The sequence below is a fragment of the uncultured Streptomyces sp. genome, assembly GCF_947488945.1.
Classification (GTDB): Bacteria; Actinomycetota; Actinomycetes; order Streptomycetales; family Streptomycetaceae; genus Streptomyces.
Genome location: NZ_CANLBS010000014.1, coordinates 1 through 212,600, shown reverse-complemented (window position 1 = coordinate 212,600; position 212,600 = coordinate 1). Strand labels below are relative to the sequence as shown.

Genomic DNA, 212,600 nt, shown 5'->3' with positions numbered 1-212,600 from the left:
CGTTTCCGACTCTATCAGACACTTTCCTGTCCGATTCCCGGCCGAAGCGGGTCAAGCACTTTCCGCTTTCCAGTTCTCCGCTTTCGCGTTTCCCTTTCCGGCGATATCCACTTTACCAGACCGTCTGCGTGCCGTTTCCGGCTCGTACGCGAATCCAGCGACCCATGGATCAGGCCTTTTGCCTTTCGGCGGACCCGACTTTAGCAGAGAATCCGCATCGGATTTACCGCCCCGCTCGGGCCCTCACGGAAACGGTCGCCGGCCCGTCCGGGAGCCGGCGTCTGCTTCAAGGAGGTCGTCCGTGGCCTCGGGCCCGGACCGGGAAACAATACAACGGATCGAGCCGCCCGATCGCCACGCCCCGCAGGACCCACCCTCCCCGCGCCCAGAACCCGGAACCCAGGACCCAGAACCCAGGACCCACCGTCTCCACGAACCGGACAGGCCGGTCCCCACGAACGAAAGCGGCCCTCCCGGGACAGGCCCGGTGTCCCACCAGGCGAACCGGCGTCCCCGGCAGAGGAGGCAGCCCGTTCCTCAGGTCGTCCGACGGCCCGCGCGGCCCAGCAGAACCGCCGCCACCAGGAGCAGGACCCCTGCCACGGCTGCCGCCCAGGCAGCCCAGCCGTCGTCACCGTCGGCCGAGCCCGCGGGGGCGGGGCCGGAACCGAAGTACTTTTCGCGGTAACCGGTGTCGGAGGCGGTTTCGAGGTCGGCGGTTCCCTTCTTCGCCGCGTCGATGGCGGCGGCAGGATCGACCAGACCGTGGCCGCGGGCGTCGTCACGGCCTCCGGCCGGGGCGTCGCGGGCGGTGTCGGCGAGCAGTTGCTTCACTTCCGCCGGGCTCAGCCCGGGATGCGCGGCCCGTACGAGGGCGACGGCCCCCGAGACGAACGCGGCGGCCGCGGAGGTTCCCCACTCTATGTAGTACTTGCGGTCCGGGTTGGCGACGACGATGTCGACGCCCGGCGCGCTGACGGTGGCGTACCAGCGACGGGTGGAGAAGGACGCGTGGGTGCCGTGCTGGTCGACGGCCGCGACGGCGATGACCCCCGGATAGGCCGCCGGGTAGGAGGTGCGGTCGCCCTTCTCCCCGCTGTTGCCCGCCGAGGCGACGACGGAGACGCCCTTGCCGAGGGCGTACTGCACGGCGGCGTCCTCCTCCGCGTCGGGGTGGGCGGACTTGCTGTCGTCGCCGAGCGAGAGGTTGATGACGTCAGCCCCGTGGTCGGCCGCCCAGCGGATGCCGTCGGCGAGCGCGTCCCCGCGCGACGAACGGGCCTTGGCGCGGGACGGGTCGGCGGACTCCAGGATCACCCGTACGGGGAGGATCTTGACCCCCGGCGCCACGCCCAGCACCCCGTCGCCGCGGGCGGGGCCCGAGCCGTGGCCGGCGATGATCCCGGCCATGGCCGTGCCGTGCAGGGCCCAGGCGGAATCGCCCCGGCCCGCACCGAACCCTATGAGGTCCTTGCCGGTGAGGACCGATCCGGCGAGGTCCGGGTGGGTGGCGTCGACGCCGGTGTCGAGGACGGCCACCGTGACGCCGTCGCCGTCGGTCGTCTGCCAGGCCCGGTCCGTGTGCAGGGCCTGGAGCGCCCACTGCTGATCGCGGATGGCGTCGGCCTCCGCGGGCGCGGCGGAGACCACGACGAGCAGGGCGCCGGCACAGAACGCGGAGACCGCCCGGAGCCGCTGCGCCCTGCGGGCCGGGCCCGAACGCGCGGGCGGGCCGGGATGCGCGAGCTGGTCGGGCCGCGTGAGCTCGTCGGAATGCGCCGGCGGGCCGGGACGCGCGGAACGACGGGGCGGCGCGGAAGCACCGGGGCAGGAGGGCAGGGCGTCAGGCCGGTCGAGCACGGGCCGGGGCGGGGCGGGACGCGCGGGATCGGGCCGGAACGGGCCGGGGGTACGGGTCACTCCGCCTTCTCCACGAGGTCGGCTACGGTCCTGCGCAGGGCCCGTTCGATCCGGTCCGCCACGCCTTCCGCCTCGTGGCCGAGCCCCGCCTGGGCGGCGGGGCCGGTGGCCCCGGCCTCCATGGCGCGCGCCGCGGCCTGGGGATCGGGGACGGCACGGCCGTCGGCGAAGCCTGTGACGGCGAAGACCACCACGGGCGTCTCGGTCAGCACGTGCACCGTCCAACTGGCCCGTTGCTCGTCCTGGAACGAGGCCGCGGCGGTGCCCGGCACGGCGAAGGGGCGGGGCATCAGGTCTTGGCGCTCGCCGAGTTTCTGCTCGGCGAACCGGGCTGCCCATGCCTTCATCCCGGCGGCGTCGGCCTCGGTGAAGACCATGCCCACGGTGGTCACGGCGCTGCGGGTGGCGTCGGCGTACGTGGCCCGTACGAGACGGGCGCAGCCGACGGAGTCGAGGGCGCGGACGAGCAGCGGGTCCAGCGCGTCGGCGCAGCCGGTGTCGGCCGCGACGCCGAGCCGGCTCCAGACGCGGTCGGAGTTGCCGGGGCCCGCGCCGTCGCCCGTGAGGGTGCGCGGGAAGAGGGTGTCGACGGGCACCTGGTGCCAGAGAGTACGGCCGGTGGCGTAGGCGTCGCCGGTCCGGGCGGGGGCCGGGTCGCCGGTCAGCCAGGTACCGGCGGCCGCGCCTCCGACCAGCCCGAGGCCGAGCACCACGCACGCGACCACCGCCGCCGTCCTGAGCCTGCGCCGGGGTTCGGGCCGGATGGGCCGCAGTCGGGTGGTCGTCTCCATCGGCGTCTCGGGGAAGCCGGTGCGGTGCGGCGGACGGTAGGCGGGAGCGGGGGGCCCGGAGCGGTACAGCGGGGTGCCGTACGCGCCGCTGCCCTGTGGGTCGGTCCCGTAGGGGACTCCGCCGGAACGGGGCGCGGCCGGAGGCCGGGGAGCCGACGGTGGGGGCGCGGGCGGCACGGGACGCAGCCGGGCCGTCGTCTCCGCAGCGGTCGGCGCGGGCGGCCCGGCGGGACGGGGCGGAACGCCGGGGACAGTCGGCGTCGTGGGAATCGGCCTCGGCGACGGGTCCGGAGCCGGCCCCGGAGACGTGGCCGGTGAGGTCCGCACCGGCGCGCTCCCGCCGGCCGCGGGCACGCCGGCCGACGCGCCGGATCCGCTACCGGGCACGGGGCGGTCACCCGACGGAGAGCGGTCACCGGACACAGGACGGTGTCCGGACCCGGCGGTGCCGGCACCGGAACGCCCACCGGACGCGGAGCCGCCAACGGGCACGGAAGGCTCGGAACGGTCACCGGACACGGCTGATGCGCCATCGTCGGCCGGCGGAGCGGAGTACGTGGAGAGGACGGACCGCCTGGGCGGCGCCTCACCGCCCGGTGTTCCGTCCTCCGGGGACGAAGACCCGGCCCTCGCCGCATCCTGGCCGGAAGCACCCGAAACACCCGAAACACCCGAAACACCCGAAACACCCGAAGCATCGGGGGCACCGGAAGCACCCGAAGCACCCGAAGCACCGGGGGCACTGGAGCCACCAGGAGAACCGGACGTGTCGACGTGACCGCGCCCGGACACACCCGTACCCGCGTCCGAACCGGTGCCCACGCCCGCCCCCACTCCCCCGTCCCGCTCGAACACGGAACCCACGGGTACGGACGCCGCGGGCACGGAAGCCGCGAACGCGGACGTATCGGGCACGGGAGCCGCGGGTACGGAAGCCTCGGTCGGGGACGTCCGGCCGGGGCGGGGCGGCACGGACGCGCGCCGCGCTTCGGTACTCATCGGTCCCCCTGGTCCGTCCTGCCGCTCACGGATCCACGTCACGGGCAGGCCCGTTGGTCCCCGCGTGCCGGTCACTCCGTGCCGGTCACTCTACGGGCTGCGACGGGGCGGAGGGGAACAGGTCGGCCCCGCCGGGTCATCTGCCCCGATCGTTCCCGGCGCATCCGGAAACTCCCCCGACCCCCGGACGACACGCCGGGCGACACCCCGGCGGCAGCCGTGCGGGGAAGGCCTCCGGCGGCAGCCGCGGGCAATGCCTCCGGCGTCCCCGCCCCCGCCGCCGTCACCGCTCCCACCCCCGGTATGCCTCCGCCGCCGTCACCGCTCCCACCCCCGGTATGCCTCCGTCGCCGCCCCATGTCACCCCGTGTGCCCGCCCAAGCAGCGGCCCGGCCAAGAATTGACCTTCGTCGCCCGCCGTAGCCCCTTACCCATCGGTACGACTCTCTGGCAAGCTGCCGGCATGACTGCCCGCGCCGCCGACCGGGCCCGGTACGACCGGGCCACCGCCTCCCTCGACGCCCCGGTCGCCGTGGTCGACCTGGAGGCGTTCGACGCCAATGCCGACTCCCTGGTCGCCCGCGCCGGCGGCAAGCCGATCCGGGTGGCCAGCAAGTCGGTGCGCTGCCGCGCCCTGCTCGAACGGGTGCTGGCCCGGCCCGGGTTCGCCGGGATCATGTCGTTCACGCTGGCGGAGTCGCTGTGGCTGGCCCGGTCCGGTTTCGAGGACGTGCTGCTGGCGTACCCGTCCGCCGACCGGGCGGCGTACGCGGAGCTGGCGGGCGACCCGAAGCTGGCCGCCGCGGTGACGGTGATGGTGGACGACGTCTCCCAGTTGGAGCTGATCGACGCGGCCCGCGACGGCGGCCGGGAGGAGATCCGGGTCTGCCTGGAGCTGGACACCTCGCTGCGGATGCTGGGCGGCCGGGTCCGGATCGGGGCGCTGCGTTCCCCGCTCCGCTCCCCCGCCCAACTGGCGGACCTGGCACGGTCGGTGACCCGCAGGCCGGGGTTCCGGCTGGTGGGGCTGATGGCGTACGAGGGGCACATCGCGGGTGTCGGCGACTCGGTCGCGGGCCGGCCGTTGCGGTCGCGCGCGGTGCGGCTGATGCAGGCGGCGGCCCGCAGGGAACTCGCGGTGCGCCGGGCCGAGGTGGTGCGCGCGGTGCGCGCGGTGGTCCCGGACCTGGAGTTCGTGAACGGTGGCGGCACCGGCAGTGTGCAGCACACCGCGGCCGAGAACGCGGTGACGGAGATCGCGGCCGGTTCGGGGCTGTACGTCCCCCGGCTGTTCGACAACTACACCTCGTTCAGCGGGCGTCCGGCGGCGCTGTTCGCGCAGCCCGTCGTCCGCAGGCCGGGCGTGGGTGTGGTGACGGTGCTCGGCGGCGGCTACCCGGCCTCGGGTGCGGCCGGGCCGGACCGGCTGCCGGTCCCGTATCTGCCGGAAGGGTTGCGCTACGACCCGCAGGAGGGTCCGGGAGAGGTGCAGACGCCGCTGCTCGGCTCGGCGGCGGACGATCTGCTGATCGGCGACAAGGTGTGGTTCCGGCACGCGAAGGCCGGGGAACTGTGCGAGCGGTTCGACGAGTTGCGGCTGATCGAGGGCGACCGGGTGACGGCGACCGTGCCGACGTACCGGGGTGAGGGCCGCACCTTCCTGTGACGGGCCGCGGGTTCCGGTGACCGGACGCGGCGGTCCGGCCGGTGTCCGCCGACGGTGCGGCCGGTGTCCGCCGGCCGTGCGTACGCGTCCCCCGTCGCCGTGCCGCGCGGTGCCGCGCGGTGCCGCGCGGTGCCGTGCGGTGTCGTGGCCGGACACCCGTCGCCGTGCCTGCGGTACGTACACGACACCGTCGCCGCGCCCTCGCTGCGTACGCGGCCCGTGTGGCAGGCTCGGGTTCCGGCGTCCGGCAGGCACGGGCCGACGTCGCGCCGACGAGGTGAGGGGCGGGTTCGATGACGCGTTACACGGCCTCGGTGGGGCCCGCCGGGTTCCGGTTCGACGGTCTGCGGTCCGTGCTGGCCAAGGCGGGCCCGGCGCGGTCCGGCGACGAACTGGCGGGGGTGGCGGCCGACAGCGACGCGGAGCGGGTGGCGGCCCGCCGGGTGCTGGCGGACGTGCCGCTGCGGGCGTTCCTGGAAGAGCCCGTGGTGCCGTACGAGGACGACGAGGTGACCCGGCTCATCGTCGACACGCACGACCGGGAGGCGTTCGCCCCGGTGGCGTCGCTGACGGTGGGCGGGTTCCGCGACTGGCTGCTGTCGTACGCGGCGACGACCGAGGCGCTCGCCGCGCTGGCTCCGGGGGTCACGCCGGAGATGGCGGCGGCGGTCAGCAAGCTGATGCGGAACCAGGACCTGATCCAGGTGGCCCGCGCGTGCACGGTGGTGACCAGGTTCCGCAACACGATCGGGCTGCCGGGCCGGCTGTCGGTGCGGCTCCAGCCGAACCATCCGACGGACGATCCGCGCGGGGTGGCCGCCTCGATCCTGGACGGGCTGCTGTACGGCTGCGGGGACGCGGTGATCGGCATCAATCCGGCCTCCGACTCGCCGGCCGCCGTGGCGGACCTGCTGCGGCTGACCGACGAGGTCCGGCAGCGGTACGCGATCCCGACGCAGACCTGCGTGCTCACGCACGTCACCCAGACGCTGCGGGCGATCGGGCGGGGCGCGCCGGTCGATCTCGTCTTCCAGTCGGTGGCGGGCACCGAGGCGGCGAACCGGGCGTTCGGCGTCGATCTGGCGCTGCTCGGCGAGGCGCACGAGGCGGGTCTGTCGCTGGGCCGGGGCGAACTGGGCGACAACGTCATGTACTTCGAGACGGGTCAGGGCAGCGCGCTGTCCTCCGGCGCCCATCACGGTGTGGACCAGCAGACGCTGGAGGCGCGTGCCTACGCGGTGGCGCGCCGGTTCCGCCCGTTGCTGGTGAACTCGGTGGTGGGGTTCATCGGTCCGGAGTACCTCTACGACGGCAAGCAGATCGTGCGGGCCGGGCTGGAGGACCATTTCTGCGGGAAGCTGCTCGGTCTGCCGATGGGGGTGGACGTCTGTTACACCAACCACGCCGAGGCCGACCAGGACGACATGGACAGTCTGCTGACGCTGCTGGGCGTGGCGGGCTGCACCTTCGTGATGGGGGTGCCGGGGTCGGACGACGTGATGCTGAACTACCAGTCGACCTCGTTCCACGACGCGTTGTACGTACGGTCGGCGCTGGGGCTGCGGCCGGCGCCGGAGTTCGAGGAGTGGATGGCGCGGATGGGCATGTTCGACGCCGAGGGCCGCACGGTGGCGCCACTGCCCCGGAGTCCGCTGATGGCGGGGCTGGCCGCCTTGACGGAGGGGCGCTGATGGCCGGGGACGACGGCGCCGTGGCGGAGGGGTCCGGGGCGGCGCCGGACCCGTGGGGGCCGTTGCGCCGGCACACCCCGGCGCGGGTGGGGCTCGGGCGGACGGGGCACGCGCTGCCGCTGCGGCACGTGCTGGACTTCCAGCTGGCGCACGCGCAGGCGCGGGACGCGGTGCATCAGCCGGTGGACTTCGCCGCGCTCCGGGCGGGGCTGGCGGGGCGTCCGGTGGTGGAGGTGCGCAGTGCGGCGGCCGACCGCGGGGTGTATCTGCGCCGCCCGGACCTGGGGCGGCGGCTGGATCCGCGGGACGCGGAGCGGCTGGAAGGGCGTGAGGGCCTGGACGGGCCGGAGGGCGGCGCGCTGGTGATCGTCGTGGCGGACGGGCTGTCGGCGACGGCGGTGCACCGGCACGCGCTGCCGCTGCTGGAGGAGCTGTGGCCGCTGCTGGGCGCGGTGGATCCGTCGCTCGGGGACGGTGGGCCGGGGGTGCCGGTGGTGCTGGCGTCGCAGGCGCGGGTGGCCCTCGGCGACGAGATCGGCGCGTTGCTCGGGGCGCGGCTGGTGCTGGTGCTGATCGGCGAGCGGCCGGGGCTGAGCGCGGCGGACAGCCTGGGCGCCTATCTGACGTACGGGCCGCGGCCGGGGCGGAGCGACGCCGAGCGCAACTGCGTCTCCAACATCCATCCGCCGGCCGGGCTGGGTCATGGGGCGGCGGCGCGTGTCCTGGCCTCGCTGCTGGAGCGGTCGTTGCGGCTGGGGGTGTCGGGGGTGGCGCTGGAGGGCGGGACGCCGGAGGGGGAGCCGGGGGTGGCCGGGGGTCCGGCCGGCGGGGAGTTGCCGGCGGGCGGGCGCTGACCCCGGCTACACCCCGCCGCCGGTGAGTCCCAGCAGGTCGCGCGCGGGGCCGGTGGGGCGCCGGCCGGCGGGCCAGACGGCGCGCAGGTGGCGGCGCAGCCGTACGCCGGCCACCGGGACGGCGACCAGGCGGCGGGCGGAGAGTTCCTCGCCGAGCGCCAGTTCGCTGAGGACGCAGGGTCCGGCTCCGCTCCCGGCGGCGCCCTTCACCGCGGTGGTGGAGGAGAGTTCCAGCAGGGGCGGGGCGAGGCCGCCGTGGGCGGCGAGGGCGGCGTCCAGCACCTGGCGGGTGCCGGAGCCGCGTTCGCGCAGGATGAGCGGGGTCATGGCCAGTTCGGGCAGGGTCAGTGCGGAGCGGCGGGCCCACGGGTGGACGGGGGCGACCGCCACCACCAGCCGGTCGTGGCCGACGACGGCGCCGTCCAGGCCGTCCGGGGTGCGGAGTCCTTCCACGAAGCCGAGGTCGGCCTCGTGGGCGAGCAGCCGGCGGGCCACCTCGGCGGAGTTGCCGGCGAACAGGGAGACGGCGGTGTCGGGCCGGGCGGTGCGCAGGGCGATGAGCCAGCCGGGCAGCAGGTATTCGGCGATGGTCATGCTGGCGGCGACCCGCAGTCGGGAGTCCCGCCGGTCCCGCAGTGCCTGGGCCCCCGCGTCGAAGACCTCGGCCGCCTCGACGACGCGGCGTGCCCAGTCGGTGACGAGGGCGCCGGCGTCGGTGAGCCGGGAGCCGCGGGGCGAGCGGTCCAGCAGGGCCACTCCGAGGTGCCGTTCCATGGAACGGATGCGTCCGGAGGCGGCGGGCTGGCTGATGCCGAGGTCGCGGGCGGCCCGGCCGAGGCTGCCGTGCCGGGCGACGGACAGCAGCAGTTCCAGGGAGCCGAGGTCGGGGACCCGGTGGGCGAGCGGAACGCGGGAAGCGCCGGTCATAACGTCAGCTTATGACCTCATAGGCCGGATGCTCCTGGCCGGGGCGGGCCGATGGTCCGAGGATCGGCTCATGACCACCCTGCTCACGCCGCCGATTCCCGCCCCGCACGCTCCCCCCGGTGTCCCCGGAGCCCGGTTCCCCGCCGTGCGGCACCTCGGGCCCCAGTGGTACGCGAGTGTGATGGGCACCGCGATCGTGGCGGGCGCCGGGGCGGCGCTGCCGGTCCGGGTGCCGGGTCTGGACACCTTCTGCGCCGTCGTCTGGCTGCTGTCGGCGGTCCTGCTGCTGGTGCTGCTGACGGCGCGGGGCGCGCACTGGGTCCACCACCGCGAGCAGGCGCGGGCCGATCTGCTGAATCCGGGGATCGCGCCGTTCTACGGCTGCCTGTCGATGGCGCTGCTCGCCGTGGGGGGCGCCTCGATGACGGCCGGGGCTCCGCTGGTGGGCCGGCGGGCGGCGCTGGTGACGGACGCGGTGCTGTACTCGGCCGGGGCCCTCACCGGCCTGGTGGTGGCGGTCGTGGTGCCGTATCTGATGATCGTCCGTCACCGTCCCGCGCCGGGCACCGCCACCCCGGTGTGGCTGCTGCCGCTGGTCGCGCCCATGGTGGCGGCGGCGCTCGGGCCGCTCCTGGTGGCGGAGCTGCCCGCCGGGCAGGGGCGCGGGGCCCTGCTGCTGGCCTGCTACGGCATGTTCGGCTTGTCGCTGCTGGCGACGGCGCTGGTGCTGCCGCTGGTCTTCGCCCGGCTGGTGCACACCGGGCCGCTGCCGCTCGCCCTCACTCCGACGCTCTTCCTGGTGCTCGGCCCGCTGGGCCAGTCCGTGACGGCGGTGAACGCGCTGGCCGACGTGGCGCCGGGCGCGGTGGGCCCGCCGTACGCCTCCGCCTTCGGGGCGGCGGCGGTGCTGTACGGGGTGCCGGTGACGGGCTTCGCGCTGCTGTGGCTGGCGCTGGCGACGGCGCTGGTGGTGCGGGCGGCCGTCGACGGGATGCCGTTCTCGATGACGTGGTGGGGGTTCACCTTTCCGGTCGGCACGTGCGTCACGGGCGCCTCGGGCCTGGCCCGCCACACGGGTCTGGACGCCTTCACCTGGGTCGCGGTCGCGCTGTACGCGCTGCTGCTCGCCGCGTGGGCGGTGACCGGTGCGCGTACGGTACGCGGCCTGCTGGCCGGGACGCTGCCGGCTCCGCCGGCGCCGGTCGCGGCGGCCGGCTGAACGGGCCGGTACGTGCAGGGAGCGCGGGAGGGTTCGTGCCGGGCCGTGCCGGGGGACAGTGGTGCCATGGCTCTGCACTGGAAACTCGTCATCGACAGCACGGACGCGGCCGCCCTCGCCGACTTCTGGGCCGAGGCCCTCGGCTACGAGGTGGAGGACCCGGGCGCCCTCGTCGCGCGGCTGTTGGCCGCCGGGCAGCTCCCCGAGGAGGCGGTCGCCGAACACCGGGGCCGCAAGCACTTCCGCGGGCTGGCGGCGATCCGGCACCCCGACGACCCGTACGACGAGGTCAGTGGCGTCGGCGCGGGCCGCCGCCTGCTCTTCCAGCAGGTGCCGGAGGCCAAGACCGTCAAGAACCGCCTGCACGTCGACGTGCACGGCGGCCCCGAGGGGCTGGAAGCCCTGGTGTCGCGGCTGGAGGGCATCGGCGCCACCAGGCTCCGGGAGGTCGATCAGGGTCCGGCCGGCCACTGGTGGGTCATGCGGGACCCGGAGGGCAACGAGTTCTGCGCGTCCGCGTAGGCGGTCGGCCGGCCGCCGTTCAGCGCCGTGGGTCGTTGGTGGCGTCGATGTGCTCGGAGACCTGGACGACCAGGAGCCGGGTGGCGGGCACGGTGGCCCGCCAGCGGTGCCGGACGCCGCCGGAGAGGAAGAGGGTGTCGCCCGCGCCGAGGCGGTAGGCCTGGCCCTCCGCCTCGACGTCGACGGCGCCCGCGACGACGTACATCAGTTCGTCGTTGCGGTGCTGGAACTCCTGGCCGAGGTCGGGCTCGCCGGAGAACTCCAGGGCGCTGAGCTGGTGGCGCCCCTGGACGACACGGCGGACGCCGTCGCCGGTGCCGGCCCGCACCACGTCCACGGCGCGGGCGGAGTCCGCGGCCTCGCGGAGGCGGGCTGTGGTGGTCTCCAGGGCGTCGGCCACCCGGTCCAGGGAGCGGGAGCTGGGCCGGGCCCGTTCGTTCTCGATCTGGCTGAGGAAGGGCACGGACAGGCCGCTGCGCGCGGCGACGGCGGCCAGCGTCAGCCCGAGGGTGCGGCGGCGGCGGCGGACCGCGGCGCCCACCCGTAGTGCTTCCTTCTCGTCCATGTTCGACTCCCTCCCGCCCGGCCATCCTCCCGGTTGGCGGCGCGTTCCGCACATGATTGCGCGGGACGGTCGGCCGGCGACACCCCCGGACACGGACGCGGACACGGGCAGGTGGCCCTCGCCGTTCGGCGGGGGCCACCTCTGACCTGCGGTGATGCTGTCCGGGGAGGTTACACCGGAGCCATCTGGTCCGCTATCGCGGGATGGTCGTCCATCCAGGACCGGACCGCTTCCTCCTCGTGGCCCGTGCCCAGCCGCTGGATCTCGTTCTCCAGGCCGGCGAGCTGTTCCTCACTGAGCTTGAAGTTCTTGAACCACTCGGTGAGCTGGGGGTAGGTCTTCGGGAAGGCCTTGTTGGCGATGGTGTGCAGCTCGTCGCCGGTGCCGAAGCCCTTCTTCGGGTCGGCGAGCTTGGTGAGCTTGTACTCGTTGTACGCCCAGTGCGGGGTCCAGAGCACGACCGCGATCGGCTCCTTCTTCGCGTAGGCCCGCTTCAGCTCGGCGAGCATGCCGGGCGTGGAGGAGTCGACGACCTCGTACTCGTCGCTGAGGCCGTACGCCGGGAGGACCTGGTTCTTCAGGTTCTCCATGGTGGCGGTGCCGGGCTCGATGCCGACGATCCGGCCGTCGAACTCCTTGCCCTTGCCCTTGAGGTCGGCGAGGGACGTGACGTCCTTCACGTAGTCGGGGACGGCGAGCTCGATCGAGGTGGGGCCGTACCACGAGCCGAGGTCGGTGAGCTGGTTCCGGTACTTCGCCCAGTAGTTCTTCTGGGTGTACGGCAGCCAGCCGTCGAACTGGACGTCGATCTGGCCGCGGGACATCGCGGCGTACATCGGGCCCACCTCGAACTGCTTGAGGTTGATCTTGTAGCCGCGGTCCTCCAGGACGGCCTTCCACAGGTACGTGGCGGCGATGTCCTCCTCCCAGGGGAACCAGGCGACGTTCAGGGTGCGCTCGCGCTCGTCCCGGCCGTTGACCGGCTTGGCCGCGGCGGTCTTGGAGCCGCCCCCTTCGGCCGGGGTCCACCGGTCGGCGACACCCTCGTTGGCGTCCAGCCAGGTGCGGACGGCGTCCTGCTCCTTGCCCGAGCCCGACTTCTGGATCTCGGCCTCAAGGCTGGTGAGCTGCTTCTCGGTCATCTTGAAGTTCTTGAGCCAGGAGCCGACCTCGGGGTTCTGTGCGGCGAAGCCCTTACGGGTCAGGGTGTGAATGCCGTCGCCCTGGCCCCACAGCTTCTTGGTGTCCTCGAGCTTGGTGAGGTCGAACTCGTTGTACGCCCAGTGCGGCGACCACAGCGGGACGACGATCGGTTCCTTCTTGGCGTACGCGCGCTTGAGCTCGGCCAGCATGGACGGCGTGGAGCCGTCGACGACCTTGTACTCCTCGTCCAGGCCGTAGCCCGGCAGGATCTTCTCCTTGAGCAGCGCGGACTCGCCGGCGCTGGGCTCGATGCCGACGATGCGGCCGTCGAACTCCTTGCCCCTGCCCTTGAGGTCGTCGAGGGTCTTGACGTCCTTCATGTACGCGGGGACGGCGAGTTCGAGGGAGGTGGGGCCGTACCAGGACCCCATGTCCTCCAGCTTGTCCTTGTACTTGTTCCAGTAGTTGGCGTGGGTGACGGGCAGCCAGGAGTCGGTCTCGAAGTCGATCTGGCCGTTGGCCATGCCGGTGTACAGGGCGCCTGCCTCGTACTGCTTGACGTCGACCTCGAAGCCCTGGCGCTCCAGCAGCTCCTTCCACAGGAACGTGGAGGCGATGCCCTCGTCCCAGGGGATGTAGCCGATGCTGATCTTCTTTCCCTTGCCCACGCCGCCGGAGGCGGAGTCGCTGTCGGCGGGGTCCGACCCGCCGAAGACGCCCATGCCGCCCGCGACGAGGGCGAGGACGACCACGCCGGCCAGGGCGACGACGCCCTGGGGGCGGTAGTTCCAGATCCTCAGCCCGCCCGCCATGGACTGGGCCTTGGCGATCGCGCGGCGGCCGAGGGGGGAGACCTCGCGGCCGAGCGCGCTCGTCATGCGGTCCAGGTACATGGCGAGGATGACGATGGAGATGCCCGCCTCGAAGCCGAGACCGACGTCGACGTTGCCGATGGCACGGTAGACCGAGCCGCCGAGGCCGCCGCCGCCGACCATGCCGGCGATGACCACCATGGACAGGCCCAGCATGATGACCTGGTTGATGCCGGCCATGATCGTGGGCAGGGCGAGCGGCAGCTGCACCCGCAGCAGGGTGTTGCGCGAGGTGGTGCCGAACGCCTCGGCCGCCTCGACCAGTTCGCCGTCGACCTGGCGGATGCCGAGCTCGGTCATCCGGACGCCCGGGGGCAGCGCGAAGATGATGGTGGCGATGATGCCGGGGACGACGCCGACGCCGAAGAAGATGACGCCGGGGATCAGGTAGACCATGGCGGGCATGGTCTGCATGAAGTCGAGGACCGGCCGGGTCACCGCGCTGACGGTCTTGGAGCGGGAGGCCCAGATGCCGAGCGGCACCGCGAGGACCAGGGTCACGATGGTCGCGACCAGGACCAGGGTGAGGGTGTCCATCGCCTCGTCCCACAGCTCGACGCTGTCGATGAGCGCGAAGCCCACGAAGGCGAGCAGGCCCGCGATCAGGCCGCGCAGCCACCAGGCGATGACGGCGACGATGCCCGCGAAGAGCAGTGGAGCGGGGGCGGACAGGACGGCGGCTATGCCGTCGAACATGCCGCTGACGAGCGAACTGATGGCGTCGAAGAGCCAGGCGAGGTGGGTCTGCAGCCAGTCGACCGCGGAGTCGACCCATTCGCCGAGGGGGAGCCTAAACACTGGCCACCTTCTTCGTGGTCACGGCGTCGTCGGCGTGCCGCGGTGCGTCGGTCGGGTTCATCGGGTCGCCGAGCACGGCCAGCAGCCGCGACCGGGGCACGACGCCCACGAGCTTGCCCCTGCCGTCCGTCACGGCGACCGCGTCGGCGCTGCGGGAGCAGGGGGTGAACAGGTCGATGATCGGCGTCGATTCGCCGACGGTGGCCGGGGCGGCGTCCAGGACGTCCTGCGGGGTGCGCAGTTCCCTGCCGGCCTCGGACGTGGTGCCGATGGTGTGGTGCGGCTCCGCCATGATGGCGCTCGCGGTCAGCACCCGCGAGCGGTCGACGTCCTGGGTGAAGGAGGCGACGTAGTCGTTGGCGGGGGTGACGAGGATGTCCTCGGCGGTCCCGAGCTGGACTATCTCGCCGTCGCGCATGACGGCGATGTGGTCGCCGAGGCGCATGGCCTCGTTGAGGTCGTGGGTGATGAAGACGATGGTCTTCTTCAGGCGCTTCTGGAGTTCCAGCAGCTGGTCCTGCATGTCGCGGCGGATCAGCGGGTCCAGGGCGCTGAAGGACTCGTCCATCAGCAGCAGGTCGGCGTCGGTGGCCAGCGCGCGGGCCAGGCCGACGCGCTGCTGCATGCCGCCGGACAGCTCGTCGGGCCAGGACTTCTCCCAGCCGGCGAGGCCGGTCAGCTCCAGTGCCTCGGCGGCGCGCTTCTCGCGCTCGGCGCGCGGCACGCCCTGGACCTCCAGGCCGTACGCGGCGTTCTCCAGCACGCTGCGGTGCGGGAAGAGCGCGAAGTGCTGGAAGACCATGGAGATCTTGGACGAGCGCACGTGGCGCAGCTCGCGCGGCGAGAGGGCCGTCAGGTCCTGGCCGTCGAACAGGACCCGCCCGGCGGTCGGGTCGAGCAGGCCGTTGAGCATGCGGAGCAAGGTGGATTTGCCGGAGCCCGAGAGCCCCATGACGACGAAGATCTGTCCGGGCTCCACGGTGAAGGAGGCGTCGATCACCGCTGCCGTGGTTCCGTCGGCGCGCAGCTCGTCGCGGCTCGCGCCGCCTTCGAGCTTCCGCACGGCTTGATCGGGTCGTCTGCCGAAGACTTTGTACAAGTGTTCGGCCTGCAGCCTTGACACATACACCTCGCGGGTAGAACGAAAAGCGGTCCGCCCCCCGCGGCGGACCGTGGAGCAGCGGGATCGGCCCGCGACCGGCGCACATCGATGGACAATGCACATGGTTCGCTCCGGTGGCGCGCCTTCCCGGGTTTATCCGGAGCAAACGCTTCCGTGACTCAGGTCACGCCGTGTGACTGTCGGTGGGGTACGGCATCATCGGGGTGTGACGCGACGCCTGATGCTCCTCGACACCGCCTCCCTGTACTTCCGCGCCTATTTCGGGGTGCCCGATTCGGTGCGCGCGCCGGACGGCACGCCGGTCAACGCCGTGCGCGGGCTGCTCGACTTCATCGGCCGGCTGGTGCAGGACCACCACCCGGACGATCTGGTGGCGTGCATGGACGCGGACTGGCGCCCGCAGTGGCGGGTGGACCTGATCCCCACGTACAAGGCGCACCGCGTGGCGGTGGAGACGCCCGCCGGCCAGGCCGACGAGGAGGAGGTCCCGGACACCCTCTCGCCGCAGGTGCCGGTGATCGAGGCGGTGCTCGACGCGCTGGGGATCGCCCGGGTCGGCGTCTCCCCGTACGAGGCGGACGACGTGATCGGCACGCTGGCAGGGCGGGCGGACGGCCCGGTGGACATCGTCACCGGCGACCGCGACCTCTACCAACTGGTGGACGACGCGCGCGGCGTGCGGGTGCTGTACCCCCTCAAGGGGGTGGGGACGCTGCAGATCACGGACGAGGCGTGGCTGCGGGAGAAGTACGGCGTCGACGGGCGGGGTTACATCGACCTGGCGCTGCTGCGCGGCGACCCGAGCGACGGGCTGCCGGGGGTGCCGGGCATCGGCGAGAAGACGGCGGCCAAGCTGCTGGACGCGTACGGCGACCTGGCCGGGATCATGGCGGCGGTGGACGATCCGGCGTCGCGGCTGACCCCGTCGCAGCGCAAGCGGCTGGACGAGGCCCGGCCGTACGTCGCCCTCGCCCCGAAGGTGGTGCGGGTCGCGGACGACGTGCCGCTGCCGGAGTTCGACCCGGTGCTGCCGCGCGAGGCGCGCGATCCGGTGGCGCTCTCGGAGCTGGCCGAGCGGTGGGGACTGCGGGGCGCGCTGCAGCGGCTGCTCTCCGCGCTCCATTCCTGAACGATTCCCGAAGTGCTAGGTTAGGTACACCTAACTAGGGGCCTCCGCGGCTCCGCACCTCGTTCCAGGGAGAACCGCGTGGCAGAACGTCCGGCACGGAAGGCACCCAAGGCCCGGGGGGCGCAGGTCCTGCGCACCGAGCGGATCACCCCGCACATGGTGCGCGTGGTCCTGGGCGGCGACGATCTCCGGGGCTTCGACGTCGCCGGCCAGGCCGACGCCTACGTGAAGCTGTGCTTCGCGCCGGAGGGCGCCGACTACGCCCACCCCTTCGACATGGCGGCGATCCGCGAGACGCACCCGCGTGAGCTCTGGCCGACCACCCGCACCTACACGGTCCGCTCCTGGGACCCGGCCACCGGCGAGCTGGCGATCGACTTCGTGGTGCACGGCGACGAAGGGCTGGCCGGACCATGGGCCGCCGCCGCTTCGGCCGGCGACCGGATGACCCTGCTCGGCCCCGGTGGCGGTTACGCCCCGCGGGAGACGGCCGGCTGGCACCTGCTGGTGGGCGACGAGAGCGCGCTGCCCGCGATCGCCGCCGCGCTGGAGCAGATGCCGCAGGACGCCACGGGCCTCGCGTACATCGAGGTGGCGGACGCCGCCGAGGAGCAGAAGCTGACCGCGCCCGCCGGTATCGCGGTGCGCTGGCTGCGCCGTGACGGGCGTCCCGTCGGCGAGCTGCTGACGGCGGCCGTCGCCGGGCTGGAATTCCCGTCCGACGACGTGCAGGCCTTCGTCCACGGCGAGGCGGCCTTCGTCAAGGAGATCCGCCGGCACCTGCGGCTGGAGCGGAAGATCCCCGCCGACCGGCTGTCGATCTCGGGCTACTGGCGGCTCGGTCAGAACGACGACGCCTGGCGCGCGGTCAAGCGCGAGTGGAACGAGCAGGTGGAGCGCGAGCAGGAGAGCGCCGCGTAAGCCGCCGCACCGGACGCCCCGGTCGCCGCCCTTCCCCGGGCGGCGGCCGGGGCGTCGTCGTGTCCGCACCCGCCAGAGCCGTTTCCCCTGCCGCGTCCGGCGCGGGGTGGAAAGATCGCATGTCCGCTCGACCAATCCGAACGGCCCCCGGCCTCGGATCACCTGCGGAACCAGACGACCGCTCCGGGAGGACACCCGCGTGAAGGAAGCAGTACACATCAGCGGGGTGCCCGCGCCCGGACCGGATCTGCAGGAGCTGCTGGTCCGGGTGGCGCGGGGCGACCAGGACGCCTTCGCCGCGGTCTACGACGCGGTGAGCGGGCCGGTGCTCGGCCTGATCCGCCGCGTCCTGCGCGACCCGGCCCAGTCCGAGGAGGTGGCGCAGGAGGTGCTGGTCGAGGTCTGGCGGACCGCGCCGCGCTACCAGCCCTCGCGCGGAGCCGCGATGAACTGGATCCTGACGCTCGCCCACCACCGGGCGGTCGACCGGGTCAGGTCCGCCGAGGCGTCGGCGGCCCGTGAGCACAAGGCCGCATTGCTGGAGCGGACCCCCGCGTTCGACGAGGTGACCGAACAGGTGGAGACCCGGCTGGAGCGCGAGCAGGTGCGGCGGTGCCTGCGCACCCTCTCCGAGCTCCAGCGCCAGTCCGTGACCCTCGCCTACTACCAGGGCCTCACCTACCGCGAGGTCGGGGAGCTGCTCTCGGTACCGCTCGGAACCATCAAGACCCGCCTGCGCGACGGACTGATCCGGCTGCGCGACTGCCTGGGGGTGAACGCGTGAGCACCGTCGAACTGCACACTCTGACCGGGGCCTACGCCCTGCACGCGCTGCCGGAGGACGAACGGCGGGCCTTCGAACAGCATCTGCACGCCTGCGAGGCGTGCGCCCTGGAGGTACGCGAACTGTCCGCGACGGCGGCCCGGCTGGGCTTGGCCGTCTCGGAGCGGGCACCGCGCGCGATGCGCGAGAGGGTGCTGACCGAGATCACGACGGTCCGTCAGGAGAGCCCGGGGCAGGGCGCGCCGGACCGGTCCGCACCGCCCGCCGGGCGGGCCGGGCGCTGGTCGCGGTACGCGCTGGCCGCGTGCCTGGCGGCGGCGGCCGCGCTGGGCGGCGTGGCCGTCTGGCAGGGGCGGGCCGCCCAGGACGCCCGGCAGGAGGCGGACCTGGCCCAGCAGCAGAACGCGCGGCTGGCGCGGGTGCTCTCCGCCCCCGACGCCAAGACGGCGTCGGCCCGGCTGCCGGACGGCGCGCGGGGCACGGTGGTGGTGTCGCGGAGCGTGGACCGCGCGGTGTTCCTCGCCTCGGGGATGGAGCGTCCGCCGGGCGGCAAGGTCTACCAGCTCTGGTTCGACGTCGACGGGACCATGCGGTCGGCCGGGCTGATGGACCCGTCCGCGTCCGACGACGCGGTGCTGCTGGACGGTGCCGTCGACCGGGCGTCCGCGATGGGCATCACGGTCGAGCCGGCCGGCGGTTCCGACCGGCCCACCTCCGACCCGCTGGCCCTGATGGCGCTGCCCACCGCCTGACGCCCGCCGTCCTTCCCACGTATCCCCGCCCGGTGGCGGGCGACCCCCGTGTCGCCCGCCACCGGGCTTTTCGGTACCGGTGGGACGTGTTCGCGTTCGCGGACGGAAAGAGGGTCGGTACTACTTCGTGGCCGGGAGCCCCGCGGATGGGTTCTGACGGAATGTTGACCCGATCAGGTGAAGGACCAATCCGCCGGCCGCCGGGGACCGAATCCTCCGTGTGAAGGCAGAACGGAACGATTCGCAGACGCACGGGAGTTCGGGCTCCCGGCGGTCGCGCTGGGCGCGCCGCGCACTGGCCGCGCTCAGCGGTCTGGTCGCGGCGTTCAGCGCCCTGGGCGTCGCCGAACTGGTCGCGGCGGCCGTACGCCCCGAGGCGGGTCCGGTCACGGCGGTGGGCGGTGCGGTCATCGACCGCACTCCCCCGGCCGTCAAGGACTTCGCGGTGCGGGAGTTCGGCACGAACGACAAGCTGGTGCTGCAACTCGGCATCCTGCTGCTGCTGGCGGTGTTCGCCATGGCGGTCGGGTTGCTGGCGCTGCGTCACCGGCGCATCGGCTCGGCGGTCGTTCCGGTCTTCGGTGTGCTCGGCGCGGTAGCGGCGGCGGGCAGGCCGGAGGGGCAGCCGCTGGACGCCCTGCCTTCGCTGGTGGGCGGGCTGGTGGCGGCGGGAGCGTTGTACGTCCTCATCGGCCGGCTCACCGGACCGGCCGGTGCGCCGTCCCCCGCGGCTGGGGGGACGGCGGACCGGTCGCCCGCGGTCTTCGACCGCCGCGGGTTCGTGATCGCGGCGACCGCGGTGGCCGCCGCGTCGGCCGGCGCGGGGGCGGTCGGCCGCAAGGTCACCGCCTCCGTCCAGGCCGGGGCCGCCGAGTCGCGGCGCGACATCGTCCTGCCGGCCCCCGGCTCGGCGGCCCCCGCGGTGCCCCGCGGCGCCGACCTCGGTGTCCGGGGCGTCAGCTCCTTCGTCACCCCGAACAGGTCCTTCTACCGGGTCGACACCGCCCTGGTGGTGCCGCGGGTGGACGCCGGGAGCTGGCGGCTGCGCATCCACGGCAAGGGCGTGACCCGCCCGCTGACGCTGAGCTACCGGGACCTGCTGCGCCGGGAGATCGTCGAGCGCGACATCACCCTGACGTGCGTCTCCAACGAGGTCGGCGGCCCCTACGTGGGCAACGCCCGGTGGATCGGCGTGCGACTGTCCGACCTGCTGCGCGAGGCCGGGGTGAGGCCGCCGTCCGACGGCGGTCCCGCCGACCAGTTGGTCTCGCGTTCGGTCGACGGCATGACGATCGGCACCCCGGTGGAGGACGTCATGGACGGCCGCGACGCGATGCTGGCCCTCGGCATGAACGGCGAACCCCTGCCGTTCGACCACGGGTTCCCGGTCCGCATGGTCGTCCCCGGCCTGTACGGCTACGTGTCGGCGTGCAAGTGGATCCAGGACATCGAGCTGACCACGTTCGACGCGTACGACGCCTACTGGGTCAAACGCACCTGGGCCCGCCGGGCGCCGATCAAGACGCAGTCACGGATCGACACCCCGCGCCCCTTCGCCTCCCCGTCCGCCGGGACCGTGCCGGTGGCCGGTGTCGCCTGGGCCCAGCACCGGGGCGTCTCCCGGGTCGAGGTCCGGGTGGACGGCGGCGACTGGCACACCGCCCGGCTGGGCGCCCCGGCCGGCCGGGACACCTGGCGGCAGTGGGTGTGGGAGTGGCCCGCCACCTCCGGCAGTCACACCCTCGAAGTCCGGGCCACCGACGGCACCGGCGCCACCCAGACCGACGCCCGCGTCGGCACCGTGCCCGACGGCGCCACCGGATGGCACTCGGTGGTGGTCGACGTGTCCTGAACTCCCCCGACCACCGGAGCGGTACGGGCAGCGGGCCCGCCGCTCCGCATCCCGCAAGCACCACGACAACCCCGTCTTCATACGACGAACCGTCCGAACCAGGAGAACTCCATGAACACCCTCACCCTCCGCCGCGTCGCCGTAGCCGTCTCCGCGGCCGCCGTCCTGCCGCTGTCCCTGACGGCCTGCTCGTCCTCCGACGACACCAAGGACGCCGCGTCCGGCTCGACCCCCAGCGCCGCCGCCTCGGCGAGCTCCCCGGCCGGCGACTCCATGGCGATGGACGAGCCGTTCGGCCCGGCCTGTTCCTCCGTGCCGCAGGACGGCGCGGGTTCCTTCGCGGGGATGGCCAAGGACCCGGTGGCGACCGCCGCTTCGAACAACCCGGAGCTGTCCACGCTGGTCACCGCGGTCAAGGCGGCCGGGCTGGTCGACACGCTCAACAACGCGGAGAACATCACGGTGTTCGCGCCGACCAACGAGGCGTTCGCCAAGGTCCCGAAGGCCGACCTGGACGCCCTGCTCGCCGACAAGGCCCAGCTCACCAAGGTCCTCACCTACCACGTGGTGGGTGAGAAGCTGACGCCGAAGCAGCTGGAGAAGGGCTCGTTCGACACCCTGGAGAAGAGCGAGGTCACCACGGCGGGCTCGGACATGGCGTACACCGTCAACGACTCCTCGAAGGTCGTCTGCGGCAATGTGCCGACCGCCAACGCGACGGTCTACATCGTCGACACGGTCCTGATGCCGCCGAAGTAGTCCCACCGGACCGCGCGCGACGGGGTGACGCGCGCGACGGGGGCCGGCGGGGGCGGTGCGCTGCGGCGTACCGCCCCCGCCGCGCGCTCAGCCCTCGAAGCTCGCGAAGTACCCCGCCGCCATGTCCTGGCCGCCGTGCCCCTGGGCCGAGGCGCGGCGGAAGCGTTCCGCGGCGGCCTCCACCGTGTCCATCCGGACCCCGGACCGGCCCGCCGCCTCCAGCACCAGCAGGGCGTCCTTGCGGGCGTTGTCGACGGTGAAGCTCGGGGTGAAGTCGCCGGAGACGATCGCGGCCGACTTCGCCCGGAAGTACCCGCTGTCCATCGGGCCGCCGGCGACCACGTCCCGGAACACCGCCGGGTCGACGCCGAGGCCGCGGGCCAGCGCCAGCGCCTCGCCTACCCCCTGGGTGAGGGCCAGCACCCAGGTGTTGAGGACCAGCTTCAGCCGGCTCGCCTCCCCGGACTCCCCGTCGGCGCCGACCCAGACCGTGCGCTGCCCGATCGCGTCGAAGAGCGGCTGCACCAGCGGCCGTACGTCCTCGGGGCCTGCCGCCAGCACCACCAGCTCGCCCCGCTCCGCCGGTTCGCGGGTGCCCTGCACGGGGGCGTCCACCAGGACCAGGCCGTGCTCGCGGGCGAACCCCGCCAGGTCCTCGATCCGGTCGCCGACGGTGGAGTGCTGCACCCACACCGTGCCCGGCCGCAGCGCAGGGGCGGCGGCCCGCAGGGTCTCCAGCACCGTCGGTCCGTCCTTGAGGACGGTGACCACGACGTCCGCGCCCGCCACGGCGTCGGCCGGCGTCGCCACCGGCTCGATCCCGCCGCCCCGCAGCGCCTCCGCCTTGGCGGCCGTCCGGTTCCACACCCTCGGCGCGAAACCCGCCGCGGCGAGATGGCGCGCCACCGGCGCGCCGATGGCCCCGGTGCCGAGGACGGCGACGCGTGGTGCCCGGTTGTCCGTGGGGGGCATGGGGGTCTCCCTGGGGTCGTGGGACGGCCGGACCCGGTCGGAACCCCGGCCGTGCGCCACCGTACGACGACGGCGGGCTCCCTCCCACCCTGCGGTCCCGCCGCGTCCGGGGCACTCCTACACTCCTGCGCATGGACCGACAGGGTGGAGGACGGCCCGCCGCGGGGCTTCCGGCCGGCGGCGGAGGGCTCTCGCGGGCGGACCGGGCGGCCGGCGCGGTCGTGGGTTCGGCGGCCGGCGACGCGCTCGGCGCGCCCTTCGAGTTCGGGCCGCCCGGTTGCCTCACGGCCCGTTTCCCGGACGGCGTCGGCGAGCTGTGCGGGGGCGGCGGCTGGGATCCGGGGGAGGCGACCGACGACACCCAGATGGCGGTGCTGGTGGCCGAGTCGCTGCTGGAGCGCGGAGGTCTCGACCTGCCGGACGTGTTCGCGAGGTTCCGCCGCTGGGCGGCCGGCGATCCGAAGGACATCGGTCTGCAGACCGAGGCGGTCCTGACGGGCGGCGACCCGTGGGACCTCGCCGCGGCCGTGCACTTCCAGACCGAAGCGCGGGCGGCGGGCAACGGTTCGCTGATGCGGGCGACCACTTCGGCGGTCCGGTTCGCCGCCGCGGGCCGGGAGGCGACGATGGACGCCGCGCGCCGGATCGCGGCGCTGACCCACGGCGACCGGGCCGCGTGGGAGGGCACCGCCGTCTTCCACGACCTGGTGCGGGTCGCGCTCGACGGCGGCGACCCGCTCGACGCGGTGACCGGCGCGCTCGGTGCCGTCCATCCCGACCACCGCGCGCGGTGGGCCGCGGTGCTGGCACCGCGATGGCGGCCGCAGGACGCGACCGAGTTCAACGGGGCGGTGTGGCCGTGCCTGGGCACCGCGCTCTGGGCCCTGCGCACGACGGACACCTTCGAGTCCGCGGTCGCCGCGGCCGTCGACGTGGGCGGCGACACCGACACGGTCGCGGCCGTCACCGGTGGCCTCGCGGGAGCGGTGTACGGCCTCGGCGCGATCCCGGCGCGCTGGACCGCGGTGCTGCACGTACCGCTGCCGGGATACGCGCCCCGGGTGCTGCGCACGAGCGACCTGGTGGACCTGGCCCACCGGCTGGACGCCGGCGGCCGGGCCCACCGCGCTTGACGGCCGCACCTGACGTCTCCGGCCGCCCGCTCCCCCGCGGGCGGCCCCCCGCACGGGCGGAGCCCGTCAGCCCACCGAGCTGTACGCCACCACTCCGCGCCGGACGGCGTCCACCGCCTTGCGCGCGTTCTTCGCGACCGTGCTGTCCTCGTGGGGCGCGGCGGCCGCGATCTGGCCCAGCACGTCGATGACCTGCTTGCACCAGCGCACGAAGTCGCCCGCCGGCATGTCGGCGTCGCGCAGCACCTCGTCCAGGGTCCGGCCGGAGGCCCACATGTAGACCGACCAGGCGAACCCGAGATCGGGCTCGCGCTGGCCGACCCCCTCCGCCTGGTTGATCTTGAAGTCCTCCTCCAGGGCGTCGAGACGGCCCCAGATGCGGACCATCTCACCCATCGCGGTCTTCGCCGGGCCGGACGGCAGCTTGGGCGCGACCGCGTCGTCCGCCTGCCGCGCCTCGAAGACCAGCGCCGAGACGCAGGCGGCGAGTTCGGCCGGGTTGAGCCCTTCCCAGACCCGCTCGCGCAGGCACTCGCTGGCCAGCAGGTCGAGTTCGCCGTAGAGCCGGGCCAGCCGCCGCCCGTGCTCGGTGACCTCGTTGGCCCGCAGGTAGTCAAGCTCGGTCAGCAGGGCCACGATGCGGTCGAAGGTGCGGGCGATGGTGTTGGTGCGCCCCTCGATGCGGTTCTCCAGCTGGCGGGTGTCCCGCTTCAGCCGGTGGTACCGCTCCGCCCAGCGGGCGTGGTCCTCGCGCTCGTCGCACCCGTGGCAGGGGTGGGCGCGCAGCTCGGTCCGCAGCCGGGCGATCTCCCGGTCGTCGGCCGCCGCCGCCCGCTGCTTGCGGTGCCGGTCCGGCACGATGTGCCCGGCCTTGCTGCGCAGCGCGGACGCCAGGTCGCGGCGCGACTGCGGGGAGCGGGGGTTGAAGGTCTTCGGGACCCGCATCCGCTCCAGGGCCTCGACCGGCACCGGGAAGTCGATCGACCCGAGCCGCTTGACCTGCCGTTCGGCGGTCAGCACCATCGGCCGGGGGCCGTCGTGCTGGTCGAACCCGCGGTGGCCGTTGGCCCGGCCGGCCGGCAGGCCCGGGTCGAGGACCAGGGCGAGCCCGGCGAACTTCCCGGTCGGCACGTGGATGATGTCGCCCGGCTTCAGCTTCTCCAGCGACGCGGCGGCCGCGGCGCGGCGCTGCGAGGCGCCCTGCTTGGCCAGCTCCGTCTCGCGGTCCTTGAGGTCGCGGCGCAGCCGCGCGTACTCCTCGAAGTCCCCGAGGTGGCAGGTCATGCCCTCGCGGTAGCCTGCCAGGCCTTCTTCGTTGCGCTGGACCTGGCGCGAGATGCCGACGACGGAACGGTCGGCCTGGAACTGCGCGAAGGAGGTCTCCAGCAGTTCGCGCGAACGGTGCCGCCCGAACTGCTGCACCAGGTTCACGGCCATGTTGTACGAGGGCCGGAAGCTGGAGCGGAGCGGGTAGGTGCGGGTGCCCGCGAGGCCGGCGAGGGCGCCCGGGTCAAGGCCGCGCTGCCAGAGCACCACGGCGTGGCCCTCGACGTCGATGCCGCGCCGGCCGGCCCGGCCGGTGAGCTGGGTGTACTCGCCGGGGGTGATGTCGGCGTGCTGCTCACCGTTCCACTTGACGAGCTTCTCCAGGACCACGGAACGGGCGGGCATGTTGATGCCCAGCGCGAGCGTCTCGGTCGCGAACACGGCCTTCACCAGGCCGCGGACGAACAGTTCCTCGACGACTTCCTTGAACGTGGGGAGCATCCCGGCGTGGTGGGCGGCGATGCCCCGCTCCAGCCCTTCCAGGAACTCGTAGTAGCCGAGGACGTGCAGGTCCTCGGGGGGGATGGAGGCCGTGCGCTCCTCGACGATCTCGCGCACCAGCCGGCGCTTGTCCTCGTCGTTGAGGCGCAGCCCGGCCTGGAGGCACTGCTGTACCGCGGCCTGGCAGCCGGCCCGGCTGAAGATGAAGGTGATGGCCGGCAGCAGGCCCTCGTTGTCCAGCCGGTCGATGACCTCGGGGCGGGACGGGGTCCAGATCCTGCTGCGCTGACGCCGCTCACGCTCGCGGTCCGCCTCGCGGACCATCTTGCCTCGCCGCCGGTCGCGCGGGTTGTAGCCGCGCTCGCTCTCCATGCGGCCGAGCCGGACGAGATCGGGGTTGACCTCCCGCCGGGTGGAGCCCCGGCCGCCGTGGTCGGTCTCCTCTTCGAACAGGTCGTACATCCGGCGGCCGGCCAGCACGTGCTGCCACAGCGGCACCGGGCGGTGCTCGGAGACGATGACCTCGGTGTCGCCGCGGACGGTGTCCAGCCAGTCGCCGAACTCCTCGGCGTTGGAGACGGTCGCGGAGAGGGAGACGAGCGTGACCGACGGCGGGAGGTGGATGATCACTTCCTCCCACACCGCGCCCCGGAAGCGGTCGGAGAGGTAGTGCACCTCGTCCATGACCACGTGGCCGAGGCCGTTCAGCGCCTGCGACCCGGCGTACAGCATGTTGCGCAGCACCTCGGTGGTCATGACGACCACGGGCGCGTCCGCGTTGACGCTGTTGTCACCGGTGAGCAGTCCGACCTTGTCCGCGCCGTAGCGTTTGGCCAGGTCGGCGAACTTCTGGTTGGAGAGCGCCTTGATCGGGGTGGTGTAGAAGCACTTGCGGCCCTGGGCCAGCGCGAGGTGCACGGCGAACTCGCCCACGATGGTCTTGCCGGACCCGGTGGGGGCCGCGACCAGGACGCCCTTGCCCGCTTCCAGGGCCTTGCAGGCCTCGATCTGGAAGGGGTCGAGTTCGAACTCGTACATCTCGCGGAAGGCGCCGAAGGCCGTGGCCCGCTCGGCCGCACGGACACGGGACGCGTGATAGCGCTCAGCTGGTGAGAGGTCCTCTGTCATCTTGCCCACGAGCCTACCCGGCGGGTCCGACAGTCAGCCGTGGCTTTTTCGATCACCGCGCGCCAGGACCCGCACCGCGCCCGGCACGCAGACGGCCCGGACGGGCAGCGCGCCCAGCGACTCGCCGTCGGCGTAGGCGGTGACCCCCGCGGCCCGCAGCTCCACGGACCGGGCCCGGTACACGGTGACGGCGGGGTGGGACAGGTGCGTGCCGCGGTAGACCTTCGGGAAGACCCTCAGCAGGGTGGAGCGCGAGCACTCCCCCACCACGGTCACGTCGAACAGGCCGTCGTCCACGACCGCCCCGGCGCATATGCGCATGCCGCCGCCGTACGAGGTCGTGTTGCCGACCGCGACTAGGGTGGCCCGGATCTCCCGCTCCTCGCCGTCGTCGAACCGGACGCGGTAGGGCACCGGCGCGAAGGAGGCCAGCTCGGCGAGGATCGCCAGGTCGTACCGGAAACGGCCGGCGCCCGGCGGCATCCGGTTGGCGCGGTCGTTGACCCGGGAGTCGAAGCCGGAGGCCAGGACCGTGCCGAACCAGCGGTCGCCGACCCGGCCGAGGTCGAGGGTGCGGACCGTCCCCTCCTTCAGGGCGCGGGCCGCGAGCCGTCCCGCGGCTGCGGGGTCGCGCACCGGCAGCCCCAGGGCGCGGGCGAAGTCGTTGCCGCTGCCGACGGCGACGACGCCGAGCGGGGTGGCGGTCCGGGCCAGGGCGCTGAGCGCGAGGGAGACCACCCCGTCCCCGCCCACGGCGATCAGGGCGCCGGTCCCGCCGGCCACGGCCTCCCGGGCCCGGCGCAGCGCGTCGGCCGCGTCCTCGCCGAGGACGGTGCGGACGGAGAAACCGGCCTCCCGCAACGCGGAAGCGGCCGGCTGCGCGGCGTGCGCGCCCCGGCCGCTTCCCGCGGTGGGATTGACGACAAGGGTGATCTCGCTGGTCACCCGCCGGACCTTACAAGGTCAGGTGATGTCGTCGTAACCGTTGAGACGTTGCGGATGGGAGGCGTCCGCGCTTCCGGTGGACTGCCCCGGCAGGGCGGGCCGCGCGACGCTCTCGACGGCCCCGACGGGCTCGGGGGTCAGGTCGAGTACGGAGGCCTCGTCGTCGTCGAGTTCGGCGTCGGGGTCGCGGCGCTTCTTCCGCTTGTCGTTGAGGAGGGAGAACCCGGTGGCGATGAAGTACAGCACCGCGAGGGGACCGGCGAGCAGCAGCATCGAGACCGGCTCGCCGCCGGGGGTGGCGATCGCGGCGAAGGCCGTGAGGCCGACGATCATCCCGCGCCACCAGCCGAGCATCCGCTTGCCGCTGACGACCCCGGTCATGTTGAGGGCGACGAGCAGCAGCGGCAGTTCGAAGGCGAGACCGAAGACGATCACCATGCGGGTGAGCAGGTCCAGGTAGCTGTCGAGGCCGATCTGGTTCTGCACGTTGTCCGGGCTGAACCCGAGCATGATCTCCGCGGTCTGCGGCAGGATCGAGTAGGCCAGGTAGCTCCCGGCGAGGAAGAGCGGGACGCCGACGACCACGAAGGCGTACGCGTACTTCTTCTCCCCCTTGTGGAGTCCGGGGGCCACGAACGCCCAGAGCTGGTACAGCCACACCGGCGTCGCGAGGAGCACGCCGGACATGAGGGCGACCTTCAGCGCGTTGGTGAAGGGCGCCATCAGGGTGTCGGTCTTCAGCAGGGCGCACGGCCTGCCGTTGACCGCGGTGACCACGCCGTCCCGGCAGCCCACCGAGGTGAGGAGCGGGCGCAGCAGGAAGTCGTAGATCTCCTTCTGGAAGAAGGCGGCCACTATCGTCACCGCGACGATCGCCAGCACGGCCTTCAGCAGCCGGTTACGCAGCTCACGCAGGTGATCGAGGAGCGGCATCCGCCCCTCGTCGTTCTTCTCCTGCTTGCGGGCGGGCTTGAGCAACCCACTTCCCTCGTCTCGTGCGACGGTCGGCCGGTGTGCGGCCCGGCCGTCAGCTGTGGGTGGTGGGCTTCGCGTCGCTGACCGGGCGGGCGCTGGTGACGTCGCCCGGAGCGGCCTGGATCGTGCGCGTGGCCGTCGGCTGCGGGGCCGGCTCGGCGACGGTCTCCGTCGTCGGCGCCGCGGGCTCGTCGTCCTTCTTCATGGCCTTGGCCTCGCTCTTGAGGATGCGGGCCGACTTGCCGAGCGAACGCGCCATGTCGGGAAGCTTCTTGGCACCGAAGAGCAGCAGGATGACAGCGATGATCAGAACGATCTCTAGGGGCTTCAGATTGCCGATCATGTGCGACTTCCTTCTCAACTGAGGCGGCTGGAGGACGGGCTTCCCCTTCGCACAGGACCGGCATGGATCCGGTCTGTACGCCGGCAGCGATCGTAACCCTCGGGGGTGAACACGAGGCAATCCCCGTGCGTCGTTCACGTCGCGGCCCGTACCCCCTGCTGGGCGGTCCTCAGCAGCGTACCTCCCGGAACCGGGAAACTGGAGGGCGCTACCACGCTTATCGGGCGGCCTCCGCCGCCCCGGCCAGGCGGGTCGCGGCGCGTTCGAGGTCCTCGGCGGCCCGGTCGATCCGCTCCGCGGTGGCCGCGACCTGGCGGCCGAGCCGCCGGGCCTCCATGAAGACCTTGATCGCGAGGACGCCCAGCACGGCGGTCCCGGCGAACCCCAGAGCGATGGCGAGCATGGGCCAGAACATCCGGATCAGACCGTCCCCTCGTACGCGGTGAGCGCCTCGCGCGCCACCCTTCTGGCACTCTCGGTCAGCTCCGGCGGCGCCACGATCCGCCCCTCGCCGCCCAGCCGCAGCGCCAGCCGGCGCAGCGAGGCCGGGTCCGGGGTGCGCAGTGTGATCCGCAGACCCCCGTCGGGCAGTTCCTCCGCGCTGTCGTGCGGGTAGTACTCGGCGACCCACCGCCCGCCGGGCCCGACCTCGACGACCACCTCGGGGTCCTCGGCCGACGGCTGGACCAGCCCGGCGGACAGGTCGCGCAGCTCCAGCTCGGGCGGCGCCGACGGGGCGTCGAGCAGCTTGATCTCCGCCACCCGGTCCAGGCGGAAGGTACGGCGCGCCTCGGAGAGCCGGCACCACCCCTCCAGATAGGTGTGCCCGACGGCGAACAGCCGGATCGGGTCCACCTCGCGCTCGGTCAGCTCGTCACGGGCCGGCGAGTAGTAGCGCAGCCAGAGCCGGCGCCGCTCCGAGATCGCCCGGTCGACGTCGGCGAAGACACCGCCCTCCGACTCGAACGTCACCGACAGCCGGGAACTGGCCGCCCCGGTCTCCCCCGCGGCCGCCTCCAGCTTCGCGGTCGCCCGCACCAGCGCCTGCCGGTCGCTCTCCCGCAGGCCGGGCAGGGTGGCGACGGCCCGCGCGGCGACCAGCAGGGCGGTCGCCTCGTCGGCGGCCAGCCGCAGCGGCTCGGCGACGTCGTCCGGGTTGTGCCACCAGATCCGGTCGCCGTCGGTGTCGATGTCGAGGAGGTCGCCGCCCCGGAAACTGGTGCCGCACATCGGCAGCACGTCGAGGTCCGAGATCAGCTCGTCCTCGGTGATGCCGAAGGCCCGTGCGACGTCCTGGACGTGCGCGCCGGGGCGTTCGCGCAGATACGTCACCAGCGACAGCATCCGCCGGGTCTGGTCGATCGCGTTGGTGGCCATCGCTCGTGCTCCCCCTAGTCCTTGGCCACGGCGCGCAGCCGGTCCACGACGTCGGCCCGCAGGTCCGCGGGCTCCTCCACGACCACGTCCGGCCCGAACTCGACCAGCCAGGCGTCCAGCCCGTGGCCGTAAGGGATCTCCAGTTCCTCCCAGCCGTCCCCGCGGTCGCGCACCGACAGGGCGCGGGAACGCAGCGGATAGCCGCAGCCGGCCCGGAGCCTGATCCGGGCGGTCCGGGTGGCGGTCTCGCCGGCCCAGCTCTCCACGGTCTCCCGGACGGTGACGACGTCGGGCACCGGCGCGGTGAAGGCCCCGGCCCGGGAGCGGACCCGGCCGGCGATCCGGGAGAGCCGGAAGACCCGCTCGGCCCGGCGCTCGCGGTCCCAGCCCGCCAGGTACCAGTGGCCGCGCCAGCACTCCAGCGTCCACGGCTCGACCTGACGCTGCTCCGAGCGCGCGGAGTTGCCCTTGCGGTACTCGAAGGTGACCGGACGCCGGTCGCGGCAGGCGAGCATCAGCGGCTCGAAGGCGGCCTCGTGGACCGGAATGCGGGGTTCGAGGGCGCTCTGCACCTCGTACGCGTCGTCGCTCTGCGGCATCCCGGCGGCGCGCAGCTTCTGCAGCGCCCCACTGGCGGCGCCGGCCAGCCGCGCCTGCTGCCAGACCTTGGCGGCGATCTCCAGCGCCGCCGCCTCCTCGGCGTCGAGGGTGATGGGGGGCAGCCGGTTGCTGTCGCGGCGGGCGAGGTAGCCGGTGTCGCCGTCGAGGTTCTCCACCGTCTCGATGACCAGGCCGAGCTCGCGCAGATCGTCCTTGTCGCGCTCGAACATCCGGTTGAAGGACTCGTCGGTGCCCGCCTCGAGGTACGCCTCGATGGAACCGCGCAGCTCCCGCTTGCTGAGCGGGCGCCGGGTGCCCAGCAGGCACAGCGCGAGGTTCATCAACCGCTCGGCCTTGGCAATCGCCATCGACGCCCCTTCTCCTCATGCTCTACGACGCTCGACCGTACCGCCCCGGGGTGTCCGGACAAAAACGCGCCGGAGGGCCCGTGCCGTACGGCACGGGCCCTCCGGTTCGCACGCGGCGGCGGATCAGACGGCGACGAGGTCGCAGACGAAGATCAGCGTCTCGCCGGGCGCGATGCGGGCGCCGGCGCCCTGCTCGCCGTAGGCGAGGTGCGCGGGGATGGTGAGCTGGCGGCGGCCACCGACCTTCATCCCCTGGACGCCCTGGTCCCAGCCCTTGATGACGCGGCCGGCGCCGAGCGGGAACTGCAGCGGGGTGCCGCGGTTCCAGGAGGAGTCGAACTCCTCGCCGGTGGAGAAGGCCACGCCCACGTAGTGGACGGAGACGTTGTCCCCGGCCTTGGCGACCGGGCCGTCACCCTCCCAGATGTCCTTGATCTCAAGGTCGGCCGGCGGCTCGCCACCCGGGAAGTCGATCTCGGGCTTGTCGATGCTCACTGAACTGCTCCTCAACGAAATGAACTGGTCAACCGGGACAGTCTTACATCTTCGCCAGCAGGTCCACGGCGAACACCAGCGTCGACTTGGCGGGGATGGACTGCTGCGCCTGGTCGCCGAAGGCCTGGTCCGGCGGGACCACGATGAGGACGCGGCTGCCGACCTTCTTGCCGACCAGCCCGTTCTTCAGTCCCTTGAGGGTGACCTGCTCCAGCGGGAAGGTCTGGGTCTTGCCCTGGGCGTAGGTGCTGTCGAACGTCTTTCCGTCCTTCCACAGCAGCCCCACGTAGTTCACCACCACGCTGTCGGTGTCCTTGACGACCTCGCCGTCGGACTCCAGCACGTAGGTGGAGGAGAGCTTGGCGGGCGGGTCGCTCTTGGGCACGGTGACCGACGGGGCCTTGCCGTCGGTGTTGGTGCCGACCTTCGGGAGCGCCGCGTCGCTCTGCGCCACCTTGGCGCCCTCGGCGGAGGCCGGGATCTTGGTGGCCTTCACCAGGTCGACGACGAAGACGAGGGTGGCGTTGGGCTTGATGTCGCCCTGGCCCTGCTCGCCGTAGCCGAGGTCCGGCGGGATGGTGAGCTTGACGCGGCTGCCGACCTTCTGGCCGACCAGACCCTTGTCCCAGCCCTGGATGACCATGCCGGCGCCGAGCGTCAGGTCGAAGGTGCTCTTGCGGTCGAAGCTGTTGTCGAAGGGCTTCGCGGAATCCCACGACTGACCGAGGTAGTTGACCTGGACCGCGTCGCCGTTCTCCACCGCGGCGCCGTCCCCCTCACTGATGACCTCGGTCTTCAGCTCCTTGGGCGGGGTCCCCCCGCCCTTGGAGAGGGTGGGCTTCTCCCCGAACTTCTCACCCGCGGTGATCGTGGGCACGGCGTTCTTGGGCGAGTCGGTGTCGGAGGCCTTGTCGGAACCGCACGCCGCTGCGGACAGCAGCAGGGCGGGAACGACGAGAAGGCCGGCAAGTCGGCGCACGGATTCCTCAGATCTTGGACGGCATGGGTCCCCGACACTCTAAGCGCACCAACGGGCCCCGTACGAGGAACGTACGGGGCCCGGGTGGCGCGTGGGGAAAGGGCGTTCGCCCTCCGCTCACATGCCCGCGATCAGTTTCTCCACTCGCTCGTCCACCGACCGGAACGGGTCCTTGCAGAGCACGGTGCGCTGCGCCTGGTCGTTGAGCTTGAGGTGGACCCAGTCGACGGTGAAGTCCCGGCGCTGCTCCTGGGCCCGCTTGATGAAGTCGCCGCGGAGCCTCGCCCTGGTGGTCTGCGGGGGCACGGACTTGCCCTCGAAGATCTTCAGGTCGTTGCAGATCCGGGCGGCCTGCCCCTTGCGCTCCAGGAGGTAGTACAGCCCCCGCCGGCGGTGGATGTCGTGGTAGGCGAGGTCTATCTGCGCGACCCGGGGGTGCGACATGGTCATGTTGTGCTTGGCCCGGTACCGCTCGATGAGCTTGTACTTCATGACCCAGTCGATCTCGGTCTCGATCTTGCCGAGATCCTCGGCCTCGATCGCGTCGAGGGTGCGCCCCCACAGTTCGAGGACCTGGTCGGTCGTGCCGGTCCGGATGCCCCGGCGCTCGACGAAGTCGACGGCCTTGTCGTAGTACTCGCGCTGGATCTCGATCGCCGACGCCTCGCGCCCGCTGGCCAGACGCACCTTGCGCCGGCCGGTCGTGTCGTGGCTGACCTCGCGGATGGCCCGGATCGGGTTCTCCAGGGTGAGGTCGCGCATCACCGTGCCCGCCTCGATCATGCGCAGCACCAGATCGGTGGCGCCGACCTTGAGCAGCATGGTCGTCTCGGACATGTTCGAGTCGCCGACGATGACGTGGAGCCGGCGGTACCGCTCCGCGTCGGCGTGCGGCTCGTCACGGGTGTTGATGATCGGACGGGACCTGGTCGTGGCGGAGCTGACGCCCTCCCAGATGTGCTCGGCCCGCTGGCTGACGCAGAAGACCGCTCCGCGCGGGGTCTGCAGCACCTTGCCCGCGCCGCAGATCAGCTGCCGCGTGACGAGGAACGGAATGAGGATGTCCGCGAGGCGGGAGAATTCCCCGTGCCGCGCGACGAGATAGTTCTCGTGGCAGCCGTAGGAGTTGCCCGCCGAGTCGGTGTTGTTCTTGAAGAGATAGACGTCGCCCGCGATTCCTTCCTCGTGCAGGCGGCGTTCGGCGTCGACGAGCAGACCTTCGAGAATGCGCTCGCCGGCCTTGTCGTGGGTGACCAGTTCGGTCAGGTTGTCGCATTCGGGAGTTGCGTATTCCGGATGCGAACCCACGTCGAGGTAGAGGCGGGCGCCGTTCCGCAGAAAGACATTGCTGCTGCGGCCCCATGACACAACACGGCGGAAGAGGTAGCGCGCCACTTCGTCAGGTGACAGTCGGCGCTGTCCCCTGAACGTGCACGTGACGCCGTACTCGTTCTCCAGCCCGAAAATGCGGCGGTCCATGACTGAACATTACGCCTTACGGCCGGAGCTGAAACCGGGTTCGACAGCTCCGTTTCGATCATTTTCGGAACCGGCCACGACCTCGGGCGCGCGGCCGGGAGCTGCGAGTACCTTCCCGGTGGCCAGCAGCACGGCCAGCGCGGCCGCTCCCGCCGCCCCCGCGACCGCGAAGCTCCATGCCGTGCCGCCCAGTTCCACGGCGGGCCCGGCCGCCGCCGTACCGGCCGCCGCCCCGACCCCGAAGGTCGTCACCAGCCACGAGAACGCCTCCGTCACCGTGCCCCGCGGCGCGTGCCGGTCGACCACCAGGAAGGCGCACGCGAGGGCGGGCGCGAGGAACACCCCGGCGACCGCGCAGAGCGCGGTCATCGCGCCGACCCCCGGAGTCAGTGTGAGCGGCAGATAGCCGAGGGCCAGCAGCGCCACCAGCACCCGCAGCCGCCGCTCCGGCGCCCCCGGCCACTGCCGGGCCCCGTAGACGACACCGCCCGCCAGCGCGCCCAGCCCGAGCGCCGCCATCAGCCAGCCGTACACCGACTCCCGCCCGTGGTCGTCCGCGTAGGCGACCGCGGCCACCGTGATCGAGCCGAGAGCCACACCGACGAAGAAGAACGCGCCGAGCAGCGCCAGCAGACCCGGCGAGCGCAGCGCGCCCAGCCAGTGGGCCTCGCGGGGCGCCGAACGCCAGGTGCGGGACGGCTCCGACAGCACGACGGAGAGCGCGCCGAGCACCCCGAGGGCGTTGATGACCAGCAGGGCGGCGGCCGGCGAGTGCACGGCCACGAGCAGCGTCACCAGCAGCGGCCCGGCGGTGAACATGACCTCCTGCGCGACCGCGTCCAGGGCGTAGGCCCGGTGCACCCGGTCCTCCCGCCCCAGCACGCTCGGCCACAGCGCCCGCAGGCCGCCCTCCAGCGGCGGGGTGAACAGGCCCGCCGCGATCACGGCCGCGCAGGCCAGCGGCAGCGATCCGATGCCGGTCAGCGCCAGCAGCGCCATGGCGAGCCCCGAGACGACGGCCGAGGGGAGCTGGACACGCGGCTGCCCGTACAGGTCCACGGCCCGGCCGAGCAGCGGCTGCCCGACCGCGGTGGCCAGCCCGTACGCGGCGGCCAGCGCGCCCGCCAGGGTGTAGCCGCCGCCCTCCGCCCGGGTGAACAGGACGATCGCGATCGGCGCGGTGCCGTTCGGCAGCCGCCCCACCAGCGTGCCCGCGAGCAGCCTGGTCGCGTGCCGTGCGCGGAGGATGTCCAGATATCCCGCGGCCATGGTCCCGCCCCTCTCCCCCGCCGGACCCACCGACGAAGTTTTACGTATAACGTGCGGCCCCATACGTACCATGACCACAAGCCCCGGTCCACCGCGCCCGGCCCCGACCACCCCCTTCCAGCCGCACCCACCCGCCCCGGAGGCCCCCCGTGACCAGCGCGCACCAGCCCGCCCCGGCGCGCCCCACCAGCCGGGACGTGGCCCGCGCCGCCGGGGTCTCCCAGGCCACCGTCTCGCTCGTCCTCGGCGGCAAGGCGCCCGGACGCGTCTCGCAGACCACCGCCGAACGGGTCAGGGAGAGCGCCCGCGCCCTCGGCTACCGGCCCAATCTCGCCGCCCGCTCCCTCCGCCTCGGCCGCACCCGCACCGCCCTCCTGGTCGTCCCCGCCCTCACCAACGAGTTCTTCGCCCGCGTGTACGCCGGCGCCGCGGGCGTCGCCGCCGAGCACGACTTCGGCGTGGTCCTCTACCCCTCCCCCGACGGCACCGGTCCCGCGAAGGACCCCTTCGCGTCGGCACGCGCCGCGCTCGACGGCGTCATCGCCTCCTCGATGGCCACCGAGGCGCTCGGCGCGCTGCACGGCACGGACCTCCCGCTCGTGATGCTCGACAGCGACCCCGCCGAGCCCGGCGCCGCCGCCCACGTCAACCTCGACATCGCCGACGGCATGCGCCAGGTGACCGAACACCTGCTCGCCCTCGGCCACCGCCACGTCCTGCACCTCGCCTCCGCCGTGGACACCTGGACCTTCGGCGTGCGCGCCCGCGCCCTCCACGAGGCCCTGCGAGGGACCGGGACGACCTTGCGGACCGCCACCGCCGCCCTCGACGTACGCGCCGGACTGCACGCCGCCGAAGCCGCCCTGGCCGCCCCCGGACCGCGACCCACCGCGATCGTCTGCGACGACGACGTCCTCGCGGCCGGAGCCTGCAAGGCGGTCCGCCGCCTCGGACTGCGGGTGCCGGACGACGTCTCCGTGACCGGCTTCGACGACCTCGCCCTCGCCACCGCCGTCGAGCCCGAACTCACCACGGTGACCCTGCCCGCCGAACAGGTGGGCGAACGCGGCATGGCGGCCCTCCTGACCGTCCTGGAGGGCCGGCCCACCCCCCACCACCGGCTCCCGGTCCGCCTCGTCGTACGCGGCTCCACCGCTCCCCCCGCCTGAACCCCGCCCCGCCCCGGACACACCGACGCCCCGCCGGGCGCCGCGAGGCGGCCGACGGGGCGTCGGGGGCGGACCGGGCTACTTCTCCGTGGGCTCCTCGCCCGTGGCCTCCGGGGCGGCCGACGTACCGGGGGTCTGCTCCGCGTCGTCCGCGTCCGACGGCGCGTCCGTCGGAGTGGCGGCACCCGCCTCCGCCTCCAGCAGCCGGGCGAGCTGCCGGCCCACGATCCGCTTGAACTTCCGCTGCTGGGGCCGCGTACGGTCCAGCACGGCCACCTCCAGCCGATCGGCGGGGATGTCCCGCTCGGTGCCGTTGGTGTCCCGCGACAGCGCCTGCACGGCCAGCTTCAACGCCTCCGCGAGCGTCATCCCGTCCCGGTGCCGCTGGTCCAGGAACCCGCTGATCTGCTCGGCGTTGCCGCCGACCGCGACCGAGCCGTGCTCGTCCACGATCGAACCGTCGTGCGGCAGCCGGTAGATCTGGTCGCCGTCCGGCTCGACGCCGACCTCCGCGACCACCAGCTCCACCTCGTACGGCTTCTCCCCGGCGCTGGAGAAGATCGTGCCGAGCGTCTGCGCGTAGACGTTGGCCAGACCGCGGGCCGTCACGTCCTCACGGTCGTAGGTGTAACCCCGCAGGTCGGCGTAGCGCACACCGCCGATCCGGAGGTTCTCGTACTCGTTGTACTTGCCGGCGGCCGCGAAGCCGATCCGGTCGTAGATCTCGCTGAACTTGTGCAGCGCACGGGACGGGTTCTCGCCGACGAACACAATGCCGTCGGCGTACTGCAGCACGACCAGGCTGCGACCGCGGGCGATGCCCTTGCGGGCGTACTCCGCCCGGTCGGCCATGGCTTGCTGGGGTGAGACATAGAACGGCGTCGACACCGGCTATCCGTCCCTTTCTGTCAGTGACGAGTGCATCGGGAAAGCCACGGGAGGGATGGAGAGTCAGAGCAGCGCGGCGCGCGGGCCGTCGGGCTCGTCCAGACGGCGCTCCAGGATCGCGCGCGCCACCTCGGCGGACTCGCCGTCGGTCAGCCGCCGGAAGCCCTCCTCGGTGATGACCGTGACGATCGGGTAGATGCGGCGCGCCACGTCGGGCCCGCCCGTCGCGGAGTCGTCGTCCGCCGCGTCGTAGAGCGCCTGCACGACCAGGGTGAGTGCCTGCTGCTCCGTCAGGTCCTGGCGGTACAGCTTCTTCATCGAGCCCCGCGCGAAGACGGAGCCGGAACCGGTGGCGGCGTACCCGTGTTCCTCGGACCGGCCGCCGGTGACGTCGTAGGAGAAGATGCGGCCCTTGCCCCGGTCGACGTCGTACCCGGCGAACAGCGGGACGACGGCGAGGCCCTGCATCGCCATGGCCAGGTTGCCCCGGATCATGGTGGAGAGGCGGTTGGCCTTGCCCTCAAGGGAAAGCTGGGCGCCCTCGACCTTCTCGAAGTGCTCCAGTTCGAGCTGGAACAGCTTGACCATCTCCACCGCGAGTCCGGCGGTGCCCGCGATGCCCACCGCGGAGTACTCGTCGGCCGGGAAGACCTTCTCGATGTCGCGCTGGGCGATCATGTTGCCCATGGTGGCCCGCCGGTCGCCGGCGAGCACGACGCCGCCGGGGAAGGAGGCGGCCACGATGGTGGTGCCGTGCGGCGCCTCGACGGCCCCCTTCAGGGGCGGCAGGCTGCGATTGCCCGGCAGCATCCCGGGCGCCTGGTCCGACAGGAAGTCCATGAACGAGGACGACCCCGGCGTCAGGAAGGCAGCTGGTAGACGCCCGGTGCTACGAGTGTTGGCTTCCACGCGTTTCCCTCCAGGTAAGCGATGGCCCTGCGCAACGAGTCAGGATCATCCCCCAACTTGCCGATGGCCGAATTACAGTTGAAGCACAGTACGCCTCGGACCCTACCGGTCGTGTGACAGTGATCCACATGAATGGCGGGAGCGGCTAGGCAGATCGTGCAGACGCCGAACTGTGACGCGATCATGGCGTCGCGTTGGGCCTCGGTCATGCCGTACTGGCGCTTCAGATGACCTGCCCGCCCCTGAATCGCCTTGCACGCCTTGCAGCGCGTCGCCAGACCGTCGGTGGCGGTCGAGTTGCGGTGCCATTCGCTGTGCGGTTTCACCTCGCCGCACGTCCGGCACTCCTTGTGTCCGGCCGGGACGTCCGCGCGCCTCACCGACTTGCCCTGAGCCTCCCGGCGGCGCCGGTAGTGCGCGGCGCCGTAGGCGGCCACGCACTCCCGGCACCTCGGTTGCAGGCCGTCGCGACGGTTCCTGTCCGATGCGAAGGAGGGAAGTGGCAGATCCCTCTTGCAACCGGAGCACCACTTCTCTCCGCTCAATTCGGACACGTGACCTTACTGTCCGCCTTTTTGTACGAAACTTCGAACGAAGTCCTCAGCGTTCTCCTCGAGGACATCGTCGATTTCGTCCAGGACGGAGTCGACGTCGTCGCTGAGCTTCTCCTGGCGCTCCTTGAGGTCCTCGGAGCCCTGCGCCTCCTGCGTCTGCTCCTCGGTTTCCTCGGTGGAACGCGTCGCCTTCTGCTGTCCGCCGCCGGTGTCCTTGGTCGCCATCTAGCTCACCCCGCTCGGTTCGAAGCATTCGAAGCACTTGATCAGACCCTACCCACGGGGTCCGACATCGGCCCGGCAGTTGTGACAACGTCCGGGCCCTGTCCCGATCATTCCCCTCCCACGTGCCTTTCAGCCGCCGGAGAGCACCCGGACCAGCTCTTCCGCCGTGCGGCAGCGGTCGAGCAGCTCCTTCACATGGGCGCGTGTCCCGCGCAGCGGTTCCATGGTCGGCACACGTTGCAGAGAGTCACGGTCCGGCAGGTCGAAGATCACCGAGTCCCAGGAGGCCGCGGCCACGTCGTCGGCGTACTGCTCCAGGCACCGGCCCCGGAAATAGGCCCGGGTGTCCTCCGGCGGGCTGGTACGGGCCCGCTCGACGTCCGCCTCGTCCAGCAGCCGCTTGATCCTGCCCCGGGCCGCCAGCCGGTTGTACAGCCCCTTGTCGGGCCGCACGTCGGCGTACTGGAGGTCCACCAGGTGCAGCCGCGGGGCGTCCCAGCCCAGGCCGTCCCGGCGGCGGTAGCCCTCCATGAGCTCCTTCTTGGCGATCCAGTCCAGCTCGCCGGCGAGGCTCATGGGGTCGTTCTCCAGCCGGTTGAGCGTGTCCTCCCAGCGCGCCAGCACGTCCTTGGTCTGGTCGTCGGCGTCGGCGCCGTAGCGCTCCTCGACGTACTTGCGGCCCAGCTCGAAGTACTCCATCTGGAGCTGTACCGCGGTGAGCTTCCGGCCGCTGCGCAGTGTGATCAGCCGCTGGAGGGAGGGGTCGTGCGAGACCTGGTGGAGGGTGCGCACCGGCTGGTCGACGGCGAGGTCGACGTTGATGAAGCCGTCCTCGATCATCGACAGCACCAGCGCGGTGGTGCCGAGCTTGAGGTAGGTGGAGATCTCGGAGAGGTTGGCGTCCCCGATGATCACGTGGAGGCGGCGGTACTTCTCGGCGTCGGAGTGGGGCTCGTCGCGGGTGTTGATGATGGGGCGCTTGAGGGTGGTCTCCAGCCCCACCTCGACCTCGAAGTAGTCGGCGCGCTGGCTGATCTGGAAGCCGTGCTCGCTGCCGTCCTGGCCGATGCCGACCCGGCCGGCGCCGGTGACGACCTGGCGGCTGACGAAGAACGGGGTGAGGTGGCGCACGATGTCCGAGAAGGGGGTCTCCCGCTTCATCAGGTAGTTCTCGTGCGTGCCGTAGGACGCGCCCTTGTTGTCGGTGTTGTTCTTGTAGAGGTGGATCGGCTGCGCGCCGGGGATCGCGGCGGCCCGCTCGGCCGCCTCGGCCATCACGCGTTCGCCCGCCTTGTCCCAGAGCACCGCGTCCAGCGGGTTGGTGATCTCGGGCGAGCTGTACTCGGGGTGGGCGTGGTCGACGTAGAGCCGGGCGCCGTTGGTCAGGATGACGTTGGCCAGCCCGATGTCCTCGTCGGTGAGCTGGCTGGAGTCCGCGGTCTCGCGGGCGAGGTCGAAGCCTCGCGCGTCCCTGAGGGGGTTCTCCTCCTCGAAGTCCCAGCGGGCCCGGCGAGCCCGGTGCATCGCCGCCGCGTAGGCGTTGACGATCTGGGACGAGGTGAGCATGGCATTGGCGCTGGGGTGGCCGGGAACGGAGATCCCGTACTCGGTCTCGATGCCCATTACTCGCCGTACGGTCATGCGGCCCTCCTTGCCCGGCGTCGTCTCCCTCCGGAGGCGACGCTCACGTACCGCTGGTTGTCCGGGTTGCGTGCGCGGTCGCCCGTCCCCGCACGGTGCGGCTCGGCGGTACGTCAGAGCCTAGAGCGCCTCTGCGCCGGTGGGGAGATCAATTACGTCATTGTTCGGGTGTATCCGCGTGGGCGGGGAAAAAGGCGGCTGCGGACGCCCGGTCCGGGCGTCCGCAGCCGGTCCTCGCTTTACAGGTACTGCCCGGTGTTGGCCACCGTGTCGATGGACCGCCCGGTGTCCGCGCCTTGCTTTCCGGTGACGAGCGTGCGGATGAAGACGATCCGCTCGCCCTTCTTGCCGGAGATCCTGGCCCAGTCGTCCGGGTTGGTGGTGTTCGGCAGGTCCTCGTTCTCCTTGAACTCGTCCACGCACGCCTGGAGGAGGTGGGAGACGCGAATTCCCTTCTGCTTCTCTTCGAGGAAGGCCTTGATGGCCATCTTCTTGGCCCGGTCGACGATGTTCTGGATCATCGCGCCGGAGTTGAAGTCCTTGAAGTACAGGACTTCCTTGTCGCCGTTGGCGTACGTGACCTCGAGGAAGCGGTTCTCCTCGGATTCCGTGTACATCCGTTCCACGACGGACTGGATCATGGCATGCGCGGCGGCTTCGCTGGAGCCGGCGTGCTCGCCCAGATCGTCCGCGTGCAGCGGGAGCGACGGGGTCAGGTACTTGGCGAAGATGTCCTTGGCCGCTTCCGCGTCCGGGCGCTCGATCTTGATCTTCACGTCGAGTCGTCCGGGCCGCAGGATGGCGGGGTCGATCATGTCCTCGCGGTTGGAGGCGCCGATGACGATGACGTTCTCCAGGCCTTCCACACCGTCGATCTCGGCGAGCAGCTGGGGGACGATGGTGTTCTCCACGTCCGAGCTGACGCCGCTGCCGCGGGTGCGGAAGAGGGATTCCATCTCGTCGAAGAAGACGATGACGGGGGTGCCCTCGCTCGCCTTCTCCCTCGCACGCTGGAAGACGAGGCGGATGTGCCGCTCGGTCTCGCCGACGTACTTGTTGAGGAGTTCGGGGCCCTTGATGTTGAGGAAGTAGCTCTTCCCCGCGGGCTGGCCGGTGACCTCGGCGACCTTCTTGGCCAGGGAGTTGGCGACGGCCTTGGCGATGAGCGTCTTGCCGCAGCCGGGCGGGCCGTAGAGCAGGATGCCCTTCGGGGGCCGGAGTTCGTGCTCCTTGAAGAGGTCGGGGTGCAGGTACGGAAGCTCGACCGCGTCCCGGATCAGTTCGATCTGGTCGCCGAGGCCGCCGATCTTCTCGTAGTCGATGTCCGGCACCTCTTCGAGGACGAGTTCCTCGACCTCGCTCTTGGGCACCACTTCGTAGACGTAGCCGGACCTGGGTTCGAGCAGGAGGGCGTCGCCGGGGCGGATGGTGATGTCGAGCAGCGGCTCGGCGAGCCGCACCACCCGTTCCTCGTCGGTGTGCCCGACGACCAGGGCGCGTTCGCCGTCCTCGAGGATCTCCTTGAGGGTGACGATGTCCCCGGCCCGCTCGAATTCCATGGCCTCGACCACGTTGAGCGCTTCGTTGAGCATGACCTCCTGGCCTCGCCGGAGGTCGTCGGTTTCCACGCTGGGGCTGACGTTCACCCGGAGCTTGCGGCCCCCGGTGAAGATGTCGCAGGTGCCGTCCTCGTTGGACTGCAGGAAGACCCCGAAGCCGGCGGGCGGCTGTGCGAGCCTGTCGACTTCTTCCTTGAGGGCCACGATCTGGTCGCGGGCCTCGCGGAGCGTGTTGGCGAGCCGCTCGTTCTGGGCGGACACGCCTGCCAGATTGGTCTGCAGCTCGACGACCCGCTCTTCGAGAAGTCTCGAATGGCGCGGGGAGTCGGCGAGCTTACGTCGCAGGACGGCGATTTCCTGCTCGAGATAGGCGACCTGGCCGGCTGGGTCTTCCGACCCTCGCGCGGGCCGGGTGCCGCGGTTGATGTCGTCGTCGTGGGCTGCCACGGTCCTCACCTCCTCCAAGGGGAGCTGGACGCTTCCTGACCCTACCTGCGTGGGTGGTGATTGAAACCCCTAGATCACAAAGACTGCGGGGCGTGTCCGATCTTCCCCCTTGTCCTCCCCCTCGTGTCAGGGGAATACCCACCCTTGGGCGAGGGAAAGCAGCCGGTTGTATCGTCGAAGCGTTCAACACCCGTCAGGGCTGGCTCCAATTGATTCAGATACGCAGGGATCGGCAGGACACATGACCGTGCAGCAGGACGCGCCGGGCGCGAGCGACACCGAGGATCTGGAGGTCTGGATCGACCAGGACCTCTGCACGGGCGACGGCATCTGTGTGCAGTACGCGCCGGAGGTCTTCGAGCTGGACATCGACGGTCTGGCGTACGTCAAGAGCGCGGACGACGAGCTTCTCCAGGACAAGGGGGCGACGACGCCCGTGCCGCTGCCGCTGCTCCAGGACGTGGTCGATTCGGCGAAGGAGTGTCCGGGCGACTGCATCCATGTGCGGCGGGTCTCGGACACCGTGGAGGTCTACGGGCCGGACGCGGACTGAGGCGGACGCTGTCGTTCCACGACGTCCCGGCCGCGGGTTCCGCGGCCGGGACGTCGTGCTCTCCGGCCGGAAGGCGTGATTCCGGCCGGGCGGGCGGATGTCGGGGCGGCGCGTGTCTCAGGCGGCAGGTGCCGTGGTGCCGGCGTCGGACCGGGTGGACCGGACGAAGGCGCCGTTGCTCCACCGCCAGTCGGAGGCCTCGGTGAGGTCGGGGCAGCAGCGCGGCACGTCCAGCGAGGAGTAGCCGAGCAGGGTCGCCGAGACGACGCCGTCCTGGACGGCTAGGCCGGTCACGGTCATCTTCCGGGCGGGGTCGACCAGGGTCGCCACGACCCTCGGCGCGGTCCCGCTCCCCGTCAGGACGTAGACGCCGCCGGGCGGGGTGCCGGAGCCGGCGTCGCAGTGGACCAGGGCGACGGTCTCGGGGGCGCCGTCGCCGTCGAGGTCGCCGGCGACGTGGTCGGCGACGGTGTGGCCGACGGGGCCGCAGGCGAGCGGGAAGTCGGCCGCTGCGGGGTCGGGGGCGGCCGGTGCGGGGCCGCTCACGGCCGGGCGGGGGGCCGCGGCGGCACCCGGGGCCGGGGTCGCGGTCGCGGTGGCGCTGCCGGGCTGGAGGAGGCCCGCCAGCGCGACGACGGCGGCCATGGCCGCGGCGGTGGCGAGCCAGTGCACCGCCCTGGAGTCGGTGTGCGCGAGGTCCGGGAGAGCGGAGTGCTGCACGCGGTCTGTCTCCTGATGTTTCCGGGGAGCTGGGTACCGGTACCGGCCCGGGGGGCGGGCGGGGGTGGCCAGCATCGTGCCACACCTCACACGGCCGCGGAACGGCGGGGTGCCGGGGATTTCCCCGGGGCCGTCGTCGGTGATCTTGTCATGCGGGGCCGAGGAGGCCGCGGGCGGGCCGTGGGACGCGACGACGCCGCCTCGTCCCCGGTCGGTCGGGGGCGGGACGGCGTCGTCGGGTCGTGGCGCGGCTCAGCCGAGTTCGGTGGAGCCGGTCTCTTCCCGGGCGGTGTCGGCGGGAGCGCTGTCGGCGGCCGTCTTGGCGCCGCTCTTCGAGCCGGGGCCGGTGTAGTCGTCGCCGTACGCGCCCTTGGAGGGGCGGCGGCGGCGTGCCGGGGGCTCGACGCCGTCGGCGAGGCGGCGGGCGGTGACGAGGAAGCCGGTGTGGCCGATCATCCGGTGGTCCGGGCGGACGGCGAGGCCTTCGACGTGCCAGTTGCGGATCATCGATTCCCAGGGCTGCGGCTCGGCGAAGCAGCCGATCTCGCGGATCGACTCCACCGTGCGGGAGAGCTGGGTGGTGGTGGCGACGTAGGCGCAGAGGATGCCGCCGGGGACGAGGGCCTTGGAGACGGCTTCCAGGCATTCCCAGGGGGCGAGCATGTCCAGTACGACGCGGTCGACGTCGGTGTCGGAGAGGTTGTCCTGGAGGTCGCCGACGGTGAGCTCCCACGCGGGGTGGGGGCTGCCGAAGTAGCGTTCGACGTTGCCCTTGGCGATCTCGGCGAAGTCCTCGCGGCGCTCGTAGGAGTGGAGCATGCCCTGTTCGCCGATGGCCCGCAGCAGGAACGTGGACAGCGCACCGGAGCCGACCCCGGCCTCCACGACGCGGGCGCCGGGGAAGATGTCGGCGAAGGCCAGGATCTGCCCCGCGTCCTTGGGGTAGACCACGGCGGCGCCGCGGGGCATGGAGAGGACGTAGTCGGGGAGCAGGGGGCGCAGCGCGAGGTAGGCGACGTTTCCCGTGGTACGGACAACACTTCCCTCGGGGGCACCGATCAGCTCGTCGTGCTGGAAAGAACCCTTGTGGGTGTGGAAGTTCTTTCCGGCTTCGAGCGTGAAGGTGTGGTGGCGTCCCTTGGGATCGGTGAGCTGGACCTGGTCCCCGACCTTGAAGGGCCCGCGTCGGCGGGCGGCACCGGTCGGTTCAGACATGTGGCCAGGGTACCGGGGTTTTGCGGACGTCCGGCCCGGTGGAGGGCTTGCGCGGGCCCGGGGTCAGGTGCCGGGGCGGGCCATGGCGGCGACGAATGCCCGTTCGACGTCGGCCGTGGACAGGACGCCGTAGATCTCGCCGGTGTCCTCGACGACCAGGTACTCGGTGGCGGGGGTGGCGCGGAGGCGGTCGAGGAGTTCTTCGCCGGCCAGTTCGGCGGAGACGCGCATGCCGTCGGTGATGTCCTGGGCGAGGCCGCCGACGGCGACCCAGGGGCGGCGGTGTTCGGGGACGCCGACGATGGCGGTCTCGCGGACGAGGGCCTTGGGTGCGCCCTGTCCGTCGACGACGACGAGGGCGCGGGCGCCGGCCTCGTTGGCGCGGCGGAGGGCCTCGGAGAGGGGGGTGGCGGATTCGACGGGGACCGCGCGCCGGGTGAGGACGCGGGCCCTGAGGTCGGGGAGGTGTTCGCGCAGGCGGGCCATGCGCAGGCTGTTGCCGGCGCCGGTCCAGATGATGCCGGCGAGGATCGCGGCGAGCAGGGCGTCGGTGACGGTCTCGAAGCCGCTGATGCCCTCGGCGGAGCTGCCGGTGTGGGTGAGCAGCGGGAGTCCGACGAGGACGGCGACGGCGAGGGCGCGGCCGACCCAGGCGGCGGCGACGGTGCCGCTCATCGGTTTGCCGGTGATCTTCCAGACGACGGCGCGCAGCATCCGGCCGCCGTCGAGGGGGAGGCCGGGGAGCAGGTTGAAGGCGGCGACGATGAGGTTGGAGATCATGAGGCCGGCGAGCAGGACGCCGGGGACGGTGCCGGCTTCGACGAGTTGCAGGGCGAGGTAGAAGACGCCGCCGAGGACGAGGGAGAGCAGGGGGCCGACGAAGGCGAGGACGAATTCGCGGCCGGGGGTCTCGGTCTCCTTCTCGATCTCGGAGACGCCGCCGAAGAACTGGAGCTGGATGCGGCGGACCGGGAGGCGGTAGCGCAGGGCGACGACGGTGTGGGCGAGTTCGTGGACGAGGACGGAGGCGTAGAAGGCGACCGCGAAGAAGAGGGCGACGAGGTAGCGGGTGCCGCCGAGGTCGGGCAGGACGCGGTCGAGCTGGCCGCCGAAGACCCAGGTGATGAGGGCGGCGACGACGAACCAGCTGGGGGCCACGTAGACGGGCACCCCGAAGGGGCGGCCCATCAGCAGGCCGCCGCCGGGTCCGGGCGGGCGGGGGCGCTTGTCCTTGTCCGCTCCCGTGGCGGGGTCGGGTCCGCCGGGGCCGGGCTGCGGGCGCCCGTTGTCGCCGCTGTCGTCCACGGGTTCCCTTCGGTCGGGGGGCGTCTTCGGCACGATCATGCAGTGCGGGGGGCTCTGCCGTCGATGGTATGCGGCTCGTTGTCGGTGGGGGGCCGTAGGGTCGTGGGCATGACCTCCGTACCCCGGCCGCCGCGGCCTCCGTCGTCACTGTCGCCGTCGAGGGCGAGTGACTTCATGCAGTGTCCCTTGCTGTACCGCTTCCGGGTGATCGACAGGCTGCCCGAGAAGCCCAGTGAGGCCGCTACCCGCGGCACGCTGGTCCATGCGGTGCTGGAGCGTCTGTTCGACCGGCCTGCCGTCGAGCGGACCGCGCCGCACGCGCGGTCGCTGGTGCCCGGGCAGTGGGACCGGTTGCTGGAGTCGAGGCCGGAGCTGACGGAGCTGTTCGCGGACGACGCGGAGGGCGAGCGGTTGTCGCGCTGGCTCGGTGAGGCGGAGCGGCTGGTGGAGAGGTGGTTCTCGCTGGAGGATCCGACGCGGCTGGAGCCGGCCGAGCGTGAGCTGATGGTGGAGACGGAGCTGGCGTCGGGGCTGCGGTTGCGCGGGGTGATCGACCGGGTCGACGTGGCGCCCACGGGTGAGGTGCGGATCGTCGACTACAAGACGGGGAAGGCGCCGCGGCCGGAGTACGCCGAGGGTGCGCGGTTCCAGATGACGTTCTACGCGCTGGTGGTGTGGCGGCTGAAGGGCGTGGTGCCGCGCCGTCTGCAATTGGTCTATCTGGGCAGTGGCGATGTGATCACGTACGACCCGGTGGTGGCGGATCTGGAGCGGGTGGAGCGGAAGCTGCACGCGTTGTGGGAGGCGATCTCGCGGGCGACGGAGACGGGTGAGTGGCGGCCCCGGCCGACGAAGCTGTGCGGGTGGTGCGACCACCGGGCGCTGTGTCCGGAATTCGGTGGGACTCCCCCGGTGTATCCGCTGCCGGTGCGCCCGGCCGGGGCGGGGGACGGTGGGGCGGGCACAATGGGCCCGGTGCCGGTCGACTCGGGCCGGACGGCGGCCCTGGGGGGCCCTTGAGGAGGTTTCGTGGCTATCCGTGTCCTGCTGGTCGATGATCAGCCGCTGTTGCGCACGGGCTTCCGGATGATTCTGGAGGCGGAGGGCGATCTGGTGGTGGTCGGCGAGGCCGGTGACGGTCTGCAGGCGATCGACCAGGTGCGGGCGCTGCAGCCGGACGTGGTGCTGATGGACATCCGGATGCCGCGGATGGACGGTGTGGAGGCGACCCGGCAGATCACCGGACCCGGCCGGGACGGTCCGGCGAAGGTGCTGGTGCTGACGACGTTCGATCTCGACGAGTACGTGGTGGAGGCGCTGCGGGCCGGGGCGAGCGGTTTCCTGCTGAAGGACGCTCCGGCCGACGAGCTGGTGCAGGCGATCCGGGTGGTGGCGGCAGGTGAGGCGATGCTGGCGCCCAGCATCACGCGCCGGCTGCTGGACAAGTACGCGGACCATCTCCCGTCGGGCGAGGAGCCCGCGCCGAACGTGCTGCACACGCTGACGGACCGGGAGGTGGAGGTGCTGAAGCTGGTGGCGCGCGGGCTGTCGAACGCGGAGATCGCGGCGGATCTGTTCGTCAGCGAGACGACGGTGAAGACGCATGTGGGGCATGTGCTGACGAAGCTGAGTCTGCGCGACCGGGTGCAGGCGGCGGTCTACGCGTACGAGAGCGGGCTGGTGCGGCCGGGCGGCACGGCGTCGTAGGGGCCGGTGCCGTCCGGCCGGGGGCGGGTCACCGCGGGGCGGCGCCGAGTTCCCAGAGGCGGAGGTCGGCGGAGGCGGTGAAGGCCCATTCGACGCCGGTGACGCCGTCGCGGGCGGCCAGGTAGCTCTTGCCCTGCCAGATCGGGAGGACGGGGACGTCGGTGGCGACGATCTGCTGGATGCGGCCGAAGGCGGCGGTGGTGGCGGAGCGGTCCGCCTCGCGCCGGGTCTGCGGGAGCAGCACCGTGCGGGTCTCGGTGGACGTGTAGGGGGAGTTGAGGAAATTGCCGGCGTCGAGGAACGGCGTCGTGTAATTGTCCGGGTCGGGATAGTCGGGGAACCATCCCATGCCGTAGACGGCGTATTCGCCGCGCATCTGGGCGGGGCGGTAGGTGGACCAGTCGGTTCCCCGGGCGGTGACGTCGAACAGTCCGGAATCGTTCAACTGCTTTGCCAGGGCCTTGAATTCGGTTGCGGTGGCGGCCCCGTAATGGTCTTTGGCGTAGTGCAGGGTGAAGCGGACCGGGGTGGATATCCCGGCGGAACGCAGAATGTCCGCGGCCTTGGTGACGCTGGGTTCGCCGTAGGTGTTGAAGAACGCGTTGGTGTGGCCGGTGATGCCGGACGGAATGAGCGAGTACAGCGGTTCGGTCGTCGAGCCGTAGACCTCGGCGGAGATGTCGTCGCGGTCGACGAGCTGGGCGACGGCCTGCCGGACGGCCTTGTTCTTCACCGCGGGGTCGTCGGTGTCGAAGGCGAGGTAGCTGATGGCGAGTCCGGGGATCTCGGTCAGTTCGACACCTTCCTCCGGCTGCTCGGTCAGCTTCTCGGACTGCTCGGGCGAGAGGGTGCGGCCCATGACGTCGATCTTCTCGTCGTCGAGCGCGGCGCCCATCTGCCGGGCGTCGCGGAAGAAGTCGAGTGCGACCTTCTCGTTGCGGACCTCCAGGTCGCCCTTGTACCGGGGGTTGCGGGTGAAGACGATTCTGCTGACCTCGCCGCCCCGCGCCTCGGCCTTCATCGTGTACGGCCCCGAGCCGTCGACCTGGAGGCCTTCGCGCACGGAGGCGGCCGGGTAGCTGTCCCTGGGGACGATGCCCGCGGCCGGGGTGGCCAGCTTGTACGGGAAGGTGGCGTCGGGGGCGCGGAGGTGGAAGACGATCTCGTGCTCGCCCCTGGTCTCGATCGTGTCGATGTTGTCGAGGAGGGCGGCGGGGCCGGCCGGTGACTTCACGGCGAGGACGCGCCGGAGGGAGTACGCGACGTCCTCGGGGGTGAGCGGGGTGCCGTCGGAGAAGGTGAGCCCCGTGCGCAGGGTGCAGCGGTAGCTCTCGTTCTGGTGGTCGGTGAAGCGGCAGCCCGAGGCCGCTTCGGGCACCGGTTCGCCGCCGCCGCGCGGGATGTGCAGCAGGGTCTGCTGGGTCTGCCGCAGTACGTTCCAGACCCCGGCCTCGTAGGCGACCGCCGGGTCGAGGGGGGCGGGGGCGTCTTTGGTGGCGGCGACGTGGTCGGTGGTGCCGACGACCACGGTGGCCGCGCCGTCGGCCGCGTCCTGCGGGGTTCCGCAGCCCGCCGGCGCGGCGGCGAGCAGTGCGGCCACCGTGGTCGGCACCAGGGTCTTGCGGTGCATCTGGTCGTGTCTCCCTCGTCCCGGCGTGTGAGAAATCGAGGGTAAGCGGCTCGTGATCCCCTTTCACGACGCGCGGCCCGGCGGGTGCGTTTCCGGGGGATCACGGCGCGTGACCGGAAATGCTCCCGAGGGGCGGGAAATTACCTCCCGAGTATTGATGAATCGGGACACTCGGGTCGCCCGCATGCGTTTCGCCGTCCGGCCGGTCGGCTCTTTACGGGTGAGAAGGCTCACGCATTCCGATGGCCTACGCCATTCCCGCGGCTTCCTTCATGTGGGGAAACGGCGGAGAAATACGTGGGGAATGCGTGAGCCTCTTCGGCCGGTGTGCGCACATGGGCGGGCGCGGGTCAGACGGGGCGGGTGACGAGGTTGCGCAGGAAGGGCAGGTCGATCTCTTCGAGGGAGCCGACCACGGCCCGGCCGGGCGCGGGCAGGATGGGGGCGACCGAGGGCACGGCCACCACCCGGCAGCCGGCCGCTTCGGCGGAGGCGACGCCGGTGGCGGTGTCCTCGACGACCGCGCAGCGCCACGGGTCCGCGCCCACGCCGGCGGCGGCGGCGAGGTAGGGCTCCGGGTGCGGCTTGGTGCGGGCGACCTCGTCACCGGCGACGGTGAGGGTGAAGTGGTGCCGGCCGACCGAGTCGAGGACCCGGTCGATGATTCTGCGGTGCGAGGCGGAGACGAGGGCGGTCGGCACGTCGTGCGCCCCGAGCTCGGCCAGCAGGCGCTGCGCGCCGGGCATCAGCGGCACCCCGCGGCCGATGCGCTTCTCGAAGCGGTCGTTGAGCAGCACCGTCAGTTCGTCGAGGGAGACGTCGGCGCCGGTCACCTCGATGAGGTAGCCCGCGCTGCGGGTCATGGGTCCGCCCACGACCACCTCGCGCCAGGATTCCTTCAGCCGGTGGCCGAGGTCGGCGAAGACTTCCACCTCGGTGTCCCACCAGAAGCCCTCCGTGTCCACCAGGGTGCCGTCCATGTCGAGGAAGACGGCTTGCAGCGTCGCGTCTTCCGCCGTGCGGGTCTGGGACACGGGGACCGTACTGGTCATCCGGCACACCTCCATGAGGGACGAGAAGGCCGGCCGCCCTCCCGGTGGGAGGGGCGACCGGCCTGCACTGGACCGACCAGTCTACGACTCGTCCGGCGAACGCGCGCCGAACCGGGGGTCACCGCGCGTGGGAGAACCGGTTACCGGGCGTTGAAGTACTTCGCTTCGGGGTGGTGGATGATGATGGCGTCGGTGGACTGCTCGGGGTGGAGCTGGAACTCCTCGGAGAGCTTCACGCCGATCCGCTCCGGCTGCAGCAGCTCGGCGATCTTCGCGCGGTCCTCCAGGTCCGGGCAGGCGCCGTAGCCGAGCGAGAAGCGGGCGCCCCGGTACTTCAGCGCGAACATGTCCTCGACGTCCGAGGGGTCCTCGCCGGCGAAGCCGAGTTCGCTGCGGACCCGGGCGTGCCAGTACTCGGCGAGCGCCTCGGCGAGCTGGACGGACAGGCCGTGCAGCTCCAGGTAGTCGCGGTAGGAGTCGGAGGCGAACAGTTCGGCGGTGGCCTCGCCGATCCGGGAGCCGACGGTGACGACCTGGAGGCCGACGACGTCCCTCTCGCCCGAGTCCTCCGGGCGGAAGAAGTCGGCGAGGCAGAGGCGGCGGCCGCGGCGCTGGCGCGGGAAGGTGAAGCGGGTGCGCTCCGAGCCGTCCTCGTGGAGCAGGATCAGGTCGTCGCCCTTGGAGACGCAGGGGAAGTAGCCGTGCACGACGGCGGCTTCCAGCAGGTTCTCGGTGTGCAGCTTGTCGAGCCAGCCGCGCAGCCGGGGCCGGCCCTCGGTCTCGACCAGTTCCTCGTACGTCGGGCCGTCGCCGGTGCGGGCCTGCTTCAGGCCCCACTGGCCCTTGAAGAGGGCGCCCTCGTCCAGCCAGGACGCGTACTCCTTGAGCTGGATGCCCTTGACGACGCGGGTGCCCCAGAACGGCGGTTCGGGGACCGGGTTGTCGACGGCGACGTCGGAGCGGACGCCCGTCTCCGGCTCGTCCACCTCCAGGACGGCGGTCTCCCGCTTGGGAACCCGGCGCTGCTTGAGCTCGGGGAGCTTGGCGCCGGGGACGCCGCGCTTCACGGAGATCAGCGCGTCCATCAGCCGCAGGCCCTCGAAGGCGTCGCGGGCGTAGCGGACCTCGCCCTCGTAGATCTCGTGCAGGTCCTGCTCGACGTAGGCGCGGGTGAGGGCGGCTCCGCCGAGGATCACCGGGAAGTCGGCGGCCAGCTTGCGCTGGTTCAGCTCCTCCAGGTTCTCCTTCATGATCACGGTGGACTTCACCAGCAGGCCGGACATGCCGATGACGTCGGCGCGGTGTTCCTCGGCCGCCTCCAGGATCGCGGAGACGGGCTGCTTGATGCCGAGGTTGACGACGGTGTAGCCGTTGTTGGACAGGATGATGTCGACGAGGTTCTTGCCGATGTCGTGGACGTCGCCGCGGACGGTGGCGAGCACGATGGTGCCCTTGCCCTCGTCGTCGGACTTCTCCATGTGCGGCTCCAGGTGGGCCACCGCGGTCTTCATGACCTCGGCGGACTGGAGCACGAAGGGGAGCTGCATCTGGCCGGAGCCGAAGAGCTCGCCGACGACCTTCATCCCTTCCAGCAGGGTGTCGTTGACGATGTCCAGGGCGGGCCGGGTCAGGAGTGCCTCGTCGAGGTCGGCCTCCAGGCCGTTGCGCTCGCCGTCGATGATGCGGCGCTGGAGGCGCTCGTCCAGCGGGAGGGCGAGGAGTTCCTCGGCCTTGCCGGCCTTCATCGACTTGGTGGAGACGCCCTCGAACAGCTCCATGAGCCTCTGCAGCGGGTCGTAGCCCTCGGAGCGGCGGTCGTGGATGAGGTCGAGGGCGACCTTGACCTGCTCCTCCTCCAGCCGGGCGATCGGCAGGATCTTGGAGGCGTGCACGATCGCGGAGTCCAGGCCGGCCTTGACGCACTCGTCGAGGAAGACGGAGTTCAGCACCACGCGGGCGGCCGGGTTGAGGCCGAAGGAGATGTTGGACAGGCCGAGAGTGGTCTGCACGTCGGGGTGGCGCTTCTTGAGCTCGCGGATGGCGCCGATGGTGGCGATGCCGTCCTTGCGGGACTCCTCCTGGCCGGTGCAGATGGTGAAGGTGAGGCAGTCGATGAGGATGTCCGACTCGTGGATGCCCCAGTTGGTGGTGAGGTCTTCGATGAGCCGCTCGGCGATGGCGACCTTGTGCTCGACGGTGCGCGCCTGGCCCTCCTCGTCGATGGTCAGGGCGATCAGGGCCGCGCCGTGCTCGGCGGCCAGTGCGCTGACCTGGGCGAAGCGGGATTCGGGGCCGTCGCCGTCCTCGTAGTTGACCGAGTTCAGGACCGCACGGCCGCCGAGCTTCTCCAGTCCGGCCCGCAGCACCGGCAGTTCGGTGGAGTCGAGGACGATCGGCAGCGTGGAGGCGGTGGCGAAGCGGCCGGCCAGTTCGGCCATGTCGGCGGCGCCGTCGCGTCCGACGTAGTCGACGCAGAGGTCGAGCATGTGGGCGCCCTCGCGGATCTGCTCGCGCGCCATCTCCACGCAGTCGTCCCAGCGGGCTTCGAGCATCGCGTCGCGGAACTTCTTGGACCCGTTCGCGTTGGTGCGCTCGCCGATCGCGAGGTAGGAGGTGTCCTGGCGGAACGGGACCGTCTGGTAGAGCGAGGCGGCGCCGGGCTCGGGGCGGGGTTCGCGGGCGGTGGGGGCGAGGCCGCGGACCCGCTCGACGACCTGGCGCAGGTGCTCGGGGGTGGTGCCGCAGCAGCCGCCGGCCAGCGAGATGCCGTACTCGCGGACGAAGGTCTCCTGGGCGTCGGCCAGTTCGCCCGGCGACAGGGGGTAGTGGGCGCCGTCCTTGCCGAGGACGGGCAGGCCGGCGTTGGGCATGCAGGAGAGCGGGATGCGGGAGTGGCGGGCCAGGTAGCGCAGGTGCTCGCTCATCTCGGCGGGGCCGGTGGCGCAGTTCAGCCCGATCATGTCGATGCCGAGCGGCTCCAGCGCGGTGAGCGCGGCGCCGATCTCGGAGCCGAGCAGCATGGTGCCGGTGGTCTCGACGGTCACGGAGCAGATGAGCGGCAGGTCGGCGCCGGTGGCGGCGAGGGCGCGGCGGGCTCCGACGATCGAGGCCTTGGTCTGGAGCAGGTCCTGGGTGGTCTCCACCAGGAGCGCGTCGGCGCCTCCCGCGATCATGCCCTCGGCGTTGCGCTGGTAGGCGTCGCGGAGCTTGTCGTAGGTGGTGTGGCCGAGGGTCGGGAGCTTGGTGCCGGGGCCCATGGAGCCGAGCACCCAGCGCTGCTGCCCGGTGGAGAGGGTGAACTCGTCGGCGACCTCGCGGGCGATCCGGGCGCCGGCCTCGGAGAGCTCGTACACCCGCTCGGGGATGCCGTACTCGCCGAGCGCGGCGAGGTTCGCGCCGAAGGTGTTGGTCTCGACGCAGTCCACGCCGACCGCGAAGTACTCCCGGTGGACCGAGCGGACGATGTCGGGGCGCGTGACGTTGAGGATCTCGTTGCAGCCTTCGAGGTCCTGGAAGTCCTCGAGGGTGGGGTCCTGGGCCTGGAGCATGGTGCCCATGGCACCGTCGGCCACCACCACTCGGGTGGCGAGCGCCTCGCGGAGGGCGGCGGCCCGGCTGCGGCTGTCGGCGGTAGGGGTCGGCAACGAGGCCATGGATGATCTCCCGGGGATGCGACGGCTGTCGGCTTCACGCCCGTCCGGCAGGAGGGCGCACCGGGCCAGCCTAGCCGGGCGGTGCCGCACCCCGACACGCCGTCCCACGGGGCGGACTGCATGCTGTGCGGGGAACGGGCCGTACGGCGTGTTCCCGGCATGCACGAGCAGCTGTCGGCAACGGCCGATAGTGTTCTGCATGGTCGAACCGAGTGGAGGAATACGGCGCGATGGCCAAGAACATCCAGTCGCTGGAGCGGGCCGCGGCGATGCTCCGCCTGCTGGCGGGCGGCGAGCGCCGGCTGGGGCTGTCCGACATCGCCTCGTCGGTGGGGCTGGCCAAGGGCACCGCGCACGGCATCCTCCGCACCCTCCAGCACGAGGGGTTCGTCGAGCAGGATCCGGCGTCCGGCCGGTACCAGCTCGGCGCCGAGCTGTTGCGGCTGGGCAACAGCTACCTGGACGTCCACGAGCTGCGGGCCCGCGCGCTGGTGTGGACGGACGACCTGGCCCGGTCGAGCGGCGAGAGCGTGCACCTGGGTGTGCTGCACCAGCACGGGGTGCTCATCGTGCACCACGTCTTCCGCCCCGACGACAGCCGGCAGGTGCTGGAGGTCGGCGCGATGCAGCCGCTGCACTCCACGGCGCTGGGCAAGGTGATCACGGCGTACGACCCGGTCGCGCACACGGAGGCGGTGGAGTCCGAGCGGCGGGCCTTCACCGCCCGCACCACGACGGACGCGGCGGGTTTCGAGGAGATCCTCGACCTGACCCGGGCGCGCGGCTGGGCGTGCGACGTGGAGGAGACCTGGGAGGGGGTGGCCGCGGTGGCCGCCCCGGTGCACGACGGGCGCAGGATGCCGGTGGGCGCGGTGGCGGTCACCGGCGCCGTGGAGCGGCTGGCGCCGGGCGGCGAGCTGCGCACGGAGTTGGTCGCGGCGGTACGGGACTGCGCGCGGGCGGTCTCGCGGGACCTGGGCGCGGGGCGGTTCTGAGGACGGGGCGGGCCCCGCGGGCGGGGCGGCACCGGGGGACGGTGCGAGGCAGAAGGGCCCTGCGGAGCGCGTACCACGCGCTCCGCAGGGCCCTTCGGCGTGCACCGGGCCCGTCGGCGTCGCGGTCGGCCGCTGCCGCTGGTCCGCGCGCCGCCGGGTCCGCACAACCGGGCGTCCGGACGGCCGGCGCGGCCGTCCCGCGAGCCCTTGCGCCCGCCGCCCGGATGCCGAACCCGGGACGCCGGGTCAGTCTGAGGGCATCGGGTCGGGGCCGCACCCCTTGACTCCGTGGTCACTCAAGGGAAACATTGCCGTCGATCGGTCGGCATTGCCGAACGGCTCTCGGCAATACGCGTTAGTATGTGCCAGTGCCAGGGCCGGTCCAGCCCCTGCGGGCGGCACACCCACACGAGTGGTGGTCCGCCCCGGGGGCGCGCGCCACCGGGGACGACCGGTGGGGCGTTTCCCCTGGACGAAGGACGAAGGAGTCACGTGTCCAGCTCCGACATCTTCATCGGCGAGACGATCGGTACCGCCGTACTCATCCTGCTCGGCGCGGGCGTCTGCGCCGCCGTCACGCTCAAGAAGTCCAAGGCCGAGGGGGCCGGATGGGTCGCCATCACCTTCGGGTGGGGCTTCGCGGTCCTCACCGGCGCCTACCTCGCCGGCGGCGTGTCGGGAGCCCATCTCAACCCGGCGGTCACCCTCGGCCTCGCGGCGACGGGTGGCACCCCGTGGAGCGACGTACCGCTCTACATCGGCTCCCAGCTGCTGGGAGCCATGATCGGGGCCGTACTGACCTGGGTCACCTACTACGGCCAGTTCCGCGCCCACCTCACCGACCCGGAGATCGTCGCCGCGGCGGCGGCCGGGGCCGACGAGGACGAGGGGATGGTCGATCCCCAGGGCGCCCCGAAGGCCGGACCGGTGCTCGGCGTCTTCTCCACGGGCCCCGAGATCCGCAACTTCGCACAGAACGTCGCCACCGAGATCATCGCCACCGTGGTGCTGGTGCTGGCGATCCTGACGCAGGGGCTCAACGACGACGGCAACGGTCTCGGCACCCTCGGCGCCCTGATCACCGCCCTGGTCGTGGTCGGCATCGGCCTCTCCCTGGGCGGGCCCACCGGGTACGCCATCAACCCGGTCCGCGACCTCGGTCCGCGCATCGTGCACGCGCTGCTGCCGCTGCCGAACAAGGGCGGTTCGGACTGGGGGTACGCGTGGGTACCCGTCGTGGGACCGCTGATCGGCGGCCTCGCCGCCGGCGGCCTCTACAACGTCGCCTTCGCCTGACCGCCGGTCCCGAGCCGCCCCCGCACCCGCCACCCCCGACCCCCGGAGCACACCGTGACCGACGCGCACACCGCCGGACCGTTCATCGCGGCCATCGACCAGGGCACCACCTCGACCCGGTGCATCGTCTTCGACAAGGACGGACGCATCGTCTCCGTCGACCAGAAGGAGCACGAGCAGATCTTCCCCAAGCCCGGCTGGGTCGAGCACGACGCCACCGAGATCTGGGAGAACGTGCAGGAGGTGGTGGCCGCCGCCGTCGTGAAGGCCGGCATCACCGCCGAGGACGTCAAGGCGATCGGCATCACCAATCAGCGCGAGACCACCCTGCTGTGGGACAAGCACACCGGCGAGCCGGTGCACAACGCCATCGTCTGGCAGGACACCCGCACCGACGCGCTCTGCAAGGAGCTCGGCCGCAACGTCGGACAGGACCGCTTCCGCCGCCAGACCGGTCTGCCGCTCGCCTCCTACTTCGCCGGTCCCAAGATCCGCTGGCTGCTCGACCACGTCGACGGGCTCCGCGAGCGCGCCGAGCGGGGCGACATCCTCTTCGGCACCATGGACTCCTGGGTCATCTGGAACCTGACCGGCGGCACCGAGGGCGGCGTCCACGTCACCGACGTCACCAACGCCTCGCGCACCCTGTTGATGAACCTGCACGACATGCAGTGGGACCAGGGGATCGTGCGCTCCATGGACATCCCGGCGGCCGTGCTGCCCGAGATCCGGTCCTCGGCCGAGGTCTACGGCACCGCGAGCAGCGGGGTGCTGGCCGGCGTGCCGGTCGCCTCGGCGCTCGGTGACCAGCAGGCGGCGCTGTTCGGCCAGACCTGCTTCTCCGAGGGCGAGGCGAAGTCCACCTACGGCACCGGCACCTTCATGCTGATGAACACCGGCAACCGGCCGGTGAACTCGTACAACGGGCTGCTGACGACGGTCGGCTACCGGATCGGCGACCAGCCGACGGTGTACGCGCTGGAAGGGTCCATCGCGGTCACCGGCTCGCTCGTCCAGTGGATGCGCGACCAGATGGGGCTGATCAAGTCGGCCGCCGAGGTCGAGACGCTCGCCTCGTCCGTGGACGACAACGGCGGCGCCTACTTCGTGCCCGCGTTCTCCGGCCTCTTCGCCCCGTACTGGCGTCCCGACGCCCGCGGCATCATCGCCGGGCTCACCCGCTACGTCACCAAGGCGCACATCGCGCGGGCCGTCCTGGAGGCGACCGCCTGGCAGACCCGCGAGATCAGCGACGCCATGACCAAGGACTCCGGGGTCGAACTGACCACGCTCAAGGTCGACGGCGGGATGACCTCCAACAACCTGCTGATGCAGATGCTCACGGACTTCCTGGACGCCCCCGTGGTGCGCCCCATGGTCGCCGAGACCACCTGCCTCGGCGCGGCCTACGCCGCCGGCCTGGCGGTCGGCTTCTGGCCGGACACCGACACGCTGCGCGCCAACTGGCGCCGGGCCGCGGAGTGGACACCCCGCATGGACGCGGCCACGCGTGAGCGCGAGTACAAGAACTGGCTCAAGGCCGTACAGCGGTCCATGAGCTGGGTCGACGAGAACACTGCCGAAGGGTAAGCGACATGACCACCCCGCAGACCGCCCCCGTGCACGGGGCACACCCGGCCGGCGGCTCCCTCCCGGGCCGCGCCGAGACCAGGGACCGGCTGTCCCGGGAGACGTACGACCTCCTGGTGGTCGGCGGCGGCATCCTCGGCATCTCCACCGCCTGGCACGCCGCCCAGTCCGGGCTGCGGGTGGCCCTGGTGGACGCCGGCGACTTCGCCGGCGCCACCTCCTCGGCCTCCTCCAAGCTGCTGCACGGCGGTCTGCGCTACCTGCAGACCGGCGCCGTGAAGCTGGTGGCGGAGAACCACTTCGAGCGGCGGGCCGTATCCCGGGACGTGGCGCCGCACCTGGCGAGTCCGCTCACCTTCTACCTGCCCGTCTACAAGGGCGGCCCGCACGGGGCCGCCAAGCTGGGCGCGGGCGTCTTCGCCTACTCGGCGCTGTCCGCCTTCGGCGACGGCGTCGGCCATGTGATCAGCCCGCAGCGGGCCCGGCGCGACGTGCCCGAACTGCGTACGGACGGGCTGAAGGCGGTCGCCGTCTACGGCGACGACCAGATGAACGACGCCCGGATGGCGCTGATGACGGTCCGCGCGGCGGTCGCGGCCGGCGCCGTGGTGCTGAACCACGCCGCCGTCTCCGGCCTGCGGTTCACACGCGGCCGGGTGACCGGCGCGGAGCTGGAGGACCGGACCGACGGCACGGAGTTCGGCGTGTCGGCCCGCCTGGTGCTCAACGCCACCGGCCCGTGGGTCGACCACCTGCGGAGGCTGGAGAACCCGGCCGCGGCGCCCTCCGTGCGGCTCTCCAAGGGCGCGCACCTGGTACTGAAGCGCACCGCACCGTGGAACGCCGCCCTGGCCACCCCGATCGACAAGTACCGCATCACCTTCGCCCTGCCGTGGGAGGACATGCTGCTGCTCGGCACGACCGACGAGGAGTACGAGGGCGACCCGGCCGACGTGGCGGTGACCGAGGCGGACACCGCCCAGATCCTGGAGGAGGCGGCGTTCTCCGTCCGGGACCGGCAGCTCTCCCGCGACCTGATCACCTACTCCTTCGCCGGGCTGCGGGTGCTGCCCGGCGGACCGGGCGACACCTCGAAGGCGAAGCGCGAGACGGTCGTGACGGAGGGGCCGGGCGGGATGCTCTCGGTGGCGGGCGGGAAGTGGACGACCTTCCGCCACATCGGCCGCACGATCATGGAGAAGCTGGCCGCACTCCCCGGGCACCCGCTGGAGCACGACATGGAGCCGATGTCGCGGCTGCCGAAGAAGGTGCCGCTGCCCGGCATCGCCAGCCCCGACGCGGTGACCCACCGGCTGCTGGCCGGCGGCGGCACGGACGTCCCGCTGACCGCGGACACCGCACGCCACCTCGCGACGCACTACGGTTCGCTCGCCTTCGACATCGTGCGGCTGGCCGACGAGGACCCCGCGCTGGCCGAGCGCGTCCACCCGGACGCGCCGGAGATCTGGGCGCAGGTCGCGTACGCGCGGGACCAGGAGTGGGCCGAGACCGCCGACGACGTGCTGCGCCGCCGCACCACGCTCACCATCCGGGGGCTCGCCACGGACGGCATCCGGAGCAGGGTCGAGGCCATGCTGGCGGACCGCCGCTGACCGGCCGCGGCGCGTGGCCCCCGAGGGGCGGTTTCCGGTGGGCGGTTCCCCGTGGGGAGCCGCCCACCGGGGCGTTCCCCCCGGACGATCCGAAGCCCGGCGCCGCATTCACTCCGCGTCGCGAGCAGCCGTCACTACGGGTGGGGAGGAGCGGGACGTTCGGCAGGTGCGGGACGACCGGTTGCGGGTATTCTTCGGGCGCTCCGCCCGCGCGGCTCTTCCGGGGAGCTCTGTCCCCCATAATGGGACGAGACATCGGATCTCTCTACCCCGCACCTTCCTGGAGGACCGTCATGGCCGTCACCGACGAGGCGATCGAGAAGATCAAGGGGATGATCGTCTCGGGTGCCCTCCGGCCGGGCGACCGCCTCCCGAAGGAGAGCGAACTCGCGAGCGAGCTGGGCCTGTCGCGCAACTCGCTGCGCGAGGCGGTGCGGGCACTGTCGCTGATCAGGGTGCTCGACGTGCGCCAGGGCGACGGCACCTACGTGACCAGTCTGGACCCCCAACTCCTGCTGGAGGCGCTGAGCTTCGTCGTCGACTTCCACCGCGACGACACGGTGCTGGAGTTCCTGGCCGTCCGCCGCATCCTGGAACCGGCGGCGACGGCGATGGCCGCCAGCCTGATCGACGAGGCGTCGCTGGACGCCCTCGACGCGCACCTCGACGCCCTGGGCGACGAGCCCTCGGTGGAGGAACTGGTCGTCTCCGACCTGGAGTTCCACCGGCGGATCGTCGGCGCCTCCGGGAACATGGTGCTCTGCTCCCTGCTGGACGGCCTGGCCGGCCCGACGACCAGGGCGCGGGTGTGGCGGGGGCTCACGCAGCGGGACGCGGTGAGCCGGACCCTGATGGAGCACCGGGCGATCGTGGCGGCGCTGCGCGACCGGGACGCGGACGCGGCCCGCGCCTGGGCGACGGCGCACGTGGCGAGCGTGGAGCAGTGGCTGCGCTCGACGCTCTGAGCCCTCCGCACCGGGCCGCGGCTGACCCGCACCCGGTCGCCCGGCGGCCGGGCGGCGCGGGACCCGCGCGGCTCCCCGCACCGGCCGCAGCGACCGGGTGCGTCAGCTGTCGGCGGGGCGCAGGCGCAGCCCCTGCATCCCGCCGTCGACGGCGAGGGCGATGCCGGTGACGGAGCCGGCGGCGGGGCTGGCCAGGTAGGCGACGGCCGCGGCGACCTCGTCGGCGGAGACCAGCCGGCCGAGCGGCTGGCGGGCGTTGAGCGCGGCGCGTTCGGCCTCCGGGTCGTCCGCTTGGCCGAGCAGCCGGCCGATCCACGGGGTGTCCGCGGTGCCGGGGTTGACGCAGTTGACGCGGATGCCCTCGCGCACGTGGTCGGCGGCCATGGCCAGGGTCAGCGACTGCACGGCGCCCTTGCTGGCGCTGTACAGCGCGCGGGCGGGCAGCCCCGCGGTGGCGGCGATGGAGCAGGTGTGGGTGATGGAGACGGCGCCGGGACGCTCGGCGGCGGCGGTCCGCAGGTGCGGCAGCGCGTGCCGGGCGGCGCGGACCATGCCGAGGACGTTGATGTCCAGGACGCGGGTCCACTCGGCGTCGTCGTTGTCCTCGACGGTGCCGATGGAGCCGATCCCGGCGTTGGATACCAGGGTGGTCAGTCCGCCCAGTTCGGCGGCGGCGCGTTCGACGGCCTTCTTGACGGCGGCGTCGTCGGTCACGTCGGCCTTGACGGCGAAGGCGCCTTCGGGCGCTCCCCCGGTCTCCCGGTCGAGGACCGCGACCCGGGCGCCGCGCGCCATCAGGTGGGTCGCGACGGCGGCCCCGATGCCGGACGCGCCGCCGGTGACGAGTGCGGAGAGTCCTTCGAAGTCTGCGGTGCCGGTCATCGGCCGGCCTCCTCGTGGGTGCGGCGAGCCTGCCAGACGGGGCCCTCCGGGTAGGTGTGTTCGGCGATCGACGCGGGGTGCATGCGGGCGGAGAAGCCCGGGGCGCGGGGGGTGACGTAGCGGCCGTGGTCGATGACGGCCGGGTCCACGAAGTGCTCGTGCAGGTGGTCCACGTACTCGATGACGCGGTCCTGCCAGGTGCCGGAGACGGCGACGAAGTCGAACATGGAGAGGTGCTGGACCAGTTCGCACAGGCCGACGCCGCCGGCGTGCGGGCAGACGGGCACGTCGAACTTGGCGGCGAGCAGCAGGATCGCCAGGTTCTCGTTGACGCCGGCGACCCGCGCCGAGTCGATCTGGACGAAGTCGACGGCGCCGGCCTGCAGGAGCTGCTTGAACACGACGCGGTTGGCGACGTGTTCGCCGGTGGCGACCTTCACGGGCTGGCCGGCCCGGATGGCGGCGTGGGCGAGGACGTCGTCGGGACTGGTGGGCTCCTCGATCCAGTACGGGTCGAAGGGGGCCAGGGTCTTCATCCACTCCAGGGCCCCGGCGACGTCCCAGCGCTGGTTGGCGTCGACGGCGATCCTGATGTCCGGGCCGACGGCCTCACGGGCCAGCGCCAGGCGGTGCACGTCCGCGTCGCGGTCGGCGCCGACCTTCAGCTTGATCTGGGTGAAGCCGTCCTCGACGGCCTCCTTGGCGAGCCGTACCAGCTTCTCGTCGTCGTAGCCGAGCCAGCCGGGCGAGGTGGTGTAGGCGGGGTAGCCCCGTTCGAGCAGTTCCGCGGTGCGCGCGGCGCGGCCGGGTTCGGCGGCGCGCAGGATGCCGAGCGCCTCCTCGGGGGTCAGCGCGTCGGTGAGGTAGCGGAAGTCGACCAGGGAGACGATCTCCTCGGGCGTCATGGAGGCGAGGAACTGCCACACCGGCAGGCCGGCGGCTTTCGCGGCCATGTCCCAGGCGGCGTTGACGACCGCGCCGGCCGCCATGTGCATCACGCCCTTCTCGGGCCCGAGCCAGCGCAGCTGCGAATCGTGCGTCAGATCGCGGTACAGGGCGGCGAGATCCGCGGCGGTACGGGGGGCGGGGCGGCCCACCACGTGCGGCGCGAGCGCCTGGATCGCCGCGGCCATCACGTCGTTGCCGCGGCCGATGGTGAAGCAGAAGCCGTGGCCCTCGTCGCCGGCCGCGGCACCGGCGCCGGCGTCACCGGCACGCAGGACGACGTAGGCCGCGGAGTAGTCGGGGTCGGGGTTCATGGCGTCCGAGCCGTCGAGCTCCTCCGAGGTGGGGAAGCGGATGTCCCGGACCTCGACGTCCGTGATGGTCTGTCTCATGGGGCCCCCAAGGTAGTGGAACATCGGACCTTTCATCGGTCATCCGATGTATAGCTTCCCGAACCCCCGACAGTCCAGTCACGAGCAGCGCACTGGCCAAAGATTTACGCCACAGCTCGGATGAATCTGTTCCGTGATGCCCGGATTCGACCGCTACCGGATCACCGTGTGACCGGTGTCGCGCCTGATGGGTCCGGCTTCACCCGCCCGTGCAAAGCGCTGACGGTTGGGCATGCTCCACGCCGTAAGGTTGGTGCGTACGCAAGGGAACTTCGGAAGGAGGCCTGGGTGATCGAGCTCGAGGGGGTACCCGAGCTGGTCGACCCGGTCATGGTGGCCGCGTTCGAGGGCTGGAACGACGCCGGTGACGCCGCCTCCACAGCGGTCGGACATCTGGACCGGGAATGGAAGGGCGAGGTGTTCGCGGCGCTCGACGCCGAGGACTACTACGACTTCCAGGTCAACCGCCCCACGGTGTGGCTGGACGGCGGGGTCCGCAAGGTCACGTGGCCCACGACCCGGCTGTCCGTGATCCGGGTCGGCGGCGACACGCCGCGCGACCTCGTCCTGGTCCGCGGCATCGAGCCGTCCATGCGCTGGCGCTCGTTCTGCAACGAGCTGCTGGGCTTCGCGCATGAACTCGGCGTCGAGATGGTGGTGATCCTCGGCGCGCTGCTGGGCGACACCCCGCACACCAGGCCGGTGCCGGTCAGCGGCGTCACGTCCGATCCCGACCTCGCGCGGACCATGGACCTGGAGGAGACCCGGTACGAGGGGCCGACCGGCATCGTCGGCATCCTCCAGGAGGCGGCCACCCACGCCGGCATCCCGACCGTCAGCCTCTGGGCGGCGGTGCCGCACTACGTGTCGCAGCCGCCGAACCCCAAGGCCACGCTGGCGCTGCTGAACCGGCTGGAGGACCTGCTGAGCCTGCGCATCCCGCTCGGCGAGCTGCCCGAGGACGCCCGCGCCTGGCAGGTCGGCGTGGACCAGCTCGCCGCGGAGGACAGCGAGGTCGCGGAGTACGTCCAGACGCTGGAGGAGGCGCGGGACACCGCCGAGCTGCCCGAGGCGTCGGGCGAGGCCATCGCGCGGGAGTTCGAGCGCTATCTGCGGCGCCGCGACCCCGCCGCCGGTCAGGCTCCCGGCGGCCACGCGACGGACGGCGATGTACCGTATCTGCGCGATCCGGCAGGTGGCCGCACCCGCCCGCCGAAGCCGCAGCGTCCCGAGGCGGGCGAGGACCCCGGCGGCTCGCGCGGCGGCCGGGACGCCTCTTCCGGGCAGGACCAGGACGACGAGAAGCCGGACGAGTCGACCGGCGACCCGGACGACTGACCCCGCGCGGACACCGGGACGGCAGAGACCCGGACCGCAGACCCACCGGGACGGCCCCGGACCTCCGCAGGGAGGTCCGGGGCCGCCGTCGTACACGGGACGCCGGTGTCAGCGGGGCTCCGGTGTCACAGGGCCACGCCCAGCAGGGCGTCGACGGTGCGCGACACCAGGCCGGGCGCACCCTCGTCGGTGCCGCCGCTCTCGCTCTGGAGGGCGGCCCAGTGGTCCACCGCGGCAAGCGCCGTCGCGGTGTCGAGGTCGTCGGAGAGCGCGGCGCGAACCTCCTCGACGAGCGCGTCGGCGGACGGCCCGTCGGGGCGGGAGACCGCGGCGCGCCAGCGGCCGAGCCGGGCGACCGCGTCGGCGAGCACCTGGTCGGTCCACTCCCAGTCGGAGCGGTAGTGGTGGGCGAGCAGGGCCAGCCGGATCGCCGCCGGGTCGACGCCCTCGCGGCGGAGCGTGGAGACGAAGACCAGGTTGCCGCGGGACTTCGACATCTTCTCGCCGTCCAGCCCGACCATGCCGGCGTGGACGTACGCCTGGGCGAACGGGTGCTCGCCGGTCAGCACCTGGGCGTGCGAGGCGCCCATCTCGTGGTGCGGGAAGGCGAGGTCGGAGCCGCCGCCCTGGACGTCGAACCCCATCCCGAGGTGGTCGAGGGCGATGGCGACGCACTCGATGTGCCAGCCGGGCCGTCCGGCGCCGAGGGAGGCGCCGTCCCAGCTCGGCTCACCCGGACGGGCGGCCATCCAGAGCATGGGGTCGAGGGGGTTCTTCTTGCCGGCGCGGTCCGGGTCGCCGCCGCGCTCGGCGGACAGGATCCGCATCGCCTCGGCGTCGAGGCCGGAGACCCCGCCGAAGTGCGGGTCGGTGTCGACGGAGAAGTACACGTCCCCTTCGAGCTCGTACGCGGCACCGGCGGCGAGCAGCCGCTCGACGAGGGGCACGATGCCGGGTATGGCCTCGACCGCGCCGATGTAGTGCTGCGGGGGGAGCATGCGCAGGGCGGTCATGTCCTCCCGGAAGAGTGCGGTCTCGCGCTCGGCGAGCGCGGTCCAGTCCTCGCCGTCGCGTACGGCCCGCTCCAGCAGCGGATCATCCACGTCGGTCACGTTCTGGACGTAGTGAACCTGCCGCTTGGTGTCGAGCCACACGCGCTGAACGAGGTCGAACGCGTTGTAGGTCGCCGCATGACCCATGTGGGTCGCGTCGTACGGCGTGATGCCGCAGACGTAGATGCGGGCGACGGGACCGGGGTCAAGGGTGATCCGTCCGCCGGTCGCGGTGTCGTGGATCCGAAGGTCGCGGCCCTTGCCAGGCAGGGCGGGGACCTCAGAAGCGGGCCAGGCATGCATGTCATGAGCGTAACCGGACGACGCTTCCGGATACGAACCGGATGGCCAATCATGTCCGGAGACACACTCTTGACAGCGGCGCCGGGCGCGGTCCGCGGGCCGGTCGGCTCAGACCGGCGGCCAGGGGATGGCCGGCCACTGCCCGCTCGGCACCGGGTGGAGGCGGGCGGCGAGCAGCGCCGCCACCCGGTCGCGCACCGCGGTCACCTCGGCGGGAGTGATCAGCGCGGCCAGCCGGCCGGCGAGCGGTCCGCCGTCCTTCAGCACCCCCGTGAGCTCCTCCAGGACCGCCACGGCCTCCTCGGTCAGCGGCTCGCCCGCCCACCCCCAGAGCAGGGTGCGGAGCTTGTCGTCGGTGTGGAAGGTGACCCCGTGGTCGATGCCGTACAGCGATCCGTCGGCGGCGGGCAGCAGGTGGCCGCCCTTGCGGTCGCTGTTGTTGATCACGGCGTCGAGCACGGCGAGGCGGCGCAGCCGGGCGTCGTCCGCGTGCACCAGCAGCGCGGTCCTGCCCTCCCCCACCTCGGCCTGTCCGACCGCCTTCCAGCCGTCGCCGGGCTCCTCCCCCTCGACGAGGGCGAGCAGCGGCGGCGCGTCGGCGGCGGTGTCGATCCAGAGCTGGCACATGCCCTCGCCGTACGGGCCGTCCCGCAGGACGGTCGGCGGCACGAGGTCCCAGCCGGTCGCGGCGGAGATCTCGTAGGCGGCGACCTCCCGTTCGGCCAGCGTGCCGTCGGGGAAGTCCCACAGCGGCCGCTCGCCCGCGACGGGCTTGTAGACGCAGGTGAGCTCGACGCCCTCGTGCTCCACGGTGCAGTGGAGCACCGCGTTGGAGGCGCCCTCGATGCGTCCGAGGACCGTGAGCCGCCCTTCGCCGAGGACGGCGGCGGTGCCGGTGTCCGTCATGCTCCGCGACGGTATCCGTTCTGGCGCGGGCATACGTGTCCCTCCGGGTCGAGCGGCAGGCTGCACAGCGGGCAGGGCGGGCGGCCGGCGTTGACGACGTCCAGCGCACGCTTGGCGAACGCCCGTGCCTGGGCCCCCGTGAGGCGGACCCGGAGCATGGGCGGGCCGTTCTCGTCGTCCTGGAGCATCTTCTCCTCGGCCGCCGCGAGGTCGTCCTCCGAGCCGGCGTCGAGCTCGACCAGCGCCTGGGCCTCGACGATCATGCGCTGTTCGTCGCCGTCCCAGGCGAGCGCCATGGTGCCGACGCGGAACTCCTCCTCGACGGGGGTGTCGAGGGGGGCGGTGTCGTGCACGTCCGTGGGCGCGACGGCCGGCACCGGCGAGTTGCCCCCGGTGCGGCGGACGACCTCGTCAAGCAGTTCGTCGATCCGCTCGGCCAGCGCGGAGACCTGGGTCTTCTCCAGGGCCACGCTGGTGACCCGGCCCTGGGACGACGCCTGGAGGAAAAACGTACGGCGGCCAGGCAGCCCGACCGTGCCGGCCACGAACCGGTCCGGCGGGTCGTAGAGGAACACCTGACGGGACACGTTTTGTCTCCCTAGAAGATCGACGGCGGACGGTGGCGGCGCCCGGTCTCCCGGGCGCGCCGTTGCGGAGGTCGCCCGGAGGGTGCCTACGGCGCGTCCACCCTACTGCCCGGAGAGATCACGGTGCCCCAGCGCCGCCCCCGACGGCGGCGTCCGATCCGCCGTCGGCCGCCGCGTCCGCCCCGGCGCCGTGCGCGGCGGGCGCCAGCCCCGCGAGGTCTCCGGTGTCGCCGAGCCGCAGCAGGAAGGGGCGCAGCCGGGTGTAGCGGATAGCGGTGACCGAGCAGGGATCGGCGTGCAGGCGCTGGAACAGGTCCAGGTGCATGCCGAGAGCGTCGGCGACGACCGACTTGATGATGTCGCCGTGCGAGCACATGACGTACGCGGCGTCCTCGCCGTGCTCGTCGGCAACGCGGGCGTTCCAGGTCCGGACGGCTTCGACCGCGCGGGCCTGCATCGCGCGCATGGACTCGCCGCCGGGGAAGGCCGCCGCGGACGGGTGCTGCTGGACGAGGGACATCAGCGGCTCGTCGGAGAGCTCGGCGAGTTTGCGGCCCGACCAGTCCCCGTAGTCGCACTCGCTGAGGCCGTCCTCGACGTGCAGCGGGAGGTCCGGGCGGGCGTCGAGCAGGGGCTGGAGCGTCTGGCGGCAGCGTTCCAGCGGGCTGCTGACGGCGGCGGCGAGGGGGATCCGGGCGAGGCGGCCGGGCAGGGCGGCGGCCTGTTCGGCGCCGCGTTCGTCGAGGGAGACTCCGGGGGTGCGGCCCGCGAGCACACCGGAGGTGTTGGCGGTGGAGCGGCCGTGTCGTACGAGGATCAGCGTGGGCATGCGGGCCAGCGTAATTCGAGCGCCGAGGTGCGTAGGGGGCGAGGCGGGGGGAAGAATGCCCGCCGTGATCGTGGACTGTGCCATTTACCGGGACGGGCGCCGGACCGACGGCCCCGAGGACTTCTCCGACGCGCTCGCCGAGGCGCGCAGGGGCGGGGAGGCGTTCCTGTGGATCGGGCTGCACGAGCCGACGGAGAAGGAGTTCGATCTCGTCAGCTCGGAGTTCGGCCTGCATCCCCTCGCGGTGGAGGACGCCCTCAGCGCCCACCAGCGCCCGAAGCTGGAGGTGTACGACGACTCGCTCTTCGTCGTGCTGAAGCCGGTGGTGTACGAGCCGGAGAGCGACACGGTCAGCGCCGACGAGCTGATGGTGTTCATAGGCGACTCGTTCGTGGTGACCGTCCGGCACGGCGAGGGCGCCCCGCTGGCTGCCGTGCGGCGGCGGCTGGAAGCCGAGCCTCAGGTGCTGCGGCAGGGCCCGACGGCGGTGCTGTACGCGGTGAGCGACGCGATCGTGGACCATTACATCGATGTGGCGGGCGAGCTGCAGGTGGACCTGGAGGAACTGGAGACCGAGGTGTTCGCGCCGAGCGGCTCCGGGGGTTCGGGGAATTCACAGACGACGGCCGGCCGCATCTACACCTTCAAGCGGCAGGTGCTGGAGTTCCGCCGGGCGGCGAACCCGCTGGCGGCCCCGATGGCCCGGCTGGCCGGTGCGGGCGTGCCGTTCGTGCACGACGAGTCGCAGCCGTTCTTCCGTGACGTCAGCGACCACCTGACGCGCGCCACCGAGCAGGTGGAGGGACTCGACCGGCTGCTGTCGGACATCCTGTCCGCCCATCTCGCGCAGATGGGCGTGCGGCAGAACGACGACATGCGCAAGATCTCGGCGTGGGCCGCGATGGCCGCCGTGCCGACGATGGTGGCGGGGATCTACGGCATGAACTTCGACCACATGCCGGAGCTGCACTGGGTCTGGACCTATCCGGCGGTGATCGCGCTGATGGGCGGGCTGGTGTTCTTCCTGTACCGGATGTTCAAGCGGCGCGGCTGGCTCTGAGCCGCGCACGCGCCGCCGCAACGACGCGTGCGCGCCCCCGCCGGGGCGGGGGCGCGCGGGAAGACGGTCAGGCGAACCCGGGGGCGGGCGCCGGGGCACCGCCCAGCGCGTTGCGCCGTTCGGGTGTCTTCAGGCTGACCATGCGGTGCCACCCGGCCAGCCGCTCCCAGGCGTACATCGCGCGGATGCCGGCCGCGAGGGCGGCGGACTTGGGCCGGGGCCAGCCGAGCAGTGCGCCCATGTGCGCCATGACGGCGAGGCTGACGTCGCGGTAGACGACGATCTCGGCGAGCGCGCACTCGCGCAGCGTGCGCTGGATCAGCCGGCCGTGGCCCTCGCGGGCGAGGCGCAGCAGTTCCTCGTGGCAGTAGGCGAGGTGGTTGTCCTCGTCGTTCGAGATCATCTTCACGGCGCGGCCGACGTCGGGGTGGTCGCCGAAGTAGTGGCGCAGCATCCGCATCTGCTCGGAGGCGCGCTGCTCGGTGACGCGGCTGTGGGCCAGATAGGTGATGATGTCGCGTTCGGAGAGCGGGGTGCCGCTCTGCAGCCGGGCGTGCGAGAGCCCGATGCCGTTCTCCTCCAGGAGCATCGTGTAATCGGTGTCGTGCGGGACCTCCGCGGGCGGCAGGTTCCGCTTCTTCAGCAGCGCGTGGAAGATCCTGCCGTGCTTGTCCTCGTCCGCGCCGTGCCGGGCGATCTTGGGGCCGAGCTCGCGCTGGCTCTCCGGGACGAGCGCGGCGATCCGGGCGTTCTCCCAGCCGCCCTGGGCCTCGCCGCCCGCGGCGATGGAGCAGAACAGCCGGAAGGACGCGTCGTGGTCGAGGATCTCCTCGAAGAGACTCTTCGCCGAAAGCATCGTTGCCACCTCCGTGCGGATGTACCGGTTCCGTCGCCAGTTCCGCTGGGCCAGTACAAGGCGGTACGGGACGGTAGGCAACCGGAGCGGGGGCGGGGCCCGCCGTACCGGTCCCCGCCCGCCGCGGTGGCTTGCGGCTACTCGGCCAGGCCGGACAGCTCCAATGCCTCGGTGCCGGCGCGGACGGCGGCGATCCGCTCCTCCCGCGTGAAGCCGGCCGGCGCCAGGGTGAGCGTGGTGACGCCCGCGGCGGCGTACGCCTGCATGCGCTCCGCGATCCGCTGCACCGGCCCGAGCAGCGTGGTCTGGTCGATGAGCCGGTGCGGGACGGCGGCGCCGGCGCCCGTCTTGTCGCCGGAGAGGTACTTGTCCTGGATCTCGGCGGCTTCCTTCTCGTAGCCCATCCGCTGGGCGAGCTGGTTGTAGAAGTTCTGCTTCCGGCTGCCCATGCCGCCGACGTACAGGGCGGTGTAGGGGCGGAACATGTCGGCGAGGCCGGGCACGTCGTCGCCGACGGCGAGCGGCACGGTCGGGCAGACGTCGAAGCCCTCCATGGTCTTGCCGGCCTTCTCGCGGCCCGCGCGCAGGTGCCGGACCGCCGTCTCCTCCAGGTGGTCGGCGGAGGGGAAGATCAGCAGGGCGCCGTCGGCGATCTCGCCGGTCTGCTCCAGGTTCTTCGGGCCGATCGCGGCGATGTAGAGCGGGATGTGCTCGCGCTGCGGGTGCACGGTGAGCTTGATCGGCTTGCCGGGACCGCCGGGCAGCGGCAGCGTCCAGTGCTGTCCGTCGTACGTGAGGCGCTCGCGGGACATGGCCTTGCGGACGATCTCGACGTACTCGCGGGTGCGGGCCAGCGGCTTGTCGAAGGTGACGCCGTACCAGCCCTCGGAGACCTGGGGGCCGGAGACGCCGAGGCCGAGGCGGAAGCGGCCGCCGGAGAGCGAGTCGAGGGTGGCGGCCGTCATGGCCGTCATCGCGGGCTGACGGGCCGGGATCTGCATGATCGCGGAGCCGACGTCGATGGACTCGGTCTGCGCGGCGACCCAGGTGAGCACGGTGGGCGCGTCGGAGCCGTACGCCTCGGCGGCCCAGCAGACGTCGTATCCGAGCCGGTCGGCCTCCTGCGCGACGGCGAGGTTGTCGCCGTCCATCCCCGCGCCCCAGTAACCGAGATTGATGCCGAGCCGCATAGCCGCTCCCCTTACTGATCAGTAACGTCCCTGTGCGCCGGACTCTAGCGCGCCCCGCCCCGAATCGGCAGGCCCCGGGTCCGGCCTGTGGACGACACGCCGTCCACGTGAACCGGTGGGCAGAGGTTGTCCACAGGCCGGTGTCCGCCGGGGCCCCGGCCAGTAATCTCGGCGCACATGGAGCAGAGGCATCTCGGCCGCACCGGCCTTCGTGTGTCCCGGATCGGGCTCGGCACGCTCACCTGGGGCCGGGACACGGACGAGCACGACGCCGCCGACCAGTTGAAGGTCTTCTGGGACGCGGGCGGCACCCTCGTGGACACCGCCGACGTCTACGGCGGCGGCGAGGCGGAGTACCTCCTCGGCAAGCTGCTGGGCGGGCTGGTGCCGCGCGAGGACCTGGTGGTCGCCACCAAGGCGGGCAGCGTCCGCGACCCGTACCGCAGGTTCAACGGCTCGCGCGGCCATCTGCTGTCCGCCCTGGACGCCTCCCTGGAGCGGCTGGGAACCGACTACGTGGACCTGTGGCAGGTGCACGCCTTCGACCCGGTGACCCCGCTGGAGGAGACGCTCCAGGTGCTGGACCTCGCGGTCTCCTCCGGCCGCGTCCGGTACGCCGGGGTGTGCCAGTTCTCCGGCTGGCAGCTCGCCAAGGCCGCCACCTGGCAGCTCGCCGCGCCCGGCACCCGGACCCGGCTGGCCGGGACGCAGATGGAGTACTCGCTGGTGCAGCGGGGCGTCGAGCGGGAGGTGCTGCCGGCCGCCCTCGACCTCGGGGTGGGGCTGCTGCCGTCGTCCCCCCTGGGGCGCGGGGTGCTGACCGGGAAGTACCGCACGGGCATGCCCGCCGACTCACGGGCCGCGTCGGAGCAGCTGGCCCCGTTCGTGGAGCCGTACCTCGACGAGTCGGCGCGGCGCATCGTGGACGCGGTCGCCACGGCCGCCGAGGGGCTCGCCACCACCCCGCTCCAGGTGGCGCTCGCGTGGGTGCGGGACCGTCCGGGCGTGGTGGCCCCGATCGTCGGCGCGCGCAACGCGCGGCAGCTCTCGGAGGCATTGTCGGTGGAGGCGCTTAGTCTTCCTGACGAGATCTGCCAGGCGCTCGACGACGTGTCGGCGCCCGTGCACCGCTATCCCGACCAGGACTGGAGCACGCTGTGACTGCGCTTCCCCGAGGGGAAACCCCCGGCCCCTCGGACGAGGACCCGACGCCCGGCGCGGACGCCGGCGCCCCGCCCGACCCCGCCCTCCCGGCGGACGGCCGGGCCCCGGCCCCCGACGACGGCTCCCACGGGGCGCCCGAGGCCGCGGAACCGGCCGGTGGGACCCCGGAGACCGGCGGGGACGGTGCGGCGGCCGAGGACGGCACGACGGAGGCCGGCGGCGCCTCCGGTGGCGGCGCGGAGGAGGGCGGTGACGGTGACGATGACGGGAGCCAGACCGTCGCCGGGGGCACGCCGGACGCCCAGGGCTCCGAGACGCAGCTCTCCGAGGCGCAGGCCGAGCTCGCCGCCCAGCGCGAACTGCGCAAACGCATCGAGGAGCGCAAGGCCGCCAGGGCCGGCGCGGTCGAGGCCGGGGCGAAGCTGAGCGGCACCGCCGCCGAACTCCTCGCGGCGGTCCGCGCCGTGGAGAGCGGCGCCGAGCCGGACACCACCTTCTTCGACTCCCCCGCCGCCGCGCCCGCACCGCGTCGCGCGGCCCCCGAGAGCACCCCGGCCCCCGCGCGCCCGAGGGCGCCCGCGCCCGCGTCGGCGGCCCCGGAGGCCGCCCCCGAGGCGCTGGCCGACGTCGCGCAGGTGCTGGCCGCCGGCGGCGCGCCCGAGGCTCTGGCCCGGCCCGCCGTCGCGGCGCTGGGCGGTCAGGCGGCAGGCGTCCTGCGGGACGACCCGTGGCAGCTGCTGTCGGTGCCCGGCGTACGCCCCGAGCAGGCCGACGGTTTCGCCCGTGCTCTGCTGGGCGACGCCTGCGGGCCCGACGACGGGCGCAGGACCGCCGCTCTGACCGGCTGGCTGCTGGAGCGGGCGGCGCTGCTCGGCCACACCGCCCAGGAGCTGGACACGGTGGCGGCGGGTCTCGCGGAGCGCGGGGTGAGCGATCCCCGGGCCGCAGTGGAGCACGCGGTCGCCGAGGGGGTCGTGCTGGTCTTCCAGGAGGGCTTCGACCCGGCCGGCGAGGGCGACACCGGACCGCACGAGGTGGCGGACGACACGGCGGACCACGGGGCGGACGAGGCGGAAGGGCACGAGGACGGCGGCGCGGCCGACGGCCAGGCCGTCGAGCCGGCCCCGGTGCTGCTGGGCCTGGACCGGTACGCGCTGGCGGAGGAGAGCCTCGCCGACGGCCTCTCCCGGCTGATCAACGCGTGCGGCAAGGGCGCCGACTGGGCGGAGGCCGCGTCGGCGGCCCCCTCCGCCTCGGCCGCCGAGCTGATCCGCGCGGTGGGCGGAGCCGGGCTCGTCGCGCACTGCGGCGGGGAGGCGGCGCGCGCCGAGCCCGCCGCGCTGATCGCCGCCGCCCGCGGGCTGGGGCTGCGCGCCCTCGGCACGGCGCACAGCCCGGACGGCAGGCGCCGGCTGGCCGAGGCCGTCGGCGCACCGGAGGCCGCGGTCACCCTGGCCGGTCTGCTGTCCGGCGCGGAGGGCCCCGGACGGGACGCGGAGGGCGCGCTCGCCCTGGACCTGCTGGTGGTGCTCGACGCACCGCAACTGGACGTGGAGGGCGCCGCGATGCTGGTGGAGTCGCTGGCCGACGGATCTCGCCTGGTGCTGAGCGGCGACCCGGGGGTGCTCGGTTCGGCGGGCGCCGGCCGGGTCTTCGGCGACGTGCTCGCCTCCCGGGCGTGTCCGCAGGTCGTCTCCCGCACGCCGGACCCCGGCCCGGTCGGCGAGCTGGTCTCCGGGATCGGCATCGGGGAGCTGAACGCCGTGGCGGCGCCGGGCAAGGAGGTGGTGATCGTGCCGGTGCGCGACGCCGGCGAGGCGATCCACCGCACCGTGCAGCTGGTGGCCGACTCGGTGCCGCGCGCGTTCTCCATCCCGTCCGCCGACACCCAGGTCGTCACGGTCGGCCACGGGGGCGCGGCGGGCACCGTCGCGCTCAACGCGGCGCTGAAGGAGCGGCTGAATCCGGGGCCGGGCCGCTTCGGCGGCTTCGACCCGGGCGACCGCGTGGTGCACGTACCGGCGCCGGGGCGGGCGGTGCCGGGCGTCGTCGTGTCCGCGGACGCCGAAGGGCTGCGGCTGGACTGTTCCGGGGAGCCCGTCGTGGTGCCGCAGGCGCTGGTCGCGTCGGCGGTCCGGCACGGCTGGGCGCTGAGCGCCCACCAGGCGGCCGGGATGCGCTGGCCGGCCGCGGTGGTCGTGCTGCCCGGCGACGCCGCGGCCGGACTGAGCAGGCCGTGGGTGTACACCGCCTTCGGCCGGGCGGAGCGCCACCTGTCCGTGGTGCACGGTGTGGACCAGGCGCTGCCCCGAGCCGTCGCCGGTGTCCCGGCACAGGAGCGGACGACGCGGCTCCGTGCGCTGCTCGAAGCGTTGCCGACGCCCGACGCGGCTTCCTGAGACCGGTGTCCGGGTGCCGCAGGGCCCCCGGACCCGCAACGACGAGGGGCGGGGTCCGGCACGCATGCCGGACCCCGCCCCTTTCCGTACCCCGGCGGCCGTCGTGCGGGGCCCGTTCGTGCCCCGCTGGGCCACCTCGCTGAGCCCGTTCGTGCCCCGGCGGGCCGCCCTGCGGGGCCCTGCTCGGTACCCCGGCGGGCCGCCCCGCCCTGCCTGCCGGACGCGGCCCGGCCGGTCAGATGCCGCCCGCCGGGAGAACGTCGTGGTCCTCCTCCGCGTCGTCCTCGTCCTCGTCGAAGACCGCGCTGACGTCGAACCGGCACACCACCAGTTCGGGATCGGCGTCGTCGAAGGGCGCGGCCAGCCACTCCCCCGGTTCGGGCAGTTCCTCGGCCGCCGACACCCAGAGCGTGGAGTCGCCTTCCTCCAGCCCGAACTCCTCGTGCCGGGAGGCGATCTCGTCCGGCTCGTACTCCCCGAACAGCACGCCCAGGGCGGCGTGGACGCTGCCGGCGACCTCGGCGGCGGCCCCCTCGTCGTGTTCGCCGGGGTCGCCGTCCACGATGCGCTGGGCCTGCGCGAACAGTCGCGGCGGCTCCGCGACCGCGTAGTCCCGCCGGATCAGCACGCTGAGCGCGTGGGGTTCCGTCGGGCCGGCGTACGGCGGCATGGAATCGTCCGCCGCCGGGATCTCGAAGGGGGTGACCTCGTCATGGCGTTCGTAGAGAAGTTCGTCGTAGACCTCGGCGGCGGCGGCCAGGGCGTTGAACGCCTCGTAGACAGCGGGATCCTCGTCCCCGCTACGGCGTTCGACCGCGTCGAGGTGACGGTCGAGCGCGGCCTTCACCGCTTCGGCGGCGGCACGTACCTCGGCAGCGGTGGGCTGCGCAGCATCAGACATGAAGCAGACGCTATCCGTACCGGGCCTGTGCCCGCACAATAGATTCGATGCCGGAATACGAATTTGTCGACGTGTACGTGCCGCGCGGGGTGTCCCGCAAGGATGCGGCCCGACTGCTGACCGACCACGCCGAGTACGGGCACTGGGAGCTGGACCGCCTGACGCTGCGCCGCGACGGCAGTCGCCGGGTGCGGCTGAGGCGGCGGATCATCCGCCAGCTCCGGGCCACCTGGTGACCGGGTAGAGAGCGGTGGCCGGGCCGCGACCCGGCCACCGTTCCGCCCCGACGGACGCGGAGAAGCGGGCCCCGTCACGACGGGACCCGCTCGGTCTTCCCCACCGGTCCGGCGCCCACGGCACCGGACCGTCATGCGTGCCTGCGCGGACGCAGGACCCTCAGGCGGCGCTGCGCGAGCGCCGGTAGAGCACGGTCCCCGCACCGGCGAGCATCAGCCCCGCACCGGCCGGGATCAGCAGGTCGAGCCCGCCCGCTCCGGTCTGCGCGAGCTGCTCACCCGGCGCCTCGTGCGGCTCGGGGGCGTTCGGCTCGGTCGGCTCGTTCGCCGGCGGAAGAACCGGCGGCTCCTCCGGCGTGACCGGCGGCTTCTCCGGCACCTCGGTCGGCGGAGTCACCTCCACGTCGTTGGCGCATTCGTTGCCGAAGGTCGGGTTCAGCAGACCGATGACGTCCACGGAGTTGCCGCACACGTTGACCGGGACGCTGATCGGCGCCTGCACGCTGTTGCCGGACAGGATGCCCGGCGAGCCCGCGGTGACCGACTCCGCCGTGGCGCCGCCCGCGCCGCCGCGGTGGCGGCCGGTGCCCTCCCCGTCGTGCCGGGCCGTGGTGTCGCCCGCCGTGGAGCCGCGTCCAGGCCGGGAGGTACCGGACGACGCGTGGTCGTAGCCGGTGTCCGGCGCGGCGGCTTCCTGCGTGCCGTTCTCGCAGTCGTTGCCGAAGGACGGGTTGAGCAGTCCGACGACGTCCACGGAATTCCCGCAGACGTTCACCGGAATCTCGACCGGGATCTGGACCGAATTCCCTGACAGCACCCCCGGGGAATTCGTCGCGGAGCTCGCCGCCCCCGAGTCGGCGTGCGCGTAGCCGCCTCCGAGCGCGAGCACTCCGCCCGCGGCCGCCATGGTGATCAGGCCCTTACGAGTGACCTGTCGCATAGGTTGTTTCCTGCCTTCTGCCTTCCGAAAAACCCCCGGACACGACCGTGCGAGGGCCGAATGCCGAACGGCCCCGGAGCGCGTGGCGCACTCCGGGGCCGCCGGCTCAAACCCTTACGGGTTGACCCACACGTCAGTCGTTGACGCAGACGTTGCCGAAGGCGGGGTTCAGCAGGCCGATCACGGAGATCGTGTTACCGCACACGTTCACCGGGACGTGGACCGGGACCTGGATGACGTTGCCCGAGATGACACCGGGGCTGCCGATGGCGGCACCCTGCGCACCCGAGTCGGCGACGGCCATGCCGGCACCCGCGAGAACGAGACCACCGGTAGCAGCCGCAGCAGCGACGACCTTCTTGATCATGTTTCCTCCTAGTTGGAAAGTGCGGTCCCAGCCGCGGACCGCACCCCTTGTAACGAGGAGGCGCGAGGGGGGCTACGAGCACCCGCCCCCTTTCACTCTTTCCGGTGAGAGTCGTACGGGCGGGCGAATATCGGCCCATATTTTCGTGTGCCAGGCACGTGCCGCGGTCGGCCGCGGGGAGACGGCACCGGCCGGGCCGCGGGCACGGCGCCGGCCGCCTCTCCGGGGCAATCCCGGCGGCAGAGGGATTCTCCCGGAGCGCGCCGACGAGGGCCGGCCGGAACGAAAATCCCACCGTCAACACATCAGCTGTGATCGATGAACCGGTCCAGCACCCGGACGCCGAACTGCAGTCCGTCCACCGGGACCCGCTCGTCCACGCCGTGGAACATCCCGGCGAAGTCGAGTTCCGGCGGCAGCTTCAGCGGCGCGAAGCCGAAGCCGCGGATCCCGAGGTCGTCGAAGGACTTCGCGTCGGTTCCGGCCGACAGCATGTACGGCACGGCGCGGGCGATCGGGTCCTCGGCCACCAGCGCCTTCTGCATCGCGTCCACGAGCGCGCCGTCGAAGGTGGTCTCCAGCGCCTTGTCGGCGTGCACGTCCTCCCGCTTCACGTTCGGGCCGAGGATGCGGTCCAGGTCCGCCAGGAACTCCTCCTCGTAGCCCGGCAGGTAGCGGCCGTCCACGTGGGCGGTGGCCTGGCCGGGGATGACGTTGACCTTGTAGCCGGCGCCGAGCTGGGTGGGGTTGGCGGTGTTCTGCAGGGAGGCGCCGATGAGCTTGGAGATGCCGCCCAGCTTGGCCAGCGTCTCGTCCATGTTCTCGGGGTCGAGCTCGGTGCCGAGGGCGTCGGACAGCTCGTCCAGGAAGTGGCGCAGGGTCTTGGTGACCCGGACCGGGAACTTGTGCCGGCCCAGCCGCCCGACCGCCTCGGACAACTCGGTGATCGCGTTGTCCTTGTGGATCATCGACCCGTGTCCGGCGGTGCCGTCCACGGTCAGCTTCATCCAGTGCATGCCCTTCTGGGCCGTTTCCACGAGGTAGAGCCGGAGCTTCTCGTTGACGGTGAAGGAGAAGCCGCCGACCTCGCTGATCGCCTCGGTGACGCCTTCGAACAGCTCGGGGTGGTGGTCGACCAGGTAACGGGCGCCATAGGTGCCGCCCGCCTCCTCGTCGGCCACGAACGCGAGCACGATGTCGCGCGGGGGCTTGCGGCCGGTCCGCATGCGCTCGCGGACCACCGCGAGCGTCATCGCGTCCATGTCCTTCATGTCGACCGCGCCCCGGCCCCAGACGCAGCCGTCCGCGATCTCACCGGAGAAGGGGTCGTGGGTCCAGTCCGCCGCGTTGGCGGGCACGACGTCGGTGTGGCCGTGGATGAGCAGCGCGGGCCGGGAGGGGTCCTCGCCCTCGATCCGCGCCACCGTGGAGGCGCGTCCCTTGTGGGACTCGAAGATCTTCGGCTCCAGGCCGACCTCGGCGAGCTTCTCCGCGACGTACTCGGCGGCGAGCCGCTCTCCGGGGCCCGAGTGGTCCCCGTAGTTGCTGGTGTCGATCCGGATCAGGTCACGACAGAGGTCGACGACCTCGCTCTCGGCGTTCCGGCCCGAACCGGTCCGTGCCGTGCTGGTATCGCTCACGCTGCTTCCTTTCACTGTCACTGTGCTGCTCCCCCTCATCCTCGCGCGGTCCCGCCGCACACCCAAGGCCGCCCACCCCCCGTCACGCACCGTTCACACGTCGGGGGCGTGATCGAGCACCCCCGGATGTTTGCTATTGTTTTCCACGTCGGAACGGGCACGGGCCCGCGAGACAGACACCTTGTCCGGGTGGCGGAATGGCAGACGCGCTAGCTTGAGGTGCTAGTGCCCTTTATCGGGCGTGGGGGTTCAAGTCCCCCCTCGGACACCAGCAGAGACCCCACTTCACGTGGGGTTTTTCTGTTTTCCGGGCCGTGGCACGGCCGCCGGCCGAACGCATGGGGGCCACCCCGGGCCCTGCCCGGCCCGCCGCCGACCGCGAGGCCCGTGTGCGACCGCCGCGAACCAGGTGCAGACGCGGCGGAAGCCACGGTGGTTGCCGCGCCCCGCGTGGCTCATGCACTCCACGTCGACTGCCGCACCGTCCGTCGAGGGCTTCGCCCCGCACGTGGAGCCGAGGCATTCCGCCCCGAACGTCACGTCCGTGTCCGGGTGCCGCGCGATCCGGTGCCGCGCGAACCGGCTGAGCGACCGGGTCACCGCCCGCGCGCCGTCCTGTGCGGGCGGCGCCGGATCCCCGCTCCCGCCGGTACGGAAACGGGGCCCGGACCGGGTCGTCGAGGACGCGGTCGGGGCCCCGCTTCCGGGCGGCGGCAGGCGGGTCAGCTCGTCGGGGTGCCGTCGTCCGCCTGTCCGTCGCTCTCGGCCGTGCCGGTCTTCTCGCGCATCTTGCGGACCAGTTCGGCCTTCTGGTCGGCCGCGCCCCGGCGGTCCAGGTTGCGGTGCGGCCCGTTGTTCTGGCGCTCCGCGCGGGACAGCCGCTTGCGCTGGCCGCCGCCCATGCCCACGGGGTTGTTGATGTTCTTGCTGACGGTCACGGGTTCTCCAGGTGGTGAGGTGCGGCGGTCTGCGGATGCGTCGGCGGGGGCCGGCGGCGGCGAAGGAGGTCGAAGGCAGGACCTCCACGCTCCCGCGCACCGGGCGACGGCGCCCGGCTCGGCACGGCCCCGTCGGGTGGTGCCGGGCCGTCGTGGGCGTCGCCGGTGGTCGCGAGCACACCGGCCGTATGAGGGATCATCTCACTGCGCCCCGCGTGACGGAGCCCGGCGGCCGCCGGCACCGGCACATCCCGGGCGCCGCGTCCGCGACAGAGCCAACGACAGCAACAGCAACAGTGACAGTGCCGGTGACGACAACCCCGGAAAACGCGACCACGGAAGGCCCGGCCGATGATCCCCGACCGCTCGTCGTACCGCCCAGGGACCTTCGGGTGAGGGGGCGGGGCCGGGTGGGGGCGGGGCCGCTGCCGCAGCGGGACGGGGTGGACGCGGCCCGGGTGCGGTTGCCGGAGGATCCGGGCGGCGCGTGGGCGACCGTGCGGGACCATCTGCGGGAGCGGTTCGGGGGCGCGGTGGGGGTCGCGGAGGTGGACGCGATGCTGGACGGTGGGCGGTTCGTGGCGGCGGACGGCAGGGCGGTGGACGGGGACGAGCCGTACGCGGCGGGGCTCTCGCTCTGGTTCCACCGCGACTTCGCCCCGGAGGAGCCGGTTCCGTTCCCGGTCGGGATCGTGCACCGGGACGAGCGGTTGATCGTCGCGGACAAGCCGCACTTCCTGGCCACCACTCCGCGCGGCGGCCACGTCACCGAGACCGCGGTGGCGCGGCTCCGCCGGGAGCTGGGGATTCCGGCGCTCCAGCCCGCGCACCGCCTGGACCGGCTGACGGCGGGCCTGGTGCTGTTCGTGGTCCGGCCCGAGGACCGGGGGGCGTACCAGACGCTGTTCCGGGACCGGGCGGTGCGCAAGGAGTACGAGGCGGTCGCCGCCCACGATCCGGCGCTGGGTTTCCCCCGTACGGTGCGCAGCCGGATCGTGAAGGAGCGCGGGGTGCTCGCGGCGCGCGAGGAGGCGGGCGAGCCGAACAGCGAGAGCCGGATCGAGCTGCTGGACCACCGGGCCGGGCGGGGCCGCTACCGGTTGCTGCCCGCCACCGGGCGCACCCACCAGCTGCGGGTCCACATGAACGCGCTGGGGCTGCCCCTGCTGCACGACCCGCTGTACCCGGTCATACGGCCGCAGGATGCGGCCGAGGACTGGACGCGGCCGCTGCAACTGCTGGCGCGGGTGCTGGAGTTCACCGATCCGGTCACCGGTGTCCCGCACCGGTTCGAGAGCCGGCTGCGCCTTTCCGAGTGGCCGGGCGGCACCTGACGGCGGGAGGACGGTGAAGGTCCGGCTCAGGGCCCCCGCCGGCCGAAGCGAAGCGCCCCGCCGGACCGAAGCGAACCGCCCCGCCGGACCGGCAGGTTCCGGTCCGGCGGGGCTGGGGCTCAGTGGCCTCGGCTGATCCATTCGTCGAGGTGCGGGGCCTCGGCGCCGATCGTGGTGGAGTCGCCGTGACCGGTGCGGACGGTGGTGTCCGCCGGCAGGGCGAGCAGCCGGTCGCGGATCGAGCCGACGATGGTCGGGAAGTCGGAGAACGACCTCCCGGTCGCCCCGGGTCCGCCCTGGAAGAGGGTGTCGCCGGTGAAGACGGTGCCCAGCTCCGGGACGTACAGGCAGACCGCGCCGGGGGCGTGGCCGGGGGTGTGCAGGACGGTCAGACGGGTCCCGGCGACCTCCAGCTCCTGGCCGTCGGCCAGTTCGCCGTCGGGCGCGCGGTCCGGGTGGGTCAGCTTCCACAGCGGCAGGTCGTCCGGGTGGAGCAGGATCGGCGCGCCGGTCGCGTCCGCCAGCGCGGGGGCGGCGTCGACGTGGTCGTTGTGCGCGTGGGTGCAGACGATCGCCCGGAGCGTACGGCCGCCGAGCGCGGCCCGGATGGCGTCGGCGTCGTGGGCGGCGTCGATGACGATCGCCTCCCGGTCGTCGCCGACGATCCAGACGTTGTTGTCCACGTCCCACTCGCCGCCGTCGAGGGCGAAGGTGCCGGAGGTGACGAGGTGGTCGACGCGAGCGGTCATCAGAACACCACCACGGAACGCAGGACGTCGCCGTCGTGCATGCGCTCGAAGGCGCGCTCGACGTCTCCGAGGCCCACGGTCTCGGTGACGAAGGCGCCGAGGTCGATCCGGCCCTGCTGGTGCAGGTCGACGAGCATCGGGAAGTCGCGGGACGGCAGGCAGTCGCCGTACCAGGACGACTTGAGCGAGCCGCCGCGGCCGAAGACGTCGGCGAGCGGGAGTTCGAGTTCCATGTCCGGGGTGGGTACGCCGACGAGGACGACGGTGCCGGCCAGGTCACGGGCGTAGAACGCCTGCTTGTACGTCTCGGGGCGGCCGACCGCCTCGATGACGACGTCCGCGCCGTTGCCGTCGGTGAGTGCGCGGATCGCCTCGACGGGTTCGGTGGAGCGGGAGTTGACGGTGTGGGTGGCGCCCATCTTCTTCGCCGTCTCCAGCTTGCGGTCGTCGATGTCGACGGCGATGATCTTCGCCGCGCCCGCGAGCCGCGCGCCCATCACGGCGGCGTCACCGACGCCTCCGCAGCCGATGACCGCGACGGAGTCGCCGCGGCCGACCTGGCCGGTGTTGATGGCGGCGCCGATGCCGGCCATCACGCCGCAGCCGAGGAGACCGGCGACGGCCGGGGAGACCTCGGGGTCGACCTTGGTGCACTGCCCGGCGGCGACGAGGGTCTTCTCCGCGAACGCGCCGATGCCGAGGGCGGGCGAGAGTTCGGTGCCGTCCAGCAGCGTCATCTTCTGGGTGGCGTTGTGGGTGTTGAAGCAGTACCACGGGCGGCCGCGCAGACACGCCCGGCACTGGCCGCACACCGCGCGCCAGTTGAGGATGACGAAGTCGCCGGGGGCGACGTCGGTGACGCCGTCGCCGACGCTCTCCACGACGCCCGCCGCCTCGTGGCCGAGCAGGAACGGGAAGTCGTCGTTGATGCCGCCCTGCTTGTAGTGCAGGTCCGTGTGGCAGACGCCGCAGGCCTGGATCTTCACCACGGCCTCGCCGGGGCCGGGGTCGGGGATGACGATGGTCTCGACCCGTACCGGCTGGTTCTTGCCGGGTGCGACGACCCCTTGCACGTGCTGCGCCATTGCGTGGTCTCCCTGTTGTGCGTGCTTACCTGGTCGAACGCTACGCCCCCGGGCGCGCCGGTCAGGGCGCGAGTACGTCGAGTTCCTGGAGGGCGCCGACGGTGATCTGGCGGGTGAGGCGCTCGGCGGCCTCGGCGTCCCGTTCCCGTACGGCCTCGGCGACCCTGACGTGCAGGGTGACGGCGGCGGGGTCGGGGTCCTCGTACATCACCTGGTGGTGGGTGCGGCCGGACAGCACCTCGGCGACGACGTCGCCGAGCCGGGCGAACATCTCGTTCCCGGAGGCGTCGAGCACGATCCGGTGGAAGGCGACGTCGTGCCGCAGATAGCCCTCCAGTTGCCCGCCGCGCGAGGTGGCGACCATGCCGAGGGCGCACTCGGTGAGGGCGGCGCACTGGGCGGCGGTGGCGTGGCGGGCCGCGAGGGAGGCGGCGACGGGTTCGACGGCCGACCTCAGCACGGTGAGCGACCGCAGCTGCCTCGGCCGGTCGGCGCCGGCCAGCCGCCAGCGGATGACACGGGGGTCGTAGACGTTCCACGACTCGGTGGGGCGGACGGTCACGCCGACCCGGCGCCGGGACTCGACCAGATGCATCGATTCCAGGACACGGACGACCTCGCGGACGACGGTGCGGGAGACGGCGAAGCGACGGGCCATCTCGTCGGCGCGTAGAACGCTGCCGGGCGGGCACTCGCCGGACGTGATTTCCAGGCCGAGGGCGTCCAGCACATGGGTATGCAGCCCCTGGCTCTGTGTGGTCATGGCCCCAGCGTACGGGGAGGCCGGGCGGCTTCCCGTTCCCGGCCGGAGGCGTCGTGACGGTCGCGGGCGCCCCCTGGACGGCTATAAGTACGACGTATATGTCACAGTGACTTGAATAAGTCGTACGTAATGAGTTTCAGTAGCGCGACGGACCGATGTCGAAGAAGACAGCGAGGCACCATCCATGAGCACCCCCCACGTCGTCGTGGTGATGGGCGTAGCGGGCACCGGCAAGACCACGATCGGTCCCCTGCTCGCCGCCGCCCTCGGCGTTCCGTACGCCGAGGGCGACGACTTCCACCCCGCGGCGAACATCGCCAAGATGTCGGCGGGCACCCCGCTGGACGACGCGGACCGCTGGCCGTGGCTGGAAGCCATCGGCCGCTGGGCACACGGCAGGGCCGGGCTCGGAGGTGTCGTCAGCAGCTCCGCGCTGAAGCGCGCCTACCGCGACCGGCTCCGCGGCGAGGCCCCGGACGCGCTCTTCCTGCACCTGACCGGTGACCGCGCCCTCATCGAGCGGCGCATGACCGAGCGCAAGGGCCACTTCATGCCGACCGCTCTGCTCGACTCGCAGTTCGCCACCCTCGAACCGCTCCAGGCGGACGAGGCCGGCGTCTCGGTCGACGTGTCCGGCACACCCGAAGAAATCACCGAGCGAGCCGTCGCCGCGCTGCGCCGGCTCGAAATATAAGGATCATCACCGTGACCAGTCTCAGCGTCGAGACGCTGGCAGCGGACGCCGTCGAGCCCATCACCTCGGCCGGAAACGCCCAACTGGGCATAGCCGTCCTGGCGGGCATCGCCGTCATCGTCCTGCTCATCACCAAGTTCCGGATGCACGCCTTCCTGGCGCTGACCATCGGCTCGCTGGCGCTCGGCGCCTTCGCGGGCGCCCCGCTGGACAAGACCATCACCAGCTTCACCGCCGGTCTGGGCTCCACCGTCGCGGGTGTCGGCGTCCTGATCGCGCTCGGTGCGATCCTCGGCAAGCTGCTCGCGGACTCCGGCGGCGCCGACCAGATCGTCGACACGATCCTCGCCAAGGCCAGTGGACGGGCGATGCCCTGGGCGATGGTGCTGATCGCCTCCATCATCGGCCTGCCGCTCTTCTTCGAGGTCGGCATCGTGCTGCTGATCCCGGTGGTGCTGCTGGTCGCCAAGCGCGGCAACTACTCCCTGATGCGGATCGGCATCCCGGCGCTCGCCGGCCTGTCCGTGATGCACGGGCTGATCCCGCCGCACCCCGGCCCGCTGGCCGCGATCGACTCCCTCGACGCCAACCTCGGCGTGACCCTCGCCCTCGGTGTCGTCGTCGCCATCCCGACGGTGATCCTGGCCGGCCCCGTCTTCTCCCGGTTCGCCGCCCGCTGGGTGGACATCAAGGCGCCGGAGGGCATGGTCCCGCAGCGCGCCTCCGAGGACCTGGACCGGCGCCCGAGCTTCGGCGCCACGCTGGCGACCGTGCTGCTCCCGGTCGTCCTGATGCTCGCCAAGGCCCTGGTCGACATCGTGGTGGACAACCCGGACAACCACCTCCAGCGCGTCACCGACGTCGTCGGCTCGCCGCTGATCGCCCTGCTGGCCGCCGTGATCGTCGGCATGTTCACGCTGGGCCGGGCGGCCGGGTTCACCAAGGACCGGCTCGCCTCCACCGTCGAGAAGTCGCTCGCCCCGATCGCGGGCGTGCTGCTCATCGTCGGCGCGGGCGGCGGCTTCAAGCAGACCCTGATCGACGCGGGCGTCGGCCAGATGATCCTCGACTTCTCCGAGGACTGGTCGATCCCGGCGCTGCTGCTGGGCTGGCTGATCGCGGTCGCGATCCGCCTGGCCACCGGTTCGGCCACCGTCGCCACCATCTCCGCGGCCGGCCTCGTCGCCCCGCTCGCCGCCGACATGTCGACGGCGCACGTGGCCCTGCTGGTCCTCGCCGTGGGCGCCGGTTCGCTCTTCTTCAGCCATGTCAACGACGCCGGCTTCTGGCTGGTGAAGGAGTACTTCGGCATGGACGTCGGGCAGACCGTGAAGACCTGGTCGGTGATGGAGACCATCATCTCGGTGGCCTCCCTGGTGTTCATCCTGCTGCTCTCGCTGGTGTTGTAGGGCCCGTCACTCCTCGGAGTCCCGCCACAGCGGGTGCTCCCGGCGGGCCCAGAGGCGCTCGACCGACCCGGTGCGCATGCCACGGCGTGCCTCCGGGTCGGCGAGCGCCTTCGCCATGTGCCCGGCGATCACCACGCCGACGGCGAGCGCCAGCCAGTCGTGCACGAAGGTGGCGCCGGTCCGCACCACGAGGGGGGCGAGGCCGGTGAACCACATCGCGAGCCCGGTACCGAGCATCACGAGGACCGCTCCGGCGATCCAGCCCGCGTACAGCTTCTGCCCGGCGTTGAACTTGCCCGCCGGCCGGGACGCGTACCTCCGGTCCCGGCGCAGCGCGGCCCTCAGCCACTGCCGGTCGTGCGGCCCGAACCGGTTGAGCCGGGACAGGTCGGCCCGCAGCGCCCGCGACACCAGTCCGGCGAGCAGGGGTACGGGGATCAGCAGCCCGGACCACTCGTGCACGGTGACCACGAGGTGGCGGCGGCCGACGAGCTGGGCGAGGCCGGGGACGTAGAGGAACGCGGCGGTCACCACGCAGAGCAGCGTCAGCCCGGCGGTGGCGCGGTGCACGAAGCGCTCGGCGCGGCTGAACCGGAGGACCCGGCCGGGGGTGCGGGAGCCGGAGCTGCGGGAGCCGGACGTGCGAGGGCCGGACGTGCGGGAGCCGGGGGCGTGGACACGGTCACCGTCGTGGCCGACGTCGTGACCGGGGGTCCGTACGGGTTCCGGTCCGCTCCCGGTGTCCCGGCCGGGGCGCGGCTCAGACGGTGGGGGCGTCGTCGCGGCCGTTGGACCGTCCGACCCAGGCGTCGACGTCATAGCCGAGTTCCTCCCAGTAGCCGGGGCGCACCGCGTCGGTGACGGTGATCCCGGAGAGCCATTTCGCCGACTTGTAGAAGTACATGGGAGCCACGTAGAGCCGGACCGGGCCGCCGTGCGCGTGGGAGAGCGGCGCGTCCTTCATCCGGGTGGCGACCAGGACGTCGGGCCGGCGGGCCTGGGACAGCGTCAGGCTCTCGCTGTACGTCCCGTCGAAGCAGGTGAAGCGGACGGCCTTCGCGCCGGGGCGGACGCCTGCCGCGTCGAGCAGCTCCGACAGCCGGACGCCCTCGAAGGGCGTCGCGGGCACCCGCCACCCGGTCACGCACTGCACGTCGCGGACCGTGCGGGTCTGCGGCAGTCCGGCGAGCCGGTCCAGCGTGTACGTGGCGGGCCGGTCCACCAGGCCGTCGACGGTGAGGCGGTAGTCCTCCGGGCCGCGTCGGGGGACGGACGAGGCCACGGAGTAGTACCGGAAGCCGCCGCCGTTGGGCAGGAGGCCGGTCAGGCCGGTGGGGTCCTCGGCGGCCAGCGCACCGAGCCCGGATTCCACGGCCCGCTGGAGCGCGGGGGCGGCGGCCACCCCGGCGACGCCGAGCCCGAGCATCCCGAGCACGAGCCGGCGGCCGACGGGAGCACCCTCGGCGCGGGGAGCCCGTGCGGGCGCGGGCGAGCGTCCGGAGCCGGGTGGCCGTTCGGTGTCGGGCGGCCGTTCGGCGTCGGGCGGCCGTTCGGCGTCGGGCGGCCGTTCGGCGTCGGGCGGAGGGGAGTTCACCGGGACATTGCACCACTCGGCGGACCGGGACCACCAGGGGCGGGTGCGGGGTCCGTGCCGCGCGGGCACCGCCGCCTGCGAGACTGACCCGATGGATGATCACGAACCGCTGAAACCCTTCCTGCTGGCGTTCCCCGGCCCGTTGCGCGACCAGCTGGTCGCGGCGGTCCTGTCCGGCGAGAAGGTGTCCACCTCGGGGCTGCTCGCGGAGTACGAGGCGGAGGGCGAGGAACTGCCGCCGGTGGGCGAACGCTCGGCGCTCATCGACTCCGACGGCCGGGAGGTCGCGGTGGTCGAGGTGACGGAGGTACGCGTCGTACGGCTCGGCGACATCGGACTCCAGCACGCCCTGGACGAGGGCGAGGGGTACACGTCGGTGGCCGAGTGGCGGGCCGGGCACGAGAGCTTCTGGCACGGCGAGGAGATGCGGGAGGCGCTGGGCGACCCGCAGTTCACGGTGGACGACGACACACTGGTCGTCGCGGAACGGTTCCGGGTGGTCCGGCGGGCGTGAGGGGCGGGCCGGCGGCGGTACGGGGGACGGCGGGCGGATTCCCGTCGCCGCCCCGCCGCCCGGCGGGCCCGCTTTCCCGGCCCACCGGGCCCCCCGGCCCGCGCCCTCAGCCGGTGGCCCGAGCCGCCGCGCGGCCCGCGGTGCGGCCGGAGAAGATGCAGCCGCCCAGGAAGGTGCCCTCCAGCGAGCGGTAGCCGTGCACCCCGCCGCCGCCGAAGCCCGCCGCCTCGCCCGCCGCGTACACCCCCGCCAGCGGGGTGCCGTCGCCGGTCAGGACGCGGGACGACAGATCGGTCTCCAGACCGCCGAGGGACTTGCGGGTGAGGATGCGCAGCCGCACGGCGATCAGCGGTCCGGCCTTCGGGTCGAGGATGCGGTGCGGCTTCGCGGTGCGGATCAGCTTGTCGCCGAGGTAGCTGCGGGCTCCCCGTACCGCGGTGATCTGGAGGTCCTTGGTGAACGGGTTGGCGATCTCCCGGTCCCGGGCGGTGATCTCGCGCCGCAGGTCCTCCTCGTCGATCAGGTCCTCGCCGGTCAGCGCGTTCATGCCGCGGACCAGGGCCCCGAGGTCGTCCTCCACCACGAAGTCGACCCCCCGGTCCATGAACGCCTTGACCGGTCCGGGGACGTCCGCGCGGGCCCGGACGAACACGTCCCGTACGGACTTCCCCGTCAGGTCGGGGTTCTGTTCGGATCCGGAGAGGGCGAACTCCTTGCCGATGATCCGCTGGTCCAGCACGAACCAGGTGTAGTCGTGGCCGGACTTCATGATGTGGTCCAGCGTCCCGAGCGTGTCGAAGCCGGGGAAGAGCGGCACCGGGAGGCGCTTGCCGCGCGCGTCGAACCAGAGCGAGGAGGGGCCGGGCAGGATGCGGATGCCGTGCCGCGCCCAGATCGGGTCCCAGTTCTCGATGCCCTCGGTGTAGTGCCACATGCGGTCGCGGTTGATGTGGTGGGCGCCCGCCTTCTCCGCGACGCCGAGCATCAGCCCGTCGACGTGGGCCGGCACTCCGGAGAGCATGGTCCGCGGCGGGGTGCCGAGCCGCGCCGGCCACTGGGCGCGGACCAGGTCGTGGTTGCCGCCGATGCCGCCGGAGGTCACGATCACCGCCTGCGCCTTCAGTTCGAACGCGCCGGTGGCGACGCGGCTGCTCGCGGTGCCGCGCCCGGCGGCGCTCGGCTCCAGCACCTCGCCGGTCACGGTGTCGATCGCCCCGGCGGTGCCCGCGAGGCCGGTGACCCGGTGGCGGAACGCGAACCGTACGAGGCCGCGGGCCACGCCTTCGCGCACCCGCCGCTCGAACGGGGCGACGACGCCGGGGCCGGTGCCCCAGGTGATGTGGAAGCGGGGGACGGAGTTGCCGTGCCCGCCGGCGTCGTACCCGCCGCGCTCGGCCCAGCCGACGACGGGGAACAGCCGCAGCCCCTGGGCGTGCAGCCAGGACCGCTTCTCGCCCGCGGCGAAGTCGACGTACGCCTCCGCCCAGCGCCGGGGCCAGTGGTCCTCCGCCCGGTCGAAGCCCGCGGTGCCGAACCAGTCCTGCAGGGCCAGCTCCCGGCTGTCCTTGATCCGGAACCGGCGCTGCTCCGGCGAGTCCACCAGGAACAGTCCGCCGAAGGACCAGTGCGCCTGGCCGCCGATCGACTGCTCGGGTTCCTGGTCCAGCAGGATCACCGAGCGGCCCGCGTCGACCAGTTCGGCGGTGGCGGCCAGCCCGGCGAGGCCCGCCCCGATCACGATCACGTCGGCGTCGTACGCCATGGTTCCATCCTTGCCGGGCCCGTACGGGCCCCGTCGGGCCCGCGCGGGGCCGGGAGCGGTGTGCGGGGGACGGCACACGGGACGCGCCCGGTGGTGCGGGCCGCGAAGTTACTCGCGCGTCGGGTGCTGCGTCAGATCTTGGGCACCGCCCGCCGCCGCGTCAACCGCCCGGTCGGCGGCACTTCTCCGGCTCCGCCGCCTGCTGCGGGCTATCGTCGGACGGACAGTCCCGTCCACCCGGCCCGATCCGAGGTAGAGACCGTGTCGTTGCTGGTCGTCGTACTCGCGTTGGGCGCGGCAGCGTGTCTGGGCGCCGGCTTCGTCCTCCAGCAGGACGCGGCCCGTCACGCCCCGATGAGCGACTTCCTCTCCCCCCGGCTGCTGCTCGACCTGATGAAGGTGCGGAGCTGGCTGGTCGGGATCGGGCTGATGGCCTGCGGCATGATCCTGGGAGCGCTGGCGCTCGGCGGGGGCGAGGTGTCCGTCGTGGAGCCGCTGCTCGCCACCAATCTGCTCTTCGCCATGGCGCTCACCCGGCACCGCACCAAACGGCGGCTGGGCCGGCAGGGCTGGGCGGGCCTCTGGCTGCTGGCGGGCGGGGTCGCCGCCTTCCTGCTCGCTGGCCGGCCGAAGGGCGGCGACGAGGTGCAGGAACCGCTGCGGTACTGGCTGGTGATCGGGGTGGTGGCCGGGCTGGCGCTGCTGCTGACGGTCGGCGCCCGGCACGCGAGCCCCGGCCTCACACCCGCGCTGCTGGCGGTCGCGGCGGGCCTGCTCTACGGACTGCAGGACGCGCTGACCCGGGTCAGCGGGCAGCGGTTGTCGGACGACGGCTGGGCGGCGGCGCTGACGAGCTGGCAGCCGTACGCGGTGCTGGTGCTCGGCGTGACCGGGCTGGTGCTGGTGCAGAGCGCGTTCGAGATGGCCCCGCTGCGGCTGTCGCTGCCGGCGCTGACCGCCGCCCAGCCGCTGGCGGGGATCGCCTGCGGGATCGGCTTCCTGGGCGACCAGGTGCGGACCGGTCCGTTGGCGCTGGCGGTACAGGCGGCGGGGCTGGCGGCGATCGTCGGCGGCATCGTGCTGCTGGGCCTGCACCCGGCGATGCCCGAGGGCTCCAGGGGCGTGCGCGAGGACGAGGTGATCCGGCCGCTGCCCGAGGACCGTCCCTGAGGAGGCGGCGGGGCGGTGCGGCGGGCGTGTTGTTGGATGTGGCCATGAACCCTGCGGACGAGATGCTGGACATCGTCGACGAGACGGACGTGGTGGTGGGGCGGGCCCCGCGCGGCGAGGCGACCGCGAAGGGCCTGCGCCACCGCTGCGTGTTCATCGAGGCCAGGGACGCCCGGAACCGGGTCTTCGTGCACCGGCGGACCGACACCAAGATGGTCTTCCCCTCGCACTACGACATGTTCGTCGGCGGGGTGGTCGGCGCAGGCGAGTCCTACGACGACGCGGCGCTGCGCGAGGCGGAGGAGGAGCTGGGCGTGTCGGGGCTGCCCCGGCCCGAGCCGCTCTTCAGGTTCCTCTACGAGGACGGCGCCCACTCCTGGTGGTCGTCCGTCTACCAGGTGCGGTGCGAGCTGCCGGTGGAGCCGCAGCCCGAGGAGGTCGCGTGGCACGCCTTCCTCACCGACGCCGAGGTGGCGGCGCGGATCGACGGGTGGCGGTGGGTGCCGGACGGGCTGGAGGCGTACCGGCGGCTGCGGGAGTTCCGGGGCCGCTGAACGGGTCCGCGCACCGGAACCGGCCGGCCCGGCGCGCGGATCGGACCGGCCCGGTCTGCGCCGCGGACCGGGCCCGTGTGCGCCGTGGCCTGCGGCTAGGGTTCGCCCGTGAACGCTTTGGTACGAAGTCTGCGGCTGTGGTGGGCCCCGCAGCGGATCCGGGACGAGGGCGAGACGCCGGACTACCGTTTCTCGCTGGCCAACGAGCGGACCTTCCTCGCCTGGATCCGGACGGCGCTCGCTCTCATCGGCGGCGGGTTCGCGGTCGACCAGTTCCTGCCGGAGCTGGCGTGGGGCGTGCGGGCGGGACTGGCACTCGGGCTGCTGGCGGCCGGGGTGCTCTGCGCGCTGCGGGCGGTCAACCACTGGGTGCGGTGCGAACGTGCGATACGGCGCGGCGAGGATCTGCCGGTCTCCCGGTTCCCGACCCTGCTGAGCCTGGTCGTCGCGGTCGTCGCGCTGGCGATGGTGGTGGTGGTCCTGTTCGGCTGGGAGGGCCGGTGACCGATCCCGGTACTTTGCCGGTCCGCGATCCCGGACTGCAGCCGGAGCGAACCCGGCTGGCCTGGCGGCGCACCACGCTGTCCTGCACGGTGGTGGCGCTGCTCGCGGGGCGGCAGGCGCTGCACGGCGGTACCGGCCCGGCGGCCGTGGTCGCGCTCGCCCTCTCCGCGCTGGCCTGGCTGGGGTTCCTGCTGACCGCCCACCGCCGGGTGACCGAGACGGACGCCGCCCGGCCGCCGGCGCTCACGCCACGCCGGGCGTTGGCGGTGACCGCGTGCACGGTCGCGCTGGCGGTGTTCGCGGCGGCCATGCTGTTCTGACGGACGGCCGTGAACCCGGCCGGGGAGCCCGCGCAGTGGCACGGCGCACAAGTGCTCCAAGGGCTTTGACACTCCCACCGTAGACCGTGATCAAGCGTCGTGGGACGCTGCCTTTCGTGATCGCGAAGCTGCAGTGTGTGGTGTTGGACTGTGCCGATGTCGTGGAGCTGTCCCGGTTCTACCAGTCGCTGCTCGGCGGCGTGGTGAACCAGCCGGATGCGCGGTGGTCGCTCGGCGACGGCTGGGCGACGCTCCACACCGACGGTGGGCCCGTGCTGGCCTTCCAACGCGTCGAGGACCATCGACCACCGCGGTGGCGGGATCCCGCCCGCCCCCAGCAGTTCCACCTCGACCTGGGGGTCGAGGATCTGGAACAAGCCCAGAGAGACGTCCTCGAGCGCGGCGCCACACTGCTTGACGAGGGGGACGGTAAGCGGAGTTGGCGCATCTTCGCGGATCCGGCGGGGCACCCGTTCTGTCTCGTCCAGGACGACCACCGTTGATCATCGGGAGTTGTGGGGACTGACGACGAGACGGTGACTGGAAACCAGGTCGTCGCGCCTTCCCCCGGCGTGGAGCCGCCCGCGCGGCGGCGCGCCACCGTTCCCGCAGGGCGTGGGGCGCAAGATCACACCACTGGATTCGGGTCACTCTCTGGACGACATACCGACTGGTCGGCATCATGGGCACACCGATCCCCGCCCCGGAGGTGCGCACACCATGAGTCCAGTCTCCCCGCCAGGTCTCGACCCCGATCGGCTGCGCGGTCATCTCGACCGCGAGTTGCCGGGCCTGGTCGGCGGGCCGCTCGACGTGCGGCTCATCGAGGGCGGGCGCTCCAACCTCACGTACACCGTGACCGACGGGGTCGGCCGGTGGGTGGTGCGGCGGCCGCCGCTGGGGCACGTACTGGCCACCGCCCACGACATGAAGCGTGAGCACCGGGTGATCAGCGGGCTGCACCCGACGGCCGTGCCGGTGCCGGAGCCGCTGCTGCTGTGCGAGGACGACTCGGTGATCGGTTCGCCCTTCTACGTCATGGAGTTCGTGGAGGGCACCCCTTTCCGGACCGCCGAGCAGCTGGTGCCGCTGGGCCCCGAGCGCACCCGGAAGATCGTGCTGGGCCTCGTCGACACCCTCGTCGACCTGCACGCGGTGGACCCGGCGGAGGTCGGCCTGGGCGACTTCGGGCGGCCGGAGGGCTTCCTCGACCGTCAGCTCCGGCGCTGGGGCAAGCAGCTGGACGCCTCGCGCAACCGCGAGCTGCCCGGCATCGACGAACTGCACGCGGCGCTCGGGCGCTCGCTGCCGCACTCCCCCGCACCCACCGTCGTCCACGGCGACTACCGGCTGGACAACGCCCTCGTCGGCGCCGACGACACGGTCAAGGCCGTGCTGGACTGGGAGATGTCCACCCTCGGCGACCCGCTCACCGACCTCGGACTGCTGATCATGTACAGCTCCGACATCGGTCTGCCGGACTCCCCCGTCTCCACCAGCAGCGGCGCGCCGGGCCACCCCTCGCCCGCCGAGCTGATCGAGCGCTACGCGGCCCGTTCCGGCCGGGACACCTCCGCCCTCTCCTGGTACACGGCGTTCGCGTGGTTCAAGCTCGCCGTGATCCTGGAGGGCATCCACTACCGCTTCACCCTGGGCCAGACCGTCGGAGCCGGCTTCGACCGCATCGGCGACCTCGTCCCCGTCTTCATCGAGCACGGCCTCACCACCCTCCAGGAAGGCTGAACACCCGCATGGACTTCGCATTCGACGCCCGTACCGAGGAGCTTCGCGCCAAGCTGCTCACGTTCATGGACGAGCACGTGTACCCGGCCGAGAAGGTCGCCGACGAGCAGCGCGCGGCGCTCGCCTCGCCGTGGGACAACCCGCCGGTGGTGGAGGAGCTGAAGGCCGAGGCGCGCCGGCAGGGGCTGTGGAACCTGTTCCACCCGGACGCGGAGTACGGGGCCGGGCTCACCAACCTCCAGTACGCGCCGCTCGCCGAGATCACCGGCCGCTCCCCGCAGTTGGCGCCGACGGCGGTCAACTGCGCCGCGCCCGACACGGGGAACATGGAGGTGCTGACGCAGTTCGGCTCCGACGCGCAGAAGAAGCAGTGGCTGGAGCCGCTGCTGGCCGGTGAGATCCGTTCCGCGTTCGCCATGACGGAGCCGGACGTCGCCTCGTCCGACGCCACCAACATCGAGACCCGCATCACGCGCGACGGCGACGACTACGTCATCAACGGGCGCAAGTGGTACATCTCCGGGGCGATGAACCCGCACTGCCAGATCTTCATCGTGATGGGCAAGACGGACCCGGACGGCGAGGACGTCCGCCGCCAGCAGTCGATGATCCTGGTCCCGCGCGACACCCCGGGCCTCGAAGTGAAGCGCGCCATGCGGGTGTACGGCTACGAGGACCACTACCACGGCGGGCACGCCGAGGTGGTCTTCGACGACGTGCGGGTACCGGCGTCGAACCTGGTCGGCGAGGAGGGCGGCGGCTTCGCCATCGCCCAGGCGCGGCTGGGTCCGGGCCGCATCCACCACTGCATGCGGCTGATCGGCATGGCCGAGCGGGCCATCCAGCTCATGTGCGAGCGTGCGGTGGCGCGCAACGCCTTCGGCAAGCCGCTCGCCCAGCAGGGCGTGGTGCAGAACTGGATCGCGGACGCCCGGGTGACGGTGGAGCAGCTGCGGCTGCTGGTGCTCAAGACCGCGTGGCTGATGGACACGGTGGGCAACAAGGGGGCGCACACCGAGATCCAGTCCATCAAGATCGCGACGCCGCGCGCGGTGGTGGACATCCTCGACACCGCCGTCCAGCTCTACGGCGCCGGCGGCGTCAGCCAGGACTACCCGCTGGCCGAGCTCTGGGCGGCGGCGCGGACGCTGCGGCTCGCGGACGGCCCGGACGAGGTGCACCAGCGCTCGCTGGCCCGCCGGGAGATCAAGCGCTACCTCTGACGGTCCGACGCGTCCGGGCGTGCTCGGACGTGCTCGGACCCGGCCCCGGGGGTGCGGCGGGCAGGCGTGTGGGGACGCGCCTGCCCGCCGCGCCTGTCCGGACCGGGAAACGGCTGCTGCCCGCTCCACCCGTGGGTGGAGCGGGCAGCAGCCGTGCCGGGCGGGCCGCTACGGCCGGAGGGACCGTAGCAGCAGGTCGGCCAGGTGGTCGGCGACCTCCTGCTTGGTCAGCGGGCCGTCGGGGCGGTACCAGGTGGAGAGGTGGTGGATCGAGCCGAAGTGGTAGTCCACCACCAGGTCGGCCGGGCTGGCGTCGGAGAAGACACCGGCCCGCCGGCCCTCCTCGATCAGCGCGCGGAACCGCTCGTGGTAGCGGCGGCGCTCCTGGCGGACCTGCTTGTTCTTCTCCGGGCTGAGCTGGTGCATCGATCGGAAGAAGATCGAGGCGTCGTCGAGGTTCTCGATGGTGGTGACCACCACGTCGGCGGCGGCCCTGCGCAGTCGCTCCTCGACCGGGGCCGCCAGGTCGGCGACCGCGTCCAGCCGCTCCTGCTGGAGCCGCAGCACCCGGGCGTAGACCTCGTGCAGGAGGTCTTCCTTGGAGCCGAAGTAGTGGTAGAGCGCGCCCTTGGTGACGCCGGCCGCCTCGACGATCTCCTGGACGGAGGTGCGGTCGTACCCCTGCTCCGCGAAGAGGCGGGTGGCGGCGGCCAGCAGCCGTTGGGGGACGGGGGCCCCAGTCCCCTCCGTCGCCTTGGCCATCGCCGCCACCTTCCCTTCGTCTCGCGCGTCAGCCGTTGCGGGCGGGGGTGCGCAGTTCCCGCCTGAGGATCTTCCCACTCGCGGTTTTCGGCAGCTCGGCCAGGATCTCGACCTGCCGCGGGTACTTGTACGCGGCGAGCCGCTCCTTGCAGTACGCGCCCAGTTCCTCGGGCGCCGCGGACGCGCCGGGGCGGAGGCTGACGTAGGCCCGGACCGTCTCGCCGCGGTACGGGTCGGGGACGCCGACGACCGCGGCCTCGCGCACCGCCGGGTGCGTGTAGAGCACGTCCTCGACCTCGCGGGGCCAGACCTTGAAGCCGGACGCGTTGATCATGTCCTTCTTGCGGTCCACGACGTACAGCCAGCCCTCGGCGTCCATGAAGCCGATGTCGCCGGTGCGCAGTTCGCCGTCGGGGAAGGCGGCGGCGGTGGCCTCGGGGAGGTTCCAGTAGCCGGAGACGACCTGCGGGCCGCGCACCGCGATCTCGCCGGTCTCCCCGAACGGCACCTCCGCGCCGTTCTCGTCGAGGATGCGGACCACCGTGTCGGGGCCGGGGGCGCCCACCGACAGCGTGCCGGAGACCGGGTCCACGGGCGCCTCACGCTCGGCGGGGACGGCGGCACAGGGGGCGGTGCACTCGGTGAGCCCGTAGCCGTTGCGCAGGTACGGGCCGAAGCCGGACCGGAACTTCTCCACCAGCGCGGGCGGCAGCGGGGCCCCGCCCGAGGAGATGACCTGGAAGGAGGAGAAGTGGTCGGGGGTGGCGTCGGGGTGGGCGGCGAGCGCCATGAAGGCGGTCGACGGGCCGACGGTGTAGGCGGGGCGGTGGGCCGCGAACGCCTCCAGGACGACGCTCGCCTCGAACCGGTAGGTCAGCACGAGGGTGCCGGCGTTGGCGACGCACGCCGCGAGCTGGCAGACCATCCCGGTGATGTGGAAGAGCGGAGCCAGCGCGAAGTAGGCGGAGCCCTCGGCGATCGGGTGCCCGGCCCGCTGGCGTTCGGCGTTGACCATGATGTTGCCCTGGGAGTTCATGGCTCCCTTGGGGGCTCCGCTGGTCCCCGAGGTGTAGCTGATGAGGGCGGTGTCCGCGGCGGCGGGCACCCGGCCCGCCGGGGCGGCATGGCCGGCCCTGGCCGCCGCGACCAGGTCGTCGGCGTCCGCGGGGACGGGCAGCCGCTCGAAGCCGAGCACCCGCGGGTCGTTCGCGGTCTGCAGGTCGAGCTCGCAGGCGGTGAGGGCGACGGTGACGCTCGGGGCGCCCGCGGCGGTCTCCCGCAGATAGGACTCCCAGGCCCGGTCCGAGCAGACCAGCGCGGTCACGGCGGCGTCGTCGAGGACGTGCGCGACCTCGCCCGACTTGTACATCGGGTTGAGCGGGACGACGGTGGCCCCGGCCTTCCACGCGCCGAACAGGGCGAGGACGAAGTGCGGGGTGTTCTGCAGCATGATCGCGACGCGGTCGCCGCGCCGGACGCCGCGGGCTGCCAGGTGGCCGGCGACCGAGTCGGAGAGCGCGTCGGTCTCGCGGTAGGTCAGCGCGCCGTCGAAGTAGGCGAGCGCCGGGTGGTCCGGGGCGCGGTCGACGGCCTCGCGGAGGGCGTGCACCATCGTCTCGGCAGGATGGAGCGGGGCGCGCTGCGCCTCGGTGAGCAGTCCGAGCCACGGCTGGGCCGCGTAGATCGAGCCGGTCATGCGCGGCCCCCCTTCTCCCAAGTGCGCTGCAAGCGGTTCATGCCTCCCAGCCAGCGGTCGGGTTCCTCGGCGCGGGTGCGGTAGTAGTCGGCGACCTCGGGGTGCGGCAGGACCAGGAAGCGGTCCTCGTCGATGGCCTCGAACAGCGCGTCGGCGACGGCTTCCGGCTCGATGGCGCCGGGCGCGAGGACGAGTTCGCCCGCCGAGCCGGCGGAGGTGAGCATGTCCGTGCGGACCCCCTGCGGGCAGATGGCGTGGACCTTGATCCCGCGGTGCCGGTAGGTCAGCGAGAGCCACTCGGCGAAGGCGACCGCACCGTGCTTGCTGACGCTGTACGGGGCCGCGCCGATCATCGTCAGCAGTCCGGCGGCGGACGCCGTCGAGACGAACCGGCCGCTGCCGCGCTCCAGCCACTCGGGCAGCAGGGCGCGGGCCGCGCGGACGTGGGCCATCACGTTGACGTCCCAGGCGGCGGCCCACACCTCCTCGTCGGCGAAGGCGTCGCCGGGGGACGACAGCCCGGCGTTGGCGCAGTAGACGTCGACGGTGCCGCCGAGGGCGTCGCGGGCCTCGTCCACGATGCCGGAGGCGTCCCCGGCGACCGCCGTCCCCCCGATCTCCTGCGCGAGTGGCGCGATGCGCGCGAGATCCAGGTCGTTGACGACGACCCGGGCCCCTCCCGCCGCGAACTTCCGGGCCAGAGCGGCTCCGATGCCGCCTCCCGCCCCCGTCACCACTACGCCAGCGCCCTGCACCGTACTCATCGGGGTCCCGCCCTTTCTCAGCGACTTCACCGGCAGACTAACCAGTCGGTATGTGATCCGGGAAGGGGTACGAGAGGGTCGGGACGGCGCCGCCGGCGGGGGGCGTCCCGGTTTCGCGGCGTACGGCTCACGCGGGCGTACGGCCGGGAACCCGCCGGTGCGGGGTCGTTCCGTCGGGGCGGGGCCCGCGCTAGCGTGCATGACCATGACATGCAGCGCGATCATGGAGGTAGCCCGATGAGCCTGACCCGACGTGGTGTGCTGGCGGCCGGCGGCGGCCTGGGCGCGCTCGCCGCGACCGCGGCGAGCGGCACGGCGAGCGCCGCCGCACGGGGCCGTACCCGCCCCCGCGTGCGTACCGGATTCGACCGGCTGGCCGCCGACGGGTACCGGCTGCTCGACGGGCAGCGGGTCGGTGTCGTCACCAACCCCACCGGGGTGACCGCCGACGTGCGGCACATCGTGGACGTGATGCACCCGGACGACCGGGTGGACCTGACCGCAGTCTTCGGCCCCGAGCACGGCTTCCGGGGCACCGCGCAGGCGGGCGGTTCCGAGGGCCGCTACGACGACCCGGCGACCGGGCTCCCGGTCTACGACACGTATCTGAAGAGCGGTCAGCCGCTCGCGGACGTCTTCACCGCGTCCGGCGTCGACACGGTCGTCTTCGACATCCAGGACGTCGGCGCGCGCTTCTACACGTACATCTGGACGCTCTACGACTGCATGGAGGCGGCCGCGCTCGCCGGAAAGCGGTTCGTGGTGCTGGACCGGCCGAACCCGGTGACGGGACGGGCGGCGCTCGGTCCGGTGCTCGACCCGAAGTTCGGGTCGTTCGTGGGTCGGCGGGAGATCGCGCAGGCGCACGGGATGACGGTGGCGGAGCTGGCGCTGTTCTTCAACGCGGAGTTCTTCGCCGAGCGGCCGGTCGAGCTGGACGTCGTCACGATGTCGGGGTGGCGGCGCTCGGACTTCTTCGACACCACGGGGCTGCCGTGGGTGCCGCCGAGCCCCAACATGCCGACCGCCGACACCGCCCTGGTCTACTCCGGCACCTGCATGTTCGAGGGCACCCTGCTCTCCGAGGGGCGGGGCACCACCCGGCCCTTCGAACTGCTGGGCGCGGACGGCGTCGACCACCGCTGGGCCGCCGCCGCCAACGCGCTGGAACTGCCCGGAGTCGCCTTCCGCGAGGCGTACTTCGCGCCGACCTTCTCGAAGTTCCAGGGTGTGACGGTCGGCGGGGTGCAGGTGCACGTCCAGGACCGCGAGATCTTCGACCCGGTCCGCACCGGCATCGGGCTGCTGGTCACCGCGAAGGCCACCTGGAGCGGCTTCGGCTGGCGTCCGGACCTCGCGATCGACCGGCTCACCGGCGGCACCCTGGTGCGCACCATGATCGACGCGGGCGCCACGACGGACGAGGTGGTGGCGGCCTGGTCGGCGGAGCTCGCCGCGTTCCGCAAGAAGCGGAAGAAGTACCTGCGCTACGGCGGCTGACGGGCGGGGGCGGGGGCGGCCCTCCCGGCGGGGCGGGGCCACCGGACCCCGGCGGCCGGTTCCGACGCGGGCCGCGTCGGGACCAGAGGTCCGGGCGGGCCGCGTCGGGACCAAGGGTCCGGGCGGCCGGGGCCGGGGCCAGAGGTCCGGGCGGGCCGCGTCGGGACCAAGGGTGCGGGCGGCCGGGGCAGAGGTCCGGGCGGCCGGGGCCAGAGGTCCGGGCGGGTCGGACCGGCCGCTTTCCGCTCGCCCGGAGCGCCTGCGGCGGGCCGGGCCGCCCCTTCGGCCACCGGTTTGTCGTGCGGCGTCCCGATCCGTGGACGAAAACACCTTTCGATGGATCCGAAACGGGCAGGCGTACGTCCATCCCATGACGCCGAAGCACGAATGACGGAGGTGGCAGTGTCATGGCCGGTTTCCGAAGTCTTGCGAGACAAGTCCGCGACCCGAGGGCAGATCTGGCCCTGCGACGGTACTCACTGCGCAAATGTCTGGAACGGTTCGCCCCGTACGGGCACCGGGCGACCTGGGACCATCTGTGCGCCCGGCACGGGATCGAACCCGAGGACCGGGCCCCCGAACCGGCGCGACTGCTCGGCGCGCTGGCCGAACTGGAGGAGGCGCGGGCCGTCTGGCTCGCGTACGAGGCGGGTTTCGCGGAGCGCCGGCGGCGTGAGAAGCACGACGGGCTCCGGCGCCCGGCCGCGTTCGACGACTGGCACCGGCGGACCTGGGGCGGCAACGGGGTGGCGCGTTGCGAGGATCCGGAGAACCACCCGTCCGCGCCGCTGCCGGTGGTACTGCGGCGGCTGATCAAGGCGCTGGGCCGGGAGCCCGGCACCTCCTGCCCGGTCTGCGCGGAGACCGGCATCGTCTGGCGCCAGGGCCTGGACCACGAACCGTCCGCCGGCCCGGTCTGCACGGGCTGCGGCGTGGTCGTCCCGCCGCCGGTGCTGACCACCGGGGCACTGGCGAAGTCCCGTGCCCTGCACCGGAGTCTGGCCTCGGCCGCCTGACCGGGGCCGCGCGCGGGCGCACACCCCCCGTACGGGCTCCGGGCAGCGGGGCTCGTACGGACCCGGCCGGGCCGCCCGCCCGTGGGCTCGCGGCCGACGGCCTCCTGCGTACGGCCCGCTCCTCGCCGTGCGGGTCAGCCGGCGGCCGGGCCGTCCGTGTGGCGCGGGGCGTCGGAGCCTGGGACGTCGGAGCGGAGGGCCGCTCCCCCGTGCCTGCGTTCCGGCATCAGGCGGGAGCCGCTGATGCGGTCGCCGCTCACGTCGTCCGGGTTGGAGAGCACGCACGTCTCCAACGAGAGGCAGCCGCAGCCGATGCAGTCGGTGAGGTGGTCGCGCAACCGGCCGAGCTGGGCGATCCGTTCGTCCAGTTCGGCCCGCCACGCGGCGGACAGCCGGGCCCAGTCCTCGCGGGTCGGCGTGCGCTCCTCCGGGAGTTCCGCCAGCGCCTCCCGGATCGTGGCCAGCGGGATGCCCACCCGCTGGGCGGCGCGTACGAACGCGACCCGGCGGAGCGCGTCGCGCGTGTACCGGCGCTGGTTGCCGCTGGTGCGGCGGCTGTGGATGAGGCCCTTGGACTCGTAGAAGTGCAGGGCCGACACAGCGGCGCCGCTGCGGGCCGAGAGCTGTCCGACGGTGAGTTCGTGAAGTGACTGCGGGATCTGCGGCACGCCCCCGAACCTACTGCGCCCGCGCACTCCCGCACCGCCCGGCCGTCGTCCCGTCGCCGCCCGACCGGCGTCCGGCCCACGGGACGACGGGCGGGAGGACGCACGATCGTTGACAGGAACCCCCCTCCCCCGCATGCTGAGCAAGCGCTTAGATACCTACTTGGACACCTAGCAGCGAGCCGGAAGGCAGGGACCAGCACCATGGCAGAGCCGAAGATCTTCACGTCCGCACAGGAGCTGCGCGAGGGCGTGGGCGAACAGCTCGGGCAGAGCGACTGGCTGGAGATCGACCAGAAGCGGATCGACCTGTTCGCCGAGGCCACCGGCGACCACCAGTGGATCCACGTCGATCCCGAGCGCGCGGCGGCCGGCCCGTTCGGCACGACCATCGCGCACGGCTACCTGACGCTGTCGCTGCTGCCCGCACTGGTCCCGCAGATCCTGCGGGTGGAGGGGGTCAAGATGGGCATCAACTACGGCTCCAACAAGGTCCGCTTCCCCGCCACCGTGCCCGTGGGGTCGCGGGTCCGCGCCACCGGGGTCCTCACGGCGGTCGAGGAGGCGGGCGGCGGGGTGCAGGTGACGACGACCGTCACCGTCGAGCGCGAGGGTTCCGACAAGCCGGTCTGCGTCGCCGAGGCCGTGTCGCGGTACTACTTCTAGCCACTCGGAGGCCCCGGAGTCCGCGCCGACCGGACGCCACCGGGGCGCACCGTACGCGTCTGCGAACGTCCGGACGGCACTCCCGCCCGGACGTTCGCCCGTGCCGCCACCGGCCGCCACCGGCCGACTTCAGGCGCCGGCCGCGCCCGAGGTCTTGGGCGCCCCGACCATGCGCAGCACCAGGTCCACATAGAGCGCGCCGACCTCGTCCGGGGTACGGCTGCCCTGGGCGTTGAACCAGCGGGACACGTCGATGCAGAGCGACAGCACGGCGAGGGCGGTGCCGGGGACGTCGGGGACGTCGAACTCCCCGGCATCCACGCCCTCCTGGATGATCCGCCGCACCACCGCGTCGCTCTTGCGCCGCAGTTCGATGATCTCGGTGCGGTGCTCGTCACCGAGGGCGTCGAGTTCGTACTGCACGACGCGGGCGGTGGCGTGCCGGTCGGCGTGCCAGCGGACGAAGGACCGCACGGCGAGCGCCAGCCGCTCGGAGGCGGTCCCGTCACCCTCGGCCGCAGAGTCCAGCAGGGAGAGCGCCCGGTCGTGGCCGATGCGGCTGATCCGGTGGAGCAGCTCTTCCTTGGTCTTGTAGTGGATGTAGAGCGCCGCGGGGCTCATACCGGCCCGGCCGGCGATGTCCCGCGTGGTGGTGGCGTGGTAACCGCGCTCGGCGAAGGCTTCGACGGCCGCGACCAGCAGCCGCCGGGCGGCCTCGGGGGTCACCTCGGCCCAGGGCGTGTCCTCGGCCTGACCCTCGCCCTCGGTCTCCTCCGCCGTACTCATCTCACGTGCCCCTCTCCGTCCGCGGACCGTCCGCGCGCAGGACGAACACCTGCAGGACGAACACCATACCCCGAACCTGAGCAAGCGCTTAGGGGTGACGGCGGGAAGATCGCGACGCATACCGAGGCCCCCGCCGCATGTCGTCCTGTACCGGTGGACGAGGCGGGGCGGGGGCCGGAGGGGTGGGTTCCGGTGCGGGCGGGGGCCGGACGGACGGGTCCCGGACGGGCTGGGGTCGGACGAGTCGGTTCCGGTGCGGTCCGGACTCAGAGCTTCTGGAAGGGGTCGTGCTCGGCGAGGATCTTCTCCAGCCGCGCCTGGTCGACCCGGCTGACGATCTGTCCCGCCTCCTGCCGGTCCCGGATGACCTTGGCGAGGGTGAAGGCGGAGGTCACGAGGTACAGGACGCCGATGGCGAGGAAGCCGCGCACCCAGCCGTCCGCGTCGAGGGAGTAGATCCCGAGCGCGACGGCGCCCATGGCCACTCCGAAGGAGGCCACCGCCTGACCGTAGAAGGCCGCGGTGCTCTGCTGCTTGACCGATGTCGAATCACTCATGCCGCACAGCATCCGCCGGTGCGGGGTGCGGGGCATCCGCGTGGGTACTCAGTTGCGTACTCAGCGGGTGAGCAGCACCTTGGGCCTCACCCCGTCAGAACGCCGAGACCCCCGTCAGCGCCCGGCCGATGATCAGTTTCTGGATCTGGCTGGTGCCCTCGTAGAGGGTCATCACGCGGGCGTCGCGGACGAGTTTGCCGACCGGGTACTCGTCGATGTAGCCGTAGCCGCCGAAGACCTGGAGGGCGTTGTTGGCGGCGCGGACGGCGGCCTCGGAGGCGAACAGCTTGGCCTGGGAGGCGGCGGTGGCGAAGGGCAGGCCGCGGTCGACGAGGTCGGCGACCCGCCAGGTCAGCAGGCGGGCGGCGTCCACGTCCACGGCGATGTCACTGATCAGCTCCTGGACGAGCTGGTAGCTCGCGATCGGCTTGCCGAACTGCTCGCGCTCGCCCGCGTAGCCGACGGCGGCGTCGAGCGCGGCCTGGCCGATGCCGACACAGCCGGCCGCGACCGACATCCGGCCCTTGGCCAGCGCGGACATGGCGATCGAGAAGCCCTTGCCCTCGGGGCCCATGAGCGCGGAGGCGGGGACCCGGACGTCCTCCAGGACGAGTTCGGCGGTGGCCTGGCCGCGCAGGCCCAGCTTGCCGTGGACGGTGGTGCGGGAGAGGCCGGGGGTGTCGGTGGGGACCAGGAAGGCGGAGACGCCCTTGTGGCCGGGGGTGTCGTTGGTGCGGGCGAAGAGCAGCACCACGTCGGCCCAGGTGCCGTTGGTGATGAACATCTTGGCGCCGTTGATGACGTAGTCGTCGCCGTCCCGCACGGCCCGCGTGGTCAGGTTCCCCGCGTCGGAGCCGGTGCCGGGCTCGGTGAGGCCGAAGCAGCCGATGGCGTCGCCGCCGGTGAGGCCGGGCAGCCAGCGGCGCTTCTGCTCCTCGTCGCCCCAGGCGGCGATCGTCTTCGCGACGAGGCCGAGGGAGACGGAGACGATGCCGCGCACGGACGAGTCGCCGCGCCCGAGCTCCTCGGTCACCAGGCAGTACGCGAGGTGGTCACCGCCGGAGCCGCCGTACTCCTCGGGGACGGTGAGGCCGAGGAAGCCGAGGCCGCCCAGCTTCTTCACGATCGACCGGTCGACGTTCTCGGCGCGGTCCCACTCCACGACGTGCGGGGTGATCTCGCGGGCCACGAAGTCCCGGGCGAGCTCCCGTACGGCCTCCTGCTCCTCGGTCAACGCCAGGTCCATCGCGCCGCACTCCTTTTAATTAGCACTGCTAGTTTCTTGGTCGCAGGGCCTACTATGTGCCGCATGGCCCGACCGCGCAAGCCCCTCCTCAGCAGAGAACGCATCGTCGTCACGGCGAGCGCGCTCGTGGACGCGGAAGGGCTCGACGCCGTCTCGACCCGGCGTCTGGCCGCCGAACTCGGAGTGAGCGGTCCCTCGCTCTACAACCACTTCCGCAACAAGGACGAGATCCTCGACGCGGTGGCCGACGCCGTCTCCGCACAGGTCGATCTCTCCATGTTCGACGCCGCCGACCCGCGCGACTGGCGGGAAGCGCTGCGGGACTGGGCCGTCTCCTACCGCGCCGCGCTCTCCGCGCACCCGCACATCGTTCCCGTACTGGCGCAGGGCCCGGGGCGCCGGCCGGCCGGTCTTCGGGTCGCCGACGCGGTGTTCGGCGCCATGGTGGAGGCGGGCTGGCCGCCCGCGCAGGCCACCCACATCGGGGCGCTGATGCGGTACTTCGTGACCGGCTCGGCGCTCGGCTCGTTCGCCCGGGGGTTCGTGGACGACGAGACGGCGTACGACCCCGCCGACTATCCGCACCTCGGCCAGGCCCACCGGCTCGCCGAGCACCGGCAGCAGGTCGACGAGGGCGCGTTCACCACGGGGCTGCGGGCCCTGCTGGACGGACTGGCCCTTCAGTACGAGCGGACGGTGCTCGCCGGGACGGTTCGGCGGTCGCCGAAGACCGGCTGAGGCACCCTGGACGGCATGGCACCCACGACACCGTACGGTCCGGCCGCCGCCCGCCTCGCCGCCCTGGCCTCGCTGCTGGCCGACGAAACCCGGGCCGCGTTCTGCCTGGCGCTGCTCGACGGCCGCGCCTGGACCGCCGGCGAACTGGCCCGGCACGCCGGGGTGGCGCCCTCCACCGCCAGCGAGCACCTGGCGAAGCTGGTTGCGGGCGGCCTGCTGACCGGGGAGAAGCAGGGGCGGCACCGGTACGTCCGGCTCGCCGACGAGCGCGCTGCCCGGCTGATCGAGGAGCTGACCGGGCAGGCCCTCGCGGGCGGCCCGCAGGAACCGCCGCGGAGCCTCCGCGCCGCCACCGTGGCCGACGCGCTGGCCAGGGGGCGCACCTGCTACGACCACCTCGCCGGGCGGCTGGGGATCGCGATCACCGACGCCATGACCGCGCGGGGGCTGCTGCGGCAGGAGACGGGTTTCGCCCTCACCGACCACGGGATCGGCTGGTTCGCGGCGCTCGGCGCCGCCCTGCCGGCGGGAGGGCGGCGGCCCCTGGCGCGGGGCTGCCTGGACTGGACGGAGCGGCGCCCACACCTGGCCGGGGTCGCGGGCGCCGCGCTCTGCGGCCACGCCCTGGAGCAGGGCTGGTGCGTCCGGATCGGCTCCGGGCGGGCGGTGCGGGCGACCCCGGACGGGGAGTCGGCGCTGCGGGATCTGCTGGGCGTTCGCGCCGAAACTATTCGGTAGGTACCGAAGCGTCGCGGCCGTACCGTCGTGGTCATGACGACGACACCCACCCCGGTGCCCGACGCCGGGCACCCTCCGGTCCGCGACTGGCGGGCCCTCGCGGCCGCCGGCACCACCGTGGTCCTCTGGGCCTCCGCCTTCGTGGCGATCCGCAGCGCCGGTGAGGCGTACTCCCCCGGCGCGCTGGCACTGGGACGGCTGCTGTCGGGGTCGCTGGTGCTGGGCACGTTCCTGCTGATACGCCGCGAAGGCCTGCCGGGGCGGGGCGCCTGGCCGGGGATCGTCGCGTCGGGGCTGCTGTGGTTCGGGCTGTACATGGTGGCGCTGAACTGGGGCGAGCAGGAGGTCGACGCGGGCACGGCGGCGATGGTGGTGAACATCGGACCGATCCTGATCGCGCTGCTGGGGGCCCGGCTGCTCGGCGAGGGGCTGCCGCGCAGGCTGGTCGTCGGCATGGCGGTGTCGTTCGCGGGCGCGGCGGTGGTGGGACTGGCCATGTCCGGGCACGGGAGCTCGTCGGTCCTCGGCGTGCTGCTCTGCCTGCTGGCGGCGGTGGTGTACGCGGCCGGGGTGGTGAGCCAGAAGCCCGCGCTGCGGCACGGGTCGGCGCTCCAGATCACGACCTTCGGCTGTCTGATCGGCACGGCGGCCTGCCTGCCGTTCACCGGGGCGCTGATCGCGGACGCCGCCGACGCCCCGCTGTCCGCGACGCTGAACATGGTCTATCTGGGCGTGTTCCCGACCGCTCTGGCCTTCACCACCTGGGCGTACGCGCTGGCGCGCACCACGGCGGGCCGGATGGGGGCCACCACCTACGCCGTGCCGGCCCTGGTGGTGCTGATGGCGTGGGTGCTGCTGGACGAGGTTCCGGCACCGCTCGCCGTGGTGGGCGGGATGCTCTGCCTCGCCGGGGTGGCCGTCTCCCGCGCCCGGCGGCGGACCGGGAGCACGGGGCGGTCCGGGAGCACGGGGGCGGTGCCGGTGGTGGAGGCGGTTGCACAACCCTCCGGCGTCGGGGAGTCCGGGACAGCGGACGCCGGGGCGCCGGTCGGCGAGCGCGGCCGGCCGTAGGGCGCACCACCGGGAGGAGGCCGGGCCCGGGTGCGACGGGCCCGGCCTCCTCCCGCGTCCGGGACGGGCCCCCGCGGGCCCGTCCGGGAACGGCCCCCGAGGGCCTAGAAGGTCACCAGGGCGCGCCCGCCCTTGCCCGCCACCATCTGTTCGAAGGCGGCCGGGATGCCGTCCAGGCCGATCCGCTCGGTGACCATGGAGGAGACGTCGAAGCGGCCCGCCCGGATGTGCTCGGCGAGCACCGGGAGGTCCCGCTCGGGCACGCTGTTGCCGTAGACGCAGCCGGTGAGCGAGCGGCCCCAGTGGAAGATCTCCAGGGCGTTGAAGGTGACCTGCTGGTCCTTGCCCCCGATGCCCACGACGGTGGTGCGGCCGCCGCGCCGGCTGGACTCCCAGGCGGTACGGATGGTGGTGGCGCGCCCGACGCACTCCACCGAGACGTCCACGCCCTGGCCGCCGGTGAGCTTGCGGATCTCGCGCGGGGTGGTCGGGGAGGCGACGACGTAGTCGGTGGCGCCCGCCAGCCGGGCCAGTTCCTCCTTCTCCGGAGAGACGTCGACCGCGACGATCTGCGACGCCCCGGCGATCCGGGCGGACTGGATGACGGCCAGGCCGACCCCTCCGACGCCGAAGACCGCGACCTTCTCGCCGGGCCGCACCTGCGCCGAGTGGTGGACCGCGCCGTATCCGGTGAGGACCGCGCAGCCGAGCAGGGCGGCGTCCGCGAGGGCGATGCCGGACGGCGCGGGCAGGACGCACTTCGCGGCGACGACGGTCTCCTCGGCGAACGCGGCGACGTTGAGGCCGGGGTGCAGTTCGGTGCCGTCGGCCAGCCGGGCGTGGATGTCGGCCGCGCCCTTCAGCGCGTCGGCGCAGAGCCACACCTCGCCGATGCCGCACTGGTAGCAGGCACCGCACGAGGGGGCCCAGTTGAGGACGACCTCGTCGCCCGGGGCGACATGGGTGACGCCCTCGCCGACCTCCAGGACGGTGCCCGCGCCCTCGTGGCCGAGGACGCAGGGGGCGGGGAGGTTCATGGTGCCGTTGGACAGCGACAGGTCGGAGTGGCACACCCCGGCTGCGGCGAGCTTGATCCGCACCCGGCCGGGGCCGGTGGCGGGGAGTTCGATGTCGGTGATCTCCAGCGGAGCTCCGACGGCGGACAGTACGGCGGCGCGAACCACGAACAGACTCCTAGCTGATCGGCGGTGATCGTCGGCGGGAGGACGGAACCGGGCCCGGGGTGCGGCGGCCCGGCCCCGTCCGGCTCCGGGCGGCCCGCTGCCGCCCGGAGACCGGGCTCAGAACTGGAAGGACTTGGTCTGCAGGTACTCGGAGAGGCCGTGCGGCCCCAGTTCGCGCCCGACGCCGGACTGCTTGTAACCGCCGAAGGGCGCCTGCGGGTTGAACCGGCCGCCGTTGATGTCGACCTGGCCGGTCTCCATCCGGCGGGCGAAGGCGACGGCCTGCTCCTCGTCGGCCGCCCAGACCGCGCCGGCCAGCCCGTAGACGGTGCCGTTGGCGATGCGCAGGGCGTCCTCCTCGTCCTCGTACTTGAGGATCGACAGGACCGGGCCGAAGATCTCCTCCTGCGCGATCGTCATCTCCGGCGTGACGTCGGCGAAGACGGTCGGGCTGACGAAGTAGCCCTGCTCGCGCGGTGCTTCGGGCCCTCCGGCGACCAGGCGGGCGCCTTCGGCGACGCCCTTCTCGATGTAACCGCGCACCCTGGCCTGCTGCTTGGCGTTGACGAGGGGGCCGACCCGCTCGCCGGGCACGTACTTGGCGACGGCGGTGACCGCGAGCGACACCGCTTCCTCGTAGCGGTCGGCGTCGACCAGCATCCGGGTCCACGCGCTGCACGTCTGGCCGGAGTTGGACATCACGTTGGCGACGCCGACGTTGACGGCCTTGGCGAGGTCGGCGCCGGGCAGGATGACGTTGGCGGACTTGCCGCCGAGTTCCAGCGCGACCCGCTTGACGGCGGCGCCGGCGGTGGCGCCGATCTGCCTGCCGACGGCGGTCGAGCCGGTGAAGGAGACCAGGTCGACGCCCCCGTGCTCGGCGAGCGCCTGCCCGGCGACCGGGCCGAGGCCGGTGACCAGGTTGAACACGCCGGCCGGGAGACCCGCGTCGGCGGTGGCCTCGGCGAAGAGCTGGGCGGTGAGCGGGGTGTCCTCGGCGGGCTTGAGGACGACGGTGCAGCCGGCCGCGAGGGCCGGGGCGACCTTGGCGACGATCTGGTGCAGCGGGTAGTTCCACGGGGTGATCGCGCCGACCACGCCGACCGGCTCGTGGTGGACGGTGGAGTTGCCGATCTTCTCCTCGAAGGCGTGGCTGGCGGCCAGTTCGGCGTACGAGCCGGCGACCAGCACGGGCACCCGGGCGTGCACCGCCTGCGACAGGGCGAGCGGCGAGCCCAGTTCGGCGGTGACGGTCTCGGCGATCTCGTCCTTGCGGGCGGCGAGCGCGTCGCGGAGGGCGCCGATCAGGGCGGCCCGCTCGGCGGGCGGGGTGGCCGCCCAGCCGGGGAACGCGGCGCGGGCGGCGCGTACCGCCGCGTCCACGTCAGCCGCCGTGCCGGCGGGTACGTGCGCGATGATCCGCTCGTCCGCCGGGTTCACGACCGCGATGGTGTCCCGGCCCTCGGCGGGCCGCCATTCGCCGCCGATGTACATGCCGTCATGCGCCTTCATGGCTTTTCCTCCCGGGCTTGCGGTGCGTACCGCCCGATGCCGTCCGCCGAACCGGACACCCCTCGCGCGGCCTGGTCGTCCGCCACCCAAACTAGCGCTGTTAGTTTTTGGGCGCCAGGGCCGCGCCGGACCGGGGCCGGAGACGCGCGTCACTCGGGCTCCGGAGCACGCAGCCCGGCAGCGGGCGGTCGGGGCGGCCCGGTCGGCGGGCCGCCGCCACCCGGTGTTCAGTGGGCGGGGGTGACCTCGACCGGAATGCCGTTCAGTACGGCGGTACCGGAGAGCGGGTCGAGGAGGGTGCCGTCGAGCAGTTGGTTGACGTTGACGCCCGGATCGGCGGCGGCGACCGAAAGCCGGGTGCCGGGGCGGCCGTGACCCCAGCCGTGCGGGAGGCTGACCACGCCGTCGCGCACCGAGTCGGTGATCTCCACGGGGGCCTCGACCCGTCCGCCGGCCGCCTGCACCCGGGCGGGCTCGCCGTGGACGAGGCCGAGCCGGGCGGCGTCGTCGGGGTGCACCTGGAGGGTGCACACGTTCGAACCGCCTTTCAGCGCGGGCACGTTGTGCATCCAGCTGTTGTTGGACCTGAGGTGGCGGCGGCCCACCAGGACCAGCGGGGCGTGGTCCCGGCCGAGCGCCGCCCGCAACCGGGGCAGGTCGGCGGCGATCGGCCCGGGGAGGAGTTCGACGCGTCCGCTGCGGGTCTTCAGCACCTCGGGCAGCCGGGGCCGCAGCGGCCCGAGGTCGATGCCGTGCGGCGCGGCGAGCACGTCGTCGAGGGTGAGGTCGTACGGGCCGAGCCGCAGCGCCAGGTCCAGCCGGCGTTCCGGGCCGGTGGTCCCGCCGAGCCGGGCGGCCAGCTCGCGCGGGGCGCCGGCCCGGTCCAGCGCGGCCGCGACGGCCTGCTCGTCCACGGTCTCCCAGGGCGCGCCGTGGGCGCCGGAGACGGCGAGGACGAGCCGGGCGTGGATCTCGCACTCGTCCATGGCGCCCTCGTCGAGCGGCAGCGCGGCGGGGCTGTAGCGGACCTGGTTGCGTACGGCGAGGGTGGCGAGGGCGAAGTCGAAATGGGCGCTGCGGGACGGCGGGGGCGGCGGGAGGACGACGTCGGCGTGGCGGGAGGTCTCGTTGAGGTAGGGGTCGACGCTGACCATGAAGTCGAGGTGGTCCGCGAGGGCGCGGTCGAGCCGGTCGCCGTCGGGGGCGGAGAGCACCGGGTTGGCGGCGATCACCACCAGCGCGCGCAGCCGCCCCTCGCCCGGCGTGTCGATCTCCTCGGCCAGCGCGGCGACGGGGAGTTCCCCCTTGGCCTCGGGGTGCCCGGAGACCCGGCTGCGCCAGCGCCCGAGCGCGAATCCCTTGCCCGGTCCGGGGGTGCGCGGGGCGCGGGCGGTGGCGGCGAGCGGGAAGAGCGCGCCGCCGGGCCGGTCGAGGTTGCCGGTGAGGATGTTGAGTACGTCGACCAGCCAGCTCGCCAGGGTGCCGTGCGGGACGGTGCAGCTGCCGATGCGCCCGTAGACGGCGGCGGTCGGGGCGGCGGCCAGCTCGCGGGCGACGGTGCGCAGGGTGCCCGCGTCCACCCCGCAGGCGGGCGCGACCGCTTCGGGGGTGAAGGCGGCCAGCGCGTCCCCGAGCAGGTCGAGTCCGTCGACCAGGTCGGTGAGCGGTCCGGGGTCGGCGAGTTTCTCCGCGAGCAGCACCTGGGCGAGCGACGCGAGGAGCAGCGCGTCGGAGCCGGGGCGGACCGCGAGATGGCGGTCGGCGGCACGCGCGGTACGGGTGCGGCGGGGGTCGATCACGGTGAGCGTGCCGCCCCTGCGGCGCAGCGCCTTGAGGCGGCCGGGGAAGTCGGGGGCGGTGCAGAGGCTGCCGTTGGACTCGTAGGGGTTGGCGCCGATCAGCAGCAGGTGGTCGGTGCGGTCGAGGTCGGGCACCGGGATGGCGTTGGCGTCGCCGAACAGCAGCCCGCTGGAGACGTGCTTGGGCATCTGGTCGAGGGTGCTGGCGCTGAAGACGTTGCGGGTGCGCAGGGCGGCGAGCAGCAGCGGCGGGTAGAGGCCGCCGGCCATCGTGTGGACGTTGGGGTTGCCGAGGACGACGCCGGCGCTCTGCGGCCCGTGCTCGCGGGTCACCGCGGTGAACCGGACGGCGATCTCGTCGAAGGCCTCGCTCCAGGTCGCCTCGCGCAGTTCGCCGTCGCGGCGCACCAGCGGCGCGCGCAGCCGGTCGGGGTCGGCGTCGAGCCCGCCGAACGCGGCGCCCTTGGGGCAGATGAAGCCCTGGCTGAAGACGTCCTCGCGGTCGCCGCGCACCGCGGTGACCGCGGATCCCCCGATCGTCAGGGTCAGGCCGCAGGTGGCCTCGCAGAGCGGGCAGATGCGCAGGGCGGTACGGGAGTTGACGGGCACGGGTTTCTCCCCGGTGACGGCGGCGTCGCTCGGACACCGCGAGCATACCGACCGGTACGCATGTCCGGGAGGTCTCTGCGGGCACGTTCGGCCGCGGGTGCGCGGAAGCGGGGGCCGGTGCCTGGGCGTACGTCGGCGGCGGGTACACGGATGCGGGGCGGGCGTCTGCGCGTGCCTCAGCGGCGGCGGGCGGGTGCCGGGCCGTGTCTGACGGCGGGAACGCGGGTGCCGGGCGCCCGGGTCCGCCCGTACGTCGGCGGCGGGCACTTCGGCGGCGGGCGCGCGGAAGCCGGGCCCCGCGGGCTCAGTCCAGCACCCGCGCCAGATAGGCGCGCAGCAGCACCCGGGTCTCGGCGACGATCTCCGGATCGCCCGACGGGTCGCAGCGGAAGGCGAGTTGCAGCAGGGCGTCGGCGGCCTCCACCCCCACCAGGATGGCCCGCCGCAGCCCGGCGTCCGGGTCGCGCCCGACGTGTTCGGCGAGGCGGTCCGCCAACCGGTCCGCGAGCCGCTGGTTGGCGGCGCGCCGGGGATCGTCGGCCGGGGCGCCCGCGCCGAAGTCCACCTGGGCGAAGCCCGGCACGGACCGCCGCATCGCCAGGTACTCGTCCAGCAGCGCGTCGATGGCGGCCCGCCAGTCGGAGGCCGGCACCGCGGCGAGCCGGACCGCGAGGCGCTCCTCGTAGGCGCGCAGATTGCGCAGGGCCAGCGCCTCGGCCAGGGCCCGCTTGTCGGTGAAGAACCGGTAGACGGATCCGATGGGCACGCAGGCGCGTTCGGCGACGGCGCGGGTGGACAGCGCCTCGTAGCCGATCTCGTCGAGCAACGCCGCGCAGGCGTCGAGGATCCGGGCCAGCCGCTCGGCGCTGCGCTGCTGGACGGGGGCGCGGCGGAGGTTCGCAGACGTGTGGGGCACGTCGTCCATCATGCCGCGCGAGACGGCTCCTTCACCCCCGCCGGACGGGGCGCGGGAAGCCGTCGCGGCCCGTGGGCGGCGGTGCGCGGCACCCCCCGCCCCCACCCGGACGGACCTCGCACGGCACGGACCGTTGACGTGGCCCGTTCCCATTCCTACGGTTCACCATAGGAATGGAGCAACGGGCGGGACCGCGACGGCGGCCCCGGCCGGGCGAGGCGCGAGGGGCCGTCAGGGACCCCTCCGGTGACGGGAGCACGGCATGGGCGGCACGAGCGGTACCGACGACACCGGTACGGGGGACGGCGCGCCGGTCCCCGCGTACCGCGCCGGGTTCGGCAACGAGCACAGTTCGGAGGCGGTGGCCGGAGCGCTGCCGCACGGCCGCAACTCCCCCCAGCGGGCGCCGCTGGGGTTGTACGCGGAGCAGCTCAGCGGCTCCGCCTTCACCGAGCCGCGGGCGCACAACCGCCGCTCCTGGCTCTACCGGATCCGCCCGTCCGCCGCCCACCCGCCGTTCGTCCGCACGGACAACGGGGCGCTGCGCACCGGGCCGTTCACCGAGACGGTGACCGACCCGAACCGGCTGCGCTGGAGCCCGCTGCCCGAGCCGGCCCCCGGCACCGACTTCCTGGCCGGGCTCTGGACCCTGGGCGGCAACGGTGACGCGGCGACCCGGTCCGGCATGGCGGTGCACCTCTACCACGCCAACTCCTCGATGACGGAGCGGGTGTTCGGCGACTCCGACGGTGAGCTGCTGATCGTCCCGGAGCGCGGCCGGCTGCTGCTGCGCACCGAGTTGGGCCTGCTGCGCGCCGATCCGGGCCACGTGGCGCTGATCCCGCGCGGCGTCCGTTTCCGGGTGGAGCTGCTGGACGCCACCGCCCGGGGGTACGTCTGCGAGAACTACGGCCGCCCCTTCGTCCTGCCGGACCTGGGGCCGATCGGCGCCAACGGCCTCGCCAACGCGCGTGACTTCCTCGCCCCGGTCGCCGCGTACGAGGACCGGGAGGGCCCGGTGGAGGTGGTCAACAAGTTCTGCGGCAACCTCTGGACCGCCGTCTACGACCACTCGCCCCTGGACGTGGTCGCCTGGCACGGCAACCACACCCCGTACGTCTACGACCTGCGCCGCTTCAACGTGCTGGGGTCCATCAGCTACGACCACCCCGATCCGTCGATCTTCACCGTGCTGACCTCGCCGTCGGAGACGCCGGGGCTGGCCGGGGTGGACTTCGTGGTCTTCGCGCCGCGCTGGCTGGTGGGCGAGGACACCTTCCGGCCGCCGTACTTCCACCGCAACGTGATGAGCGAGTACATGGGGCTGATCGAGGGCGCCTACGACGCGAAGACGGCCGGCGAAGGGGGGTTCGTGCCGGGCGGCGGTTCGCTGCACAACATGATGTCGGCGCACGGCCCCGACCGGGAGACGTTCGACCGGGCGAGCGCGGCCGAGCTGAAGCCCCAGAAGGTCGACGACGGACTGGCCTTCATGTTCGAGACGCGCTGGCCGGTGACGCTCACCGGGGCCGCCGCCACCGCCGGCCACCTCCAGCAGGGCTACGACGACGTGTGGCGGGGACTGCGGCGGGAGTTCGGGGCGTGAGCGTGCCGCGACAGGGGCCGACAGGGTCCGGGGCCGCGGCGGTCGGCTGCGACGGCCCTGCCGGCGGCGCACCGGAGCGGGTCGCCGGGCCGGCCGGCCCGGAGCCGGGGCGCGGCCCCGCCCCGGCGGAGGGGGTGTTCGCGCCTGACTCGCTCGCCCTCAACCGGAAGCTGCCGCTCTGGTACCAGGTCTCGCAGTCGCTGCGGGCGTCGATACTCGGCCGCCCGCAGGACGCCTCGGCGCGGCTGCCCACCGAGGAACGTCTCGCCGCGCACTACGGCGTCAGCGTGCTCACCATGCGCCAGGCGCTCAAGGAGCTGGAGACGGAGGGCCTGATCAGCCGGCACCGGCGGCGTGGCACCTTCATCGAACCGCACGCCCGGCGGGTCCGCCCGGTCCGGCTGCTGGGCTCGGTCGACACGATCGTGGCGCAGCAGTCCGGCGAGCGCACCACCGTGCTCGGTCACGGCCCGGCGGCCGTGCCCGCCGACCTCGCCGCCCACTTCCCGGACTGCGCGGAGGTGACGGCGTACCGCAGGCTCCGCCGGGACGCGGTGACGGGCGAGCCCACCGACTGGGCGGAGAACTACGTGCGCCCGGACGTCGCGGCCCGGCTGGACGCGGCCGACCTCGGACGGTGGCCGATGACGAAGGTGCTGCGGGACGCCGTCGGGGTGCCGATATCCCGCATCACCGACACCGTGGACGCCCGGCTCGCCGACCCGGAGACCGCCGGACTGCTCGGCGTACCGCTGCTGAGCCCCGTGCTGCACGTCACCGGCGTCACCTACGACACCGACGACCGGGTGGTGGACGTGGCGCTGATCCGGTACCGGGGGGACCGGTTCTCCTTCTCCGTCACCGTCGACACGCACCGGAGCTGAGGCCGGCCGTCGGCCCGTGGGGGCGGGCGGTCTCCGCCGGGGCCCCGCCGTCTTCCGCCGGCCGCCGTTACGATCGATGGCCGGAGCGACGCCGGGAGCGGGGCCGACGGCTCCGGCGACGGCACGGCCGGCGGACACGGGAGGGCGGCACGGGTGGTGGCGCGGAAGGCGTCCGGGGCGGACGGCGAGCGGGGGTTCACCGCGCTCGGAGAGCTGATGCCGTGGTCCGTGCGCCCGCTGCGCACCGGCCGCTCCTGGGTGCTGGGCCCCGACCCCGCCACGCTGCGGGCGCGGTGGGAACGGCTGGCGGCGGCCGGGGACGACGAGGAGCGGGACCGGCTGTTCCGGCCCAGCCGGTCGCGGACGCCGCGCACCCCCGTCGCGGCGCTGCCCGGACAGTCCTCCGGCACCAGCGGGTTCGCCAGGGAACCGGGGGCCTGCCCGGCACCGGTCCGGGTGCTGCACGGGCCGTTCGACGAGCAGTGGCTGCTGCCCGACCACCGGCTGATCGACGCCGCCCGCCCGGAGCTGTGGCGGGTGGCGGACGCCCGTCAGCTCTTCACCGTCGAGCACGGGAGCGGCGGCCCCGGAGCCGTCCCCGACCCGATGTCCGCGTTGTCGGTGACCCCTCTGCTGCCGGACGGCCACTCCCCCGCCGGTCGCCCCGGCCGCATCCGCCCGCTGTACCGCCGGCCCGGCGGCACGGAGCCCAACCTCGCGCCGGGCCTGCTCGCCCTGCTCGACGGTGTGCTCGCCCCGCCGGACGGATACGCGGTCACCCCGGAGACGTTCCTCGCCTGGACGGTGGCCGCCGTCCGCCCGTCCCCCGGCGGCTGCGTGGTGCCGCTGCCCGCCGTCCCGGACCTGTGGCTCCGCGGGGTGGACCTGGGCCGGGAGCTGCTGCGCCTGCGGCTGCGCGGGGCACGCGGCGGCGACCGGCCCCGGCTGCCGGGCGGCCGGCGGCCCTATGTCCGCGCCGCGCTGCCTCCCCGGCCCACGGGGGTGGCCTACGACGCCGCGTCGCAGACCCTGTCCGTCGGTGCGGGACGCGTCTCCCCGGTCCCGGAGGGGGCGTGGACGTTCGAGGCGGCCGGGGTGCGCGTGCTGGAACTGTGGCTGCGGCGGCGCGGGGTGACGGCCGACGGCGGGGAACCGGCCCCCGCTCCGCGGACGCCGGACGGCCTGGACGCCGTGGTGCCGCGCGCCTGGCCGCAGGAGTGGACCTCGGAGCTGCTGGAGCTGATCACCGTACTGGCGCTGCTGGACGCGGCCCGTCCCGCCCAGGCGGCCCTCCATGCCCGGATCGACGCCTCCCCGACGCTCGGCCCCGCCCGGCTGCGTGCGGCCGGCGTCCTCCCCGCTCCCGCGTCCTCCCGCCGCCCGGCCTCGGTCCTCGGCCACCAGGAGGAGGGCCCGGAGGGGCAGTTCGCGTTGCTGTGAGGCGTCCGGGGCCCCGGACCCCGGCGGACGGGGTCGGGCCACGGGCGCCTTGGGGGCCGTCGGGGCCGTGCGATCCGCGCCGGGCCCCCGCCCGCCGGGGTCCGGTCCGCCTCCGGGGGGTGACAGCACCGGCGTCGGCACGATAAGTACCGTCTCCATGAACACTCAGCCCCTGCCGCTCGACGGCATCACCGTGGTCGCGGTCGAACAGGCCGTGGCCGCGCCGTTCGCCACCCGTCAGCTCGCCGATCTCGGGGCGAGGGTGATCAAGGTGGAGCGCCCCGACGGCGGGGACTTCGCGCGCGGGTACGACACCGCCGCGGGCGGGCTCGCCTCGCACTTCGTGTGGTGCAACCGGGGCAAGGAGTCGCTGGCGGTCGATCTCAAGGACCCGCGCGGTCTGGCGGTGGTGCGCCGGCTGGTGGCGGACGCCGACGTGTTCGTGCAGAACCTGGCCCAGGGGGCGGCGGCCCGGCTGGGGCTCGACGCGGCGACGCTCTGCGCCGCGCACCCGCGCCTGGTGGCGGTGGACGTCTCCGGGTACGGCCCCGACGGACCGTACGCGCACAAGCGGGCCTACGACATGCTGGTGCAGTGCGAGGCAGGGCTCGTCTCGGTGACCGGAACGCCGGAGCAGCCGGTCAAGGCGGGGGTGCCGGCCGCCGACATCGCCGCCGCGATGTACGCGTTCTCCGGGATCCTCGCCGCCCTGGTGCGCCGGGGCGTCACCGGGCGCGGCGGGCCCGTCGAGGTCTCGATGCTGGACTCACTGGCGGAGTGGATGGGGCACCCGTTGCACCACGGGATGCACGGGGGCACGGCCCCGGCGCGCACCGGGGTGGCGCATGCGGTGATCGCCCCGTACGACGCCTACCCCACCGCCGACGGCGGGCAGGTGCTGCTCTCCGTGCAGAACGACCGGGAGTGGCGTCGCCTCGCGGAACAGGTGCTGGGAAGGCCCGATTTGGCGGACGATCCGGCCTTCTCCACCAACGCGGCGCGGGTCGCGCACCGGGAGCGGACCGACACCGCGGTGGCGGCGGCGCTGGCGGGGATGACCGGGGACGGGGCGGTGGCGGTGCTGGAGGCGGCGGGGATCGCCTGCGCCCGGCTGAACACGGTGGCCGACGTGGCGGCACACCCCCAGCTCGCGGCGCGCGACCGGTGGCGGGAAGTGGACACGCCGGTCGGACCGCTGCGGGGGCTGCTGCCGCCGATCACCCTGCCGGGTGGGGCCGAGGCCCCCATGGGCGCCGTGCCGGCCCTGGGTGAGCACACCGATGCGCTGCTGCGGGCCCTGGGGATGACGGGAGAGCAGGCAGCAGCGCTGCGCGAGGACGGAGTGGTGCGGTGAGCCGCCCCGAGCGGCGGGACGGATCGGGGCGGGGCCGGCCTTCGGTCAGCGGCGGCTGCCGAAGAGCGAGCGCCGCAGCAGCCTGAGCGGGGCGAAGAGCGAGACGCGCGCGCTCTTGCTCCTGCCCCGGTGTCCGGCGTCGCGCGAGGTCAGCTCACGCATCAGCAGCGTCGCCTCGGCCGTCTCACGCTGCGGGACGGCGGGGCCGCCGAGCACAGCGAGGTGGCGGTCGAGGCGCGAACTCGTCGCACTGCTCCCGCAGGTGATGGCAGGCACTCGCGGCCTGCTGCGCACCGTTATCTGTTCCATGTCACTCCCCACCCGTACGAGGGCACCCGGCCCGGGCAGGTTAACCCTATCGCCCCACACTGACACACACGTATCCCGGGCACAGGATTGTGCACATGCGTACGGAGGTTGACGACGAGTCACTCAAGCTCGGCGATTCCTGGGCGAGTTGGACAGTTCGCCCGCACCACCAGCGGATTCGGGCGCGACGCGGTGCACCGGTCTCACCCCCGTCCGAGGATTGGGCCCGCGTGTCGTGGGGCAGCGGGCGGCCCCGGACGCGACGGGAGCCGTACGGATGACGGACCGTCGAAACACGGGTGCGCGGTCCGGAGCGGTGCCGGATCATGGGCGCCATGTCTGCCACTCCCGAGTCCGCCCTGCCGATCCGGCTCAACGTCGACGACAGTGATTCCCCGGCCGATGTCGTGGACGCCCTCTTCCTCGGCCGGTTCGCCACCGGTGAGCAGCCCCACGCGCACAGCTCTTCCCTCGACCGGGTGAAGAAGGCGGCGACCCTGCTGCCGCCGGGCGCGACGGTCCTGCGCACCGCGCGCGACGACGACCGGAGCGCGACCCTGGCGGAGGGCGACGGCTGGACGCTGCTGGTCTCCCGGTGGAACCGGGGCGCCGACGTGACCGTCACGGCGACCACCGAGGAACTGGCCCGGGACGTCCTCGAACGGGCCACGGAGGCCGCCCAGGACGAACCGGAACCCCAGCCGGACGACGTGACCATGGGCTTCTGGTACGTCTCGCCCCGGCGCGGCCCGCACCGCACCACCCGCCAGATCTCCGCCGGCGCCTGGGACGAGATCCGGCCGCACTACTCGGCCCCGGTGGCGGAGGCGATGGAACAGCTGATGAAGGTCACCCCGGACGACATCTCCGGGCGGCTGCTCCTGCTGCACGGCCCGCCCGGCACCGGCAAGACCTCCGCGCTGCGGACGCTGGCCCGGTCCTGGCGCGACTGGTGCCAGGTCGACTGCGTCCTGGACCCGGAACGCCTGTTCAGCGACGTCGGCTATCTGATGGACATCGCCATCGGGGAGGACGACGGCACCGCGAAGGGGCGGTGGCGGCTCCTGCTGCTGGAGGACTGCGACGAGCTGATCCGCGGCGAGGCCAAGCACACGGCGGGCCAGGCGCTGTCCCGGCTGCTGAACCTCACCGACGGTCTGCTCGGCCAGGGACGCAACGTCCTGGTGGCGGTCACCACCAACGAGGACCTGGAGCGGCTGCACCCGGCCGTGGTCCGGCCGGGGCGCTGCCTGGCCCGGATCGAGGTCGGACCGCTCACCCGGCGCGAGTCGGCCCGGTGGCTCGGCACCGAGGAGGGCGTCGGCCGGGAGGGCAACACGCTGGCCGAACTGTTCGCGCTGCGCCGGGGCAACGGACCGGCCTCGGTGCCGAAGCAGGAGTCGGGCGCGGACGCGGGCCTGTACCTCTGAGGCGACGACCGCCGCGAAGGGCGCGGGGCTCGGCGCCGCGCCCGGCGCGTTCGGGCGCCCGCCCCGGTCAGTCCTCGTACGCCGCCCGCACCGCGTCACGGGCGAGGGCCAGGGCGTCGGACCGGGAGAGGCCGAGGCGGGCCGCCAGCTCCGCGTACTCCTGTGCGGCGACCGCCGCCTTCCGCACGGCGGCGTCCCCGGCGGCGGCGATGAACGTGCCGTTGCGTCCGCGCGTCTCGATCACCCCGTCCGCCTCCAGCGCCCGGTACGCCTTCGCCACCGTGTTGGCGGCCAGACCGAGTTCGACGGCGAGGCCGCGCACGGTCGGCAGCCGGTGGCCGACGGGCAGGGCGCCCGAGCGGGCCTGCTCGGCCACCTGGGCGCGCAGTTGCTCGTAGGGCGCGGTCGCACTGTCCGGATCAAGGTCGATCATCAGGGTCACGGCCCGATTGTCCCCCACCGCCGGGAAATTCGGAGGCGGCCGGTCCGTCCCGGCCGTAGCGTCGCGCCCATGGTGATCGTGAGAGACCTCGTGACGTCCGACGAGGAGGGGTGGCTGCGGGTGAGGCGGGCCGCCCTCCCGTTCCTGCCGCTGGTCGCCGGGCAGGTGCGGCACGACCTGGAACACTCCCTCCCGCAGGAGCACCGGCGGTTTTTGGTCGCCGAGGAGGACGGCGAGATGATCGCCACCGCGGAGGTCGGCATCGCCCACGACAGTCCGGAACCGGGCCAGGGCTACTGCAACGTGCACACCCACCCGGAGCGGACCGGCCGGGGCGCGGGCTCCCTGCTGGCGGCGGCGGCCGAGGAACACCTTGCCGGAGTCGGCGCGTCGGCGGTGTACGCCTGGGTGCTGGACGGTCCGGGAAGCCTGGAGTTCGCACGCCGCCGGGGGTACACCCCGAGCCGGACGGCCCATTTCCTGCGCCGGGACCTGGTGGACGGACCGCCGCTGCCCCGACGGCCCCCGCCGGACGGCGTGGAGGTGCGGTCGGCGGCGGACTTCGCGGCGGACCCGCGTCCGCTGTTCGAGGCGGACGCCGAGACCACCGCGGACGAACCGAGCGACGTACCGGCCTCGTTGGACGACTACGCGCAGTGGCTCGACACCACGTGGCGCCATCCCGCGTTCGACCACCACCTGACCTCCGTGGTGACGGTGGACGGCACGGTCGCCGCCTTCAGCGTCGGCTTCACCGACGGACTCTCCCGGTACGGCTCGGGGATGACCGGCACCCGGCGGGCCTTCCGCGGCCGGGGGCTGGCGAAGCTGGCGAAGACCGCCTCGCTGCGCCGGGCCCGCGCCCTCGGCTGCACCGAGGCCTTCACGGGGAACGACGCGGGCAACGGGCCGATGCTCGCCGTCAACGAAGCACTGGGATACGAGATCTGCGCCACGGAGGTACGTCATGTCCGCACGCTCGGCTGAACCGGAGGACCGGGGCGACGGGGTGACCGTCGTCCTGACCAAGGCCGGACGGACCAAGATCCGGTATCCGGCGCGGCGGCTGCGCGACGACGGCGCCCGGATCACCGTGCGCGCCCCCTGGGCGGCGCCGGGGGCGCGCGACTTCGGGTTCGTGCGCTTCGAACCGGGGGACGTCTTCACCGAGCACTACTGGCGGGACCGGTGGTTCGCGGTGAAGGAGGTACGGGACGCGGGCGGCGGGCTCAAGGGCTGGTACTGCGACGTCACCCGCCCGTGCGTGGTGGGGGACGGGGAACTGCGGGTGGAGGACCTGGACCTGGACCTGTGGGTGTCGGCCGACGGGAGACGGGTGCTCCGGCTGGACGAGGACGAGTTCGCGGCGAGCGGCCTTGACGCCCGCGATCCGGCCGCCGCCACCGCGGCCGTCGCGGCCCTGGACGAACTGGAGCGGATCGCCCGGACGAACGGGCTCGCGACGCTGCTGGGGTGACGGGACAGGGATACGGGTGCCGGTGACGGGCGGCGGCCCGCGGGGCGGCTCGCGCTCCCCCGCCGTGCGCCACCCCGGTTGCCCGTCTGCCCTACGCCTCCGGCCGGGGCGGGCCGGAGGCCACCAACTCCACCTCGAAGCCGGCCGCGTCCTCCAGGTAGGCCGCGCGGTGGCCGTCACCGCCCGCGTGGGGATGGCGGTCCGGGAACAGCAGCCGCCAGCCGTGCGCGGGCGCCTCGGCGACCAGGGCGTCCAGCGCGTCCCGGTCCTCGACGTGGAAGGCCAGGTGGTTGAGGCCCGGCCGGAGACGGTCGTGCCGGTCGTCGGTGAGCGCCGACGACTGTTCGAGCACCAGATAGCTGTCGCCGCGGCGCCAACTGCGTCCGGCGGCCCAGCGCTGGTAGGGCTCGTGGCCCAGCCGGCCGAGCAGCCACTCCCACCCGGGCAGCACCGCCGGCAGGTCCGGCACCCACAGCTCGATGTGGTGCAGCCGTCCGGTGCCGGCCCCGGACGCGGGCAGCGACACCACCCGCCGGGGGCCGCCGGGACGATACGCGATCGTGTCCCCGTCCTCGTGCCAGTGGATCAGGAACCGCTCCCCGGAACGGTATCCGTCGAGCCCGGCCCGGCAGTACGCCACCATGTCCCGGGGCAGGGCCGCCAGCGGGTACCAGCCGATCCCGGAGCACTTCTCCGGCTCCGCGTTGCGCGGCGGACGCTCGGGGTCGTACGCGACCTCGAAGAACCAGCCCATCCGCGCCCCGCCGCCCGGCCCCCGGTGCTGCATCACGAGGGCGACCCGCAACTCCTCGGGTTCCAGGGCGATCCCGATCTCCTCCGCGGCCTCCCGGATCATCGACTCGCGGACGTCCTCGCCGTCCTCGGCGTGGCCGGAGGGGAGGTTGAGCAGCCCGTCGCCGTACCCCGTGCCGGCACGGCGGGCGAGCAGCACCTCGGAGCCGCGCCGCAGGACCAGGTGGACGTCGACCACCTCGCGGTGCCGGTGACGGGGTTCGGCGCGGGCGACGACGGCGTACCTCTCGTCGTCCACCTCCTTGCCCCACAGCCGGGAGTCGGCCGACAGCGACTCGTGGTGGACGCGTTCGGTGTGCGGGGCGAGGAGTTCCGCGAGGCGGGATGCCGGGATGCCGGTGGCGCCCCAGACCCCTTCGATCATGACCAGCCGGCCGCCGGGGCGCAGCAGTCCGAACCAGTGGGCGAGGGCGGCCGCCGGATCGGGCAGGGCCCAGAGCACGTGCCGGACCAGGACCACGTCGAACCTGCGGTCGCCGACCGGGGGCCGGGCCGCGTCCCCGGTCAGCACCTCGGAGCCGGTGCCCGCGAGCTTCTTCCGCGCCTGCTCGACCATGCGCGGCGACATGTCGACGGCGGTGAGCCGGTGCCCCTGCCCGGCGGCGAGCAGCGCGAGGCTGCCGGTTCCGCACCCGAGGTCGAGGATGTCCGAGCCGGTGGCGGGGAGCCAGCTCTGCAACCGCCGGGCCCAGGCGTCGCGCACCAGGGGGTCGAGCAGTCCGTGGTCGGGCTCCTCGTCGAAGGAACCGGCGGCCTCGTCCCAGTAGTCGATCGTCGTCATGGCCTCCATCGTCCCAGGTCCCACTGACAGTCAGGGCCCTTTGGCCGGTAGTCGGGCGCCCCGGCCGGTTTCGCGGCAAGGGGTGCGGCCGCACGCCCCGACGGCGCGACGTTCCCCCGTCCGGCGGCCTTACGGTGGAAGGCCGGCGGCAGGGGCGGGGACCGTGCGACGGAGAGGTCCCGGTGGAGGGGCCGGGTTCCGCTTGGGGCGAGCCCGCTTGAGCCGGGGCACGCTCAGGAAGGGTCCGCGTCCAGCTCCGCCGCGCCGGTCTCCCAGCGTCTGCGGCGTTCGGCGGGGGTCTGCTCCCACCAGGGGGTGCCGCGTTCGCCGAGGGCCGCCTTCGCCGTCCGCACCCGGCCGCGGGCCGTCTTCTCGGCCTCCGGGTCCTGGTCGCGGTGCGAGGCGGCCACCGCGCGCCGGGCCGCCGCGAGGTGGCGGCGCAGAACGGCGGCGACGTCCTCCGGGATCTCCGGGTCGGTCGCCCGCCAGCGCCGGCCGCGCACCACGATGTACCGGCCGTCGGGCGTCCGCTCCGGCTGCGCAGAGGATTCCATCGGCCCATGCTGCCCCGGCCGGGCGGCCCGCGCCGTCCGGCGACACGGCGGCCGGCGCCGGATTCGTCCGGCCGCGTCCCCCCGTCCCCGTCCCCCCGTCCGCGTCTCCCCGCCGCGCGGCGGTGCCGCCCGGCTTCCCGGTGGCGGCCGGGGACGTGCGCGACCCGTTGCGCCGGGGCAACGCGCCGGAAACACCGGCCTTCTACGGTCGGCTCCACGTCGGTCATGGCTGTAACGGCCGACGGGCGACCGGACCGTCCGGGGCCGCGCGCGAGCGCGCTCCGGGGCCGCGCGAACCAGCCGTCTTCCACCGTGAACCAACCGGGAGGAACGATGGCCGCCCCTACGCATGCCGCCGTGCCGGACGCCGAGTCCACGCCGCAGCCCGTCCAGCCGCACCCCGTCGACGTACGGCCGCCGCTGCACCGCATGGTGCCGCTGAGCCTCCAGCATCTGCTGGTCGCCTATTCCGGCATGGCCACCATGCCGTTGCTGGTCGGCATGGCCCTCGGCCTGCCGGAGGACCGTATACGACTGCTGATCAGCGCCAACCTGCTGGTCAGCGGGATCGCCACCCTGCTGCAGACGCTGGGCGTACGCGCGCTCGGCGCGCGGCTGCCGATCGTGATGGGTTCCACCTTCACCGCGATCACCCCCGCCGTGCTGATCGGGAAGGAGCACGGCCTGGCCGCCGTGTTCGGGGCGACGATCGTCGCGGGGGTGGTGACGGTGGCGGTCGCCCCCTGGTTCGGGCGGTGCCTGCACCTCTTCCCGCCGCTCGTCACCGGCACCGTGATCGCGGTGATCGGCTTCTCGCTCGTCCCGTCCGCCGCCGGGCTCGTCACCGGCCACGACGAGGGCGGTTCGGGCGCGAAGGGGCTGGCGCTGGCCGCCGTGACGGTGGTGCTGGTGATCCTGGTGGAACGGCTGGCGCCGCCGACCGTCGGCCGCTTCGCCGTGCTGATCGGGCTGGCGGCCGGGACCGCGCTGGCCGTCCCCCTGGGGCTGTTCGACGGTTCCGGCGTGGGTGAGGCGTCGGCGGTGGCGCTGCCGGACCCCGTCGCGTTCGGCGCTCCGGTGTTCGTCGTGCCGGCGATCGTGGCCATGCTCGTCGTGCAGTTGGTGAACATGGTCGAGTCGGTGGGCGACACGCTGGCCGTCGGGCAGATCGTGGGGCGCGGCGAGGACGGGCCCACGGTCACCAGGGCGCTGCGCGCGGACGGGGCGGCGACCGTGCTGTCCGGCGGCCTGTCGTCGTTCCCGATCGTCACGTTCGGGCAGAGCGTGGGCCTGGTCAGCGTCACCAAGGTGATGAGCCGTCATGTCGTGGCGCTGAGCGGTGCGTTGATGGTCCTCCTGGCGTTCGTGCCGGCGCTGGGGGCGGCCGTGGCGGCCGTTCCGGGGCCGGTGCTGGGAGGGGTGTCGCTGGTGATGTTCGGCACCGTCGGCGCGGTCGGGCTGCGCGTCCTGGCGCGGGCCGACCTGACCGACGGGCGCAATCTGCTGACCGTGGCCCTGGCGTTCGGGGCGGGCCTGATCCCGGTGGGCGCGCCGGAGTTCTACGCGCCGCTGCCCGACTCCGTGCGTACGGTGCTGGACAGCGGGATCGCCGCCACCGGGCTGGTCGCGTTCGCCCTCAACCTGCTCTTCCACGGCGGCCGGCGGCCGGACCCGGATCCCGGTCCCGGCCCGGACCCGGCCGGAGAACGGCGGGGCGACGGCGCCGCGGCGGGCGCGGGCGTCACGGACGGGGAGGCGTCCTGATGCGTACGGTCGATCTGATCACCGACGTCACCGTGTGGAGCGCGGGAGGCTGGCTGACCGGGCAGGACGTCCGGCTGGGCGGGGGGCGCGTCGTCTCGCTGACCCCCGCCGGCAGTGTGCCCCCGGACCCGGACGCGGTCGTCCTGGACGGGTCGGGCGGCCATCTCGTGCCCGGCTTCGTCAACACCCACACCCATCTCCACCAGGCCGGGATGCGGGGCATCGGCGAGGGCCGGCCGCTGCTGTCGTGGCTGCGGCTGGTGGGAGAGGAGACGGTCGCGCTGACGCCCGGCCAAGCGTACGCGGCGGCGGCCGCCGCGAGCACCGAGGCGCTCCGCAGCGGGACGACGACGCTGGTCGAGCACATGTGGCCGCACCCGGATCCCGAGGTCCACGACGCGGTGCTGCGCGCGCTCCACGACACCGGCATCAGGGCGGTGTTCTGCCGCGGGGTCGCGGACCGGCCGGACGTGACCCGCAAGTGGGGGTTCGACCCCCGGCTGATGCAGCCGCTCGACGAGGTGCTGGCCCACACGGACGGAATCCGGGCGGCGACGGCGGGCAGCAGGATCTCGGTGGGCCTGGCCGTCCCCAATCCGCGTTCGCTGACGCCCGCCGGGATGCGCGAGGTACGCGCCTTCGCGGAGGAACGCGGGCTCCCGGTCTCCCTCCACCTGCTGGAGACGGCGACGGACGAGCTGGCGTGCCGTGAGCACGCGGGGACGGGCGCGGTCGGCTTCCTGGAGGCCGCCGGGTTCCTCTGGGACCGGCTGCTCGCGGTGCACTGCGTGGAACTGGACGCGGCGGGCCAAGAGGTCCTCGCCCGCCACGGGGTGGCGGTCTCGTACAACCCGCTGAGCAACATGCGGCTCGGCAGCGGCATCGCTCCCGTCCCCGAGATGCTGGCGGCCGGGCTGCGCGTCGGGCTGGGGGTCGACGGGGCGGCCAGCAACGACACCCAGGACATGCTGGAGGCCCTGCGGATCGGCTCCTACCTCCAGCGCGCGGCGCACCGGCAGGCCGACCTGCTGGGGTTCGGGGCGATGATGGCAATGGCCACCGACGGCGCGTCCTCGGCGCTCGGTCTCGACCCGGTGCCGGACGGGGTGGTCGCGGGAGCCCGGGCGGATCTCGTGCTCCACCGGTTCGAGAGGGACTTCGCCTGCCTGCCGGTACGCGATCCGGGGGCGACGCTGCTGACCTGTGCGAGCACCCGCACCGTCGACACGGTGCTGGTGGACGGCGAGGCGGTGTTCGCCGACGGCCGCAGCCTCCGGTTGGCCGAATCCACCCTGGTGGAAGCGCTGTTGGGGCGGTCGGCCGGCTGAGCGGTCCGGGGCGTCCTGCCGTCCGTACGTCAGGCGGCGAGCCGCCCCGGTTTCACCGCCTGCGGACCGAACCGGGCGCGCAGCCGGTCGGAGACCGCCTCGATGCGGCGCGCCCGTTCGTCCGCGGGGTCGAAGGTGAGCTGGTGGGCGGCGCGTTCGGCGTCGGTCAGCCCTTCGGCCCGCAGCCCGATGCCCCGCACGCGCGCGCGTTGCAGCCCGAAGGACTCGTGGACCCGGTAGGCGAGCGCGGTGAGCGCGGCGGAGTGGGCGGTGGGCTCGGGGAGCGTACGGCTGCGGGTGAGCGTGGAGTAGCCCTTGCGGTCGGCGAACCGTACGGAGACCGCGAGCGAGCGGCACACCTGTCCGTCGCCCCGCAGCCGGACGCCCAGTTCCTCGGTGAGCGACAGCAGGGCCCGGCGGTGCTGCTCCGGGTCCAGTTCGTCGCGCGGGAAGGAGCGCTCGGAGGCGATCGAGCGGGCGGCGGCGTTCGGCACCACGGAGGACCGGTCGACGCCGTTGGCGCGCTCCCACAGTTCGCGTCCGGCCCGCACCCCGGAGATCCGCTGGAGGGTGGCGAGCGGGGCGGCGGCGACCTTGCCGACGGAGTCGAGCCCGTATCCGCACAGGGTGCGGGCGGTGGCGGCCCCGACGCCCTCCAGCGCGACGACCGGCCGGGGCGCGAGGAAGGCGGCCCCTTCGCCGCCGGGCACCACGAAGGTCGCCCCCGGTGCCGCGAGCCGTGCGGCGGCCCGTGCCAGCAGGGGGTTCTCGGCGGCGCCGATCGCGCAGTCCACGCCGTGCAGGGCGAGTGCGCGGACCCGGATCAGGGAGGCCAGGCCCCGGGCGTCCTGCCCGAAGTAGCGCAGCGCCCCGCGCACGTCGGCCAGCGCGGTGTCCGGCGGGGCGGCCTCGACCACCGGGGTGAAGGTGCCGAGCAGGGCGAGCATCCCCTCGTAGGCCGCCCCCTCCACCGGGCCGCCGCCGATCCTGCTGAACCGCAGGCACAGCACGTCGGCCCGCCTGTCGTCCTCCCGTCCGCTCATCCCGCGCTCCCCGGACTCCGGTGCCACAACTTCCTTCCGGTGGGCGGGCCTTCGCCCGCGGGGCGCAGGTCCGCCCAGGGGTTCATCTCGAAGCCGGTGGACATCCGGATGCGCCGGCCCGGGTCGGCGGGAGGTCCGGCCGCCGGCCGCTCCTCCTCGCCGTCCGGTCCCGCCGGTTCCTCGGCGAGCCGGGCCGCCACCGCGTCGAGTCCGCCGGTGCGGCGCAGTTCGACGAGGTCCGCCAGGTTCCAGGCGGCGGAGCCCACCACGCTCAGGCTGCGGGGGCCGCGCCGCTGCACGACTCCGCGCACCAGCAGCAGCCAGGAGTGGAAGACGGTGTGCGCGCAGGCGGCGTGGCTGTCGTCGAAGAACGCCAGGTCGACCAGGCCGGTGCCGTCGTCCAGGGTGGTGAAGATGACCCGCCGCCCCGAACGGATCGGCGGCGTCTGGGTGGCCGCCTTGGCCCCGGCGACCAGCACGGTCTCGCCGTGCCGCGCGTCCCGCAGCCGCTTGGCGGAGAACACGCCCAGTTCCTCCAGGAACGCCTGGTGGTCGCCCATCAGATGGCGGGAGACGTCCATGCTCAGCACGCCGAGTTCGGCGCTGAGGCGTTCCGCCTCGTTCAGGTCGGGCAGCCCGATGGACCCGGTCTTCCGCCCTTCTCCCAGAGGGAGTTGGGAGCCGCCGGCGCCCGGTCCGGAACCGCGCTGGGCGCGGTGCAGCTCGGACAGGTGCAGCAGCAGGTCGCGGCGGTTGGCCCCGAACGCGTCCAGCGCGCCGACCTGGGCGAGCCGTTCGGCGGCGGGCTTTCCGGGGCGGGCGCGCTGCCAGAAGTCCAGCAGCGAGGCGTACGGCTGCCCGGCCTCGATCCGCTCCACCTCGGCCTCGCTGATGCCGTGGACGTCGGCGAGCGCCAGCCGGAGCCCCCAGACCTCCCGTCCGGTCTTCTCATCAGACACCAGTTCGATTCGGTGGACCGCCGCCGACCGGTTGACGTCCAGCGGCAGCACCGGCACGCCCCGCCGCCGGGCATCCGCGAGCAGCAGCCGCTTGGGGTACATCCCCGGGTCGTGGGTGAGCAGCCCGGCGTAGAAGGCGGCCGGGTGGTGCGCCTTGAGCCAGGCGGACTGGTACGTCGGCACCGCGAAGGCGACGGCGTGCGCCTTGCAGAAGCCGTACGAGCCGAACGCCTCGATGATCTCCCAGGCGCGGGCGACCACCTCGATGTGGTAGCCGCGCTCCAGCGCCCGGCGCGCGAACCACACCTTGATCAGCTCGCGCTTCTCCGGATCGGAGAGGCCGCGCCGCACCCGGTCGGCCTCGCCCCGGCCGCAGCCGGTCATGATGTCCACCATCTCGATGATCTGCTCGTGGAAGACCACCACCCCGTAGGTGCCGCGCAGCGGTTCCTCCAGGTCGGGGTGGGGGTAGCGGACCGGCGCGCGGCCGTGCCGGGCCTCGATGAACGGCCGCACCATGTCGGCGGCGACCGGCCCCGGCCGGAACAGCGAGATGTCCACGACCAGATCGTGGAAGGTGGCGGGCTGGAGCCTGCCGACCAGGTCGCGCTGGCCCGGCGACTCGATCTGGAAGCAGCCCAGCGTCTCGGTGGACCGGATCAGCCGGTAGGTCTCCGGGTCGCCGGGGCCGACCGCGTCCAGGTCCACCCGCTCCCCCGAGGCGCGCCCGACCTCGGCGACGGCGTGCGCCATCGCCGACTGCATCCGTACGCCCAGCACGTCGAGCTTGAGCAGCCCCAGGTCCTCCACGTCCTCCTTGTCGAACTGCGCCATCGGCAGCCCTTCGCCGCTGGTCGGCACGACGGGCGTGCGGCGCAGCAGGGAGGCGTCGGAGAGCAGCACCCCGCAGGGGTGCATGGCGATCCCGCGCGGCAGCGCGTCCAGCGCCTCGACCAACTCCCACATCCGGCCGTACCTCTCCTTGGACGCCGCCACCTCGCGCAGTTCGGGCAGCTCCTCCATGGCCGCACGGGCGTCCCGGGCCCGGACGTGCGGGAAGGCCTTGGCGAGCCGGTCGATCTCGGCGGGGTCCATGGACAGGGCGGCGCCGACGTCCCGGACCGCGTGGCGCACCCGGTAGGTCTCGGGCATGGAGACGGTGGCGACGCGTTCGGAGCCGAACCGGCCGATGATCGCGCGGTAGACCTCCAGCCGGCGGGCGGATTCGACGTCGATGTCGATGTCGGGCAGCACGAACCGCCGCTTGGACAGGAAGCGCTCCATCAGCAGCCCGTGTTCGACCGGGTCGGCCTGCGCGATGCCGAGGAGGTGGTTGACCAGGGAGCCGGCGCCGGACCCGCGGGCGGCCACCCGGATGCCCATCTCCTTCACGTCGTCCACGACCTGGGCGACCGTCAGGAAGTACGAGGCGAAGCCGTGGTGGGCGATGATGTCCAGCTCGCGGTGCATCCGGTCCCAGTGCGCGCGGCTGCGGTCGTGGCCGCGCAGCACCATGCCGGCGGCGGCGCGGGAGGCCAGCACCCGCTGGGCGGTGCGCCGGTCCGCGCCGACGAGGTGCGGTTCGGGGAAGTGGACGGAGCCGATGCCGAGGTCGGCGGCGGGGTCGACCCGGCAGGCGTCGGCGGTGCGCCGGGTCTCGGCGAGGAGCCGGGCCCCGGCACCGGGGCCGAGACCGGCGGCGGCGGTGATCCGCTCGGCGGTCTCCGCCATGGCGGCGGCGTCCTTGAGCCAGCGTTCCCCGCTGTCCAGCGGGGTGCGGCGCGGGTCCACGGGGACCAGCCGGCGCGCCGCGTCCAGCACGTCGGCGACCGGCCCCTGCCCGGCGTCGGCGTACCGGACGGCGTTGGTCAGCACCGCCCGGACGCCCTGCTCGGCCGCGAAGCCGACGGTACGGGCGGCCAGCCGCAGCGAGCCGGGGCCGGTACCGGTGCGGCCGTGGTGGACGGCTTCGAGGCGCAGCGCGTCGCCGTGGATCCGCCGCCAGGGGGCGAGCAGCGCGGCGGCCCGGTCGGGGCGGCCGGCGCTCAGCGCCCGTCCGACGTCGGAGGCGGGTCCGAGCAGCACGGTGAGCCCTTCGGCGGGCAGGTCGGCGCGCCGCAGCACCGGGGGGCCTGCGGGAGTGGCGTGGGCCGCGGTCACCAGACGGCAGAGTTCCGCCCAGCCGCGCGCCCCGTCACGGGCGAGGAAGGTGACGCGGGGTGCGGACTCGTCGACGAACGCTCCGCCGCGCACCGGGGTGCGCGGCCGGGACACGCGCTCCTCGTCCGAGGCCTCCTGCTCGACCGCGAGTTCCACCCCGAAGAGCGGCCGGACCCGGGCGCTCACACACGCCTTGGCGAAGCGGACCGCCCCGGAGAGGGTGTCCCGGTCGGTCAGCGCGAGGGCGTCCAGCCCCCGCTCGGCGGCGCGCGCGGCCAGCCGTTCGGGGTGCGAGGCCCCGTACCGCAGGGAGAACCCCGACGCGGTGTGCAGATGCGTGAAGCCGGACATCCGCACCTCCTGACCGTTCCGTCACTCTCACCCCCTGGCTCTCCACCATAGACCAAGTTTCGAACGTTCGTGCGATATCGAACGAGCGGCCGCCCCGGCAGCCTCACAAAGGCCCCGGCGACCCCCCGCGACGGGCCGGTCCGCTCCCCCATTCGGCCCCGTCCACCTGCGGGCGACCCCGCGCGCACGGAGCGTGAGAGCATGACTTTCGTCGACGAGGTGAAGAACGCCGTCACTCCGAGGGCCGCACTGCTGGTCGTCGGCGTACTCGCGCTGCAACTGCTGTTCATCGCGTCCTACGTCGGCGCCCTGCACAAACCGAAGCCCACGGACGTGCCGTTCGGGGTGGTGGCGCCCCAGCAGGTGTCCGCGCAGCTGGTCGGCCGGCTCGACGGCCTGCCCGGCGGCCCGCTGGACCCGCGGGCCGTGAGCAGCGCGGCCGAGGCACGGCACCAGATCATGAACCGCGAGATCGACGGGGCCCTGGTCGTGGACCCGAGGGGCACCACCGACACCGTGCTGGTCGCCTCCGGCGGCGGCTCCGCGCTCGCCACCTCACTGGAGAAGATCACCCGCGAGGTCCTGGCCGGCCAGCAGCGCACGGTCCGGGCCGTGGACGTGGCCCCGGCCTCCCCCGACGACTTCGACGGCCTGTCGTCCTTCTACCTGGTGGTCGGCTGGTGCGTGGGCGGCTACCTCTGCGCCTCGATCCTCGCGATCAGCGCGGGCTCCCGCCCCGCCAACCGGCAGCGCGCGGTGATCCGCACCGGCGTGATGGCGCTGTACTCGGTCCTCGGCGGCATCGGCGGCGCACTGATCATCGGTCCGGTCCTCGGCGCGCTGCCCGGCAGCTTCTGGGGGCTGGCGGGCCTCGGCGCGCTGGTCGTCTTCGCCACCGGCATGATCACCCTCGCCCTCCAGGCGCTCACCGGTATCGTCGGCATCGGCCTCGCCGTCCTGATCATCGTGATCGCCGGCAACCCGAGCGCGGGCGGCGCCTTCCCGCTGCCGATGCTCCCGGACTTCTGGCGCGCCATCGGCCCGGCCCTGCCCCCGGGCGCGGGCACCTGGGTGGCCCGCTCGATCGCGTACTTCCGGGGCAACGCGGTCACCGGCTCCCTGCTGATCCTCGCCGCCTGGGCACTGGTCGGCACCGCCGTCACCCTGCTGCTGTCGATGCGCCGCCGGGACACGGACGGGGACGTTCCCGGAGCGGCCACGGCCCGGGGCGCGGAAGCGCCGGGCACGGGGGCAACGGGCACGGGGGCAACGGGCACGGGGGCGGACGGATCGACGGCGGGCGGGTCGACGGCGGTCTGAGCGGGGCGCCGGGGCCCATGGCCGGCGCATCCGGTCCCCGTGCCCGCGGGCCGCGGTGACGGACGGACGCCCCGGCAGCACCGCGAGGGCCCCGACCGGCCGCCCGCCACCGGCCTCCCCGGCCGTACGGCACAGGCCACCACCGGCCTCCCCGGCCGTACGGCACAGGCCACCGCCCGCCTGCCCGCCCTCACTCGGCCTTTCTGAAGACCTCCGACATCCGGTCCCCGGTCCGGCGGGGCAGCAGTCCCTCCGCGTCCGGCCCGCTCAGGCCGACCCGCGCGGCCAGTTCCAGGGCGTGGACGTCGACGGCCGCCTCGATCAGCTCGGCCAGTGCGCCCAGGGCGTCACGGACCCGGAAGCGGGCGACGGCCGCGCAGCCGACGGCGATCAGCGCGGCGGGCCACCACCAGCAGCCGAGCACCGCGTAGCCCGCGGCCCACGCGGCGAGTCGCGCGGCGGCGGCGAAGGAGGAGCGGGCCGACTGGATCTGCCGGACGGCCGGTTCGGGGAGGATCAGCCACAGACGGGGCCAGAGGGCGGCGAGATCCACGCCGTAGGCGGCCTCCACACGGTCCGCGGTCGCCTGCATGCGGTCCCCGTACCAGGTCGGGCGGGTGGGTTCCCGCAACGCGACGCGGTCACGGGCCTCGCTGAGGACGTGGATGCGCGCGTGGATCCGGGGCGGGACGGTGACCGCGTCGCCGTCCGCGGCCGTGACCGGGCCGGCGGCGGGAAAGGCCGCCCGGAGTGCGTCGTCCCGGCGCCGCCACCGCCGCCTGCGCCACTCCACGAGGGCGTGCGAGAGCGGGTCGCGGGCGAAGCGGAGCCAGTACCGCTCGATCAGGCCGCCGAGGAACTGCGCGACGAGCGAAGCCGCCGATGCGGCGAGCAGGGAGCCCGCCACGAGCAGCACGACGGTGCCGGCCCTGTCCATGGCGGGGCGGGCCGCGAGGCCGTCCAGGACGGTGCGCAGGCGGTCGAGGTCGTTCCAGCGGCGGTGTCCCAGCGTCACGCCCCCGGCCGCGACGGCGAGGAAGAGGGCGCCGGGCAGGACGAGCAGGTTCAGCCAGCGTTCGGTGAGCTTGGTGCCCAGGGTGGCGAGAAGGGGGTTCATGCGACCGCGGGGTCCGGGACGGTCACGACGCCGGGTCCAGACGGGTCTTGTGCATGCGTTCGCCGTTGACGGCGCACGGCGGGGCCGGCCGGATGTCCCCGGCCCGCTCCAGCCGGCTGCAGCGCACCGGCCCCGGGCACACGGCGACCTTGAGGTGCGTCCGGACGCCGGGAAGCCGGGTGCGCCGGGCCTGGCGGAGCAGCCCACCCGCGTATCCGGCCCTGCGCAGTGCCCGGTCGAGGTGGTCGTAGGCGGCCGCCAGCTCGGCGCCCGGCGCCCCCGAACGCAGCAGGTCCGACGCCAGCCGGGCCGCCGCCTCCACCTCCGGCATCCCCCGCGACTCACCCGGCGACGCGAGCAGGACGCACAACTGTGCCGCCTTGTCGGCCAGTTCGCCGGAGTCAGCTGGTTCGGTCATGGTCCAATCATGCCTCAGGAGGGCCGCCCGAGGGTGAGCCGTCACGGTACGGAAACAGGGAACAGGGGGGCCGGGAGCGTGGACGAGGACCGGGACCGGCTTCTGCGGATGGTCCGCGAACGCCTCACCCGGGCGCGGACGGCCGACGGCCGGGCCGACGCGGACGTGGTGTTCGCCCCCGAGGCCGACCACGAGTTCCGGTCCCTGCTCCGCGCCGTCGACACGGCGACCGACATGGAGGCCCGGCACGTCGCGGGCCTGCTCTGCATGGCCCGCACATCGGCCCTTCCCCGGGAGCGGGCCGGCGCCCACCGCGCCATGGTCGGCACGCTCCTGTTCCCGGTGTGGATGCGCGACCCCCGGCTCGTCCCGGCGGATCTGGCCGCCGCCTACGCACGCACCGATCCCGGCACGCGCCCCGATCCCGACCGTGCCGACGGCCCCGAACAGTGGTCGGCCGAGTACGTCGCCACCATGATCGCGGCCGCCGGGGAGGAGCACGATCCGCCGCCGGACGCACCGGAACACGTGCTCCGGACATACGAGTTGGCCGCGCGGACGGCGGCCATGAGCCCCTCGCGCGAGGTGCTGCTCGACACGGCGCTCGGGTTGGCCGCCCTCGCCGAGGCCGCGACGCCCGAGGACGACCCCGCCTACCGGGACCGGCTCGCCGATCTGCACCACGTCGCATCCCTGGCCGGCCTCCCGAGGCAGGACACCACGGAGCCCACGGACACCACGGACACCACGGGGGACCAGCCTCCCGGCGGCGTCGACGCGGCGGTCCTGCACGCCTACCGCACCCTCACGCGCATGCCGGCCGGATCTCCCGGCAGGATCCACGCCCTCAACGACCTCGGCACCCAGGTGCTGGAGCGCTACCAGCAGACGCACGACCCGGAGGACCTGCACGAAGCGGTCGGCCTGCTCCGGGACACGGTGGCCCAGCTGCCGGACGCGGACCCCCATGCGGCCGGCTGCCTCGGCAACCTGGCCGCCGCGCTGATGGTGCTGCTCGACCGCGAAGGCGGCACGGCAGAGGAGTACGACGAGGTGGTGGACGTGGCCCGCCGGGCGGTCCTCGGCGCACAGGATCCGGCGGCGGGTCTCAACCTGGGCCTCGCCCTGATGGCGAGGTACGGCCGGGCGGGCCGGCGCGGCGATCTGGACGAGGCGGTCGACGTGCTGGGGACGGCGCTCGGAGCACCGGGGGCCCCGGAGCGGCGCACCGGCATCCTCGGCTCCCTGGGCAACGTGCTGCGCGCCCGTTTCCTCCTGACCGGTGACCGCCGCGACCTGGACACGGCGATCACGTACTTCACCGAGGTGCTCGCCGCGTCCGGGGAGGTGACGGCGCGCTTCGCCGGCCGTCTGCTCGCCCCCTCGATGGCCCTGTACGCCCGGTTCACGCTCGATCCGCTCCGGCACGCGGCCGACCTGGCCGAGGCGCTGAGACTCCTGCGGCGGGCGGAGGCGCTCCTCCCGCCCGGTCACCCGGTGCGGCCCGTGGCCCTGAGCGATCTCGGCTTCGTGCTGCTCAGCGGCTACGAGCGGTCGGGGAGCGTCGCCGACCTCAACGGGTCGGTGAACGCCTTCCGGGAAGCCGTGGCACTCACCCCCCGGGGACACGAGATCCTCGGGGTCCGGCTGCTCAACCTCGCGATGGCGCTGGACGTACGCCATCGGCAGACCGACGACGGCGAGGATCTGCGCGACTCCCTGGAATGCCGGCGCCGGGCCACCACGCTGCCCGGTCTCGGCGCGGAACACCGGGCGCTCCTGCTGGGCTCGGCGGGTCTCGGCGCGATGGCGGCCGCGGCCCGCGCCGGCCACCCCGTCGCGCGGCTCGACGAAGCGGTCGCCCGTTTCCGGGACGCACTCGCCCTCACCCCCGCCGGGAGCCCGCTGCTGGCCCGCCGGCTCAGCAACCTGGCGAGCGCGCTGCTCACCCGCCACGACCGGACCGGGCGGACGAAGGACGCCAGGGAGGCGCGCACGCTGGCCGACGCGGCGGTCCGGGCCCTGGCGCCGGACTCGCCGGAACTGCCGGTCGCTCTGGCGCTGGCGGCCGGCACCCGGAGCGCGCTGCCCTCAGCCGTATGGTCGCCGGCCGCCAGGGGGGAGGCGGCGGCGCTGCTCCGCCGGGCGGTCGCGGGCACCCCGCCCGGCCACGCCGAGCGCGCTCCCCGGCTGATGCGCCTGGGAGAGGCCCTGTGGACGCGGGGCACGGCCGCCGGGCGCGCCGAGGCGGCCCGCCTGTTCCAGGAGGCGGCCGAGGAGCGGCAGTGCGCACCCTCGGTCCGGTTGACCGCTGCCACGAACTGGGGACGGTGCCGTGCGGAACTCGGTGAGTGGGAGGGGGCGTTGGACGGGTATGTCGTGGCCGTCGATCTGCTGCACGCCGTCGCCCCGCGCCATCTCGTCCGCGACGACCAGGAATTCCTGCTGGGCCGGCACGCCGGTCTCGGGGCCGCGGCCGCGGCCTGCGCGGTCCGGCTCCGCCGGTACGGGCTCGCGGTGGGCCTGCTCGAACAGGCCAGGGGCGTCCTGCTCTCCCACGCCTTCGACGCCGACAGTGATCTGACCCGGCTCCGGGAGGCGGCCCCGGACCTCGCCGACCGGTTCGAAGAGCTCCGCGACGCCCTCGACACGGCGACCGGGGACGGGGTCCCGCCGGGCGGCTTCCTGGAGGAGTCCGCGGTCGCGCCGCGCGTGCCCGGGGCCGCCCGCACCGATCTGCGCCAGCGACTGGCCGTCGAGTGGGACCGGCTCGCCGGGCGGATCCGGGCCGAGCACCCCGGCCTCGGCCTGCTGCGACCGGTGCGGGAGTGGGACGAGGGCGAGCTGTGCGCGACGGCGTCGGCGGGACCGGTCGTCCTCGTCAACGTCTCCCCCTACGGCAGCGACGCGCTGATCGTCACCGGGCGGGCGATCGACGCCGTACCGCTCCCCGGCCTCGTCCCGCGGGAGGTCGCGGCCCGCGGACAGGCCCTGGAGGAGGCGCTGGCCAGGATCGAAGCGCCCGGCACCACGCGCGGACAGTCCCTGCGCGCGCAGCGGACCGTCCGGGGCACCCTCGACTGGCTCTGGCGCGAGGTGACCGGTCCCGTCCTCGGCCGCCTGGGTCTCGACCGTCCGGACGCCGGGGCCGCCGACGCCTCCACGAGCACGCCGCCGCGTCTGTGGTGGTCGCCCGGCGGCGCCCTGCGCACCCTTCCGCTGCACGCCGCGGCGCCCGCCGACGGCTCTCCGGGCGCCCTGGACCACGTGGTCCCCTCGTACACGCCGACGCTGCGGACCCTGCACCACTCCCGTCAGCGGCTCGCCCGCCCGGGGGGCGCCGGCGCGCTCGTCGTCGCCGTCCCGGAGGCGCGCGGGCAGGCGCCGCTGCCCGGCGCGCGGCGCGAGGCCGAGCACCTGGCCGGACTGCTGCCCGGCGCCACCGTGCTGGTCGGGGCGTCCGCGACGCACTCCGCCGTGGTCGCCGCCCTGCCCCGGCACGCGTACGCGCACTTCGCGTGTCACGCGTCGGCCCACCCCGACCGGCCCTCCGACAGTCCGCTCGTCCTGCACGACCACGCCGAACACCCGCTGACCGTGCGGGACCTCGCCCGGCTCCGGCTGCCCTCGGTGCGACTGGCCTACCTCTCCGCCTGCGACACCCTGCGCACCAGCCCGGAACTGGCCGACGAGTCGGTGCACATCGTCAGCGCCTTCCAGATGGCGGGTTTCCCGCACGTCGTCGGCTCGCTGTGGCACGTCGACGACGCCCTGGGAGCCGATGTCGCGCGGCGCGTCTACGAGGACCTGCGGGCGGACGGCGGCGGCCTGGACGTGGGCCGGACCGCGCGGGTCCTGCACGCCGCCGTGCGCGCGCTGCGGTCGGAGTATCCGGCGACCCCCAGCCTGTGGGCGTGCCAGGTGCACGCCGGCCCCTGAGTGCCGAGCGGCTCGGGCCGGAAGGGCGGCGAGGGCCGGGGGCGCACCGCGCGAATGCGCCCGGCACACGTCAACGCCCCCTGCACATCAGTACGTTGATGACTCATCATCAGTGTGAGCCCAGTGGTCCGGTGACCGTTCCGGGCCCGGCGGGAGACGAGGGGGGTGGCTCGGGTGCGCAATCGGGTGCGCGTGGCGGACGGCCGGCGTCTGATGGTGGAGCGTCGGGGGGACCCGCGCGGGAGACCCGTCTTCCTGCTGCACGGAACGCCGGGGAGCAGGTTCGGTCCGGCGCCGCGCGGAATGGTGCTGTACCAGCGCAAGACGCAGTTGATCACCTACGACCGCCCCGGTTACGGCGACTCCGACCGGCATCCGGGCCGGACCGTGAGCGACGTGGCGCAGGACGTGCGGGCCATCGCGGACGCGCTCGGGCTGGACCGGTTCGCCGTGGTGGGCCGTTCCGGCGGGGCGCCGCACGCGCTGGCCTGCGCGGCGCTGATGCCCGAGCGGGTCACCAGGGCGGCCGCGCTGGTGACGCTGGCCCCGTGGGACGCCCCCGGCCTCGACTGGTTCGAGGGGATGGCGGCGTCCAACGTGCTCGCGTACACCACGGCGGCCGACGATCCGGACGGGCTCACGGAGTCGTTCATCATGCGCTCGGCGGAGATCCGGCGGAACCCGGTCCAGCTCCTGAACGATCTGCGCCGGGAGCTGACCGAGTCCGACCGGGTGGTGGTCAACGACGCGGGCATCCGCGCGATGCTGCTGCGCAACTACAGCGAAGGGCTGCGCACCTCCGCGTACGGGTGGATCGACGACGCCATCGCCTTCAGCCGGCCGTGGGGGTTCGACCCGGCGGAGATCACCGGCCCGGTGATGCTGTGGCACGGCGTCAAGGACGTCTTCTCCCCGGTGGGCCACGCCCGCTGGCTCGCCGGCCGGATTCCCGGCGCGACGACGGTGCTGGCCCCGCAGGCGGCCCACTTCGACGCGCTCTCGGTGCTGCCGGAGGTCCTCAACTGGCTGACCGACGACCGGGAGCCGTCGCAGGGGCAGCGGCAGAGCCTCTGATCCCACCCGGAAGGGGTCCGCAGGGGTCCGCCCGGCCGGCGGACGGACCCCGCGCCCGATCAGACCGCGATCGGCTCCAGCTCCCTTTCGAAACGCTCCTCGTTGCGGGCGATCCGGGTCATCGGGTGATCGTCGCCGAGCTGCCTGGCGAGTTCCTCGACCACCGTCGCCCGCAGATGCAGCGCCTCCTCCTCGCGCCCCAGGGTGTGCAGAGTGACCGCCATGTTCGCCGACATCGCCAGCGTCTCCGGATGCTGGGCTCCGATGGCCGCCCTGAGCTGCGTCGCCACTCGCTGCTCCGTCTCCAGCACGAGCTCCGGATCACCGGTTTCGGCGGTCGCGTTGGCCAGGTTCATCACGCAGAACAACGTGTGCGGGTGCTCCCGGCCGAAGAGGTCGCGCATCGCCGCGACCACCTTGCGCAGGATCTCCTGGGCCTCCGCCGGCGCACCGCAGCCCAGGAGGTACACGGCCAGGTTGTTCTGCGCCGCGAGGGTGTAGGGGTGCCTCTCCCCCGGCACCGTCATGTACTGGTCGACGACCTGCTGCGCGGTGTCCCGCGCCTGGTCGGCCTCGCCCGCCGCGAAGTAGTCGGCGGCCAGGTTGAGTTCACAGGCCAGCGACTCGGGGTTCGCCGAGGTGTACTTGGCCCGGTACCTGGCCCGGGTCGCCACCGTCAGCCTGCGGGCGTCCTCCAGCCGGCCGGCCCGGCGCAGTGCGACCGCCAGGCCCTTCGCCGCGCTGAGCGTGCCCGGGAAGGAGGGCCCGAGCGTCCTCTTGTAGCTGTCGTACGTGCGGCTCAGCAGGGTGACGGAGTCCTCGTAGCGGCCCACGTCCCGCAAGTCCCGGGCGAGGTTCATGCCGGATGCCAGGCTGTAGGGGTGCTCCGGCCCGAGCACCTCGGAGCGCCGGTCGTACACCTCCTGGTCGATCTCCCGTGCCCGGGAGTACTGGCCGATGAGCCGGAGGTTCAGAGCCAGGTTGTTGGCCGCCGCGAGCGTCCGGGGATGCCCGTCGTGGAAGATCTGGCCGAACCCCTCGTGGGCCTCGGTGGCCAGCTCGATCGCCTTCGAGTAGTCGCCGAGCATGCCGAGGTCGGTCGCCAGGCTGCTGGTGGTCATGTAGGTGTGCGGGTGCTCGGGTCCCAGGACCGTGCGCTGCCTCTCCAGCGTGATCTCGTCGAGTTCCCGCGCCTCCACGTAACGTCCCCGCGAGCGGTAGATGTTGGAGAGGTGGAAGCACAGGTAGAGGTACTGGATGTCGTCCTCGCCCAGCGTCCCCTTCCAGATCTCGCGCAGTTCGGCCCCGAGGGCGCCCGCCGTACGGAAGTCGCCCCGCTTCCAGAGGTAGCGCACCCGGTCGATGAGCAGCCTTCGCGTCTCGGGCTCCTTGCAGTTGCGGGCGTCGGACGGGCCGAGGTGCGGCCAGATGGTGGCGAACCGCGGCCAGTTGTCCGGGTTGTCGATGGGCTCGTCGTCGTCGGGGCGGGCGCCGGCGAGGATGCGGTGCACCACGTGCCGGGCCTCCCGCTGCTCCTCGTCGGTCAACTGCGCCTTGATGATGGCCTGGACGAGCCGGTGCACCTGGATGGAGTTGGACACCTGGTCGACCTTGGCCAGGGCGAACCTGCCGATCTCCCTGATGACCCGGCCGAGGACCAGCTTCTCCTGCAGCGAGGAGTCGTAGGGCTTGAGCGCCTCGATCATCTCCTTGCTGTAGAGGAGATTGGCGTTGATCGGCTCGGGCGCGAAGAAGGCGCAGAGCTGGAGCAGCCGCACCGCGGCGGGCGAGCGCTCCCTGAGCCGCTGGATCGAGACGTTCCAGGTGGCGGCCACCGGCTCCGGGTATCCGGCCGGCTGGTTCAGGGAGAGCACCTGGGGTGCCTGGTCGGCGAGCTGCTCCAGATACGTCTCGACCGGGGTGGCGGTCTCGGCGATCCAGGCGGCGGCCTGCTCGACGGCGAGCGGGAGATCGCCGACGGCGGTCGCCACCCGCGCGGCGTCCTCGTCGTTCAGGCCCGGAGCGCGCCGTTGCAGGTGTTCGATCGACTCCTCGCGCAGGAACACGTCGACCGGCAGCGCGTCCCCGTGCTGCGACCAGCTCTGGTTCCTCGACGTCACCACGATGTGGCCCGATCCGCCCTGCGGGAAGTAGCGGCGCAGCCGTTCCGGGTCGTCGGCGTTGTCGAAGACCAGCAGCCAGCGATCGGAGGGCACCCCGCGTCGCAGCAGGTCGACCGCCTCCTGCGACGCGGCCGCCATGTCGTCGCCGCCCTGGGCGCCGAGCCGGACGGCGAGCTCGGCGAGCGAGGCCACCACGTCGTCGGTCTGCTCGGAGGATATCCACCACACCAGGTCGTAGTCGGCCATGAAGCGGTGCACGTACTCCAGGGCGACCTGGGTCTTGCCCACGCCACCGAGCCCGTACAGGGTCTGCGGCTGCGGCAGGACCACGGCCATACCGCCGCCGAGCTGGTCGCGCATCCGCTCCAGCATCAGCGAGCGGCCGGTGAAGCCCGCGTTGCGCGGCGGTGCGTTCCAGATCTTCGGGACGGTCCCCGGGAAGCGGGGGCCGGGTGCGGCGGATCCGTCGGCGAGCTGTACCGGGCGGTCCAGCGCCCGCAGGAGCGCGGCGGTGGCGTGCACCTCGTCGAGCCGGAAGAGGTCGACGGGGTTGCGGTCGATGTAGGGGCCGGACAGACGGACGTCGCCGACCCGGAAGGGCAGCAGTTGCCGCCGGCCGCCGCCCGGGTCCTCGGAGACGGACCGGCCCCACAGCTCCGTGGCGCGCTGCGACTTCAGATAGGCGCTGGAGAGCAGGACGACGGCCCGGGAGGCGACGTCGGAGCCGTCCGGTTCGCTGTCCTCGTCCTCACGCTCCGCCGAGACGTCCCGCGCGAGGACACGGAAGCCCGCCCGGGTGAGCACCGACTCGACCCAGTCGGCCCACATGCGGTTCTCCGCGACGTAGTTGAGCGAGATGTCGGCGGGCAGGGAGGGCCTGCGCCGGGTGAACGCGTCGCGGATCCGCAGCCGCACCTCTTCGGCGACGGTGGGCATGGCGGTGACCTCGCCCTCCGTGACGACCGTGACCAGCCGTTCGAAGGCGGAGAGCAGGGAGTTGGAGAGACCGGATTCGTCCCCGAAGGTGGCCAGGGTCTCCTCGTAGGCGTAGTAGGGGCGGTAGGGGATCTCCACCGCGCCCCAGTAGGCGGTGAGTTCTTCGCCGGTGAGGTGGCGCGGCAGCCGGTCGAACTTGAGCCGGGCGAGCGCCCGTCCGGCGTCCGCCTTCTCCTTCTCGCCCTCGTCGATGCGCATCGGGACGGGGAAGACGGCGATGGACCGGCCGGTGTAGCGGTCGGCGATCTGCCGGGCCACGGAGGCGGCCCCGTCGATCGACTGGTCGCTGAGGGTGAAGCAGTCGACGAGCGCGTCGGGCAGGTGCCCGGTGCAGATGTCGGCGATGTCGCTGAGGCCGGTACGGCTGTCGATGAGGACGTAGTCGTAGTTGGCCTTCATGTCGTCGCGGAGGGCGTCGAAGAAGAGGCCGCCGCCCAGCCGGTCGTAGAAGTTGTCCCAGTCGAACGTGGCGACGGTGGCGGAGTACTCGCGGTTCTGGCGTCCGGCGGAGACGAAGTCGAGGGTGCCGCCGCGCGGGAACTCCCAGCCGAGCGTCTCGGGGGTGAGCGAGACGGCGTGCTGCTGGATGCGGGCGTAGTCGCGGTGCCAGTCGTCGGCCCGCTGCACGGGGTCGGTGGCGGCCCACGCGAACTCGGTGATGAGGTCGATCACCCCTGTGGTGGCGCGCAGGGTCGAGGGGTCGAGGAAGGGGTGGAAGAACCGGTGCAGACCGGGGGCTTCGAGGTCCCAGTCGACGGCCAGCACGCGTTTGCCGTTCGCGGCGAGGATCCACGCGGTGTTGGCCAGGGCCATGGTGCGGCCCGTGCCCCCCTTGTAGGAGTAGAAAGTGATGATCCGCCCGTCCCGGCCGGCTGTCATACGTCCTCCGCTTCCGTCGATCGGTCGAGCGTGTCGGGTATGAACTGGGTGCTGCCCATGGGCCCGGTCAGCCGGGTGCGTTCGCCGTGGCCGCCGCCGGTCGCGGGCGGGTAGGCGGTGGCGTGGCGCAGGTACTGCTGGGCGGCGACCTCCACCACCTGCGGCAGGATCTGGCCGAACGCCTCCATGCTCGGCACGCCTCTGGCGGCGGCCCGGCAGTGGGTGCGTCCCTGGCTGAGCTTCTTGGGCAGGGTCGCTTCGAGCTTGTCGATCAGTTCGGCCTCGGCGGCCCGGCTCTGGTGGTCGTCGCGGTTCCAGGGGACCACCATGGTCACCCAGGGCCGGTCCTCGGCGTCGAAGGCCGCGAGTCTGCGCCGCCGGTCCTCGTCCTGGAGCGCCCAGCGGTCCAGGAGCAGGATCTCCGGGGCGCTGGGGGGCGGTTTCCCGCCGGACCTGCCCAGTTCCTCGTCGAACGAGCCGATGACCGCCTGGTAGTTGAGGGACCGCACCAGTTCCTCCGCGACGTAGGCCAACGGCCGTGCGGAGTCCGGGTGGTAGGGGTTCCAGTCCTGCGGGTTGTCGCCGTAGTAGTCGGTGAGCCGGCCGTCGGGCAGGTCGTGCCGGGTGGGGGCGGCGATGGTGATCCGCATGGGCCTCGGTGCGCCGCTGCCGCTGTTGGGCGAGCCGAACGCGCTGGGGGCCAGGCGGTAGTCCACGGGGCGGCCGGTCTCCATCCGCACGGTGTCGGCGACGCTGACGATGCGTTTGGCCAGTTCGTAGACGGCGCGTTCGTACTCCTGGGCGAAGATGCGGAGTTTGATCAGCCCGTAGAGCCCGTCGGTGACGTAACGCTCGCCGAAATCACGGTGGTTGAATTGCAGCCGCTCGGCGGAGCCGGGGAGCTGGCTGGGCGGTACGGGGACCCAGAGGGCCGGGACGATGGCCTCGGCCGGGCGGTTGAGGCGGGCGCGGTGGTGGATGGCCCGCTGCTCGAAGGCGTACCACTCCTTGCCGCACATCTCGCTGGCGAAGTACCGCGGCGAGAACAGGGGGACGAAGACCCGGCAGGTGGCGAGCACGTCGCCGAGCCGCTCCGACCAGCCCTCGCCGGAGCGTATCTCCCGGTCCATGAATCCGGCGGGGGTACCGGCGGGAAGATCCGTCAGGGCCATCACATGGCCGCAGAGGTCCTGATAAAGGCGCTCGACCCACATATCGGGGTCCGTGCCACCGCCGTACCCCGGTGTATGCGCGTAGCTGAGGAAGAAGTACGGCCGATTGTCCGCCGCTCGCTGCTGCGTCATGCGTGCACACGACCCCCGTCTTGTGTGAGCACTCCCGCCCCGGAGAACCGGGAGTGAGTGCGAGCGAATTCATCATTCCCGGATGGAGTCCTCTCCACCCCCGTCCCATCCGGCCAATGAACAACTTTTTCCGGTCATCCGCCCACAGTTCCGATCACATATCCGCTTGATCGATTACCGGGCCGCACTTTTGCCCGCAGAAACCGTGGCCACTTGGCCGTCTGCCTCTTTCCGGAGTGCGAGGAGCAGTTGTTTTCCGTCCACGGTGAGTTCGGCGGCCGATTCGAGCGTTTCGAGGGCTTCCGGAACCCCTCGCATCAGTCGCGGATCGAGCAGGCCCGTCGCCGTGCGTTCGAAAGTCTCCGCCAGCAGCACCGAGAAGGGAACCTTCTCCGCCCGCCAAGGAGACCGGTGTTCCCAGGCGCCGTCCAGTGCGTACAGGTCCACCACGTCTTCCCGCGCACGCAGAGCGGCTCGCCGGAAACCGCGCAGGAGGCCGAGTGCCACGTCCCGCGCTTCGCCCGTGCCGTCGATGCCCAGCGCCCCGTGGGCGGGACCGGCGTCGTCGGCCGGTGGTCCGAGGACCGGCGTGAGGACGGCGAGGGAGCGCGCCATGACCGCGCCGAGGGAGGGTGCCGCCTCGTGGAGCAGTTTCCACGCCTCGGCGAACCGCCGGGCGTGTCGCTGGACGTCGTCCTCGGCGAGCCTCGGCGCGGGCGCCGTCCCGAAGCAGTCGCGGTAGGGGTCCAGATCGTCGAGGGCGAGCAGCGGAGCACCGCCGCCGCCCACCGTTCGCACCGCTTCCCAGTGGGCGCCGTCCGCGTCGAACCGTTCGACGCGCCGCTCGGGGGCGTCCCCGGATCGGGCCGCGCATCCTCCCGGAAGGGCGCGGAGCAGGGCCTCGCCGCGCTCGCCGGGGCCGGCGGCGCGCAGGGTCCCGAGCGTCGGCAGATGGAGACGGCCGTCCGTGAAGGGCACCGGGACGGGCGCGTCCAGGCCGGCCCTCAGCGCCGCGGCGGCCACCGACGCGGACAGCCGGGCCACCTCGGCGGACACCTCGACTCCGCGTCCCGCGTACAGGTCCGCCAGAGTGCCGCGCACCCACGACGCCGTGTACGGATGGGCCAGGACGCGCTCCAGCTCCGCGGCCCCCGCCCCCGAGGCCTCCAGCTCCACCAGCGAGGCCCAGGCCGAGGCCCACGGCTCACCGGCGGGCTCCGCCAGCTCCGCGTTGAGCCGCGCCAGGAAGGTCCTGGTCAGCTCCCGCTGTTCGGCGTCGAGCGCCGCGGGGTCCGACACCGCCGGCGACCCCAACGCCTGGGCCGTCCGGTCCTCCACCCCCCGCACGAGCGCCGCGAGGTCGGCGCAGTAGACCGAGGGGTTGTCGAAGTCGTTGGCGGAGCGGTACCGATGGGTGTAGAGACCCCCGCCGCACGAGCGTACGACGGGGCAGCCGCGGCACTCCTCGCTGACGCCCGCGAGCCCGAGCTGACGCGCCCGCACCCCGGGGTGCGCGGCCACGTCGTCGAACGAGTGGGTGAACACGTCGAAGCCGGTCGCGGCCGCCCCCTCGTAGGCGCTCTTGAGGGAGTCGACCTGTTCGAGTTTCCCGTCCGTCTCCACCACGACGAGGTCCGTGGGGGCGAGCCCCAGCGACTCGGTGAGGCTGGGACCGCCGGTGAGGCTGGAGAGGATCGAGGAGAAGAACCGGACCGGGATGGGGCGCCCGCGCTCCTGCCAGCGGTCGAAGACCGCGAGGAGCCAGTCGGCATACGGGGTGGCCGCACGGTCCGGCCGCAACGGCGGGTCGTCCCAGGTCGCGTGCGGGAGCAGGAAGTCCACGAGGGGCGGTTCGAGCTCCGCCAGCGCGTCGAAGACGGCGACCGGATCGTTGCGGACGTCGACCGTGCAGAGCAGACCGAGATTGAGGTGGCGGTAGCGTTCCTGCCGCAGCAGGTCGACGGCCTTGAGCACCTGGGGGTGGCTCGTCCGCCCGTCCGCATAGCGACGGTGGCGGTCGTTGGCCACGCGGTCCCCGTCGAGGGAGATCCCCACCTTGACGCCGAACTCGTCGAAGAGGTCCAGATAGCGGGGGCCGAGCTGGACACCGTTGGTGTGGATCCGGAGATCCAGTTCGGCGACGCCGTCCAGGGCCGAGCCGAGTTCCTCGCAGACCCGTCGCAGGCGGGCGGGGCCGGCGAGGAGAGGCTCCCCTCCGTGCAGGATCACTGAGATGGAGGGGAGACCATGCTTTTCGGCATGCTCGGCGAGGCGCCGGGCGGTCCATGAAATGGCTTCGTCAGAGATCGTTTTAGGCCTTGTGCGCCAACTCTGATCAGCATGTTCATAGACATAACAATGATCGCAGGCAAGATCGCACCTACTGTGCACCTTGAGCACGATTTCGCGGAAGGGGACCAGGGGTCCAGTCATTCCGTCAGTCTAGCCACGTTTCGAGGGTCCTCAGAGAGCCGAACTGAAGGTCGAAGCCTGGCCACGGCGGCCCGTGACGGAACCGAATACACGATCGATCTTCCTGGTGGCCTCGACACCCCGGGGGTCGATCTCGACGAGCAGCGAACGGCTCTTCTTCGCATCAGCGAAGGAGGGGGAGATTGCGTAGGTCTTCACGGCCATCCTTGATGGTTCGATTCCGGACATTCTGTCGCGCACCGCACCGCGTTCACGCAGGTCCGGCAGCATGACTTTACTCCCGTCCTACACGTCCGCGCTCTCGCCGCCAGCTATTTACCGGCTCGAAACACCAGCGCGAATTGCACCGTCCGAATGAACCGGAGTTCCTCACGGGGTGGCGTAGGCGCAGGTCCCGGCCCCGGCGTTCCGAAAAAGCCGCGGACCGGACGACCGGTTCCCCCTACACGTCCGTGGCCGCACCGCAACCCCGCCCGGCCCACGTCGTGTCCACCGACGGCCGAAGCCCCGCCCGGACGACACGCCGGCGAGCACCTTCCGGCCCCTCAGTCGCGTGGCACGCTCGTCCCGTGGCGCACGCCCGCCAGGCAGTCCATCACCCGTTCGTGGGCGTCCCCGACGACGTCCGCGACGCGGACCCGGACCAGCAACGCGTCCACCTCCCGCGTGAAGCGCCGCGAGAACGTCCCGATCAGCACCGTCTCGTACCCGTCGCTCCGCACGAGCGGAAACCCCGCGCCGAAGGACACCACCTGGAAGTCCTCGCCCACCACGAGCCCCGCCGAGGCCAGCGCCACGCCCAGTTCGGCCGCCCCCGTCCACCCGCATTCCCGGCGCGGCCGGCCCGCGGGCACCAGGCAGTAGTCCCAGGACTCCACCACGGCCACGTGTCCGCCGTTCAGGACACCCACCCTCCAGGCGCTGCCCCCGCCGGTGAGCGCTCCGTCGGTCCACGCCCCGCGGAGCCCCAGGTAGGGCCGCACGGTACGCGCGTACTGCGCCCTGGCCAGGACGGCTCCGGCCGCGACCGCCAGCAGGCTGCCGAGCGCCTCGGGACCGAGCAGCTCCACCCGCCAGGGGAACCCGCTGCGCGCCCCGTCGGAGACGTTGGCGCGCAGCACCTCCCACAACAGGACGGCACACAGCAGGACGAGGGCGGTCAGCGGCGCGGTGAAGAGCAGCCGGCTGCGGCGCACCCGGCGCTGCACCCCCTCCGGCGCGCCGGCTCCGTCCGCTCTCCTGCGACGCACCCGCATCCCCCTCCGCCACGACCGTCCACTCATACAACGCCCTTTCAAACAGGCGCAGTTGTCGCACTGTCGCACACCTGGACGGGGACGACGAGAGGGCGTCGGGCCGGAAAGCGCCCTGCGGAGCAAGGCGCCATTGCCGCGCCTCGTTCTGGCCGCCTACTCTCGTGTGCCCGCGTGCGGCCCGCAGCGCGTCCCGGGCCGGGCCGGGCCGGGACGCCCGGCTCACGGCGCGCGGAACCTGCAGACAGGGGGCCCACATGTCGGCGATACCAGGACCGCTCCAGTCCATGGTGTTCAGGAACCAGGACCTGCCCGAACTCTTCCATCACACCGACGCCGTCGCCGTGGCCCGTCAGCGGGAGGCCGCTCGGACGACCTGGGCGCAGCTCACGCTGCTGGTCGCCGGGGCGGTCCCCGCCGCGCTGCCGTACCGGTGGACGGTGGCCTCCGACATCCAACTGCCCCACGCGTTAGCGGCGTTGGCGTACCTGGGTGCCCTGGTCGCCACCGTGGTCGCCGCGCGCCGCAGAGCGAAGTCGCATTGGCAACTCAACCGCTCCGCGGCGGAGTTCATCAAGTCGAACTGCTGGCGCTACGCGGTGCACGGGGCGCCGTTCGACTCCTCCGTCGTCCACCCGGAGGCCGTCTTCGCGAGCCGTCTCGAAGAAGGGCTGCAGGAGCTGCGGAAGGTCGGATGGGCGGACCCCCGCGAGGAGTTGAGCGGTACCGACTCCGGTCTCATCACCCCGTCGATGCGGGATCTCCGGGCGCGCGCCTTCACCGTGCGCAAGGAGACGTACATCCGTGACCGGCTGATCGAGCAGCGGCGGTGGTACAGCCGCCGGCAACGGGCTTCGCGGCACAGCGCCTTCGTCTGGTCGACGGTCGTGGGCGCGCTGACGGTGCCCGCCCTCGGGCTGAGTCTCGCGCAGACCTTCGGCGCGGGGCTGTCCTTCGGGCTGACGGGCGTTCTCTCGGCGGTCGCGGCGGCGTGCCTGGCGTGGCACGAGATGCGCAGGCACCACCCGCTGGTCTCGGCCCACTCGCTGATCGAAACGGACCTGGAGTCGATGCAGGCGGCGATGGAGACCACCCTGACCGAGCGTCAGTGGGCCGCCGCGGTGTTCGAGACCGAGCGGATCGTGTCGCCCGAGCACACCGACTGGCTTGCCCGGCACCGCATGTGACGCGCCTTCAGCTCCGGGTCAGTCCCTGCGTACGCCCTCGCGCCAGACGACGGTGACCCGGCGGCCCCGTGCGCGGGCGTAGGTGACGATGTCGCCGGTGCCGCCGAGGCCGCGGGCCGGGGCGCCGTCCCAGACCGCCACCAGGTGGTCGCAGTGGTCGGCGATGTACGCGCCGGCGGCGTAGTACGCCTCGTCCGTGGAGTGCGGGAAGGCGAGCCGCACCTCCCGGGCGGCGCGGGACTTCAGCCGGCGGTAGCGGGCCAGGTCGTCGGCCCGGTCGAAGCAGTCCTCGTAGTCCCCGCTGGGGATCACCACGGTCAGTCTCGCCCCCCGGTCCAGTGCCAGGCCCGCGAAGAGCTGGTCGGCGCCGACCGCGAGGCTGGACAGGGCCTCCAGGGGCCCGTCGGCCCCGCCCGTGTCCCCCAGCGCGTCGACCAGCCCGCTCAGGACGTGGGCGTATGCCTCCGGGGGGATGGAACGGTGACCGGTCACTCCGATGCGTCGCACGAGCTGAACCCCCTGGGTCTGTGCGGGGCCGAGGGCAAGCCCCGTCACGGACCTGGCGTCCGCCCCCGTCTGTCCTCCGCGTCCGGCCGTACCCGACATCCTCTCAAGAAGGGCGGGGCGCACGGGAGCCCCCGTCCGGAGCGGACGGGGGCTCGTGGGCGGCTCGCGCGAGGCACGGGACGCCACTGGGGGTGTCGTGCGGGGGCGGGACCCGCCGCGGGATCAGAAGACGCTGACGCCGTAGGCGCTCAGGGCCTCGGTGACCGGCTGGAAGTAGGTCGTGCCGCCCGAGGAGCAGTTGCCGCTGCCGCCGGAGGTCAGACCGATCGCCAGCGTGCCCGAGTACAGCGGGCCGCCGGAGTCGCCGGGCTCGGCGCACACGTTGGTGCGGATCATGCCGTAGACGACGTCGCCGCCGCCGTAGTTGACGGTGGCGTTGAGGCCGGTGACCGATCCGCTGTGGATGCCGGTGGTCGAGCCGCGACGGGTGACGGACATGCCGACGGTGGCGTTGGCGGCGCCGGTGATGTCGACGCTGCCGACCGTGCCGCTCTTGGTGACGCTGCTGTTGGTGTACGTCACCAGGCCGTAGTCGTTGGTCGGGAAGCTGGAGCCGGAGGTGGTGCCGAGCACGGTGGTCTTGGCGGAGTTGGACCACCAGGTGCCGGCGCCGTCGGTGCAGTGCCCGGCGGTCAGGAAGTAGTAGGTGGAGCCGCTGCGGACGTTGAAGCCCAGCGAGCAGCGCCAGCTGGAGGCGTAGATCGCGTCGCCGCCGGAGATCAGCTTGGAGAGCTTGCCTTCGGTGCGCTCGATCTTCAGGGCCCCGGCGTCGGCGCCGGCGGACTCCTTGATCGCGTCGATCTCCGACTGGGTGACCGTGCTGTCCACGGTCACCACGACGCGCTTGGTGGCGGGGTCGACGTTCCAGGCGGTGCCGGCGATGTCGGCGTCGAGCACCGCGTCGCTGACCGCGGCGAGCCGGCTCGCGCTGTAGGTGCCGGCCGAGGTGGCGTTGGCGGTCGGCACGGCGAGGGTGGCCGCGGCGACGAGACCGGCCGCCACGGCGACGAATCCGCCGCGTCTCGCGGCGGTGCTGCGGGGGGTGGTGCGCTTGATCCTCACTTTGCATTCCTCCAGAGGGGAATCGGGGGCCACCCGTGGGGTGTGTGACCCGTGAGGCGCAGTCAGCGGCCCTGCGGTCCGGAGGTGTTCGCATTCCGGATACGCCGTGCCCCTGACAAGCGCTGGTCGGAGTATCAGGAATGCCGTCCTCCACCCGCAAGGGCGCCTTTCGGCCGCCGGACTCCCCGGCCCCGCCCCGGACGCGACGACGCCCCGGCGGCGCGACGGCGGGCGTCGCACTGCCGGGGCGTCACCGTCCCCGGTCGCTCAGGCGTCGATCCGGTTCCGCTCCCCGGCGGGGACCGCGACCGCCAGGGTGTTGCCCGGCGGCGGGAAGGGGCAGATGAAGTGATCGGCGAAGGCGCAGGGCGGCAGCAGCGTCCGGTTGAAGTCGACCGTCACCGTGCCGTCCGGCGCCGGGGCGGCCGGGCGCAGGAAGCGGAAGCGGTAGCTACTGTTACCGCTGGTGGCGTCGGCGAAGACCGCCCACAGCGAACCGTCGGGCTCCACCGCCACCTGGAGGGTGTGCTCGGCGCCGTCGACGGTGAAGGCGATCTCTCCGGCGAGCCCCAGTCCGCGCTCCACGCCGTCGGCGTTCTGGACCCGCACGGTGCGGTCGGCGGCGTACGGCCGGAAGGTTCCGGGCAGCGTCCAGGCGGGGTCGTACGGGGTGGCGTCGATGGTCCGGAAGGCCCGCCGGGCGGGGGACGCGGGGTCGAAGTCCCGTACCGCCCACAGCCCTTCGCGGCGCAGGACGAACAGCCGCCGCTCCCCGTGCGCGACCCGGGCGTCGTCGATCGGACCGGTGTCCGCGGTGAGGCGGATCTCGCCGGTCAGCGGCTTCCCGTCGACCGTGAGGCCGTCCTCGGCGGCGGCCGTGAGGACCACCGCGTCGCCCTCTTCGCGCCACTGGCCGGGGACGGCCGGAATTCGACCCTCCGGGTAGCCGGAGAGCCAGTGGGTGCCGCTCAGCGACAGCGGTCCGTACGGCGCGGCGACCGCGGCGATCCGTCCCTGGTGCCAGCTCTGCCAGTCCTGCTCGTGCGTGCTCATGGATCAACCCTTCCACACCGGCTCGGCCAGGCCGAGGTGCGACCGGAGTGTGGACCCGGTGTACGCGTCGCGGAAGGCCCCGCGCTCGCGCAGCAGCGGGACGACCCGGTCGACGAAGTCGTCGAGCCCGCCCGGGGTGAGGTGCGGTACGAGGATGAAGCCGTCGGCGGCGTCCTGCTCCACGAAGGAGACCATCGCGTCCGCGACCGTCTGCGGGGAGCCGACGAAGGACTGCCGGGTGGAGGTCTCGATGACGGTCTCCCGGATGGACAGCCCCTTCTCCTCCGCGAGGGCGCGCCACCGCGCGGCCACCGCGAACGGATCGCCGATCCGGACCCTTCCCTGCGCCAGGCCGGAGTCGGGGACGGGGTCGACGTCGGGCAGCGGTCCGTCGGGGTCGTACCCGGAGAGGTCCCGGCCCCAGACCTGTTCGAGGGCGAGCAGCGCGTTCTGCGGGGAGACCTGGCGGCGGCGGATCCCGGCGGCGTTCCGCCGGGCCTCGGCGTCGGTGTCGCCGAGCACGACGGTGACGCCCGGCATGATCTTCAGGTCCTCGGGTCTCCGGCCGTGCGCGGCGAGCCGGCCCTTGACGTCGGCGTAGAACGCGCGGCCGGCCTCCAGGGTGCCGTGCCGGGTGAAGACGACGTCGGCGGACCGGGCGGCGAAGGCGCGGCCCTCCGGGGAGTCGCCGGCCTGGATGACGACCGGGTGTCCCTGCGGCGGGCGGGGGACGGTGAACTCCCCGGAGACGTCGAAGTGCCGTCCGTGGTGGGCGAAGGGCCGCGGGACGCCTTCCGGGGTCCAGGAGTCCCAGAGTTCCCGGGCGGTGGCGACGAACTCCGCGGCGCGGGTGTAGCGGTCGGCGCGGTCGAGGAAGCCGCCGCGGCGGAAGTTCTCGCCGGTGAAGGCGTCGCAGGTGGTCACCACGTTCCAGGCGGCGCGTCCCCGGCTCAGGTGGTCGAGGGTGGCGAGCCTGCGGGCCAGCTCGAAGGGCTCGTTGAAGGTGGCGTTGACCGTCGCGGCGAGTCCGAGGCGGTCGGTGACGGCCGCGAGGGCGTTCAGCACCGTCAGCGACTCGGGCCGGCCGACCACGTCCAGGTCGTGGATGCGGCCCTTGTGCTCACGCAGCCGCAGCCCTTCGGCCAGGAAGAGGAAGTCGAACGTGCCGCGTTCGGCGGTCTTCGCCAGATGGACGAAGGAGGAGAAGTCGATCTGGCTGCCGGAGCGGGGGTCGTCCCAGACGGTGGTGCTGTTGACGCCGGGGAAGTGTGCGGCGAGGTGCATCGCGCGCGGGCCGCTCATACGCCGCCCACCGCCGCCCGCGGCACCGGCACCGGCACCGGCACCGGCCGGGCGGAACCCGTGTAGCGGCCGGCGGGCCGGGCGAGGCCGAGGTGCTCGCGCAGGGTGCCGCCGGGGTAGAACGTGCGGAAGAGACTGCGGTGCTGGAGGAGGGCCACGGTGCCGTTGACGATCCTTTCCAGGTCGCGGGCCGGGAGGACGGGGTAGAGGTGGAACCCGTCCACGGCCCCCTCCCGGTGCCAGCGGGTGATGAGTTCGGCGAGGTCGACGGGGCCGCCGATGAAGTAGGCGCCGCCGGAGCCCTTGGGACCGCCCGTGAGTCCGGGCTCGGCCGCCGTCTCGGCGTCGCCGAGGTCGACCGCGAGGGAGGCGAGCACGCGCAGGGCGCCGGGGTCCCGGCCGTGGGCGGCCGCCCTGCGGTGAACGTCGGCGCGGAGGGCGGCGGCGGCCTCGGGCGAGGCCGCGCGGACGTGGACGACGTCGGCGTGCCGGGCGGCCGTGGCGCGGGCCGCGGGGGTGGTGCCGTCGATCACCACGACGGGCCTGCCCTGAGGGGGCCGGGGCACGATGGCGGGGCCGCGTACCGAGAAGTACTCGCCCTCGAAGTCGATGTGGTGCACCTTGTCCCGGTCGATGAACCGTCCGGTGGTGGCGTCCCGGATCTCGGCGTCGTCCTCCCAGCTGTCCCAGAGCCGTGCCGCGGCGTCGGCCGCTTCGCCGGCCTCCCGCCACAGGTCCTCGGCGCCGGCGGCGGGCCGGCGGCCGAAGAGGCGGGCCTCGGCCCCGGTGGCGGAGACGTCGGCGCGCCAGCCGGCCCTCCCCCGGCTCACCCAGTCGAGCGTGGCCACGGCGGAGGAGACGTGGAAGGGCTCGGTGTGGGTGGTGGTGACGGTCGGCACCAGGCCGATCCGGTCGGTGCCGGGCGCGAGGTGCGCGAGCACCGCGAGCGCGTCGGGTCCGGGCCGGGCGAAGGAGTCGTCGAGCGTGACGTAGTCGAGCACACCGCGTTCGGCGAGCCGGGCCAGGTGGAGGGTGGGGCCGGGGTCGAAGCTCGGCGGGCCGCCGATCTCGGCGGACAGATGGAGCTGCCTGCTCATGGGGGTTACCTCAGCTGGGTCTGGTCACGGGTTCTGGAGGACGGTGGAGAGGAAGGCGCGGGTGCGTTCCTCGGCCGGGCGGTCGAGCACCTGCGCGGGCGGCCCCTGCTCCACGATCCGGCCCTCGTCCATGAAGACGACGGTGTCGGCGACCTCGCGGGCGAAGCCGATCTCGTGGGTGACGATGATCATCGTGGTGCCCTGGCGGACGACGTCCCGGATGACGTCGAGGACCTCACCGACCAGTTCGGGGTCGAGCGCGGAGGTCGGTTCGTCGAAGAGCAGCAGGCTGGGTTCGAGGGCGAGCGCGCGGGCTATCGCGACGCGCTGCTGCTGTCCGCCGGAGAGCTGGGCGGGGTACGCCTTCTCCTTGTCGCCGAGGCCGACCCGTGCGAGCAGCGCGCGGGCCGAGGCGACGGCGGCGGCGCGGGGCGTGCCGAGGGCCGCGACCGGGGCCTCGACGATGTTCTCCAGGACGGTGAGGTGCGGGAAGAGGTGGAAGTTCTGGAAGACGAAGCCGATCCGGGTGCGGCGGCGCAGCACCTCGCGCTCGCGCAGTTCGTGGAGCGTGTCGCCGGACCTGCGGTAGCCGACCGGGGAGCCGTCGACGTCGATCCAGCCCCGGTCGGGCTTCTCCAGGTGGTTGACGGTGCGCAGCAGGGTCGACTTCCCGGAGCCGGACGGGCCGATGATGACGGTGACCTCGCCGGTGCGTACGGCGAGGTCGATGCCGCGCAGCACGTCGAGGGAACCGAACCGCTTGTGCACGGAACGGATGTCGACCATCGGGGTCGCGTGGTCGGGTCGGACGTCTGCGGTGGTGGCGACGCTGGTGCTGCTCATCGCTCGGCCCCTTCGGGTCGGTGGGTTCGGTGGGTACGGGGCGCGGGCCCGGCCGGCCGGCGCAGTCAGGCGGTACGCGGCGCGGGGCGGCGGTCCGCGTCGCGGAGCCGGACCAGCAGGGCGCGGGCGACGGCGTCGTTCTGCGCGAAGGCGGGGCCGCCGGTGCGGGGGCGGGTGAAGGCGCCGGAGGCCCGTGCGGTGGTGAAGGGGCCGAGGGCGAACCGGCGGGGGTGCGGGCGGCCCTCGGTGTCCACCACGCGTCCGTCGTCGGGGTCCACCTGGAGCAGGCCCTCCTCGGTGACGGCCGCGCCGTCCCGGTGCAGGGCGCGCAGGACGGGGCTGCGGGTCTGCCGCAGGGAGGGCGGCGGCAGCCTCGCCTCGACCAGGGCCCGCGCCTCGACGGTCGCGCCGGGCACGGTCGATCCGGAGGCGCGGAACAGGCCGCGCTCCTCGTCGGCCGCCACGGTCATGTCGGCGCCGACGAACCGGACGACGCCGGCCCGGGAGAGTGCCAGGAGCTGTTCCAGCCGGGGGCCGGGCGGCCCGGAGGCGAGGTAGCTGAAGAAGCCGTGCCAGCCGTCGTCGCTCGCGCCGAGCCGTATCAGCTGCCCGTAGACGGAGAGCAGCCCGAAGAAGACCGCCAGATCCGGGCTGTGGGACGGGTCGTGACGGCGTGCCAGGTCGGCGCGGATGTAGTCGCGCACGGCTTCCTGCAGCGCTTCGGGGCTCTCGTGGCGCACGCCGGCCAGGGGCCGGTCCAGGGCGTCCAGGTCCAGCCGGTCGGCGGGGTCGGGCACGGAGGCCGCGATCAGGGCCTCCAGTTCGGGCGCGCCGGCTTCGGCGGCGGCGTACTTCTCGGCGAAGTCCGCCCAGTCGACGGCCGTGCGCTCGGGGTGGGCGCTGAAGAGGCGGTGGTAGTGGGCGTGGCCCAGCTCCCGGACGATCAGCGGCCAGACGTCGGCCCGGAAGTCGGCCGGGACGGCGCCCGAGCGCAGCGCGTCGACCTCTCCGGGGCCGAAGTGCCGGGGAAGCGGAGTCCGTTCACCCTCCCAGGCGTATCCGATCTTGGAGTGGTACGGGACGCCGCGCCGCGATCCGACGTACAGCACGGGCTCCCGGCCGGAGGGCAGGTAGGCGCCGTCCTCGTACCGGCCGCCGCGGCCTTCGGTGAGCAGCACCATGAGGTCCACGAAGGCGAGGCCGAAGCCGCGGACGAGGACGGGTTCGCCGGGGCGCAGGGCGCTCAGGTCGGTGTCGGCGGTGAAGTCGGGCGGCAGGTGCACCAGATCGTGGCGGCGCGCGAACTTTGCCAACTCGACCTGTTCCGCGTCGGGTTCGGCGTCGAGGTGACCCACGGCGACCACCACCAGGTCCGCGTGCAGCGGCTCGGCGCGGTCCTCCAGCCACACCTGCTGCGCGCCGTCGCGGGGTCCGGTGACGCGCAGCGCCCGGGTCCGGTGCTCGTGCACGGTGACGCCCGGCGGGAGGGCGGCGACCGACTGCTCGTAGACCCAGCGCAGGTAGGCGCTCTGCAGGCGGCGGCTGGGGAAGTCCTGCCCGGTGAGCGTGGCCAGTTCCGCCCGCACGACGGGGTCGGCGTCGACGGCGGCCCGCCCGGCCCGCGCCTCCTCGGCCCAGACGTCCAGGGAGGGGCCGGGGCGTACCGGTCCGTCCTGGCGGACGGTCTCGTCGGTGAACATGGTGACGTCCTCGGCCATGGAGTTCATCCACAGCAGCGGCGACTGGTCCCGGCGCCATATCCGGCCGCCGCCGGCCGGGTAGGGGTCCACCAGGTGCACGTCGAGACGCCCGTCGGCGTACAGCTCGGGGGCGTTGGCGGCGATGCGTTCGATCAGGCCGGTGGCTCTCGGCCCGGCTCCCACGACGACGAGCGCCGGCGTGCCGGTCATCGGGAACCGCCCGTGCCGCGCGCGTAGTGCCGTTCGACGTAGTACTGGCCGACGCTGAGCAGCGAGGTGACCGCCACGTACCAGAGCGTGGCGACCAGCAGCAGCGGGATGACCTGGTAGGTGCGGTGGTAGACGAGCTGGACGGAGTACAGCAGGTCCTGCACGGCGATGATGCTGACGATGGAGGTGCCCTTGAGGGTGCCGATCAGCATGTTGCCGGCGGGCGGCACGATGGCGCGCATCGCCTGCGGCAGGACGATCCGGCGGAGCCTGCGCCAGGGGCCGAGCCCGAGGGACTGGGCGGCCTCCAACTGGCCGCGTTCCACGGAGAGGATGCCGCCGCGGACCACCTCGGCCGCGTACGCCGCCTCGTGCAGGGTGAGTCCGAGGACGGCGACGGCGACCGGGCCGAGCAGGTTCACCGTGCTGACGCCGAGGACCGTCGGGTACAGGGCGCCTATGTTGAACCAGAACAGGAGCTGGACCAGGATCGGCGTGGAGCGGAACAGCCAGATGTAACCCCAGGCGACGGCGCCGAGGACCCGGTTGCCGGACAGCCGCATGACGGCGAGCAGGGTGCCGAGCGCGAAGCCGAGCACCATGACGACGGCGGTGAGCCAGAGCGTCAGCCCGAGGCCGCGCAGGACCGAGGCGGTGGTGAAGTAGTCGCCCACGACGTCCCATTGGAACGCCTTGTTGCGGACGACCGAGACGAGCAGCAGCCCGAGGCCGACGATGACGGCAACGGCCGCCGCCCACTGGCCCGTTCGGCGGACGGGGACGATCCGGGGCGTCCAGGAGGGGTCGCCGGGCACGGGTGGCGGCGGGGAGGGGAGGATCTTCGTCTGCGTGGACATGGGAGGGCTCCGTGGATACGGCGATCGAACACGGGGCGTGCCTGCACGAGGGCGCACAACGCGGACCGGGCCCCTCAGCGCCGGTCCGTCCCCGAAGAAAAGCCCCGGAGAAGGCTGTTGTCAAGCCTGTCCACACTGTGGGCACCGCGTCCGGGGCCTGGTTGACGCGCAACCGGATGCCTGTTCCACTTGGCCCATGTACTCGCAGCAGCGGCTGGTCACACGCTCCCACATCGACTTCGGTCGCGTGTGGTCCTCTTCCTGTTGATCCCCCTGCGTTTCCTCTTCTCCGCTCACGCCCTTCGCCGCGTTCGAGCGACCCTCCCCGCGTGACCGCACGGCACAACGGCACCACCCTCCCCTCGCACAGACTGCGTTCCTACACCCCCACGGGCTCCGCGCCGCCCGCACGCACCGGAGCCCGTCCGGCGTGCCCACTTCCCGGACGACCCTGGAGCATCCCGCCATGCCCGCCACCCGGCACACCGCTGTCTTCACCCTGATCACCGTCGCGGCGCTCACTCTCACCGCCTGCGGCTCGGGCGACCCCGCCGCGGCCCCCGCGGGGGCCGGCGGTTCCGCGATCCCCGCCACCGACGTGGTGTCGGACATCCCGAAGGACGATGCCGCCGCCGCCCTGCTGCCCGAGGACGTCCGCAAGGCGGGCACCCTGAGGATCGCCGCCTACGCCGGCGCCCCGCCCAGCGCCTTCTACCGCGAGGACGGCACGACCCTGGCCGGCGCGGACATCGACTTCGCCGACGCCGCGGCCAGGGTGCTCGGGCTGGAACTGAAGCGCGAGGTGGCGTCGTTCGAGGCGATCCTGCCCGCCCTCGGCAGCGGGAAGTACGACCTCGGCACCGGGAACTTCGGTGTCACCGACGACCGGCGCAAGACCATCGACTTCGTCACCTACATCAACGACGGCCAGGGCTTCGCCGTCCGCGAGGACAGCGACCTGAAGGAGGTCACCGACCTCACGCAGCTCTGCGGCCTGACGGTGGCGACCGCGGCGGGCACCACCTTCGAGGTGACGCTGGAGAAGAACCTGTCCCGGTGCGCCGCGACGGGCCGCGAGCCGTACCGGGTCAAGACGTACGGCGACCCGTCGGCGCTCTGGATCTCGCTCCAGCAGGGCCGTACCGACGTGGTGATGTCGACGATCAACGGACTGCGCTACGCCGTGACGCAGCAGGAGAACGTCCGCTTCCTCAACGAGTTCAAGCGGCTGGACGTCGGCTTCGCCTTCGCCAAGGGCACCCCGCTGGCGCCCGCGTTCCAGGCCGCGGTCAACGAGCTCAAGGCGGACGGCGCCTACGACCGCATCCTGAAGAAGTGGGGGATCACGCAGTCCGGCATCGCCGAGTCGCAGATCTCGCCGCCCGAGCTGAAGTGAGCCGCCGGTCGCCGGGGCGACCGGCCGCCCCGGCGACCGGTCCGCTCAGCAGTCGCACCCGCAGTCACAGTCGCAGCAGCCGCCCTCGCCGTCGCCGCAGCAACTGCAGCAGTCCGAGCAGTTGGAACAGCAGTCGCACCATTCGCACAGACCGTTGCGCTCCTTGCGCGACCACGGTCCCTCGTAGGTGTCGCAGCACATCTGGCAGGTGCAGGCCATGGCGACGAAGGTGGCGCAGCCGGCCAGCAGGCCGCGCCGGTCCCGCGGGGGCGGCGGCTGCGGCGGCGGGGCGCCGGGGGTGCCGGGCGGGGCGAACGGGTTGCCCGGCGGCGGCACATGGGCCCCCTGGTGCTCGCAGGCGCCGGTGCCGAAGGCGCGGTCCACCGAGCGGCCGAGTTCGTGCACGAGCAGCACGTGCGCGAGCCGTCCGTCGGTGAACTCGGCGTCCGCCAGCGCCAGCCGCACCCCGTGCAGGGCGTCGTCGCAGAGCCGGCGCGCCTCGTCGAGCGGGGTGCCGGTGGCGGTGAGCGGGTTCCAGGCGCCGGAGGCGGCGTCGGCGTGCCGGTCCTCCACGGCGTCCAGCAGGTGGGCGAGCCTCCCGAAGAGGCGTCCGGCCTCGGCCAGCGGCTCCGCGTTGTGCGGCCGGCCCGCGAGCACGGCGGTGTGGGCGAAGGCCGCCGCGGTGGCCGTCTCGGTCGGTTCGGTGACCGTCAGCAGCGGGGTGCCGGGGCCGGCCAGCGCCTCGATGCCGGTCTGCCGGTCGACGGCGTCGACCAGGACCGAGGTGTCGAACCCGAGCGCCGAGCCGGTGCGCGCTCCGGCCCTGTCCCAGCCCGCCGCGACTCTGCGGGCGGCGGCGGCGACCGGCCGGCGCGCCAACAGCCCGTCGCGGTCGGCCACGTGGTCGCGCACCTTGGCCGAGGCGAGCACCAGCGAGACGGCCGCGGCCAGCCTGGCCCCCTCGCCCTGTGCCACGGAGGCGCCGCGCATCCCGCGCAGCGGACAGGGCCCGGCAGCGCGCCGGCCACTCCGGGCGCGGCCGGCCTGAGCCTCCGTCAGGACCGAGACGATCAGACCGTCGTAGTTGGTCACCACCCGGGCGAACTGCCCGTGGTCGGAGCGCAGGGCGAGGCAGAGGCCGCAGAGGTGGGCCATCCACTCGGTCTTCAGGCGCTCGCCGAGCCGGTGCGTACAGGGCCTGACTATTCCGAACACGGTTCTCCCCCCGACGTCCGCGGGGGCGGTGCCGGTGCGCCCGCGCGTCTGCTCGCCGTGCATCGTACCGAGTGATCCGTTCACCCGTACGTGCCCCATGTCACCCGTACGGGCCGGGGCATCATATTTTCTTTCGACAAGCCCCCCTATACCGGGGGAACCCTGACGTACCGCCACATGATCTGCACCAGTAGCGTCACGAATCGCCTGCGCGCCGCCTATCCCCTTGGCGCGGGATCCGCATGATGGACGACCATAGGGATACGAAAGACATGCGGAACGACAGGGAACCGCGGTGAGAGGAGGCGTCCATGGGATCGGTGCGCAAGGCGAGCGCTTGGCTGGGTCTGGTCGAGGACAGCGACGAGCGGTACTACGACGACGAGTACGCCGAGAGCGGTGAGACCGGCACCAACGGCCAGTCCTGGGTGACCGACCCGCGGGTGCGGGTGGTCTCCGAGGCGGCCGAGGCGCAGGAGCGCCGCATCGCCACCGTCACCCCGGACAGCTTCCGGGACGCGCGGACCATCGGCGAGCTGTTCCGGGACGGCGTCCCGGTGATCGTGAACCTCACGGCCATGGACCCCGCCGACGCCAAGCGGGTCGTGGACTTCGCCGCCGGGCTGATCTTCGGACTGCGCGGTTCCATCGAGCGGGTGGCCACCCGGGTCTTCCTGCTCTCCCCCTCCGACACCCAGGTGGTCAGCGGCGAAGCCGCCGGCCGCAGGGCCGACGGCTTCTTCAACCAGAGCTGAGCGAGGCGCTCGCCGGACCAGCGCGTCCGGCGTCCCGCGTGCGCGGTGTTCCCTACCGGAAAGCATCCAGACCGGTGAGCGCCTTGCCCAGGACGAGCTGGTGCATCTCCACGGTGCCCTCGTAGGTGAGCACCGACTCCAGATTCGTCGCGTGCCGCATCACCGGGTACTCCAGCGAAATCCCGTTGGCCCCGAGGACCGTCCGCGCGGTGCGGCAGATTTCGATCGCCTCCCGCACGTTGTTCAGCTTGCCGAAACTGATCTGCTCCGGGCGGAGCGCGCCCGCGTCCATCCGCCGGCCCAGGTGGTGGGCGAGCAGGATTCCCTTGTGCAGCTCGACGGCCATGTCCGCGAGCTTGGCCTGGGTGAGCTGGAAGCCGCCGATCGGCCGGCCGAACTGCTCGCGGGTGCGGGAGTACTCCAGGGCCGTCTCGAAGCAGGTGCGGGCGGCGCCCATCGCACCCCAGACGATGCCGTAGCGGGCGTGGCTCAGGCAGCCGAGCGGACCGCGCAGCCCGGTGACGCCGGGCAGGACCGCGTCGGCCGGCAGCCGGACCCCGTCCAGCACCAGTTCGCTGGTGACCGAGGCGCGCAGCGACCACTTGTGGGTGATCTCCGGCGCGGAGAAGCCGGGGGTGCCGGCCGGCACCAGGAAGCCGCGGACGCCCCGCCCGTCCCCGCCCTCGCCGGTCTGCGCCCAGACGACGGCGACACCGGCGACCGAGCCGTTGGTGATCCACATCTTGCGTCCGGTGAGCACCCAGTCGTCGCCGTCGCGCCTGGCGTGGGTGCGCATCGCGGACGGGTCGGAGCCGTGGTCCGGCTCGGTCAGCCCGAAGCAGCCGATGATCTCGCCCGCCGCCATCCCCGGCAGCCAGCGCTGCTTCTGCTCCTCGGAGCCGTAGGCGTGGATGGCGTACATGGCGAGGGAGCCCTGTACGGAGACCAGGGAGCGGATGCCGGAGTCGGCGGCCTCCAGTTCGAGGCAGGCGAGGCCGTACTGGACGCAGGTGGCGCCGGCGCAGCCGTAGCCCGTGAGGGACATGCCGAGGGCGCCGAGCGAGCCGAGCTCACGGGCCAGCTCCCGGATCGGGGGCAGCTCCCCCTTCTCGTACCACTCGGCGATGTCGGGCAGGATCCGGTCGGTGGTCCAGGCGCGCACGGCGGCGCGGATCGCGAGGTCCTCGGGGTCGAGCAGGTCGTCCAGGCCCAGGAGGTCGCCGGGGTCGAGGGGGGCCCGCTTCGGGCGGGCCGGCGACGGTTCGCCGGGCGTGGACGGCTGGGACTGCTTCGCGGATGCGGTGCTGGACAAGAAGGGGCCTCCGGGCGGCTCGCGCGGTGCGGAGGGCCTAGACGCGGTCCTCCGCACCGCGCGGGGCGGAGGGGAAGACCGTCGGCGGCCCTCGAAACTAGCAGTGGTAGTCAGGCGTGCCGCTGACGTTACGACTCACCGTGCCGTGCGTCCAGAGCCGGTGGCCTCGGCGGTCGCGCGCCGCGCGGGCGCGGGCACCCGCTGGTCGGCGGGGTGCCGACGCGCGCCGGAACCGCCGGATCCGGCCGGCGGGGCCTGGGCGGGCACGGACGCGTGACCGGAGCCGGGGGCGGTGGGCGCGCCGGAGGGGGGATCGGCCGGAACCGGGTCACCGGCCGGGGAACCGGCGTCGGTACCGGCGCCCTCCATGTGGCGGGGCAGCCGGAGCGCGGCCAGCGCGCCGAGCAGCAGCAGTCCGGCGCTGACCACGAGGGTGAGGTGGAGGCCGTCGACGAAGGCGTGCTGCGCCGTGGCGCGCACCAGCCGCCCGGCCGGTCCGCCGAGCGCGGCGGCCTCCTGGTAGGCCTCGCCCAGGGAGCGCGCCGCCGCGTCGGCGGTGCCGGCCGGCACCGCCGCGGAGTGCAGCGGCGCCAGACCGGGCGCGTAGGCGGCGTTCATCACGCTGCCGAGCAGGGCGATGCCCAGTCCCGCGCCGAGCTGGTACGAGGTCTCGCCGATCGCGGCCGCGCCGCCCGCCCGCTCGGCGGGGGCCTCGTTGAGCATCGACTCGTACGCGCCGAAGAGCGTGGTCTGGAGGCCGAAGCCGAGAGCGACGAACCCGGCGGTGAGCAGGACGGGCCGGTCGTGCTCTCCCATCAGGGTCAGCAGCAGCACCGCCGCCGCGGTCAGCACGAAGCCCAGGGCGACCATCCGGCGCGGGCCGAAGCGGCGCAGGACCGTCGAGCCGGTCGCGCCCGCGGCCATGGCGGCGAAGGTCAGCGGGAGCAGCCGGAGGCCGGTTTCGAGCGGGCTCAGGCCGAGGACGAGCTGAAGGTACTGGACGGCGATCAGTTCGAGGCCGACCAGGGCCAGCATGGCGACGACGACGCAGCCGACGGATGTCGAGAAGGCGGGCCGGGCGAACAGGGCCATGTCCACCAGCGGGTGGGTCCGGCGCCGCTGGCGGCGCACGAACAGGACGAGCAGCAGCGCGCCGAGCACCGGCGGGACGAGGCCGGCCGGGGAGAGGAGGTCCCCCTCGCCGCCGGCCCGCTTGATCCCGAGTACGAGCCCGAGCACCCCGGCCGCCGCCATCAGCGCGCCGAGCACGTCCCACGGCCCGCCGCCGGCGCCGCGCGACTCCGGCAGCAGCCACCGGCCGACCGGCAGCACCAGCGCCATCAGCGGGATGTTGATGAGGAAGACCGAGCCCCACCAGAAGTGCGCCACCAGGAATCCGCCGACCACCGGCCCGACGGCCGCCCCCACGGCGGCGACCGCGGTCCAGACACCGATGGCGGTGGCGCGCTCGCGGCGGTCGGGGAAGACCGTGCGCAGGAGGGAGAGGGTGGCCGGCATGATCATCGCGCCACCGACGCCCAGCAGCGCGCGGGCGGCGATCAGGATGCCGGGGCCGTCCGCGAAGGCGGCGAGCGCGGAGGCCGCGCCGAACAGGGCGTAGCCGCAGAGCAGCACCCGCCGTCTGCCGATCCGGTCGCCCAGCGTGCCGAAGAGGATCAGCAGCGAGGCGCAGACCAGCGGGTAGGCGTCGACGATCCACAGCAGGGAGACCGCGCCGGGACGCAGGTCCTCGGTGACCGCGGGGATCGCCACGTGCAGCACGGTCGAGTCGAGGGCGACGAGCAGCAGGCTCAGGCAGAGGACCACCAGGACGGTCCAGCGGTTGCGGTCCCCGGTCGCGCGGGGTCCGTTTCCGGCCGTGCTCGTCCCGGACATCTGCGTACCTCCCATGAGTCCCTCGCGCTCGGCGGACCGCTCGGGTCCGCGTCTTCCGGCACCCCCCGGGGCCCGGCATCGACGGGCGAGAGCCGTCAACGTACACGAGTCGGCCGTGGTCACACGTGGCCCACTTCATACGGCCGGGCGGGCACCGCTGTGGTCTACCACACACCCCGCCGCCCCCGGCGGTCCCACGGGGGCGGCCCCGGACGGCCCCGTCCGCGCCTCCCCCGAACGGCCGAGGCAATTCCCTTTCGCACCCTCCGGGGCAATCGGCGGGCGCCCCCGTTCCGCATTGCCGGGGCAACCCGTAAGGAGGAGAAGAGGCGTCGGGGAATTTTCGCCGGGCACCACGGAAAAGAGCACGTCCGGAGACATGTCCCACATCACATCGTCATCACAAAGCCGTGGGAGCGACCGAGCCACACACTCACTCGCTGTAACGTCGATTGGGTGCGTACCGACATCTTTGCCCGGCTGGACCGGGAGCCGGAACCGCCGAAGATAGAGATCCCGCGGATGAGTCGTCACCGCATGGCCCTCTTCGGCGGGACGTTGGCGTTCTATCTCGCCATCGTCCATGCCGTGCTGATCTCCTCCTGGCTCGTGGCCCTGGACTGGAAGGTCATGCTCTTCCGGCCCTACCAGCAGTGGCCCGAGCTGCACGCCTTCCTCGACTACTACGTCGTGCTCGGCCAGCGCGGTCCGACCGCCGTGATGATCGCGAGCTGGCTCGGCTGGCGGTCCTGGCGCCAGCACACCCTGCGCCCGCTGCTCACCCTGGGCGCGGCCCTGCTGCTGCTCAACGTGACGGTGGGCGCGGTGAAGATCGGCCTCGGCAGGCTCGGGCCGCACTACGCCACCCGGATCGGCTCGGCCGAGCTCTTCGCGGGCGGCGATATATTTCCCTCCGGCCACACCGCCAACGCCGTGGTGACCTGGGGAATCCTGGCGTACCTGGCCACCACCCCGCGGGCCAGGCGGTATCTGTCGGCGCTCTCCGCCACGGTCTCCCTCGGCGTGGGCCTGACCACCGTGTACATCGGCACCCACTGGCTCAGCGACGTGCTGCTGGGCTGGGCCGCCGGACTGCTGGTGCTGCTGGCGCTGCCGTGGATCGAACCGCTGATCACCCGCGCCGAGGCGCTGCTGCTGGCGGTCCGGGAGCAGTGGCGCCGCCGCCGTGCCGCCCTGGTGCCCGTGCCGGTGCCGGCCCGCGGCGACGTCGCGGTGGTGCGGGCGCTGGCCGGTGAGGCGCCGGAGACGTCGCACGCCCCGCTGCAGAGCCATTCCGGCGCCGCCCGGCCCCGGCCGCACGCCGAGCGCCCCGTCCACCCGGTGCGCGCCGAGCGGGCGCCGGTGACCCCCACGGGCACCCGGCGTCCGCCGTACAACGAGCGGCCGCCGCGGGGCGGCGCGTCGGCGCCGGCCCGGCCGATGACCGGTGGCTGAGAGCCCGCCGCACACGCGTGAGGGAGGCCCCGGCACGATGCCGGGGCCTCCCTCACGCGTGTGCGGGGGCGGTCCGGGTCAGCCCACCCAGCAGCGGGTGACGGTGGCGTCCTCGACCTGGAAGTTGATGCGCCCGGAGCGGAACTCCATGGTGAGGACGGTGCCCGGCGGGACGGACCTGACCGTGCTCCAGCCACGCCCCCTGGCCTGTCGCTCCGCGGTGTCCCGGTCGAGTCCGACGTAGGAATCGGGAGCGTCGTCCGGCTGTTCGGAAGGGGTCGGCAGGGATGTCATGCCCTCACCCTACGACCGGGCCGCGCGTGACGGAAGGCGGTCCGTCCGGGCACACGGCGGCCACCTCGGAAGCGATACCGGTCACACTTGTGTCACAAGATCACCACGTGCATTCGACTCACCCCATTCGGTCGAACACATATTCCGGGGCGGGCCGGAGCAATGCGTGACGGCATTCGGAAACGCGTTCCCGGCCGCCGGACAATTCCCGCCGCCGGCATTCTTCCGGTGCGGTACGGGCGGTACGGCCCCCCACGCCCGGAAGACGAATGGCGGTGGCTCCCGGAATTCATGTTCCCGTCTCCCGCGCGTGTCCGTGCACACCATTCGCACACGCTCCCGCCGCCTCTCCCCCCGGTCGGTTTCGGCCGTCCCGGCCGGTTCCGGCCGGTCGCCACCGGTCCGGAGCCCGCCCGCCACCGGCTATCCGCCCGCGTCCCCGCGCAGGACTCCGGCGGCCCGGTGGCGCAGGGCGTACGCCCCGTCGAGGACCGCGCTCCGGGCCAGGTACGCCCCCGAGCGCAGCGCGGACCGCCGCCCGCGGCCCGGCTCCCGGCCCGTCAACGAGGCGTACAGCCGCTCGTGGCGCTCTGCGACGCGCGCCGGGTCGAACCGGGCCGAGGCGGCGAGGGCGGCCCGGCCCATCCGGTGCCGCAGCCCGTCGTCCGCGATCAGCGCGAGCAGCGCGTCCGCCACGGCCTTCGCGTCGCCCACCGGGACCAGCGTGCCGTCGCGGCCGTCGTCGATGATCTCGGCGGGTCCCAGCGGGCAGTCGGTGGCGACCACCGGCAGCCCGGCCCGCATCGCCTCCACGATCGTCATCCCGAACGCCTCCCGGTCCGAGGTGACGACCGCGATCGAGGCGAGGGGCCACTGCGCCTCCATCGGGTGCACCGGGCCCATGAGCACCACCGTCCCGGCCAGACCGAGGGTGTCGATCAGCGCGGTCAGCGCCCCCTTCTCCTCCCCGCCCCCGTAGATCCGCAGCCCCCAGTCGGGCCGCTCGCGGACGACGTCGGCGAACGCCCGTACCAGCAGGTCGAAGCGCTTGGCGCGGTGCAGCCGGCCGGCCGCGACCACCCACTTGCGGTCGCCGTCGGCGGGCGGGCCGGGCGGTTCGGGTACGGAGTTGGGGATCGCCTCGATCCGTACTCCGGGCAGCCGCAGCCCGGTCCGGTAGGCCCGCGCGTCCGCCTCGGTGACCGTGGTGACGGCGTCCAGCAGGGCGTAGCGGTGGCCGATCTCGCGGCGCAGGCGGTAGCCGTGGCTCTCCAGCGACAGGTGCTCCTGCCCGACCCGGGCCGGCCCCCGCCGGGTCTGCCTGCTGATGTGCACGTTGAGGCCGGGCCGGGTGCCGATCACCACATCGGCCTCCAGGGTGCGCAGATGCGCGGCGATCCGGGCGTCGGTGAGCCGGCCGTACTGGTGGTAACGGCTCTCTCCGCGCGGGAAGACCCGCGAGGGCGCGGCGAGCGCGGCCGAGTCTCCCTCGTACCCCGCGCTCCCCCGGCGCAGGTCCACGAGAGGACGGACGGTCACCCCCTCGGGCAGGCCGAACGCCGGATCGTCGCGGTGGCGGAAGACCGAGACGATCTCCGTGTCGTGGTGCTCCGCGAGCGCGCGGGCCAGGTTGAACGTCGTACGGATCGTGCCGCCGATGCCGTACGCGTTGTGGATCAGAAACGAAAGGTGCATCGCGTCGTCGTCTCCCCGGTCCGAGCGCCGCCGATCGGACGCTACGGGCCCGCGCCGCCCACCGGCACCCGCCGGGCCCGGAGCGCACCGGGCCGTGACACGGCCGGCGCCCGCCGCCACCGGGGCGTACGGCGGAAGGCTCCGCCCGCGCGGAGCCCGCGGGGCGGCCGGGCGGGACGTCCGCGGACAGCAACGGAATATTACGTTCCGGGGTGCCCGCGGCGGTGGACCCGCCGCCGTGTCGGTCCGGCGCGCACTTCGGTCCCTCCTGGTGCGTGACCCGGGCCCCGGATCCTCCGTTGTCCTTGCATGAGCCGGGACCCGCCCGGCCACGCACCGAGTCCGAGGAGCCACCCGTGCCGCGCATGCTGGACGTCAGCGAGGACGTACGCGCCGAGATCGGCGACGCCGAAGCCGACCGGCTGCTCGTCGGCGACAACGCCCCAGGCAGCTACGACTGCACCTCCTGCCGCACCCCCGGCGACTCGGAGCAGGAGCGCACCTCCACGGTGCTCTTCGTGGGCGAGGAGACCGCGGTCCTCGCGTTCGCCCACGCGACCTGCATCCCGTCGCAGGTCGTCCAGGTGGCGGAGGACCAGCTCCAGGGCGCGGTGCGAAGCATCACCGGCAGCGAGCCACAGAATCCGGAAGGTCTCATGCCCGAACAGGCCGTTCTCGGCATCACCAGCGGACTGGTCCTCATCGAGGACGATCTCCGCCCCGCCCTGGTCGTCGAACCGACCGGCGCCATCGCCCGACCCGGCACGGACGGCAGCGGGGGCGACGAGTTCCTCCAGCTGCTGACCGAGCAGGGGTTCCGCACGGCGCACAGCCTGGACACCCTGCCGGGCGTGCTGCCCGGCTGGTCCGTCCTGCTCGCCGTGGGACAGCTCCACGCGGTGCTTCAGCCCGGCTCCGGCGGCGGTACGCCCGTCGCCTGGTGGCAGGCGCACCAGCCGCTCCAGGTCACCGACGGCTGGCGGGCCGCCGCCAACAAGTCGCAGACGGTGCTGGTCTTCGCCGCTCCCGCCGGCTCGATCGGGCAGCAGCCCCGCGAGGACCTGCTCCGCGACGCCCTCGACAAGGCCGCGGTCAACGGTCTCCTGGTCGCCGCGGCCATGCCGCTGGCCGGGACCTGATCATGACGGCCGCCGCCGCCCACCCGCGGGGCACCGCGAATTCTCCGCCCGCCCCGCATCCGACCGGCGACCGGTTCGTTGGCACCTATGTGCACTCATACGACCCCTCCCGCCAGCAGCAGAGCCCGATTCCCTCGATGCGCCCCTCACGGGATCCCGCCGGGGGCAAGTCACCGACCCCGATCTACGACGCGCTGTACAGCGAGTACCTGCGCTCGTTCCGGGCGTTGCCGGGGGATCGCAGCGGCGAGGAGAGCCTCGGGTTCCTGAGTTTCGGCACCGGGATGTACGCCGGCCGGGCGCCGGCCGGCGTGCGGCCGGGCGCCGCCCACCCGGGGGGCGGCCAGAGCACCGCCGCGTCCGGCCACGGAGCCACGGGCGGCCAGAGCGCCCGCGGCGCCCAGAGCGGCCACTCCGGCGGCTCCTGGCAGCGGGTCGGCCGGCACGCGGGACGCCCGCAGCCCGCCGCGCTGCCGCCCGGTGCGCCCCGGGACTCCTGACGGCGCTCCCCGGCCCGCGGACACGCACGACGGAGCCCTCGTCCCCACCGCGCAGGCGGGGGCGAGGGCTCCGTCGTGGGCCGGGGCTACTTGTTGCGGCCGCGCTTCTCGCGGACGCGCACCGAGAGGTGGATCGGGGTGCCCTCGAACCCGAACTCCTCACGCAGCCGGCGCTCGATGAACCGGCGGTAGCCGTGCTCCAGGAAGCCGGAGGAGAACAGCACGAACCGCGGCGGCTTGGTGCCGGCCTGGGTGCCGAAGAGGATGCGGGGCTGCTTGCCGCCGCGCACCGGGTGCGGGTGGGCGGCGACGATCTCACCGAGGAAGGCGTTCAGGCGGCCTGTGGGGACGCGGGTCTCCCAGCCCTCGATCGCGGTCTCGATGGCCGGTACCAGCTTCTCCATGTGCCGGCCGGTGACCGCGGAGACGTTGACCCGCGGCGCCCAGGCGACCTGCGCGAGCTCGGTCTCGATCTCGCGCTCCAGGTAGTAGCGCCGCTCCTCGTCGAGCGAGTCCCACTTGTTGAAGGCGAGCACCAGGGCGCGCCCGGCCTCCACCGCCATCGTGAGGATGCGCTGGTCCTGCACGCTGATGGATTCGGTGGCGTCGATCAGGACGACGGCGACCTCGGCCTTCTCCAGGGCCGCGGCGGTACGGAGCGAGGCGTAGTAGTCCGCGCCCTCCTGGAGGTGGACGCGGCGGCGGATGCCCGCGGTGTCCACGAACTTCCAGGTGACGCCGCCCAGCTCGATCAGCTCGTCGACCGGGTCACGGGTGGTGCCCGCGAGCGCGTTGACGACGACGCGCTCCTCGCCCGCGACCTTGTTCAGCAGCGAGGACTTGCCGACGTTCGGGCGGCCGATGAGGGCGATGCGGCGGGGGCCGCCGAGGGCCGCGCCGAAACGCTGGGCCGGGGCCTCGGGCAGCGCTTCCAGGACGGCGTCCAGCATGTCGCCGGTGCCGCGGCCGTGCAGCGAGGAGACCGGGTAGGGCTCGCCGAGGCCCAGCGACCACAGTGCGGTGGCGTCGGCCTCGCCGCTCTGGCCGTCGACCTTGTTGGCGCAGAGCACGACGGGCTTGCCGGCCCGGCGCAGCAGCTTCACCACGGCCTCGTCGGTGTCGGTGGCGCCGACCGTGGAGTCGACCACGAACACCACGGCGTCGGCGGTCTCGATGGCGTACTCGGCCTGGGCGGCGACGGAGGCGTCGAGCCCGAGGACGTCCTGCTCCCAGCCGCCGGTGTCGACGACCTTGAAGCGGCGGCCCGCCCACTCCGCCTCGTAGGTGACGCGGTCGCGGGTGACGCCGGGCTTGTCCTGGACGACCGCCTCGCGGCGGCCGATGATCCGGTTCACCAGGGTCGACTTGCCGACGTTCGGGCGGCCGACGACGGCGAGGACGGGCAGCGGCCCGTGGCCGGCCTCGTCCAGGGCGCCCTCGACGTCCTCGGGGTCGAAGCCCTCCTGCGCGGCGAGCTCCATGAACTCCGCGTACTCGGCGTCGCCAAGTGCTCCGTGCTCGTGGTCCGAGCCGCCGGAGTGAATCTGGTCGTTCATGAAGTCCGTTCCTCTGTACGTCATCATCGATGGGCCGCTCTCGCGCGGCCCACTACTCACGTCTGGTCCGGGCGCCCGGTCAGGCGCCTGGCGTGTGCCAGGTGCGCGGCCAGTTCCGCCTGGATCCGCACGGTCGCCTCGTCCAGCGCCCTGCGGGTACGCCGCCCGCTGCCGTCGCCCGCCTCGAAGGGGTCGCCGAAGACGACGTCGACCCGGCTCCGCAGCGGAGGCAGCGCGGATATCAACCGTCCGCGCCGCTCGGTGCTTCCCAGGACCGCCACGGGGACGATCGGCGCCCCGCCGCGCACCGCGAAGTACGCGAGCCCGGACCGCAGCGAGGCGAAGTCTCCCTCGCCCCGGGTGCCCTCGGGGAAGATCCCGAGCGCGCCGCCGCCCGCCAGCACCCCGAGCGCCCTGGTGATCGCCGTCCGGTCGGCGCTCCTGCGGTCCACCTCGACCTGGCCGATTGCGCGCAGGAACGGGTCGAGGGGGCCGGTGAACGCCTCCTTCTTGATCAGGAAGTGCACGGGCCGCGGTGCGGTCCCCATCAGCATCGGTCCGTCGATGTTGTGGGAGTGGTTCACCGCGAGTATGACGGGTCCGGCGGTCGGAACGCGCCAGGCGCCGAGCACCCGGGGCCTCCACAGCCCGTACATCAGCCCGATCCCGATGCCGCGACCCACGGCCGCGCCCCGCGCCGAGGGCGCCGTCGTGGCGTCGGTCACTTCGCGGCCCGCTTCTCCTCGACGAGGGTGACGACGCACTCGATGACCTGGTCGAGGGTCAGCTCGGTGGTGTCCACCTCGACGGCGTCGTCGGCCTTGGCCAGCGGCGACGTCTTGCGGCCGGAGTCGGCCGCGTCCCGCTTGACCAGGGCCTCCCGGGTGGCGGCGAGGTCGGAGCCCTTGAGCTCGCCGCTGCGGCGGGCGGCACGGGCCTCCGGCGAGGCGGTGAGGAAGACCTTGAGGTCGGCGTCCGGCAGGACGGTGGTGCCGATGTCACGGCCCTCGACCACGATGCCGCCCTCGGCCCCGGCGGCGATGGAGCGCTGGAGCGCGGTGATCAGGGTGCGGACCTCGGGGACGGCGCTGACGGCGCTGACCTTGGAGGTGACCTCGGGCGTGCGGATCGGGCCGGCGGCGTCCTCGCCGTCGACGGTGATCGTGGGAGCGGCCGGATCGGTGCCGGAGACGATGACCGGCTTGCCGGCGGCGGTGGCGACGGCCTGCGGGTCGGCGACGTCGATCCCGTTGTTCAGCATCCACCAGGTGATCGCCCGGTACTGCGCGCCGGTGTCCAGGTAGCTGAGGCCGAGTGCGGCCGCGACGGCCTTGGACGTGCTCGACTTGCCGGTGCCCGAGGGGCCGTCGATGGCGACGATCACGGGGGCGCTTGCGGTTTCCACGGTGGTGGACACCTTCCTGGTACACGGGCGGGGGCGGACGGGCCGGACGACGGCCTCGCACCAGGTTACCGAGTGCGGCGGCCGCACCTGTACCCCGTTCGGCGCAGGGAGAGCGCCGGGACACGCCCGGCGCGCCGTTTTCCCGCCGCCCCGCCGCCGCCCGCGCCCCGCGCCCGGCCGGGCCGCGGTCCGGAGCCGGTCCGCGGCCGGGCGGCCCGCTCAGCGCCGGATCGACCAGCCGCGCTCCTCCAGGGCGGCGGCCAGCGCGGGGGCCGCGCTGGGCTCGACCATGAGCTGGACCAGGCCCGCCTGCTGCCCGGTCGCGTGTTCGATGCGTACGTCCTCGATGTTGACCCGGGCCCGTCCGGCGTCCGCGAAGATGCCGGCCAGCTCGCCGGGCCGGTCGCTGATCAGCACCGCCACGGTCTCGTACGAGGCGGGGGCGGCGCCGTGCTTGCCGGGGACCCGCACCCGGCCCGCGTTGCCGCGGCGCAGCACGTCCTCGATGGCCCCGGTGCCGGTGGCGCGCTCGCCCTCGTCGGCGGACTGGAGGCCGCGCAGCGCCCGTACGGTCTCGTCGAGGTCGGCGGCGACCCCGGCCAGCACGTCGGCGACCGGCCCCGGATTGGCGGAGAGGATCTCCACCCACATCCGGGGGTCGGAGGCGGCGATGCGGGTGACGTCCCGGATGCCCTGGCCGCAGAGGCGGACCGCGGTCTCGTCGGCCTCCTCCAGCCGGGCCGCGACCATGGACGAGATCAGCTGCGGGGTGTGCGAGACCAGGGCGACGGCCCGGTCGTGGGCGTCGGCGTCCATCACCACGGGAACGGCGCGGCAGAGCGCCACCAGTTCCAGGGCGAGGTTCAGCACCTCGGTGTCGGTGTCCCGGGTCGGGGTGAGCACCCAGGGACGGCCCTCGAAGAGGTCCGCGGTCGCGGCGAGCGGCCCGGAACGCTCCTTGCCGGCCATCGGGTGGCTGCCGATGTACGGGCCGAGGTCCACCCCGAGCGCCTCCAGCTCGCGGCGCGGACCGCCCTTGACGCTGGCGACGTCCAGGAAGGCGCGGGCCGCCTTGTCGCGGATGGCTGCGGCCAGCACGGAGGCGGTGTGGGCGGGCGGCACGGCCACGATCGCCAGGTCGACGGGGCCCTCGGGCGGCTCGTCGCTGCCCGCGCCGAGCGACGCGGCGGTCCGGGCGGAGGCGGGGTCGTGGTCCACGAGGTGGACGTGGACGCCGCGGCCCGCCAGGGCGAGGGCGGCGGAGGTGCCGACCAGGCCGGTGCCGATGACGAGAGCGGTTCTCACTGGGCGATGTCCTTGCGCAGAGCGGTGGTGGCGCCGAGGTACACGTGCTGGATCTCGGCCCGCGACAGGTACGTCTCGACATGGGCGAGGATACGGACCACCCGCGGCATCGCACCCGCGATGTCGAGCTCCTGGGCGCAGATCAGCGGCACGTCCACGATGCCGAGCCCGCGGGCGGCGGCCGCGGGGAAGTCGCTGTGCAGGTCGGGGGTGGCGGTGAACCAGATGCTGATGAGGTCGTCCGGCACCAGTTCGTTGCGCTCCAGCACGGTGGTGAGCAGCTCGCCCACCCGCTCGTCCATGTGCCCGGCCTCGTCCCGGTCCAGTTGCACCGCTCCACGGACCGCTCGTACCGCCACGTCGTTCTCCTCGCCTTCGCGGAACCGCTTCCGCCCGGATGTCTCGGCGTCCCTCACAGTAATCAGCGGCGGCGGACGGTGACCGGGCGGTCCGGACGGTGATACGGGCCCGGCGGTGCCGTGTACGGGTGCGCGCGCCCCACGGGTGGGCCGCGGACGGTCCGCCGCCCCGGAGCCGTGCCCGTCGGTCTCGGCGCGGGGGTGGCGGCGGGGCGGCGGACCGGAACCCGTCGGGGGCCGGGACGGGGCGCGGGGGCCGGGCGGGACGCGGGTCGGGTAAGGCCCCCGGTCCGGGAGCGGGGTCTCAGAGAGCCTGTTCGCGGACGATGTCCTCCAGCGAACCGCCCTGCGGGACCTGGCCGGTGGGCGTCAGCTTGTCGACCGTCTCCGGCAGGTGCTGGGCGATCTCGTCCGCCGCCTCCTGCGGGCTGACGCCGGACTCGTCGGCGACCTTGCGCAGGGTCTCCTCCGGCAGTGCCCGGGCGATCTGCTGACCGGTGACCGCCTCGTTGCCACCCGTGCCGATCCAGGACTGCGCCTGGTCCGCGAGGCCCGACTTGGTCAGGATGCCGATCAGCCCCTCCAGCCCGTTGCCCGCGCCGCCGCCCTGGGTGCCGCCGAGCGCGCCCAGCAGCGAACCGAGGATGGCGCCCGCGCCGCCGCCCGTGGCGCCGCCCGTGGCGCCGCCGCTCCGTCCGCCGCCCAGCAGGCCGCCGAGCAGGGATCCGAGATCGTTTCCCGCCATGGTTCCGTCCTTCGTGTGAGGAGCGTGGAGTGCAGTGGGTACACGGCCAATTTCCGACGTCCCACCCGCCCGCGCCACTCGGGCGGCCCCGCGGGACCCGTTCCGTCGCCGCGCGGCCCGGTTGCCTCCTGCGCGTCCCCCGTGCCGGGACGATGCCGGACGATGCTCCGGGCCGGGGCTCCGCGGGTCCCGGCCCGGGAACGTACGTCAGGCGGACGCCGGGCGTGCCAGGTCCGCCAGCAGCGCCGCCTCGGCGACCGGGGGGTGGGGGCTCGCGCGCAGCAGGTCCAGTTCGGCGGGCCAGGGGGCGGCCCAGCCGGCCCGGTCGCCGGCCCGGACGACGAGCTGGACGGCGGCGAGGCCTGCGGTGACCGAGCCGTGCCCGCGCAGCATCGCCACCACGGCCGCGACGGGCTCGGTGCGGGTGCCCCTCCTGCCGCCCACCCGGCCGCGCAGGGGGTCGAGACAGCCCGGCCTCTCCTGCGCCAGGGCGAGCCAGCGCTCCCAGCGTTCGGGGGACGCCTCCCCCGCCTGGAGGGCCGCCAGTGCCGCCTTCATCGCGGTACGGGACGCGGTGTGCCGCAGCCCGGCCCGTTCCAGCGCGTACACGAGCGGGTCCAGGGCCTCGGTCGCCCGTACGCCCCAGGCGCCGCCCACCGTGGTGAGGACCCGCAACGCCTCGCGCCGCCCGGCCGGTTCGGCCCCGAGCGCCTGGTCCGCCAGGGCGCCGAGCGCCGCCGTCAGGTCCGCACGGTGCGGAGCGGAACGCGCCCATCCGCACATGAGCTCCACGAGCCGGATCCGGACCGGCTCGGGCCGTTCCGGATCCGTGGCCGCCGCCACCAGGACGGCGCGGAGGTCGCGGCTCTCCGGTGCGGGCCCGCGCAGCGCTCCGGCCGCCGCCCCGGCCGTCCCCGCCTCGGCTCCGGCGGCCGTCCGCGCCAGGAACAACCGCAGCGCCTGCGCGGCCCCGGCCCGCCGGGGGGTCGCCGCGACGACTCTCTCGCGTACCGCCCGGTGGTGGAGCCGGGCCGCGAGCCGGTCCGCGACGCCGGGCCGGTCCACCTCCTCGACGAGCGGTGCGACCAGCGCCGCGTGCACGTCCCGGTGCTGGTCGGGGGCGTCCCAGCCGGCCAGCAGCGCGGTGAGGGCGGCGGGCGAGGGGCGGGCCGCGAGTTCCCGCGCGGCGGCCTTGCGGCCGCCGACGGAGGCGGAGGTGTCCGCGAGCAGCGCGCCGAAGCACACGACGGCGTCCCGGTCGTCGCCCGCGGCGAGCAGGGCCTGGACGCCGCGGGCGGCTGCCCGGCCACGCACCCCGCCGGTCACGGCGCGTTCCAGCAGCAGGTCCAGCACGCCGGGGTGCGCCGCGGTCCCGCCGGTGGCGGCGGCCCGCTCCCCCAGGGCGAGGCAGGCGGCGGCCGCCACCGGCTGCGGGCCGGTGGCCACGAGCTCGCGCAGTGCGGCCGGATCGCCCAGCAGCGCGGTCGCGTCCGTACGCCGGTCCAGGGGCGCTCCGTCGTCCGCGGCGATCCGGGCGAGCCGGGCGTCGAGCAGCGTCCGCTGGTGCGGCAGCCATCGTCCCAGCGTGAGGCGCCGCTCCACGGGGGCCCAGTGCGGCGGAAGGCCGCCGGAGCCGAGCACCGCGTCCACCAGGTCGGTGCGGCGGCGGGCCAGCGTGCTCCAGACCTCCGGTACCGCGACCAGGGCCGGTGCGGCGGCGAGGAGTTCGGCGCAGCGTGCGTCCCGGGTGGCGGGGTCGGCGAGCCGCAGCGCGGCGGCCCGGCGGCCGCGGGCGCCGTGCGGTTCGGCCAGGGCGAGGCGGCCGAGGGCGGTGTCCAGGGCGGGCAGGGCGGCGAGGTGGCGGGCGAGGAGTTCGCCGAGCACGACGAGGCCGGGCCCCGGCTGCGTACCGCAGTGTTCGGCCACCGCCCGCGCGGTCTCCTCGTCCAGGTCCAGCGGAGCGATCCGTCCCTCCCGGCGCGGGTCGCCGAGGACGCGCAGCAGCAGGTCCACCACCTCGGCGGCCCGCTCCGTCCCGCCGCACCGGGCCAGCGCGGCGACGGTCGCGCGCAGCCACCGGGCGGCGGCGTCCAGGGCGTGGGGCGTGGTGTCGTGGGACTGCGTGGTGGTCATCACCGCGTCGCGCAGGGCGGCGTACGGAGCGGCCCTCAGCAGCCCGGCCGGGGCGTCGCCCGCCGCTTCCAGCACCCGGCGGCGCACCGGCTCCTGATCGTGCCAGGCGCGTTCGCAGGAGAGGAGGATCCGCGCGTAGCCCCGCGGGTCGCCCTCCCGCACGACGCAGCGCAGCAGCCCCTCCCAGGCCTCCATCCGTTCGTGGGGGCGGTCGGCGGAGCTCAGTTCGCCGAGTGGTCCCTCGGCCCCTTCGGGGGGCAGCAAGGAGAGCAGCTCCGCCCGGTGGTGGGAGGCCCTGCGGCCGGGGCCGTCCAGGAGCCGGCCGACGGCCTCGGCACGGTCGGCGGGCGCGAGCGCGGCGACCGGCCCGGCCACTTCGGCCGCCCCGGTCTCCTCGTCCTCCAGTCGCCGCTCGACCGCGCGCCGGCGCTCCTCGGGGGGCAGCAGGGCGAGGAGGGGTTCTTCGCCGCCCCAGACACCCCAGTCGTGTACGACGTGCAGGGCCTCGGCCAGCAGGACGACGTCCTCGGGCGGGCACGCGCCGAGAGCCCGCCGCGCCTTCCGGGACAGGGGGCCCGGCGCGATCGACAGCTCCCGGAGGGCCGACGAGCGCAGCGCCGCCGCCAGTTCGGCGGGACGGCGGAGCAGCGTCCGGGCGGCCCGGAGGGTGAGCAGGCCGGGGGCCCGCTCCAGGAGCAGGGCGGTGGCGGCGGGGTCGCGGGCCAGTACGTCCACCGTCCCGGCGTGGCTCCGGTCGAACCCGTACACGAGCATCGGATCGGCGTTGTCGTCCGGGCGGGTCCGCACGAGGTGGGCGGCGAGGGCGAGGGGCGCCGTGCGGGCCAACCGGTGCAGCACGGACGACGGGACGGCGGTCAGCCGCGGCAGCCAGGCGTCGACGGTGTCCGGGGAGCACGCCGGCAGGAGCCGGGCGGCGTCGTCGTCGCCGTACCGTGCGTGGACCTGGGGCAGGAAGCGGTCCGCGAGCGCGCGACGCCGCGACAGCCTCAGGACGCTGTGGACGTCGTGCCGCACCGCCCGGACCGGGCTGAGCGCCTGGGCGAGCAACGCCGGTTCGGGGACGGGGACGCGGATCGCGGCGGACATGGCCCGCCGGCGCAGCAGCGGGTCGCGCAGCGCGAGGCCCACCGCCTCCCCGTCCCGGCGGACGGTGGCCAGGAAAAGGGCGGTCGCGCGGTCGTCCGGGTCCTCGGTGTCCAGGGCGGACCTCGCGGCGCGGTAGCCGGCTTCGTCGAGGGAGCGGGCGTGGAGGGCGAGGGCCCGCATGCGGGCGGGGAAGGGCGGGTGCGCGTGACGGGAGAACAGAACCGTGGCTTCTTTTCTGCCGGCGGGGGCGCCGGGGGCTTTCGCCCGCCCCGGCGCCCCCGCGGTCGTATGGTGCGAAAATCATGGCAGTAAGTGGTGTACGGGGCAACGGAATTCACCCGCTCCGGGCTGCCCCGGCCGCCTCGGCTCCTCGCCACGCCGAAATGCGGAAGCGTCCCCGCGCCCGCCTCGCGTACGGTCGGCCGATGAGCAGCCGCGCGGCCGACGACACCCCTGCCGACTCCGACGCCCGCACCGGGGACCGGCTCCGGGCCGAGGGGCACGCCCTGGTCCGGGACCGGACGGTGTACGCGTGCGTGATGGGGTCGCGGGCGTTCGGGCTGGCGACGGAGGAGAGCGACACCGACCGGCGCGGGGTGTACGTCGCACCCACGCCGATGTTCTGGCGGTTCGACAAGCCGCCGTCGCACGTGGACGGCCCGGCCCCCGAGCAGTTCTCCTGGGAGCTGGAGCGCTTCTGCGAGCTGGCGCTGCGGGCCAACCCGAACGTGCTGGAGTGTCTGCACTCCCCGCTGGTGGAGCGGATCGACGACACCGGGCGCGAACTCGTCGCGCTGCGCGGCGCGTTCCTCTCCCGGCACGCCCACACCACCTTCGTCCGCTACGCGCTGGGCCAGCGGCGCAAGCTGGAGGCCGATGCGCGGACGCACGGGGCGCCCCGGTGGAAGCACGCGATGCATCTGCTGCGCCTGCTGGCGAGCTGCCGCGACCTGCTGCGGACCGGCGAGCTGCGGATCGGGGCCGGCGACTCCCGCGCGGAACTGCTCGCGGTGAAGCGGGGCGAGGTGCCGTGGGAGGAGGTGGAGCGCCGGATGAACCGGCTCGCCGACGAGAACGACGAGGCGGCCCGCCGCTCCCCGCTGCCGCCGGAACCGGACCGGGCGGCGGTGGAGGACTTCCTCGTACGCGTCCGCCGGGCGTCGGCGGCCTGACCCGGACCGGGCCGCCGCCCAATCGGCCCGTGCGACTCAGCCCGTACGGGCCGTCCCGTACGGAAGGACCCTCAGGAATCCCAGAGCGCCCCCAGGGACAGCAGGTCGCTGCGGTACTCGATGCGCTCCGACCACTCCTTGGGCCAGACCCCAGCGCCCAGGTGGGCGCCGGACAGGGCGCCGGTGAGGCAGGCGAGGGAGTCGGAGTCGCCGCGGGTGCAGGCGGCGCGGCGCAGGGCGGTGACCGGTTCGTCGGGGAAGAGCAGGAAGCACTGCAGGGCGGTGGCGAGGGCCTCCTCGGCGATCCAGCCGTCGCCGGTGGTCTCGCAGGGGTCGGTCTCCGGCGACGGGCGGCGCAGGGCGTCCTGGAGCCGGGTCAGCGCGTCGAGACACTCGTCCCAGCCGCGCGTGATGAAGGCCTCGGCCGAGGCGTCGTGGGTGTGGCGCCAGAGGTCGCCGAGCCAGCGCGCGTGGTAGCGGCCCCGGTTCTCGTAGGCGTAGCTGCGGAGCTGGCCGACGAGTCCGAGGGGTTCCGCGCCCTGGGCGAGCAGGAACACCGCGCGGGCCATCAGGTCGGAGGCGGCGAGCGCCGTGGGGTGGCCGTGGGTGAGGGCGGCCTGGAGCTGGGCGGCGCCGGCCCGCTGTTCCTCACTGAGGCCGGGCACCAGGCCGACGGGGGCGACCCGCATGTTGGCGCCGCACCCCTTGGACCCGGTCTGGCTGGCCTCCTGCCAGGGCCGCTCGCTGTCCAGCAGCCTGCAGGCGACCAGGCAGGTGCGGCCGGGGGCGCGGTTGTTGTCGGGCGAGTGGTACCAGTCGACGAACTCCTCGCGGACCGGCCGCACCAGGCGCAGCGGGGTGAGCAGTCCGCTGTCCATCGCGGTGCGGATGCCCCGGCCGAGGGCGAGCGTCATCTGGGTGTCGTCGCTGACGACCGCGGGGCGCGGCAGCTCCATCTCCCGCCAGGGCCCGCACTTGGTGAGGATGCCGGGCACGTCGTTGAACTCGGTGGGGAAGCCCAGGGCGTCGCCGAGCGCCAGCCCGGTGAGCGCGCCGGTGGCGGCCTGTTTGGTGAGGGTCCTCGTCGCGATCATGGTTGCTTCCCTTCGGGGCGCAGCAGGGGCGGGCGCAGGAGCGGCGGGTGCAAGGTGGTGGCGGTGCCCGCCCGGTGGACGGCGGCCGGCTTCCCGCGGCCTCCGGTGCGGCGCGGCGGCGCCTCGACGGCTTCCACGAAGCCGGGGGTGGCGAGCACCTTGCGCCGGAAGTTGGGACGGTCGAGCTCGACGCCCCACACGGTCTCGTAGACCTGCTGGAGCTCGCCGAGGGTGAACTCGGGCGGGCAGAACGCCGTGGCCAGGCAGGTGTATTCGAGCTTGGCGCCGATCCGTTCGCGGGCGTCGGCGAGGATCAGGCCGTGGTCGAAGGCGAGGTCGCCGACGGCCGACACGTCCCACCATCCGGCGCCGGCCGCGTCGCCGCCGCCGCGCGGTTCGGGCAGGTCGGGCAGGAGGGCGGCGTAGGCGACGGAGACGACCCGCATCCTCGGGTCGCGGTCCGGGTCGGTGTAGGTGCGGAGCTGTTCGAGGTGGAGGCCGCCGACGGCGTCCGCGTCGAGGCCGGTCTCCTCGGCGAGTTCGCGGCGGGCGGCGTCCTCGGCGCACTCGCGGGGGGCGACGAACCCGCCGGGCAGCGCCCAGTGGCCGAGGAAGGGCTCCTGGCCGCGTTCCACGAGCAGGACGTGCAGCCGTTCCTCGCGGACGGTGAAGACGGCGAGGTCGACGGTGACGGCGAACGGGGTGAAGGCGTGCGGGTCGTAGCCCGCGGGGGCGGCGGTGCTCATCGGTTCTCCGGGAGGGGCGGACTGAAGTTCCATCCCGCGCCGAGCACCGCGTCGACGGCCTCGACGGCCGTGGCGAGGCGCTGTTCGCGGGTGCCGGTGATCTCGATGAACCGGCGTCCGGTACGGGTGAGTTCGGCGCGGAAGCGGTCGGTCATCCAGGGTCGCAGTTCCTCGCCGTCGCGCAGGCCGTCGTCCTCGAACGCCACGCCGTCGTGGTCGGTGAGCAGCCACAGGTGGTGGGCCGTGCGGTCGGCGGTCTCCTCGACCAGGGGGTTGCGTCCGCCGACGTACCTCTCGTGCCAGACGGTGGTGGCGAAGGAGTCGGTGTCGCAGATCAGGACCGGGGAGCCGGACCGGGCGGCGGCCTCCTCGCGGACGTTCTGGACGGAGGCGATCAGCGGGAAGTCGTCGGTGGAGAAGACGACGTCCTCCCACTGGGCGCGCGGATCGGCGGCGCGGAGGGCGGCGAGCTTCTGTTCGCTGTACTCGCGGCCGTACTCGGGGACGTATCGGGTGGCGGCCCATACCCCGCCGCGCCGCCGGTAGTGGTCGGCGAGCGCGAGCGCGAGGGTGGTGGTCCCGGTCGACTCGGCGCCGACGACGACGATCCGGCGGGCCAGGGCGGCCCGCACCGGCGGCGCGAGGAAGTCCCAGCATCCGACCGGATCCTTGCGCACCGCGGTGCCGGAGACCGGGTAGGCGGTCCGTTCCGGATCGACGCAGACCGGTTCCGCGCCGAACCTGCGGGCGAGTTCGTCGCCGTACGACTCCGAGGTGAAGACCGCGTCGACCGGGCCGGGCACCGCGGCGGTGAAGACCGCCATGTGCGCGTCCCAGACGGCGGGGTCGTGGACGTCCATGGGGATGTCGTCCACGGCGCCCACCACGGTGGCGTCCGGGTGGACCTCCCGCATCCAGGCGACCCGGTCGGCGAGCGGGACGGATTCCACGGTGGCGGCGCAGACCAGCACGGTGAGCCGTGCGCACCGCTCCAGGGCGGTGCGCACGAGGTGGTGGTGGCCGGCGTGCGGCGGATAGAACTTGCCGAGCACCAGACCGTGTCCGTACGCCGTGCCGGTCATGCCGCGACCTCCGCCGGGCGGCCGGGGGTTGTGGCCGGGGCGTCGAGGTCCCGGCGCCAGTTGCGCAGCCCGGCCAGGCAGAGCGCCAGGAAGCCGACGTAGAGCAGCGAGGTGAGGTAGAGGTCCTTGTGGGCGTAGAGCGGGACGTAGACGAGGTCGGCGGCTATCCACAGCCACCAGGACTCGACGAGCTTGCGGCACTGCCCGTACGTCGCGGTCAGCGAGAGCGCGGTCGTCAGGGCGTCCCAGAACGGGACGGTCGAGTCGGTGGCGCGGGACAGCAGGAGGGCCAGCGCCGCGGTCCCCACCGCCCCCGCCGCGAGCAGCCATACCCACTCGGCGCGCGTGGTGCGGCGCACCGGCAGGTCGGTCGTCCCTGGTCCACCCCCGTGGGTCCAGGTCCACCAGCCGTACGCGGCGAGGGCGATGAAGACGATCTGGAGTCCGGCGTCGGCGTACAGGCCGGACTGGGCGAACAGCAGGATGAAGAACAGGTTGTTGGCGATCCCTATCGGCCAGTTCGCCAGGTGCTGGCGCGCGACGAGCCAGACGCACAGCGCGCCGCTGCCGAATCCGAGCACCTCGGTCCAGGCGACCGGGGTGTCCAGGACCGTGAACAACGGCCGCTGCAGGGGTTCGAGGATCTCCGCGAGACTCACACCCGCCTCCTTAATGGTCAGTCTGACTATAAGGGGTGGAGCGGGACCGCGAAAGGCCCGCGGCCGGTTCCCGTTCGGAATTCTTCGAACGGGAACCGGCCGCGGGCCTCGGGTGCGGCGCGGGGGCCTTCGCCTACAAGCCGACCTCGCGCATCAGCATGCCCACCTCGGTGTTGGTGAGCCGGCGCAGCCAGCCGGACTTCTGGTCGCCCAGCGGAATCGGGCCGAAGGAGGTCCGCACCAGCCGGTCGACCGGGAAGCCGGCCTCGGCCAGCATCCGGCGCACGATGTGCTTGCGGCCCTCGTGGAGGGTCACCTCGACCAGGTAGTTCTTGCCGGTGTTCTCGACGACCCGGAAGTGGTCGGCGCGGGCGTAGCCGTCCTCCAGCTGGATGCCGTCCTTGAGCCGCTTGCCCAGGTCGCGCGGGAGCGGGCCCTGGATGGCCGCCAGGTACGTCTTCTTCACGCCGTACTTGGGGTGGGTCAGCCGGTGGGCCAGCTCGCCGTGGTTGGTGAGCATGATGATGCCCTCGGTCTCGGTGTCCAGCCGCCCGACGTGGAAGAGCCGCGTCTCACGGTTGGTCACGTAGTCGCCGAGGCACTGGCGGCCCTCGGGGTCCTCCATGGAGGAGACCACGCCGGCCGGCTTGTTCAGGGCGAAGAAGAGGTACGACTGGGTGGCGACGGTCAGGCCGTCCACCTTGATCTCGTCCTTCTCCGGGTCGACCCGCTTGCCCTGTTCGAGCACGATCTCGCCGTTGACCTCGACGCGCGCCTGCTCGATCAGCTCCTCGCAGGCCCGCCGGGAGCCCATGCCCGCGCGGGCGAGGACCTTCTGCAGCCGCTCGCCCTCCAGCTCCGCGCCGGGGTGGGTCTTGGGCGTCTTGATCTCGGGCTTCTCGGCGTACCGGTCGCGGTTGCGCTGCTCGATCTTGGCGTCGAGCTCGCGCGGCCGGGACTGCGCCGTGCGCGGGCGCCCACCGCGGCGGTAACCGCCCTGGGGGGTCTTCGGGCCGCCCTTGGCGCCGCCGCGGGCGGCCTCGCCGCGGCCCTTGCGGGGGCCGTCCTCGGCCGGGGCCCCGGAGGAGCCCACGTCGTAGCGGCGCTCCTCGGGACGGGGACGGCGGGGACGCTGCTCCTGCTCGTCACGTCCGCCGCGACCGCCCTGGCCGCCGGCCGGGCCGCGCCCGCCCTGCGCACCGCCCTGGAAGCCGCCGCCCTGACCACGACCGCCCTGCGGGCCGCCCTGACCGCGTCCGCCGCCGCCCTGGCCGCCACGACCGCCCTGGGAGCCGCCCTGGGACCCGCCGCGACCGCCCTGGGAGCCGCCGCCCTGGGAGTTCGACCGGAAGGACCCGCCGCTGCCGCTCCGGGAGCCCCTGTTGCCGCCGCCCTGGTCGCCGCTGCCGCTTCCGCTGTTCCTGCCACTGCTTCGCATCAAAAATCCGTCTTGTCGTCTGCGTGTGTATCGGGGGTGTCCGGTGCGTCCGGATCGAACGACGGCACACCCTCCAGCGTCTCTGCCTCGATCGCGTCCGCCTCGGGGAGGAAGGGCGCGAGCTCCGGAAGCTCGTCCAGACCACGCAGGCCCATACGCTCCAGAAAGTAGTTCGTCGTCCTGTACAGGATCGCACCTGTTTCGGGTTCCGTCCCCGCCTCCCCGACCAGGCCCCTCTGGAGCAGGGTCCGCATGACCCCGTCGCAGTTCACCCCGCGCACCGCGGAGACCCTCGACCGGCTCACCGGCTGGCGGTAGGCGACCACCGCGAGCGTCTCCAGCGCCGCCTGGGTGAGGCGGGCGTGCTGGCCGTCCAGGACGAAGCCCTCGACCGCCTCCGCGAAGGCGGGCCGGGTGTAGAACCGCCAGCCGCCGGCGACCAGCCGCAGGTCGAATCCGCGGCCCTGGACCGTGTACTCGTCCGCCAGCTCCCGCAGGGCGTCCGCCACGGCCCTGCGGGGCCGCTGGAGGACCTTGGCGAGGTGCACCTCGGTGGCGGGCTCGTCCACCACCATCAGAACGGCCTCCAGGGCGGGCTTGAGGGCCAGCTCCGCCACCGGGGGCCTGCCGGGCGGTCCGACCCCCTCGGGGGCGCCGTACGCCCCCTCGCGCGCCGGTGCGCCGCCGCCGTGCTGCCGCGGTCCGTCCACGGGTCCGCTCATGTCCGGGCTCCTTCCTGCGCCGTACGCGGCCGGTCCCCGGCCGCCCCGGAGCCGGCACCGGGTCCGGCGTCGGGTCCGGCGTCCGGTCCGGCGTCCGGTCCGGCGTCGGGGTCTTCCTGGTCGAACTCGTCGGTGACCACCGGCTCGGCCCCCTCGCCGCCGACCCAGTGGACCAGCAGTTCCCCGAGGGCCTCCTCCTGGTCGAGGGCGACCGCCTTCTCCCGGTAGAGCTCCAGCAGCGCGAGGAACCGGGCGACGACCGTGAGGGTGTCGTCCGCGTCCTCGGTGAGCGCGGCGAAGCTGACGCCGCCCGCCCCGCGCAACCGGGCCACGATGATCTCCGCCTGCTCCCGGACGCTGACCAGCGGGGCGTGGATGTGCTCGACGTACACCTGCGGCTCTGGCCTGGGCTGCATGGCCTTGACCGCGAGCCGGGCGAAGCCCTCGGGCCCGATGCTGATCACGACGTCCGGCAGCAGCTCCGCGTGGTGCGGTTCCAGGCCGACGGTACGGGGGTGGCGGCGGGACTCGGCGTCCAGCCGGTCGCTGAAGATCTCGGCGATCCGCTTGTACGCCCGGTACTGGAGCAGCCGCGCGAAGAGCAGGTCCCTGGCCTCCAGCAGCGCGAGGTCGGCCTCGTCCTCCACTTCGGCGGCGGGCAGCAGCCGGGCGGCCTTGAGGTCGAGCAGGGTGGCGGCCACCACGAGGAACTCGGTCGTCTGGTCCAGGTCCCAGTCGGCGCCCATGGCGCGGATGTGCGCCATGAACTCGTCGGTGACCTTGGACAGCGCGACTTCGGTGACGTCCAGCCGGTGCCGCGAGATGAGCTGGAGGAGCAGATCGAAGGGGCCCTCGAAGTTCGCCAGCCGCACGGTGAAACGCCTGTCACCCGGCCCCCCGGCCTCCGCGGTCTCCCCCTCGGGCTCCGGCACGTCCCCCACGGGATCAGGCGCCTCCCGTACGGGATCGGGATCGGGCGATCCCTCCGAGTGCTCCGGCGTCTCCCCCGAGGGCTCCGGCGCCTCCCCCACGGGTTCCCCCGCGTCCGGTGCGGGACCGCGCGCCCCCGCGCCCGGCCCCCGGCCGAGGGCGCGGCGGCGCGGGACGGCGGGGTCGTCGGTGGGGGGCATGGGGTTCCAGGGGGGTGACGGCGGGCGGTCGGCGCGGGTACGGGCGACGCGCGGACCGGCGCGGCCTGCTGCGGGCCGGGCCGCCGGTCGGGCGGCCCTCCCGCAGGCTACCGGCGCGAGGGCGCTCAGCGGCCGCGCAGCCGCCGTACGAGGATGCTCGCGTCGCCCCGCGACTCCAGGTCGGCGAGGACGACGGCGACCGCCTCGCGGACGATGCGCCCGCGGTCGACGGCGAGTCCGTGCTCGCCGCGCAGGACGAGCCGGGCGTGTTCGAGGTCCATCAGTTCTTCGGCGGAGACGTAGACGGTGATCTTCTCGTCGTGCCGTTCCCGGCCGCTGGGCCGCCGGTTGGCTCCGCGGCCCGCGCCGCGCCTGCGCTGCTGGCCCGCGCCCGCGTCCTGTTCCTGGGCCGGGGGCGGAGCCTGCGGCCCAGGTCCGGTCCGGCTCTGCGGGACGCCTGCGGGGCGTTGGACGGGCTGGTCGCCGCCTTCGGGCTCCGCCGCGGCGTGCTCCGGGGAGCGTCCCGGCGCGGGTGTCTCGCCCGATCGGTCGCCGGGTGCGGCGGCGGCGCCTTCGGCGCCGGGTGCGGGCACCCGTGCCTCATTGGCCGCCCGGCGCCGCCGCTCCGCGGGGGAGGACGACTGGAGGCCCATGCCCCCGGTGGTACGGAACAGCTCGTCGGCGCCCGGCAGACTCACTCGGCGTGACACCGGGCGAGCACCTCCCTGGCGAGCTGGCGGTAGGCGGCCGCGCCGACCGAGTTGGAGGCGTAGGTGGTGATGGGCTCGCCGGCGACCGTGGTCTCCGGGAAGCGCACCGTCCGGCCGATGACCGTGTGGTAGACGTGGTCGTCGAACGCCTCGACGACGCGCGCCAGGACCTCACGGCTGTGCACCGTACGGGAGTCGTACATGGTGGCGAGGATGCCGTCGAGCTCCAGCTCGGGGTTGAGCCGCTCCTGGACCTTCTCGATGGTCTCGGTGAGCAGAGCCACTCCGCGCAGGGCGAAGAACTCGCACTCCAGCGGCACTATGACCTTGTGCGCGGCCGTCAGGGCGTTGACGGTGAGCAGGCCGAGCGAGGGCTGGCAGTCGATCACGATGTAGTCGTAGTCGGCCATGAGCGGCTTCAGGGCGCGCTGCAGCGTCGACTCGCGGGCCACCTCGCTGACCAGCTGGACCTCTGCGGCCGACAGGTCGATGTTGCTGGGGAGCAGGTCCATGTTGGGGACCGCGGTCTTCAGCAGCACGTCGTCGGCCGTCATGCCCCGCTCCATGAGCAGGTTGTAGACGGTGAGGTCGAGCTCCATCGGGTTGACCCCGAGGCCGACCGAGAGCGCGCCCTGCGGGTCGAAGTCGACGAGCAGGACACGGCGTCCGTACTCGGCGAGCGCGGCGCCCAGGTTGATGGTCGACGTGGTCTTGCCCACGCCGCCCTTCTGGTTGCACATCGCGATGATCTTCGCGGGGCCGTGGTCGGTCAGCGGGCCCGGGATCGGGAAGTACGGGAGGGGCCGCCCGGTCGGGCCGATCCGCTCGCGGCGCTGACGCGCCGCGTCGGGAGCGAGGGTGGCCGCGTACTCCGGATCGGGTTCGTACTCGGCGTCGGGGTCGTAGAAGTGCCCCTCGGGCACCTCGGCGAAGTCGGCGAGGTGGGCGGTGTCGCGGCCACTCTCGTTGCCGGCCATGGCGTTCACGTGTAGGCCGTCCATCATCTGGGGGGCTGTCGTCATGTGCTGGTGGGTGGCGAAGGTGCGGACCGCGACGGAGCCGACAGCTTCGAGCCCGTTCGGGCCCCGACCCTGTGCAGGCATCCCTGGTTGACCACCCCCGGGAGTAAATGTCGACTCATTCACAAGTCGTCTTACCTCCTTGGACGTGACCAGGAAACTTATCGATAGGTCAGCGTGGCACCATGCCGACGATGGGCGACTCTATGGCGTGTCACCGGTCCGCAGCAACACAATCCGCCGTTCCCGGCCCGATGTGTCGGCAATCGAACACCCCACTGTCAAGGGCGCACAGGGAGCAAGCCCGGCATTTCGCGAGGGCACGAATCGGGTAAAGGGTTACGTTCGAGGCGAGTTGCGCGGGGGGCGCGCGGAGGCCGACGCACGTCCGGCCGGACCTTGCGCGGCAAGGTCCGGCCGGACGTGTGACATTGACGGACGTGGTTGACCCGTCAGCCGATGAGGCCGCTCAGTTCCACGTGCGGAAGGTCGTGCGCTTCGGCGACCTCGCGGTAAACGACCTGGCCCTCATGGGTGTTGAGGCCCTTGGCCAGCGCGGGGTCGCGGCGCAGCGCCTCGGCCCAGCCGCGGTTGGCCAGCTCCACGATGTACGGCAGCGTGGCGTTGGTGAGGGCGTAGGTGGAGGTGTTCGGCACCGCGCCCGGCATGTTGGCGACGCAGTAGAAGACCGAATTGTGCACCTGGAAGGTCGGCTCGGCGTGCGTCGTCGGGTGGGAGTCCTCGAAGCAGCCGCCCTGGTCGATCGCGATGTCGACAAGAACACTTCCCGGCTTCATCTTGGCGACGAGCTCGTTGGTGACCAGCTTCGGGGCCTTGGCGCCCGGGATCAGCACCGCGCCGACGACGAGGTCGGCCTCGACGACGGCCTTCTCCAGCTCGAAGGCGTTGGAGACGACCGTCTGCACCTTGGTGCCGAAGATCTTGTCCGCCTCGCGCAGCTTGTTGATGTCCTTGTCGAGCAGCGTCACGTGGAAGCCGAGGCCCACGGCGATCTGCGCGGCGTTCCAGCCGGAGACGCCGCCGCCGATGACGACGGCCTTGGCCGCGGCGGTGCCGGGGACGCCGCCGGGGAGCACGCCGCGGCCACCGGCCGAGCGCATCAGGTGGTAGGCGCCGACCTGCGGGGCCAGCCGGCCCGCGACCTCGGACATCGGGGCGAGCAGCGGCAGCGCGCGGTTCGCGGTCTCGACGGTCTCGTACGCGATGGCGGTGGTGCCGGACTCCAGCAGCGCGTCCGTGCACGCGCGGGAGGCGGCCAGGTGCAGGTAGGTGAAGAGCGTCTGGCCCTTGCGCAGGCGGTGGTACTCCTCGGCGACCGGCTCCTTGACCTTGAGCAGCAGGTCGGCACTGGCCCAGACCTCGTCCGCGGTGTCCAGGATCTGCGCGCCCGCGGCGGTGTACTCCGCGTCCGTGATGGACGAGCCGGCGCCGGCGTTCTTCTCGACGACGACCTGGTGGCCGTGGCGGACGAGCTCATGCACTCCGGCGGGGGTGATCGCCACCCGGAACTCGTTGTTCTTGACTTCGCGGGGGATGCCGACCTTCACGTCGATCACGGTCCGTGGCTCGGAGGTCGCCGGGGCATGCCGAAACATTCCCTGACATACACAGCGTAAATGGAGACGCCACGAAGATGCGCGGCAGAGCCAGTCTAATGAAGGACTTCTCGCTGTCTAGCCTTACAAAGCATTAATTTTCCTGGATGGCACTACGGATTTCGCAGGTAGAACCCTTCTCATCCAGCAGTCTGTCCGCCGTGGCCCGGTGCAGCGCCGCCGCCGCGGGGTCGCCGACCCGGTCCAGGGTGTCGGCCAGCCGCAACTGGAGCGCGGCCTGCAGCCGCACGTCCTCGGCGCGACGGGCCAGGTCCACGGCCTCGCGGCACGTGGCCAGCGATTCGTGCGGGCGCCCCGCGTACTCCTGTACCCGGGCCGCCTCGCTCAACGCCCGTGCCTGCGCGGCCGGATCGCCGAGCCGGCGGTGTCCCGCCGCCGAGGCCCGCCAGTTCCGCAGCGCCTCCCCGTACCGCCCGGCGTAGGTGTGCACCGCGCCGAGCCGTCCGTACAGCCGGGCCTCGCCCGCCCGGTCGCCCTGGGTCAGCCGCAGCGCGAGCGCCCGGCTGTACCAGTCGGCGGCCCGGTGGTAGTCCTCCAGCTCGGCGTAGGCGCCGCCTACGGATTCCATCGCGCGCCCGGTCGCGTAGGGGTCCTTCGCCTCTCTTCCGGCGTCCAGCGCGGCCCGGTAACGCTCCAGCGCGACCCGGGTGCGGCCGGTACCGGCGTCCAGATCGGCGAGGTTGAGCAGCGCCGCCGCCCGCTCCCTCGGCAGTTCCCGGCGCTCCGCGACGTCCAGCACCAGCCCGTGCAACCCGTACAGGTCCGCGGCGGCGGCCTCGGTCCCCAGATGTGCGGCGAGCGCCCGCACCAGGGCGGACACCAGTCGGCGGGCCAGGGTGTCCAGCCCGCCGTCCTGCACCGAGGTGCGCGCCGAGGCGAGCAGGGCGGGCAGCCGGGAGAGCAGCCATGCCTCGGCCTCCTGCGGGCCGGGGAAGCGCAGCGACCGGGGCAGCCCGGCCAGTCTGCGGCGGGACGGCGCGTCCTCGGGCTCGGTGACGGCCCGGCAGGACTGCAGCAGGCGTACGTTGCGCTCCAGCATCCGGGCCCTGGCCAGCTCGGTCTCGGCCGGCCGGTCGCATTCCGCCAGCAGTTCGCGCAGTGCCGGGACCAGGAAGCCGGGCACCTCGTACTGCGGCTCGACGGCGCCGTTGCTCCGCAGCAGGCCGTAGCCGGCGAAGTCCTGGAGGGTGCGGCGGGCCGCCGAGACCGAGCAGCCGGCCAGCGCCGACGCGGTGTGCGCGTCCGCGAGGCCGGACGGGGCGAGGGCGAGCAGCCGCAGAATGCGGGCGGCGGTCTGCGGGAGGGTGTCGTGCACCAGCCGGAAGGCGCGCACGGGCGGACGGACCTGGTCGTCGCCGGCGGTCCTGCGCAGTTGGGTGGTGAGGTCGTCGACGGAGGCGGACGGGTGGGCGCGGAGCCATCCGGCGGCCAGCACGAGTGCGGCGGGCTGCCCCCCGCACTCCTCGACCAGGGTCTCGGCCGCCACCGGGTCGACGGTGATGCGGACCTGTCCCACCGCCGCGGCCAGCAGCGCCACCCCGGCCGCGGCGTCCAGGCCGCCGAGGGTGCACGGCCGGACGTCGGGGATGCCGGTGAGGGGGCCGGTGGAGGTGGCGAGGACCAGGCAGCCGGGGTTGTCCGGGAGCAGCGGACCGACCTGCTCCGCGTCGACCGCGTCGTCGAGCAGCAGCACCGCGCGGCGGACGGCGAGCGCCTCGCGGACCATCTCGGACAGCTCGTCCTCGTCCGCGCCGGGCGGAGTGGCGATGCCCAGCAGGCCGAGGATCTCGCGGGCGGTGCGCTCCCCCGGCACCCGCTCACCGCCGGGGGCGGCGAGGCTGACCCGGAGGACTCCGTCGGGGTGGTCGCCGGTCCCGGTGCCGGGCACCGCCCACGGCAGCGGGCCGAGGCCGCCCCCGGCGCCGGCCGCCACCCCGGTCAGCTCCCGGGCGAACCGGGCGGCCAGCGCGCTGCGCCCGGAGCCGGGGCGTCCGGCGATCAGCAGCACGCGGGCCCGGCCGCTCTTGCGGCCGGCCAGCGTGTCCAGTCCGGCCCGTTCGATGTCCTCGCGCAGGGCCTTCGACTCGCGTTCCCTGCCGAAGAACCCCGAGGGCGCTCCGCCGGGCGCTTCCCCGCCGCCGGCGGGTCGGGCCGGGCCGCTGGTGTCCACCGCCTGATCGGTCACGGGCCACGCTCCACTTCGCTCCACGCGGTGCCCGCCGGAGCTCCGGTCGGGGCCTTTCGAGCGTAGTTCAGGAGTGCGGGCGAACAGGGGCGAGCGCGGCGCGACCATCCCCCGATCGGATCAACATTCTTTAAGATCGTCAGACCGTCAGCGGCGTATGCGGGCGAACGGGTGACGGTGCGTCAGGAACCGGGGGCATCCGGAACCGGGGTCGCCGGAAGAACCCGGTGCCCGGGAGGCTCAGGCCTCGAACGGCCGGGCCGGCCACGGGGCCTGCGCCGGGCGCAGCGCGTCCAGCCCGTCCCCCGCGAGCGCCGCCGTCAGCGACAGCACGCCCACCACCAGGCAGGCGTTGTGCAGGTCGCCGGCGAGGATCTTGCGGACCAGGTCCGGGAGCGGCACCCGGGCGTGCTCCATGTCGGCCTCCTCCTCGGAGACGACGAACCGCTCGCCGTCCGCCTCGGACAGGTCCCGGGCGAGGAAGACGCGGACCGCCTCGTCGCAGCCGCCGGGCGTCGGGTAGACGTCGGTCAGCACCCGCCAGTCGGCGGCCTTGACGTGGGCCTCCTCGTACAGCTCGCGCTGGGCGGCGTGCAACGGGTTCTCGCCCGGCACGTCCAGCAGGCCGGCCGGGATCTCCCACAGCTTGTGCCGCACCGGGTGGCGGTACTGCCGCAGCACCAGCACCCGGTCCTCGTCGTCGAGCGCCAGGACCGCCACCGAGCCGGGGTGCACCTGGTAGTCGCGGTGCACGACGGTGCCGTCGGGCATCACCACGTCGTCGGTGCGGACGCTGGTCTTGTTGCCGGTGAACGGGGTCACCGTCGCGGTGACCTCCCACTCCTCGGGCGTGTCCTTGATACCCATGCCGTCCTCCCACGTACAGACAGAAACCGGGGCACCCGTCCGTGTCGGACGCGTACCCCGGTCAACCGTAATGCCTCGCCGTCAGGCCCCGGTGGTGGTGGCCGCCGCGACCTTGCGGGCCACGGCCGCCTTCACCAGACCCGCGAAGAGCGGGTGCGGGCGGGTCGGCCGGGAGCGCAGCTCCGGGTGGGCCTGGGTGGCCACCAGATAGGGGTGGACCTCGCGCGGGTACTCGACGTACTCGACCAGCTTGTTGTCCGGGGAGGTGCCGGAGAAGAACAGGCCGGCCTTCTTCTCCAGCTCCGAGCGGTAGGCGTTGTTGACCTCGTAGCGGTGGCGGTGGCGCTCCTCCACGTAGGGCTCGTCGGCGTACGCCTCACGGACGACCGAGCCCTCGGCGAGCTTCGCCGGGTACAGGCCGAGCCGCATGGTGCCGCCCAGGTCGCCCGCGCCCTCGACGTAGGCGAGCTGCTCCTCCATCGTGGAGATGACCGGGTGGCCGGTGGCCGCGTCGAACTCGGTGGAGTTGGCGTCCGGGATGCCGGCCAGGTTGCGGGCCGCCTCGATCACGATGCACTGGAGGCCCAGGCAGAGGCCGAGCAGCGGCACCTGGTTCTCGCGGGCGTACCGGATCGCGCCGACCTTGCCCTCGACTCCGCGCTCGCCGAACCCGCCGGGGATGCAGACGGCGTCGACGTCGGCCAGGTGCCGTGCGGCGCCCGCCGGGGTCTTGCAGTCGTCGGAGGTGACCCACTTCACCTGGACACGGGCCTTGTTGGCGAAGCCGCCGGCCCGGATGGCCTCGGTCACCGAGAGGTAGGCGTCCGGCAGGTCGATGTACTTGCCGACCAGCGCGACGGTGACCTCGTGGTCCGGGTTGTGGACCCGGTCCAGCAGGTCGTCCCACGTCGTCCAGTCCACGTCGCGGAACGACAGGTCGAGCTTGCGCACGACGTAGGCGTCCAGGCCCTCGGTGTGCAGCACCTTCGGGATGTCGTAGATCGACTTGGCGTCGACGCAGGCCACCACGGCGGCCTCGTCCACGTCGCACATCAGCGAGATCTTGCGCTTGATGGCGGTGGGGACGTCGCGGTCGGCGCGCAGCACGATGGCGTCCGGCTGGATGCCGATGTTGCGCAGCGCGGCCACCGAGTGCTGGGTCGGCTTGGTCTTCAGCTCGCCGGACGGGCCGATGTAGGGCAACAGTGAGATGTGCACGACGAAGACATTGTCCCGCCCGACCTCATGGCGTACCTGGCGCACGGTCTCCAGGAACGGCAGCGACTCGATGTCGCCCACCGTGCCGCCGACCTCGGTGATGACCACGTCGACGTCGCCGGTCGCCATCCGGCGGATGCGGTGCTTGATCTCGTTGGTGATGTGCGGGATGACCTGGACCGTGTCGCCGAGGTACTCGCCGCGCCGCTCCTTCGCGATGACCTGCGAGTAGACCTGGCCGGTGGTGACATTGGCCGAGCCGTCGAGGTCGACGTCGAGGAACCGCTCGTAGTGGCCGATGTCCAGGTCGGTCTCGGCGCCGTCGTTGGTGACGAACACCTCACCGTGCTGGAACGGGTTCATCGTGCCCGGGTCGACGTTGAGGTACGGGTCGAGCTTCTGCATGGTGACCCGAAGGCCACGGGCCTTGAGGAGGGCACCCAGGCTGGAGGCAGTCAGACCCTTGCCGAGGGAGGAGGCGACACCCCCGGTGACGAAGATGTGCTTGGTCGTCGTGGATGTGGGCTGCATAGCCAAAGGGGGCTCCCGTGGTCGCGAATCTGAGGTACGTACCGGCTGCCGAACCGGAGATTCCGGGGGTGCCGTCGCTTGCGGTGCGGGGGCCTCGTCCACTTCTCGGAACGACCACCCGTCCACGGGCTACCAGGGTAACAGCGACCGGGAGGGGACGCTCCGGGCGACTCCTCCCGCAGGAAGATCACCTTTCCTGCGCAAGCGCTTCACGTCCCACTCTTTCGGCTCATACATGTTGCGGGGACCGTCGCGCGGATCACCCGTGTGCGTCGTATCCTGCTCGGACACTCTTCACCGAGCCGGCCGGTCCGAGGCGTCACCATCGTCCGTACCAGCCGTCGTCACGGCGCCGGCACACATCGGTTTCTTCCTTACCTTCCCGCTCATCCCTTCCCCCTTTTCTTTGCCGCAGCAAGAGCCCCCCGCGGGGGGCGACAGGGCCGTTCGACTGGAGACGCACGTGGCCGGGCGCATCGAGGATTACGCACTCATCGGAGACATGCAGACCGCCGCCCTGGTCTGCAGGGACGGCACGGCGGACTGGCTGTGCCTGCCCCGCTTCGATTCGCACGCCATCTTCGCGGGGCTCCTGGGCACCGAGGAGCACGGCTTCTGGCGCCTGGGCCCCGCGAGGCCGGAGGGGGCGGAACCGCCGACGGCGGACCGGCGGCGCTACCGCGGCGACTCCCTCATCCTGGAATCGGAGTGGGACACGCCACGCGGCACGGTCCGGGTGACCGATTTCATGCCGCCGCGCGACGGCGCGCCCCAGCTCATCCGCATCGTGGAGGGCGTGAGCGGGCGCGTTCCGATGCGGTCCGAGCTCCGGATGCGCTTCAGCTACGGCCGGATCACCCCCTGGGTGCACAAGGTGGACGGCCGTACGGTCGCGGTGGCCGGCCCGGACTCGGTCTGGCTGGACACCCCCGCCGAGACGTTCGGCGAGAACCTGACGACGTACTCGGACTTCACCGTCTCCCCCGGCGACCGGGTGGCCTTCACCATCAGCTGGCAGCCCTCGCACCGCGAGCCGCCGGCCCTGCCCGAGCCGGAGGCCTCGCTGGAGGCCACCGAGCTGTTCTGGCGGGAATGGGTCGAGCAGTGTACGTACCACGGCCCCTACCGCGAGGCCGTCGTCCGCTCGCTGATCACGCTGAAGGCGCTGACCTACGCGCCGACCGGCGGAATCGTCGCCGCCCCGACGACCTCCCTCCCGGAGGAGATCGGCGGCGTGCGGAACTGGGACTACCGCTACACCTGGCTGCGCGACGCGGCGATCACCCTCTCCTCGCTGCTGCGCACCGGCTACCGCGAAGAGGCCCGCGCCTGGCGCGAGTGGCTGCTGCGCGCGGTCGCCGGCGACCCGGAGAACCTCCAGATCATGTACGGCATCGCGGGCGAGCGGGAGCTCGGCGAGGCCGAGCTGGACTGGCTGCCCGGCTACGAGAACTCCGGCCCGGTCCGGGTCGGCAACGGCGCCGCCAACCAGCTCCAGCTCGACGTGTACGGCGAGGTCACCGAGGCGCTGCACCTGGCGCACATGACCGGCCTCGCCCGCAACGACTACGCCATGGGCCTCCAGCTCCGGCTCATCGGCTACCTGGAGAACCACTGGTACGAGCCGGACGAGGGCATCTGGGAGGTCCGCGGACCGCGCCGCCACTTCGTCCACTCGAAGGTGATGGCCTGGGTCGCGGTCGACCGGACGATCAAGCTGATCGAGGCGGGCGACGTCGAGGGGCCGCTGGAGCGCTGGCGCGAGCTGCGCGACGACATCCACCGGGACGTCTGCGAACGCGGCTACGACCCGGAGCGCAACACCTTCACCCAGTCCTACGGCTCGAAGGAACTCGACGCCAGCCTGCTGCTCATCCCGCAGATGGGCTTCCTGCCGCCCGACGACAAGCGGGTCATCGGCACGATCGAGGCGATCCAGCGCGAGCTGTCCACCGAGGACGGCTTCGTGCTGCGCTACCCGACCGACGGCGAGGACGCCGGGGTGGACGGCCTGGAGGGCGACGAGGGCGCGTTCCTCGCCTGCTCGTTCTGGCTCGCGGACGACCTGGCCATGATCGGCCGGGTCGACGAGGCCCGCCAGCTCTTCGAGAAGCTGCTGTCGCTCCGCAACGACCTGGGCCTGCTCGCCGAGGAGTGGGACTCCCGCCTGCAGCGCCAGGTGGGCAACTTCCCGCAGGCCTTCAGCCACGTCCCGCTGATCGACACGGCCCTGCGGCTGACGGCCAGCGGAGCCTACGGGGGCTGATCACCCCGGAATCCGTTCCCGGCCCCCTGTGCACACCGTGCGCGGGGGGCCGGTCGCGTGCCGGGAGGGCCGCGCGCCTACGCGCCCTCGAACGCGGACCGCAGGGCGGCGGCGAACTCGTCCGGCGCGGCGAGGAAGCCCGCGTGGTCGCCGGGGAACTCCACCGGGGCGACCCCGAGCAGCGCCGCCAGGGCCGCCGAGGTGCGGTGGGTGAGCAGTGCGCCCGAGTCGGCGCCGACGCCCACCACCACCCGGTGCGGCCCGGCCCGCAGGGCGGCGGTGTCCGGGACGTACCGGGTGGTGCCACGCAGTTCGTGGGCGAAGAAGTGCTCGGTGTTGGCGAGGTCCTGGAGCGAGGGCTCGTCGGGTGCGGGGGCCGGGTCCGCCGCCGGGTCCGCCACCGGCTCCGGAGCGGGCTGCGGGGCCGCGCCGTGCTGCTCGGGGTCGGCGTAGGCCATGAAGGCGCCCCAGGCGGCGCCCGGCCCCTGCGTGTGGAAGGTCTCGATGATCCGCTCGGTCGCCGCCCGCTGCTCGGCCGCCTCCGGCAGCAGCTCCAGCAGCGGCGGCTCGTGCGCGACCAGGGTCCGCACCCGCCCGGGGTGGCGGGCGGCCAGGGCCAGCCCCGTCACCGCTCCGCCGCTGCTGCCGAACACGTCGGCGGACGCGGCGCCCAGCGCGTCCAGCAGTGCGGCGACGTCGTCCGCGCGCAGATCGGGCGTCGAGTCCTGGTGCGGATCGTCGAGCACGCTGCCGGAGACTCCGCGGGGGTCGTGGGTGACGACCGTACGGTCCGCGGCGAGCGCCTCGGCGAGGCCGGCGAAGGCCCCGGCGTCCATCGGGGCGCCCATGAGCAGCACGAGCGGCCCGCTGCCGCGCACTTCGTAGTGCAGGCGTCCGCCGGGGATGTCGAGGGTGTGCGGGGTGGCGGCCATGGCCGGATCCCTTTCGTGGAGGGGGACGCCGGAGGTGTCCGGCGCCGCGATGACACGACTATGACGGCGGCCGGCGCCCGGACTCGTCGGTCCGGGCCCGCATCCGCCGCGTGTCGGCGGGGGGCCGGGTCGGCAGGAGGCCGCGTGGGGGGCCCGGCGGTCCGGGCCGTCCGGCGGGGGCCGGGGGTCCGACGGGGGCCGGGGGTCCGGCTCCGGCCGGGGTGCGGGGTCCGGCTTGGGCGGGGGGCGGCTCGAACGGTAGCTTCCTGACCAGGGCCGTCCGTTCCGGGCGGTCCCGTCCCGAGCGAGCGGAAGCACGAGGCCGGAACCGGTGGAGACCCAGGGCGCGATCACGGTACGGCGGGCCCTGGAACTGCCCGGCCTGCGCGGCGGGCTGCCGCGGGTGGTGGCCTGCCCGGACGCCCTGGACCGCCCGGTGCGCTGGGTGCACGCCGGAGAGGTGCCCAACATCGCCTCGCTGCTCAAGGGCGGCGAACTCCTCCTGACGACCGGCCTCGGCCTCGGGACCCGGCCCGCCGAGCAGCGGGCCTTCGTCCGGGGCCTGGCGGAACGCGGCATCGCCGCACTGGTCGTCGAACTCGGCCCCCGCTTCGGGAAGTTGCCCTCCGCCATCGTGGAGGCGGCGCAGGCGGCGGGCCTGCCGCTGATCCAGCTGCACCGCGAGGTGCCGTTCGTCGCGGTCACCGAGGAGATCCACACCGAGATCGTCAACGGGCACTACGCGCTGGTCCGGCAGGCCGAGGAGGTGCACCGGCGGTGCACCCGGGCGGTGCTGGACGGGGGCGGGGTGGCGCAGGTCCTGTCGGTGCTGGCGGAGTTCGCCGCCGCACCCGTCTTCCTGGAGACCCCGGACGGCGGGCTGCTGTACGCCACGGGGCCCGCGGACGCGCCGCCGGAGGCCGGGCCGCTGCGGGTCTGGGAAGGGCTGCGCGGGGACCGGGCCGCCCGGGACTCCCCGCCGGCCGGTTCGGTGGTGGTGGACGTGGCCGGGGGCGGCGCGGGGCCGGGCGCCGTACGGGCCCGGCTGGCGCTGCTCGCCGTGTCCCGGCCGCTCGCGCCGGTGCACCGGATGGCGGCGGAGCGGGCCGCCGGCATCCTGGCGGTGGTGCTCATGCAGGCCCGGCAGGAGGAGGAACTGGCCGCGCGCGGGCGCGGCGACTTCCTCACCGATCTGGCGGAGGGCCGTGTCACGCCGGGGGACGCGGCCGCCCAGGCCCGGACGCTCGGGTTCCGGCCCACCGGTCCGCTGCTCCTCCCGGTGGTGATGCTGCCCGCGCCGGGCCCGCGCGGGACCCGTGCGGTGCAGGAGGAACTCGCCTTGGCCGGGGTGCCGGTGCTGCTCGGGGTGCGGCCCGTGGAGGGACGGGTGCCGCTCCTGGTCGGGCTGCGGGACGGGGCCGAGCGGGCGGCGGTCGCGGACCGGGTGGCGGCAGCGCTGCGCGCGGGGCTGGAACGCGCCGGACCGGAGCGTACGGGGATCGAGGGGACGGGGCCGGAACGCGCCGTCGCCGGCCGGGCCGGATGGTCGCGTCCCGTCGTGGTGGTCGGCGTGCCGGGCGACTGGGCGTCGGTGGGGGCCGGGCTGCGGCACGCGGCGGAGACGGCGGTGGCGGCGCGGGGGCTGCCCGAGCGGCCGTGGCACGACGCCCGGAGCCTGGACACCGACCTGCTGCTGTGGCGGCTGCGCGACCACCCGGACCTGGCGGCTTTCGTGGAGCGCACGATCGGCCCGCTGCGTGCCCACGACCGCTCGTCCCGCCCGCCGCTGCTGCCGACCCTGGAGGCGTACGTGGCCCACGCGGGCCGCAAGGCCGAGACCGCACGGGCCCTGCACCTGAACCGGCAGACGCTCTACAACCGGCTGGCCCGGATCGCGGAGCTGCTCGCCGCCGACCTGGACGACCCGCACACGGTCCTGTCCCTCGGCCTGGCCCTGCGCGCCCGCGGGCACACCACCTGACGGACCGCCCCGGCACACACGGGGGGGGCGGTCGCGGGTCCGAGCGGGGCAGATGCGGGAGGACGCCGGGTGCGGGGTTCGGGGTGGCTCAGCGCCCGCGTGCGATCAGCGGGTGCGCCAATTCGTCGTAGACGCTGAGCACGTGGGCGACGGTGTCGTCCTCCGTCGGCCGGCCCCGTGCCTGTTCCCGGCCGGCGGCGGCCAGCAGCTCGCGCCGCTCCGGGTCGCCCAGCAGCTCCGCCACGGCCCGCGCCAGGGCCTCGGGGCCGCCCGGCGGCACCCGTACCGCCGCGTCGCCGAGGAGTTCACGGGCCGGGGACATGGCCACGACCGGGACGCCGGTCCGCAGCGCCTCGCGGGCGAGCGGGGAACGCGCTCCGGCGTGTCCGGCGAGCACCACCAGGTCGGCGACGGCGAGGAGTTCGGGGAGACCGTCCGGGGAGTCCGCGAAGCGGACGGGAAGCCGCTCGGCGGTGACCCGGCGCCGGTACGCCTCCGGGACGCGGGTCCGGTCCACGACGATCAGCAGCGGCACCGGGTCGAGCCCCCGCCAGTCCCGGGCGGCGTCCAGCAGCACGTCGAGGCCCCCGTGCGGTCCCGGCGAGGCGGCCGCGAACAGCAGGGGCCGTCCGAGCACCCCCAGTTCGGCGTGGATCTTGTCGTCGGGTGCGGCACGCTCCGGCAGGGCCACCGGCGCGAGCCGGGCGTCCCGGGCGCCCCTCCGTCGCGCCACGTCCACCAGATCGGAGGAGACGCCGAGCACGACGGCCGCCGACCTGGCGACCCGTCGCTCCGTGAGCCGTCGCATCCGGCGGCGGGCGCCCTCGGCTTGCGCCCGCGTGTGCCAGGTGACGACGAGTGGTATCCGGAGCCCGCCGAGGGCGAGCGCGGCGCGCGCGCCCGCGTGCAGGCCGTGCGCGTGCACGACGTTCGCGCCGGTGCACGCGGCGCGCAGGGCGGCCACCGAGACCGGGTCGCCGCGCCGGGGCACCGGCACGAATCGCGCCCCCGCCGCGGAGAAGTCGTGGGACCGGTCCAGCGCTTCGGGCGCGCAGACCGTGACGTGCACGCCCCGCGCGACCAGCCCGGCGGCGAGCGAGGCCACATGGGCCCCGCTCCCCGCGCCGCCGCCGCCCAGCACTTGGACCGTACGCAGCTGTGACACGTTGTTCTGCTCCCGGAGCTCCCGAGGGGGTGATGGGCATACCGCGCCAAGGATGCCAGTCCGTACGCGTGTTCCGGGACCGCCGGAACGTTGCTGCGGCGCCCCGTGGCGACAACAGGCCGTCGATCATCACTCGCACGAGTGAAGCCCGTGGCGAGAATCAGCCCCTCCGCGCGGCCGTCCCGTCGGTCCGGTGGGCGGCGTAAGCCCGGCGGGACCCCCGGAACGCCGACGGGTCCGGACTGCCGACGGCTCCCGGAGCGCCGACGGGTCCGGGGCGGCGCCCCGGACCCGTGCCGCTACCGTCGTGCCGCCCGCCGCGTCAGGGGGCGTCCGCCCGCGCGGTGGCGAGGAGTTCCTCGGCATGGGCGCGGGCCGTCTCGGAGTCCTCCTGGCCCGCGAGCATCCGGGACAGCTCCCGGACCCGGTCCTCGCCCTCCAGGACGGTGACCCCGCTGCTGGTCACCGAGCCGTCGACCGTCTTCTCGACCAGCAGCTGGCGGTCGGCGAAGGCCGCCACCTGGGGCAGGTGGGTGACGACGACGACCTGCGCGGTCCGGGCGAGTTTGGCGAGACGCCGCCCCACCTCGACCGCCGCCTTGCCGCCGACACCCGCGTCGACCTCGTCGAAGAGGTAGGTGGGCACCGGGTCGGAGCCCGCGAAGACCACCTCGACGGCGAGCATCACCCGCGACAGCTCACCACCCGACGCGCCCTTGGCGATGGGGCGGGGCTGCGCGCCGGGGTGCGGGGCGAGCAGGAGTTCCACCTCGTCGGCCCCGGACGGGCCGTAGACCACGCTCCGGCCGTTGACGTCGATGCCGGACGCCTCGTCGGGCGCCTCCGTCTGCCGGATGTCGAAGGAGACCCGGGCGTGCGGCATGGCGAGCGACGCCAGCTCCTCGGTGACCGCCTGCGCGAAGTCCGCCGCCGCCTCGGTGCGGGCGTCGGTCAACGCCTGCCCCAGAGCCGAGAGTTCGGTACGCAGGCCGTCGCGCTCGGCGGTCAGCTCCTCGATCCGGCCGTCGTCGCCCTCCAGCTCGGTGAGCCGGGCCGCGGAGGTCTCCGCCCAGGCGAGCACGGAGTCGATGTCCTCGCCGTACTTGCGGGTCAGCGCCGTCAGCGCGGCCCGCCGCTCCTCGACGGTGGCCAGCCGCAGCGGGTCGGCGTCGAGCTGGTCCGCGTACCCGGCGAGTTCCCCGGAGACGTCGGCCAGCAGGATGGAGATCTCGCCGATCCGGTCGGCGAGCGCCGCGAGCGCCGGGTCGTGCGTGCGCACGCCGTCCAGCGAGCGGCCCGCGGCGGCGACGATCGTGGTCGCGTCGACGCCCTCCTGGTCCTCGGGGTCGCCGGCCAGCGCGGTGTGCGCGAGGGCGGCGGCGGACGCCAGGGCGTCCGCGTGGCCCAGCCGGCCGGCCTCGGCGGCCAGCTCCGTGTCCTCGCCCGGCGTCGGCCCGACGGCGGCGATCTCGTCCAGCCCGAAGCGGAGCAGGTCCGCCTCCTGGGCCCGCTCGCGGGCACGGGTGGTCAGCTCTTCCAGCTCCGCGGCGACCGCGCGCAGCCGCCGGTAGGCCGCCGTGTACGCGGCGTGCGGCCCGGCCACCCCGCCACCGGCGTACCGGTCGAGCGCCTGCCGCTGCCGCGACGCCTTGAGCAGCCCCTGCTGGTCGGTCTGCCCGTGCACGGCGACCAGTTCGTCGGCCAGTTCGGCGAGCACGCCGACGGGCACCGATCTTCCGCCCAGGTGCGCCCGGGAGCGCCCCTCGGCCGAGACGGTACGGCTGATCAGCAGCGCCCCGTCCTCGATCTCCGCACCGGCCTCCGCGGCCCGGACGGCGACCGGGTCGCCGTCCTTCACCGTGATCCGGCCCTCGACCACCGCGGCCTTCGCACCGATCCGCACCAGGGCCGGGTCCGCGCGTCCGCCGAGCAGCAGCCCGAGGCTCGTGACGACCATGGTCTTGCCCGCTCCGGTCTCACCCGTGACCGCGGTGAAGCCGGGCGACAGCTCGACCACGGCATCGTCGATGACTCCGAGCGACCGTATCCGCATCTCCTCCAACACGGACATGACCATACGAGGTTTCCGGGGGTCCGTGCGACGGACCCCGGCCCGCGGTTCACTCCCCCGGGGACCCTCGGGCCGCTTTCCGGGGCTCGCGGAGGCCGTGGCGGCGGCCTCCGCGGCGGTGTCGCGCGGGCGCGCCCCGGTCAGTGCGGGGCACCCCGCCACCCGGAGACCGGCAGCGCGAACTTCGCCACCAGCCGGTCGGTGAACGACGCCTGGTGGAGCCGGGCGAGCCGCACCGGCACCGCCCCGCGCCGCACCTCGACGCGGGCCCCGGCGGGCAGCTCCACGGTCCTGCGTCCGTCGCACCAGAGCACCCCGTGCGGGGTGTGCTGCTGCACCTCGACCGCCAGGACCGAAGTGGGCGAGGTCACCAGCGGCTTCGCGAACAGCGCGTGCGCGCTGATCGGCACCATCAGCAGCGCCTCGACCTCCGGCCAGACGACGGGCCCGCCGGCCGAGAACGCGTACGCGGTCGAACCGGTCGGGGTGGCGCAGACGATGCCGTCGCAGCCGAAGCCGGTGACCGGTCGGCCGTCGATCTCCAGCACCACCTCCAGCATCCGCTCGGGCGACACCTTCTGGACGGCCGCCTCGTTGAGCGCCCAGTCGGTGTGCACGACCTCGCCGTTGCTGTGCACCAGGACGTCGATCGTCATGCGTTCCTCGACCTGGTAGGCGCGGGTGACGACCCGCTCCACCACCTGGTCGAGGTCGTCCCGCTCCGCCTCCGCGAGGAAGCCGACCCGGCCGAGGTTGACGCCGAGCATCGGCACCCCGGAGGCGCGCGAGATCTCGGCGCCGCGCAGCAGCGTGCCGTCGCCCCCGAGCACGATCAGCAGCTCGCAGCCGTCCACCGCGTCCGGGGTGGCCTCGGGGACCGTGCGCACCGAGGAGGGCAGCGGCAGGTCCTGTGCCTCGGCCGCCAGCACCCGGACGCCGAGGCCATTGCGCAGCAGGCCCTGCACCACGAGTTCCGCGCTGCGGATCGCGGCGGGCCGGCCCGTGTGGGCCAGCAGGAAGACTGTTCGTTCCGCGTTCGTCGTCAACGGGGCCCCTCCGCCACTGCACGGTCGACATCAGCGGGGTCCAGCGCAGGTGCGCCGGCCCGCAGCCACAGAAAGTACTCGACGTTCCCCGACGGCCCCGGCAGCGGGCTCGCCGTCACACCCCGCACGCCCAGGCCGAGTTCGCCGGCCCGGCGGGCGACCTCCCGCACCGCCTCGGCCCGCAGCTCGGGGCTGCGGACGACACCGCCGCTGCCGAGCCGTTCCTTGCCGACCTCGAACTGCGGCTTGACCATGAGCACCAGGTCGGCGTCGGGGGCGGCGCACCGCACCAGGGCGGGCATCACCAGGCCGAGCGGGATGAACGACAGGTCGCCCACCACCAGGTCCACCGGCCGTCCGTCGATCGCCTCCAGTGTCAGTTCGCGCACGTTCGTACGGTCCTTGACGACGACACGGTCGTCGGACTGCAACGACCAGGCGAGCTGCCCGTAGCCGACGTCGACGGCGACGACCTGCGCCGCTCCCGCCCGCAGCAGCACGTCGGTGAAGCCGCCGGTGGAGGCGCCGGCGTCCAGCGCCCGGCGTCCCTCGACGGCCAGGCCGAGCGGGCCGAACGCGGCGAGCGCGCCCGCCAGCTTGTGGCCGCCGCGCGACACGTAGTCGGGGTCGTCCTCGTCCGCGGCGACGACGACGGGGGCGCTGGTCTCGACCTGGGTGGCGGGCTTGGTCGCGGTCATCCCCCTCACGGTCACCCGCCCCGCGGCGATCAGCTGACTCGCGTGCTCGCGCGAGCGGGCCAGCTTGCGGTGTACCAGCTCTGCGTCGAGGCGGCGACGGGCCACTCCTGCCACGTTCGGTTCAGCTCCTGTGGTCGTACGGGGGTGCGGGTGCGGGCCGGGCGTCCAGCGCGGTCAGCGCGTCGCGCAGCCCACGGTGTACATCCTCGTACACCTCGACGTGTCCGTCCGCCGGGAGGTGGTCGGCGTCGGCCAGCCGCTCCAGCGAGGCGTCCACGGCGGGGTCGCCGGTCGGGGTGCGTACGACGCCGAGCGGCGCGGGCCCGGCGGGCTCCGCGGAGGGCCGGGGCTCCGCGGGCGTCGTACCGTCCGGGAGCGGGTCGCCGGGCGGCGGTTCCTCGCCGCGGGGGCGTCCCGGAGGGGCGTCGGCGGGGCCGTCGTGGGGCGCGGGGTCGGGGGCCGTCCCGGGTCCGGGCATCCAGTCGCTCATGCCGGAACGCTACCCCGGCGGCCTGCGGTACGGTCGTGGGCGATGGCGACCATGGCGGAGTGCCGCAGCGCGCTCGACAGACTTTCCGATCAGCTCGCGGGTGCGGACGGCGAGGTGCGCGGCGCCGCCGCGCTGGACCGCTCGCTGAGCTGCCACATCAAGGACCTGGACGTGACCTTCACGGGCCGGCTGGCCGACGGCCGTATCCGGGTGCTCGACACGGTCGAGGGGCCGCCGCGGGAGAAGGCGGAGATCCGGCTGGCGATGACCGGCGACGACCTGGTGGCGCTGGTGGACGGAAACCTGAACTTCGCGAAGGCGTGGGGGTCGGGCCGGGTCCGGCTGGAGGCCGGCTTCCGCGACCTGCTGAGACTGCGCTCGCTTCTGTAAGCCGCGCGGTGCGTCGCGCGACCGGGGCCGGGCCGCGCGGCCCGGCGTGCGGGCCGGTGGTCCGGACCGGGTCCCGCCCCCTCGCGCGCGCCCGTCGCCGGGATCAGGCCGCCGTCTTCGCGCCGTTCCGGTGGCGGCGGGCGGCGGGGACCACCAGCGGGGTTCCGGTCTCGGGGTCGTCGATGACCTGGCAGCGCAGGCCGAAGACCTGCTCGACCAGTTCGGCGGTGACGATCTCGGAGGGCGGCCCCTCGGCGAGGACCGCGCCGTCGCGCATGGCGATGAGGTGGGTGGCGTACCGCGCCGCGTGGTTCAGGTCGTGCAGGACGGCGACGAGGGTGCGGTCCTGCTGCTCGTGCAGGTCCGCGCAGAGGTCCAGGACGTCGAGCTGGTGCTGGATGTCGAGGTAGGTCGTCGGCTCGTCGAGCAGGAGCAGGGGCGTCTGCTGGGCGAGCGCCATGGCGATCCAGACCCGCTGGCGCTGGCCGCCGGACAGCTCGTCGACGTACCGGTCGGCGAGCGCGGCGACACCGGTGGCCGCCATCGCCCCGCCCACGATGTCCTGGTCCTCGGGCGACCACTGGCGCAGCAGCCCCTGGTGGGGGTGGCGGCCCCGCCGGACCAGGTCGTGGACGGTGATCCCGTCGGGCGCGATCGACGACTGGGGCAGCAGCCCGAGCGTCTTGGCGACCTGCTTGGCGGGCAGCCGGTGGATGGTCTGCCCGTCCAGCAGCACCCGGCCCGCGCTCGGCTTCAGCAGCCGGGCCAGCGCCCGCAACAGGGTGGACTTCCCACAGGCGTTGGGCCCGACGATCACGGTGAAGGAGTGGTCGGGTATCTCGACCGAGAGCCCCTCGGCGATGGTCCGCCGGTCGTAGCCGAGGGTCACCGATTCGGCTGTCAGGCGCTGCATGGTCGTGCTCCCGGAGTGAGGACGGAACGGGCCGGTCCGTCACCCCGGACGCCACCCGTACGGGGCACGGCCCGCGAGCACGCCGACGTCGGGTAAGGCTAACCTATCCTCCCCTCGCGGCCGGGGCCCCGGGTGCGGCCCCACCCCCGCGGCCCCACCCCTGCGGACCGGGCCGCACCGGCCGTCTCACAGCCCGAGCCGGGCGACCGCCTTCTCCGCGTCCAGCCCGCAGCCCTGGTCGCCCGCCTGCGTCCAGGCGGCGCCGCAGAGCGCCCGCAGCCCGTCCAGCGGGTCGCCCCCGCCGTCCAGCGCCAGGCTCTCCCCCACGACCGACGCGGTCCATCCGCCGCAGCGGGCCGCACCGTCCTCAACGACGACCTCGGGCTGTCCGGTGAGCAGTCCGCGCAGGTCGCGGTCGACGTACGTGGGCCGGTGCCGCGGCGCCGCGGCCACCAGCTGCGGAGCGTCGGTGACCCCGGTGAGCACGAGCAGCGAGTCCACCCCGCCGTTGAACGCGCCCTCGATGTCGGTGTCCAGCCGGTCGCCGACCACCAGGGGCCGCTTCGCGCCGGTGCGCAGCACGGTCTCCCGGTGCATCGGGGGCAGCGGCTTGCCGGCCACCTGCGGCTCGAAGCCGCCGCCGGAGCCGATCCGTACGACCTCCACGGCGGCGCCGTTGCCGGGGCCGATGCCCCGGTCGCCCGGAATGGTCAGGTCGGTGTTGGACGCGAACCACGGCACCCCGCGCCGGACCGCGTACGACGCCTCGGCGAACCGGCTCCACACCAGGCCGGGGCCGCCGTACCCCTGGACGACGGCGGCCGGGTCGTCGTCCGCCGACTCCACCGGCACCAGCCCGCGCTCCTCCAGCGCCACCCGGAGCCCCTCGCCGCCCACCATCAGCACGTTGGCGCCCGCCGGCAACTGGTCGGACATCAGGCGGGCCACCGCCTGCGCCGAGGTGATGACGTCCTGCGCGTCGGCGGGGATGCCCAGCTCCGACAGGTGGGCGGCGACCGTGTCGGGGGTCCGGAACGCGTTGTTGGTGACGTAGGCCAGGTGCATCCCGCCCCCGCGGGCCGTGGCCAGCGACTCCACCGCGTGGGCGACCGCGACCCCGCCCGTGTACACCACACCGTCGAGGTCGAGCAGAGCCGTGTCGTAGGCGGTGCTGAGGGGCTCGGCGCTGCTCAGCGGCCGGGACCTGTCCTGCTGACTCATATGTGTCTCGCTCCCTGTTCTCTCTCGTCTCCCCCCGATCATCGCGCATCGCACGGCCGCACATACGATGCAGAAATGAACCCATCAGGTCACGAACGGCAGGGCTTGCGGCTGTTCCCGTTCCGCGGCCTGCGGTACGTCCCCGAGCGTGTGGGCAGTCTCTCGGCGGTGACCTCCCCGCCGTACGACGTCGTGGTGCGGCCGGACGGGCTCGACCACCTCGAATCCGCGGACCCGCACAACATCGTGCGGCTGATCCTGCCGCGCGCCGGGAGCCCCGCCGCCCGCAACGCGAAGGCGGCCCGGACGCTGCGGGAGTGGCTGGCCGAGGGCGTACTCGCCGCCGACCCGGAACCGGCCCTGTACGTCTACGAGCAGCGGGACGCGGACATCCTCCAGCGCGGCCTGATCGGCGCGCTGGAGCTCTCGCCGCCCTCGGCGGGGACCGTCCTGCCGCACGAGGACGTGATGGACCACGTGGTGGCCGACCGGGCCGAACTGATGAGGGCGACGGCCGCGCACCTGGAACCGCTGCTGCTGACGTACCGGGGCGACGGCGCCCGCTCCGGCGCCACGGCCGTCCTCGAACGCGTCACCGCCCGCCCGCCGTTGCTCTCCACCACCACGGAGGACGGCTTCAGCCACCGGCTGTGGGCGATCACGGACACCGCCGAGCAGGCGGAGGCGCAGGCCGACCTGGCGGGCCGCCAGGCCCTGATCGCCGACGGCCACCACCGCTGGGCCACCTATCTGCGTCTCCAGCAGGAGCACGGCACCCCCGGCCCCTGGGACTTCGGCCTGGTCCTGCTGGTGGACACCGCGCGCTACTCCCTGCGGGTCCGCGCCATCCACCGCCTGTTGCGCCGGCTGCCGGTCGCCGGCGCCGTCGCCGCGCTCGACGGCCTCTTCCGCGTACGCGACGTGCCGGGGCCGCTCCCCCGGGCGCTGGAGGCCTTGGCGGAGGCGGCCGGGGCGGGCAACGCCTTCCTGCTCGCGGGCGACGGCGCCTTCCGGCTCGTCGACCGGCCCGACGCCGGGCTGCTCGACCGGACCGTGCCGGCCGGCCGGCCCGCCGCCTGGCGCGCCCTGGACGCGACGGTGCTCCACTCCACCCTGCTCGACCGGGTGTGGGGCGTCCCGGACGCCCCCGAGGACGTCGCGTACCTCCATGACGCCGGGGCGGCGGTGGAGCACGCCGAACGCACCGGTGCCACGGCGGTGCTGATGCACCCGGTCCGCGAGGACGTGGTGCGGGAGCTGGCCGGGCAGGGGGTCATGATGCCCCGCAAGTCGACATCCTTCGGCCCGAAGCCCGCCTCGGGGCTGGTGCTGCGCAGTCTCACCCTGGGCTGACCCGCGGGACGAGGGCCCCGGACGCGAAAAGGGCGGCACCCCGAGGGGTGCCGCCCTTTCACTCACGGGTCACGCCTTGGCGGGACCCTCCGTGCCGTCGGTAGCGTCGGCGTCCGTCGCGTCGTCGTCCGTCGGGTCGCCCGGACCGGCCTGGGCGTCCTCCCCGGCGTCCTTCCCGGCCCCGGCCTCGGCCTCGGCGGGAGCGGACGTCGCCTCGGACGTCTCCTCGGCGGCGCGGGCCGCGTCGCGTTCGTCGTCCAGGTCGAGATCGGAGACCTCGTCGTCCAGGTCGAGGTCGGTGATCTCGTCCGTCACGTCGACGAGTTCGGACTCGTCCACCGGAACGGACGCGGGCGTCCGCTCCTCGGAGCCGGCCGGGGCCGTCTCGTCCTCGTCCTCGTCCAGGGCGTCGACGAACTCGACGCCGTCGAGCTCGGCCAGCCGGTCGGAGGCGTCGGTGGCGCCGTCCTTGTCGGCCTCGGCCGCCTTGGCGAACCACTCGCGCGCCTCGTCCTCGCGGCCTGCCTCCAGCAGCGCGTCCGCGTAGGCGTACCGCAGGCGCGGGGTCCACGGGTGGACGGCGTTGGACGCCAGCTCGGAGCTCTGCAGCGTGACGATGGCGGCGTCGATCTGCCCCATGTCGCGGCGTGCGCCGGCGGCGACGAGACGCATCTCGACCTGTCCGGCCTTGTCGAGCTTCTGGACCTCGGGCTCGCCGGCCATCGCCATGGCGCGCTCGGGGCGGCCGAGGCCGCGCTCGCAGTCGGCCATGACCGGCCACAGCTCCACGGACCCGGTCATGCGCTTCGCGGCACGGAACTCCGCGAGCGCCTCGGCGTACTGCTGCGTCGCGTACGCGGCGAAGCCGGCGGCCTCGCGCACGGCGGCGACGCGGGAGGCGAGCCGGAGCGCGATGCGCGCGTAGGCGTACGCCTTGTCCGGGTCCTCGTCGAGCAGCCGGGCCACCATGACCAGGTTGCGCGCGACGTCCTCGGCGAGCGTCTTGGGCAGGCTCATCAGCTCCTGCCGTACGTCCTTGTCGATCTCCTGGCCGGTGACGTCGTCCGGGATCGGCAGACGCTTGATCGGCTCGCGCTCGCGGTCGTCCCGGCCGGCGTACCCGCCCCGGTCGTCCCGCCCCCGGTAGCCGCCGCCGGAACGGTCGTCGCTCCGGCCGCCCCGGTGACCGCCGCCCGAGCGGTCGTCACGGCCGCGGAAACCGCCACCGGAACGGTCGTCGCTCCGGCCCCGGTAACCGCCGCGGTCGTCCTGGCGGTAGCCACCGGAGCCGCGGTCGTCGTCCCGGCGCGGGGCACGGTCGGCGCGGTCGTCGCGGCGGAAGCCGCCACCGGCGGAGCCACCGCGGCTGTCCTCGCGGCGGAAGCCGCCGCGGTCGTCCTCGCGGCGCGGGGCACGGTCGTCACGGCCGCGGAAGCCGCCGCCCGAGCGGTCGTCGTCACGGCGCGGGGCGCGGTCGGCACGGTCGTCGCGGCGGAAGCCGCCGCCGGAGGAACCGCCACGGTCGTCACGGCCGCGGAAGCCGCCGCCGGAACGGTCGTCGTCACGGCGCGGGGCACGGTCGTCACGGCGGTCGAAGCCGCCGGAAGGACGGCCACCGCGGTCGTCACGCGGACCCCGGAACCCGCCACGCTCGTCCTCACGACGCGGAGCACGGTCGTCACGACGGAAACCGCCGCCGGACGAACCACCACGGTTGTCGTCACGGCGGAAACCCGCGCCCGCGGAACCGCTGCGGTCGTCACGGCGGAAGCCGCCACCGGAGGAGGACCCACCCCGGTTGTCGTCGCGGCGGAAGCCGCCGCCGGAGGAACCGCCACGGTCGTCACGGCCGCGGAAGCCGCCGCCGGAACGGTCGTCGTCACGGCGCGGGGCACGGTCGTCACGGCGGTCGAAGCCGCCGGAAGGACGGCCACCGCGGTCGTCACGCGGACCCCGGAACCCGCCACGCTCGTCCTCACGACGCGGAGCACGGTCGTCACGACGGAAGCCACCGCCGGACGAACCACCACGGTTGTCGTCACGGCGGAAACCGGCACCGGACGCACCACCGCGGTCGTCACGGCGCGGGCCACGGTCGTCGTCACGGCGGGGAGCACGGTCGTCACGGCGGAAGCCGCCACCGGAGGAAGATCCACCCCGGTTGTCGTCGCGGCGGAACCCGCCGCGGTCGTCCTCACGACGCGGGGCACGGTCGTCGCGGCGGAAGCCGCCACCGGAGGAGGACCCACCCCGGTTGTCGTCCCGGCGGGGGCCGCGGTCGTCACGCTGGCCGCCGCGGAAGCCGCCGGCGGAGGGACCGCCCCGGCTGTCGTCACGGCGGAAACCGCCGCCGGAGGGGGACCCACCCCGGTTGTCGTCGCGGCGCGGGGCGCGGTCGTCGCGGCGGAAGCCGCCGGCGGACGAGCCGCCGCGGTTGTCGTCCCGTCGGAAACCGCCGCGGTCGTTGCTGTCACGACGAGGGGCACCGGACCGGTCGTCACGACCACCGCGGTAACCGCCCCGGTCGCCGCCGCCCTGGCCGCGCGAGTCGCGCGACGGACGATCGTCGGGAGAGTTGGTGGACATGGGGGTGACTCCTGTCTTCGGGTACAACAGACATTCTCGCGCAGCCGACAGTCCGACGCGCTTCAGGGAAAACAAAAAAGACCCGCAGCCCAGCGTGAACGCTGGACCACGGGTCCTTTGAAAGATTGTTCGGCGGCGACCTACTCTCCCACAGGGTCCCCCCTGCAGTACCATCGGCGCGGAAAGGCTTAGCTTCCGGGTTCGGAATGTA

Annotated in this window: 181 protein-coding genes, 1 tRNA gene and 1 rRNA gene; 67 read left to right on the top strand and 116 right to left on the bottom strand. The window is 73.5% G+C overall.

Translation table 11 applies throughout. The annotated features are described in order from the left end of the window. Positions 1-537: 537 nt before the first annotated feature. Positions 538-1,659: a type VII secretion-associated serine protease mycosin gene (mycP, locus tag Q0994_RS22255; protein ID WP_299537747.1), complete on the bottom strand. Its 1,122-nt coding sequence runs from the start codon at positions 1,657-1,659 to the stop codon at positions 538-540. Positions 1,660-1,916: 257 nt separating this feature from the next. After that, positions 1,917-2,711 carry a hypothetical protein gene (locus Q0994_RS22250; RefSeq protein ID WP_299537728.1) on the bottom strand — a complete coding sequence of 265 codons (795 nt, stop codon included), beginning with the start codon at positions 2,709-2,711 and terminating at the stop codon, positions 1,917-1,919. 1,462 nt (positions 2,712-4,173) lie between these two features. Between Q0994_RS22250 and Q0994_RS22245 the strand changes: the two genes are divergently transcribed. From Q0994_RS22245 to eutC, 3 genes are all read left to right on the top strand, one after another. Further along, positions 4,174-5,376, top strand: a complete 1,203-nt coding sequence (locus tag Q0994_RS22245; protein WP_299537727.1) for an amino acid deaminase/aldolase — start codon at positions 4,174-4,176, stop codon at positions 5,374-5,376. Positions 5,377-5,669: 293 nt separating this feature from the next. After that, positions 5,670-7,067 carry an ethanolamine ammonia-lyase subunit EutB gene (locus tag Q0994_RS22240; protein WP_299537721.1) on the top strand — a complete coding sequence of 466 codons (1,398 nt, stop codon included), beginning with the start codon at positions 5,670-5,672 and terminating at the stop codon, positions 7,065-7,067. Continuing rightward, positions 7,067-7,921, top strand: a complete 855-nt coding sequence (gene eutC, locus Q0994_RS22235) for an ethanolamine ammonia-lyase subunit EutC (RefSeq protein WP_299537720.1) — start codon at positions 7,067-7,069, stop codon at positions 7,919-7,921. The genes Q0994_RS22240 and eutC overlap by 1 nt, the downstream gene beginning before the upstream one ends. 6 nt (positions 7,922-7,927) lie before the next feature. Here the strand turns inward: eutC and Q0994_RS22230 are convergent, their stop codons facing one another. Then, positions 7,928-8,848, bottom strand: a complete 921-nt coding sequence (locus Q0994_RS22230) for a LysR family transcriptional regulator (RefSeq protein WP_299537719.1) — start codon at positions 8,846-8,848, stop codon at positions 7,928-7,930. 70 nt (positions 8,849-8,918) lie between these two features. On the opposite strand from Q0994_RS22230, the gene Q0994_RS22225 reads away from it, so the two are divergent. Together Q0994_RS22225 and Q0994_RS22220 are read left to right on the top strand one after the other, a co-directional pair. After that, positions 8,919-10,067 carry a TDT family transporter gene (locus tag Q0994_RS22225; protein ID WP_299537717.1) on the top strand — a complete coding sequence of 383 codons (1,149 nt, stop codon included), beginning with the start codon at positions 8,919-8,921 and terminating at the stop codon, positions 10,065-10,067. A 66-nt stretch (positions 10,068-10,133) separates the two neighbouring features. Then, positions 10,134-10,589 carry a VOC family protein gene (locus tag Q0994_RS22220; protein ID WP_299537716.1) on the top strand — a complete coding sequence of 152 codons (456 nt, stop codon included), beginning with the start codon at positions 10,134-10,136 and terminating at the stop codon, positions 10,587-10,589. Positions 10,590-10,608: 19 nt separating this feature from the next. Here Q0994_RS22220 and Q0994_RS22215 read toward each other — a convergent pair whose 3' ends face one another. The 3 genes from Q0994_RS22215 to Q0994_RS22205 form a co-directional block, all read right to left on the bottom strand. Next, positions 10,609-11,154: a helix-turn-helix domain-containing protein gene (locus Q0994_RS22215; protein WP_299537715.1), complete on the bottom strand. Its 546-nt coding sequence runs from the start codon at positions 11,152-11,154 to the stop codon at positions 10,609-10,611. 170 nt (positions 11,155-11,324) lie between these two features. After that, positions 11,325-13,967: an ABC transporter permease/substrate binding protein gene (locus Q0994_RS22210; RefSeq protein WP_299537714.1), complete on the bottom strand. Its 2,643-nt coding sequence runs from the start codon at positions 13,965-13,967 to the stop codon at positions 11,325-11,327. Further along, on the bottom strand, positions 13,960-15,030 hold the full coding sequence (locus Q0994_RS22205) for a glycine betaine/L-proline ABC transporter ATP-binding protein (RefSeq protein ID WP_299537713.1): 1,071 nt from the start codon (positions 15,028-15,030) through the stop codon (positions 13,960-13,962). Before Q0994_RS22205 ends, Q0994_RS22210 begins: the two co-directional genes overlap by 8 nt. A gap of 280 nt (positions 15,031-15,310) precedes the next feature. Here Q0994_RS22205 and Q0994_RS22200 point away from each other — a divergent pair, with 280 nt between their 5' ends. The 6 genes from Q0994_RS22200 (at position 15,311) to Q0994_RS22175 (ending at position 21,287) form a co-directional block, all read left to right on the top strand. Beyond that, positions 15,311-16,219, top strand: coding sequence for a 5'-3' exonuclease (locus Q0994_RS22200; RefSeq protein WP_299537745.1), 909 nt, complete (start codon positions 15,311-15,313; stop codon positions 16,217-16,219). Between the two features lie 78 nt (positions 16,220-16,297). Beyond that, positions 16,298-17,140, top strand: a complete 843-nt coding sequence (locus tag Q0994_RS22195) for a siderophore-interacting protein (RefSeq protein ID WP_299537712.1) — start codon at positions 16,298-16,300, stop codon at positions 17,138-17,140. Positions 17,141-17,339: 199 nt separating this feature from the next. Next, entirely contained in the window at positions 17,340-17,924 is a 585-nt protein-coding gene (locus tag Q0994_RS22190) for a sigma-70 family RNA polymerase sigma factor (protein WP_299537711.1), read from the top strand. Next, positions 17,921-18,676 carry an anti-sigma factor gene (locus Q0994_RS22185; RefSeq protein WP_299537710.1) on the top strand — a complete coding sequence of 252 codons (756 nt, stop codon included), beginning with the start codon at positions 17,921-17,923 and terminating at the stop codon, positions 18,674-18,676. Before Q0994_RS22190 ends, Q0994_RS22185 begins: the two co-directional genes overlap by 4 nt. Positions 18,677-18,989: 313 nt before the next feature. Continuing rightward, the gene (locus tag Q0994_RS22180) at positions 18,990-20,528 is read left to right on the top strand and encodes a molybdopterin-dependent oxidoreductase (protein WP_299537743.1); all 1,539 of its coding nucleotides are present in this window, start codon (positions 18,990-18,992) and stop codon (positions 20,526-20,528) included. 111 nt (positions 20,529-20,639) lie between these two features. Next, positions 20,640-21,287, top strand: coding sequence for a fasciclin domain-containing protein (locus Q0994_RS22175; protein ID WP_299537709.1), 648 nt, complete (start codon positions 20,640-20,642; stop codon positions 21,285-21,287). 87 nt (positions 21,288-21,374) lie between these two features. Here the strand turns inward: Q0994_RS22175 and Q0994_RS22170 are convergent, their stop codons facing one another. After that, a complete protein-coding gene (locus Q0994_RS22170; protein ID WP_299537708.1) occupies positions 21,375-22,259 on the bottom strand; it encodes an NAD(P)-dependent oxidoreductase in 885 nt (294 codons plus the stop codon). 131 nt (positions 22,260-22,390) lie between these two features. On the opposite strand from Q0994_RS22170, the gene Q0994_RS22165 reads away from it, so the two are divergent. After that, a complete protein-coding gene (locus Q0994_RS22165) occupies positions 22,391-23,392 on the top strand; it encodes an ADP-ribosylglycohydrolase family protein (protein ID WP_299537707.1) in 1,002 nt (333 codons plus the stop codon). A gap of 66 nt (positions 23,393-23,458) precedes the next feature. Here the strand turns inward: Q0994_RS22165 and Q0994_RS22160 are convergent, their stop codons facing one another. From Q0994_RS22160 to Q0994_RS22110, 11 genes are all read right to left on the bottom strand, one after another. Then, on the bottom strand, positions 23,459-26,287 hold the full coding sequence (locus Q0994_RS22160; protein WP_299537705.1) for an RNA helicase: 2,829 nt from the start codon (positions 26,285-26,287) through the stop codon (positions 23,459-23,461). A 33-nt stretch (positions 26,288-26,320) separates the two neighbouring features. Next, positions 26,321-27,232, bottom strand: a complete 912-nt coding sequence (locus tag Q0994_RS22155) for a diacylglycerol kinase (RefSeq protein WP_299537703.1) — start codon at positions 27,230-27,232, stop codon at positions 26,321-26,323. A gap of 18 nt (positions 27,233-27,250) precedes the next feature. Further along, positions 27,251-28,210: a twin-arginine translocase subunit TatC gene (gene tatC, locus Q0994_RS22150; protein WP_299537702.1), complete on the bottom strand. Its 960-nt coding sequence runs from the start codon at positions 28,208-28,210 to the stop codon at positions 27,251-27,253. Positions 28,211-28,259: 49 nt separating this feature from the next. Continuing rightward, positions 28,260-28,550 (bottom strand): Sec-independent protein translocase subunit TatA, encoded by a 291-nt coding sequence (tatA, locus tag Q0994_RS22145; RefSeq protein WP_299537700.1) that lies wholly within the window; start codon positions 28,548-28,550, stop codon positions 28,260-28,262. Positions 28,551-28,767: 217 nt separating this feature from the next. Further along, a complete protein-coding gene (locus Q0994_RS22140; RefSeq protein WP_299537698.1) occupies positions 28,768-28,965 on the bottom strand; it encodes a hypothetical protein in 198 nt (65 codons plus the stop codon). A 5-nt stretch (positions 28,966-28,970) separates the two neighbouring features. After that, positions 28,971-29,927 (bottom strand): YafY family protein, encoded by a 957-nt coding sequence (locus Q0994_RS22135; protein ID WP_299537696.1) that lies wholly within the window; start codon positions 29,925-29,927, stop codon positions 28,971-28,973. Between the two features lie 14 nt (positions 29,928-29,941). Then, positions 29,942-30,895, bottom strand: coding sequence for a YafY family protein (locus tag Q0994_RS22130; RefSeq protein WP_299537694.1), 954 nt, complete (start codon positions 30,893-30,895; stop codon positions 29,942-29,944). Positions 30,896-31,018: 123 nt separating this feature from the next. Beyond that, positions 31,019-31,390: an FKBP-type peptidyl-prolyl cis-trans isomerase gene (locus Q0994_RS22125; RefSeq protein WP_299537692.1), complete on the bottom strand. Its 372-nt coding sequence runs from the start codon at positions 31,388-31,390 to the stop codon at positions 31,019-31,021. A gap of 43 nt (positions 31,391-31,433) precedes the next feature. Further along, on the bottom strand, positions 31,434-32,369 hold the full coding sequence (locus Q0994_RS22120; RefSeq protein ID WP_299537690.1) for an FKBP-type peptidyl-prolyl cis-trans isomerase: 936 nt from the start codon (positions 32,367-32,369) through the stop codon (positions 31,434-31,436). A 117-nt stretch (positions 32,370-32,486) separates the two neighbouring features. Beyond that, positions 32,487-33,848, bottom strand: coding sequence for a Pup--protein ligase (gene pafA, locus Q0994_RS22115; RefSeq protein WP_299537689.1), 1,362 nt, complete (start codon positions 33,846-33,848; stop codon positions 32,487-32,489). A 9-nt stretch (positions 33,849-33,857) separates the two neighbouring features. Further along, positions 33,858-35,117: an MFS transporter gene (locus Q0994_RS22110; protein ID WP_299537687.1), complete on the bottom strand. Its 1,260-nt coding sequence runs from the start codon at positions 35,115-35,117 to the stop codon at positions 33,858-33,860. A gap of 149 nt (positions 35,118-35,266) precedes the next feature. Between Q0994_RS22110 and Q0994_RS22105 the strand changes: the two genes are divergently transcribed. Next, entirely contained in the window at positions 35,267-36,286 is a 1,020-nt protein-coding gene (locus tag Q0994_RS22105; protein WP_299537686.1) for a LacI family DNA-binding transcriptional regulator, read from the top strand. 78 nt (positions 36,287-36,364) lie between these two features. Here Q0994_RS22105 and prcA read toward each other — a convergent pair whose 3' ends face one another. From prcA to arc, 6 genes are all read right to left on the bottom strand, one after another. Beyond that, positions 36,365-37,174, bottom strand: a complete 810-nt coding sequence (gene prcA / locus Q0994_RS22100) for a proteasome subunit alpha (RefSeq protein WP_299537685.1) — start codon at positions 37,172-37,174, stop codon at positions 36,365-36,367. A gap of 63 nt (positions 37,175-37,237) precedes the next feature. Continuing rightward, positions 37,238-38,083: a proteasome subunit beta gene (gene prcB / locus Q0994_RS22095; RefSeq protein WP_299537683.1), complete on the bottom strand. Its 846-nt coding sequence runs from the start codon at positions 38,081-38,083 to the stop codon at positions 37,238-37,240. Continuing rightward, positions 38,035-38,637 carry an endonuclease VII domain-containing protein gene (locus Q0994_RS22090; RefSeq protein ID WP_299537681.1) on the bottom strand — a complete coding sequence of 201 codons (603 nt, stop codon included), beginning with the start codon at positions 38,635-38,637 and terminating at the stop codon, positions 38,035-38,037. The genes prcB and Q0994_RS22090 overlap by 49 nt, the downstream gene beginning before the upstream one ends. A 6-nt stretch (positions 38,638-38,643) precedes the next feature. Then, the gene (locus tag Q0994_RS22085) at positions 38,644-38,862 is read right to left on the bottom strand and encodes a ubiquitin-like protein Pup (RefSeq protein ID WP_055555575.1); all 219 of its coding nucleotides are present in this window, start codon (positions 38,860-38,862) and stop codon (positions 38,644-38,646) included. A 129-nt stretch (positions 38,863-38,991) separates the two neighbouring features. Beyond that, complete coding sequence (gene dop / locus Q0994_RS22080; RefSeq protein WP_299537678.1) at positions 38,992-40,503, bottom strand: depupylase/deamidase Dop; 1,512 nt, start codon at positions 40,501-40,503, stop codon at positions 38,992-38,994. 239 nt (positions 40,504-40,742) lie between these two features. Continuing rightward, a complete protein-coding gene (gene arc, locus Q0994_RS22075; RefSeq protein WP_299537677.1) occupies positions 40,743-42,509 on the bottom strand; it encodes a proteasome ATPase in 1,767 nt (588 codons plus the stop codon). A gap of 241 nt (positions 42,510-42,750) precedes the next feature. Between arc and Q0994_RS22070 the strand changes: the two genes are divergently transcribed. Further along, complete coding sequence (locus Q0994_RS22070; RefSeq protein ID WP_299537675.1) at positions 42,751-43,062, top strand: ferredoxin; 312 nt, start codon at positions 42,751-42,753, stop codon at positions 43,060-43,062. Positions 43,063-43,179: 117 nt separating this feature from the next. Here the strand turns inward: Q0994_RS22070 and Q0994_RS22065 are convergent, their stop codons facing one another. From Q0994_RS22065 to Q0994_RS22055, 3 genes are all read right to left on the bottom strand, one after another. Then, positions 43,180-43,782, bottom strand: coding sequence for a hypothetical protein (locus tag Q0994_RS22065; protein WP_299537674.1), 603 nt, complete (start codon positions 43,780-43,782; stop codon positions 43,180-43,182). A 252-nt stretch (positions 43,783-44,034) separates the two neighbouring features. Next, complete coding sequence (locus Q0994_RS22060) at positions 44,035-44,997, bottom strand: tRNA (adenine-N1)-methyltransferase (protein ID WP_299537672.1); 963 nt, start codon at positions 44,995-44,997, stop codon at positions 44,035-44,037. Positions 44,998-45,060: 63 nt separating this feature from the next. Then, positions 45,061-46,302, bottom strand: a complete 1,242-nt coding sequence (locus Q0994_RS22055) for a site-2 protease family protein (RefSeq protein WP_299537671.1) — start codon at positions 46,300-46,302, stop codon at positions 45,061-45,063. A gap of 108 nt (positions 46,303-46,410) precedes the next feature. Here Q0994_RS22055 and Q0994_RS22050 point away from each other — a divergent pair, with 108 nt between their 5' ends. Next, complete coding sequence (locus tag Q0994_RS22050; RefSeq protein WP_299537670.1) at positions 46,411-47,322, top strand: PD-(D/E)XK nuclease family protein; 912 nt, start codon at positions 46,411-46,413, stop codon at positions 47,320-47,322. A 9-nt stretch (positions 47,323-47,331) separates the two neighbouring features. Beyond that, a complete protein-coding gene (locus tag Q0994_RS22045) occupies positions 47,332-48,009 on the top strand; it encodes a response regulator transcription factor (RefSeq protein ID WP_299537669.1) in 678 nt (225 codons plus the stop codon). Positions 48,010-48,037: 28 nt separating this feature from the next. On the opposite strand, the gene Q0994_RS22040 is transcribed toward Q0994_RS22045, so the two are convergent. The 3 genes from Q0994_RS22040 to metH form a co-directional block, all read right to left on the bottom strand. After that, positions 48,038-49,639, bottom strand: a complete 1,602-nt coding sequence (locus Q0994_RS22040) for an ABC transporter substrate-binding protein (protein WP_299537668.1) — start codon at positions 49,637-49,639, stop codon at positions 48,038-48,040. Positions 49,640-49,989: 350 nt separating this feature from the next. Continuing rightward, positions 49,990-50,691: an HAD family phosphatase gene (locus Q0994_RS22035; RefSeq protein ID WP_299537666.1), complete on the bottom strand. Its 702-nt coding sequence runs from the start codon at positions 50,689-50,691 to the stop codon at positions 49,990-49,992. Positions 50,692-50,831: 140 nt separating this feature from the next. Then, entirely contained in the window at positions 50,832-54,344 is a 3,513-nt protein-coding gene (metH, locus tag Q0994_RS22030) for a methionine synthase (RefSeq protein ID WP_299537665.1), read from the bottom strand. Positions 54,345-54,574: 230 nt separating this feature from the next. On the opposite strand from metH, the gene Q0994_RS22025 reads away from it, so the two are divergent. The 5 genes from Q0994_RS22025 to Q0994_RS22005 all read left to right on the top strand — a co-directional run bounded on the left by Q0994_RS22025 (position 54,575) and on the right by Q0994_RS22005 (position 60,803). Continuing rightward, positions 54,575-55,339, top strand: coding sequence for an IclR family transcriptional regulator (locus Q0994_RS22025; RefSeq protein ID WP_299537664.1), 765 nt, complete (start codon positions 54,575-54,577; stop codon positions 55,337-55,339). Positions 55,340-55,831: 492 nt separating this feature from the next. After that, positions 55,832-56,635 carry an MIP/aquaporin family protein gene (locus tag Q0994_RS22020; protein WP_299537663.1) on the top strand — a complete coding sequence of 268 codons (804 nt, stop codon included), beginning with the start codon at positions 55,832-55,834 and terminating at the stop codon, positions 56,633-56,635. A gap of 54 nt (positions 56,636-56,689) precedes the next feature. After that, complete coding sequence (glpK, locus tag Q0994_RS22015; RefSeq protein WP_299537662.1) at positions 56,690-58,225, top strand: glycerol kinase GlpK; 1,536 nt, start codon at positions 56,690-56,692, stop codon at positions 58,223-58,225. A gap of 5 nt (positions 58,226-58,230) precedes the next feature. Further along, complete coding sequence (locus tag Q0994_RS22010) at positions 58,231-59,838, top strand: glycerol-3-phosphate dehydrogenase/oxidase (protein ID WP_299537660.1); 1,608 nt, start codon at positions 58,231-58,233, stop codon at positions 59,836-59,838. Between the two features lie 293 nt (positions 59,839-60,131). Continuing rightward, the gene (locus tag Q0994_RS22005; RefSeq protein WP_299537659.1) at positions 60,132-60,803 is read left to right on the top strand and encodes a FadR/GntR family transcriptional regulator; all 672 of its coding nucleotides are present in this window, start codon (positions 60,132-60,134) and stop codon (positions 60,801-60,803) included. A 102-nt stretch (positions 60,804-60,905) separates the two neighbouring features. On the opposite strand, the gene Q0994_RS22000 is transcribed toward Q0994_RS22005, so the two are convergent. Both Q0994_RS22000 and Q0994_RS21995 read right to left on the bottom strand, forming a co-directional pair. Then, positions 60,906-61,685: an SDR family NAD(P)-dependent oxidoreductase gene (locus Q0994_RS22000; protein ID WP_299537658.1), complete on the bottom strand. Its 780-nt coding sequence runs from the start codon at positions 61,683-61,685 to the stop codon at positions 60,906-60,908. Further along, entirely contained in the window at positions 61,682-63,022 is a 1,341-nt protein-coding gene (locus tag Q0994_RS21995) for an enolase C-terminal domain-like protein (protein ID WP_299537657.1), read from the bottom strand. The genes Q0994_RS22000 and Q0994_RS21995 overlap by 4 nt, the downstream gene beginning before the upstream one ends. 288 nt (positions 63,023-63,310) lie before the next feature. Here Q0994_RS21995 and Q0994_RS21990 point away from each other — a divergent pair, with 288 nt between their 5' ends. Beyond that, complete coding sequence (locus Q0994_RS21990) at positions 63,311-64,360, top strand: PAC2 family protein (protein ID WP_299537656.1); 1,050 nt, start codon at positions 63,311-63,313, stop codon at positions 64,358-64,360. A gap of 125 nt (positions 64,361-64,485) precedes the next feature. On the opposite strand, the gene mshC is transcribed toward Q0994_RS21990, so the two are convergent. The 4 genes from mshC to Q0994_RS21970 all read right to left on the bottom strand — a co-directional run bounded on the left by mshC (position 64,486) and on the right by Q0994_RS21970 (position 68,037). Further along, the gene (mshC, locus tag Q0994_RS21985; protein ID WP_299537654.1) at positions 64,486-65,715 is read right to left on the bottom strand and encodes a cysteine--1-D-myo-inosityl 2-amino-2-deoxy-alpha-D-glucopyranoside ligase; all 1,230 of its coding nucleotides are present in this window, start codon (positions 65,713-65,715) and stop codon (positions 64,486-64,488) included. Between the two features lie 108 nt (positions 65,716-65,823). After that, a complete protein-coding gene (locus Q0994_RS21980; RefSeq protein WP_299537653.1) occupies positions 65,824-66,654 on the bottom strand; it encodes an SCO1664 family protein in 831 nt (276 codons plus the stop codon). Further along, complete coding sequence (locus tag Q0994_RS21975) at positions 66,618-67,208, bottom strand: DUF3090 domain-containing protein (RefSeq protein WP_299537652.1); 591 nt, start codon at positions 67,206-67,208, stop codon at positions 66,618-66,620. Before Q0994_RS21975 ends, Q0994_RS21980 begins: the two co-directional genes overlap by 37 nt. Before the next feature lie 118 nt (positions 67,209-67,326). Next, positions 67,327-68,037, bottom strand: coding sequence for a histidine phosphatase family protein (locus Q0994_RS21970; protein WP_299537651.1), 711 nt, complete (start codon positions 68,035-68,037; stop codon positions 67,327-67,329). A gap of 55 nt (positions 68,038-68,092) precedes the next feature. Here Q0994_RS21970 and corA point away from each other — a divergent pair, with 55 nt between their 5' ends. After that, positions 68,093-69,097, top strand: coding sequence for a magnesium/cobalt transporter CorA (corA, locus tag Q0994_RS21965; RefSeq protein ID WP_299537650.1), 1,005 nt, complete (start codon positions 68,093-68,095; stop codon positions 69,095-69,097). 67 nt (positions 69,098-69,164) lie between these two features. On the opposite strand, the gene Q0994_RS21960 is transcribed toward corA, so the two are convergent. Next, positions 69,165-69,953: a ferritin-like domain-containing protein gene (locus Q0994_RS21960; RefSeq protein ID WP_299537649.1), complete on the bottom strand. Its 789-nt coding sequence runs from the start codon at positions 69,951-69,953 to the stop codon at positions 69,165-69,167. A 137-nt stretch (positions 69,954-70,090) separates the two neighbouring features. After that, a complete protein-coding gene (locus Q0994_RS21955) occupies positions 70,091-71,143 on the bottom strand; it encodes an LLM class F420-dependent oxidoreductase (RefSeq protein WP_299537648.1) in 1,053 nt (350 codons plus the stop codon). 177 nt (positions 71,144-71,320) lie between these two features. Between Q0994_RS21955 and Q0994_RS21950 the strand changes: the two genes are divergently transcribed. Together Q0994_RS21950 and Q0994_RS21945 are read left to right on the top strand one after the other, a co-directional pair. Further along, positions 71,321-72,304, top strand: coding sequence for an aldo/keto reductase (locus tag Q0994_RS21950; RefSeq protein ID WP_299537647.1), 984 nt, complete (start codon positions 71,321-71,323; stop codon positions 72,302-72,304). Next, a complete protein-coding gene (locus Q0994_RS21945; protein ID WP_299537645.1) occupies positions 72,301-74,706 on the top strand; it encodes a helix-hairpin-helix domain-containing protein in 2,406 nt (801 codons plus the stop codon). The genes Q0994_RS21950 and Q0994_RS21945 overlap by 4 nt, the downstream gene beginning before the upstream one ends. Positions 74,707-74,941: 235 nt before the next feature. Here Q0994_RS21945 and Q0994_RS21940 read toward each other — a convergent pair whose 3' ends face one another. After that, a complete protein-coding gene (locus Q0994_RS21940) occupies positions 74,942-75,607 on the bottom strand; it encodes a hypothetical protein (protein ID WP_299537644.1) in 666 nt (221 codons plus the stop codon). A gap of 47 nt (positions 75,608-75,654) precedes the next feature. Here Q0994_RS21940 and Q0994_RS21935 point away from each other — a divergent pair, with 47 nt between their 5' ends. After that, on the top strand, positions 75,655-75,843 hold the full coding sequence (locus tag Q0994_RS21935) for a DUF5703 family protein (protein ID WP_299537643.1): 189 nt from the start codon (positions 75,655-75,657) through the stop codon (positions 75,841-75,843). Positions 75,844-76,003: 160 nt separating this feature from the next. Here Q0994_RS21935 and Q0994_RS21930 read toward each other — a convergent pair whose 3' ends face one another. The 3 genes from Q0994_RS21930 to Q0994_RS21920 all read right to left on the bottom strand — a co-directional run bounded on the left by Q0994_RS21930 (position 76,004) and on the right by Q0994_RS21920 (position 78,790). Next, a complete protein-coding gene (locus Q0994_RS21930) occupies positions 76,004-76,783 on the bottom strand; it encodes a chaplin (protein WP_299537642.1) in 780 nt (259 codons plus the stop codon). A gap of 133 nt (positions 76,784-76,916) precedes the next feature. Continuing rightward, positions 76,917-77,150 (bottom strand): chaplin ChpH, encoded by a 234-nt coding sequence (gene chpH / locus Q0994_RS21925; RefSeq protein WP_299537641.1) that lies wholly within the window; start codon positions 77,148-77,150, stop codon positions 76,917-76,919. A 305-nt stretch (positions 77,151-77,455) separates the two neighbouring features. After that, the gene (locus tag Q0994_RS21920) at positions 77,456-78,790 is read right to left on the bottom strand and encodes a M20/M25/M40 family metallo-hydrolase (RefSeq protein WP_299537640.1); all 1,335 of its coding nucleotides are present in this window, start codon (positions 78,788-78,790) and stop codon (positions 77,456-77,458) included. Between the two features lie 183 nt (positions 78,791-78,973). Between Q0994_RS21920 and Q0994_RS21915 the strand changes: the two genes are divergently transcribed. Continuing rightward, positions 78,974-79,061: transfer RNA gene (locus tag Q0994_RS21915), tRNA-Leu, on the top strand. A 451-nt stretch (positions 79,062-79,512) separates the two neighbouring features. Here the strand turns inward: Q0994_RS21915 and Q0994_RS21910 are convergent. Beyond that, complete coding sequence (locus Q0994_RS21910) at positions 79,513-79,728, bottom strand: DUF6243 family protein (protein WP_299537639.1); 216 nt, start codon at positions 79,726-79,728, stop codon at positions 79,513-79,515. 392 nt (positions 79,729-80,120) lie between these two features. Between Q0994_RS21910 and Q0994_RS21905 the strand changes: the two genes are divergently transcribed. Further along, positions 80,121-81,062 carry an RluA family pseudouridine synthase gene (locus Q0994_RS21905; protein WP_299537637.1) on the top strand — a complete coding sequence of 314 codons (942 nt, stop codon included), beginning with the start codon at positions 80,121-80,123 and terminating at the stop codon, positions 81,060-81,062. A gap of 119 nt (positions 81,063-81,181) precedes the next feature. Here Q0994_RS21905 and Q0994_RS21900 read toward each other — a convergent pair whose 3' ends face one another. From Q0994_RS21900 to Q0994_RS21890, 3 genes are all read right to left on the bottom strand, one after another. After that, a complete protein-coding gene (locus tag Q0994_RS21900) occupies positions 81,182-81,811 on the bottom strand; it encodes an MBL fold metallo-hydrolase (protein WP_299537636.1) in 630 nt (209 codons plus the stop codon). Beyond that, the gene (locus Q0994_RS21895; RefSeq protein ID WP_299537634.1) at positions 81,811-82,896 is read right to left on the bottom strand and encodes an S-(hydroxymethyl)mycothiol dehydrogenase; all 1,086 of its coding nucleotides are present in this window, start codon (positions 82,894-82,896) and stop codon (positions 81,811-81,813) included. Before Q0994_RS21895 ends, Q0994_RS21900 begins: the two co-directional genes overlap by 1 nt. Positions 82,897-82,957: 61 nt before the next feature. Beyond that, entirely contained in the window at positions 82,958-83,659 is a 702-nt protein-coding gene (locus Q0994_RS21890) for a FadR/GntR family transcriptional regulator (protein WP_299537632.1), read from the bottom strand. 184 nt (positions 83,660-83,843) lie between these two features. On the opposite strand from Q0994_RS21890, the gene Q0994_RS21885 reads away from it, so the two are divergent. Both Q0994_RS21885 and Q0994_RS21880 read left to right on the top strand, forming a co-directional pair. Further along, positions 83,844-84,353, top strand: a complete 510-nt coding sequence (locus Q0994_RS21885) for a gluconokinase (RefSeq protein ID WP_299537631.1) — start codon at positions 83,844-83,846, stop codon at positions 84,351-84,353. An 11-nt stretch (positions 84,354-84,364) separates the two neighbouring features. Beyond that, positions 84,365-85,762, top strand: a complete 1,398-nt coding sequence (locus Q0994_RS21880) for a GntP family permease (RefSeq protein WP_299537630.1) — start codon at positions 84,365-84,367, stop codon at positions 85,760-85,762. 6 nt (positions 85,763-85,768) lie between these two features. Here the strand turns inward: Q0994_RS21880 and Q0994_RS21875 are convergent, their stop codons facing one another. Together Q0994_RS21875 and Q0994_RS21870 are read right to left on the bottom strand one after the other, a co-directional pair. Then, positions 85,769-86,332 carry a cytochrome b/b6 domain-containing protein gene (locus tag Q0994_RS21875; RefSeq protein WP_299537629.1) on the bottom strand — a complete coding sequence of 188 codons (564 nt, stop codon included), beginning with the start codon at positions 86,330-86,332 and terminating at the stop codon, positions 85,769-85,771. A gap of 190 nt (positions 86,333-86,522) precedes the next feature. Next, entirely contained in the window at positions 86,523-87,188 is a 666-nt protein-coding gene (locus Q0994_RS21870) for a molybdopterin-dependent oxidoreductase (protein WP_299537741.1), read from the bottom strand. 259 nt (positions 87,189-87,447) lie between these two features. Here Q0994_RS21870 and Q0994_RS21865 point away from each other — a divergent pair, with 259 nt between their 5' ends. Continuing rightward, positions 87,448-87,870: an ASCH domain-containing protein gene (locus Q0994_RS21865; protein WP_299537628.1), complete on the top strand. Its 423-nt coding sequence runs from the start codon at positions 87,448-87,450 to the stop codon at positions 87,868-87,870. A gap of 106 nt (positions 87,871-87,976) precedes the next feature. Here the strand turns inward: Q0994_RS21865 and Q0994_RS21860 are convergent, their stop codons facing one another. Further along, positions 87,977-89,632 (bottom strand): FAD-binding dehydrogenase, encoded by a 1,656-nt coding sequence (locus Q0994_RS21860; RefSeq protein ID WP_299537627.1) that lies wholly within the window; start codon positions 89,630-89,632, stop codon positions 87,977-87,979. A gap of 261 nt (positions 89,633-89,893) precedes the next feature. Here Q0994_RS21860 and Q0994_RS21855 point away from each other — a divergent pair, with 261 nt between their 5' ends. The 7 genes from Q0994_RS21855 (at position 89,894) to Q0994_RS21825 (ending at position 95,146) form a co-directional block, all read left to right on the top strand. Then, positions 89,894-90,802: a DMT family transporter gene (locus Q0994_RS21855; RefSeq protein ID WP_299537626.1), complete on the top strand. Its 909-nt coding sequence runs from the start codon at positions 89,894-89,896 to the stop codon at positions 90,800-90,802. Positions 90,803-90,846: 44 nt separating this feature from the next. Beyond that, positions 90,847-91,356: an NUDIX hydrolase gene (locus tag Q0994_RS21850; RefSeq protein ID WP_299537624.1), complete on the top strand. Its 510-nt coding sequence runs from the start codon at positions 90,847-90,849 to the stop codon at positions 91,354-91,356. A 108-nt stretch (positions 91,357-91,464) separates the two neighbouring features. Beyond that, a complete protein-coding gene (locus Q0994_RS21845) occupies positions 91,465-91,860 on the top strand; it encodes a YidH family protein (protein ID WP_299537623.1) in 396 nt (131 codons plus the stop codon). Then, complete coding sequence (locus Q0994_RS21840; RefSeq protein WP_299537622.1) at positions 91,857-92,180, top strand: DUF202 domain-containing protein; 324 nt, start codon at positions 91,857-91,859, stop codon at positions 92,178-92,180. Before Q0994_RS21845 ends, Q0994_RS21840 begins: the two co-directional genes overlap by 4 nt. 116 nt (positions 92,181-92,296) lie before the next feature. Continuing rightward, positions 92,297-92,683 (top strand): VOC family protein, encoded by a 387-nt coding sequence (locus Q0994_RS21835; RefSeq protein ID WP_299537621.1) that lies wholly within the window; start codon positions 92,297-92,299, stop codon positions 92,681-92,683. Positions 92,684-92,900: 217 nt separating this feature from the next. After that, positions 92,901-93,923 carry a phosphotransferase family protein gene (locus tag Q0994_RS21830; RefSeq protein ID WP_299537620.1) on the top strand — a complete coding sequence of 341 codons (1,023 nt, stop codon included), beginning with the start codon at positions 92,901-92,903 and terminating at the stop codon, positions 93,921-93,923. 8 nt (positions 93,924-93,931) lie between these two features. Continuing rightward, entirely contained in the window at positions 93,932-95,146 is a 1,215-nt protein-coding gene (locus Q0994_RS21825) for an acyl-CoA dehydrogenase family protein (protein ID WP_299537619.1), read from the top strand. A gap of 168 nt (positions 95,147-95,314) precedes the next feature. Here the strand turns inward: Q0994_RS21825 and Q0994_RS21820 are convergent, their stop codons facing one another. From Q0994_RS21820 to Q0994_RS21810, 3 genes are read right to left on the bottom strand one after another with little or no spacing between them, the layout of a single operon-like run. Further along, on the bottom strand, positions 95,315-95,908 hold the full coding sequence (locus tag Q0994_RS21820; RefSeq protein WP_299537618.1) for a TetR/AcrR family transcriptional regulator: 594 nt from the start codon (positions 95,906-95,908) through the stop codon (positions 95,315-95,317). Between the two features lie 28 nt (positions 95,909-95,936). Next, complete coding sequence (locus Q0994_RS21815; RefSeq protein ID WP_299537617.1) at positions 95,937-97,604, bottom strand: AMP-binding protein; 1,668 nt, start codon at positions 97,602-97,604, stop codon at positions 95,937-95,939. Next, a complete protein-coding gene (locus Q0994_RS21810; protein WP_299537616.1) occupies positions 97,601-98,368 on the bottom strand; it encodes an SDR family oxidoreductase in 768 nt (255 codons plus the stop codon). The genes Q0994_RS21815 and Q0994_RS21810 overlap by 4 nt, the downstream gene beginning before the upstream one ends. A 237-nt stretch (positions 98,369-98,605) precedes the next feature. Here Q0994_RS21810 and Q0994_RS21805 point away from each other — a divergent pair, with 237 nt between their 5' ends. Further along, the gene (locus Q0994_RS21805) at positions 98,606-99,868 is read left to right on the top strand and encodes a DUF1343 domain-containing protein (protein WP_299537615.1); all 1,263 of its coding nucleotides are present in this window, start codon (positions 98,606-98,608) and stop codon (positions 99,866-99,868) included. Positions 99,869-100,275: 407 nt separating this feature from the next. Further along, positions 100,276-100,884 carry a hypothetical protein gene (locus tag Q0994_RS21800; RefSeq protein WP_299537614.1) on the top strand — a complete coding sequence of 203 codons (609 nt, stop codon included), beginning with the start codon at positions 100,276-100,278 and terminating at the stop codon, positions 100,882-100,884. Positions 100,885-101,018: 134 nt separating this feature from the next. Here Q0994_RS21800 and soxR read toward each other — a convergent pair whose 3' ends face one another. Then, the gene (gene soxR / locus Q0994_RS21795) at positions 101,019-101,552 is read right to left on the bottom strand and encodes a redox-sensitive transcriptional activator SoxR (RefSeq protein WP_299537613.1); all 534 of its coding nucleotides are present in this window, start codon (positions 101,550-101,552) and stop codon (positions 101,019-101,021) included. 201 nt (positions 101,553-101,753) lie between these two features. On the opposite strand from soxR, the gene Q0994_RS21790 reads away from it, so the two are divergent. Beyond that, positions 101,754-102,215 (top strand): MaoC family dehydratase, encoded by a 462-nt coding sequence (locus tag Q0994_RS21790; RefSeq protein ID WP_299537611.1) that lies wholly within the window; start codon positions 101,754-101,756, stop codon positions 102,213-102,215. Between the two features lie 129 nt (positions 102,216-102,344). On the opposite strand, the gene Q0994_RS21785 is transcribed toward Q0994_RS21790, so the two are convergent. The 3 genes from Q0994_RS21785 to Q0994_RS21775 form a co-directional block, all read right to left on the bottom strand. Beyond that, positions 102,345-103,001, bottom strand: coding sequence for a TetR/AcrR family transcriptional regulator (locus Q0994_RS21785; RefSeq protein WP_299537609.1), 657 nt, complete (start codon positions 102,999-103,001; stop codon positions 102,345-102,347). Positions 103,002-103,267: 266 nt separating this feature from the next. Further along, positions 103,268-103,558 (bottom strand): YiaA/YiaB family inner membrane protein, encoded by a 291-nt coding sequence (locus Q0994_RS21780; RefSeq protein ID WP_299537608.1) that lies wholly within the window; start codon positions 103,556-103,558, stop codon positions 103,268-103,270. A 94-nt stretch (positions 103,559-103,652) separates the two neighbouring features. Further along, positions 103,653-104,804 (bottom strand): acyl-CoA dehydrogenase family protein, encoded by a 1,152-nt coding sequence (locus tag Q0994_RS21775; RefSeq protein ID WP_299537607.1) that lies wholly within the window; start codon positions 104,802-104,804, stop codon positions 103,653-103,655. Between the two features lie 63 nt (positions 104,805-104,867). On the opposite strand from Q0994_RS21775, the gene Q0994_RS21770 reads away from it, so the two are divergent. From Q0994_RS21770 to Q0994_RS21760, 3 genes are read left to right on the top strand one after another with little or no spacing between them, the layout of a single operon-like run. After that, entirely contained in the window at positions 104,868-105,542 is a 675-nt protein-coding gene (locus Q0994_RS21770) for a TetR/AcrR family transcriptional regulator (RefSeq protein ID WP_299537606.1), read from the top strand. A 15-nt stretch (positions 105,543-105,557) separates the two neighbouring features. Then, the gene (locus Q0994_RS21765; protein ID WP_299537605.1) at positions 105,558-106,280 is read left to right on the top strand and encodes a helix-turn-helix transcriptional regulator; all 723 of its coding nucleotides are present in this window, start codon (positions 105,558-105,560) and stop codon (positions 106,278-106,280) included. 33 nt (positions 106,281-106,313) lie between these two features. Then, positions 106,314-107,351, top strand: a complete 1,038-nt coding sequence (locus tag Q0994_RS21760) for a DMT family transporter (protein WP_299537604.1) — start codon at positions 106,314-106,316, stop codon at positions 107,349-107,351. Between the two features lie 104 nt (positions 107,352-107,455). Here the strand turns inward: Q0994_RS21760 and Q0994_RS21755 are convergent, their stop codons facing one another. The 4 genes from Q0994_RS21755 to Q0994_RS21740 all read right to left on the bottom strand — a co-directional run bounded on the left by Q0994_RS21755 (position 107,456) and on the right by Q0994_RS21740 (position 113,380). Continuing rightward, the gene (locus tag Q0994_RS21755; protein WP_299537603.1) at positions 107,456-108,535 is read right to left on the bottom strand and encodes a zinc-binding dehydrogenase; all 1,080 of its coding nucleotides are present in this window, start codon (positions 108,533-108,535) and stop codon (positions 107,456-107,458) included. A gap of 117 nt (positions 108,536-108,652) precedes the next feature. Continuing rightward, positions 108,653-110,047, bottom strand: a complete 1,395-nt coding sequence (locus tag Q0994_RS21750; RefSeq protein ID WP_299537602.1) for an aldehyde dehydrogenase family protein — start codon at positions 110,045-110,047, stop codon at positions 108,653-108,655. A 227-nt stretch (positions 110,048-110,274) separates the two neighbouring features. Further along, entirely contained in the window at positions 110,275-112,455 is a 2,181-nt protein-coding gene (locus Q0994_RS21745) for a molybdopterin oxidoreductase family protein (protein WP_299537601.1), read from the bottom strand. A gap of 304 nt (positions 112,456-112,759) precedes the next feature. Further along, a complete protein-coding gene (locus Q0994_RS21740) occupies positions 112,760-113,380 on the bottom strand; it encodes a TetR/AcrR family transcriptional regulator (RefSeq protein ID WP_299537739.1) in 621 nt (206 codons plus the stop codon). Between the two features lie 253 nt (positions 113,381-113,633). Between Q0994_RS21740 and hmgA the strand changes: the two genes are divergently transcribed. The 4 genes from hmgA to Q0994_RS21720 all read left to right on the top strand — a co-directional run bounded on the left by hmgA (position 113,634) and on the right by Q0994_RS21720 (position 118,655). After that, positions 113,634-114,977 (top strand): homogentisate 1,2-dioxygenase, encoded by a 1,344-nt coding sequence (gene hmgA, locus Q0994_RS21735; RefSeq protein WP_299537600.1) that lies wholly within the window; start codon positions 113,634-113,636, stop codon positions 114,975-114,977. Positions 114,978-115,111: 134 nt separating this feature from the next. After that, positions 115,112-115,861, top strand: coding sequence for a GntR family transcriptional regulator (locus tag Q0994_RS21730; RefSeq protein WP_299537737.1), 750 nt, complete (start codon positions 115,112-115,114; stop codon positions 115,859-115,861). A gap of 153 nt (positions 115,862-116,014) precedes the next feature. Continuing rightward, positions 116,015-117,301, top strand: coding sequence for a type ISP restriction/modification enzyme (locus Q0994_RS21725; protein WP_299537599.1), 1,287 nt, complete (start codon positions 116,015-116,017; stop codon positions 117,299-117,301). 157 nt (positions 117,302-117,458) lie between these two features. Further along, positions 117,459-118,655: a CaiB/BaiF CoA-transferase family protein gene (locus Q0994_RS21720; RefSeq protein ID WP_299537598.1), complete on the top strand. Its 1,197-nt coding sequence runs from the start codon at positions 117,459-117,461 to the stop codon at positions 118,653-118,655. A gap of 45 nt (positions 118,656-118,700) precedes the next feature. Here Q0994_RS21720 and Q0994_RS21715 read toward each other — a convergent pair whose 3' ends face one another. Beyond that, positions 118,701-118,964, bottom strand: a complete 264-nt coding sequence (locus Q0994_RS21715; RefSeq protein WP_299537597.1) for a hypothetical protein — start codon at positions 118,962-118,964, stop codon at positions 118,701-118,703. Positions 118,965-119,299: 335 nt separating this feature from the next. Here Q0994_RS21715 and Q0994_RS21710 point away from each other — a divergent pair, with 335 nt between their 5' ends. Beyond that, positions 119,300-120,394 (top strand): DUF5925 domain-containing protein, encoded by a 1,095-nt coding sequence (locus Q0994_RS21710; RefSeq protein WP_299537596.1) that lies wholly within the window; start codon positions 119,300-119,302, stop codon positions 120,392-120,394. A 67-nt stretch (positions 120,395-120,461) separates the two neighbouring features. Here Q0994_RS21710 and Q0994_RS21705 read toward each other — a convergent pair whose 3' ends face one another. Further along, positions 120,462-120,836 (bottom strand): GntR family transcriptional regulator, encoded by a 375-nt coding sequence (locus Q0994_RS21705; protein WP_299537595.1) that lies wholly within the window; start codon positions 120,834-120,836, stop codon positions 120,462-120,464. Positions 120,837-120,905: 69 nt separating this feature from the next. Between Q0994_RS21705 and Q0994_RS21700 the strand changes: the two genes are divergently transcribed. Further along, positions 120,906-121,823: a GNAT family N-acetyltransferase gene (locus tag Q0994_RS21700; protein ID WP_299537594.1), complete on the top strand. Its 918-nt coding sequence runs from the start codon at positions 120,906-120,908 to the stop codon at positions 121,821-121,823. Further along, positions 121,804-122,313 carry a DUF402 domain-containing protein gene (locus tag Q0994_RS21695; RefSeq protein WP_299537593.1) on the top strand — a complete coding sequence of 170 codons (510 nt, stop codon included), beginning with the start codon at positions 121,804-121,806 and terminating at the stop codon, positions 122,311-122,313. The genes Q0994_RS21700 and Q0994_RS21695 overlap by 20 nt, the downstream gene beginning before the upstream one ends. A 91-nt stretch (positions 122,314-122,404) precedes the next feature. Here Q0994_RS21695 and Q0994_RS21690 read toward each other — a convergent pair whose 3' ends face one another. Then, a complete protein-coding gene (locus Q0994_RS21690) occupies positions 122,405-123,907 on the bottom strand; it encodes a methyltransferase domain-containing protein (protein WP_299537592.1) in 1,503 nt (500 codons plus the stop codon). 233 nt (positions 123,908-124,140) lie between these two features. Further along, positions 124,141-124,461: a hypothetical protein gene (locus Q0994_RS21685; RefSeq protein WP_299537591.1), complete on the bottom strand. Its 321-nt coding sequence runs from the start codon at positions 124,459-124,461 to the stop codon at positions 124,141-124,143. Between the two features lie 333 nt (positions 124,462-124,794). On the opposite strand from Q0994_RS21685, the gene Q0994_RS21680 reads away from it, so the two are divergent. Beyond that, the gene (locus Q0994_RS21680) at positions 124,795-126,225 is read left to right on the top strand and encodes a uracil-xanthine permease family protein (protein WP_299537590.1); all 1,431 of its coding nucleotides are present in this window, start codon (positions 124,795-124,797) and stop codon (positions 126,223-126,225) included. Then, a complete protein-coding gene (locus tag Q0994_RS21675) occupies positions 126,225-127,553 on the top strand; it encodes an amidohydrolase family protein (RefSeq protein ID WP_299537589.1) in 1,329 nt (442 codons plus the stop codon). Before Q0994_RS21680 ends, Q0994_RS21675 begins: the two co-directional genes overlap by 1 nt. Before the next feature lie 29 nt (positions 127,554-127,582). Here Q0994_RS21675 and Q0994_RS21670 read toward each other — a convergent pair whose 3' ends face one another. Next, positions 127,583-128,596 carry a hypothetical protein gene (locus Q0994_RS21670; protein ID WP_299537588.1) on the bottom strand — a complete coding sequence of 338 codons (1,014 nt, stop codon included), beginning with the start codon at positions 128,594-128,596 and terminating at the stop codon, positions 127,583-127,585. Then, the gene (gene dnaE, locus Q0994_RS21665) at positions 128,593-132,066 is read right to left on the bottom strand and encodes a DNA polymerase III subunit alpha (protein ID WP_299537587.1); all 3,474 of its coding nucleotides are present in this window, start codon (positions 132,064-132,066) and stop codon (positions 128,593-128,595) included. The genes Q0994_RS21670 and dnaE overlap by 4 nt, the downstream gene beginning before the upstream one ends. Before the next feature lie 201 nt (positions 132,067-132,267). On the opposite strand from dnaE, the gene Q0994_RS21660 reads away from it, so the two are divergent. Then, positions 132,268-133,386: a DUF3533 domain-containing protein gene (locus Q0994_RS21660; RefSeq protein ID WP_299537586.1), complete on the top strand. Its 1,119-nt coding sequence runs from the start codon at positions 132,268-132,270 to the stop codon at positions 133,384-133,386. Positions 133,387-133,576: 190 nt separating this feature from the next. On the opposite strand, the gene Q0994_RS21655 is transcribed toward Q0994_RS21660, so the two are convergent. Both Q0994_RS21655 and Q0994_RS21650 read right to left on the bottom strand, forming a co-directional pair. Further along, complete coding sequence (locus tag Q0994_RS21655; RefSeq protein WP_299537585.1) at positions 133,577-134,503, bottom strand: hypothetical protein; 927 nt, start codon at positions 134,501-134,503, stop codon at positions 133,577-133,579. Positions 134,504-134,525: 22 nt separating this feature from the next. Beyond that, positions 134,526-134,921, bottom strand: a complete 396-nt coding sequence (locus Q0994_RS21650; RefSeq protein ID WP_299537584.1) for a hypothetical protein — start codon at positions 134,919-134,921, stop codon at positions 134,526-134,528. A 78-nt stretch (positions 134,922-134,999) separates the two neighbouring features. Here Q0994_RS21650 and Q0994_RS21645 point away from each other — a divergent pair, with 78 nt between their 5' ends. Continuing rightward, on the top strand, positions 135,000-138,860 hold the full coding sequence (locus Q0994_RS21645) for a CHAT domain-containing protein (RefSeq protein ID WP_299537583.1): 3,861 nt from the start codon (positions 135,000-135,002) through the stop codon (positions 138,858-138,860). Between the two features lie 174 nt (positions 138,861-139,034). Beyond that, the gene (locus Q0994_RS21640) at positions 139,035-139,934 is read left to right on the top strand and encodes an alpha/beta fold hydrolase (RefSeq protein WP_299537582.1); all 900 of its coding nucleotides are present in this window, start codon (positions 139,035-139,037) and stop codon (positions 139,932-139,934) included. Positions 139,935-139,993: 59 nt separating this feature from the next. On the opposite strand, the gene fxsT is transcribed toward Q0994_RS21640, so the two are convergent. From fxsT to Q0994_RS21615, 5 genes are all read right to left on the bottom strand, one after another. Then, positions 139,994-143,932 carry an FxSxx-COOH system tetratricopeptide repeat protein gene (gene fxsT / locus Q0994_RS21635; RefSeq protein WP_299537581.1) on the bottom strand — a complete coding sequence of 1,313 codons (3,939 nt, stop codon included), beginning with the start codon at positions 143,930-143,932 and terminating at the stop codon, positions 139,994-139,996. Then, complete coding sequence (gene fsxC, locus Q0994_RS21630; RefSeq protein ID WP_299537580.1) at positions 143,929-145,236, bottom strand: FxsC protein; 1,308 nt, start codon at positions 145,234-145,236, stop codon at positions 143,929-143,931. Before fsxC ends, fxsT begins: the two co-directional genes overlap by 4 nt. 174 nt (positions 145,237-145,410) lie before the next feature. Next, on the bottom strand, positions 145,411-147,669 hold the full coding sequence (gene fxsB / locus Q0994_RS21625) for a radical SAM/SPASM protein FxsBH, inactivated beta-hydroxylase extension form (protein WP_299537579.1): 2,259 nt from the start codon (positions 147,667-147,669) through the stop codon (positions 145,411-145,413). Positions 147,670-147,699: 30 nt separating this feature from the next. Further along, positions 147,700-147,939 carry a hypothetical protein gene (locus Q0994_RS21620; protein WP_299537578.1) on the bottom strand — a complete coding sequence of 80 codons (240 nt, stop codon included), beginning with the start codon at positions 147,937-147,939 and terminating at the stop codon, positions 147,700-147,702. A 275-nt stretch (positions 147,940-148,214) separates the two neighbouring features. Continuing rightward, complete coding sequence (locus Q0994_RS21615; protein ID WP_299537577.1) at positions 148,215-148,919, bottom strand: hypothetical protein; 705 nt, start codon at positions 148,917-148,919, stop codon at positions 148,215-148,217. A gap of 260 nt (positions 148,920-149,179) precedes the next feature. Between Q0994_RS21615 and Q0994_RS21610 the strand changes: the two genes are divergently transcribed. Then, entirely contained in the window at positions 149,180-150,109 is a 930-nt protein-coding gene (locus tag Q0994_RS21610; RefSeq protein WP_299537576.1) for a DUF4231 domain-containing protein, read from the top strand. Between the two features lie 18 nt (positions 150,110-150,127). On the opposite strand, the gene Q0994_RS21605 is transcribed toward Q0994_RS21610, so the two are convergent. From Q0994_RS21605 to Q0994_RS21570, 8 genes are all read right to left on the bottom strand, one after another. After that, positions 150,128-150,616, bottom strand: a complete 489-nt coding sequence (locus Q0994_RS21605; protein WP_299537575.1) for a hypothetical protein — start codon at positions 150,614-150,616, stop codon at positions 150,128-150,130. 222 nt (positions 150,617-150,838) lie between these two features. Further along, positions 150,839-151,738, bottom strand: a complete 900-nt coding sequence (locus Q0994_RS21600) for a S1 family peptidase (protein ID WP_299537574.1) — start codon at positions 151,736-151,738, stop codon at positions 150,839-150,841. 267 nt (positions 151,739-152,005) lie between these two features. Beyond that, on the bottom strand, positions 152,006-152,791 hold the full coding sequence (locus Q0994_RS21595) for a DUF1684 domain-containing protein (protein WP_299537573.1): 786 nt from the start codon (positions 152,789-152,791) through the stop codon (positions 152,006-152,008). Between the two features lie 3 nt (positions 152,792-152,794). Then, positions 152,795-154,093, bottom strand: coding sequence for an NtaA/DmoA family FMN-dependent monooxygenase (locus Q0994_RS21590; protein ID WP_299537572.1), 1,299 nt, complete (start codon positions 154,091-154,093; stop codon positions 152,795-152,797). Next, positions 154,090-155,190: an LLM class flavin-dependent oxidoreductase gene (locus Q0994_RS21585; RefSeq protein WP_299537571.1), complete on the bottom strand. Its 1,101-nt coding sequence runs from the start codon at positions 155,188-155,190 to the stop codon at positions 154,090-154,092. Before Q0994_RS21585 ends, Q0994_RS21590 begins: the two co-directional genes overlap by 4 nt. A 24-nt stretch (positions 155,191-155,214) precedes the next feature. After that, positions 155,215-155,976, bottom strand: coding sequence for an amino acid ABC transporter ATP-binding protein (locus tag Q0994_RS21580; RefSeq protein ID WP_299537736.1), 762 nt, complete (start codon positions 155,974-155,976; stop codon positions 155,215-155,217). Between the two features lie 122 nt (positions 155,977-156,098). Then, the gene (locus Q0994_RS21575; protein ID WP_299537570.1) at positions 156,099-157,943 is read right to left on the bottom strand and encodes an FAD/NAD(P)-binding domain-containing protein; all 1,845 of its coding nucleotides are present in this window, start codon (positions 157,941-157,943) and stop codon (positions 156,099-156,101) included. Beyond that, a complete protein-coding gene (locus Q0994_RS21570; RefSeq protein WP_299537569.1) occupies positions 157,940-158,800 on the bottom strand; it encodes an amino acid ABC transporter permease in 861 nt (286 codons plus the stop codon). Before Q0994_RS21570 ends, Q0994_RS21575 begins: the two co-directional genes overlap by 4 nt. A 466-nt stretch (positions 158,801-159,266) precedes the next feature. Here Q0994_RS21570 and Q0994_RS21565 point away from each other — a divergent pair, with 466 nt between their 5' ends. Then, positions 159,267-160,196, top strand: coding sequence for a transporter substrate-binding domain-containing protein (locus Q0994_RS21565; protein WP_299537568.1), 930 nt, complete (start codon positions 159,267-159,269; stop codon positions 160,194-160,196). Between the two features lie 45 nt (positions 160,197-160,241). On the opposite strand, the gene Q0994_RS21560 is transcribed toward Q0994_RS21565, so the two are convergent. Beyond that, positions 160,242-161,411, bottom strand: a complete 1,170-nt coding sequence (locus tag Q0994_RS21560; protein ID WP_299537565.1) for a DUF5685 family protein — start codon at positions 161,409-161,411, stop codon at positions 160,242-160,244. Positions 161,412-161,722: 311 nt separating this feature from the next. Between Q0994_RS21560 and sepF the strand changes: the two genes are divergently transcribed. Further along, positions 161,723-162,166 (top strand): cell division protein SepF, encoded by a 444-nt coding sequence (gene sepF, locus Q0994_RS21555; protein ID WP_299537562.1) that lies wholly within the window; start codon positions 161,723-161,725, stop codon positions 162,164-162,166. Between the two features lie 52 nt (positions 162,167-162,218). On the opposite strand, the gene Q0994_RS21550 is transcribed toward sepF, so the two are convergent. Both Q0994_RS21550 and Q0994_RS21545 read right to left on the bottom strand, forming a co-directional pair. Beyond that, positions 162,219-163,379: an acyl-CoA dehydrogenase family protein gene (locus tag Q0994_RS21550; RefSeq protein WP_299537734.1), complete on the bottom strand. Its 1,161-nt coding sequence runs from the start codon at positions 163,377-163,379 to the stop codon at positions 162,219-162,221. A 234-nt stretch (positions 163,380-163,613) separates the two neighbouring features. Further along, positions 163,614-165,374 carry an MFS transporter gene (locus tag Q0994_RS21545; protein WP_299537561.1) on the bottom strand — a complete coding sequence of 587 codons (1,761 nt, stop codon included), beginning with the start codon at positions 165,372-165,374 and terminating at the stop codon, positions 163,614-163,616. A gap of 456 nt (positions 165,375-165,830) precedes the next feature. On the opposite strand from Q0994_RS21545, the gene Q0994_RS21540 reads away from it, so the two are divergent. After that, entirely contained in the window at positions 165,831-166,829 is a 999-nt protein-coding gene (locus Q0994_RS21540; protein ID WP_299537558.1) for a phosphatase PAP2 family protein, read from the top strand. Positions 166,830-166,907: 78 nt separating this feature from the next. Here Q0994_RS21540 and Q0994_RS21535 read toward each other — a convergent pair whose 3' ends face one another. Together Q0994_RS21535 and Q0994_RS21530 are read right to left on the bottom strand one after the other, a co-directional pair. Beyond that, the gene (locus Q0994_RS21535) at positions 166,908-167,123 is read right to left on the bottom strand and encodes an I78 family peptidase inhibitor (protein WP_299537556.1); all 216 of its coding nucleotides are present in this window, start codon (positions 167,121-167,123) and stop codon (positions 166,908-166,910) included. Positions 167,124-167,546: 423 nt separating this feature from the next. After that, the gene (locus tag Q0994_RS21530) at positions 167,547-168,818 is read right to left on the bottom strand and encodes a glycosyltransferase family 4 protein (protein WP_299537554.1); all 1,272 of its coding nucleotides are present in this window, start codon (positions 168,816-168,818) and stop codon (positions 167,547-167,549) included. A 356-nt stretch (positions 168,819-169,174) separates the two neighbouring features. Between Q0994_RS21530 and Q0994_RS21525 the strand changes: the two genes are divergently transcribed. Then, the gene (locus Q0994_RS21525; protein ID WP_299537553.1) at positions 169,175-169,957 is read left to right on the top strand and encodes a hypothetical protein; all 783 of its coding nucleotides are present in this window, start codon (positions 169,175-169,177) and stop codon (positions 169,955-169,957) included. 137 nt (positions 169,958-170,094) lie between these two features. Beyond that, entirely contained in the window at positions 170,095-170,457 is a 363-nt protein-coding gene (locus Q0994_RS21520) for a hypothetical protein (protein ID WP_299537732.1), read from the top strand. An 86-nt stretch (positions 170,458-170,543) separates the two neighbouring features. Here Q0994_RS21520 and der read toward each other — a convergent pair whose 3' ends face one another. The 7 genes from der to Q0994_RS21485 all read right to left on the bottom strand — a co-directional run bounded on the left by der (position 170,544) and on the right by Q0994_RS21485 (position 179,247). Continuing rightward, the gene (gene der, locus Q0994_RS21515; protein WP_299537551.1) at positions 170,544-172,013 is read right to left on the bottom strand and encodes a ribosome biogenesis GTPase Der; all 1,470 of its coding nucleotides are present in this window, start codon (positions 172,011-172,013) and stop codon (positions 170,544-170,546) included. Between the two features lie 56 nt (positions 172,014-172,069). Next, complete coding sequence (locus Q0994_RS21510; protein WP_299537550.1) at positions 172,070-172,738, bottom strand: 1-acyl-sn-glycerol-3-phosphate acyltransferase; 669 nt, start codon at positions 172,736-172,738, stop codon at positions 172,070-172,072. Beyond that, positions 172,735-173,430, bottom strand: coding sequence for a (d)CMP kinase (gene cmk, locus Q0994_RS21505; RefSeq protein ID WP_299537548.1), 696 nt, complete (start codon positions 173,428-173,430; stop codon positions 172,735-172,737). Before cmk ends, Q0994_RS21510 begins: the two co-directional genes overlap by 4 nt. A 207-nt stretch (positions 173,431-173,637) precedes the next feature. Next, the gene (locus Q0994_RS21500) at positions 173,638-174,723 is read right to left on the bottom strand and encodes a prephenate dehydrogenase (RefSeq protein ID WP_299537547.1); all 1,086 of its coding nucleotides are present in this window, start codon (positions 174,721-174,723) and stop codon (positions 173,638-173,640) included. Continuing rightward, positions 174,720-175,082 (bottom strand): chorismate mutase, encoded by a 363-nt coding sequence (aroH, locus tag Q0994_RS21495; protein ID WP_299537545.1) that lies wholly within the window; start codon positions 175,080-175,082, stop codon positions 174,720-174,722. The genes Q0994_RS21500 and aroH overlap by 4 nt, the downstream gene beginning before the upstream one ends. 304 nt (positions 175,083-175,386) lie before the next feature. Further along, positions 175,387-175,878: a YidB family protein gene (locus tag Q0994_RS21490; RefSeq protein WP_363325566.1), complete on the bottom strand. Its 492-nt coding sequence runs from the start codon at positions 175,876-175,878 to the stop codon at positions 175,387-175,389. Positions 175,879-176,034: 156 nt separating this feature from the next. Beyond that, entirely contained in the window at positions 176,035-179,247 is a 3,213-nt protein-coding gene (locus Q0994_RS21485) for a hypothetical protein (RefSeq protein WP_299537542.1), read from the bottom strand. A gap of 245 nt (positions 179,248-179,492) precedes the next feature. Here Q0994_RS21485 and Q0994_RS21480 point away from each other — a divergent pair, with 245 nt between their 5' ends. Further along, positions 179,493-180,239, top strand: a complete 747-nt coding sequence (locus Q0994_RS21480) for a DNA polymerase beta superfamily protein (RefSeq protein WP_299537540.1) — start codon at positions 179,493-179,495, stop codon at positions 180,237-180,239. A 71-nt stretch (positions 180,240-180,310) separates the two neighbouring features. On the opposite strand, the gene Q0994_RS21475 is transcribed toward Q0994_RS21480, so the two are convergent. From Q0994_RS21475 to Q0994_RS21415, 13 genes are all read right to left on the bottom strand, one after another. Continuing rightward, complete coding sequence (locus Q0994_RS21475) at positions 180,311-181,333, bottom strand: ADP-ribosylglycohydrolase family protein (protein ID WP_299537538.1); 1,023 nt, start codon at positions 181,331-181,333, stop codon at positions 180,311-180,313. Then, the gene (locus Q0994_RS21470) at positions 181,330-182,079 is read right to left on the bottom strand and encodes an NUDIX domain-containing protein (RefSeq protein ID WP_299537536.1); all 750 of its coding nucleotides are present in this window, start codon (positions 182,077-182,079) and stop codon (positions 181,330-181,332) included. The genes Q0994_RS21475 and Q0994_RS21470 overlap by 4 nt, the downstream gene beginning before the upstream one ends. After that, positions 182,076-183,161, bottom strand: coding sequence for an AAA family ATPase (locus Q0994_RS21465; RefSeq protein WP_299537534.1), 1,086 nt, complete (start codon positions 183,159-183,161; stop codon positions 182,076-182,078). Before Q0994_RS21465 ends, Q0994_RS21470 begins: the two co-directional genes overlap by 4 nt. Beyond that, positions 183,158-183,820, bottom strand: coding sequence for a nicotinamide riboside transporter PnuC (gene pnuC / locus Q0994_RS21460; RefSeq protein WP_299537531.1), 663 nt, complete (start codon positions 183,818-183,820; stop codon positions 183,158-183,160). Before pnuC ends, Q0994_RS21465 begins: the two co-directional genes overlap by 4 nt. Positions 183,821-183,953: 133 nt before the next feature. Beyond that, positions 183,954-185,258, bottom strand: coding sequence for a pseudouridine synthase (locus Q0994_RS21455; RefSeq protein ID WP_299537530.1), 1,305 nt, complete (start codon positions 185,256-185,258; stop codon positions 183,954-183,956). Further along, the gene (gene scpB / locus Q0994_RS21450; RefSeq protein WP_299537528.1) at positions 185,258-185,980 is read right to left on the bottom strand and encodes an SMC-Scp complex subunit ScpB; all 723 of its coding nucleotides are present in this window, start codon (positions 185,978-185,980) and stop codon (positions 185,258-185,260) included. Before scpB ends, Q0994_RS21455 begins: the two co-directional genes overlap by 1 nt. Next, positions 185,977-187,110, bottom strand: a complete 1,134-nt coding sequence (locus tag Q0994_RS21445; RefSeq protein WP_299537526.1) for a ScpA family protein — start codon at positions 187,108-187,110, stop codon at positions 185,977-185,979. Before Q0994_RS21445 ends, scpB begins: the two co-directional genes overlap by 4 nt. A gap of 125 nt (positions 187,111-187,235) precedes the next feature. After that, the gene (locus tag Q0994_RS21440) at positions 187,236-187,808 is read right to left on the bottom strand and encodes a hypothetical protein (protein ID WP_299537731.1); all 573 of its coding nucleotides are present in this window, start codon (positions 187,806-187,808) and stop codon (positions 187,236-187,238) included. Next, positions 187,805-188,923, bottom strand: coding sequence for a ParA family protein (locus tag Q0994_RS21435; protein ID WP_299537524.1), 1,119 nt, complete (start codon positions 188,921-188,923; stop codon positions 187,805-187,807). The genes Q0994_RS21440 and Q0994_RS21435 overlap by 4 nt, the downstream gene beginning before the upstream one ends. 368 nt (positions 188,924-189,291) lie before the next feature. Next, positions 189,292-190,407 (bottom strand): alanine dehydrogenase, encoded by a 1,116-nt coding sequence (gene ald / locus Q0994_RS21430; protein ID WP_299537730.1) that lies wholly within the window; start codon positions 190,405-190,407, stop codon positions 189,292-189,294. Positions 190,408-190,549: 142 nt separating this feature from the next. Next, a complete protein-coding gene (locus tag Q0994_RS21425; RefSeq protein WP_299537523.1) occupies positions 190,550-192,661 on the bottom strand; it encodes a tetratricopeptide repeat protein in 2,112 nt (703 codons plus the stop codon). Positions 192,662-192,901: 240 nt separating this feature from the next. Beyond that, entirely contained in the window at positions 192,902-193,528 is a 627-nt protein-coding gene (locus Q0994_RS21420) for an NUDIX hydrolase (protein ID WP_299537521.1), read from the bottom strand. 81 nt (positions 193,529-193,609) lie between these two features. Next, a complete protein-coding gene (locus tag Q0994_RS21415) occupies positions 193,610-195,277 on the bottom strand; it encodes a CTP synthase (RefSeq protein ID WP_299537520.1) in 1,668 nt (555 codons plus the stop codon). Between the two features lie 463 nt (positions 195,278-195,740). Here Q0994_RS21415 and Q0994_RS21410 point away from each other — a divergent pair, with 463 nt between their 5' ends. Continuing rightward, a complete protein-coding gene (locus Q0994_RS21410; protein WP_299537518.1) occupies positions 195,741-197,543 on the top strand; it encodes a glycoside hydrolase family 15 protein in 1,803 nt (600 codons plus the stop codon). A gap of 77 nt (positions 197,544-197,620) precedes the next feature. Here the strand turns inward: Q0994_RS21410 and Q0994_RS21405 are convergent, their stop codons facing one another. Beyond that, positions 197,621-198,475, bottom strand: coding sequence for an alpha/beta fold hydrolase (locus Q0994_RS21405; RefSeq protein ID WP_299537516.1), 855 nt, complete (start codon positions 198,473-198,475; stop codon positions 197,621-197,623). 331 nt (positions 198,476-198,806) lie between these two features. Between Q0994_RS21405 and Q0994_RS21400 the strand changes: the two genes are divergently transcribed. Beyond that, positions 198,807-200,456, top strand: coding sequence for a PucR family transcriptional regulator (locus Q0994_RS21400; RefSeq protein WP_299537514.1), 1,650 nt, complete (start codon positions 198,807-198,809; stop codon positions 200,454-200,456). An 88-nt stretch (positions 200,457-200,544) separates the two neighbouring features. Here Q0994_RS21400 and Q0994_RS21395 read toward each other — a convergent pair whose 3' ends face one another. The 5 genes from Q0994_RS21395 to Q0994_RS21375 form a co-directional block, all read right to left on the bottom strand. Further along, the gene (locus tag Q0994_RS21395; RefSeq protein ID WP_299537512.1) at positions 200,545-201,621 is read right to left on the bottom strand and encodes a glycosyltransferase family 4 protein; all 1,077 of its coding nucleotides are present in this window, start codon (positions 201,619-201,621) and stop codon (positions 200,545-200,547) included. Positions 201,622-201,943: 322 nt separating this feature from the next. Next, positions 201,944-203,692, bottom strand: coding sequence for a DNA repair protein RecN (gene recN / locus Q0994_RS21390; RefSeq protein ID WP_299537510.1), 1,749 nt, complete (start codon positions 203,690-203,692; stop codon positions 201,944-201,946). A 140-nt stretch (positions 203,693-203,832) separates the two neighbouring features. Continuing rightward, complete coding sequence (locus tag Q0994_RS21385) at positions 203,833-204,738, bottom strand: NAD kinase (protein ID WP_299537507.1); 906 nt, start codon at positions 204,736-204,738, stop codon at positions 203,833-203,835. Continuing rightward, entirely contained in the window at positions 204,735-205,550 is an 816-nt protein-coding gene (locus Q0994_RS21380) for a TlyA family RNA methyltransferase (RefSeq protein WP_299537505.1), read from the bottom strand. The genes Q0994_RS21385 and Q0994_RS21380 overlap by 4 nt, the downstream gene beginning before the upstream one ends. Positions 205,551-205,557: 7 nt before the next feature. After that, entirely contained in the window at positions 205,558-205,926 is a 369-nt protein-coding gene (locus tag Q0994_RS21375; RefSeq protein WP_299537502.1) for a hypothetical protein, read from the bottom strand. Positions 205,927-205,968: 42 nt separating this feature from the next. Between Q0994_RS21375 and Q0994_RS21370 the strand changes: the two genes are divergently transcribed. After that, complete coding sequence (locus Q0994_RS21370; protein ID WP_299537499.1) at positions 205,969-206,316, top strand: SCP2 sterol-binding domain-containing protein; 348 nt, start codon at positions 205,969-205,971, stop codon at positions 206,314-206,316. A gap of 103 nt (positions 206,317-206,419) precedes the next feature. Here the strand turns inward: Q0994_RS21370 and Q0994_RS21365 are convergent, their stop codons facing one another. Beyond that, positions 206,420-207,229: an ABC transporter ATP-binding protein gene (locus Q0994_RS21365; RefSeq protein WP_299537496.1), complete on the bottom strand. Its 810-nt coding sequence runs from the start codon at positions 207,227-207,229 to the stop codon at positions 206,420-206,422. 186 nt (positions 207,230-207,415) lie between these two features. Continuing rightward, positions 207,416-208,450: an HAD hydrolase-like protein gene (locus Q0994_RS21360; RefSeq protein WP_299537494.1), complete on the bottom strand. Its 1,035-nt coding sequence runs from the start codon at positions 208,448-208,450 to the stop codon at positions 207,416-207,418. Positions 208,451-208,525: 75 nt separating this feature from the next. Between Q0994_RS21360 and Q0994_RS21355 the strand changes: the two genes are divergently transcribed. Next, on the top strand, positions 208,526-209,803 hold the full coding sequence (locus tag Q0994_RS21355; RefSeq protein WP_299537492.1) for a DUF1015 domain-containing protein: 1,278 nt from the start codon (positions 208,526-208,528) through the stop codon (positions 209,801-209,803). Between the two features lie 69 nt (positions 209,804-209,872). Here the strand turns inward: Q0994_RS21355 and Q0994_RS34170 are convergent, their stop codons facing one another. Together Q0994_RS34170 and rrf are read right to left on the bottom strand one after the other, a co-directional pair. Beyond that, positions 209,873-210,820, bottom strand: coding sequence for a tetratricopeptide repeat protein (locus tag Q0994_RS34170; protein ID WP_363325565.1), 948 nt, complete (start codon positions 210,818-210,820; stop codon positions 209,873-209,875). 1,696 nt (positions 210,821-212,516) lie between these two features. After that, positions 212,517-212,600, bottom strand: a 5S ribosomal RNA gene (gene rrf / locus Q0994_RS21345); the annotation flags it as partial.

Bases quoted from the DNA above. Each gene is read 5' to 3' on its own strand.
- Q0994_RS22250 (WP_299537728.1), bottom strand. From the start codon at position 2,711: ATGGAGACGACCACCCGACTGCGGCCCATCCGGCCCGAACCCCGGCGC.
- Q0994_RS22245 (WP_299537727.1), top strand. From the start codon at position 4,174: ATGACTGCCCGCGCCGCCGACCGGGCCCGGTACGACCGGGCCACCGCC.
- Q0994_RS22240 (WP_299537721.1), top strand. From the start codon at position 5,670: ATGACGCGTTACACGGCCTCGGTGGGGCCCGCCGGGTTCCGGTTCGAC.
- eutC (WP_299537720.1), top strand. From the start codon at position 7,067: ATGGCCGGGGACGACGGCGCCGTGGCGGAGGGGTCCGGGGCGGCGCCG.
- Q0994_RS22230 (WP_299537719.1), bottom strand. From the start codon at position 8,848: ATGACCGGCGCTTCCCGCGTTCCGCTCGCCCACCGGGTCCCCGACCTC.
- Q0994_RS22225 (WP_299537717.1), top strand. From the start codon at position 8,919: ATGACCACCCTGCTCACGCCGCCGATTCCCGCCCCGCACGCTCCCCCC.
- Q0994_RS22220 (WP_299537716.1), top strand. From the start codon at position 10,134: ATGGCTCTGCACTGGAAACTCGTCATCGACAGCACGGACGCGGCCGCC.
- Q0994_RS22215 (WP_299537715.1), bottom strand. From the start codon at position 11,154: ATGGACGAGAAGGAAGCACTACGGGTGGGCGCCGCGGTCCGCCGCCGC.
- Q0994_RS22200 (WP_299537745.1), top strand. From the start codon at position 15,311: ATGCTCCTCGACACCGCCTCCCTGTACTTCCGCGCCTATTTCGGGGTG.
- Q0994_RS22175 (WP_299537709.1), top strand. From the start codon at position 20,640: ATGAACACCCTCACCCTCCGCCGCGTCGCCGTAGCCGTCTCCGCGGCC.
- Q0994_RS22170 (WP_299537708.1), bottom strand. From the start codon at position 22,259: ATGCCCCCCACGGACAACCGGGCACCACGCGTCGCCGTCCTCGGCACC.
- Q0994_RS22165 (WP_299537707.1), top strand. From the start codon at position 22,391: ATGGACCGACAGGGTGGAGGACGGCCCGCCGCGGGGCTTCCGGCCGGC.
- Q0994_RS22160 (WP_299537705.1), bottom strand. From the start codon at position 26,287: ATGACAGAGGACCTCTCACCAGCTGAGCGCTATCACGCGTCCCGTGTC.
- tatA (WP_299537700.1), bottom strand. From the start codon at position 28,550: ATGATCGGCAATCTGAAGCCCCTAGAGATCGTTCTGATCATCGCTGTC.
- Q0994_RS22140 (WP_299537698.1), bottom strand. From the start codon at position 28,965: ATGTTCTGGCCCATGCTCGCCATCGCTCTGGGGTTCGCCGGGACCGCC.
- Q0994_RS22135 (WP_299537696.1), bottom strand. From the start codon at position 29,927: ATGGCCACCAACGCGATCGACCAGACCCGGCGGATGCTGTCGCTGGTG.
- Q0994_RS22130 (WP_299537694.1), bottom strand. From the start codon at position 30,895: ATGGCGATTGCCAAGGCCGAGCGGTTGATGAACCTCGCGCTGTGCCTG.
- pafA (WP_299537689.1), bottom strand. From the start codon at position 33,848: ATGGACCGCCGCATTTTCGGGCTGGAGAACGAGTACGGCGTCACGTGC.
- Q0994_RS22110 (WP_299537687.1), bottom strand. From the start codon at position 35,117: ATGGCCGCGGGATATCTGGACATCCTCCGCGCACGGCACGCGACCAGG.
- Q0994_RS22085 (WP_055555575.1), bottom strand. From the start codon at position 38,862: ATGGCGACCAAGGACACCGGCGGCGGACAGCAGAAGGCGACGCGTTCC.
- dop (WP_299537678.1), bottom strand. From the start codon at position 40,503: ATGACCGTACGGCGAGTAATGGGCATCGAGACCGAGTACGGGATCTCC.
- Q0994_RS22070 (WP_299537675.1), top strand. From the start codon at position 42,751: ATGACCGTGCAGCAGGACGCGCCGGGCGCGAGCGACACCGAGGATCTG.
- Q0994_RS22060 (WP_299537672.1), bottom strand. From the start codon at position 44,997: ATGTCTGAACCGACCGGTGCCGCCCGCCGACGCGGGCCCTTCAAGGTC.
- Q0994_RS22050 (WP_299537670.1), top strand. From the start codon at position 46,411: ATGACCTCCGTACCCCGGCCGCCGCGGCCTCCGTCGTCACTGTCGCCG.
- Q0994_RS22040 (WP_299537668.1), bottom strand. From the start codon at position 49,639: ATGCACCGCAAGACCCTGGTGCCGACCACGGTGGCCGCACTGCTCGCC.
- Q0994_RS22035 (WP_299537666.1), bottom strand. From the start codon at position 50,691: ATGACCAGTACGGTCCCCGTGTCCCAGACCCGCACGGCGGAAGACGCG.
- metH (WP_299537665.1), bottom strand. From the start codon at position 54,344: ATGGCCTCGTTGCCGACCCCTACCGCCGACAGCCGCAGCCGGGCCGCC.
- Q0994_RS22025 (WP_299537664.1), top strand. From the start codon at position 54,575: ATGGCCAAGAACATCCAGTCGCTGGAGCGGGCCGCGGCGATGCTCCGC.
- Q0994_RS22010 (WP_299537660.1), top strand. From the start codon at position 58,231: ATGACCACCCCGCAGACCGCCCCCGTGCACGGGGCACACCCGGCCGGC.
- Q0994_RS22005 (WP_299537659.1), top strand. From the start codon at position 60,132: ATGGCCGTCACCGACGAGGCGATCGAGAAGATCAAGGGGATGATCGTC.
- Q0994_RS22000 (WP_299537658.1), bottom strand. From the start codon at position 61,685: ATGACCGGCACCGCAGACTTCGAAGGACTCTCCGCACTCGTCACCGGC.
- Q0994_RS21995 (WP_299537657.1), bottom strand. From the start codon at position 63,022: ATGAGACAGACCATCACGGACGTCGAGGTCCGGGACATCCGCTTCCCC.
- mshC (WP_299537654.1), bottom strand. From the start codon at position 65,715: ATGCATGCCTGGCCCGCTTCTGAGGTCCCCGCCCTGCCTGGCAAGGGC.
- Q0994_RS21980 (WP_299537653.1), bottom strand. From the start codon at position 66,654: ATGCCCGCGCCAGAACGGATACCGTCGCGGAGCATGACGGACACCGGC.
- Q0994_RS21970 (WP_299537651.1), bottom strand. From the start codon at position 68,037: ATGCCCACGCTGATCCTCGTACGACACGGCCGCTCCACCGCCAACACC.
- corA (WP_299537650.1), top strand. From the start codon at position 68,093: ATGCCCGCCGTGATCGTGGACTGTGCCATTTACCGGGACGGGCGCCGG.
- Q0994_RS21960 (WP_299537649.1), bottom strand. From the start codon at position 69,953: ATGCTTTCGGCGAAGAGTCTCTTCGAGGAGATCCTCGACCACGACGCG.
- Q0994_RS21955 (WP_299537648.1), bottom strand. From the start codon at position 71,143: ATGCGGCTCGGCATCAATCTCGGTTACTGGGGCGCGGGGATGGACGGC.
- Q0994_RS21950 (WP_299537647.1), top strand. From the start codon at position 71,321: ATGGAGCAGAGGCATCTCGGCCGCACCGGCCTTCGTGTGTCCCGGATC.
- Q0994_RS21940 (WP_299537644.1), bottom strand. From the start codon at position 75,607: ATGTCTGATGCTGCGCAGCCCACCGCTGCCGAGGTACGTGCCGCCGCC.
- Q0994_RS21935 (WP_299537643.1), top strand. From the start codon at position 75,655: ATGCCGGAATACGAATTTGTCGACGTGTACGTGCCGCGCGGGGTGTCC.
- Q0994_RS21930 (WP_299537642.1), bottom strand. From the start codon at position 76,783: ATGCGACAGGTCACTCGTAAGGGCCTGATCACCATGGCGGCCGCGGGC.
- chpH (WP_299537641.1), bottom strand. From the start codon at position 77,150: ATGATCAAGAAGGTCGTCGCTGCTGCGGCTGCTACCGGTGGTCTCGTT.
- Q0994_RS21900 (WP_299537636.1), bottom strand. From the start codon at position 81,811: ATGACCGCTCGCGTCGACCACCTCGTCACCTCCGGCACCTTCGCCCTC.
- Q0994_RS21895 (WP_299537634.1), bottom strand. From the start codon at position 82,896: ATGGCGCAGCACGTGCAAGGGGTCGTCGCACCCGGCAAGAACCAGCCG.
- Q0994_RS21890 (WP_299537632.1), bottom strand. From the start codon at position 83,659: ATGACCACACAGAGCCAGGGGCTGCATACCCATGTGCTGGACGCCCTC.
- Q0994_RS21885 (WP_299537631.1), top strand. From the start codon at position 83,844: ATGAGCACCCCCCACGTCGTCGTGGTGATGGGCGTAGCGGGCACCGGC.
- Q0994_RS21870 (WP_299537741.1), bottom strand. From the start codon at position 87,188: ATGCTCGGGCTCGGCGTCGCCGGGGTGGCCGCCGCCCCCGCGCTCCAG.
- Q0994_RS21865 (WP_299537628.1), top strand. From the start codon at position 87,448: ATGGATGATCACGAACCGCTGAAACCCTTCCTGCTGGCGTTCCCCGGC.
- Q0994_RS21860 (WP_299537627.1), bottom strand. From the start codon at position 89,632: ATGGCGTACGACGCCGACGTGATCGTGATCGGGGCGGGCCTCGCCGGG.
- Q0994_RS21850 (WP_299537624.1), top strand. From the start codon at position 90,847: ATGAACCCTGCGGACGAGATGCTGGACATCGTCGACGAGACGGACGTG.
- Q0994_RS21830 (WP_299537620.1), top strand. From the start codon at position 92,901: ATGAGTCCAGTCTCCCCGCCAGGTCTCGACCCCGATCGGCTGCGCGGT.
- Q0994_RS21825 (WP_299537619.1), top strand. From the start codon at position 93,932: ATGGACTTCGCATTCGACGCCCGTACCGAGGAGCTTCGCGCCAAGCTG.
- Q0994_RS21820 (WP_299537618.1), bottom strand. From the start codon at position 95,908: ATGGCCAAGGCGACGGAGGGGACTGGGGCCCCCGTCCCCCAACGGCTG.
- Q0994_RS21815 (WP_299537617.1), bottom strand. From the start codon at position 97,604: ATGACCGGCTCGATCTACGCGGCCCAGCCGTGGCTCGGACTGCTCACC.
- Q0994_RS21810 (WP_299537616.1), bottom strand. From the start codon at position 98,368: ATGAGTACGGTGCAGGGCGCTGGCGTAGTGGTGACGGGGGCGGGAGGC.
- Q0994_RS21805 (WP_299537615.1), top strand. From the start codon at position 98,606: ATGAGCCTGACCCGACGTGGTGTGCTGGCGGCCGGCGGCGGCCTGGGC.
- Q0994_RS21800 (WP_299537614.1), top strand. From the start codon at position 100,276: ATGGCCGGTTTCCGAAGTCTTGCGAGACAAGTCCGCGACCCGAGGGCA.
- Q0994_RS21790 (WP_299537611.1), top strand. From the start codon at position 101,754: ATGGCAGAGCCGAAGATCTTCACGTCCGCACAGGAGCTGCGCGAGGGC.
- Q0994_RS21785 (WP_299537609.1), bottom strand. From the start codon at position 103,001: ATGAGTACGGCGGAGGAGACCGAGGGCGAGGGTCAGGCCGAGGACACG.
- Q0994_RS21780 (WP_299537608.1), bottom strand. From the start codon at position 103,558: ATGAGTGATTCGACATCGGTCAAGCAGCAGAGCACCGCGGCCTTCTAC.
- Q0994_RS21775 (WP_299537607.1), bottom strand. From the start codon at position 104,804: ATGGACCTGGCGTTGACCGAGGAGCAGGAGGCCGTACGGGAGCTCGCC.
- Q0994_RS21770 (WP_299537606.1), top strand. From the start codon at position 104,868: ATGGCCCGACCGCGCAAGCCCCTCCTCAGCAGAGAACGCATCGTCGTC.
- Q0994_RS21765 (WP_299537605.1), top strand. From the start codon at position 105,558: ATGGCACCCACGACACCGTACGGTCCGGCCGCCGCCCGCCTCGCCGCC.
- Q0994_RS21760 (WP_299537604.1), top strand. From the start codon at position 106,314: ATGACGACGACACCCACCCCGGTGCCCGACGCCGGGCACCCTCCGGTC.
- Q0994_RS21750 (WP_299537602.1), bottom strand. From the start codon at position 110,047: ATGAAGGCGCATGACGGCATGTACATCGGCGGCGAATGGCGGCCCGCC.
- Q0994_RS21740 (WP_299537739.1), bottom strand. From the start codon at position 113,380: ATGGACGACGTGCCCCACACGTCTGCGAACCTCCGCCGCGCCCCCGTC.
- hmgA (WP_299537600.1), top strand. From the start codon at position 113,634: ATGGGCGGCACGAGCGGTACCGACGACACCGGTACGGGGGACGGCGCG.
- Q0994_RS21720 (WP_299537598.1), top strand. From the start codon at position 117,459: ATGAACACTCAGCCCCTGCCGCTCGACGGCATCACCGTGGTCGCGGTC.
- Q0994_RS21715 (WP_299537597.1), bottom strand. From the start codon at position 118,964: ATGGAACAGATAACGGTGCGCAGCAGGCCGCGAGTGCCTGCCATCACC.
- Q0994_RS21710 (WP_299537596.1), top strand. From the start codon at position 119,300: ATGTCTGCCACTCCCGAGTCCGCCCTGCCGATCCGGCTCAACGTCGAC.
- Q0994_RS21700 (WP_299537594.1), top strand. From the start codon at position 120,906: ATGGTGATCGTGAGAGACCTCGTGACGTCCGACGAGGAGGGGTGGCTG.
- Q0994_RS21695 (WP_299537593.1), top strand. From the start codon at position 121,804: ATGTCCGCACGCTCGGCTGAACCGGAGGACCGGGGCGACGGGGTGACC.
- Q0994_RS21690 (WP_299537592.1), bottom strand. From the start codon at position 123,907: ATGACGACGATCGACTACTGGGACGAGGCCGCCGGTTCCTTCGACGAG.
- Q0994_RS21685 (WP_299537591.1), bottom strand. From the start codon at position 124,461: ATGGAATCCTCTGCGCAGCCGGAGCGGACGCCCGACGGCCGGTACATC.
- Q0994_RS21680 (WP_299537590.1), top strand. From the start codon at position 124,795: ATGGCCGCCCCTACGCATGCCGCCGTGCCGGACGCCGAGTCCACGCCG.
- Q0994_RS21675 (WP_299537589.1), top strand. From the start codon at position 126,225: ATGCGTACGGTCGATCTGATCACCGACGTCACCGTGTGGAGCGCGGGA.
- Q0994_RS21670 (WP_299537588.1), bottom strand. From the start codon at position 128,596: ATGAGCGGACGGGAGGACGACAGGCGGGCCGACGTGCTGTGCCTGCGG.
- dnaE (WP_299537587.1), bottom strand. From the start codon at position 132,066: ATGTCCGGCTTCACGCATCTGCACACCGCGTCGGGGTTCTCCCTGCGG.
- Q0994_RS21660 (WP_299537586.1), top strand. From the start codon at position 132,268: ATGACTTTCGTCGACGAGGTGAAGAACGCCGTCACTCCGAGGGCCGCA.
- Q0994_RS21655 (WP_299537585.1), bottom strand. From the start codon at position 134,503: ATGAACCCCCTTCTCGCCACCCTGGGCACCAAGCTCACCGAACGCTGG.
- Q0994_RS21650 (WP_299537584.1), bottom strand. From the start codon at position 134,921: ATGACCGAACCAGCTGACTCCGGCGAACTGGCCGACAAGGCGGCACAG.
- fxsT (WP_299537581.1), bottom strand. From the start codon at position 143,932: ATGACAGCCGGCCGGGACGGGCGGATCATCACTTTCTACTCCTACAAG.
- fsxC (WP_299537580.1), bottom strand. From the start codon at position 145,236: ATGACGCAGCAGCGAGCGGCGGACAATCGGCCGTACTTCTTCCTCAGC.
- fxsB (WP_299537579.1), bottom strand. From the start codon at position 147,669: ATGACTGGACCCCTGGTCCCCTTCCGCGAAATCGTGCTCAAGGTGCAC.
- Q0994_RS21620 (WP_299537578.1), bottom strand. From the start codon at position 147,939: ATGCTGCCGGACCTGCGTGAACGCGGTGCGGTGCGCGACAGAATGTCC.
- Q0994_RS21610 (WP_299537576.1), top strand. From the start codon at position 149,180: ATGTCGGCGATACCAGGACCGCTCCAGTCCATGGTGTTCAGGAACCAG.
- Q0994_RS21595 (WP_299537573.1), bottom strand. From the start codon at position 152,791: ATGAGCACGCACGAGCAGGACTGGCAGAGCTGGCACCAGGGACGGATC.
- Q0994_RS21590 (WP_299537572.1), bottom strand. From the start codon at position 154,093: ATGAGCGGCCCGCGCGCGATGCACCTCGCCGCACACTTCCCCGGCGTC.
- Q0994_RS21585 (WP_299537571.1), bottom strand. From the start codon at position 155,190: ATGAGCAGGCAGCTCCATCTGTCCGCCGAGATCGGCGGCCCGCCGAGC.
- Q0994_RS21580 (WP_299537736.1), bottom strand. From the start codon at position 155,976: ATGGTCGACATCCGTTCCGTGCACAAGCGGTTCGGTTCCCTCGACGTG.
- Q0994_RS21575 (WP_299537570.1), bottom strand. From the start codon at position 157,943: ATGACCGGCACGCCGGCGCTCGTCGTCGTGGGAGCCGGGCCGAGAGCC.
- Q0994_RS21570 (WP_299537569.1), bottom strand. From the start codon at position 158,800: ATGTCCACGCAGACGAAGATCCTCCCCTCCCCGCCGCCACCCGTGCCC.
- Q0994_RS21565 (WP_299537568.1), top strand. From the start codon at position 159,267: ATGCCCGCCACCCGGCACACCGCTGTCTTCACCCTGATCACCGTCGCG.
- sepF (WP_299537562.1), top strand. From the start codon at position 161,723: ATGGGATCGGTGCGCAAGGCGAGCGCTTGGCTGGGTCTGGTCGAGGAC.
- Q0994_RS21545 (WP_299537561.1), bottom strand. From the start codon at position 165,374: ATGTCCGGGACGAGCACGGCCGGAAACGGACCCCGCGCGACCGGGGAC.
- Q0994_RS21535 (WP_299537556.1), bottom strand. From the start codon at position 167,123: ATGACATCCCTGCCGACCCCTTCCGAACAGCCGGACGACGCTCCCGAT.
- Q0994_RS21530 (WP_299537554.1), bottom strand. From the start codon at position 168,818: ATGCACCTTTCGTTTCTGATCCACAACGCGTACGGCATCGGCGGCACG.
- Q0994_RS21520 (WP_299537732.1), top strand. From the start codon at position 170,095: ATGCGCCCCTCACGGGATCCCGCCGGGGGCAAGTCACCGACCCCGATC.
- der (WP_299537551.1), bottom strand. From the start codon at position 172,013: ATGAACGACCAGATTCACTCCGGCGGCTCGGACCACGAGCACGGAGCA.
- Q0994_RS21485 (WP_299537542.1), bottom strand. From the start codon at position 179,247: ATGCGGGCCCTCGCCCTCCACGCCCGCTCCCTCGACGAAGCCGGCTAC.
- Q0994_RS21480 (WP_299537540.1), top strand. From the start codon at position 179,493: ATGAGCAGCCGCGCGGCCGACGACACCCCTGCCGACTCCGACGCCCGC.
- Q0994_RS21475 (WP_299537538.1), bottom strand. From the start codon at position 181,333: ATGATCGCGACGAGGACCCTCACCAAACAGGCCGCCACCGGCGCGCTC.
- Q0994_RS21470 (WP_299537536.1), bottom strand. From the start codon at position 182,079: ATGAGCACCGCCGCCCCCGCGGGCTACGACCCGCACGCCTTCACCCCG.
- Q0994_RS21465 (WP_299537534.1), bottom strand. From the start codon at position 183,161: ATGACCGGCACGGCGTACGGACACGGTCTGGTGCTCGGCAAGTTCTAT.
- Q0994_RS21455 (WP_299537530.1), bottom strand. From the start codon at position 185,258: ATGCGAAGCAGTGGCAGGAACAGCGGAAGCGGCAGCGGCGACCAGGGC.
- scpB (WP_299537528.1), bottom strand. From the start codon at position 185,980: ATGAGCGGACCCGTGGACGGACCGCGGCAGCACGGCGGCGGCGCACCG.
- Q0994_RS21445 (WP_299537526.1), bottom strand. From the start codon at position 187,110: ATGCCCCCCACCGACGACCCCGCCGTCCCGCGCCGCCGCGCCCTCGGC.
- Q0994_RS21435 (WP_299537524.1), bottom strand. From the start codon at position 188,923: ATGCCTGCACAGGGTCGGGGCCCGAACGGGCTCGAAGCTGTCGGCTCC.
- Q0994_RS21420 (WP_299537521.1), bottom strand. From the start codon at position 193,528: ATGGGTATCAAGGACACGCCCGAGGAGTGGGAGGTCACCGCGACGGTG.
- Q0994_RS21415 (WP_299537520.1), bottom strand. From the start codon at position 195,277: ATGCAGCCCACATCCACGACGACCAAGCACATCTTCGTCACCGGGGGT.
- Q0994_RS21405 (WP_299537516.1), bottom strand. From the start codon at position 198,475: ATGGCCGCCACCCCGCACACCCTCGACATCCCCGGCGGACGCCTGCAC.
- recN (WP_299537510.1), bottom strand. From the start codon at position 203,692: ATGTCCGTGTTGGAGGAGATGCGGATACGGTCGCTCGGAGTCATCGAC.
- Q0994_RS21375 (WP_299537502.1), bottom strand. From the start codon at position 205,926: ATGAGCGACTGGATGCCCGGACCCGGGACGGCCCCCGACCCCGCGCCC.
- Q0994_RS21370 (WP_299537499.1), top strand. From the start codon at position 205,969: ATGGCGACCATGGCGGAGTGCCGCAGCGCGCTCGACAGACTTTCCGAT.
- Q0994_RS21365 (WP_299537496.1), bottom strand. From the start codon at position 207,229: ATGCAGCGCCTGACAGCCGAATCGGTGACCCTCGGCTACGACCGGCGG.
- Q0994_RS21360 (WP_299537494.1), bottom strand. From the start codon at position 208,450: ATGAGTCAGCAGGACAGGTCCCGGCCGCTGAGCAGCGCCGAGCCCCTC.
- Q0994_RS21355 (WP_299537492.1), top strand. From the start codon at position 208,526: ATGAACCCATCAGGTCACGAACGGCAGGGCTTGCGGCTGTTCCCGTTC.
- Q0994_RS34170 (WP_363325565.1), bottom strand. From the start codon at position 210,820: ATGAGCCTGCCCAAGACGCTCGCCGAGGACGTCGCGCGCAACCTGGTC.